Raw genomic sequence first — 230,686 nt, forward strand, 5'->3', positions numbered from 1 at the left:
CCCAATTTTGAATTTGAGAGCGAACAGATATTTTTTTTAGATTAACATATTATTAAATGGTCAAAAAAACAATTTTCTGATAAACTTAACTTGATGGCTTCTTTGAAAGGATGAACTATATGACCCCGAATCGTGAAGACTACCTAAAGCTAATTTTTGAATTAGGTGGCGATGAAAATAAAATCAACAACAAACAAATCGTTTCTGGCTTAGATGTTTCAGCTGCATCTGTCAGTGAGATGATTTCAAAGTTGGTAAAAGAAAAACTGGTTGAACATTCACCTTATCAAGGTGTTCAGCTAACAGAATTAGGGCTAAAAAAAGCAAGTACGCTCATTCGCAAACATCGATTATGGGAAGTATTTTTAGTTGAACATTTAAACTACTCGTGGAATGAAGTTCATGATGAAGCTGAAGTCTTAGAACATGTCACCTCTCAAACATTAGCAAATCGATTGTCTGACTACTTAAATCAACCTAATTTTTGTCCTCATGGTGGGGTTATTCCAGGAGATGATCAGCCTGTACACGAGAAAAAACGACAAACTTTAATAGACTATCCGATTGGGAGTAAGATTCGCATCGCTCGTGTATTAGACGAAAAAGAATTACTAGACTATCTCGTCTCGATCGATCTACAAATTCATGAAGAATATACGATTGATGAAATTGCAGCCTACGAAGGTCCGATTAGTATTAGCAATGGCAACAAAAAATTAGCAATCAGCTATAAGGCAGCAAGTACAATTTTTGTTGATAAATTATAAAAAGACATATCGACTAAGCGGCAGGCTCAGAGATACCATCTAGCCTAGCCTCCACCAAGAAAGCGGGGAAATGAAATGAACGAAAAGATCGCTCTATTTACTATATTTGGCGGCACTGGTGATTTAGCAAAAAGAAAACTTTATCCTTCTTTATTCCGTTTATATCGCAAAGGTAATTTAGCTGAGCACTTTGCGGTGATCGGCACTGCAAGAAGAGACTGGTCTGACGATCACTATCGTGAGATTGTTCGAGACACAATCAAGGACTTAAATCCAACAGCTGAAGAAGCTGAGGCATTTTCAAGTCACTTCTATTATCAGTCCCACAATGTCAATGATTCTGAGCACTACGATACCTTAAAAAAATTATCTGATACCTTAAACGATAAATACGAATTAGGTGGAAACCATATTTATTACTTAGCAATGGCTCCCCAATTTTTTGGCACGATCGTGCAACACTTAAAATCACAAGGAATTTTAACAGATAACGGTTTTGATCGTTTAGTCATCGAGAAACCATTTGGCTCAGATTATGACTCTGCATATCAATTAAATGAAGAAATTCGTGCTGTTTTCCCAGAAAAAGATATTTTTAGAATCGATCACTACTTAGGGAAAGAAATGATCCAAAATATATCAGCGATTCGTTTTGCTAATAACATTTTTGAATCACAATGGAATAATCGCTATATCGATAACGTACAGATCACCTTTGCTGAAAGTCTTGGTGTTGAAGACCGTGGTGGCTATTATGAACACAGTGGTGCTTTAAAGGACATGGTTCAAAATCATATCTTGCAAGTTGTCGCGTTGTTAGCAATGGAACCGCCTGTTGCTTTTTCAGAAGCTGAAATTCGTGCAGAAAAAGTCAAAGCTTTACAAGCGATTCGCCTTTATTCTGAGAAAGAAGCGTTGGAAAACTTTGTTCGTGGTCAATATGGTCAAGGCAAACTGGATGATCAAGAATTTATTCGTTATCGTGATGAACCAAATGTTGATGAACACTCTCAAACTGAAACATTTGTTGCCGGAAAATTCCTAATCGATAATTTCCGTTGGTCAGGCGTACCATTTTATATCCGCACAGGAAAACGTCTAACTGAAAAAGGCACTCGGATCAATATCGTTTTCAAGCAAGTACCCGTTAATGTCTTCAAAGATGATATCGATAAATGTGGTGAAAAAACAGATTTACCACCAAATGTCTTAACGATTTATATTCAACCGACAGAAGGTTTCTCCATGACACTAAATGGCAAAGAAATTGGTCAAGGGTTTACAACAACTCCTGTAAAATTAGATTATCGTCATAGTGCAGAGACAACTGGCAATAGTCCCGAAGCTTATGAAAAATTATTATTGGATAGTTTGAATGGTGATGGCACAAACTTCTCTCACTGGGATGAAGTGGCTCAATCTTGGCGTATTGTTGATATTATTCGTCATGCTTGGGATAAAACATCTGTCGACTTTCCTAATTATGCGGCAGGCTCAATGGGTCCTGATGCTGCATTTGATTTGTTAGAACAAGATGGTTTTTCATGGGATTGGCAACCTGATGTCTGGTATCGTGAACGTGGCAAATTAGAATAAAGAAAAAGGCTCTGGAAATTCTCCAGAGCCTGTTTTCTAATCTTCGAATCCTTCAGCAACAGCTTCAGGGTAATTTTCTTCAACGATTGTAGCACAACGTCCGCATAAGTGTGGTAATTTTTCATTTTCACCAACATCTGTGCGCACCGCACGACAACGTTCGCACGTTTCACCTGCTGCTATTTCTACAAGAATCGACATATCATCAAATTTTTCAACTTTTTCAGGCACTTCTGCAGCTAAAGTTGCTACCTCAAAACCAGAAACAATCAATATTTGAGCGATATCTGCGTCCACAGCTGTTAATAACTCGTGGATTTGTTCATTAGGATAAACGGTTACTTTCGCTTCTAATGATTTACCGATCAATTTAGAATTACGTGCTTCTTCCAATGCTTTTAAGACATTATCTCTAAAGTCCATGAAAGCAGCCCAAGTATCTAATAACTCTTGTTGATTAGCAAATTCTTCATAGCCTGGGAATTCAGCTAACTGAACATACTCTTCATCTTCTTTTAAGTAGCTCCAAATTTCCTCAGAAGTATGCGGAATGATTGGTGTTAATAGTTTTGTTAATGCAACAGCTATTTGATAAAATACTGTTTGCATACAACGACGTTGGTAATTATCTTCCGCTTCAATATAGACGACATCTTTAGCAAAATCTAAGTAAAATGATGATAGATCAACCGTTAAGAAATTCATCACTGAACGATAGATTTGCATGAAATTGTATTTTTCATAGCCTTTTTCACGAATTTCTTGAATCACTTGATTTAATCGGATAATCATATATTTATCCACAGAACGTAACTCTTCATAAGCAATTGTGTGATCTTTTGGTTCAAAATCACTTGTATTCGCTAATAAGAAACGCATTGTGTTGCGGATTTTACGATAAACTTCAGAAACTTGATTCAAGATATCCATTGAAACGCGTACATCTGCTTCATAATCTACACTACTTACCCACAGGCGTAAAATATCCGCACCCATTTGCTTGATCACTTTATCAGGTAAAATAGTGTTACCCAATGATTTACTCATTTTACGGCCTTCGCCATCCAGTGTAAATCCTTGAGATAAAACAGCTTTATAAGGTGCCACACCATTGATGGCTACACTTGTCGTAATACTTGAATTAAACCAGCCACGGTACTGATCAGAGCCTTCTAGATACATATCAGCTGGGAAAGTCAGTTCTGGGCGCTCACGCAAGACCGCTTCATGAGATGAACCAGAATCAAACCAAACATCCATGATGTCATTTTCTTTCGTAAATTCACCATTTGGAGAACCAGGATGTGTGAAGCCTTCTGGTAATAATTCTTTTGCCTCACGTTTGAACCAGATATTTGATCCATGCTCAGCAAATAAATTTGCTACATGATCGATTGTTTCAGGAGTAATGATTGCTTCACCGTTTTCAGCATAGAAGATCGGTAATGGTACACCCCATGCACGTTGACGAGAGATTACCCAATCACCACGATCACGAATCATATTGTACAGACGAGTTTTGCCCCAAGGAAGAATCCAATCAACTTTTTCAACTTCATCTAAGATATTTTGGCGGAATTTATCGATTGATGCAAACCATTGCGGTGTTGCACGATAAATAACAGGTTTCTTTGTGCGCCAGTCATGTGGATAACTATGTGTAAAGAAGTCCAATTTTAATAATGCATCTTTTTCATCAAGTAAGGCTGTGATCATTGGATTCGCTTTATCATAGAAGACACCTTCAAATCCAGGCGCTTCATCCGTAAATACACCACGATTATCCACAGGTGAAAGAACATCTAAATTATATTTCTTCCCTACGATATAGTCATCTTCACCATGTCCAGGAGCTGTGTGAACTAAACCAGTACCAGCATCTAATGTTACATGATCCCCTAGCATAACTAATGATGTACGATCATAAAATGGATGTTGTGCTGTCATATATTCCATATCTTTACCAGAAATCGTTTCAAGAACTTCAACATCATCCCAGCCAATTGCTTCTTTAACTGTGTCTAAAAGATCTTTAGCAACAACGTACTTTTTACCATATGCTTTAACAACAACATATTGGTAAGTAGGATTCACAGAAATTCCTAAATTTGCAGGCAGTGTCCAAGGTGTCGTTGTCCAGATTACAAAAGATGTATCTGTATCTAAGATTCCTTTGCCGTCAACTACTTTAAACGCCACATAAATAGATGCTGATTTAACATCTTTATATTCGATTTCAGCTTCTGCTAATGAAGACTCGCTAGATGGAGACCAATAAATTGGTTTTAGCCCTTTATAAATATAGCCTTTTTCAGCCATTTTTCCAAACACACGAATTTCAGCGGCTTCATAAGTCGGATCTAATGTGACATAAGGATGTTCCCAATCTCCTGCAACACCTAAACGTTTGAAGTCAGCGCGTTGAGTATCTACTTGTGAACGTGCATATTCTTCACATTTTTCACGGTATTCAGCTAAAGTCATCTCTTTTCTTTTGATGCCTTTATTTGTCAGTACTTGTTCGATCGGCAAGCCATGTGTATCCCAGCCAGGAACGTAAGGTGAACGGAATCCAGACATAGATTTTGAACGGATAATAATATCTTTACTGATTTTATTTAACGAATGACCTAAATGGATATTTCCATTAGCATACGGCGGTCCATCATGAAGAACAAATGTTGGTTTGCCTTCGTTTAATTCTTGACGTTTTTCATAGATTTTTTTCTCTTCCCAATCTTTTTGCCATTCTACCTCACGGTTTGGCAAATTTCCACGCATTGGAAAAGCAGTTTTTCCCAACTGTAATGTTTCTTTCATTTTCATTTTTATTTCCTCGCTTTCGTTTATGAATATTGATTAAAATAGGGTTACTGTATTTACTAGTGTGAAATCATCAATATTAAATTTTTCTTCAGGCATTTTGAGGATTCACTAGTAAGAAGGAAACTTCTCTCACTTCACACGCCTTGTACTGTTCATCATCCACTCTAGTAGAGCCAGTCGTAGGCCTTCAATTCTTTGTGCTTTAGTTCTTAAAAATTGAAGGGATCGAAACGGAGTTTAGTGATTCACTAGTAAGGAAACTTCTCTCACTTACGTTCGCCAAGTACTGTTCATCATCCACTCTGGCAGAGCCAATCGTAGGCCCTCAATTCTTTGTGCTTTAGTTCTTAAAAATTGAAGGGATCGAAACGGAGTTTAGTGATTCACTAGTAAGGAAACTTCTCTCACTTACGTTCGCCAAGTACTGTTCATCATCCACTCTGGCAGAGCCAATCGTGGTGATTCACAGCAAAAAAGTACCTTCATCCCAAGGGACGAAAGTACTCGCGTTACCACCCAAATTTAAAATAATCGATTAACTCAATTATTTCCTCTGTTAATTGTTAACGAAATCACTCGTCAAGTCTTACTACATTCAAACTTGAGTAAAATAGAGGATCTTTTCAATACCAGGATCTGTCAAACTTTCACTATCATTGACTCGCTAAAAGAATGGTTATTGACTTTTCTGTTCTATTTATATACACAATTATTTAGGATCTTGATTTAATAAATCAAGCATTGCTTTTGGATCCATTGCAGCTTTTTCAAGGGTTGGTGTTGATTGTTCTGTTGTTGCAACTGGTTCTGCAACAACATCATCACTTTTATCAAGTTCTTGAGCTAATACTTCTTTAATAACAGTATGTGAGTCACTTACGTAACTTGAGAATGGTTTTAGTAGTTCATTCCAGTCTTCACTCTTCACTTGTTCTAATTGTGCTTCTAACATCAAGCTTAGACGTTGATGGAAGACACGTGTTTTCTTCTTCAAGTCATCTGTCTCAGCTGCTAATTGACGTGCACGATCAGTTGCGTCTGTTAGAATTTCTCTTGCTTTTTCTTCTGCAGACGTAATAAGATTGCTTGAACGTTTTTCAGCTGAAGAAATCATTTCGTTCGCTGTATTTTCAGCAGAAGTTACGATTACTTCTGATTCTTTATTTGCACTTGTTTTTACTTTATCTGCAGTGTCTTGAGCTACAATGATTGACTGATTCAATGCATCTTTTAATTCATTGAAATATTGTAATTTTTCTTCTGCATGTTTTAATGATTTTTCAAGCTCACGTGTTTTTTGAAGAGAATCTTCATAATCTTTCGTTACTTGATCTAAAAAATCATCGACATCGTCTTGGTTGTACCCTCTCATTTTTGTAGAGAAGTTCTTATTTTGAATATCTAATGGAGTTAATGCCATATTCCTTCACCTCTTTGGATTATTTTCGTAGTACTCCCAGTAACAAACGAAACTTGTCCTTTTTCGTCTTCCCCTCTAACTCTTGAATTTGGATTCGGCCAAACCCTCTAATAGACACAATATCTAAAAGGTCTACTAGGAAATCAGGTCTTGTATTCTCCGTCCAATTCACTTTGACTTTTCCAGATTCGATCAATTGTTTTGATCTCTGTCTAGATATATTATATACGCTAGAGATCAAATTATCCAGACGTAACGAACTTATTGTTATCCGTTCATGCATCCAATCATCTTTTGGAAGAATCATCTCTGTATATTTTCTTTTTTCTAATCTTACAGATACTTTCCCAATTTTTTCTACCTGATTCTCAACAAAACTCGAGATCTCTTTAGCAACAAACACTTGCCATCGATCATTGTCAGAAATAATATCGCCAAAATATTCTCGTTTGATCCCAGTGTTGACTAAGGTACCCAATACCTTACCATGAGATAACGTAGAAAATTTTACAGGATAAACGATTTCTAGTAATTCCACTTCAAAATCTTCTTCTTTTGCTTCGTAGTAATCAGGAAAAATCAAACAACGTCTTCGTTCAGCTTGTTCATACCCACCATAAAACTGAAACTCAAGCTCACTATTTTGACGAATCAACGTTTCTAAAATATATGCCTGCCTCGGATCTAAAAAATCCGATAAGTAAGGAGCGTATTGACTTTCAACTTGCTCTAACCAATCACCAACAGAATCAATAAAAGGATGCTCATCTTTTCGAAAATGTTGATACACATTTGCGTTCATAGATAAATCATCCTTTCTTTTATTAATACAAGATTGATTGTAAAATTCGTCCCAGTCCACTCGCAGCTAAATTCAACACAATGATTGCAATCATTACATTAAAACCAACCATACCTATTCTCAAATTTAATCGATCAAATAAGCTTAAGTAAGGTTCTGAAATTCTTGAAATCAAACGGCCAAACGTAGAATCATATGCTCCTGGAAACCAAGATAATAATGCATAAATGATTAAAATGCCCGAATAGATTTGAACACCTTTATATAATATAAATATAAATAGAGCGATACTCATTACCTCCTAACTAAAAATCAAACATTTGTTTCTTAGCTAACGATTGTGCAGTAGCACTATCGATTTCAATGTTTGATGGTGTGCAAAGAAAAATTTCATCGCCTACACGTTGAATGTCTCCATCTAATGCATAAACTGTTCCTGTAAGAAAGTCCACAATTCTTCTTGCTTGATTTTCTTCCACTAAATGAAAATTAATCAGCACAGCATCACTTGCAATAATATGTTTAGCAATATTCATTGCTTCAGAATAAACGCGTGGTTCAATAATAGTTATTTTCCCTGGTTTACCTGAACTATGTGTGTCTTGCGAACGTTTTGAATTTGAGTTATTAGAACTACGCATGGAGACAACCTTTTGCTCATTAAATGCTGTTTCCTGACGGCTTTCTTTCTTATCTTGATGCGTTTCTGTTGAACGATAACGAGCAGATGGCTTTTCGGTTAAAGGCTCCGTTGCAGTCGGTCTTTGTACCTGTGCTTGTGTTTGTCGAACCGTCTGTCTTGGTTGCTCATTCACAACCTTTTGCTCTTCGTATTCATCATAATTATCATATTCATCTTCACCAGATAATCCAAAAAAGCTCGATAACGCATTTTTACTAAAAATTGACATAGATTCCCCTCCTTTACGCACCTCTGAAAATTGCTGTTCCGATTCGTACAAAAGTTGCACCTTCTTCAATAGCGATTGGGAAATCATTACTCATTCCCATGCTAAGCTCTGTACATGGCGCATATGACAGATGCTGATTATTTATAGCTAATTGCAGTTTTTTCAATTTAGAAAATACTTCGCGAAGAACTTGCTCAGAAGCATCCAACGGCGCCATAGTCATTAATCCTACGACTTTTATTCTATCAAATGTTTCTAATTGATGAATAAAATCAATAACATCATCTGATTTGAATCCGTGTTTACTCTCTTCGCCAGTAATATTTACCTCAACGAAACAGGAAATTTGCTTCTCTGCCCGCTTTTGGATTTCTTCTGCTAATTTAAAACTGTCCAAAGCGTGAAAATAATCTATCTCATTTATTACTGATTTTACCTTCCTACGCTGTAAATTACCAATCAAATGCCATTTGATAAATGAAAAATGTTTCAGTGCCATTTTTTTCTCCAGTAATTTATCGACTCGGTTCTCAGCCATATTCTCAATACCAAGTTCAGCAAGCTCCTTGGCAATGTCTTTTTCCACTGATTTAGTCACGGCAATCATCGTTACATCATTGTCTGACCGCGCTGCTTTTTGGCATGCTAGCTGAATTTCTTGATTTATTTTTTCTAAGTTATCAACTAGCATGTTTAAAAGTCGCTCCTATCTTTTTCTGCGGAAAAATGGTGGTGTGTTTAATTCATCGTCATTATTTTGTGATGGTTCTTCACGATGAAATGTTTCAAAATCCTTTTTCTCAACATTCTCAAATGTTGTATCTTCGACTTTTGGTCGTACGTTTTGCTCACGACGGATGTCCCAATCACCAAAAGCACTTGTCTCTTCTTGAGGTTGAGGTTGTGATGGTTTTGATTGCTCCATATCCAAGACTGGTGCTTGTTGCACTGTTTGGATTTGAGTAGGTCTATTTTGACGTTGAGATTTACGATCTTTTTTAGAAGGATCGATTCCTGTCGCAATAACTGTGACACGGATTTCATCGCCCAAGTCTTCATTGATAGAAGTTCCTAGAATGATATTCACATCACCTGTTGCAGCACTTGTTACGATATCAGAAGCATCTTGTGCTTCAAATAATGTCATATCTAAACCGCCAGTGATATTTAACAATACTTGTTCAGCGCCATCAATAGATGTTTCTAATAATGGAGAAGAAATAGCTTTTTTAGTTGCTTCAATGACACGGTCTTCACCGCTCGCAACACCGATTCCCATTAAAGCAGTTCCTTGGTTTTCCATAACCGTCTTCACATCAGCGAAGTCTAAGTTGACATACCCTGGAGCTGTAATCAAATCTGAAATACCTTGTACTCCTTGACGTAATACATTGTCTGCTTCACGGAATGCTTCGAGCATTGGTGTCTTTTTATCTACAACTTCTAGTAGTCTGTTGTTTGAAATAATTAGTAATGTATCTACATTTTCTTTTAAAAGAGCAATTCCTTCTGCTGCGTAGCGTCCGCGTTTTGGTCCTTCAAAGCTGAATGGTCTTGTGACAACTCCAACTGTTAAAGCACCTAATTCTTTTGCGATTTTAGCTACTACAGGAGCAGCTCCTGTTCCTGTTCCACCACCCATACCAGCAGTGATGAAGATCATATCAGCTCCTTGTAAGGCATCTGATATTACTTGTTCACTTTCTTCTGCTGATTTTTGGCCAACTTCTGGTTGAGATCCAGCACCTAAACCACGTGTATACTTAGGTCCAAGTTGAATCACTGTTTCTGCTTTTGAGTTTTTAAGGGCTTGTACGTCTGTATTTGCAGCGATGAACTCAACGCCTTTGACGTTTTCGTCGATCATGCGGTTAACAGCATTACCACCGCCGCCGCCTACACCGATAACTTTGATGACAGCGCCATTGTTAATGTTATTATCTAAAGAAAATTCCATAGTATCGTTTCCTCCTGTTTTAATTGTTAGTCAAAAATGTTTGAGAAGAAGTCTTTGATCTTGCCTGTAACTTTTTCACCAGATTCATGAATTTCAGAATCGTCGTAATCATCTTGAGATGTATCTGTATAAGTATCATATTGCACTTCTTGTTGAACTGCGATTGGCTGTGATGATTTGATCTTTTCGCCTGGAATCGCACCTTTAGCAATATGATAAATGTCATTCAGTTGAGCAGAATATTCTACGATACTGATCACATTTGTAAAGACTGGGTTACGTAATCCCATGTGGTTAGGTACGTACAATTTCACACTTGCATCAAAAATTTCCTGTGCTAAATCAACAACACCCGGAAGACTTGCGCCGCCGCCTGTTAAGATTACTCCACCCGGAAGTTCTAAAGCATCGATTTCGTCCAATACTTCTTTAGATTTTTTAAAGATTTGTTCTACTCTGGCTTCAATCACTTCTGAAAGGTAACGTTCATCAACTTTTACAGGTTCAGACTTACCAATCACATCAACTGGAAATTCTTCACTTACTGATGTTCTTTCAGGATAAGCATCGCCGTAATTGATTTTCAATGCTTCAGCGTTATTGAATGATGTATTCAATACGATAGAAACATCTTTCGTAACAAACTCTCCGCCTTCTTGGTTTACATGAGTAAATTTTAATTGTTTATCATGCATTACAGAAGTCGTTGTTTGTCCACCACCCATATCGATCACGATGGTTCCAAAATCTTTCTCACCATCTGAAAGAACTGTTTCTGTTAAGGCTAACGGCATAATCACTAATTCATTTACTGTTAAGCCAGCTTTTTCAACACATTTTCTAGTATTGTGAATAATTGTTTTCGGACCTGTGAAAACTACGCCGAACATTTCTAAACGAACGCCAATCATTCCTCTAGGATCTTTGATCCCTTCGAATCCATCTACTGTAAATTCTTGAGGCAAGATTGCTACGATTTGACGTTCAGGAGGAGTTGAACGAACCAGGGCTGCAGATGCTACGTTTCTAACATCTTCATCAGTGATTTCTTTTGACTCACTACTTACAGCGATCATTCCTTGGCAATTTTCCACTTCAAGTAAGTTTGCTGGTAACCCCACATTCACACTTTTAATTTGAATTCCCGCTTTTTCTTCTGCTTGTCTTACTGCTCTTTGAATCGCATTAACTGTTTTATCTATATCGACAATAATCCCTCGATTTAATCCATCAGATTTTGCGTTTCCTACGCCAATGATATTCATTTGACCTTCGATAAACTCAGCAACTACAACTTTTACTGATGTTGTACCAATATCAAGGCCTACATACATTCCTGTCTTTGCCATGAATGGGGTTCCTCCTCCTATTAATTCCAATATGTAAGCGGGCATTAAATACCCGTTTAAATATATATTTTATTATGAATACTCACTTCTTTCAATTTTACCATAAACATAGGCTTTTTAGAAAGTAGATTCTACTATTTTATTCTTTTATTTTTCTTAACTTTATTCTAGGGCCTGTGAAGATTCTTCTACACTTTCTTCAGTCTCCTCATTATTAAAAGGATATGAGAAAATCCCGACTTCCATATCGATGATTCCTGGTTTCTCCATTTGGCTCGCTACCTTGCTATAATACGCCATTTTCTCCTCTAATTGAGAGATATTTACGATTACTTCATTCGCATCTTTCATATGAAGATTGATCAATTCTTTGTTTGCATTTGATGGCGCATAACGAATTTCTGAGATATTTTGTTTTATATCCTCAGGAAGTTTGTTATAAGAATTCATTAAATTTTTAATGATCGACTGATCTTTAAAGTTTCGAAAAACTGGCATGCCGCTCACAGGTGCGCTCATTTCCTCTGGTAATATCTTCCCGTTTTCTAAAATGGGGTGAAAAATACTATCAGCAGCTTCTAAAGCAACGACCTTATATTCCTCAATTTTTATATTGAATGAATTGATCCCACTTAGTGAAATCGTCGCTTTTTTTACTCGCGGTATTTGACGCTTTATTTTCTCTTCATAAATTTTTCTGTCGCCAAACTGCTCCCATAAACTCTTGCCTTTCTCTAATTTAGATTGGGCAATGATTTTCTGACTATCAACAGCTTCACTTCCAGTCACACCAATGCGGCCTAACTTACTAAGTGGAGAAACAAAATAAAGTACAATCAATATTGCAATCAAAAAGACTGAAACGATCAACGTCAATCTGCGAAACAATCGTTTGTTTCGTACTTTTTTTATTTTTGGTAAGCGGTCTGCAAAAGATTCGTAAGTTTTCTTTTGTTTTTCTTCTGTTTCCGACTCATCTGAAGGAGTTTCCTCCGTTTCAGTTTCTTCCTCTTCCACAGACGCCTCTTCTTGCTCTTCCTTTTCATTAGAAACGACAGAAGGGTTCCATACAGGCTTGTCGCCTTGCGTTTTCAAATATTCTAGATTTTCTTTTTGCCACGGGGTCAGATTTTGCTCATCTATTTGTTCAGAAGTATCCAATTGTTGGTCTTCTTGACCCCCTGAGTCATCTTTTTTCTTACTAATCTTCTACACCTCCTATCAAGATATCTCTTTTACCACTTTGTAAAGTCGTTCACCAGCATCTGGAATACCTTCTTTTTTAGATGCCTCAGCCATCGATTGATGACGGGATTCATTTAGCAAAATTCCATCGATTTCAGTTACTAGATTCAGTCCTGTAAGTTCTTTATCAGTGATCATTTCAACTGCTCCAGATTTGACTAAACTTTGAGCATTTTTCGTTTGATGATCGTTTGTGACATATGGACTTGGTATTAAAATTGCAGGCAATCCTAACGCCGTAAACTCTGCGATAGAGGTTGCTCCAGCTCGACCAACCATTAGGTCTGCCGCAGCTAAAACTTCTGCCATTTTATCAATATAAGGCTGAATACTTATGTTTGTCAATTTCTTTTCGGAAAGATTTAATGTTTCTTGTAATTCTTTATAATATCGCTCACCTGAGGCATAAAGAACTTGATAATCTCGCTGCTCAAATAGAGGAAATGCCTCAATGAATGCTTGATTGATTTTCAGTGCTCCGCGGCTTCCACCGAAAATCACTACTGTTTTCTTATCAGGATCTAATCCATATTCTTTTAAAACGTCTGTTTTTTCGATCATCACGACTTCTTGAGCTCTTGGATTACCTGTTAAAACTACCTTATCTTTAGGAAAATACTCCGCAACATCTGGAAAACAAATAGCTACTTTTGTCGCATATTTGCTCAAAAACTTGTTCGTCATTCCAGGTATGCTATTTTGCTCATGTATGATTGTTGGAATCTTCAACTGCTTTGCAGCATAGACGACCGAACCTGATACATAACCGCCTGTTCCGATAACGACGTCAGGCTGAAAATCTTTAATAATTTTTTTAGCTTTTCCAATACTATTTAGGAAAAGATAAACTGTTTTAATATTTTGAGGACTAAGCGAACGACGAAATCCTTGGATTTTGATCGTCTTAAACGGAATATTGTATTTTGGGACTATTTTACTTTCTAGACCTATTTGTGTGCCCACATACATGAACTCGGTATTGGGATCTACTTGTTTTGCATAGTTAACAAAGGCCAAAGCTGGATAAATGTGTCCACCTGTTCCGCCGCCGGTTATTAGTATTTTCATAATTATCTCACTTTTCTATGTCTTTTAGCTGGTGCATCGCTTGGATAAACGCCTCTCCGCGTAATTCAAAATTAGGATATTGGTCCCAACTTGCACACGCAGGCGATAATAGAATAGTATCATTTTTTTCAGAAAAATCATAGGCTTCATGTACAGCCGTTTGGACGTTTTCTGTCAAATGTATTGTTTTGATTCCGGCTTCGACTGCTGCTTTGTGCAGTTTATCTTTTGTTTCACCGAAAAGAATGATTGCTTTAACTCCTTTTAGTGAGGGGATCAGCTCATCAAAACTATTTCCTCGATCTAAACCGCCCGCTAATAAAATAAGTGAAGAATGATCAAAACCACTCAAAGCCATCTCAGTAGCTAATATATTAGTCGCTTTTGAATCATTATAAAATTTCCGACCTGCTATTTCGCCCACATATTGCGTGCGATGAGGTACTCCTGTAAAAACCGTCAATGTTTTTCTGATCACATCTGTTGGCGTCTCTTTTAATTTAGCAACAGAAATTGCAGCTAAGGCATTCTCAATATTATGACTGCCAGGTACACCTAATTCCGCCGCCAACATGATGTATTCTTCTTTATAGTAGATTTTTCCATCTACAAGATAAGCTCCAGCAACTTTTTCTTTCGTTGAAAATGGAATAATTGCAGCTTTTGTTGTTTTGCTTAATTCTTGCAGCTCTTGCTGATTCCAATTTAAAACCAGAAAATCATTTTCCTGCATATTTTCTTGTATTGCCCACTTAGCTTTTACATACTCTGCTCTTGATCCATGATAGTCTAAATGTGCTTCGTAAATATTTGTAATTACAGCGATTTTCGGACGGAATGTCTGGATTCCCATTAATTGGAAACTTGATAGTTCCATGACGATATCATCTGAGCTATTAGCCCCTTCAGCAACTTCACTTGCTGGATACCCAATATTCCCTGCTAAACGTGCAGTCCCACTTTTACGATCAGCATTCAAAAGCAAGCCAATCATTGTGGTCGTGGTTGTTTTGCCGTTTGTTCCAGTGATTCCGATAATCGGACATTCCGCGATTTGATAAGCCAGCTCAACTTCTGTAAGAACAGGCAAATTCATGCTTATTGCCTTCTCAACTAAAGGATTCGTATAAGGAATACCTGGGTTTTTTACAATCAAAGAAAAATCTTCGTCTAATAGTTCGATTGGATGTCCACCCGTAACAACACGAATACCCAAGGTTAATAAATCTTGGGCTTCCGGATTTTGATCAAATTGTTTAAAATCATTGACTGTCACTAATGCACCTAGCTCATGTAGCAACTTAGCAGCACTAACACCACTCTTAGCAAGTCCAAGAACAAGGACTTTTTTGTTTTCATAATCTGTTATCTTTTTCATTATAATTTCCCCTTATCTTAGAAAAGCTGAAAGAAGCGATTAACTCTGTAGTAAGTTAGGAATTTTGATATGGAACGTTTCTTGTCCCGTTTCAAAATTATCTACTTTCCTAAGAGTTGCTTCTTGATGCTAGACACATTAGAAAAGCTGAAAGAAGCGATTAGTTCAGTGGTAAATTAGGAATCTGAGACTAGAACGTTTTTGGTTCCAGTCTCAGATTATCTATTTTCCTTAAGACTGCTTCTTGATGCTAGCCATATTCATGCCTCTGACTCTCTCTAAAAAATAATCCACAATGTGATTGCTGAACAGACCGCACCTGTCAACCAAAAAACAATATCGATCTTCCATTCAGACCAACCGCACATTTCGAAATGATGATGAATTGGTGACATTTTAAAAATTCGTTTGCCGAACAATTTAAATGAAGTAACTTGCAAAATAACACTAGCCGTTTCACATACATAAACGAGTCCAATCAACAATAATGTCCACTCTTGACGCAATATAATAGAAATGGCTGCCAATAATCCTCCTAAGGCTAGTGAACCAACATCTCCCATAAAGATTTTAGCTGGTTTTCTATTATAAGGAAAGAAACCTAACAGACCACCAATCACACTTAAGCATATGATAACGACGTCAAATTGCTGTTGTTTCCAAGCAATGATCGCATAGGTACCGAATGAAATCGTACCTAATCCTGCAACCAACCCATCGATACCATCAGTCAAGTTTACCGCATTTGAAAATCCGACCAACCAGAAAATGACAAATACACCATAAAAAATACCTAACGGTAATGTAACAACACCAAATAAATCTAGTGTATCAGGTAGCCCTTCTGAACGGTAAACAAAATAAAATACTAATCCGCCAATGATTTGACCAATCAATTTTTGACGAGAATTTAAACCCATATTTCTTTTTTTAAACACTTTGATAAAATCATCTAAAAATCCTAATAGTCCATAAAGAACCAAGATGAATAAAATAATCAGTAAAGAAGGAGTGAGTTCTTGTTTCCATAATCCCACTAATAATGAGGTGATAAAACTTGCAACTAGAAAAACTAAACCACCCATTGTTGGCGTTCCTGTTTTCACATTGTGCCAAGTTGGACCATCTTCACGCGTTGTTTGTCCTTGTTTTTTCATTTGGAAGTAACCGATAAACATCGGCATCACCGCCACTGTTATAGCAAAACTACATACTATGGGAATAAAAATTTGTGTCCACTCCATGATATCTCTCCTAATTATTCAACTCGTATTGATTTACTTTTTCATTTATTTCCAATCATTATTTAGCAGGTTCTACTACTGCATTTGACTCACTATCCATTGAATCCATAACTACTTTCATCAAAGGATTAGCAATTTTAGCGAGTGCCTCTCTTGTATAGCTTTGAGGTTTTTTCATTGTAAGATACAAAATATATTCTGGATTATCTGCTGGTACCATTTCTACAACAGAATAGGTGTAATCCGTTAAACCAGCCATATAACCATTTTCTCCAGTAATTTGCGCGGTTCCTGTTTTAGCCGCTACATGATAGCCTGGTACCGTGTATACATCATAAGCAATACCATAATTAGGATCTTCTACTGTGTCAATCATGTATGTTCGAATATCGCTTGCTGCTTGTGGCGTTATCACTGGTTGACCAACTTTTTCAGGTTGGGTTACTTTTTCTTCACCAGTATTTTTATCAACGATTTTGCTGATATATTGTGGTTTCAGCATTGATCCGTCATTAGCAATCGCTGTATAAGCTTGCATCATTTGAAAGTTCGTTACAGAAACAGCTTGTCCAAATGATGACATTGCCAAATCGACCCAGTTATCTCCTGGAAGCTCACCAGCAGCTTCTCCTGCTAAACCTGAATTTGTCGATTTTCCAAAACCAAATTTTTCTAAATAACTTTTCCACACTTGACCAGTAGGATCCATAGCCTGCTCTAACGTAAGCATTCCGACATTACTGGACCAAGAAATTGCTTGTCGGAACGTCAACGGCCCAACTGCACCGTAATCATGGTCATTTACCGTACGGTCGTCAAGCTTATAGCCGCCTGCTGGGTAATTAAAGGTTGTGTTGGGGTTGAATTTGCCTTCTTGCATTGCGGCGGCAGCTGTAAAGAGTTTCATCGTAGAACCTGGCTCAAATTTATCTTCTACTAATATATTGCGCCAAACTGTATCTTTCCCTAAGCCTTCTTTGGTTTCAGGATTGAAGGATGGACGTTGAGACATAGCAAGTATTTCACCAGTCTTCGCTTTCATCAGCATCGCCGTCATGTCTTCCGGCTTATATTCTTCAACAACGGGATCTAACAATGATTCCAGCTGACTTTGTATACGACTATCTATTGTTGTATAGATATCTTTACCGTCAACAGCTTGCTTTTCATTCGCAACTGTCCCTGGTAATGGATTACCGTACACGTCTTTTTCATAATCAATCTTGCCGTCTTGACCCTTTAAAATGTCATTGTAAGATTTTTCTATACCCATTTTTCCTACTAAACCTTTTGAATCGTCCTCTGCATCAGCAGAGTCAGTATAGCCGATAAAATGAGAAGCAAAGACACCATTTGGATAGATTCTTGCTGGATGTCCTTCAAAATAAAGTCCTGCAACTTTATTTTTCTTTAAGTCATCTTCAATTTTTTGTCTTGTTTCTAAAGTAATATTTTTCCCTTTAGTCCCAAACTCGACTTGAAACTTAACTGTACCATCTTCATTTACGCCATCATTCAAATATTTTAGTACTTCATCTTTAGATAATTCTGTATTTCTATCTAAAATTTCAGCTAATGTTTGAAAATCTTTTTTCTGAGCATAAAGCTTTTTATTTTCTTCGCCTAGATACGTTTCTGATAAAATAGCATATACGGAATATGACGTAGCATCTTCTGCAATCACTTCACCATTGCGGTCTAATATCGCACCTCTTTTAGCTTTGACAACTCTACTGCCTTGATATAGGTTCGCTGTTTTTTCTGGCAAAGAAACCCCTGCGACTTTTCCCACTGCAACAATATACGTTAATCTAAAGGCAAATAAAAAGAACAATCCAATACTCGTAGCAAATAAAATAATGCCTACTTTTTTACGATTGTTCATTGGATTTAAGTTCTTCTTTTTGACAAAATTCTTTATTTTATTTGTTTTGCTCATCTATTTCACTTTCCTTATATTTCCTTGTATTTTCTTATTTCACTTTTTTTATGTTCTCAATGTTATCAGAAAGACCTTTGTTTTTCGCAACTTCCTTGATACGATCTGCTTTTGATAATTCATTTTTTTGTTGCTCTAATTTCAATGCAGATTCTTCTTTTTCTTGGATTGTTGCTTGTGTCTCAGTGATTTGGTTCGTCATTTGTGTAATAGATGTACGTACTTGAATGGTGAGAATTGCTATTCCAATAATCGCTACTAACAATAAAAAGCCGATTGCCTTTTCTAAAAGTGAGATATTTCTCAACTTCCTTTTCGGAGATTGGGGTAGGTCAACATTTCTTTGAACTTTAGGTTCATTATCTGGACCTATGACTGGTTCATCCATCACTGGAATATCATATTGAAAATCTTCCATTTTTTTTAACTCAGCCATGTCGGTACCCCTTTCTTTATAGGTTTAATTTAACTTTTTCGGCAATTCTTAATTTAGCACTTCGCGAGCGATTATTCTCAGCCAACTCAGTCTCACCTGGTAAAATTGGCTTTCTAGTAATTACTTTTAACTCTGGTTGAAATTCTTCTGGAACTACGGGTAGTCCAGGTGGTAAATCCTGCATCGTACTATATTCTTTAAACATGCTTTTCACAATTCGGTCTTCTAATGAATGAAAAGTAATCACACTGATTCGACCGTTTTTGTTTAATAAAGCAATGGCTTGTTCTAAAGATTCTTCTACAACGCCCAGTTCATCATTCACTGCAATTCGAATGGCTTGAAAAATTCGTTTTGCTGGATGTCCGCCTTTACGTCTAGCAGGCGCTGGAATTGCAGATTTTATAATTTCTACTAATTCACCAGTTGTTTCGATGGGCGCTTTTGCACGTACCCGTTCGATTTCTCTAGCAACTTGTTTAGAGAATTTTTCCTCCCCATAACGGAAGAAAATCTTCACTAATTCATGATAGCTGTAGTCGTTAACGACTTGGTAAGCAGATAACTCTGCGTCCTGATCCATCCGCATATCTAGCGGTGCATCTTGGTGATAACTGAATCCACGCTCAGCTTCATCCAACTGAGGTGAAGAAACACCTAAGTCGTATAAAATACCATCGACATGATAAATCTCCTGATTCGCTAATTCTTCTTTTAAATGTCGAAAATTCGACTTGATAAAGGTCACCATACCTCGATCAACGTATTCTTTTAATCGTTGTGCTGCAAAATCCAATGCTTTTTGGTCTTGATCGAACGCATATAAATGTCCTTGTTCGCCTAATTGTGAGAGCAAGTACTCACTATGACCTGCACCGCCCAATGTGCAATCGACATAAATGCCGTCTTCTTTCACATGTAAGCCGTCAACTGTTTCTTTTAGTAAAACAGTATAATGCTGAAAATCCTCTGTCATAATGCTCCTCTTTCTAAAAACCAAAATCAATCATTGTTTCTGCAATTTCATCAAAGTTCTCTTCAGCTTCTGTAGAAAATTCTTGCCAGCGGGCTTCATCCCAAATCTCGATTCGATTTGAAACACCGATAATCACGCAAGCTTTCTCCAAACTACCATGTGTTCTTAAAGCCGCTGGGATATTGATCCTACCTTGCTTATCGATATCACATTCTGTAGCAGCCGAATAAAAAAAGCGGACAAACGTACGGGCATCCTTCTTGGCTAGAGGCATTTCTTTTAACTTCTCCTCTAATTGTTCCCATTCAGACATTGGATAACCAAATAAACAGCCATCCATTCCTCTTGTTACCACAAACTTCTCACCTAACTGGTCGCGAAATTTAGCTGGTACGATGAGTCGGCCTTTGGCATCTATATTATGTTGAAATTCACCCATAAACATAGCCAATTTTCCCCACTTTTCCACTTGATAGAAACAGTCTACCACATCCCGCCACTTTCTACCACCAAAAACAGTGAATCTTCCACCATTTAATGGTTATTTAAAAAACTTGTAATATTTCAATGTACAGGACAATAATATAAAAAAGCGGTATCAATACCTATGTAATTGATTTTCAAAGGATTTTAGCTTTTTATTTTTATGTTAAATTTCTCATAAAAATATTACAAATAAAAATGGTGGGGAGAAGTGGGAGGTATCTGCTGCCACCATTTTTATTTTATGAAAAATAATGAAAGATATTCAATAAAACAAGTACTGCATATAAAACCAAACTCAAAAGAAAGACCAAGCGCCAAAACATTTTAAAGTATCTGCCATAAAGGATCTCACCATAATAGTAAGCTTGAAAGACTGCCACGCAAATACCTAATAGTAAAACTGAAATGACCATATAAGGGACAATTGATTGCCCATAACTATCTTTTGACAATTCATTTAATCCTATGAATAAAAATGGAATTGAGATATCTGGCGCTTTCACTTTAAAACGCTCTGTCAATGAGAACGTTGAAATAATAAAATTACACGCAAATAAGACAATTACTGGAAAAACATACCAAAAAAGCATAATGACTGAAAACGACACCATTTACTAACAATTCCTTTCGTAACACACTTTATTAACTATACTTTATTTTCTTTACACACATGTTTCATTTCGTTTAAAAGTTCGTGCCTAAATAATACTAAATTAAAAGAGCTTTATTTCCCAAAAACTCACCAACTCTATTATAATGGAGCTATAGTAGTTTTATAAAAAAAGAGGTGGCATTTTGATTAATTATTTAAAGATAGAAAACGGTCAGCTAATCCCTTCTCATTCAGATACAGACGAAACGGTATGGCTCGCTGTAGAAAAACCGACGGAAGAAGAAGTTGACCAATTAGTCACGACTTATAAACTTCCTAAAGATTATATCACAGGTGTGCTAGATGATAACGAAAATTCTCGTTTTGAAGGTCTGCATCAAAATACTTTAGAAAAACCCGCTTTGATGTTACTTCAATATCCCCATGCAACAATCAGTCCTAGCGGCTACACTCAGTTAGATACATTCCCTTTTGCCATTATTTTGACAACCGATGGAAAAGTCATCACTGTGATCAATAATTCGGCAGATTTTTTAAAACAAACATTTACTACACCTATCCCTAATAGTGAATTACCCATTCAAGAATCCTTGATTTTATACCTATCTTGGCAAATATCGACTTGCTACAACCGTTTTTTAAAAGAATTGATTGTGCAAACAAATAAGCTTGAAGGCGAATTGAAAGTTTCAACCGAAAACAGTCAACTTTATCAAATGATGGACATCCAAAAAAGTTTAGTTTATTTTGAATCTGCTATAAATTCCAATTTAGAGGTTTTAAATATGCTCTATAACGCGAGAATATTCACAGATCCTAGAGCACATTTGCCTAAGCTTCATGATATTCTGGTAGAAACAAAACAAGCCGCAACGACTACCAGCATTCAACTTAAACTTGTTGATAAAGTTAGCGATACATTTTCAGCGATCGTTTCAAATAATCTAAATAACGTCATGAAGATCTTGACTTCATTAACGATCGTCCTAACGATCCCCACGATCATCGGTGGAATATTCGGTATGAACGTAAAATTACCGTTCGCCAATCGAGAAGATGCCTTTTTTTGGATCTTTGTTGTCACAACAGGAACATGTATTTTCGTGATTCGACGGCTAAAAAAACGAAACCTTTTGTAAAATTTCTAGTTGCTGATTTTGGTAAAACGTTGTAAACTAGAGAAAGTAAAGAATAAGGATGTGTATAATCAATGAACGATAAAAAGACAAGTACGTTTTCTAAAGTCACTAAAGTCGTTGTTTGGTTGATGCTAATTGCCATTGCCGGCTCAACAATCTTGACTGCTATAATGAGTTTACGATAATCAACTAAATAAACATTAAGTGGGAAGAATGATCGATGTCTAACGTCGTTTTTCTTCCCACTTTTTTGACACATTAAAAACAGCAAAAAGCGCTTTACAACACTTGATTTTTAACAAGTTTTAGTAAAGAGCTTTTCAATTTATTTCGTTAACTTTTCCGTTCTTTTCCAGCCATATTCAACAATTCTTTTGCATGTTCAATTGTCAGTTTAGTGATCTCGCTTCCTGAAAGCATACGGGCAATTTCTGCTACTCGCTCATCTTGTTTCAGTCTTCTAACTTTTGTTTCTGTCCGCTCACCAATAATTTCTTTTTCGATAAAATATTGATAATCTGCAACGGCCGCCACTTGAGGAAGGTGAGTAATACATAGTACTTGTGAGTTTTCAGAAATCTGATAGATTTTATCTGCGATGGCTTGTGCCACGCGACCGCTAACACCTGTATCAACTTCATCAAAAACAATACTCGTAATTCCTTGAGATTTAGAAAATATTGTTTTTAATGCTAACATCACTCGAGACAGCTCGCCACCAGAAGCGACTCTTACTAAAGGTTTTAACGGCTCTCCCGGATTTGTGGTAATATAAAACTCGACTTGATCCAGTCCTTCTTCTGTGAACTGTTCTTCTGATAATTCTGTAAAACGGATATCAAAAACCGTTCGTTCCATGTACAATTCTTTTAATTCTCTTAAGATATTTTTTTCTAGTTTTTTTGCGATTTTTTTTCTACTATCCCTTAACTTTAAGCCATTTTCAATCACTTGATTTTTCTTTTCAACCAGTAGTGTTTCCAACTCGCCAGTCCGACCTTCCAGAAAATCAGCGTCTGCCAATTCTTGGGTGATTTCCTGATAATAAGCAAGGATTGATTCAATTGATTCGCCATACTTTCTTTTCATCTGACGGATAAGTTCAAGTCTCGTTTCTACTTCGTTTAAGCGGTTTTCATCTAACTCTAAGCTATCGATATGCCGAGACAAGTCGCCGCTAGCTTCTTGTAAAAGATAATAACTATTTTGAACAGCTTCAGATATCGCTTTATACTCTGGATCAAGCATCTCGATCGATAGTAATTCATTCATCGCATAACCAATCTTATCCAAACTACTATCGCCGTCTCCATTGACTGCTTCATAACTTGCCGCTAAAGCATCTGCGATTTTTTGAAAATTCCCTAGCTTATTTCGTTCTTCGATCAATTGTTCTTCTTCACCTAAAACGAATTCAGCCGCAGCTATTTCATCACTTTGAAACTGTAACATATCCATACGTTGAGCAAATTCTTTTTCATTTTTTTGTCTGTTTCTAACTTTTTTTTCGATCATCCGGTATTCTGAGTAAATTCTTTCATATTGCTCTTTTATCTTGAATAATTCTTTGCCGCCAAAGTCATCTAACATGCCTAAATGTTTTTCGCTTTGCATCAATTCTTGGTGTTCATTCTGACCATGGATATCAACTAAAAATTCACCGATTTTTCGTAAATTTGCGATATTGATGATTCGGCCGTTGACACGACAAACATTTTTACCAGAAGTTGAAATATCTCGCTGGATCACGATCGACTCTTCATCTGTTTCAATTCCCAATTCTTCTAAAAGGTTCACCAACTCTTGGTTTTTCGGCATTGTAAACAAGCCTTCCAGCGTGCATTTAGAAGCGCCTTGACGGATGTAATCACTAGATCCTCGACCACCTGTCAGCAAGCCCATTGCGTCAATAATAATTGATTTACCTGCGCCTGTTTCTCCTGTTAAAACCGTCATTCCCATCTGGAATTCTAATTGTAATGAAGATATGATCGCAAAATTCTTTACAGAAAGTTCTTGCAGCATTTTTATTCACCTCGATTTTATAAATATCGGAAAAATTCATTTTTTAAAAATTCAGCATCTTTTTCGGTCCGTGCAATAATCAGCACGCCGTCGTCATCATTGAGTGTTGCAAAGACAATTTCTTTGTAGTGTTTTTCGATTAAGTTAGATGCGGCTGCAGCGTTCCCTGGTATAGTACGCAAAATAACATGCTTTTCCATCTGATCCACTGAAACAAATGCATCTTTCATTAATTTTTCTAATTTTATAGAAGTATCTTCCTTTGTTTCTGCGGGAATACTGTAACGATAACCGCCATCTATGGATGGGACTTTGATCAATTTCATTTCTTTGATATCACGAGAAATCGTTGCTTGTGTCACTTCAATGCCTTTTTCTTCTAGATACGTAACAAAATCTTCTTGTTTTTGGATATTTTTATCAGCTAATAAGCGAGTAATCAAACGATGCCGATCTTTTTTTCTCATAATAACTTACTCCTTTTCCTAATGATCCGTCTTTCAAATTCTAGCCCTTCAGCACTTAGAATTAAAAGCGAGTGTCACCTTTTCTATATCGTTTTGCCTAATTAAACAGTAACACTTCTTTTTCGATTCATTTCCATTTTATCATAGCGTATTTTTATTCATTTTGAAAGCATAAAAAATAAGGCTGAAACAAAACGCTGAACGCTTTATCCCAGTCTTATCCATTAAATCTTGTAGTCAAAGAAAAAATTAAGTTTCCTCTATCTATTTTTGCAAACTAACCTTTCAACTTCTTGTGAGCCGCTTCAACAACAGCAGTAATCTCTGTCGAAAGATCTTTAGGCTCAGACGTTTTTTCAGAAGTCAGATAAGCTAAAAATTCAATGTTTCCTTCTCCACCAGTGATAGGTGAATAATCCAACCCGCTAACAGAATACCCATGCTCTTGGGCAAATGAAAGAATGTCATTTAAAACAAATTTATGTGTTTCTGGTTCACGAACAATTCCTTTTTTGCCTACAAGCTCTTTGCCAGCCTCAAATTGAGGTTTGATCAAAGCAACTACTTTGCCACCTGGTTTCAAAATTTTGTGCAATGGAGGTAAGATTAATTTAAGCGAAATAAATGATACGTCAATGGTCGCAATATCTGGTACACCTTCTTGAAAATCTTCTGGTGTGCTATAACGAAAATTCGTCCGTTCCATCACAACTACTCGGTCATCTTGGCGAATTTTCCATGCTAATTGATTGTAGCCAACGTCCAAAGCATAGCTCAATCGAGCGCCATTTTGCAAAGCTACATCAGTAAAGCCGCCAGTTGAAGCACCGATATCCAACATGGTTTTACCCGTCACATCTAATTCAAATACCTCCAACGCTTTTTCCAATTTCAAACCGCCGCGGGAAACATAAGGCAGCGTTTGACCTTTTACTTGCAATGGCGTTTCGATCAAAATCTTCTCACCTGGTTTATCCAATCGTTCGTTTTTATCGTTATAAACGAGGCCTGCCATCACAGCACGTTTGGCTTTTTCTCTTGTTTCAAATAACCCTTGAGTAAACGCTAAAATATCGACGCGCTCTTTTTTCATAAGTGCCTTCTTTCTATCATAACTGCAATTGTTCTAATAATTCTTGTAATAATTCTGACTGAAATGCCAAGCTTGTTTGTTTTATTTTTTCTAAAGTATCACTACCCATTGATAATTGTTCTTTCAGCGCTTCTTTGGCACCATCTAATCCAAGTAAGCTTGGGTAAGTACTCTTGTTTAAGGCTTCATCACGTCCAACTTGTTTGCCTAATTCTTCTTCTGAACTCGTTGCATCCAACAAATCATCTTTGATCTGAAACGCTAAACCTAAATGTTTGGCAAAAACACCTAATAAATCAACCACTTCTTCTGGTTGCTCGGCTAAAATCCCACCAGCTAATAGAGCGAACTCGATCAAAGCCCCCGTTTTCTTTTCATGAACATCTGCTAGTTCAGATAATGACAATGATCGTTCTTCTCCTTGTAAATCCCCAGCTTGCCCTGCAACCATGCCTTGTGTACCAGCCGCTTTGCTTAGCAGTTGAATCAACAATATTTTTTGATTTGCCTCGATTTGACTAATCGCGACTAATTGAAAAGCGGCAGTAAGCAAGCCATCGCCCGCTAAAATCGCATGTGCTTCACCAAATACTTTATGATTTGTCGGTTTTCCACGACGCAAATCATCATCATCCATCGCTGGCAAATCATCGTGGATCAACGAGTAGGTGTGGATCATTTCTAAAGCTGCGGCAACTTGATAATCATGTATCTGCACGTCTTTATTAAACGAACGAATCGTAGCTAACACTAAAAGTGGACGAAACCTTTTGCCTCCAGCATGAATCGAATACAACATTGCTTTTTTTAACTGGTCGTTTGCAGTATATTCATTGATAAAATTTTCCATTTCTTTTTCAATAAGCGGTAAACTTTGCTTACGAAAATCATTGAAAGCTTCCATCAATTGTCCTCACTCTCTTCAAACGAAACTTCTTCATTATTTTCCGTCATAACTTTTGTCAGTGTCTTTTCAGCTTTTTCCAATGTATCTTGGCACTGTTTGCTTAAAACCATCCCTTCTTGAAAAGCGGCTAGCGCTTCTTCTAAAGGAACATCTCCACGCTCTAAACGTTGGACGATTTCTTCTAATTCAATTAATGATTCTTCAAATGTTTTTTCGACTGCTTTTTCTTTAGCCATCTTTTTACTCCTCTTCAGTGGGTGTTATTTTTTCAATCACGGTATCTACTATGCCATCCACATAATGGATTTGAATTTTTTCTTTTGGTTGCAGTTCATTGACTGACTTGATCACTTGCTGCTCTTTGGTTGTATAACTATATCCTCTGCCCATGATTTTTAATGGACTTAACAAATCCAATTGTTGAACAGCAGAAGTAAATTGTTTTTCTTTATCCTTCATGTATTGTTCCATACGATCATGAAGCGATTGGCTCAAATACTTTAGTTGCTGCTGCCCTTCTCTGATTTGACCTTGAGGTGTTTGTTGTCTAAATTGGGCAATAATTTCTTGCGCTGTCCGTTGTTTTTGATGGTAAACAGTTTCCATGGATTGAATCAAGCGTTGTGTGATTCGATCTAATTTAATTGTTTGTCCTTCATATAAACGGTCTGGTTGCTTAAATACATATGAATTTTTCAACCGTTGATATCGTTCATTTTTTTGTTGCAATTGGTAGAGAAAACTTTGCTCTAAGCGCGTTTGCCGATCTTTGATTTTTAGTAGTTCTTCGTTCAGCACAGGAACAGCTAATTCTGCTGCTGCAGTCGGTGTCGCCGCTCTCACATCGGCTACCATATCGGCAATCGTAACATCTGTCTCATGCCCCACTGAAGAGATAACCGGTGTCTTTGCTAGGTAAATCGCTCTAGCCACTCGTTCTTCATTAAACGGCCACAAGTCCTCGATCGAACCGCCACCACGACCGATAATCATCGTGTCAAAGGTCCCTAATTCTTCAATGCGGTGAATATTGCGGACAATATCGTCAGCAGCTTGATCTCCTTGGACCAGCGTGGGGAATAAAACAAGTTGTGCGATCGGGTATCTTCTTTTGACTGTCGTAATAATATCTCGGATGACCGCACCACTTGGACTTGTAACAACCGCAATTCGTTTAGGATATCTAGGCAATATTTTTTTAGGACCTTCGAATAAACCTTCTTTGCCTAATTTCTCACGCAACTCTGCCAAAGCTTGATATAAAGCCCCAACGCCATCTGGTTCCATATGTTCTACATAGATTTGATAAGATCCGCCACTTTCATACAATGAAATACGACCAACTAAAAGAACTTTCATCCCTTCTTTTGGTTGAAATTTTAGCTTCTGAAATGCCGATTTAAACATAATTGCCGAAATCTTTGCTCCATCATCTTTTAAACTAAAATACTGATGAGCATTAGGGCGCAGACGAAAATTGGAAATTTCTCCAGTCAAATAAACCCGTTCCAAATATGGATCAGCATCAAATTTACGTTTCAAATATTTTGTTAAGGCTGTAACTGTTAAATATTGCTGCTCCATCTTCTCACCTTACTTTTGTTTTTTAGCGGCCTCTACCGTTTGATACATCAACATTGTGATCGTCATTGGTCCAACGCCTTTTGGTACTGGTGTGATAAAGCTTGCAATCGGTGACACTTCATCGAATTTTACATCGCCGATTAATTTCCCATTCTCGTCTCGATTCATGCCGACATCGATCACGACCGCACCAGGTTTTATAAATTCTTTTGTCACAAAATGCCCGCGACCAATTGCTACAACTAAAATATCTGCTTCTCTAGCCACTGCTGGTAAATCAACGGTTCTTGAGTGAGCAATCGTAACTGTAGCGTTTTTCATCATCATAAGTTGCGCCATTGGTTTGCCAACAATATTACTTCGACCGATCACGACTGCTCGTTTTCCCTCTAAATCAATATTATAAGCTTCAAACATTTTCATAATGCCATATGGTGTACAAGGAATCATCGTTGGTTCGCCAATAAATAGGCGCCCCATATTCATCGGATGAAAACCATCGACATCTTTTTTGGGATCAACAGTTAACAACACTTTTTCTTCATCGATGTGCTTAGGTAACGGCAACTGAACTAATATTCCATGGTATTCTGGATCTTGGTTATATTGTTCGATCACAGCAAGCAATTCAGTTTCAGAAATCGTTTCAGGCAAACGTTCGATTTTTGAACGGATACCGATTTTAGCAGCTGCTATGTCTTTATTTTTCACATACGTTTGACTGGCCTGATTTTCACCAACTAATAAAACAACTAAACCTGGACGAATGCCTTCTTTTTCAAGTTCTTGCACTTCTTCTTTGATCTGCGCCTGCATTTTATCTGCTAATTCACGACCGTTGATTAACTCTCCCATAAGCTCACTCCTCGTTTTTGTCTATATTCTTTTATTTTAGCATAATTCAGCTAGTCTTAACACTCTATAATCTCTATCTCCTTGAATTGTACGTCAATGAAACTTCTCTCCCTTTGGTCGCCAAGTATTGTTCATCATCTACTCTGGCAGAGCCAATCGTAGTCCTTCGATTTTTAGAGCTTTAGCTCTCGGAGATTGATGAGATAGATGTAGTCAAAACGTAGTGGAGTGATTCACTAGTAAAGTTACTTCTCTCCCTTCGGTCGCCAAGTATTGTTCATCATCTACTCTGGCAGAGCCAATCGTAGTGATTCACAACAAAAAAGATTCAAAGTATTTCTACTTTGAATCAATCTCTTTCATCACATTCGCTAAAACGCCGTTAACGAACTTTCTAGAACGGTCATCACTATATTTTTTGGCAAGCTCAATCGCTTCATCTAAAGCAACTGTGTTAGGAACATCCCCAACATAAAGCATTTCAAAAATAGCCATACGCAAAATAATCAAATCCATCTTCGCAATACGTGTGATCGACCAGTTATTACCTAAATGTCTTTTGATAATCTCGTCAAGTTCTGCTTTACGATCACAAACGCCGCCTACCAATAAGTCTAAGTAAGTTGGGATAAATTCTTCCCCATCTTCACTAATGATTTCTTGATTATCTAACTCCAATGCATAAGAAATCGCATCTTGTTTTGTTAAGTCAACATTAAAATCTAAAGGAAACAACGCTTGAAGCGCCTTTTCACGAATCTCATGACGAGTGAAACTTGGCTTACTCATTTTCTCCCTCATCTTCCGGGAATAATTCATCAAAATCTGGTTCAGGTAGCTTTTCAGGAACTACTGCTACTACGTGAATATTCACTTCCACTAAATCGATGTCTGTCATGAACAAGACTTGCTGTTTCACACGATCTTGCATTTCTAACGCCACTTTAGGTACCGAGATACCATAATTTAAGTAACAGTAAATATCGACTTTCAGACCTTCTTCTTCGGCTCTTAAATAAACGCCTTTACCGTGAGCAGCACGGCCAAGAAATTCTGTTACATTATTAGCAAATGTTCCACGCATACCATATACGCCATCTACTTTAGATGCTGCAATACCAATAATGACTTCAATTACTTCTGGTGCGATAACAATTTCACCTAAAGAGTCTTTTGTATTGATCACTAGATTTTTTTCTTCAGTCATTTTAATCCTCCTTATAATATAGGTAACAACGTTCCGCTTCACTACACCTTGTACTTTTCAACATCAGTTCATTTCATTCACTGTGTTTCAAAGCTAAAGCATAGCAGGCTCGTCCAGTCTCAACAGGAAAATCAGAGAATGACGTTTTTTTCGTCACAATTCAATTACCTATCTATGTTTCCATTCTTCCCTAGTTTATCATTAATCAGCTTGTTTCGCTACCAAAAAAACGATGAGAAAATGAGTCGAAAACATTTTATAAAATTATCAATTCCTTAGGCGAATGTGTCAAAACACGATTCCCTTCTTTCGTAATCAATAAATCATCTTCAATCCTAACACCGCCAAGACCAGGTAAATAGATACCAGGTTCGTCAGTAATCACATTTCCAGCAACAAATTGTTTATCTGCTCTAAAGGAAACATTTGGTCCTTCGTGAATTTCTAAGCCAATACCATGACCTGTGCTATGGCCAAACGCCTCACCATACCCATAAGAAGCAATATAATCACGTGCGATTGCGTCTAATTGAATCCCAGTTAAACCTGGTTTTGCTTCATCTAATACTTTTAATTGCGCTTCTAAAACGATTTGATAAATGTCTTTCAGTTTACTATCAGGCTCGCCAATTGCAAATGTCCGGGTCATATCTGAAACATATCCTTGATAATAACAACCAAAATCCAACGTAATCAAATCACCTTTTTCGATAATTTTTTCACTTGCAACACCGTGCGGCATAGCAGAACGGACACCACTTGCAACAATCGTTTCAAAAGAAACGCTCGTTGCACCTAAAGAACGCATATAAAAATCTAATTGGTTGGCGATTTCAATTTCTGTCATGCCGGGTTTGATTACTGTTAAAATATGTTTAAACCCTAGATCGGCAATACTGCAGGCTTTTTCAATGATCGCAATTTCTTCTTCATCTTTGACCTCACGAAGTTCTTCAATTAGACCTGCTACTGGAATTAGATCACAAGGCGTGATTTCTTCTAACAAACTATATTCCGCAAAACTAACAAATGTTTCTTCAAACGCTAAATTAGCCAACTGTTCTTTTTCTGCAATTGCTACAACTTCATCATAGATTGGACCGGTATTTTGAATGATCTCAAAGCCCTGTGCTTGCTCTGCTGCTTGCTCTGTATAACGAAAATCCGTTACAAAAAAGGCTTTATCTAACGTGATCACTGCGAGTCCTGTTGTTCCAGTAAAATTTGTTAGATAACGCAAATTATACGGACTTGTGATTAAAAAACCTGAAAGATCATTTTTTTTCATTAATGCTCTTAATTTATTTACTCTTACCATCATTTTTTCATCCTTCTTTCCTAATAAGTTCTTCTCTATTATAGCAAATAATGATTTTGAAAAACACCGAAGACCTACAACCTCTAAATTATTCTAAAGTTTCTACTCTACAAGCCGTATTTTACCATTTTTTAATTTCTTTTCGTTATAGTGTGCTTTGAAAGTGAGGTCACTAATGAAAAAACGATATTTTATCTATTTATTTATAGCAGCGATTATCGGCATGACTCTCTATGCCTTTTTTATAGAGCCGAAAAGAATTGTCACACACAACTACACAGTAGGAAATAACGAGGGTCAAAAACCAGTTAAAGTAGTACAGATTTCAGATATTCATATTCAAGAAAAATACCCCGTTGCACAACTAGAAAAAATCGTTACCAAAGTCAACAACGAGAAACCCGACATCATTTTATTTACTGGGGATTTATTTGATAATTATGCTTTATATGGCCCATCTGAAGAAGTGACTGCAGCCTTAAGCCGCTTAAATGCTCCTTTAGGAAAATATGCCGTTTGGGGTAATCATGATTATGGTGGTGGTGCTGCTCATGTTTATCCAGAAATCCTAGCCGCTGCTGATTTTCAACTACTGGAGAATTCCGGAACCAACCTTTCATTACCTAACGGAAAATCGCTTTACATAGCTGGCTTGGATGATTCATTACTAGGCAACTCTTCTGTTACCGATGCACTAGCAGATCGTCAAAGTGATTATACTATCTTACTAAGTCATGAACCGGACAAAGCGGATTCAGCGCTCGATCAAAACGTTCAGTTGATTTTATCTGGTCACAGCCATGGTGGACAAGTTAAACTTCCTTTTCTAACAATCAAAAACGTGATGGCCGAAAAATATTTTGATGGCTTTTATAATTTAGCTAATGATACAACGTTGTATGTCAATACAGGTTTAGGTACCACAAAAATTCCAGCACGATTTAGAGTCCCACCAGAAATTGCTGTTTTCGACCTGTATGTTTAATTTTTTTCCACAAACGAGTAGCCCAAAATAATTATATTTTGGGCTACTCGTTTCCTGTTAGTTTATAAATTTAGCCTAGTACTTTAACACGACCACCGATTTTGTCAGCGAATTTTTCTGCGTAATTTTTAGTTTGAAAGATTCGAACACGATTTTTATCTCTTGTACGTTGTCCGTCTTTACCAATATACCCATGTAATACTTTTACAGCGTACATCGTCATTCCCCCTTTCTTTTTCATGGATAATAGCTTTCAAAAAACTATCTCCAACTATTGCTGATAATTAACTATAACCAAAAGAACTTAATTCAAACATAAAAATCTTTGAATAAATGATGAACAGTTATTAAGAAAAAATGAAGGACAATTAAATTTGATTAAGAATATTTATTACACTAGAAAAAATAAAAAGAGCAGAGATCAATCATCATCCCAACTCCTTATATCTCTCTTTATCAAAAAAGTCTAAGCATTCTCTCTAGACTAAACAATAATATCTTTCGTTTTTTTATCCATGTGTATCCTAGCTGTCCATGTTTCAAATGTAACTAGTACAGGTTCTGAATGATTTAATTCTTTTTGATAGCTTGATAATTTAGGTTCAATCGCTTCTACTGACTCAATTTGTTCGATCGTAAACTTCCCTTTTAAAAGCAGACTTTCATGTTTAATTTCCTCATAACAACAAACAGATCCATTCTGATTACTTTGAATGTTTTTAGCTGTTTCCCCATTCCCATCCAAATAAAATTGTAGCTTTAATAAGCCTTCTCTCCATAGCGGTTCAGAAACAGCAATAACCGTTGGAAAATCACGTATATCAATTGTTGAAATCAAAAATATGGTGCTTGAATTTAATAACCTGACAATTCGCTCATGTATTTCCATTGTTGAAGGCCCCCCAATTAAGATTCTACTAATTATAACAATTTTATATCAATTTAGGAAAGCTGGCCCCTCTTTTAAATCAAATTTCGCTTAACTAAGCAAAAAATAGCTGGTTAAAACAAAAGCAATGACGACTTTCGTTTTAACCTTTTCTATTAATTCATTTAATCATTCGCTTCTTTTAACCAATTACTTTGTCGGCTTGCACTTAAAATCATTCTACAGATTGGCCCTACAAGTAATAACTGTAGCGGTAATGCCATAATAAGGTTTGTAGCAAATGCACCGACGTAATAACTTAGGAATTTTTCTGTGAAACCAAATTGCATAAAAACACCATACATCGACATAAAAAAAACCATTCCTAAAACCATGCAGCTGGAAACAGCAATGATCATCTGGATTTTTTTCTCTTTATTGATAGGTAAAGCAAAAGCAATTTTCTTAGCTGGTGACGAAACAATTAAGACATCAAATATAAACGCTACAATAAATCCTGGCACCAAGCCACCAAATAAATTGCTTAATGAAAATTGTCCGTGCAATAAAAGATTATAGGCGCTCATAGAAATCACCATGGAAAAACAGACAATCGTTGTGAAGAAGATTCCTTCTTTTTTGTTTTGCGGCATACATACACTCCTCTTTTTTTAATAACAGAGTTTATGCTATCATAAAAAAAAAATTCTCGTAAGTTAAATTTTTCTAATCATTTTATAATGTTATTAATTTAAGACTAGGTACTTTTCTAGATGTACAAAAAAAGTTCTATCCCTTACTGAATAAGGAATAGAACCGATCAGTTCAAAAATTATTGAGCTACTGCTGGGTAAACAGACACTTGTTTTTTGTCACGGCCTTTACGTTCGAAACGTACTACACCGTCTACTTTAGCAAATAAAGTGTCGTCGCCGCCAATACCTACGTTAGCACCTGGGTAAATTTTAGTTCCGCGTTGACGGTATAAAATTGATCCACCAGTTACAGTTTGTCCATCAGCACTTTTAGCGCCTAAGCGTTTAGATTCTGAATCACGTCCGTTGGAAGTAGAACCTCCACCTTTTTTGTGGGCGAATAATTGTAAATTCATGTTTAATAACATAGTCTGCACCTCCTATTTTTCGTTTATGGTTTTGACTTGAATAAATTCAAGATTTTCTTGCTCGACTGCTTGTAGACCTAATAAAAGGTTTTCCAAGAGAATTTGGGCAATGTTGGTTTGTTCCTGATTGGCATTTGAAATCACTTCAACATAAAGGTAACCACCTTCATCTTCATTGGTTTCGACAATCGGTTCAAAACCAGCTAGCGCATCGATACCATTGACCGTGCTGATTGTTAGGGCAGACACAGCTGCACAAACAATATCACTGCCATATGGACCTGATTCAGCATGCCCTGAGACTTCAAAAGAAACGATTTGGCCTGCGCCATTTCGTTTAAAAGAACTTTTAATCATTGATAGGCCTTCTTTCCTATGCAACTTAAAAGAATTATGCGTTGATTGCGTTGATTACAACTTTTGTATATGGTTGACGGTGACCTTGTTTGCGGTGAGTGTGTTTTTTAGGTTTGTATTTGAAAGTCACGACTTTCTTTTGTTTGCCGTGTTTTTCTACAGTTCCTTCGACAGTTGCACCTGCGACAGTTGGAGCTCCTACTTTCGTAGATTCGCCACCCACTAAGATAACTTCGTCAAAAACAACTTTTTCGCCAGCTTCTACGTCTAATTTTTCAACGTAAATTGCTTGACCTACCTCAACTTTTACTTGTTTACCACCAGTTTTGATAATTGCGTACATGCTATACAGCACCTCCTTCTTCTAGACTTAGACTCGCCATCCCAAGTGATAACGATATGTCATACTTAAAACTTGTTCTGTGCGGTTGTAGCTGTGGAGTCCACAATTACAACATTAGTATCATATCAAAATAAGGAACAAGAGTCAATAAAAACTTAGTTATTTAGCGTTATAAATCACTTTTCAAAAAAACTTTCTTGTTATTTCTAATTTATGATTGACTTTATTTTGGATGTTCATTATAATAAATTCTGTTGCGTTATTACTTTGCGCCAATAGCTCAGCTGGATAGAGCACTCGCCTTCTAAGCGAGCGGTCGGGAGTTCGAATCTCTCTTGGCGTATTATTTTAAACGTTTATATTAAAAAAACACCAATCATCAGATTTTTTCTAATGATTGGTGTTTTTTTATTTTTCTATTTTCTTACTAAGAAAGTTCGACCTTTCCTGTATACAATTGATGATAGATTCCCTTTTCCTCAAGTAAATCTTCGTGACTGCCTCGTTCAATGATTCTTCCATGATCCATTACCATGATTGCATCCGAATTTTGGATAGTTGATAAACGATGGGCAATGACAAAAACAGTTCTGCCTTTCATCAAACGATCCATCCCAGCTTGTACATGCTTTTCCGTTCTTGTATCAATACTGGATGTTGCTTCATCCAAGATCATTACAGGTGGATCTGCAATCGCAGCTCGTGCAATGGACAATAATTGGCGTTGCCCTTGAGATAGACCTTCGCCGTCCCCAGTAATCACTGTATCATATTTATCGGGTAGGTTATTGATAAAATCTTCTGCATTCGCTAACTGAGCCGCTTCAATCACAGCTTCATCAGATGCGTTTAACTTCCCATAACGAATATTCTCACGAATCGTGCCTGTAAATAAATGAGTATCCTGTAAAACAATCCCTAATGATTTTCTCAAAGAACTTTTTTTGATTTTCTTCACATTGATTCCATCATAACGGATTTTTCCTTCTTGAACATCGTAGAAACGATTGATCAAATTTGTGATCGTTGTTTTCCCTGCTCCTGTGGCCCCAACAAATGCGACTTTTTGACCTGGTTCAGCGTAGAGATTGATATCTTTTAATACTCGACTTTTATCTGTATAGCCAAAAGAGACATCCTCAAAACGTACGTCACCAGTTAATTCCGTATAGGTCACCGAGCCATCATTATGAGGGTGTTTCCATGCCCATAAGCCTGTCCTAGTGTCACTTTCAACAAGTTTATTTCCTTGTCGCTTCACATGAACTAACGTCACATAACCATCATCCACTTCTGGCTTTTCATCAATCAACGTAAAGATGCGATCTGCCCCAGCTAACGCCATAATCACAAAATTGATTTGTTGAGAAACTTGACTGATCGGCATATTCAATGAACGACTTAATTGAAGAAAAGAAGCGATCATCCCAATTGTCAGACCCGAAACACCATAAACTGAAAAAATACCACCAACTACTGCTAAGAGTACATATTGAATATTTAGCAAATTCATCATGATCGGCATTAAGCTATTCGCATATTTATTAGCTTGGGTAGCACTTTGTCGCAATTCTTCGTTGATTACTTTAAACTGTTTGATTGTTTGCGGCTCGTGATTAAAAATTTTCACCACTTTTTGTCCATGCATTATTTCTTCGATGAATCCATTTACACGCCCTAAATCCCGTTGTTGCTTCCCAAAATGACGACTGCTGCGCCCTGCAATTATCCTAATCGTCATGATCATTATGGAAACAGAAACCATTACAACTAAGGTCAGTGGAACACTGATCGTAAACATGGCAATAAACACACTGATAAAACTAACAACTGCTGCCACTAAATTAGGAATACTTTGTGAAATCATCTGACGCAACGTATCTGTATCATTCGTGAAATGGCTCATGATATTCCCGTCAGAATTTGAATCAAAATAGCGGATTGGCAATGTTTCAAGATGAGTAAACATTTCATCCCGAATTGTTTTTTGTGTTCCTTCACTGATACGCACCATGATCAGGTTAAAGCCTAAGTTTGCAATGATCCCAACACCATAAATCAGTGCCATCGTTGTAATTGCCTTTAATAATCCAGAAAAATTAGGATTACTTTGACCCAGTAACGGTGTGATATAATCATCGATCACCACTTGTAAAAATAGCGAACCTCGTACATTGGCAAAGGTACTTAGTAGGATGAGTACCAGTACTAATATCAGTTGGAACTTATAATTCTCAAACATATATGAAAATAGCCGTTTCAACGTTTTTAAAGGATCTTGACTTTTGGGAATCCCTTTTGTTTGTTCATCACGCATCTTCTTCACCAAATCCTTTCTGTTGAGACTCATAAACTTCTTGATAAATCTGATTATTAGCCAATAATTCATCATGTGTTCCGATAGCATTGATCAAGCCTTTATCCATCACAACAATACGATCTGAATCTTGAACAGAAGAAACGCGCTGTCCTATGATAAACGTCGTTGTTCCAGGGATTTCTTGTCTCATCCCTTCTCTGATCAGACGATCTGTTTTCGTATCTACAGCACTCGTTGAATCATCTAAAATCAAAATTTTCGGTTTTTTTAACAATGCGCGAGCAATACATAAACGTTGTTTTTGGCCACCCGAAACATTGTTTCCGCCTTGAGAAATCATCGTGTCATATTTATCTGGAAATTCTTCGATAAAACTATCTGCCTGAGCAATTTTACACACTCTGATCAAATCCTCATCTGTCGCCCCTTCATTACCCCAGCGTAGATTTTCTTTGATTGTTCCAGTAAACAATACATTATTTTGTAAAACCATACTGACTTGATCACGCAATGATTTCAGATCGTAATCCCGCACATCATGTCCACCAACTTCAACTGAGCCTTGTGTCACATCATATAATCTTGGAATCAACTGAACTAAAGTCGATTTAGAACTACCTGTTCCACCAACGATTCCGATCACTTCACCTGATTTTATTTCTAAATTTGCATGCATCAACGCCAATTTTTCAAGATCATTGGCATAACTGAAACAAACATCTTTAAAACGAACAGAGCCGTCTGGAATTTCATAAAGTGGATCTGCATTGTTTTTTAAATCACTTTCTTCTGATAAAACTTCCGTAATCCGCTCAGCAGAAGTCCTTGCAATAAGTACAATTACAAATACCATTGATAACATATTTAAACTCATTAAAATCTGCATTGTGTAAGTAAACATACTGACTAATTCACCAGTCGTCAACGTACCGCCTACCACGAATTTCGCCCCTAACCATGAAATCAGCAACATACACGTGTAGACTGCAAACTGTAAAATAGGATTATTAAAAGCAACGATACTTTGCGCTTTTGAAAATGTTTTGTAAATATCCTTAGAAACTGCTTTGAATTTTTCATCCTCATGTTTTTCTCTCACATAAGATTTAACAACACGAATCCCTTGTAAATTTTCTTGAACTACGTTATTTAATTTATCGTAGATCCGAAAAACCTTATTGAAATTCGGATGAGCAAAGTAAATAACTGCTGCTAAACCAATCATCAAAAATGGCACAACGCCTAAATAAATCAATGATAAATCCTTATTGATACTATACGCCATCGCTAATGAAAAAATCATAATCAACGGACTACGAACTAACAGTCGAATAATCATTTGATAGGCATTTTGAACATTCGTCACATCCGTTGTCATCCGTGTGATCAAACTTGAGGTGGAAAAACGATCAATGTTTGAAAAAGAAAACCCTTGGATACGATCAAATAATTGATCTCGTAAATTTTTGGCAAACCCGGCTGAAGCGATAGCCGCGTAACGACCGGACATCGCACCAAAAAACAACGCAATAATTGCACAAATAAATAAAATCGCCCCATACATTAAAATAGCTTTTGTATCACCTTTTTCGATTCCATTATCGATCATCATCGCCATGACTAAAGGAATGATGATATCTAAAATCACTTCCCCCGTTACATAAATTGGTGTAATAATACTTTCTTTTTTATAGACCCCTATATTGGCAATCATTTTTTTTATCATGTAATCCGTTCACCTTCCTTATTTATTTTCTTGCTATTTTCTGATAGTTTTTCCATTACATCAAAAAAAATTGTTACATGTTCTTCTGAAATCCCTTGAACAAGTAACTCATCGAATTTATGTAACTTCACGATGTTTTCTTTGACTCTTTGTTGTCCTAGTTCCGTTAAAATAATCGTTTTGTATCGGTTGTCTTCTTTGTAACTTCTTCGTTCGATAAATAAACGTTTTTCCATAGTTTGTAGTAGACCTGTTGCAGTGGAACGCCGAATATCGAATTCTTGTTCTATGTCTTTTTGGTAGACGGGTACTTGTTGACTATTGCGACGGTGGATGAAATTAAGAATGCGCATTTGGATACTTGATGAAGCTTCGCCATCTTCTTTTAAGATTTCTGCTGCTTTTCGGTTTAGTTCATTGGCTAGGATTCTGATTTTTAGACCGATTTTTCTGTCCATGATTTACCTCCTTGCAATATAGTTCGGTTCCTAACTATATTACGATAAGTGTAATCGAATGGTCAAGGTTTATTTAATCAACCTGTTACTAAACAAAATAAATCCAGATATCCGCGAAATTAATCACTATCTGGATTTATTGATAGTATATTAAAACTTATTAGTTAAGTTTTTTGATAATAACCGAACCTCTTAATACTGTCCCATTACTGCTGCTTCCATTTTTAGTTACACGCACAGTAGATCCAGCTTTCAACTCAAAAACACCTCTTAAGCTTGCTTCTCCATTAGGAGTATTTCTACCTTCAATAATCGGATTCACTATATTTCCATTGTTTTCAATAACTAGAGCAAATGATGTCCACATCCCACCCGTACAATCAATTACTGCTAATGCACCATTAATCTCATAAAGACCTGATTCTTTTATTTCTAAAGTATTCTCTCCGTTGAATTTGTAAAATCCAGTTACAATCTCTTTTGTCAATTCTAGCGGAATATTTACTACACCGTGTTTATTAGCTACATCTTCTCTCTGCGTAAAATAAGCCATAGCCATCATTCTGTTAGTATCTAAAATTTCAGATAAATCTTCAACTGCACTCACATGTGTCTTCGGATACAACAAATTTCCTTTTTCTTCTAATTGTACAATATCTGCCATTATACTGCTCCCACCTTACTAAAAGTTATTGTTGGTAATGTATCTAATTTTTTCTTATCCGCTGCACTCATCAGTCCGCTGACTGTTTGTGTTGCTGCAGCAGTCGTTGTTGCGTTTGTTCCCGCTGGTCCTTGGGGGCCTGTAGCTCCAGTTATACCTTGTGGCCCTGCTGGTCCTACATCCCCTTTTTCACCTTTGATCGTTGTAAATCCTTCCACAGCGTTTACATGTGTTTTAGGATAAACAACAACGCCATCACTTTTTAATTCAACGATATCTATCATACTGATCCCACCTTATCTATTGTAATTCCTGTTCCTTCAACGCCTAAATCTTTTGCGGTCAATGTAATATCTCCCGTTTTTCCGTTGATCGATGTCACACCTGTTCCTATTGTTTCGATCTTATCTAAACCAAGAATCGCACTAGCATGCGTTTCTGGGAAAACTTGACGCTGTACACTGGATTCATCGGTTTCCATTACTTTTTTGATCTCTACTTCATTTGCCATTAAACTGAACCTACCTTTCTTATGAAGAAAGTATTTTGTTTTTCACTGTCGATTTCAGCGACCACTAAAGCCGAAGCTTCTTTTTTATGAGTGACCGTTCCTAATTTAGTCACACTATGATTCAAGCTGAATTTATCATCTCGAATTGTTCTAAGAACACTTGTTTCTCCACTTTTTAACGTAAAATGCGCCTGCTTTAGTTCTTCAATTAGATTCAAAAGATTACCAGCAGTATTTTCATTTAAGATCTCTTTGATCGTAGCAAACCATTTATCGAATTCTGCTCTTTGAACCGTAGTCCATTGATCAAATCTTTCTTGATTTGTTGTGATCCAGCTTTGAAACTCTGCAATAATACGCTGTAATTCTTCTTGAGCCACTATATACCAGTCATCATAAATCTCCTGACACGTTTTCACCCATTCAGTGAAATAGCGTAAAATTTCTTCAAACGTCCAAATATAGTTACTGTCTTTGATTCCCTCGTCGTAAATGCTTTCTTTGACTTGATAAGCAAAATCTCTTGTTGAAAATTGTTGCCGCCAACTTAAATCTTTTTGAAGTTCTCTAAAACTAAAGTAAGCAGTATTTTCTCCTACATTTTGCATATCATAATTAGTTAATGTGTATTGCAGCTTCCCTTTTTTTGCGTCGATGATTTTAACGACTTTTTGCTCAGATAAACCTAGACCTGCATGATGTCCTTGTTTGACGCAGAAAAATGGGGTTAAATTTGAAATGTCTTTTGGTTTTCCATGTTCTGTTACTGTCACATCCAAAACTTGCGTTCCTTCATCGAATTGACGAATCATAATTAATGGAATATTGTCGTTTGGTTGTGTGATTGATAAAAAAATTGGATATACGATTGACATTTACTCACTCCTTTCTAAAAATTGATTATTTGGGTGGAATGACGATTGAACTGATTTCGTTTGACCCGACCCATGGACGTTCGTATCTTTCGATAATTTGACCTTTTCCGATATTTTGCTCATACGTTTGGAATCCACCAGCAGTTAATCCTCTGATGATGCCTGTATGTCCGTAAGTATAGTCAACATTGAAGCCACCAATATTTCCACCACGTTTCCAATTTATTATGGCTCCTGTCAACAAGTCTTTATACTCAGGTTGATAGATAACTTTCCAACCAACTGCTGACCAATCATACGAGCTGCCAATATCAGCCGCGGCTTCAGTATTTCCGATCACATGACTTAAGGGATAACTCGTTTGGGCACCCAAACCACAGCCGCCTAGAAAACCTGAATATTCTGCCGGCACAGCATAACATTGACCATTCCCCCAATAGCGACCAACTAATGATTCTAAATGATTCAATCCCGCTTCGCCTGCTCCAGTTGACGCTTTTAAATCTTTAAATTTGTTATACCATTCTTGTGCATAGCCTTGTCTTTCTGGGTGTGCATTTTTAGGGCGTTCAAAATTCATTTCAAACGCATAAGCAGCCGTGGCTGGATCTGTAATGGTCTTAAAAACACTAACACTAGTTGGATTAACTACACCGATCCACTGTCCATTGTACATACACCAATCAATTAGTTTTGCTTGCGCTAATGTTGATTTGTAATCATTTGTAATACCCGCTGTTCCAATTAAACGTTTAACATACTCACGACCATCCCAAGTTGGACTACCAATTAGCGGATAGCTTGAACCATCCCATTGTACTAAACCATATGCTGGTCCACCGATTTGGTCTGTATCAGGATTCATCGTACCGCCTGTTTCTTGTTGAACGTTCCCTAAAATACCCGCTGCTGCTGCTTGGCTATAACCATTGGAAGTTAGAAAACTCCACAAATCCCAAGCAAATTTATCTGTTTGAGTTGTTACCTCAGGCGGATATCCACCACCAGTACCTCCGTTACCACCACTGCCATTCCCATTACCTGTGATTTCTTTGCCATTTAGGAATAATTTCCCTTTAATGTTTAGATTACCAGTGATGTTTAAGTCGCCATTAATTTCTCCTTGTCCATGTAATCGCCATATTTTCTTATTGGCGTTTGATTCTTTAGGAATTTCAAACACTGCACTTGGTGCTCTTTCTTCTTTAGAAACCGCTGAACCAATTGAAAACTGATATCCCGGAATTTGACAAAAGGCAACGCCAACTGGTTCTTTGGTTTTCCCATCTATTACTGCACCAATCCAGCCTTCTTCTTCATTCTTTTTTTGATTTCTAAAAGCAATCGTTCCATTGGACTGTAACTTGATTTGGAAATTATTATCTTTCTTTGTTTGAACTGTAACGCCCTCTAAGGTACCAGCTTGAATGAAATCAGCATTAAATTTCCCATCAATCGTCCAAGCTGTTTTAGGTTGGTTTGTAAATTTGTCTTTAACAAAACCTATTCCGTCTGAGTTCATGATTAAAAAATGTTTACTATTATCCAACGAGTTTCCATCCATAAAAACTTGTTGATAGGGTTCGCGGCTGTTTGATTTCCCCGTTTCAATCCCATTCATTAATTTTATAGAACCGCCTTTGGCACCACGGATAATGTCATCTTGCCATTTAGAAATTTCTTCAGAATCGTAAAAAGTCATCTTTTTTTCGTCCAAAGAATCGACATTTCCTTTGAGATCCGATGTAGCTTTTGAAATGCTTTTCGTAATATTATCTCCTAAACCAGTTTCGACTTTTCCTGTAAGACGATCGATTTTAACTTTGAAAATTCGTGTTTTGTAATGATAGTTTCGATCATGGCGATGAATTGTGACTGTGTTTCCGATCGTATCTCCACCTAAAATCTCAGTCTTAAATTGAACCAGCGGTCGAGAATATTCGATAAGTGAGTCATATGTTTTTTGCAGTAATTTTTCTGCACTCTCTTCTTCATCAAACGTAATGACTTTTTCACGTCTTCTCATACCGCCATTTTTAAGCGGAATGCCGTATTGTTTGGTCATTTCGGGAAATTCCAACCAGTTTTGACCCTTTGGTTTATTCAAAGGTTTGCCCGTTGTTTCTTTCCATTCTATATTAGTGAATTCGATTCGTTTGCCTTTTCCATCCCCAACATCTTCCCCACGACCACGGCCGATTAAACTTGTATACACTTGGTTACGGTCTTGTTCTTTTACAATACTTAACGCTTTCTCACCATAAGTGAAACGCTGCTTGCTCTGTTCACCGATTTCATGATAAACTTCCAACCATTTTTCTGTAATACCAATACCATCGATTTTATATTTAAATAGAATTTCGCATCCCTGTGTTTGGATATTTTTTAATGCATCCCTTACAGAAAGAAAACTGAAATCCTCTGTGATTAAAGGTAAATTAGCATCGATTTTTCCTAAACGCCATTCTGTTTCTGCTAATAATTTTGGCAATGTATTTTTGATTGATTCATTCTTCACTTGTACATTTTTAACCACATAAGAATCTAGTTCGTCTGGTGCAAAACTAATGCCTGTAAAAGATAAGAGATTCTCTGACTCACTGTCTAAAATAATTCTATAAAGACTGTATGAAGATGACTCTTCTTTTACAGCCATGTATGCAGCGGTTTTCAATTCTTCGTCGTAAATTGTTGATACGTTTAAAGTATCGTTCATTAATTCAGCTTTATTCGAAGTGATTTCTTTTTCTTGAATCACTTCTATTAATTCATCTTCTTTAACGATTCGAATTAAGTGCTGACGTTCATCAAAGAAATATACACTTTTTCTCACAACTGCACCTCCCGATAAGAAATAATCATCTGTCCATTGGTACATTGGATTGTTTGTCCTTCACGAATAGAAAAATTCTCAAAATCACTTTCTAAATCAAGTAAGAAAGTCTGGTCAATATCATTCACATAGACCTTCCCTTTTAAAAAATCAAAAATAATTCGATCGCCAGCATTTAAATTGTAGCTAGTGATTTTAATCGTTTTTTCGCCATTTTCTATCGTCAAAGGACCGAATTTTTCAATAATTACTTCAATTTTTTCAGGTGTTGTCTGATAAGGTAGATACGTTGTGATCTCTCTATCTGTTTTTAATAAAACCGAGTACTTTTTCGGATCAGTACAAAGAATTTCAAAACTAGAAATAATACTATTCGTATCACCTCTAACCTCTTCCGTTGTCATATACTGTCCATGATAGTGATAATCCAGTTCATCTTTAAAACGAATCTCAACATCTGATTCTTTATAAAGTAAACGCATCAACTGACGGTATTTTTTCTGTACATCTTTTGCGTCTTTTCCAATCAATTGATAGGTTACTTTGATTGTTCGAGATGGTAATTTTTGATTTAATTTGATACTTCCCACTTGAGTTTCTTGCGTTTCAATATCAAGAGATAGCATTTCTCTGCCTGTTATCGCTAATGTACGATAGTCGTCGATCATTTTTTCTAGATAAACACCATCATACATCATGGCTGAGGAAGGAAGGATCAAATCATCTTTGTGGACTTTTTTTGTTGTGTCTTCAAAATAATACATTTTTTCCCTCCTTCTAAAATGCTAGGTTAATAGCAGAATCTTGTCCCATTGCTTCAGAGATATCTGAGACAAAGGCTTTGAATTGTTGGTTGCCGAGTTTGATGTTGAATGTTGCGGGTTGTTTTGTTTGGATCATCATTTGTTTGCTGCTAGATTGAACGGATACATCTTGTATCGTTTCTACTTGTTGATCTAGACTATCTAAACTTGGTAGCATTATTTGAGATGCTAGTTTATCCATAGGTTGGTCGACTACATGAGCATTTCTTTCGATCCCTATTGCTAAACCTGCGGGTAGCATTGCACCGATTTCATCTCGCATCCAGCGAGAAGGTGAATGAATTTTAAAATTTCCTGTAAAAAAGTCTTTAATCCCATTCCCGATATTTTCAAGAACTTTCCCTATTTTTTGAGCCTTTTCTGTAATACCATCAATAAATCCTTGGATGATATTACCTCCAACTTCAAATAAGTCAATATCAAATAGAGCCTTAGAAAGTTCATTAATAATCTGATAGCCAACTGTCGCGATTGACGGTAATGCACCTAGAATTCCTTTTGTTAGTTCCCATATCAACTTTCCTGCTGCTACTAAAATACTTGGAAGCTCCTTAAGTAAACCTGCAACAAGAGTAGAGATAATTTTTACTGCAGCAGAGATGATTGTTGGCAACTGCTCAGACAAAGTTCTTACTAGAGTAGCGATTGCTTCAATTGCCACTGGAATTAAAACAGGCAATATAGAAGCAATTCCTTCTGCTAGTTTTGTTAATATTTCAACACCTTTTTTAATAATTTCAGGTAATTGTCCTGTAATATTAGTAGTAAATGATTCAATGATTCTTTTGACCGTTGCAATGATTTGATCTTTGTTATCTACAATTCCGCTAACCAAAGCCATTAATAAATCTAATCCTGTCATTAACAACTGAGGTGCTGCAGATAATAAGCTTGTGGCTAAGGATTCAATCAACATCAAAGCAGCTGGGATCAACGTTGGTAAACTTTCAATTACCCCACTAACTAAAGCATTAATTAGGTCAACCGCACTTTGCATAATCACAGGTAGATTTACTGAGATTGCTTGTGCCAAGCCTGCTATTAATTGCGTTCCTGTTTCCATCAATGCTGGAAGTTTATCTATGATTCCTTGAACAAACCCCGCAATAATAGCTGGTCCTTTTGTAGTTGCTGTTTCTATCATCTTGCCGATTTGTCCATCAAACTGACTATCTAATAAACCAAAACCAGCTAGTGCAACACCCAGAATAGCTGCTGGTCCTAGAGCTTTTAGTGCAAAACCAAAAACAGAAGATAAGCCTTGAACCATGGAAGTCATAGCTGTCGTTCCAACATTAGCAGAACCTTGCAACGTCGTCCCTATACCGCTAAATGCTCCTTTCAATAGGCTTGAATTTGAAATTGTATCAGTGAATTTACTTCCTAAAGTTCCAAATTTTGAAGTAACATTAGAAATAGTCCCGCCTACTTGAGAAGACATATCTGAGAACTTCGTTCCTAATTCGGCCAAAGCTGGATGTTCACTTCTTATGTGCATTCCTAAAAGTTTCATTTGATCTCTTGCACTTTCAGGCAAACCTGTCATATAGGTCTTTACGCCATTAACACCTTCACCAATTTGGCGAAATGCTGATCCCATCATTCCTGAACTTTGATACATTTTTGAAAAGCTCGATGTTACCTTTGTCGAAACAGTCTCAAAAGCCGTTCCCAATTTATCAACTGGAGATCCTTCAGTTCTCATTGCCATAGTAAAAAGCTTCATTTGATATTTTGTGTTTTCTGTAAATCCGGCAAGATTTTGTTTCCAGTTTGACATACCTGAAATCATTTGCTTTTGTTTATCACCAAAGCCTTGTGCCATTCCACCAAAAGATTGTGTTACTTTGTCTATATTGGAATTAATGCTTCCAAAGACCGAATCGTCTCCCATCAGCATTTTCCCCATATTTGGAATGTGAAATTGCTTTAATTTTCCATTAATATCTTTGATTGTCGTATCTACGGCATCTATCATTCCAGTAAAACTTGGATTTTCAACTACAGGAGTAAAATTTTGCTTTAACTTTGCCCCAATTTTATCAATCAGTGTCGAAGCCTCTTGCGCACTTTGCTTAAATACCTCAAAGCTTTGTGGCGCAACAGTATAAGATGATAGTCTATTAAACGATTCAGATAAACGATCTGACATTGCTTTAGTATCACTTAAGACATTTTCAGCATTCGCTAATGTTTTAAAAAAATTATTTTCAATAACTGAAAAAACAGTTGTCACATTCTGTTTATTTTCCATTTTCCCCCTCCTTTCCTATGAATTAAAATTTGCAATCCAATTTTGAAGTTTCTCTTTATCAGGAGAAGTACTTTTTTGTCTGCCAAGTATTTTCTCTTCTGCTTTTCGATAATCGAAGAACTTATCGAAGGTTCTAAAAACTGGTTTGCCTTTTCGAGTTTGACCTGCCATAACTGTAGCCCATGCTTGCATATGGATTTCATACTGTCGATCCAATTGTTTTAATTGATAGGCTTTCATACGTAGTTCATAATCAGGAATGGTTAATCGGTCAATTTCATTAAGATTTTCGAATTTTAAGAAACGTAAACAGTTTAAACGAACCTGCTCATATACTTCGGCAAAATCTATGTTATTTACGCTTGTACTTCTTCCAACATCTTGCTGGTCATCATCCCGGTATATTCCGACTTTTTTAGTTCATCAATCACATCTTCAAACAGATTTTTTGTACCATTTTGTTCAACGTAATCTTCTAAAAACTTAACCGTCATTCGAGGTTTTTCTGTCATATTTGCAATCAACAAGACTTCAAATAAGGTATCTACATCAGATAAAAGTAGATTTGAAACAATTGCCCCAACTCCTAATTTTAACTGCATCCCACCACGTTCTACTGAATAACGTTTGTTGATTTCTTTTAAAAAACCATAACCAAATTTAAAGCTATATGTTTTTTCATTCATTGATAATTCCATGTCTTTTCCTCCTAATTTAAAAACTACAATAATCGTCTTGCTATAATAAACCATGTGAAAGAGGCTAGAATCTAACCTCTTTCGGTTACTTTATAAAATTAATTGATTATGCTTTAGTTTCTACTTTCACAGTATCCTTAAATTCATAATCGCCGCCTTCTGAAGTATCAAGCTCTAATGCCGCAAAGCCATTTTTACCTGCGCCTTCGATAGCCCACTCCAAAGAGTATTCAACTTTATTTTCAGCTGAATCAGTTTCTTCAAACGAAGTAAAAAAGCCTTCAAAATATTTTGCTTTGAATTTTCCTTCATCATTACCAGTACCAATTTCTTTGGTATTGATACGCCAAATTTGAACACGCTTATTCTCATCCATCGCTGTCTCTAATTTATCGATTTGAGTCGAACCAATCTTATATAATGTTGTTGCAGTAACAGTTGTTTCAGTCGCTCCTGGTGTTACCACACTACCATCTTTGGTCACAGTTGATTCACTTTCTTTCGATTTTGAATAACCATTTTCTGTACTGTAGGCTAAGCCCCAAGCACTTTCATTTCCTTCGTCTTCGGCTAAACGAAAACGCCAAACTACATCTACTCCACTTAATGCTGTCATATGTTCATTTCCTCCTTAGTGTTTTGTTGCTGCTTTAATTCTTCTACTTGTTTAAGCGATCGCTTTAATTGAGATGCAAGCTGATTTTTTCGTTTTTGTTCTGCTTTAACTCTTTTTTGCAGCTTTTTGATAACTTTCAATTGATTTTTATTTGCCTTATCATACTGCTCAAAGCTCACAGGTTTATTATCATTCAAAAAAATATTGTTCAATTTCGCTTTACATCTCCTCTCATTTAAAGTCACGGGCGACTATGATCATCGAAATTTTGTAGCAGTTATTACTTGATGAACCTAGTATACAAAGAAATATGACTCACAAACTCCCAGATTCCTGTTATTATTATCCCAACTTTCTGTTACTTTCCTCTCACCATTTTGGTTTTTGAAACTTAATTTTTGCGGCCTTAGCTAATTACTGTGTTAAAATAATAGAAGTTCTTCCTATTTTAGCTTGAGCTATTATGTGTAAAGGATGTGCTAATCATGTTCTTAAAAAGATATACCAACGATTTTTCATCTATGATCCAGCAATATCAACTAAATGACGAACAATTACTTTTTACAGGAACACCAGAAATGCCAATAAAAATTTCTTTAGAAAATTCTTTCATCCATCCAATAGTAGGAATCGAGGATGGACGATTAACGAACTTTTTTGTTTTAGACGAAAAAAAAGATGTTCATTTATATACAACAAATGAGCAAGCAATTTTATTAAGATCATTTTCTACTGATGAGAGATATCAGGGTAAAGGTCACGCAAAAGAAGTATTACGAGCATTACCTGAATTTGTTCGACTACATTTTCCAGATGTGACGGAGATTATTCTCGCCGTAAACAAAAAGAACCTTGCTGCTCAAACACTCTATAAAAGCGCAGGTTTTGAGCACTTAGAAAAAATTGTCCAAGGTGAATTTGGTCCATTGTATGTCATGAATATGAAGTTAAATTCTGATAAAAAGGAAGCGACAAGCAATGACTAAAAAAATAATCGAAAATGAACAACTCTATTTAAGAGAATTCACACCCGATGATTTTAGTGATTTATGTTTGATTTTACAAGATGAGGAAACGATGTATGCCTATGAATCAACATTTTCACAAGAAAAGATCGCTGATTGGTTGAACTGGAACTTAAAAAGTTACGAGGAAAATGGGTTTGGTTTATGGGCAATTATTGATCAAAAAAGTGATACTTTTGTTGGGCAATGTGGAATCGTTTATTCAAATGTAGAAGAAGAATTCTTGTTAGAAATCGGCTACTTAGTCAATAAACGTTACTGGAATCAAGGCTATGCAACTTCTGCAAGCAAATTATGTCTCACCTATGCTAAAACTGAATTAAATGCAAAGAAAATTTGTTCGATCATTCGAGATACAAATCTATCCTCTCAAAAAGTTGCTGAAAAAAATGGAATGACGATTGTAAAGCAATTTGATAAAGATTATTCTGGTCTGCCCGTTCGTCATTTTGTTTATAGCATTGATTTAAATAAATAATATTAACAAAGAAAGTAGTGGATATCTTGTTATTTTTAGATCATAGTCCCGATTTAAGCCCTATTGACTTAGAAATTTATAAATATATTGCATCTCACATTGATGAAGTGGTTTATATGCGAATTCGTGAGCTAGCAAAAGAAACCCATAGCAGTACCGCCAGTATTCTGCGTTTTTGCCGAAAATTTGAGTGTGAAGGGTTTTCTGAATTTAAAATCAAATTGAATTTGTATCGAAAATCTTTAGCGGAACCTGTTACAACGCATGCCGTTGATGAAACATCGTTCACTAATTTTATCCAGCGTTCTACAGAAGCTTTTTATCAAGAACGAATTCAAGCAGCTGCGAAGTTATTGTCTGAAAAAGATCTTGTTTTATTTATTGGAACAGGTTCGTCAAATATTATTGCCGAATATGGTGCATTGTATTTCTCTTCTATTTTTAGTATGGCCTTTCACATTGAAGATCCAATCAATCACCCCGTGAACTTTTTTAATAAAAGTATGGCGAAAAATGTTTGTGTGATTGCCCTTTCTGTTAGTGGCGAGAATGAAGCGATCATCAATTATCTGAATCATTTTATTACGAATGATAGTTCGATCATTTCGATCACGAATAGTGAAAAATCTCCGATTGCGGCTCTATCAGATGTGAATATTCCTTATTATATTTCAACGGAAAGAATTGGAGATAGTGATATTACATCCCAAGTACCAGCGCTATATACAGTAGAGTATTTGGCAAAAGAAGTGCAAAAACAAAAGAAAGGCTGAGATATAACTCTACGAGTCACATCTCAGCCTCAAGGAATCCAAATAAATGGTGGGAGCAGAAACAACTCCTTCGGAAATAAACACTTCTGTCCCAACTTCGCTTTTTCAGATTATTTTCCTTCTTTAAAGAAAGCCGGTAAATATTGTTTATGTGCTTCCAACAATTCATCCATCACTTCTTTAGCAACATCGCCACTCGTAATCAGTGGATTCATCGTAAAGGCTTGTAATAATGTACCATAATCACCTGTAACAGCCGCTTCGATCGTTAATTCTTCCATTGACTTCATCACTTGTAATAAACCACGTTCTTGTGGTTTAAAGCTACCAAAGTTATACGGAACTGGGCCTTTGCCAGTGATCGTACATGTAACTTCTACTGCACTCTCAGCAGGTAAATCTGTGATTGTTCCGTTATTTCTAGTGCTGACCGTCATTGTTGTGCGTTTATCATTATGAATAGAGTTGATGATTTCACAGGCTGCATCGCTGTAACGAGCGCCGCCACGTTCTGCTAATTGTTTTGGTTTGTAGTCTAAATTAGGATCTTTGTATAGTTCAAACAATTCATGTTCGATCTCTTTTACCTTTTCAGCACGTGTGCCGTTGTTTTTGAAATCTTCTAATTCTTCGGCTAGCATTTTATCTGTATAATAGTAGTAATTATGGTATGGACAAGGAACCATGTGTAGATTTTCGACTTGTTCCCAGATCAAGTTGTTGTCTTTAATATTGGCTACAATTGATTTAGCATCATCTTGACCATACATTACTTTGATCAATTCATCCGTACGATCTTTTCCGTTTTTGTCTGTAATAGTATGCCAGTGTAAATGATTGATTCCTGCAAACTGGAAGAATAGATCACGATTATTTTCACCTAATAATGCTGCTTCTTCAAACACAGCATTAACTGGAATGTTACATAAACCGACAACTTTGTCCCAGTTACCATAACGTAAAACAGCTTCTGTTACCATACCAGCTGGGTTCGTAAAGTTGATCAACCAAGCATTTGGACAAAGTTCTTTCATATCTTCTACAATATCTAAAATCACTGGAACAGTTCTCAACGCTTTAAAAATACCGCCGGCGCCATTCGTTTCTTGTCCGATCAAGCCATGACTTAACGGAATGCGTTCATCTAAAATACGTGCATCTAAAAGTCCCACACGTAATTGTGTTGTAACAAAATCTGCATCTTTCAATGCTTCACGACGATCTAAAGTTAAATGTACTTCACAGTCAACACCTGCGGCTTTGACCATACGTTTCGCCATTGCTCCTACGATTTCTAGTTTTTCTTTTCCTGCTTCAATATCAACTAACCATAATTCACGTACTGGCAATTCATCGTAACGTTTAATAAATCCTTCAACTAATTCTGGTGTGTAACTTGAACCTCCACCGATTGTAACTATTTTAATTCCTTTTGACATCTCGTTCAGCTCCTTAAGCGTTTTATCTGATATCAGTATATCCTTTTGCTGAGAGAGAATATATAGAAACGAAGAAAGTGGTTACATAGGAAAGAAGATGTAACCTGTGACATCTAAGTAACGACACGTTACAAAAAAAGAGAATAAACAAGTATGATCCCAGTTTACTCTCTTTTGATTTTAATCAATCATCATACTCATCAAATGTACATCTAAGAATTCGCCATCATCCGTTTTTGCACCACGAGCCATGATTGCTTCTGTTTTAAAGCCTATTTTTTCATAAACATGAACAGCTCGCTGATTTCGATGCTGTACAGTTAACTCTAAACGGCGGATTACATCACTTTCTTTCGCCCAATAGATCAACTCTTCCATCATCAAGCTACCTAACCCAAAGCCCCAATATTCTTTTAAAATACTGATTCCGATTTCTCCGATATGTTCCATACGCTTTTTGGATGAGGCTTTGACAGAAGCTGTACCAATGACTTTTCCATCTGCTAAAGCGACCATCAGTATGTTATTTGGCGATTCATAAAGATTCGCTAAGTTCTCACTCATCTCAACTGGAGTCATTTCCATCCCTTTTTCATCCATTACCAAATAAGGTGTTTCACTGCCAATCGTTTTTAATGCATGTAAAATCTCTGCTGCATCATCTGGAATTGCTTCTCGAATCGTAAATTCAACCTCTGTCATAGACTTTCCTCCATTTTTTGCTGAATGCGTCCCAAATATTTTTCTGCCTGCGTTCCAAATGCTTGAATTGACAGGACTCTTTTTTCCATATCTTCTGAATCTTTTGTTAGGGTAATATCTAAATAATCTGTCGGTAAAAAATCGCCCAATAATTTTCCCCACTCAACAACAGATAATCCATCGCCTTCAAAATATTCATCCAACCCAAGATCATCAGCGCCATTTTCAATACGGTACACATCCATATGATACAACGGCAGACGTCCTTGCTGATATTCACGAATGATCGTATAGGTAGGACTTTTGATCATTTGATCGATACCTAATCCTAAAGCGATTCCTTTTGTCATAGTGGTTTTTCCTGCTCCTAAATCTCCTGAAAGAATGATGTTGTCACCTGGCTCTGCAACTAATCCAATGATTTTTGCTAGAGATTCTGTTTCTTTAGGATTGTTGATTACGATATCCATTTTATCACCTACTTTAGCTTTCCTTATTTCTATGTAGTGTAGTATACCGAATTATTGAAAAAAAAACTAGGGAGTCAAAGCAAAACGCTAAACGTCTTGTTCTGAATCCCTAGTCTTTTAGATTAGTTCATTAATGTTTGAGCTGCTGTGATGATAGATAATTTGTAAATATCTTCTTCATTTGCTCCACGAGATAAATCAGATACTGGTTTGTTCAATCCTTGTAAGATTGGACCGATTGCTTCAAAGTTACCTAAACGTTGTGCGATCTTGTAGCCAATATTTCCTGATTGTAATTCTGGGAAAACAAATACTGTAGCTTGTCCTGCAACAGATGAATTCGGTGCTTTTAATTGAGCAACAGATGCTACGTATGAAGCATCAAATTGTAATTCACCATCGATTTCAAGTTCAGGTGCTAAGCTTTTAGCGATTTTTGTTGCTTCAACGACTTTGTCCACTTCAGGTGCTTTTGCAGAACCTTTTGTTGAGAAACTCATCATTGCTACTTTTGGCTCAATATCGAATAATTCAGCAGTTTTTGCACTATCGACTGCAATCTCAGCTAATTCTTGAGCTGTTGGATTTACGTTGATTGCGCAATCTGCAAAGATGTATTTTTCTTGGTCGCGACCGCGAACCATGATCATTGCACCACTTGTACGGCTAACACCTGGTTTTGTTTTGATGATTTGTAAAGCTGGACGAACAGTATCTCCAGTCGAGTGAATCGCACCACTGACCATACCATCAGCAAGACCCATATACGTAAGCATCGTACCAAAGTAGTTTACATCTTTTAAAATCTTACGAGCATCTTCATCTGTAACTTTTCCATTACGACGTTCTACAAACGCTGCAACCATATCTTCCCATCCATCGTAATTATCAGGATCTATGATTGTAAAGCCAGAAGCTTTGATTCCGCGAGCGTGAGCTGCTTCCACAATCGCTTCTTGTTTACCGATCAAGATCGGTTCCATTAATTCTTCTGCTTTCAAGCGAGCTGCAGCTCCTAAGATACGAGGATCTGTTGCTTCCGGGAAAACAATTTTGATGTTGCGGCGAATGACTTTAAATTTTAAGCTATCGAATAATTCCACGATATACCCTCCAACTGATTATTTATACAAACTTATCATACACCATTCTTCAAGAAAATAACAGTTATTTCTAGCTGTATTAGTGTAAAAAATGCTGATTCTGATATTAATTTCACAAACTAGCCCTTCTGCACTATAACAGAATGTTCTGTTTTAAGACACTGTATCAGGCAATTGCCAGTCGATTGGCGTCTCTCCTAATTGCTCTAATGCTTGATTCGTTTTTGAGAAAGGTTTGGAGCCAAAGAAGCCGCGATGCGCTGCCAATGGACTCGGATGTGGTGATTTGATAATAATATGTTTGTTGGTATCGATCATTTTAATTTTTTCTTGCGCTGGTTTCCCCCATAAAATAAAGACAATTGGCTTATCACGTTCATTCAATTTTTTAATAATTGCATCCGTCAAATTTTCCCAGCCTTGTCCTCGATGAGAATAAGCTTGACCATTTCTGACCGTTAAAACTGTGTTTAATAAGAGAACACCTTGTTTCGCCCAACTTTCTAAAAAGCCATGAGAGACAGGAGGATAGCCTAAATCATCTCTCAATTCTTTATATATGTTCATCAAAGAAGGCGGCGTTTTAACCCCAGGCTGCACAGAAAAACTTAACCCATGTGCCTGATTAGGACCATGATAAGGATCTTGTCCTAATATCACGACCTTAACCTCTTCATATGGTGTCAATTCTAGCGCAGAATAAATGTGATACATATCCGGATAAATGGTTTGCTCGCTATACTCCTGCTTTAAAAAATCTCGTAAATTCAAATAATATTCCTTTGTAAATTCTTCTTCTAAAACATCTTGCCAACTATTATGAATAATTGCTTTCATTCGTTGTCCTCCTTCAATTTATTCGGTACGGTATTTGTCTATTCTTATTAATTAAAACTTCTATTCTGAAAGCTTTCTTTTACACATTAAGCATATCTGATTTTTTATGAGGTGACAAGGAAATTTTTTCTGCACTGAAATGGAAAAAACATGTTAAACTATAGATAAGTTAAATAAACGAGGTGTAGAAAATTTTATGATTAAATTGATTGCTTCAGACATGGACGGCACACTACTAGATTCAAAAATGGGGATTTCAAAAGACAATGCTTCTGCTATTAGAGAGGCTGAGCGCCTGGGTATCGAGTTTATGGTTGCTACAGGACGGGCATATACAGAAGCAAAACCCGCTCTAGACGAAGCTGGGATCGAATGTGCGATGATTACTTTGAATGGCGCTAAAGTCTTTGATAAGGCGGGTAATTCGCTTTTCACCGCTGGGATCGACAAGAAAACGACAGCTGAGATCCTAGATATTTTAGATGCTCACAATGTATATTTTGAAGTCTCTACGAACAAGGGAATTTATTCTGAACAACAGGAAAAAAGAATTGAGAACTTTGCGTCTCATATCGCAACAACGATGCCGCACTTAACCTACAAAGTTGCGATTGCGATGGCTGCCGCTCACTTATCTTTACTTGATATCACTTATATAAATGATATGCGTGCTTTGATTGCACAAAACGACATTGAAGTGTTAAAAATTATTGGTTTCAGTATGGATGGTCCAAAAGTATTGGGTCCTGCAAGTACTCAAATTAGACAATTGAACGATTTAGCAGTCACTTCATCGGCTCAAAATAATATTGAAGTCAATCATAAAAATGCACAAAAAGGAATCGCAGTTGCCCATGTAGCCAAAGAACGTGGAATTTCTGAAAAGGAAGTTATGACAATCGGTGATAATTTCAATGATGTTAGCATGCTACAATGGGCTGGTGTTAGCTTTGCTATGGGAAATGCTGAATTAGAGGTCAAAGACCATGCAAAATATATCACCTCTACCAACTTAGAAAACGGTGTAGGCGAAGCAATCTTGCGGGCAATCCGAGAAGATTTATAATGTAAACAACTAACCAATTAAGAAAAGAGGTGAGATACGGTGTCTGAGTTTTTTATTCAAGAACAACAATTAAGCAATGTTACAAGAACCATTGTTAAAGATGAGGATGGCAAATCTCTTTTCTTACTTGTTGGACGTTGGGGCACACGTGGTGACGCGCTTTCTCTATATAAGATGAACGGTGAATTAGTCGCTAGCATCAGACAGACATCCTTTGCCTTTGGTTCACGGTTCGAACTATACAAAGGATTTGAAAAGGTCGGAGTGTTACGAAAAATTTTAAATTTGAATGCAGATTTTTATTATATCCAACATTTGCATTGGACTGTTTTAGGAGACATTAAAAATCATCGTTATTCCATTTATCAAGTCAACCATAAAATCATGGAGATGAATAAAGCCACTCTTTTTTCAGGTGATTATTTCAGTTTAGATGTCACAAATGACGATGATGCGCCATTATGTATATGTGTTGCAGCTGTTTTGGATTATTGGTTGTATAATAAAAAAAAGAATTCAAACCATAAACCAATCATTGGTTGGGGAACTTGCTAAAATAACTAAAAAAAATCAGCGTATATCATTCGCTGATTTTTTTCTGCATATGATCGTATAAATGTCCACTGATCATCATCTCAGCTACATCTTTAAAACCTTTTCGGCTATACAATTTTTTAGCATTAGGATTTCCTTTATCCACACTTAATCCAATGATGTCTTTGCCATCTCTTTTGGCCATTTGTGGCAAAGCATCTAATAGTTTGGAACCAATTCCCAATCCACGATATTTTTCATCAACAGAAATCGAATCCAAATACCATTCACCTGGTAATGTTTCTGGATCAATAAATATTCTTATTTCTTCATCCAAATTGTATTTACTCAAGACTTTTTTTAGGGGCTCATCAATAATCGGCTCATCTTCATTTGGATAGCCAAACGCAATTCCTGCTACATGCCCATTTTCTTCATAAACCAATCCTCGCTGATAGCCATAACGATAAGTTGGATCTGCTACTGCTTCGGCCAGAACTGCTAAAAGTGTTTCCTCTGGGATAATTTCTAATAAAGGTAATTCCATATCTTTTAAAATAACTAATATCAACGGAGCAATAGCCTCTCCGTCTTCTTTTGTTGCAAAACGAATCATTGTTATTCCTCACTTTCTTTACTGAGTGTACCATTTATTTTTTGTTAATGCATTACATTCACTTGTTTTTTAATTTGTTTTAATAATTGGTCAAAAAAAAAGGCTGAGACAAAAGCGTTTAGCTCCGAGAAATAAAAGGGGATTCACGAAAATTGCTCTTCAATTTTTTATGAATTCCAGCTTATTTTCGAAGGAGCTGCTTTTTCTTGCCGTTTATTCGGATTAAGAGCGTGGTACAAAACTAATCTTTAGTTTTGTACCACGCTCTTAATTTTTTATTGAATTGTGACTTTAACATTGTTTCTGCGACCCCATGTTAAACATTGGTCAACAGATGGGAAATGTACGTCAATAATATTACCTTTGATTGCGCCACCAGTATCTCCAGCGACGGCAAATCCATAGCCCTCTACTTCAACAAATGATCCTAACGGAATCACACTTGGGTCAACTGCGATCACATTACTTTGTGAACGAAGATCGATCCCAGTTGCAGTGATAAACCCTGAACCCGCTTCTCTCCATGAGTAAGCAGTTGATTGCATATAAAGTACTCGACCATTTGCTCCACTGTTACCAGTTTCACCGCCAGTGTTTGGCGTTTCTTCTGGTTGTGATGGTGGTGTAACAACAGGTTGTTCTTCACTGCTTGAGCTGCTGCTACTTGAATCACTGATTGATGATGAACTGTTACTTGAGCTTGTTTGAGAGCTAACTTTAGCTTTTCTTTGAGCTTCTTCCAATGCTGCTTGCTTTTGGCGAGCTTCAGTTGCTTTCTTTTCATCTGTGATACGTTTTTCTTCTGTCTGTTTTTCGCTGGCGATTTGTTGTAACGCCGCTTGATTATCAGATAATTGCTGTTTTAAAGTTACAACTTGTTCATCCATTGCTGATGCTTCGTCCTGTAATTTTGTTTCGTTGGTTTGTAATTCATCTTGTTTACTTTTTACAGTTTCTTGAAGTTCAGACAATTTTTCTTTATCTTTAGATAGACTATCGATCTTTTCTTTTTCTGCGTTTTGTAAGATAGTCATCGCATACGCTTTATTAAAGAAATCTGATACACTTTCAGCATCTAATAATACTTGCCATGTACGCTGTTCCCCACTTAGCTGGATATCTTTCATACGATTTCCAACGACTTCTTTACGGCGTGCAATGCTTTGCTCTGTTACTGTGATTTCAGCTTCAGAGTTTTTGATTGTTTCTTCAGCTTTTGAAATGTCTGCTTTAAGTTTTTCAATTTCAGCGTATTTTTCATTAACATCATTCAAAGCTGTATTGATATCTTTGCTAAGTGATTCTCCCGTTTGTGCGGCTTGTGCTTCTTTATCCTTCAGCTCATCTAATGACTCTGCTGCGGCACCGATTGGAAGAGCAACATTTACTAGCATGATAGCAGCTAAAAATGGTATCAATTTTTTTACTTTCACTGAATCCAACACCTTTCCTAACTAAATCCAACTCCACCTATTATACTAATCTATAGAGCTTATTTTATTTCAATAGCGTTACAATTTGTTACATTTCAGCGAAAATCCCCTTTTTTCTGTAACATTCCTCAATTCTATCCGTCTTATTTAAGCCCTAAAATATCTCTTAAAACCTTTATCCATCAGTATTTATCATTATTATGAAACACAAAAATATACTGTTATACTAAATAAAAATTAATCATCCTTTTTTTTGCTTTTATTAATGATTTGTTGGACTTCGGAAGGATTTTTCACATTTTTGAGCTTCAAATTAGGATAATTTCTCACCCAACGCTTTTGATTGTAGTTCATATGCGTTAATAGTTTCTTAATTGCTGGTGTTTCTTTAAGCTCTTCCATCCAAGAATTTCGTTCTATTGTTTTTGCTTGTTTTCGTTCCGTGATTTCTTCTGAAACAGATTCTTTTAGTTCAGAGAGATTTGCAGATAGTTCTTCACGTTTTTCAGTCAATGCAGTAGCCAGTTCTTGTTTGCGCTCTTCCACAGCTGTACTGATTTGCGCTGTAACTTTTTTGAATGACTGCATGTTAACTAAGGTATAAATCAAATCGGTAATAATTAAAAATAATAAAATAATCGGTAGAATCATACCGAATTTTTCAGATAAAAATTCCTCAAGTAACATTACTTTGGGATGAATAACGCGTACGATCAGCACACAGCCAATCCCCCAAAAGAGTGATACAGGCAATGCGACACGACCATTGATATTCAGCGGAACATCTTTATAATCCCACCAAGAAGCATGGAATAACTTTTCTAAGCCGTAACTTGTGATATATTCCAAAATAGTGACTAGAATCGTCGATAACAAATACAAAACAACGATATTTTGTTTAAGCGGTTCTAAAAAATAAAGAACACTCAAAATACCAAACCCGTAGATTGGACAATAGGGGCCCACTAAAAAACCTCGATACACAAATTTCTTGGCCTTTAATGAACAATAAACTGTCTCCCACAGCCAACCGATAAACGAGTAGATGAAAAATAATAAAACGATTTTAATAAATTCATTCATGTGTTTTCTCCTTAAAATAGCATTTACTAGTTATTGTAACAAATAATCATGGTTTAATGCGAGCAACTTTATTCTCATTGAAAATTGATATACAATTGATATAGAATAGAAGAACAAACTTATTTGTAAAAAACGTTATCTGTTAGTGTTTTTATTTGACTACGAAGCTGTTACGTTTTTGCTTTGAAACATGCTAAGAAATACAACGAATTTATAAGTTGATATTGATTGGTACAAGGTGATGCAAAGCGGAACGGTGTTACTATATATCATATCTAGCTTCAAGAGCTAGCCTCTTGGGGAAAAGATAAAAATTGAATGAAGCAAAAAACGCCTCAGTCAATTTTTTCTATTTTCCTGTCAAGGCTGAACGAGCTCTTTTAGCTTTTAAATTTAGGAGGAACCTCATGTTCAGTTTACTCACATATGCAAAGAAATACCTTAAACAAATTATTCTTGGTCCTTTTTTTAAGTTTTTAGAAGCTTGTTTTGAGTTAGTTTTACCCTTATTTATGGCCCGTTTAGTTGATCAGGGAATTAAAAATAATGACCGGTCTTATGTAATCCAAATGGCTGGCTGGATGCTTTTGATGTCAATCATTGGGCTAGTCTGTGTGATGATCTGTCAGTATTATTCTTCAATCGCTTCTCAAGGATTTGGGACAGAATTGAGAAATCAATTGATGAAAAAAATCAATCAACTTTCTCATGCTGAATTAAATAGTTTTGGAACGGATACGTTGATCACGCGTATGACGAATGATATCAATCAGTTACAGTTAGCTTTGGCAATGTTGATTCGGCTTGTGATTCGGGCACCTTTTTTAAGTATTGGTTCTGTTATTATGGCTTTTTATATTAATGTGCAGATGGGATTGATTTTTCTGCTGATGTTGCCAATTTTTTGTCTTATTCTTTATTTCATTATAAAAACGACAGTGCCATTATATAAAAAAGTTCAAGAAAAGCTAGATATGTTAAATCGACAAATCAGTCAAAATTTAAGTGGTGTCCGAGTTATTCGGGCCTTCGCTAGAAAACAAACAGAAGAAAAACATGTCAATGAAGTAACAGATGATCTTTCTTCTATCTATATCCGTGTTTCGAATATTTCAGCTTTATTGACTCCTGCTACCACCTTAGTAATGAACCTTGGTATTTTGGCTTTACTTTATCTTGGTGGGATCAAAGTCGAGATTGGCGGATTACAACAAGGAGAAGTGTTGGCTTTGATCAATTATATGAATCAGATGCTGCTTGCGTTGATCGTTGTTTCAAATTTAGTAATCATTTTTACACGCGCTTCAGCCTCTGCATCAAGAGTTCAAGAAGTTTTGTCGGTTGATCCTAGCATTCAATCCACAAACAACGAAACGACTTCTGACGGCCAAACAAAAGAAATCGTCTTCGATCGTGTCTCCTTCCGTTACCAACCAAGTGCTGGATTAGCGTTGAAAGATATTTCACTGAAAATTCCTAAAAACTCAATTCTGGGTATTACGGGACCGACGGGCGGCGGAAAAAGTACATTAACACAATTGATTCCTCGTTTTTATGATATCAGTGAAGGCAATATCTTCGTTGATGGAATCAATGTTCGTGACTGGTCTATAGAAAGACTACGCAAAAAAATTGCAATTACACCTCAGACAGCTGTTTTATTTACAGGCACAATTCGAGAAAATCTTCAATGGGGAAAAGAAAATGCCGACGACGAAGAATGTTGGCAAGCATTAGAAACCGCTCAATGCAAAGATTTCGTTAAAAACCTAAGTGACGGCCTAGATACAAAAGTATACGAAGGTGGAAAAAACTTTTCTGGTGGTCAAAAACAGCGCTTGACGATTGCCCGTGCTTTGATCCATAAACCGGACGTTTTGATTTTAGATGACTCTTTAAGTGCCTTAGACTATCAAACTGATTTAAATTTACGCACCGCATTACGCCGAGATTTAAAGGAAACGACGCTTATCATCATTTCTCAGCGAATCAGTTCGATTCAACAAGCAGATCAAATTTTAGTTTTAGCTAGCGGCAAACAAGTTGGACTAGGAACTCACGAGGAATTATTACACCATTCTAAAGCTTACCAAGAAATCGTCGCTTCACAAGAGGAGGAAACTAAATCATGACAACGAAAAAAACAGCTACAAATTCATTTAATCGTTTCATGCCTTATTTGCTTCGATATCCTAAGGAGATGACTGCGGCGGTTATTCTCGGTATTCTCAGTGGATTAACCACCGTTTTGATGACCTACTACATGGGGAAATCTGTGGATACGATGATTGCCAAAGGCAATGTTGATTTTACGATTCTCTTGCGATTTCTTAGCACTTTAGCTAGTATTTTGGTTATTACAGTGATTAGTCAATGGTTGATTCAACGTCTAGGGAATCGTGTTTCCTATCTTTCTGTAGCAGAACTTAGAAAAGATGCCTTCGCCCATTTGAATCGGTTACCGTTAAATTATTATGATCAGACGTCTCATGGAAATATTGTTAGTCGTTTTACAAATGATATGGATAACATTTCTGTAGCTTGCTCTGCTGTTTTTAACCAGTTGTTTTCAGGACTATCTGTGGTGATCATTGCGTTTTTCTTTATGTTTAAACTAAGTCCACTGCTTACAGCAGTTGTTCTAGTTGCTACACCAATTATTTTTCTAGTTAATTGGGTCGTTGCAAAATCGTCTCAGAAAAATTTTTCTGCTCAGCAAAAAATCGTAGGCGAAATTTCTGGTTATGTTTCTGAAATGGTTGGAAACCAAAAAATCGTCAAAGCATTTCAACAAGAAAATGTTTCTCAGCAACGTTTTGAATCATTGAATCAAGACTTATACGTTCGCGGGCAAAAAGCGCAGTTCTCTTCTTCACTCACAAACCCGCTCTCTCGTTTTATTGATCATTTAGCCTATCTATCAATTGGTCTTGTCGGAGGACTTTTACTATTAAGTGGAAATCAAGCAATTACGATTGGTGTCATCTCTAGTTTTACTATTTATTCCAGTCAGTTTTCTAAACCCTTTATTGAGTTGTCAGGAATCACTACGCAAATCCAAACAGCTCTAGCCGGATTAGATCGTACATTTGAAATCATCAGTCAACCTGAAGAAAAACCAGATCGTGAACATGCTTTTGTTTTAAATGAGGTTACAGGAAAAGTCATATTTGAGCATGTAGATTTTGCTTATACACCCTCAAAACCATTGATCCAAGACTTTAATTTGACTGCCTTCCCTGGTGAAACGATTGCGATTGTCGGAAAAACGGGTGCCGGTAAATCAACCCTGGTCAATTTACTGATGCGTTTTTATGAGGTGGATAGTGGACGAATTTCGATCGACGGGCATAACATCACGCAAGTCACAAGAGATAGTTTACGTAAAAGTTTTGGGATGGTTTTACAAGATACTTGGTTATTTGACAGCACTATCCGTGCTAATCTGACTTATGGAAACGCTGAAGCCACCGATGACCAAATCGAAGCAGCTATGAAAAAAGCCTATATTTTTGATTTTGTTACCCGTTTGCCTGAAGGGTTAGATACTTTGATTGGCGCCAGTGGAATCAAAATCTCCGAAGGTCAAAGACAATTGATGACGATTGCTAGAACCATGATCAGTGATCCGCCTATGTTGATTTTAGATGAAGCGACTAGTTCTGTTGATACGTTGACCGAAAAAAACATTCAAGATGCCTTCTTAAAAATGATGGATGGCCGTACAAGTTTCGTGATTGCTCATCGACTTTCCACAATCAAAAATGCAGATAAAATTCTAGTGATGGAACAAGGTTCTGTTGTTGAAATCGGCAGTCATGATGAGTTGATCAATAAAAAAGATGGTTTTTACCACGCTTTGTATGAAGCGCAATTTAAAAATCAATTGTGATAAATTAAATCAAAGAATAAAAAAGCCCTCAAACTTCCTTGGGATGTTGGAAAGTTGAGGGCTCTTTTTTATTTTAAATTACTCAATGATTTATTCAAAAACTGTTTATAAGGAACTTTATTTCCTAAATAGTAAGTAGCAACTACTTGTATTGGGAAAAAGATGATATTCTTCACGATTCTAGGTGCCCACCAAGCGAGATTGGAAATATTCACACCATACATCAATCCCAACCACAACGGTGTCAGGAACATATGAATAATCAAAGTAACGGATAATGTTGCCATGATTACTCGTTTCCACGTTAACTCCTTTTTGTAATAAAAGAATCCATAAATGGCACCAGAAATAAATGCATTCAATGTAAAACCAGGAAAATAAGGTCCTTTAGGAAATAACAGCATGCCGACTGTATCTGCTACGGCACTACCGATTCCTGTCCAAAATGGACCAAAAAGAATGGCCATCAATGACTCTGGAATAAAGGTCAAACTAACTCGTAAAAACTGGGTCTCAAACGAAATAAACCGCGTGAAAACCACCATTAACGCAATCAATAAACTCATCAGCGTAATGGTTCGTGTATCAATTTTTCTTTTCTTCATTTCTAGCATCTCCTCTAAGAGCTGCTACACAAAATATGCAGCGAATGCGAAAACAAAACCGCGAATATAGAAAAGCGAAATGAAGCGTTTAGCCTTTTAGAAAGTTAGGAATCTGAACGTGGAACGTCTTTTGTTCCATGTGAAGATTGTCTACTTTCCTCAAAGGCTGCTTCATGCAGCTAGATCACAGAAAAGCGAAATGAACTAGTTCAGCTTCGACCGAAAAATAGGTAATTATGTTTGTGATGCTTTTTATCACAAGAATGATTCTTTTTTTTCCGAGAAGCTAGTTAGTTTAGCTAGATCACTTTTCTTATATATTCTTCGTCCGAAAGGCAACATCCCATCCTTTCAGCACTTAACGCTTTATTTCCTACTCTGTTTTATTTAGGCCTAAGCCTAAATGAAATATAGCATATTCCCTACATTGCTGCAACAAACTATAACTAAAATAATTAAAACGACAATGGCTTATTATCTGTTTCATGAACCACATTTCTAAAATCCGCAAACCCCGCTTGTAATCCTCTTAATAAAATTTCAGCCGTCCCGATATTAGTTGCCAAAGGAATCTCGTAAACATCACTCAAACGAATCAGCGCTGTAACGTCTGGCTCATGAGGTTGTGCAGCTAATGGATCCCGTAAAAAAATCACCATATCTAATTTATCCTCTGAAATCATTGCCCCGATTTGCTGATCTCCGCCTAATGGCCCAGACTTAAAACGATGAACAGGTAGTCCAGTTGCTTCTGAGATTCTCAAGCCAGTCGTTCCTGTAGCAAATAATTCGTGTTCTTTCAATATTGGTTGATACGCCAATGTCAGTTTGACCATTAAATCTTTTTTTCGATCATGTGCTATCAATGCAATTTTCATCCGTGATCCCTCAATTCCGTTCTTTTTCTCATTATAACAAAGTCTTTCATGATAGAGTTAAAGGAATGATTGCTTCTTTGTCACTTTGACGAAAAAAGGGATTCTTTCTTGTGCAACCTTCCGTTGAAGATGTATAGCGCTTTCATTTATACTAAGGATACAATAAAAAAAGAAAAGAGTGACGACAATGGTAGAAATGGCGTTAAAACATGTCTATAAAAAATATGATAATGCAGAAAATTATTCTGTAACAGATTTTAACTTAGAAATTGCAGACCGTGAATTTATCGTTTTTGTAGGCCCTTCTGGATGTGGTAAATCAACTACGTTAAGAATGATCGCAGGACTTGAAGATATAACAGAAGGTGAACTTTCTATTGGTGACAAAGTAATGAACGATGTTGCACCAAAAGACCGCGATATCGCAATGGTTTTCCAAAACTATGCGTTATATCCTCATATGACTGTTTTTGACAATATGGCCTTTGGTTTGAAACTTCGTAAATATGACAAAGCTGAAATCAAAAAACGCGTGGAAAATGCCGGAGAAATTTTAGGTTTGACTGAATATTTGCACCGTAAACCGGCTGCCTTATCTGGTGGACAACGTCAACGTGTCGCTCTAGGTCGAGCAATCGTACGTGATGCCAAAGTGTTCTTGATGGATGAGCCTTTGTCCAACTTAGATGCAAAATTACGTGTCGCAATGCGTGCCGAAATCGCTAAATTGCATCGTCGTCTAGAAACAACAACTGTTTACGTTACCCATGACCAAACAGAAGCCATGACCATGGCCGATCGGATCGTCATTATGAAAGACGGCTTTATTCAACAAATCGGATCACCAAAGGAAGTCTACAATACACCAAATAATATCTTTGTCGCAGGCTTTATCGGATCCCCTGCAATGAACTTCTTTAATGTTACATTAAACAACGGCATTATTCGTGATGGACATGGATTAGAACTAATAATTCCAGAAGGAAAAAATAAGTTATTGGTTGAAAAAGGCTATGAAGGTAAATCAGTTATTTTTGGCATTAGACCAGAAGATATCCACAGCGAGCAAGTCGCCTTAGATACAATGAATGACGCTGTTGTCCGTTCTGAGGTTGTAGTATCTGAACTATTAGGTGCTGAAACAATGCTTTATACAAAATTAGGTGACACAGAATTCATCTCAAAAGTAGATGCTCGTGATTTCCATAAACCTGAAGAGATGGTCGATTTAGCGTTCAATATCAATAAAGCCCACTTCTTCGATCCAGAAACTGAACAAGTCATTAAGTTACCATAATTCCTATATCTAAAAAAAGAGGAGTAGCTAATTTGTACGCTACTCCTCTTTTTTATGCCACTGTTTCTGTCTCTTGGGGAAGAATAGTTACTTTTGCTTTCTCAATTTTTTTAGCCTGACTAAATACTGGGATATCAAATTGTTTACTTAATGCATTTGCCACAAAATAAGCAATGTTGTAATCAATCAAACTATGGATCAGGCCGCCAATCCCCATCAACAAAAAGATCGAGTACATATATCCTTGTGAATAATAAGTTTCTGGCATATTCCCCATTGTATAAAAAACACTTACTACAGCTAATTCAGCAGCAGAATGTATTAAGCCAATCACAAAATTAAATAATTGAAAACGACCATTAAATAAGACAAATTTACTTTTAGTTAAAACGATCGTTGGATGTTTCTGTAAGTAAAATGCCCCTATTACTGCAAAAAATAAATGAGAAAGTGCTCTTAATGCTATGATCGGTGTTGCTGATAAAAAGAAACCAAAACCGGTACCTAAGCTAACGGCAATCGCCACTCCTGGTGAAAAAAACATCGCTAAAAATACGGGCACATGACTCGCTAAGGTAAATGAAGCTGGTCCAATTGTAATCCTTGGCATAACCATGGGAATAATGATGCCCATTGCGACAAGTAAAGCTGAAATCGTTAAATGTCTGACTGAATTCTTTTTCATGCTCTCCTCCGATGTGTCTTGACATATATGACGCTTTTTATTTTAAAGGAGAAATACATATGTGTCAAGACACATATTGCTTTATTTTTTAAGAGCATATAGTCAATCTTCTTACTCGATTTTAGTTCATTAAAAAAAACTCAATAATTCGATCAACGTGTGATCAAACTATTGAGTTTATTTTATAGCCTAATAATTGACTTCACTCTAAAATAGGCCAACAATTTTCCCATTAGAGTCAACATCGATTTTTTCATAGGCTGCTTTTTTAGGTAAACCTGGCATGGTCATCACCGTTCCTGTATAGGCAACGATAAATCCTGCACCAGCTGATATCTTGATATTACTGATCGTTATCGCAAAATCAGTTGGTCTTCCCAGTTTGGTTTGATCATCTGAAAGTGAATACTGTGTCTTCGCCATACAAATCGGTAAATGTCCGAAGCCTAATTCTTCTAGTTTCGCAATTTCTCTTTCAGCAATTGGTTCATAGCGAACCGCATTTCCACCATAAACTTTTTCTACGATCGCACTGATTTTTTCTTTGATCGAAAGCTCATCTGGATAAGCAAAAGAGAAATGATTTTCCTGCTCGGATAGGCGAACAACTTCTTTAGCTAACGCCTCACCACCAGCTCCACCATGTTCCCAGACATCTGAAAGAACGACATTTACATTGCGTTTTTGACATTCTTCTTTGACAAGATTCAATTCAGCATCTGTATCGGTTGGGAATTTATTGATGGCTACAACAGTCGGCAAACCAAAAACAGTCGTTGTATTTTCAATATGTTTTAAAAGATTTGGTAAGCCTTCTGTTAATGCTGCCACATTTTCAACTCCAAGCTGATCTTTGGACACACCGCCATGCATCTTCAGTGCACGAACCGTTGCGACTACAACGACAGCGGAAGGACGAATACCAGATTTTCGACATTTGATATCGATAAATTTTTCTGCACCTAAATCGGCGCCAAATCCGCCTTCTGTCACGACATAATCTGCTAACTTTCTAGCAGTATTGGTTGCGATCACGCTATTACACCCATGAGCGATATTGGCAAACGGTCCCCCATGAATCAAAGCAGGATTATTTTCCAACGTTTGAACTAAATTAGGTTTGATGGCATCTTTCAGTAAAGCAGTCATTGCGCCTTGGGCATTCAGTTCTCTGGCTGTAACGGGCTGGTTGTCGTATGTGTAGCCAATAATGATATTTGCTAGGTTTTCTTTTAAGTCATCGATATCATTGGATAAACATAAAATAGCCATGATTTCTGATGCCACTGTGATTTCAAATCCATCTTCTCTAGGAACCCCGTTGACCCGAGCACCTAGACCATCAACAATATGTCTCAACTGTCGATCGTTCATATCTACAGCTCTCTTCCAAGTGATTCGGCGATTATCAATCCCTAGCTCATTGCCTTGAAAAATATGATTGTCAATAATTGCCGCTAACAGATTATTCGCCGCTCCAATTGCATGAAAATCACCTGTAAAGTGCAAATTGATATCTTCCATAGGTACAACTTGTGCGTACCCACCACCCGCGGCACCTCCTTTTATCCCAAAAACTGGACCTAAAGAAGGTTCTCTTAAAGCAATAATTGCTTCTTTTCCAATTCGGTTTAAGGCATCGCCTAACCCAACAACTGTTGTTGTTTTTCCTTCGCCAGCAGGTGTTGGTGTAATGGCAGTCACTAGGATGACTTTCCCATTTTTATTTGCCTTGATTTTTTCAACATCGATCTTTGCTTTATATTTTCCATATAATTCAAATTGTTCTTCATTTAAACCAATTTTTCCTGCTACCTTGTTGATTGGCAGCATCGTTGCTTCTTGAGCGATTTCAATATCTGATTTGACCACTTTATCCCCTCCAGTTCATTAAACATTTATTATTAAACAATATAACAGATTTAACCTTTTTTCAACCAAGATATTGCTGTATCGGTGTAGACTTTCACTCCTTCGACTAAGACTGATTCATCAAAAACAATCGCTGGATTGTGGAGGTTGATGTGTTCTTCTGATGCTACCAGAAGAACAGTTGTTGTCGGAATCAGCTGACTGATTTCGCCAAAATCTTCACTTCCCATAAGCGGTGTTGAAGTAGGAATAGCCACGATTCGATCAGCTCCAAAAGTTTCTGTTAAAGATTCTTTGGTAAATGTCGTTAAATCTGGATCATTCACATTTGTTGTACAGCCATTGGTGAAAATTACTTCTGCTTCGGCACGAAAAGCCTTGGCAATATTTTCGGCCATTACTGTCATGCGTTCTTTGATCTGTGTACGGACATCTTCCTTCAAGGTTCTGAGCGTTCCTTTCATCACGGTTGTTTCCGGAATAATATTTGAAGCACCCGGCGTACCTCCAGTAAATTCCCCAATTGTGAGAACAAAGCGTTCTTCTGAACCAATTTCTCTTGCTGAAAGCTCTTGTAACGCTGTGTAAATATGAACTGCTACGTTGATTGGATCGATGGCAGTCTCTGGCTGAGACCCATGGCCACCTCGACCTTTGATATTGATTTCAAACCAATCTGCACTCGCCATCAAAGTCCCAACTGGTGTCGGCATGATTTGTCCTGCCTTATATCCTTTAAAAGGAAAAACATGGATCATCATTCCTGCATCTACTGTTGGATTTTCTAATACATGGTTGTTGATGCAGTCTTTTGAACCCGAAAGAATTTCTTCACCTGGTTGAAATAGTAATTTTACTTGACCCTCTAACTCATCTTCAAATTCTTTTAACAGTTTAGCGGCTCCAAGCAACATCGTTGTATGCATATCATGACCACAAGCATGCATGTAGCCATTTTCAGATTTAAACGGCAGATCGGTCAATTCTCGGATCGGCAGTGCATCCATATCGCCACGTAATAAAAATGTTTTTCCACTCTTTTTACCAGCTACTACTGTGACACCAGACTTCCCACAAGATTTTGGATCATAGCCGTATTCTGTAAGTTTCTCTTTTACAAAAGCTACAGTATTCGGCAAATCCATTCCAATTTCTGGGTTCTGATGAAGATGTCGTCTAATTTGAATCAGCTCTTCTTCTAAACGATCGGCAAAACTTTTTTGTTTTTCTGTCAGCATTATTTTTTCTCCTTTTCTTTTAAAGCTATACGGCTCTTGATGCTTTTTTAACCAAACACACAACCAGAGCTAACGGATAAGAAGCTTCTCTTATTATAGTACCAAACTTTTCAGAATATTTGCCGTGTTTCTGTTATTTTTTTGGGGATTGAGATACTTTTTGTCTTTTCCCGAAAAAATAGGTCATTTGCTACTATCAAAATCGTAACGAACAATCGGATGTCTGGCTGCTCTTACTTCGTCTACGCGGTGAATTTGAGCATGTAGTGGATATTCATGAAAAACATCTGGATCTTTATGGGCATCTTCATAAAGTTTCCGATAAACTGCGATTGCATCATCCATTCGATCTTTCGACTCTGTTTCAGGCGGTTCTACCATCAGCGCTTCTGGCACAGTTAGCGGGAAGTACATTGTCGGTGGATACATATTGTGATCTAAAATCCCCTTCGCTATATCTAAGGCAGTGACACCTGTTTCTTTTTTTAACGTCTCTAAACTTATAACAAACTCATGCATGCAAGTCTCACCATATGGTACGTCAAAAATATCTTTTAATTCATAGAGCATATAATTGGCATTTAACACAGCGCCTTTGGAAGCTGATGAAATTCCTTCTGATCCTAAAAATAAAATATACGTCAACGCTCGCAAGAATACTGAAAATTGCCCATAAAATCCTTTGACCATCCCAATTGAATATTCAGGCGTAGTAAAAGTAATTTCTGTTCCTTCTTTAACTGGATAGTAATTAGGTAAAAATGGTTTTAATACTGTTTTACACCCAACAGCACCAGATCCTGGACCACCGCCGCCGTGTGGGGTTGAGAAGGTTTTGTGTAAATTTAAATGAATAATATCAAAGCCCATATCTCCAGGACGAGCAACACCCATAATGGCATTCAAATTCGCTCCATCATAATAATTCAGTCCGCCGGCATCATGAACGATTTTCGTGATTTCTAAAATATTTTTATCAAAAATGCCTGCTGTATTTGGATTTGTCAGCATCAAGCCGGCCGTATCTTCGCCAACTGCCGCTTTTAAAGCTTCGATATCGACACAGCCATATTCATCAGACGGAATATTGACGGTCACCATTCCAGTCATCGCTACACTTGCAGGATTTGTCCCATGAGCAGAGTCAGGCACAATGATTTTATTTCTTTGTCCCTGACCGTTTTGTTCGTGATAGGCTTTGATCATCAATAAGCTGGTAAACTCACCATGTGCTCCAGCTGCAGGTTGAAAGGTAATCGCATTCATTCCTGTAATTTCTTTCAGCAACATTTCAGTCATGGTAAAGACTTCTAATGATCCTTGAACTGTATGCTCCGGTTGCAGTGGATGAATATTCGCAAAAGCAGGATAAACGGCCATCTCATCATTGATTTTAGGATTGTATTTCATCGTACATGAACCTAATGGGTAAAAACCGTTGTTGATGCCAAACGTTGCATTAGCTAATTCTGTATAATGGCGGCTGATTTCTGGTTGAGGTAGTGATGGTAGATGCAATTTTTTTTGCCGTTTCATTTCTTCTGGGAGTTCCGTCGTCGGTACATCACAAGGTGAAATCATTTCATTATAATATCCTTCTACGCTACGTTCAAAAATCAATTTCATTACGCACATACCTCCTTCACCAATTCAACGACTTGGTCTATTTGTTCTTTGGTGTTCATTTCTGTGACACACCATAATAACCCTTGCTCTGTCGGATAACCACCTAAGATATCATGTTCTTCTAATTTTGCTAACACAACGTCATTTGCTACGGGAAAACTTGTGACAAACTCATGGAAAAACGGGCTGTCATTTTTTCGTTTTACACCTTTGATTTTGCCTAGCTGGTCAGCTAAATAATGCGCTTTACTGTAGCATTGTTCTGCTACTTCTTGAATACCACGGGCACCCATCGTACTCATATAAACCGCATTCGTTAAAGCGCAAAGTGCTTGATTCGAACATATATTAGAAGCTGCTTTCTCTCTACGAATGTGCTGTTCACGTGCTTGTAACGTTAAAACAAATGCTCGGTCGCCTGCTTCATCAACTGTTTCTCCTGCGATACGTCCCGGCAATTTACGCATCAGTTTTTCCTTTGTCGCAATAAACCCAATATACGGTCCACCAAAAGCTAACGGTAATCCAAAGGGTTGTGAGTCTCCGACTGCAATATCCGCATTCACTTCGCCGGCAGTTTTTAGGATCGTACTGGCTACAGGATTCACACTCATAATAAATTTAGCTTTTGCTTCATGAACCATTTCAGCTATTGCTTCGACAGGTTCAATCCCGCCATAATAATTTGGTTGCTGAACAATGAAACAAGCACTTGCGTCATCCAGTTTTTCTTGTAAAATAGCTAAATCAGTCAATCCGTCTTTTTCTGGAATCATAACAAATTCGATTTCTCTGGAACTAAAATAGGTCAAAGCAGTCTGGATCGTCATGGGATTTGTCGTTTCTGAAATCAATACTTTCAAACGTTTTTTCTCTAAACACATATTGATTGCTTCGGCCGCGGCCGTTGCCCCATCGTAAACAGAAGCGTTAGTAGCATCCATTCCAGTGATTTCGCAAATCATGGTTTGGTATTCAAATATCGACTGTAGCAACCCTTGGCTGATTTCAGGTTGATACGGTGTGTAAGAGGTCATAAATTCTTCTTTCGCTGAAATCTGTTTGACAATCGCCGGAATGTAATGATTATACGCACCCGCACCACGAAAAATACTTGAGAAGACTTTGTTTTTCTTGCCCATATTTTCCAAAATACGTCGTACTTCAAATTCTGACTTTCCTGCTGGGATATCAAGTTTTTCTATGATCATTTCTTTGGGAAGAACCTCATAAAGCTCATTCATATTTTTTAAGCCGATCGTTTTTAACATTTCTTGTTGTTGTTGCTCTGTTGACCCAAGATAGTTACCCATTTATTACGCCTCCTCAGATTCCTCACAGAATTTCTTATATTCTTCAGCGCTTAATAAGTCCTCGATTCCCTCTGCTCCTTCTACCTCGATCAACCATGACTCTAATGGTGCTGAATTGATCAATTCTGGACTGTCTATCAGCTCTTCATTGATCGCAGTAACGGTAGCTGTGATTGGAGAGTAAGCTTCTGAAACAGCTTTAACAGACTCAATATCCGCGAATGATTCCCCTTTTGTTACTACATCACCTTTATCTGGCAAATCAATAAAAACAATGTCCCCCAACTGATCCTGTGCAAAATCAGAAAGACCGATTCTTACTTTATCTCCATCAAAAAGTACCCACTCATGTGATTTTGAAAACTTCATTTCTGTATTTTTTGCCATAATAAACGACTCCTTCTTTTCCAATTATTTTTTTATAAAAGGTATTGCGACAACCTCTGCTGTGATTTTCTTTCCTCTAACTTCAACTTCAATAGGAGAACCAATTTCTACAGCATCTCTTTCAACTAAAGCCATTGCACAAGCTTTATTGATAAACGGACACATTGTACCTGAGGTTGTTTGCCCAATTTTCTTTTCATTGAAGTAAACATCCGCCCCTTCACGAACGATTCCTCGATCTGTCAACTGTAGACCGATTCTCGTGATTTTTGGTTCGCCTTTGTCAACTAATGCTTGTTTACCGATGAAATTTTCTTTTTTCATCTTAACGACAAAGCTTAGATCTGTTTCAAATGGCGTTATTTCTTCATTCATCTCATGTCCATAAAGCGGCATGCCTGCCTCTAACCGTAATGTATCACGCGCACCTAAACCACAAGTCATGATACCGTACTCTTTACCTGTTTCCAGTAATAGCTTCCATAATTTGATACCATCTTCTGGACGACAGTATAACTCATAGCCAAATTCCCCTGTATAACCTGTTCGCGATAATATACAGGTCACACCGCCTACATTAGCATTTTCGGTAAAACTATAATATTTTTTAGGAATTTCTTCCTCTGTTGTTAATTTTCCAATAATTTCTTTTGCATTAGGACCTTGTAAAGCAATCTGAACAAACTCGTCTGATTGATCAGAAAAGGCCACTTCACCAAATAAGTGCTGTTTCATCCATGCTACATCTTTGGCTCTATTTGCAGCATTGACCACCAATAAATATTTATCGTCACTACATTTATATACGAGTAAATCATCAATTACACCGCCATTTTCATTACACATCAACGTGTATCTAACACGGCCTACTTCTAAATTACTAAAATCGTTTGTTAATACATACTGCAAATTCGCTAAAGCATCTTTTCCTTCATAAACAACTTCCCCCATATGGGAAACATCAAATAATCCTACTTGATTTCGAACAGCTAAATGTTCTTTGATCACACCGCCATCTTTGTATTGAACAGGCAACATATAGCCAGCAAATGAAACCATTTTCCCACCGGCTTCAAGATGTGCATCGTATAAAGGTGTTTTTAAATCCATCTTTTCTACTCCTTTGCTTCTTTGTATTTTTAGTACTTAACAACGACACCTCCAAGCTAAAATAACAATATAAAAGCAGAAAAGCAGGCATCTTAAAAAAATGCCTGCTCCTCTGTACAAAACCTGAGAGATTCGTCTTCATCTTGAAGAGTTGCTCCTTCGGTGCTTCCGCTTTCCAGAGTGATGTCCAATTACGGTCCTTTTACCTGAGATCTTCATAAAACAATGGTTTGCCCCACTGATTATTTATTCCTTCGGTGCTATGATTAGTCTCTCCCGTAATTCTCTGCCATCCAATTTAGATTATGCCTAAATTTAGTCATTTTTAGGCATTGAATAAGGTTGGTATTTATTTTTTTATTTAAACTATTGAAATGTAAAAAACGAATAAGACAATCCGTTTTTACTGTGCTTCCTTTACACATTTTCTCATATCCTTTTGTTTTTTTCAAAACTCTGAACCACGATTTTTTACCTTTTTGAACTAGTTTGGTAATTCCTCCAGAGACTCTGAAATACTCTGCTTATCGTTTTATCTACATAAATAACTGTACAAATCCGAATTACAGTATCACAAAAAAAGAAAACGCTTTCTATTTTAATTATCCTTGATATTTGTAAAAAGTCAATAACTCAATTCAATCATTTTACATCAAATCAAAATAAATTGCTTTTCATCTTATTTTGAGAACTTTCAGTATAAAATTTTGCTAAGTTACGTAGTATACTAAAAAAAATAGGTTGAGAAAATTTAGTATATTTTCTCAACTCACTTTTTACATTATTAGATTAACGATTTTTTTCCAATACATTACTTAAACGGCCAAACTCTACTAATGATAAAGTTTCACCACGACGTGATGGATCAATTTCAGCTTCTGCTAAGCTTTCTGTCAACCAAGCTTTCGTTTGATCATCTTTTCCGTAAAAATGAATCAAATTGTTCCACAAGGTTTTTCGACGTAATTGAAATGATGCTTTTGTCAATTTGAAAAATTCTTTTTCGTTTGTTACTTCAACTGCTGGTTTATCTCGTTTGATCAGTTTAATGATCGCAGAATCAACGTTTGGTTGCGGAATAAAAACTGTTTTCGGTACAATAAACGCAATACTTGCTTCCATAAAGTATTGAACAGCGATCGATAATGAGCCATATGCTTTCGTTCCAGGTTTGGCTGAGATTCGGTCGGCAACTTCTTTTTGCATCATGACGATCATTTCTTGTACAGCTAAATCAGATTCTAAAAAGTGCATCATGATCGGTGTTGTGATGTAGTACGGTAGATTGGCCACCACTTTGATCGGTAGCTCTTGTTTGAAAACCTCATTCGTTGTCCCAACTAAATCTGCTTTTAACACATCATTATGAACAACTGTGACATTTTGGTAGGGACTCATTGTATCTTCCAAAACTGGAATCAAACGATCATCGATTTCAAATGCTAAAACTTGTGCAGCATTTTTAGCCAGTTGTTCCGTTAAAGCACCAATACCAGGACCTACTTCTACTACATTAGTTTGGGTGTCTATTCCTGCAGTTTCTACAATTTTCCGTAAGATATTCGGTTCTGTTAAGAAATTTTGGCCTAAACTCTTTTTAAATGAAAAGCCGTGTTTCTTCAAAATTTCTTTGGTTCTTGAAGGGGTGGCTATTTCTTTATATTCTGTCAAATTGATTCCTCCGATTTTTCACTAGGTAGTGCGTTTAAATCGTTCATAGCTTTTATAAGTTCTTTTTCTGTAATGCGGAACATTTTTAAACGTTTGGTTAATTGTTTGCTATTTGTATAGCCAATACGCAATTCATCGCCTAATTTTTCGCGGCGTTCTTTTGCATGAGCTCCCGCTATTAAACCATATTCGATCAGCGTTTGTCTAGGGATTTCTTGATAATCATCTGTTTCATTGACGGGTGTCACAATTTTTTCTAACGCTTCTAAAATGGCTTCGTCACTGGCATGTTCCACACCTAAGCTACTCCCTCTTTTTTTGGGTGTCGCAAGCTGACGTGAGAGAAATGCATGCTTGGCATCTGGAACCACTTCCATGATCGTTTTACGTATTTTTTCACCTGAAAAATCTGGATCGGTAAAAATAATGACACCGCGCGTTTCTTGGGCATGTTCGATTTGTTCCAAAATATCATCATTAATCGCTGAACCAATTGTCTCGATCGTATCTGCATCTACAACTTCTTGGATTCTTCTTGTATCGTCTTTTCCTTCAACGACAATGATTTCCTCAATTCTCAACTTGTCTGTCATTTGGCTAACCTGAATAAGCGATGGGCGTTATTTGTTGTATGCTCTGCTATTTCTTCAAACGGTACTTCTCGTAGCTCCGCGATTTTTTCTACTACATAACGAGTATAGCCTGGTTCATTGCGTTTACCACGATAGGGTACTGGTGCTAAATACGGTGCATCCGTCTCGACTAATAAACGATCTAATGGAACGGCTTTCGCTACTTCTTGTACTTCTAACGCTTTTTTAAATGTCACAACACCGCTTAAAGAAATGTGCATGCCCATATCCAAAAATTTTTCCATCCACTCAGGATCCCCACTAAAGCTATGCATGATTCCGCCAATATCACGAATATCCTCTTCTTTTAAAATCTTATACGTATCTTCCATCGCATCTCGAGTATGAATACTGATGGGTAGATTCATTTCTTTAGCAATCGCGATTTGACGACGAAACACACGATCTTGCACTTCTTTTGGATCTTCCATCCAGTAATAATCTAAACCGATTTCGCCTAGAGCAACTACTTTTGGTGTCGTTAATAATTGCTGCAGATTTTTCTCGATTTCAGGTGTGTAGCTGCCCGCTTCGGTTGGATGCCACCCGATAATACTTTGGATTTCTTTATATTGTTGGCTGAGTTTCAAAGATTTTTCAATCGTCGGCGTATCAAAACCAACCACTGCCATCTCCGTTACACCTAATTCTTTAGCGTGTTCAATTGTTTCTGGAATATCTTCGTTAAATTGTTCTGCGTTTAAATGGGTATGAGAATCAAAAATCATGTTCATTCACTCCTTTGTCTTCTATACTTTATCACATTTTACCCAAAATCTGAATGGACAGCACCGATAAATTATCAGCTTCTTATAATTGCTTTATCTTCAAAAATAGCTTATACTGATCGGTCACGGCAATTTATGTCAGGAGGAACCCATATGTCAAATGATCGCACACAAGAAACCCAACATCTGCAAGAGGTTTATGAGGAATTAAGCCAAGCAAAAGATACTTATCAAACCGCTATCAATGAAGTCAATACCACGGGAAAATCGGTGCTGGAGCAATTTAGTGGCGACACGAAACTAAATTTTGATAGTTACTCAGATAACTTAGAAACATTTGCCATGATGGAAATGAAAAATCGAGAAATCGATCAGTTAAATATCCAAAATGAAACAGCTGCTAAGCAACTAGAGAAAGTCGAACGACTACTGAAAGTTCCTTATTTTGGAAAAATCGATGTGACATTTTTAGATGATGATTCCGATCGTGATGTTTTTTATATCGGCATGAATGATTTTACCAATCTAAATGGTGAATCTAGGATCTATGACTGGCGTTCACCAATTGCTTCACTTTTTTACAATAATGTTTTAGGCGACAGCAGTTATCATGTCAATAACAATGAAATTCCTGTTACATTAAATCTAAAAAGACAATTGATCATTGAGGAAGATCGCTTGATCAACTTTTTTGATACTAGTCTTGCGATTCAAGATGATATTTTACTTCATTCACTTGAAGCTGATTCTTCTCAATATATGAAAGATATCACGACCACGATCCAACAAGAACAAAATGAGATCATTCGTGATGAAAGTCATCCCTTGCTTTTAGTCAACGGAATTGCGGGTAGTGGAAAAACGTCTGCGATCATGCAGCGAATTGCTTATTTACTGTATAATCACCGGAAACAAATTACTGCCGATGATATTTTACTGCTCTCTCCTAATTCGACTTTCATCGATTATATTTCTCAAGTATTACCAAATTTAGGTGAGCGCAATCCATTGAATTTAACGTTGTTACAATTTCTTAAATTTACCTTTCGTGAAAAAGCGCCAATCGAAAGTGAGTCAGCCTATTTCCAACGAATCACTGCGGAACAAGTAAATGCACAACAAAAAGTAATTCAATCACAAGAATTTGTTCATTTTATTCAAGCTTTCCAAGACCCATCTTTGATTCAACAAACGCTGTTTCAACCCATTTTGTTCAAACGAAAACCGATTTTTTCTGCTGAATTGATTTTTAGTTTGTATCAAGAAACACCAACGACTTTATCAATCAGAGATAGACTTTCAGCAACAAAAGAAAAGCTCTCTAGTTTATGGAGTCGTTACTTGCTCAAACAGTCAAAATCTAAACAAATGATCGATCAAATGCAAGACTTGACTGAAGCCGAGCAATTACGTTATTTTGACACGACATTTGCTGAGGAAGATGAGGAACAATTAGCAGAGTTCGCGCTTCAACGATTACAACAAAAATACCGTAAAGTAGTGGATGCGATTGCTGATTTTGCTTGGTTTGATCAATGGTTGCTTTTTGAAGCATTGTATCAACTTTACCAAGAAGATTCATATGAACGAGCAACGACTGCCTATACTGCAGATGAAGTGGTCATTTTGTTACTGCTTAAAGATAAATTTATTGAAGATTTATCGAATCGGCAAATGGCGTTTATTTTGGTGGATGAAGTACAAGATTACACGGAAGCTCAAATTCTTTTGTTGCTTAACTTATTCCCACAAGCAAACTTTACCTTAGCTGGAGATGAAAATCAGGCTATTTTCAATACCTCGATCAGTTTTATGGATCTCAAAGAGTTATTATCTGCTTCCAGCCGTTCAGTTACTTCTTATCAATTATTGAATAGTTACCGTTCAAGTAAAGAAATCACTCAGCTATTTCAAACTTTAGTGACCAATCATGAGAAACTCAAGATTGTTTCTATTCGAAAAGATGGCGAGAAACCGGCGTTTATTTCTTGTGAAGATGAAACGGCATATTTAGAGACACTTACGTCACTTTTGGATTCACTAGCGCCTGAGGAAGATACTGTCGTGATTACAAAAACAGCATCAGAAGCAGACTTATTGAAACAGCAGCTTCTACAAAAAAATAGCACTATGGATGCTCAAATTCTTTCGATCGATATGGCTAAAGGGCTTGAGTTTGATAATGTGATCATTCACGATCCTTCTAACGTGCGTTATGGGACAACAGAAAGAGAGAAGAAGATTCTTTATACAGCGATTTCTCGTGGGATGAAACAGGTGTTTCTGCCTTATGTTGGAGAGCTTTCTAAGTTGTTGAAGACTACGTAATCTCTCTCTTTAATCATCACGTACAAAGAAATTAACGTAACAAAATTAATTCACTTTATTTAACAAATTCTTAAAAACATCAGGCTAAAAAACCGACTTTAGCCTGATGTTTTTTTCCCTATTCAGCAGTAAACTTAACTCCAGTCCGATTTTCAATTTGATAGGAGTGAGTGCTTTTTGAAAAATTTCTTCGAAGAATCCGACTTTCTAAAATCAACGATCCAAAAGAACGTAACGATTCAAAGAAAACCGCAGGTCAATACGATTTGGCATTGGGTACTGTTGATTCTCTTTGGTCTGTTGGCTTACGGTTCTATGACACAGCAGTTTCTTTTGATAGCGATTTTTATAGCTATCGCAGCTATTGTTAGAGGCCCTTTAATGCTCTTATGGGGAGCTATTTACTCGTTTCTGATCGCTTTTTTCCCTCCACTTGGGATTGTTTTGTCGATTCTATTTTTCTTGATAAACCTTGGAACCATAGCAAAAAGTTGGCGAATCTCATTAACAAGTGCCTATTTTTATCTAGTGCCTCTACTTGGTGGAATCCTTCGAGCTGTTATTAAAGATGAGCCTAATTATATCGTTTTGATTTTTGTTGCGTGTAGTTTATTAGGTTTACATTTTTTACTTAATTGGTTGTATAAAAACAACAGTTTGAGCCGAACCTTGACTTGGTCGATCATTAGCGTACCTTATGCGATATTGATCATGTTGTTGCCCACTCGTTTCCGTAGAGTTAAATCAAATAAAAAATTAAAATTTTAGTAGTCGATAATCAGAAAAAAACAGCCTCTCATTTATCATGGGAGTGCTGTTTTTTCTGATTAGCAATGATGCATCAAAACTATTAACTCTGGACACATTGCTGTGCTACTTCACTTACTGTATGTTTAGACTGTTCCAGCATTCAAGGCTTTGTCTAAAGCATCATTTAATTTTTTCATTTGCTCTTCATTGAAAATTTCTTTTGCGCCTTCACGAACTTCTTTTGCATTTTCTTCTGTTATAAGACTAGGATTTGCTTCGATTTGTTTGATCATTTCATTTAATTGCTCGTCTATCGCTTTTTGAATCTCTGGATCATCTTTTAAATCATTATAATTGATTGAATCATCATCTAAATCTGAATCATCTGAACCCGCTCCAGTGATAGTAGATAAAATATCCTTCAATTCATCTTGACTGATGATTTCTTTTTTACTTGGCATCTTGATTTTTTGATCATTTTTTTGCGGCGTAACGGCAATTGTCATCACGATGCTCATTTTAGCGTCTTTATCATCGGTAGCAGCCATAGACATTTCCATATCAAGCGCTTTTGTTTTTTGATTGATGCTGATTTTAACATCCATTTTATCTAGATCATTTTTTAGTGACTTGATCGCATCTTTCATTTCTTTTGCATCATCTGATTTTTTGTAGTCTTTATCTTCTTTCGCAACTTCATCGATTTTTTCCATCATTTGAATGATTTCTTTTTTAGTAAACGTGTGCGTCACGACATCTTTGTCTTTTTTAAATGATTTTTTATCAAAGCTTTCGATAAGTTTTTTCATTTCTATAGTCATTTTAGAGTTTTCCGCATTTGTAAACATCTTATTCTTAAGTGTATCTGTTTGCTTATCTAGTTTTCCTGACGTCAATGTATCGCCTGCTTCAGCAATATCGATATATTTTCCTTTTAGTTTGTTTAAATCGCTTTTGCTAAGTTCAACTGGATAGCTAAATGATTTCGCTATATCCAACATACCTGAAATAAAACCAGTCGACATATAATATTTATCTTTATTCCCAACGAATTGGAAAGGTAATTTTTCACCGAATAAATTCGCCGTGATTTCCATTTCCATTGCATCGGTCTTGTCATCGATCGCATATTTCCCATCAATACTCATATCTTTTAATTGGCTAGCAAACATTTTCACGTATGCTCCGCCTTCATCACCATCATACGCCAAATCCTTGATTTTCATCTTAAAGCTTGCGGCGTTGTATTCATCACCTTTTGAACTAAACAACTCTTTTGTAAAATCTTTTCTTGGATCTGATCCACAAGCTGCTAATAAAAAGATTACGACTCCTGTAATGATCCCCAACATGTACTTCTTAATTTTCATCCAACATTCTCCTTGTTTATTACTTAATTTTTTGATACTAAAATAATGATACAATAAAATATATCATTTTGATATAAATTTTAATAATATTCTTCATTTTATTATATTTATGTCAAAAGAGCCAATGTGTCTGTCTAATCTAAACATAGACAAACACTTTGGCTCTTTTTATTTAGAAACTCATTTTCTTAAACTACGCAATAACTGCGCCATTCGGCATTTCTTTTGGCGCATCGACGATTTGTAATTTGCCTTCTGGTGATTCAGCAGAAAGAATCATTCCTTGGCTGATCTGTCCACGCATTTTTCTTGGTTTCAAGTTCGCTACGATCACGACTTTTTTCCCGATCAAAGCGCTTGGATCTGGATAAAATTCGGCAACCCCTGAAAGAATTTGACGATCTTGTTCGTCACCTGCATCTAAGCGGAATTGTAATAATTTATCTGCACCTTTGACTTTTTTACAATCAATGACTTCGGCTACTTTTAGTTCTACTTTATCAAAATCTTCATACTTAATTTCTTTTTCTTTTGTCGAAACAAGTTCTGTTTCTTCTGGGTCCCATTTGATTTCTTCTGTTGTTGTTTGCGTATTTTGAGACATTTTCTTTTGAATATAAATCACTTCTGCTTCGATCTCTAAACGAGGGAAAATCGGTGTTCCCTTCGCAACAACTTTGATTTCTGTCGGAAACTCACCGAAATGAATCTCTTCCATATTCATCGTATCAGGATCTAAACCTAATTGTTCAAAGATTTTTGTTGGTGTTTCTGTCATCACTGGTTGTAAAAGAATTGCTACGATCCGCAAACTCTCAGCTAAATGAACCATGACACTATCCAACTCATTTTTCTTCTCTTCATCTTTTGCTAAAACCCAAGGTTGTGTTTCATCAATATATTTATTCGCACGTGAAATCAAGGTCCAAACTTCGGCGATTGCCGTGTTGAATTCCATTTTTTCCATTGATTCATGATATTTACCGATCACATTAGCAGCTGTTGTTGACAACTCACTGTCAAAAGGGGTAACTTTTGAAGCATACGCTGGGACATGTCCATCACAGTATTTATTGATCATCGCAATCGTACGATTCAATAAATTCCCTAAATCATTCGCTAAATCATAATTTAAACGTGAAACAAAATCTTCTGGTGTAAAGACACCGTCACTACCAAATGGAATTGCACGCAATAAATAATAACGCAGGGCATCTAATCCATAGCGATCGACCAAAATTTCTGGATAAACGACGTTGCCTTTAGATTTAGACATTTTTCCATCTTTCATTAATAACCAACCATGACCGAAAATTTTCTTTGGTAATGGTAAATCTAAAGCCATCAACATAATTGGCCAATAAATCGTGTGGAAACGGACGATCTCTTTTCCAACCATATGAACATCTGCTGGCCAATATTTTTGGAATAAGCTGTCATCTTCTGATCCATAACCTAATGCTGTGATATAGTTCGACAACGCATCGATCCAGACATAAACAACATGTTTTGGATCATTAGACAAAGGAATGCCCCATGAGAAGGTCGTACGTGACACAGCTAAGTCTTCTAAACCTGGTTTGATGAAGTTATTGATCATTTCATTTTTACGTGATTCAGGTTGAATGAATTCTGGATGTTCATTGTAATAAGCCAATAAACGATCCGCGTATTTACTCATACGGAAGAAATAAGATTCTTCTTTGACTAACTCAACTTCATGACCACTTGGTGCTTTCCCACCAATTACTTTGCCTTCGTCATCACGGTAGACTTCTGCTAATTGCGTTTCAGTAAAGTATTCTTCATCTGAAACAGAATACCAGCCTTCATACTCACCTAGGTAGATATCACCTTGTTCTAATAAACGATCAAAGATTTGCTGAACTGCTTTTTTATGGTAATCATCTGTTGTACGGATGAATTTATCATAGCTGATATCAAGTGTTTTCCATAGTTTTTGAACATCGGCCGCCATTTTATCGACATATTCTTTTGGTGTAACACCTAATTCTGAAGCTTTATTTTCAATTTTTTGTCCATGTTCATCCACACCCGTTAAGTAAAATACGTCAAAGCCCATCAAGCGTTTGTAACGGGCCATCGCATCGCAGGCAATCGTAGTGTATGAATTGCCGATATGTAGTTGTCCGCTTGGATAATAAATCGGGGTGGTGATATAAAATGTTTCTTTTTCTGACATGTAGAAACATCCTCCTTCTAGCATTCTCTTGAATTTACTCCTAAATAGTATACCATACTTGGCTTTATTGAACTAGAAATCCTTGTATTTTCTCCATATAAAAAAAGTTCCACCAGCTCCATCTTTGAAAAACTGGCAGAAACTTCGAATTGATACTGTATTTAAGCTCTGATCACACCATCTTGAACAGCTGCTTCAGCGACTTCTCGAATGATAACATCCACTAACGCTTGATTGAAAGGAGAGGGAATAATGTACTCACTCGTCAGTTCTGATTCTGGAATGATTTCCGCAATTGCTTTTGCTGCAGCTAATTTCATATTTTCAGTAATTTTCGTTGCACCAGCAACAAAAGCGCCTTTAAACAAACCAGGAAAAGCCAAAACATTATTGATTTGATTTGGATGATCTGAACGTCCCGTTCCAACGACTGCTGCACCTGCACCGATTGCATCTTGATAATCGATTTCTGATTCAGGATTAGCCATTGGAAATACGATAGCACCTTTGTTCATCGAGGCTACCATTTCTTTCGAAACCAATTTAGGTGCAGAAACACCGATAAAAACATCTGCTCCCACCATCGCTTCCTCTAAAGAACCAGTAAAGTTTTCAGGATTCGTGATTGCGACAATTTCTTTTTCTAAAAAGTTCATTGGTCTTCCCATGCTTTTAGATAATGCGCCATCGATATTAAATGCGACGATGTTCTTCACGCCAAAATGGTGCAGCATTTTTATGATTGCACTACCAGCCGCTCCTGTTCCTGATACAACAACTTTGATCTCATCGACTTTTTTATGAACGATTTTCAATGCATTGATCAACGCTGCAATCGTGACGATTGCTGTTCCGTGTTGGTCGTCATGAAACACAGGAATATCCAATTCTTCGATCAAGGTACGTTCGATCTCTACACAGCGAGGAGCAGAGATATCTTCTAAATTGATCCCACCAAAAGTTGGTGCCATGGCTTTGATAATGTTGATGATTTCTTTTGGGTCTTTCGTATCTAAACAAATTGGAATTGCATCGATTCCAGCAAATTCTTTAAATAATAATGCCTTCCCTTCCATGACTGGTAACGCTGCTTTGGGGCCAATATCACCTAAACCAAGAACTGCTGTTCCATCTGTCACCACAGCGACAGTATTTCCCTTCCAAGTATAGTCGTAGACAGCATTCGGATTTTCATGAATTTTTCTACAAGGTTCTGCCACTCCTGGTGTATACGCTAAAGATAAATCCTCTTTTGTTTTTACCTCAACTTTTGAATGAATATCGATTTTCCCACGCCATTGTTCGTGTGCGTTTAACGCTTCTTCGTAAATATCTGCCATATTTCCCCATTCCTTTCCAAATTACCCCTGTTTATTGACCTAGCATTTGCTCTGGTTTGACCCAACTGTCGTACTCTTTTTCAGTAACAAATCCTAAAGTCAATGCGGCTTGTTTTAATGTTGTATTTTCTATAAAAGCTTTTTTAGCAATTTTTGCCCCTTTATCGTAACCGATATGAGGATTTAATGCTGTCACAAGCATCAAAGACTGTTCCACATATTGAGTCATTCTTTCCTGATCCGCTTTGATTCCAATCAAACAGTTTTGATCAAAAGAACGCAATCCATCGGTCAATAATTCAATACTTTGAATTAGATTATACGCCATTACTGGCATATAAACATTAAGTTCAAAGTTTCCCTGTGAAGCGCCGATTCCGATTGTTGTGTCATTGCCCATGACTTGAATCGCAATCATCGTCAATGCTTCACATTGCGTTGGATTGATTTTTCCAGGCATGATCGAACTGCCAGGTTCATTCGCTGGAATTGTGATTTCACCTAATCCACTGCGAGGACCACTCGCCATCCAGCGAATATCATTGGCCATTTTCATGACATTGGCCGCCAACGCCTTTAATGCACCTGATGTAAACACAATTCCATCTTTACTAGCTAATCCATGGAATTTATTTGGATCTTCTGAAAATTGATTCTTTGTCTCTTCATTTAACGAGCTAAAAAATAAGTCAATATATTCTTTTGAAGCGTTCAAGCCAGTTCCTACCGCTGTACCTCCGAACGCCAATTGTCTAAGCTCACTCAACGTCAACTCTATCATCTGATAACTATGTTCCAGACCAGAACGCCAGCCACTGATTTCTTGCGCAAAGGTTACCGGTGTTGCATCTTGCAAATGCGTTCGGCCGATTTTTATGATTGTCTTATTCTCCGTTTCAAGTTTTTTCAGCGTTTGAATCATTTGCTTCAGCACAGGGAATAAATGCTGTTCAATCAGCTGAACAGCGGCTACATGAATCGCTGTTGGAAAAACATCGTTTGAACTTTGAGACATATTGACATGATCATTAGGATGAACTGTCACACCACTATCAGCTGCTAAATGCGCAATGACCTCATTAACGTTCATATTTGTTTGTGTGCCGCTACCTGTTTGCCACAAAGATAATGGAAAATGATCATTTACCGTGCCATTAATAATCTTGTCTGCTGCGTTTTGAATCGCTTTACTGATCGTTGAGTCTAATTTGCCTGTTGCTTCATTCGCTTTTGCCGCATTCTTTTTTACTAACGCTAAAGCTTGAATAAGTGCTGCAGGCATTTTTTCGATACCGATATTGAAGTTCTGTCGGCTACGCTCGGTTTGCGCTCCCCAAAGTGCCGCCATAGGCACTTGAATTTCTCCCATAGAATCTTGCTCGATACGATATGACATTCTTTCACTTCTCCTCTTTTCTTCTCTATTTACTATCACTATACTGTAAACGAATCACGATTTACAGTGAAACTCTTCTTTTCGTGAAAAAGAAACATAAAAAAATCAGTAACCATTATGATCACTGATTTCTTCCTTTAATTTTTAATTTTGCCTTCATTACTATGTTTATATCCATAAGCAAAATAAATAACAAACCCTAAAACCAATGCTATCGCGAAAGCTTTCCAAGTTGCCGCTTGTAATTGCACCATCAAACCAATACTTACGATGACAAGCAAAATTGGGACAAACGGGACAAAAGGAATTTTAAATTCCCCTGGCTTAGGATCGCCTGCTACTTTTCTCAGACGAATAATGCCAATCGCCATCACGATCAAATACATCAAGGTCACAATATTCGTCAACTCAGCCAAAAGCTCCATTGGAACGAGACCTGCAAAAATCATTGTACAAGCACCTGCGACATACGTTGCATTTTTCGGTGTGCGATTTTTTTCATCGATCTTACTCATAAATTTCGGCAGTAAACCATCTTTACTGATGGCATAAATAATTCTAGCTAAACTATACATCATCGAAATCGTCACAGTTAAAAGCGTTAAAATTGCCCCAACCGAAATCACTCCAGCCACACCATCACGCTGTACAAAACGCATCGCAAATGCCACTGGATCTTTCACGCCAAGCGCATCAAACGGTACGATTCCTGTTAAAATCAATGTTACGATCACGTATAAAATAGTGGCTATGATGATCGAACCTATAATTCCTTTTGGGATATCTTTTTGCGGATTTTTCACTTCTTCCGCTGTCATACTGACTGCATCAAACCCTAAAAAGGCAAAGAAAACGACAGCAGCACCACTGAAAACGCCTGAAAAGCCAAACGGCATAAATGGCTGCCAATTACTTGGTTTTACATAAAAAATACCGACAACTAAGAAGAGTGCAATGATCCCAAACTTCACAAAAACCATCACATTATTCAAACGTAAGGCGGTTTTAGCTTCTAACGATACCCAAAAAGTAACCGCTAAAAGAACCAGCATTGCAATCAAATCAACATATGTCCCATTCGCTGGATTATAGGCACCACTCAATGCTTTAGGTAAATCCACACCAAGACTAGTTAAAAATCCATGCACATAACCGGACCATCCTGAAGCGACAGACGAAACAGCTAGAAAGAACTCACAAATCACCAGCCAGCCTGTCATCCAAGCAACCAATTCTCCAAACACCACATACATATATGCATAAGGCCCACCAATTGCTGGAATTCTTGATGCAAACTCTGCATAGCATAAGCCTGCTAAAACAATGGCTCCTGCCGCAACTAAAAACGAAAGAGATAACGCAGGTCCAGCGTATTGTTCAGCCGCAACACCTGTTACGACAAAAATTCCTGTTCCAACAATTGCACCGATCCCGAGCATGATCAGGTCCATTGTTTTTAAATCTTTTTTCATTGAACTTGGCTCACTTGAGACCGCCGTAAGTTCTTTTTTACGAAACATTGACATTTCTTTTCCTCCAATAAAACAATCCGTTTTCTAGTCTTAATAATTATAAAATTTCCTCATGAAAATAAGCGTAAATATGACATTTACGCTTTCATATACCCTAAAAGAATACCACCTAAAATAACGAATAAGCAACCAATTATGACATATCTCATTTCTTTTTTAGACTTGCGCTCACCAAGTAAGTAAATTCCACCTAAAGTTGAAATGATGATTCCCATTTGAGACAAAGAGAAGCTGATTGCCAAACCAATTTGACGCATCGTCAGCAACATGCAAATATTCCCTAGTCCCCATAGAAGTCCGCAGCTCATATTTCGCCAAACATAACGATCCAGTTTAACCTTTTTAAAAGCAAAGAGACTCGCACCAACCAACATTCCGATACTTTGAGGTAAAATAATCCCCGTCGGATCAAGTCCAGCCACATTGATTATGATCGTATAGCCCCCGTAACCGACCGTTGAAACGACTAATGCACGTAACCCTTTGTTAAAATCAAACATCTTATTGGTTGTTTTCACACCACTGTTATCATCTTGCCGAGCCGTCAAATAAGCACCCAACACCAATAAACCAAGGGCAATAAACCCTAAAATAAAATCTCTACTGCCTTTCCATTCATGGAAAAATACAGCGCCAGCAATCGTATTGACGATCAACTGCATTCCAGTTGAGACAGGTAATCCTACAGATACACCTAAATATTTCATGCCGTGAAATTGTTGATTTTGCCCAACACTCCAGAATAGCCCTGACAAAATACCAATTACGATCATATGGACACTGATTGTCGGCTGGACAATTAAAAAGACAATTACCGAAAAGAACAAGGCACCAATAGTCATGCCAAGTGTCTGTTGATTCGCACTACCGCCCATTTTACCGCTGACAAGACCAATACTGCCCCAAGCAAACATCGGTATCAACGCTACTAATATCTCCATAATATGCTCCTATCAAAAGTATGATAAGTTAAGTCTAACAATAAAAGTGTTTGCTATACAACTATAAGATAGGGAAAAATTTGATAGAATTTTTCTCATTTTTTGAAGATACAAAACTTTTATTTTATTGACATTTAGCTTTACTCTTCTTTTAGGAATTACTTTTTCTATTTAACATTAACATTGTCTTAGCTACAACTATCGCAATCAGCCCAAAAACGTATATCAAAGTGGATCACAATGAAAACACATTACATGTATTCTTCATATAATTTATCTGTCTTTTACTCCTGTTAAACACTTTATTATAAAGTGGATTTATCAGAATAGTATCTTATCGTTTTATTGTTTAGTTTTGCATACTCAATTTCTTTTTTTGTACTTTCTCCAATATATCCGTCAACATCAATTACAAAAATCCCATCAGATATAGCTATTTTTTTATAATGTATCCTCCCTAATAACCAAGCTTCTTCTTTTGTAATTCCAACTCCTTCACCTTGTTCAAAAAAGAATGGACTAATCACTGCAAAACCCATTCGTGTTAGCATTTCCTCTGTTTGTCTAAATTCCTTCATAAACTTTATCGGACCACATAACGTTATTACTTTTATATTATTCATTCTTATAGATTCTCTTTCTAATCGATTTTAGTAAACTTTTCAGCTAATATATTAGCTTGCAAAGCACACTAGATAAATTTAATTGTATTGCTAAAAGTACAATAATTTCAAGAATTTTTCTTCAAAAGCCTATTTCATAGAAAAATGGTATGATTAAATTGAACAGAGAGATACGCACTAACATAATTTTCTTACATAAAACCGTTATCTGGACAAAGATATCAACAGTTCCCTTTTTTGTTGTTTTAAACATATCAACAATCAACTGAATTAAAACAACGGTAAACAGATCCAAGCTTAAAATCAACTTTAGTGTTTTTAGTGTTTGTATAATTAAATTAAGCAAAGACCATTAACTCAATAAACTAAATAAAATTTTCTAGCATTCTTTTTTTAAATTTATCTCTAGACATTTTAGCTATCCTTACCACGTTTCTTCCATCCTACCTTTGATTCATTTACTAATTCACTTATAAAAAGCTTATTTTATTAAGAAAGATGGTTTAATAAAATAGGCTGCTTTAAATTCTGTTCTAGAAGATTTCACAATTAGCAGGCAACTAGCAATTACTAGATTCACTAACATGTATAAAATAAGCAAATAAAATTTGACTTGAATCTGTAAAATAGGTTCATCATTAAATTGAAATAGTGCATTCATTGTTTTTAGTGTGTATAAAGAAGGGATTGTTATTGCTGAAATCATCACGAGATAAAGGTATGTTAGGATAAAACCTATTTTAGTTTTAAATAGTAGCAAAACCAATATTACCAAGTCGATAAATACTAATACAGAAAATAGTGGCTGAATTAAAAAGCCGTCAGTGAAGGGATTATACTCCAACCTGAAATAATTTACTAGAGTGATTCCTATAAGGTATATACCTGCTATTCTCCATATTTTATTTGTTGTAAAAAGATTTTTCATGATTTCTCCTTTTTTGTTTATCAAATTTAGATTTTGAAAATATGATTTTCTTTTTTTATTGATGAAAATCATAACGTTTTATCACTGGAATAGATTATTCTCCGTGAACATTTTTAGATTGGATATTGGCAGTATCAAGGTTTAACAGTTGTTGAATGGTTGAGGAAGAGCTTTTTAGTTTTTCAAAAGTACTGTTTGCTAAACTATTTCCCAGCACCGTTGTCCCAGAAGAAAACGTCACAGTTTTGGAGAGTGTTGATTTATCGTTGGCTTGACCAATCTTGGTGGCCTGATTTTGAATTTCCCCAGCATTGATATCAATCATTTTTTTCAACCCTAAATCCAATTATATATTATTAAAAGAAAACAAGTAAATAACATTTTTTAAATACTTAGTACATATTTTAAAGATTCTCATTCCCATAGTTTTTTCAAAAAAAAAAACGGCTAAGACTGCTGTTACGCTTATCTTGCCGTTGATTTTCATATTAAATAAAAGTAAGTTTTTTGTATATTTAATGTTGAGTCTATCGATTACCTAACATTTTCCAAATTAAATCAGAAAGAAAGCTACTTGCAAAATTACTAAACACATCCGAGGTAAATTCTGGTAAATATTTTTTCAACAGATCTGTTACTCTGCCTCGATTTTTTGAAGATGTCTCCACTAATAATTCTGTGCAGGCTAGAAATTCTTGACTATCTTGAGGTAACTTAGTCAGCGTTTCTTTTATTTCGGTATAAAACTTCTCCCAGTCTATTTGGGCATCGTCTGATGAATAGTCAACTTTGTTATTGCTCCCAAATATAAAGGGGGAGTTATTAAAATGATTATTTTTAATTTCCATAATCTACTCCATTATTATTGCCAAACATAATTGGACTATTTGAGATATCACACTGATCCATATTAATGACTATCCGTTCGCTATTAGTATTGTTGATGCAATACTCAATAACTTCTCTTATGTAGTTGGCAAATTGTGGATCTGCACAAGCAATGATATATCTGTTCCCAGAATTCAAATGAATGTACATGTCTTCCCCTCTACTATCATTCGCTTTCTTTATTTGGTAGATAATTGCACCTGAAACTACTAGTCCTAAAATACTAACTACCGTGAGACTTTTTAAAAGAAATAGGAATATGATAAAAGCAACAACTGGTTTAGTCATACTTTTACTTGGTGGCGTATGAAGAGATATTTGTGCAATACTACTGATTTGCAATGTCGTTCGATTAAATTGAATTGAGTTCTTTTCAATTAAGATCTCGCTTGTTTCAATTCTTTGATTATTTAAATCATTATTTTCTGTATTCATTTAACTTCTCCTTTTGTATATTAATCACAACTTATTGATTATAACTTATTTCTTTCTCTATGTAAATAAATTTCAAACTATGTACATGATAATAAGTATAAAAAATTTTTTTTATTTTTCCTTATATATAAGGGGCAGATTTTTCGTGTTATTTAATACGGTTTACGAAGAAAATTATGTTGCATAAGTCGATGCGTACATTCAAAAGCGCTGAAGCACGAAATTCAGCGCTTCAAAAAAAGGAGAGAACTATTATGAAAAAAGAGCTACATAATCTAAAAGCAATCCCCTATCAAGATATTACTGATTTACAAGATTTACTAGACCATTTATACTCTTGGCAAGAACCACTTGCCGTATTAGATCATTTCTTCCAATTCCGAACAGGTCCAATCAACAAGAAAAAAGTCATCAAAGAATACTACGCAAGCGGTCATTTATTCCACGCTTTTTTCACAGAATTTATCCGTTTGATGGAAGCTGAACAAACCAAAGTCGAAAAGCTAAATCGTGAAAGAAAAGTACTTACTCACCTTACTGACAAGTAAAAAAAGAGTGTTGGGAAATAAATCAATTATTTCTCAACACGCCTATTATCTTCGTTCATTAAAATAACTCAAAAAGGGAAACAACAGCTTCATCGTTGTGCCTTCGCCTTCAACGGATTCCATCGTCAATTGATGGCCTAATTTATCCGCAAGACTTTTTGCCAAATATAACCCTAACCCTGTTGAATGCTGTTCACTGGTCCGACCGTTTTCTCCTGTAAATCCTTTGTCAAAAATACGGCGCTGATCTTCTTTAGGAATACCGATTCCAGTATCTTTTAAAGATAACCAAGCCCCTTCTTTTGTACGTGAAAGGATAACCGTGATTTCACCGCCAGCAGGAGTATACTTGATTGCATTACTGACCAGTTGTTTAAATATAAACGCAACCCACTTCGCATCAGTTAAGATCATTTGATCGTTTCCTTCAATAGAAAAGCGCAGATTCTTTTGAATAAAGTAATTTCCCTGTGTCCGAATCACAGATTGAACAATTTCTTTTAGTGAATATTCCTGAATCAAATAATCTCTAGAAAAACTATCCAATCGAGCATAATAAAGCACTTGTTCTACATATTCATCGATTTTTCCTAGCTCATTTTCGACTAAATAATATTTCTTTTCAGGAATATCATCTTCGATCGATTGTAAAATCAAATTGACAGCGGCTAAAGGAACTTTGATTTCATGGACCCATGAATCGATGTAATCTTTTTGATCCTGTTGATTATTGATTGCTTGCTGCATGATTTGCTGATGCTCAACCAACAAGCCATTGATATAGTTTTGAACTAATGTTTCTTCTGCCTTTGAAGCCTCACTTAGATAATGTTCCAAAGAAGGCGGGTGTTCTGAAATATCCAAAGAACGCCACCAGCGTTTTTTTAATGAATAATCGATTGCCATAAAAAGTAGTAAAAATAATCCTTGTAATAATACCAAATAACCAATCACCGATAGATTCACGACCATGTCTGGAGATAGCCATAAAATAAAGCACGTTACACCGATAAAAAATAGCCAGCCAATCAACAGAAGCCAATGATCTTTTAAATACTTACCAATTGTCATTTTCTTCTCCTATTCTATGGTACGATGTAGCCTTGTCCCACTTTTGTTTCGATATACCCTTCAAGACCTGCTTGCTCGATTTTTTTTCTCAAACGATTGATATTGACGGTCAAGGTATTATCATCTACAAAACGCTCATCTTCCCACAACGCGCGTAACAATTTCTCTCTTGTTAAAATTTTCCCGTGTTTCTTGATCAAAATATACAGCAGGCGATATTCATTTTTGCTTAAATCGATCACTTCGCCATTGATTTCCATACTGCCATTATCAACATTTAACGTGATTCCGTTATGTGACATGACCTCACTGCCGACCTCAGAATAATTATATGAACGACGCAGCAATGCATTGATTTTTGCGATCAATACGTCGATTTGAAATGGTTTTGTGACAAAATCATCCGCACCCATATTCATCGCCATAATCATATCCATATTCGTATTTCGACTAGAAATGAAAATAATCGGAATTTTAGAAATTTCACGGATTTTCTGACACCAATAATAGCCGTCAAAAACGGGAAGATTGATATCCAACAACACCAATTGAGGATCCTCTCGTTGAAAATCTTCTAAAACATTATTAAAGTCTGTCGTTCCAAATGTATCAAACTGCCATTTCTGCAATTCCTCGCTGATTAGCTCACGAATTGTTGTCTCATCTTCTATGATCATGATTTTTGCCATTATTTACCTCCAGCTGTTTCTTTCTATTGTACCTTATCAGAAAAACTTCGTCATTCATATAGGACTTTTAGCCGAGATTTTAAAAGAAAAAAAAGAATACAGTTACGCTAAAAACCCTTTTCTTCATTCTTTCAAACTTTACTCCAAACCAGCAACTCCGCTATCAGATATCGCTTTTCCAATAAACAAAAAGACTCCATCTAAAAGTAAAATAGTCATATTCACACCAAAAAAGATCGATAGTTTTTCAATTCCTTGGATCTTTTCTTTTGTTCTAAGAATTAGATATAAAATAAAATTACTACCATATGTAAAAATCGTCAATACCACAACTAGTTCTATCAACATTTTTTTATCCTCGCCACAATTTCCATTTTTTTGTATACTCTTTCATTTTACGCTAATCAAGGTTTTTTTAAAAGGAAGAATTGGTTCTTTACTTATTTAAAAAATAAAAATAGCTTCTATGCTAAAATAGACAATAAATAAAGAGGCTAGGAGAATAAACTATGAACGAATTGATCCAAGAAATTAATGATTTTCGAGATGAACGAAATTGGCGTCCCTATAATACACCAAAAAGTTTAGCTATTTCCATTACTTTAGAAGCTTCTGAGTTGTTAGAGAACTTTCAATGGTGCTCTAGTGAAGAAGCTGTTGCAGCAACTTTTGAAAATATCCAAGAAGAATTAGCTGATGTCCTTATCTATTCACTTATGCTAGCTTCTGATTTGGAATTAGATGTTTCACAAATCATCCAGGAAAAATTGAAGAAAAATGCTTTGAAGTATCCTGTTGTTCAAGAAGAAGCAACAAACGATTCCTCAATATCGAAATAAAAATAGATATCCGCAATCAACATAATTTAATTCGTTAGCGTTGAGCCAATTTTTTATAAAATATCTTCAGGTTGTTAGGATCCACTTAGTGAAAGAGATACTTTACACACAAAAAATGCAATTATCTTGTTATTCATGTAATTTTTTTCCAACCCTTTATTGACCCTAAAAGGGTTTTCCTATAAAATGGAACTTAGATAGAAGCGAATAGGATAAAAAAAAGCACTTCACAATTTAGCTACCAACTAAATCATGAAGCCCTGAACAGTCAGTGAACACCTGACCAATCAAGTTGCTTAAGCCAATAGTTATACATTGACATCTTCCATTTTACTCAATTTTGACAGAAATTTCTAGAGGTTTATACTAGTTTTTTCTGACTTGGATATGTTTATGCTTATTTATTGAGCTTACAATGGCGTTGGATGTGTATCCAACGCCATTTTTTGTGTATTCGTTTCTATCTAAGAGAACCGTTTGTTTACTTTTTAAATCATAATTTATAACAGTCAACCAACCATTGACTAATACTAAACGCTGATCCCAACCAGCCTTTACCCATTCTCCTGGATGATTTAAAGAGTAAACAGCGATTCTTAAAATAATAGTCAATTACTACTCCCAAGTATTCTTTAAGAAAACACAATGATTAAAAATTAACACAACCTTTTTCAGTACTTCCTTTTATATGAATATCATTGTCTGTATTTTCTTTATTGATGACTATTAGGGCTGGAGATAAGCATTGTTGCTTATTTCCAGTTTTTTCTTTTAACTATTCTGAATGACTAACTTTTATTACAGCTTCTTTTTCAAGATAAAGTGACGCTTCATTCACGAAGTTTTTCAAATGCGGAGTTTCATTATGTTTTTCTACTACAGAAGAATTTTGCCAGTTTTCTACAATAATAAATTGATTTGGCTGATCAACTTTTTCAAAATGAGCGTAAAATAAACACCCTTCATCTTGTTGAGATGCATTTACGAGTTCAACTATAAAAGCTAAATAATCCGTTCTTTTCTCTGGTTTGACTTGTAAAAATACATTGATTGTAATCAATAGCCTGCTCCTTTTTTCTTATTTTTTAGGTACTCAGTCAAAATATAGCTTTTTCAGCCGATTCAAATCAGGATTTTTCGTTAAATCAATAAAGAACGAGCTTTGCCATTTTTGTGTAACCATGGCCGTTTTGTTCAATCCTGTTACCCAACTAGGATATACACGCAACGCCATTTTACCTTGATTCTTTCCATTATTTAAAATCTTTTTCTCTGCTAAAATCTCTTTTGGAAGTATGAATTGACCAAGCTTCTCTTGATCAATTATAGTGATTATCAATTTGTCTGGTGCTGAATCAAAGTCATAGGGCTTATTTTTATTTTCCTCATCCTTTTCCCAAAATACGACAAAGTATCCGAGCTTTTTTGGTGTTACTTTTGCTTTTCTACTTCTAAATGATTGCTTACCTAGTATGAATGTTGCTCCTTCATACTCTTTATTTTGTTCTTCCACTTTGAAATCTTCTAAAGGATGATCAATGATTTCTTGAAAAATTCTTGATAGATAATCCATCGATTCCATAACACTACTTCCTCCACATTTTTAAAGATACCTTGATGAATACTACTAAAATGACTACTTTATTGTATCATGCTGTGCAACTGGAAAGAAAGGCTTACAGAAAAGGACAAAAAAAACACAACTAAAAATACTAACTAGTCGTGTTACTTTATAAAAAGACCTCAATAATTCTTTTATTTTTCTTCATCGAGATCCTATGTAAGAATAAACCTGTCTATTAGATAATTCTTTGAGAAATAGACCAAGTTTCGTATTCAGGCATATCAAAAATGTATTTTTCTCTATGTGTTTTCTTGTATTCTTTCTCAATTAAGCGAATCGTATCAATCGCTGTATCGTTTTCCAATGCGTATCCATTAAAAATATAAAAAATGACCAACGTACATTTCTCATCTATAGCCATCAACTTTGGTAACACCGAAGCTAATGATGTACCATTAATTTTTTCAACTAGTTGATTTGCTTCTTTTGATAAAGCATCATAATAATCGATAAATTCCTGATCGATATCGATTGTTTGATCTACTTTTTCAATATATTCTTTTAACTGAATATTCCATAAAAATGCATCCAAATTATCTCCTCCTATCTTACAACCACTCCAAAAAGCTCGCCTTTAGAATGTACTTAGTTTATTCATTTCATATTCCTTATTAAATATCTCTTATTTAAGATAGCACAAGCGACCTGCTTTTTTCCATTAAAACGTTCATTTTATTTGTATAAATGAAGCATATTATTATTTTGTTCTATTTTTTTGATAATATTGATTGATATACAGATCGATTTCACGTAATTGAATAGATTCAATATGTTGGTTTTTTATAAAATAAAAACTTCTCTGATACTCTTGACCTAAAGAATGCCATTTTATTTTTTCTGTCAATGCACGTTTAGATAGGATCGATTGACCGATTCCTTGCTCCAAAAACCTGACGATCATCTCATTATTTTTAATAATCATTTTATTTGGGGTTAAATTATGTTCTAAAAAATAGCGTTCTGTATAATGGAAAACGCCGGAATTTTCTTCTCGAACTAACCATAGATCCTCTGAAGAATCACCAGCATGAACTAATTCTTCAGATAAAATCTCTTGACGGATAATCGTATCTGTAATTAAAGGCTTCTCAATGAATCCGAAATGGGCTTGATGTTTCTCGATTTTATCTAATACTTGTTCCGAATTATCCATCGCTAAAACAAAGGACACTTCGGGAAATTGCTGACTCAACTGCGCCATCAATTCTGGCAAATAATACACTGCAAATGTATTCGAAGAAACAATTTGACATGTTTCTCTAGGTGTTGTCTGTATTCGTAACGCTTTTAAGGTATCCTCCCAGTCATCTGATAAATTAAGCAAATGACGGTATAAAATATCGGCTTGTTTAGTCGTAAGAATTTCTTGTCGTCCATTGCGAACAAATAACTGAATATCCAGATCTTCTTCTAACTGCTTGATCTGGTTAGAAACAGCTGGTTGGGAAATAAATAAGTAATCTGCCGCTTTGGAAAAATTTTTTGTTTCATAAACAATGCGAAATGTTTTCAGTAATTTAAACATAGAGACCCTTTCCATTCGTTTTTGTTATAGATATCATTTTAACTATTTATTTCTCAAATGCAAGTTATTTCGTTATACTAGATTTATAGATAAACAAAGAAAGAAGATGAATGATTTAGTGGAAAACAATAATTCAAAACACTCTTATTTAACCAAGACCATGGTCATTTTACCTGGATTGATTACGGCTTTTATCGTAGCAGTTATTAGTAAAATCGCAGCTATTTGGCTACCGACTTTAGGCGCTGCAACGATTGCTATTTTATTAGGGATTTTGCTGGGCAACACTTTTTTGAAAAACCCAGTTTTAGAAAAAGGAACGAAAGTTGCAGAAGGCAAACTCTTAGAATTTTCGGTCGTGTTATTAGGTGCGACTGTTACCTTTCAAACAATCGCCCAAATTGGTATTCCTGGCGGTATCTTTATTCTTTTACAGATGAGTTTGACGATCGTTGCCTCTTATATACTTGGTAAAAAGATGCAGTTTTCAGATAATATGTCTTTGCTGATGGCTGGTGGAAATGCGGTCTGCGGTTCATCTGCGGTTGCATCGATTGCCCCTACTATCAATGCAAAAGAAGAAGAAAAAGGTCAGATCATCACATTGGTCAATTTACTAGGAACGATTCTAATGTTGTTGTTACCTATCATCGGCTCTCTTCTTTACGGCAGTAACATTCTAACCAAAAGTGCCTTGATTGGTGGAATTTTGCAGTCTGTGGGACAAGTCGTAGCAAGTGCCAGTATGGTCAACGGAGACGTTGTAGAGCTTGCTATGCTATTTAAAATCATGCGTATCATGTTGCTTGTGGTCGTTGTTTACTTTTTTGGTAGATTTAAACACCAAAGATCTGCGGTCACTTCTGATGTAGAAGTAACACCTAAGAAAAAGAACTCTGCTTTACCCTGGTATGTGGTGGGATTTGTTTTATTTTGTGTGATCAATAGTCTAGTTCATTTACCAGCACAACTAAGTGAAACGGCTCATTTCTTTAGTGGGTGGTTTGAAATTACCGCATTGGCTGCGATTGGCTTACGCTTAGATTTCCAAAAATTCTTCAAAGAAGGAAAACGTTTCTTGATTTATGGATTATCTGTTGGCGTTATTCAAGTTATTTTGGCTATCACGCTGATTTCTTTATTGGGAATTTAATTAAACATAAGCAAAAAAAGGGCACTCGAATTTTCGCTGAGTGCCCTTTTTTTCTAATTTTATTTATCTGTTTTTTGCCCATCATCTGCATGAGATTTAAACCCGACATAGGATTTATTTCCACTTAAATTAAGTACAAACAATACAATAACGAGTGATAAAATCGATACGGATAATAATAATGTTTGGACTGCATCACCATGCAACACCATTAACTGTCTTAAAATGGCCGTAATACAAATCAGAATCAAATATCTGATTGGAATATGATGACCTTCTTGAATATAGCGGATGACCATCATAATAAACTCAAATAACATGAAAAATGCCACAACTTCCTGCATCACAATCGATAAATTTTTAGGTGTCATTGGTTTGTTGATAAAGGTACCAATATCAATCAATTGACGGATCATAAAAATCAAAATAAGTACGGCAAGTATTCCTAAAACAATATCTAACGCCCAATTAACGTATTTTTTCATTATGCCAAATCTCTGTTCCTCTTTCATTTTTTTCTCCCTTCGTTTCAATGCAGTTGCATCAGTCTATCCAAAGACGTTTGCTACTATTCATTATAAGAATAATATAACATTTTTTTTAGATGATGTAAAAATCTAAACCTGGAAGAAAACCACATATGTCAATCACTTGGGCTCCTTTTTCACAAAATAACTGTAAAAAGACTGAGTGAAAAATGCAACTAAAGTCTCAATCTTTCATAAATTACTTATGTTATTTTTAAATCAGAAAGTTTGGGGGAATTCATTTATGAACAAAAAATTAGATGCATTTCATTTGAAAGTTATTGCAATTGTTGCTATGTTACTCAACCATATAGGCAGCGGATTTAGGTTATTCGAGTATTCAGACCAGTTATTTTTCTTTACTGAATTTATTGGTAAATTAACTTTTCCTATAATGGCCTATTTATTAGTTGAAGGGTTTCATTATACGCGAAATATAAAAAAATATGCTGCTCGACTGGCGTTTTTCTGGATCATTTCGATTTATCCTTTTCATCTCTTGCATAGTTCCAATACGCCTTTTAGCCCGACAGAACTAGTAAATAATATTTTCTTTACGTTATTGATGGGACTTATTTTGATTACTTTATATGGAAAAACTAAAAATATTATTCTTCATATACTGTTAGTAATTGCCTTTTCTTTTGCCACTATTCTATCCGATTGGAATTTATTGGGCGTCTTGATGATTTTTGGGTTCTATCGTATTCAAAATGCAGACTTAAAGAAAATTGTTCCGCCAGTTTATACCGTGCTAATCTTTTTGTCATTGATGGTGATTGTTTACTTAGTTGCTCCTGGTAGCGTACCATGGTATGAACTGATTGCTCCTTTAGGAATTCTCGGCACTATTCCATTACTCTTAAATTACAATGGTCAACGCGGCTATTCTCCAAATTGGGTCAAATGGGGCTTCTATTTATTCTATCCACTGCACATGATCGTGCTGATCTTAATACGTGGAATGATGTAAACTTTTATCTGTGTTAGAATCATCATAGTGTTCAAATCATTGTGGCTCCAATGATCTGAACACTATGATATTTTTTTATTAGTAATTAACACCTTAAATTAAATTAGTCTTTTTATCCGAAAAAAACACCTAAATGTGTTGATTTTAGTAAAATCATACTATAGAATAAATTTATAGATTTTTTTCTCACTCAATTTGTAAGGGGTTTCAAAAAAACAAAGGAGGAACAACATGAACACTTTTTTAGATAAGCTACAAGCAAAGCTAGGTCCCATCGCTTATAAACTTGATTCCAATCGTTATCTTTCAGCAATCAAAAATGGGTTCTTTATCGCGATGCCCTTATTGATCATTGGTTCCATGTTTTTATTAGTCACACAACTGCCAATAGAACCTTATACTAATTTTATGGCGTCCATTTTAGGTGAAAACTGGATGTCATTATTTTTACAAGTCAATGATATGACCATGAATGCAATGACTTTATTTGTAATTTTAGGAATCGCCAGTGAGATGGCTAAGTATTATTCTGTTGATCGTGGATCAACGCAGGCAATTGCCCTTGTTGCGTTTCTAGTACTAACGCCGATAACTTCATCCGATAACGGTTCATTTCTACCTCTAGGAAACTTTGGGGCATCAGGTCTATTTGTCGGTATGATCACGGCTATTCTAGCGACTGAAATTTTCCGTTGGGTCGTGCAAAAAGGCTGGACAATTACAATGCCTGACTCTGTTCCTTCCAACGTCGCCAAATCTTTTTCAGCATTGATTCCCGGATTCTTCGTGGTAATCGCATTTAACCTGATTCGGATCGGTTTTACCTTCACCTCTTATGAAACGGCTCAAAATTTTATTTTTGAGGTACTACAAACACCCCTCTTAGCTTTAGGTAGTTCACTTCCAGCAACACTTATTATTTTACTATTTGAAGCATTGTTGTGGTCATTTGGGATTCATGGTTCAAATATCGTCGGTGCTGTAATGCAGCCAATTTGGATTGCACTCACTGTAGAAAATGCCCAAGCTTTTGCTACGGGTGAAAAACTCCCCAATATCGTGAATTATCAATTTTATAGTAACTTTGTCAAACTAGGTGGATCAAGCGCAACCATTGGTCTAGCTATCGCTTGTTTATTTTTCGCAAAATCTTCTCAGTTTAAAACTTTAGGCAAACTATCTTTTGCGCCAACAATTTTCAATATCAATGAGCCTTTAGTGTTTGGTATTCCGATCGTGTTAAATCCAATGATGCTTATTCCCTTTATTATTGCACCACTTATAATGTGTCTTTTGGCCTATACAGCGATGGCAACTGGTATCGTTCCCTTAGCAAACGGGGTGAATTTACCTTGGACTATGCCGCCAGTTATTGCAGGCTTGATGGTCAGTGGCTGGCGAGGTGCTCTTTTGCAAATTGTGCAAATTTTACTGAGCTTTGGGTTGTATTATCCCTTCTTCAAGATGGAAGATTTAAAAGCATATCGGATTGAAATAGAAGGTGAAACAGCGTATGATGAGGAGGTAGAAACAGAAATTATGGAGAATGCTTAATCAAATATATGTATAAAAAAACGAAAAATCAACTATGGATTTCTCGTTTTTTTCTTTATTCTCATCTCACTACATCATCCCAAAAGCGAGCACGATCGCTGCTAAAATATTATTTAAAAAGTGAATTGACATACTAACTTCTAAACGTTTCGTTTTATAATAAGCCATTGAAAGAATCAAGCCCATCAAACCATAAATCAAAAAACTAATTAAATTGGTAGGACCATGAATCAATCCAAATGAAATCGAGCTAAGTGCAATGGCAACCATTGGAAATTTTTCTAACCAATAGCCGATAATACCACCTCTAAACACAATTTCTTCCATAATGGGTGCCGAAATTCCAATCAACAAAATAATCAATAGAGGATTTTCTCCTGTAAATATCGTTTGAATCACAGCATCATTTGCTGTACTTTCCGATCCTTGAGTATTTAACAAAAGTGTTCCTCCAATCGCAATCACCCTTGCTAAAATATAACCGCCTAGAATAATCCCCACATTTCGTTTAGTGAAAAAATCCCATTTTAAGTTTAAGAATTCTAGTTTTTTTCCTAGAAATATCAGCAACCAGATGTTCCCGATAACCAACAGGATCAATAAAATCGATACAAACAACGATAAATTTGTTTCTCCCATACTTTGAGAAATAATTTTTACAACCGAAAATGCAGTCATACCAACCTGACTTACTAAAAATAAACCAACTAAAACAAAAAACTTTTTAACATACTCCATCCCATTACTCTCCTTTTTATAAAATAAAAAATATATATCACTTTTATCTTATCAGACTAAAGCTATATAGTAAAATAGTCTTAAAAGTAAATGTTGAGGCAAAGATTTTTTAGCTAGCTGTTTGCCTCTATTATAAGGGTATCCTTTGATATCGGAAACAAGCTTTAAGGTATTAGTTATTTTCACTTCAAATGATAACGAAATAGTAAAAATAAGAACCATTACTATAAGCCTCTTCATAATTTTTTTAAAACAAAAAAAATGTCCCTTTCATACGAAAAGGACATTTCTATTCAGTCATTATTTAGCTAAAGCACCTTTAGCTTGGTCAGCTAATGCAGTAAATGCTGCTGCATCGTTAACAGCTAATTCAGCTAACATTTTGCGGTTGATATCAATCTCTGCCAATTTTAAACCGTGCATTAATTTAGAATAGCTCAAGCCATTCATACGAGCCGCTGCATTGATACGAGCGATCCATAATTTACGGAAATCACGTTTCTTTTGACGACGATCTCTGTATGCATAACTATAAGATTTCATTACTTGTTCTTTTGCTGTTTTAAATAAAGTATGTTTTGATCCGTAATAGCCTTTCGCTAATTTAAGGATCTTTTTACGACGTTTACGGCTTACTACGCCACCTTTAACACGTGCCATGGTTAATTCCTCCTAAATATCTGTTATCTCTATGAGTTATTTTAATTGCTAAGTTGTTGCATGAATTATTTCATTCTCAAATTCAGCAAGCTTTGTTACTAAATGCTTCAGGAAATCATCCTAAAAGCTTTTTTACTTCATTCTTGCTAATTGTTGACGAATACGTTTGAAATCGCCTGATGAAACCATTCCTGCTTTACGCAATTGACGACGTTGTTTTTTTGTTTTACCGTGGAAACGGTGACTTGTAAACGCACGGAATCTTTTTAACCCGCCGTTACCAGTACGTTTGAAACGTTTTGCTGATCCGCGGTGTGTTTTTTGTTTTGGCATGACTAATTTTCCTCCTACATTTTCATTTCGCATACAGTTCAACTAAATTAGTTGAAAAAGTTGAACTAGCATCCTCAAAAATTTTCATTAACTAGTTATCAGCTTATTAGCTTAATTTTCATTCTTCGGTGCCAGCGTTAGGAACATGCTGCGTCCGTCCATTTTCGCTTTTTGTTCCACTGTAGCAATATCTGCAGTTTCTTCCGCTAAGCGATCAAGAACTTTCTGACCAATTTCTTTGTGGGTAATGGCACGGCCTTTGAAACGGATCGAAGCTTTCACTTTATCGCCTTTTTCTAAGAATTTACGTGCATTACGAAGTTTTGTATTGAAGTCATTTAAATCAATTGTTGGACTTAAACGTACTTCTTTTACGTTGATCACTTTTTGTTTCTTACGAGCTTCACGCTCTTTCTTTTGCGTTTCGAAACGGAATTTCCCGTAATCCATAATTCGCGCAACAGGCGGTTTCGCAGTAGGTGCTACTAGAACTAAATCTAGGTTGGCTGTTTCAGCAATTTGTAATGCTTCCACTTTTGTTTTTACACCTAATTGTTCGCCATCTTGTCCGATCAAACGTAACTCGCGTGCACGAATGCCGTCGTTCACCATCATATCCTTTGCTATGGTCATTCACCTCCAAGTTTATTAAGAGAAAATCAATGCTGAAACTCTTTTTCCAAAAGTCTGCTATCGTAAAAAATACAATAAAAAACAGGCTCTGTATACAGATCCCGCGATGATTCGGACTCATATCAAATGATATAAAGAATCCTATATCCAGCCCAGTGACACTGTCAGCTAAGGCGAGAAGCGGGTGCTTCTGCTTTCATTTCTCAACTTTAACAGTATACGATATTTACAAAAGCTTGTCAATGTTTTTTTCTAATTGAGACAGAAACCCATGATTTTGAAAAAATGGATTTCTGTCTCAAACATTATTCTTTAATTTCCAAGTAGTTCTTCTATTTTAAGAAGTACACCATTTTCATCGTTGGATAAAATAATTTCTTTAGCCGCTACTTTTACCCTCGGTTGTCCATTACTCATAACGTAGCTATATCCCGCATGTTTCAACATCTCCAGATCATTACCGCTATCACCAAAAGCTGCCACTTCGTGATTTTTTATTCCCCACAACTCTTGTAGCTTCATCAAGCCATGAGCTTTATGGATTCCTGGAATGATCAAATCAATATCACCGTGCCCACTAGAAACTGGAATAACCTTATCTCCTAATGCTTCATGCAGCTGAACAAGTACTTCTGGCACTTGTTCAACAGGAAAACTCAAAGCAAACTTGAACAAAGTATCGTCTTTTACGTCAAACAAATTAGGAACTTTTTTTAATCGATGGTAATATTTCTGACCATGTTCAATAAAAGAGTCTGGCTCATCTTCATTAACATAAGCGCTGTTTTTCCCACACAGAATCGTATGTCCTTGTTTGAACTTGGCTAAAATAGTCAGAACCTCTTGAATGATTTCAGGATCTATTTCACCTGTGAATATTTCTTCACCTTCACTAACAACATACGCTCCGTTTTCTGCTACAAATGATAATTCTCCTTCAATTTCAGGAAAAAAAGATTTAAGTTGATAGTATTGGTTTCCGCTAGCTATAACAAAGCGAACCCCTTGTTGCTTCATTACCTGATACAACTGACTAAATTTTTCTCGGTCGTAATCTTGTTGACTGTTCAAAAACGTTCCATCCATGTCTACTGCAATCATTTTTACTGTCATTTTTCTACTTCCTTTCAGTCTAGTAACTCAAAATGTTTTAATCCAAAACGAATGCCATCTTCCAGATGAGACTTTGTAATATAATCAGCATGACTTTTTACATGCGCTGAAGCATTATCCATTGCAATTGCCGTATCCACTGCTTCAAACATTCCTAAATCATTGTTTCCATCACCAAATGCATAGGTTGGTAGATGGTCCAATTCTAATGTTTTAATTACTTCTTGGATTCCGGCTTTTTTTGACTGACCGTTCAGCACAACTGCCAGTGAATATGGACTGTCTCTAAAAAAGGTAAATGTCTCAGCAAATTTTTCTCGATATACTAAATCTTTTCCTTCATCCTCTGAAAAAAGATAAATCATGTAGATTTCATATTTCTTGTGGAAATCTGCTGAAATTTGCGGCAATGGTGCATGATCTAATTGATATAATTTTTCCATACTCTCAGTCGAATAACGAGCAGCATATTCAGTTTCAGTATAACATGCCAAGGAATGACCTAACGATTCAGAAAGCGCCATCAATTCTTGAATCTGTTTCAAGGGTATTGCATGTTTTGAGACAACTTCATTTTCAACGACATTAAACTGACCATTTAAACTTACATACGAATCAATGGATGCGCCTTTGGTGATTTGTTTGATTTCCTCTGGAGAACGGCCACTTGCGATCAGTGGTAAGATATTATTTTTCTTTAATTGTGCAATCGCTTGATGATTTTCTATAGGTATTTTAGAATCAGCATCTAATAATGTCCCATCCAAATCAAAGAAAACAAGTGCTTTGTAGTTGTTCATGACTTCCCTCTTTTTCCTATCTTCACTTACTATTATTGTACTATACTTTTTAGTCCATAGAACAAAAAACTTTATTCTAGTTTGTGTAAACAATTTCTTGTTTAAACGAGTAGAATAAAGTTCGACTTTTTATTTTTCATCAACTAATAATTAGTGAACTATTTCTATTTAACTAGAAATTTCCTAGAAAAAGATAAATGATCGACTAAACGCTATATCTATCTTATATACCCTAGGCTATCCCTGTAGTCCCTACAGTTCTTCATTTTTTAATTGGCTTTTGTATCTTTCAATCCTTGTATCAAGACTTGAATACTAGCAGCAGTCTCAGGATCATGCTGCCCTTTTTTCTCATTGATATCTTGAGTGAATATTTGGCTCACCAAACTATTATCTGAATGTTCCGAACATTTTCCGCATGCTGAAACTTTGATCAATCTTTTCTTATACCATGCTGCTTTATATTCAAGTTTTGATACAAATAGTGCCCAAGAAACATCTGAAACCCCTCGATGCAATTTTGAATTTCTGAAAAAGTCTGCTTGATGAATATCTTCTATACAAATCAAATCATATTGTCTAACAATTTCTGTCGTGATTTTATTCAGAAAATCGATTCGTTGATTCATTAACTTTTCCCGCATTTTTGCAACTTTCAGTTTTTGCTTCTGATAATTTTTTTGCTGTGACAATTCTGTGTTTTTTGATTTAGCAATTTCTTTTCGACGTGTTAATTTTCTTTCCTCTCTAGTGATTCGCTGTTCAAATTCTTTTGTAAATTTATCATTATCGATACGTTTACCATTTGATAATACAGCAAATTCCGAAGCTCCTAATGTTATCCCGATTGCTGAATATGTCTTTTCAACTTTAGGAATCTCCTCTTCACAAAGAATCGAAACAAAATACTTATTACTCGGGGTCAAAGAAATTGTTGCTGACTTTATTTTCCCTATTACCGGACGATGCAATTTCATTTTAATCAACGATTTCAGTTTAGGTACTTTTAAATATTTTTCGTCAATAATTTTAATTGTCCCATTTTGATTATTCGTTGTGTAAGATGTGACAGCGTTTTTCTTTTGTTTTAACCTAGGAAAACCCACCGTTTTTTCTCTATGAAATTTTTTGAAAGCACGGTCCAAGTAAACCTGCGCATTTGATAATGCCAAACTATCCACTTCCTTTAAACAAGGATGCTCTTTTTTATATTGAGCCGGTGTTGGCAACTTCACTTTTAAATCAGGATTATTTTTCAGTTCCTTATAAAGTTGAATTCTTTCCTGTAATAAAAGATTATGTACAAGTCGAACACAAGAGAACGTTTTTTTTATGAATTCTTCTTGCAGCAGAGTAGGGTAAAGTCTGTATTTATACGCCTTTAATACCTTCATTAGAATACCACCCTACCAATAAAAAGCTGAACGGGCTCATTTAGTCTCGACTGGAAAATAGGAAAATCTAACTGAGGTGCTTTTTGCCTCATTTAGATTTTATCTTTTTTCCGAGAGATTAGCCCGTGAAGCTAGATTAAGTAAAAAGCTGAACGGGCTCGTTCAGCTCCGACTGAAAAATAGGAAAATACGATTGAGACGTTTTTTGTCTCACTCTTATTTTATCTTTTTTCCGAGGAGCTAGCCCGTGAAGCTAGATTAAGCAAAAAGCTGAATGAGCTCGTTCAGCCTTGACAGAAAAATAGGAAAATATGAGGGTGGCGCTTTCTGCCACAATCAGATTTTATCTTTTTTCCGAAAGGCTAGCTCATGAAGCTAGATTAAGTAAAAAACTGAATGAGCTCGTTCAGCCTTGACAGAAAAATAGGAAAATATGAGGGTGGCGCTTTCTGCCACAATCAGATTTTATCTTTTTTCCGAAAGGCTAGCTCATGAAGCTAGATTAAGTAAAAAACTGAATGAGCTCGTTCAGCCTTGACAGAAAAATAGGAAAATATGAGGGTGGCGCTTTCTGCCACAATCAGATTTTATCTTTTTTCCGAAAGGCTAGCTCATGAAGCTAGATTAAGTAAAAAACTGAATGAGCTCGTTCAGCCTTGACAGAAAAATAGGAAAATATGAGGGTGGCGCTTTCTGCCACAATCAGATTTTATCTTTTTTCCGAAAGGCTAGCTCATGAAGCTAGATTAAGTAAAAAACTGAATGAACCGCTTAGCTCACGAAGCTTTTCTAAAATGATTATATCACGAAGAAAAAAGATTCATTCATCTTAGGTTTAAAAATTCTAGCTAAGAAAAATAGTTCTTTTCTTAGCTAGTCTTTCTTTTGCAAAACGACTATTCGTGATTCGCTCTGGCTTTTTTCTCTTCAATTTTTTTACGATAAACATCAACTTCATCTTCAGAACAATAAACATAATGTTCTGGCGTGATTTCTCTTAGTTTACGTTCTTTGTTATCTTCTGGTTGTGGTTTATAAACAATACGTTTACGTGTACGTTCATAATCTGGATCAGGTAACGGAATAGCTGATAACAAGCTTTCAGTATACGGATGCACACCAAAGTTATACACATCATCACTTGAACCCATTTCCAATAATCTACCACTATGCATAACACCGATACGGTCACTAATATGTTTTACCATTGATAAATCATGTGCAATAAACAAATAAGTCAAACCAGCATCTTTTTGTAAGTCCTGTAATAAATTGACAACTTGAGCTTGAATCGATACGTCCAAAGCTGAAATCGGCTCATCACAGATGATGAAGCGCGGATCAACAGCTAAGGCTCTCGCAATCCCGATACGTTGGCGTTGACCACCTGAAAATTCATGTGGATAACGTGTGCCGTGGCTCGGGTCAAGTCCAACGACTTTTAATAATTCGTTAACTTTAGCTTCACGTTCAGCAGCATCTTTTGCCAAGTGATTAATGTCGATTCCTTCAGCAATGATATCGTTGACTTTCATTCTTGGATTTAGTGAAGCATAAGGATCTTGGAAGATCATTTGAACTTCACGACGGAATGCCTGCATTCCTGATTTTGAACGAATTTTACTGATGTCATCACCGTTAAAAACGATTTCCCCAGCAGTCGGATCGTATAAACGAATCACACTACGTCCGGTTGTTGATTTACCACTACCAGATTCTCCAACCAATCCGAACGTTTCACCTTCGTAGATATGGAAACTGATATCGTCAACAGCTCTAACTTCGTCAGGACGTCCCACGTTAAAATATTGTTTTAGTCCTTTAACATCTAAAAGTACTTTTCTTTTTTCACTCATTATTTAACGCCTCCTGCAGTTGTATTATGGCGCTCAGCATAAATCGCCCAACGTCTTACAATTTCAGCTGGAGGGGTGATTTTTGGTGCTTGTGGTGCTAATAACCACGTTGCAGCTTTATGAGTTGGTGATACTTCAAAATAAGGTGGTGCTTCTTCTGCATCGATTTTCATCGCAAACTCATTACGCGGATAGAAAGCATCTCCTTTTGGCGGGTCTAACAAATCGGGAGGTGAACCAGGAATCGCATATAGCTTGTCTTCGGTTCCTTCCATAGTCGGCATTGAGCCTAGTAAGCCCCACGTATATGGATGTTGCGGATTGTAGAAAATCTCTTCTGATGTTCCCACTTCCACTAAACGTCCGCCATACATAACTGCTACACGATCAGCCACGTTTGCTACCACCCCTAAATCATGGGTGATAAAAATGATTGATGTGCTGATTTTTTGTTGTAAGTCTTTTAATAGTTCTAAGATTTGTGCTTGGATCGTTACATCTAAGGCAGTTGTCGGCTCATCTGCAATTAGAACTTCCGGATAACAAATCAAAGCGATCGCGATAACGATTCGTTGACGTTGTCCACCTGAAAATTGGTGAGGATAGTTTTTCAAACGTTTTTCAGCGTTTGGAATTCCTACTAATTTCAATAGTTCTAAAGCTTGATCCAAACCTTCTTTTTTTGATACTTTATTGTGTTTGATCAACGATTCAGCTACTTGTTTGCCAATCGGCATTGTTGGATCCAATGACGTCATTGGATCTTGGAAAATCATTGCAATTTCTTTCCCACGAATGGTTTGCATTTGTTTTTCCGTTTTGTGTACGATATCTTCACCTTTAAACAGAATTTCTCCATTATCGATGTTCGCATTGCTGCTCAATAATCGCATGATACTTCTAGTAGTTACTGATTTACCACTACCAGATTCTCCTACGATCGCAAGAGTTTCCCCTTTGAACAGCTCAAAGCTAACACCACGAATAGCATTTACTTTTCCAGCAAACGTATCAAAAGAAATCTGTAAGTCTTTTACTTCTAATACTTTTTCCATAGTCATTCACTCTACTCTTTCATCTTAGGATCGAAGGCATCACGTAGTCCGTCAGCTAACAAGTTGAAACAAATCATTACAACTGACAAAGTTACGGCAGGAATCCACATCAAATATGGAAGGAAACGGAACGTTTTATATCCTTCATTTAATAATGTTCCAAGTGAAGCGGTCGGCGGTCTTAATCCTAAACCGATGAAACTTAGAAACGCTTCGAAGAAAATTGCTGACGGGATACTGAACATCATTTGAACGATAATTACGCTGGAAATATTCGGTAAAATATGTTTAACAGCGATCTTCAAACGAGATTCACCTAATGTTTGGGCAGCTAAAACGAACTCTTGATCTTTTAGTTTCAAGGTCTGAGCTCGAACGATTCTGGCCATTGAAATCCAGTTGGTAATCACCATCGCTAAAACGATTGATAAAATACCTGGATCAAAAACAGTCAGCATCAAGATCATCACAACAAGGTTAGGAATTCCTGAAAGAACTTCTAAAACACGTTGCATCACTGTATCGACACGTCCGCCTAATAATCCTGAAATCAAACCGTACGTTACACCGATTGTAATATCAAGTAACGCTGCGATAAATGCGATCAATAATGAGATACGGGTTCCCATGAATAAACGGCTCAACACATCACGGCCTAACCCATCTGTTCCAAGGTAGAAATTCACATTATCAGGAACATTAGCTTGTGCGTATTTGTCTACCATTTTACCAGCAACATTAGCTGTACCGTTAAATCCATTGATACTATCTAAAAACGGAATACGCGGTGGTAAGTTGATATACGCAACATTTTGCTGGGTTGGATCATGTGGTGAAACCCAAATTGTTATAATTGAAATAAAGATGATGATTCCTAAAAGGATCAAGGAAATCACGGCAGCTTTATTCTTTTTCAAACGACGCCAAGAATCTTGTAAAAAGCTTAGTGACGGTGTTGCAATTCGTTCACGTTCCTTTGTTGTTGATGTATCCAAAGGCTGGAATTCATTTGCTGGTATTTCTTTGATTTTTTCTGGGACATTATTCAAGTCTACTATTTCCATTAACCTTTGGCACCTCCTGAAACACGAATTCTTGGATCAATCAATCCATAAAGTAAATCAACGATCAAGATTACGAATACTAGTAAAGCAGAATATAGAATAGTTACAGCCATAATTGTTGGATAGTCATTAGTCATGATTGATTTTACGAACTGCTCCCCAATACCTGGGATAGCAAAAATATTTTCAACAACTAAAGACCCTGTCATCAAACCAACAGCTAATGGACCGAGTAACGTGATCAAAGGAATCAAACTATTTCTAAGTCCATGTCTCACGGCAACTTGCCAGCGGCTCAAGCCTTTTGCACGAGCTAACTCTACATAATCACTATGTAAAACTTCGACCATCTCGGTTCGTATAAACCTGGCGGAATCGGCCATTGGACTCATTGCTAATGCAATCGTTGGTAAAATCGTATAAGCAAACCCATTCCACATCGCGATTGGCAACACTTTTAATTTCATGGCAAAGATATATTGCAGTAATACCGCAAAAACAAAGTTAGGAATCGAACGCCCTAAGATTGCCATTAAAGTTGCTAATGTATCTACCCATGTATTTTGGCGCATCGCTGCAATAATTCCTAGTAAAATCCCTACTAGCGTACCAAAGACGATTGCTTGCGCTCCTAATTGTACTGACGGTCCGATACGGCCTGCCAAAAGTTTTGCTACTGGTTGGTTTTTAAATTGGAATGAAATCCCAAAATCACCAACTAGAAGGTTTTTTAAGTAAATTCCATATTGAACGATTACTGGTTTGTCTAAACCTGATTGTTTGTTCAACATAGCAATTGTTTCTGGACTAAGTTTTTCTTGGTTGGTATAAGGAGTACCTGGTAATAATTGCATTAAGAAAAACGTAATCGTTGCGATCAGCCACAATGTGATGATCATAAAGAAGACCCGTTTAAGAAAATATTTTCCAAAACTGTTCAAGAATGACACCTCCGAGATTATTTTGACTTCATCAGTTTTTTTCGATAAAGTAAGGATAGAAAATTAAGTAAGGATGAGCACATGAAAAATTTAAAATGGCCCTTGATTACCTCAGCGGTCTCAAGCATCGGTATTTTTACTTACCTAGTGATAAAACAGGCACTGACTATCCGTTCTGTATCTGATACCTTCTTCATCGTTTCATTATTCTTTCTGATTATCGGCTTAGCCATGTGGATCATGTCCTCTGGATTTTTTGATAATTTCCAACGTTTTATGAAAATGCATTTTCGTTTTAGAAAGAAAAATGAACCAAAAGAATTTATCCCATTTTCAGAGATTGGCAAAGCACATCAGCTTTACTGGCTTGAAACTGGAGGTATTTTACTGATCGTCTCTATTGTTTCTTTATTATTTTACTTTTTATGAGCACAGATAGCAAGAGGACCGTTGCCTTTTTATTCAAAGAGGGCAAAGGTCCTTTTACTATTGAAAACTATTTCAGACTATTCTGAAATATAAGTCCATTTGTAATCGTATTGCGCACCTGCTGGATGGAAACCAACATCTTTAACTTTTTCGGCACGTAAGTGAGCTTCAGCTTTTTGATAAAGAGGAATCACACCCATGTCACCCATGATTGTTTTCTCTGCATTTACCATGTCAGCCCAACGTTTTTCAGGATCGTTCGCATTTTTAGTTGCAGCAGCTTTTACTAATTTATCATATTCAGGATTGCTGTAGTGTCCACGGTTATATGGAACGCCTGTTTGGAATAAATCTAAGAAACTACTTGGATCTGCATAGTCAGCTCCCCAACCACCAATAACTGCTTTAAAATCGCCTTTGTTAGAACGATCTAAACGAACAGCAAATGGTACTGGACTAACTGTTACTTTTGTTCCTGGTAAGTTTTCTTGAATTGCACCTTGGATATATTCAACTGTCTTCTTAGAAGAGTCAGCATCAGAAGATAAGATATCAATGTCTAGTGAATCGATATTCAATTCTTTCTTCGCTTTATCCCAATGCTCTTTGGCTTTTTCTTTATTAAATTCAATCTTGTCGCCAGCAGCTTCTGCAAAGTCTTCTTTTAAATCTGGAGACTTAGACATATTTGCTGGAACTAATCCTTTAGGTTCAACTGATCCATCACCTAAAATGTTTTCAACTAAAGATTTACGGTCGATTGAATAAGAAATAGCTTTTCTTAAATTTTCATTTCTATATGGTGAATTTTCATCAATTTGGTTCAATTCCATATATTGTGTAGAAGCTTCTTTTTGGATCACAAGTTGTGGATCGTTCGCTGCTTGTTGTGCTAGTTCACCAGTCAACTGAACATCGTCTGCTTGTCCGTCTTGGAATAGGTTGTAAGAAGTCGGTGCTTCTTTAACTACATTCACTTGTACTTCATCCAATTTTACAGTATCTGCATCCCAATAATCTTTGTTTTTCTTGTATGACCATTTTGTATCTGTTCCTGGTCCGTCGAAATCAGCTAAAACGAATGGTCCATTATAAACTGAATTTTCGCTAGTTGTAGCATATTCTTTGCCATATTTTTCCACAATATCTTTTCTTTGCGGGAAGAATGATGGGAAAGCTAATAGATAATCAAAGTAAGGTGTTGCTTTTTCTAATGTGATTTCTAATTCATAATCACCAGTCGCCTTGATTCCTAATTCTTCTTTGTCTTTCTTACCTGCTGCAACATCTGCACCATTTTTTACAGATTCATAAAGGTAGGCATATTCTGAAGCTGTCGCTGGATCAACTGTACGTTGCCATCCATAAACATAGTCTTCTGCTTTTACGGGTTTACCGTCTGACCATTGAGATTTTTCGTTTAATTTAATTTTGTAAGTAATTCCATCTTCACTGACCTCTGCCTTTTCACTAGCGCCAGCGGGTTCTGGATTATTATCCAAATTCAAACGATAGATTCCTTCATAAACATTGTTTAAAGCAGTAAAACTGATAACGTCTGTTGCTACTGATAAATCAGCACTCGGCATTTCTTGTAATTCATTAATACGGAAAATTTGCTCTCCGCTTGGCTTTCCATCAGCTGCTTTTGAGCTGCCTGAATCGTCTGTTTTTGTGCCACCATTACCGCATGCTGCTAATGTTAAACTAAATAAAGTGATGAATCCAAAAGCAAATGACTTCTTTAACTTCATTCTTTTTTCCTCCCTAAAATTACCCTAAGTATTTTCTGAAAAATCAGAATTTAATAATTATTTATTGTACTGAGGTATAGTTTACAATTTTTAAATTAAAAAATCAAGAATAATCTTATTTTTTTTTAATACTCACATCATTAAATTGTATCTTCATTAGAAGTGATTTCTTAGAAACAGTATTCAAAGGTTGAACAAGCTCGTTTAGCCATGATCAGTTTTTCTCTTTTTTCGAAAGGCTGGCCCGTGAAGCCAAATTAGTAAAAAAAGCGATTGTCTTCTTATAAAAAAGTATGTTAGATTAGTATTGGAAGAAACATACTATAGTAGGAGCAAGCTATTTTTGTTCAATAGTACTGTTCAGCACCAACAGTTTTAAAAAATATTTTTCATATTTCACAACATTAATAAGGAGTGATGAGATGCAACATTCATCTTTTTTCAAAGAACTAACTACGTTTCATAAACCTCAAAAAGCACCTTTTCGCTTGATTGGTGCAGGCATTTGTATGGCAGTGCCATTATTCATTGGTTACTTTTCAAATAATTTACTGATTGGCAGTTTTGGCTCACTCGGAATTTTTACTTTCCTTTATTATCAATCACTCCCTTTGAAAGAGTTATTGATCCGTTTAAGTGCTATTGGCGGATTTTTACTTTTTGGAAATCTGGTAGGGGTTCTTAGTACTCATATTCCTTGGGTTATCCCCATCGCAATTGCTTTGATTGCATTTTTTGCCAGAATTATTTTTAGGTTATACAGAATCGCTAAGCCAGGGGCTTTTTTTATTGTCATGGTAACCGCGATGGGCAGTGGAACTAAGATTCCTTTAGAGAAAGTCCCAATCATGATGAGTTATGTTTTATTAGGGGTTTTGACCTCTCTTGTTGTAGCTGTTATCTTGTATTTTGTTGAAGGAGAGTCTGTCGAGCCTGAAAAGAAAATTTCTTTACAAGAGCGGTTATACACGGATCCTGCCGCACTTCTTGATGCTCTGCATTATGCTGCTATTTTATTTTTAGCAACTTATATCAGTCAATCGTTGCATTTGACCAATGCTTATTGGATGATTGTTTCATGTGCCGCTGTGTTACAAGGTGATAATTTACGAGCAGTCATGCATCGCAATATTCAGAGGATTTTAGGTACGATGATCGGTTTGTTGATCGCAGCTCTTTTGTTGAGTATTTCATTTACTTCTTTAGAAACCATTCTTCTGATTTGCTTTTTCTTTTTAACTGTAGAATTTTTTATTAGACGAAATTATGCGATCGCAAATTTTTTTACAACGCCAATGTCTTTGTTACTAGCGAATCTAGCCCGCCATCAATATTTAGTGAGTTTGTTGAATTATCGTTTGATTGGAATCGTTTTGGGCAGTCTTTTAGGACTTTTAGGTGCATTTGTATTAACGACTTGTTTAAAGTTTTATAATCGTGCGTATCAATTAGATGAAAATTTAGATAAAGAAACAGAATAATACGATCTATTCTACTATAACAATTTGGAGGTTTTATTTATGAAAATCAAAAAGCCGGTCGCGCCTTTACTGCCTCAGCTAACTGAAACTGATTTTATTTCTTTAGATGATGAACTCATTATTGAAGGCTTAGCATTGAAAGATCAAGACCTTAGTTATCAAGATGTACGCAATTTAGTTTTTAGAGAATGCCGCTTTGAAAAAATAACGATGAATCGGAATCATCTTGAACGTTTTGAATGTAGTAATGTAATTTTTGATCATTGTGACCTTTCCAATACTGAATGGATCGGAGCTAGTTTTCACCAAGTTCATTTTCGTCAGTGTAAGTTAACAGGAACAAATTTTGCTGAGAGTTATTTGCGAGATTGTTTTTTTGAAGATTGTTTAGCTGATTATGTTTCTTTTAGTGCCACAAATCAAAAAGTCGTTCAATTTCAACAAACGAGCTTGAATGATACTGAATTCGTTGAGGTCACTTGGAATAATCTTTTGTTTGATAGCTGTTCATTGACTGGAAGTAATTGGTTTCATACGAAATTGGCTGGTCTTGATCTGACTAAGAGTACTTTTGAAAGAATTGCCTTTTCCCAAGAGTTACTTCGAGGATTGACAGTCACGCAAGAACAAGCAATCACGATTGCAGCAGGATTAGGCTTAGTTATTGAAGACTAAATAGGAAGAAAGTTTGGAGCCGAGCTTGATATTTTAGCTCTAAGCTTTCTTTTTTGCATACAAATATTAATTAGAAATTAATATTTTCTTTAATATAGAAACTAAAAATTTTATTTCATATGCTTTTTTGGTAAACTAGTATAGCTTGGGAACTGTATATTAACTTATATGGATGCTGTCTTGATCAATATTTTTGGTCTTTTGCTGGTAGAAACCGTTTATGATACTCTTAATCAAATGAGTGTCAATTATGGTGTCCAGTTTAAGATTCTTGTGGTTTTACCTTAGAGTACCACGCATTTGATATTTAAATAAAAGGACTGTTAATTAGAATGAATAAAGAAAAAACTGGTCATGGGCAAGCTTCTGGGAAAATTATATTGATGGGTGAACATTCAGTCGTTTATGGTGAACCTGCGATTGCTTTTCCTTTTCAAGAGACTTATATTTCAACAAAAGTTGAATCTGACACTACTATGATATTAGATTGTCATTATTTTTCCGGACAATTGTCAGAAGTGCCTCCTCAATTGAAAAGTGTCAAAGAAGTCATCAACCAAACATTGAGTGTACTTCATCAAGAAAATACGACTTTTAAAATCACTATTACCAGTACAATTCCAGCAGAACGCGGAATGGGTTCCAGTGCTGCTGCGGCCGTTTCTATCGTTCGGGCATTATTTGACTATTTCGATGTTCCTTGCACACAGGAAACCTTGCTTCCTTTAGTCAATCGCGCAGAAAAAATTGCCCATGGTAATCCTAGCGGCATTGATGCAGCCGCAACTAGTGGGAATGAATCGCTATTTTTCATAAAAGGTCAACCATTAGAAACGTTTCCAATGAACGTTTCCAATGCTTATTTGATCGTTGCAGACACTGGTATCAAAGGTCAAACAAGAGAGGCTGTTAGTGATGTAGCTCATCTTTTTGAGGAAAACAAACAAAGCGTTTCACAACATATTACTGAGTTAGGCCACTTGACTAAGCTTGCAAAACAAGCTATTTTAACAGATGATGCTTATTCATTGGGAAAAATCATGAATCAAGCACACGTTCAGCTTAAAGCATTGACCGTCAGTAATGATCAATTAGATCATTTAGTCATTACTGCTCAGGAAAATGGCGCGTTAGGGGCAAAATTAACAGGTGGTGGCCGTGGCGGTTGTATGATCGCCTTAGCTGATTCTAAGGAGCAAGCGGTAAAAATCGCTAAAGCGATAGAGTTAGCAGGTGCAAAAGCCACTTGGATTCAATCATTAGGAGTGAAAAATTAATGTACGCTGGAAAAGCACGAGCCTATACAAATATAGCGTTGATAAAATATTGGGGAAAAAAAGATGAACGCTTAATATTACCTATGAACAGCAGTCTTTCTTTAACATTAGATGCATTTTATACCGAAACAAGTGTCTATTTTGATGAAACCTTGACTGAGGACAGTTTCTTTTTAGATGGAAAAAAACAAGATCTTAAGCAGACTGCCAAAATTTCTAAATTCTTAAACCTTGTTCGACAACAACAAAATCTGTCTCTTTTTGCAAAAGTCGACAGTCAAAACTTTGTCCCAACAGCTGCCGGTTTAGCATCTTCTGCTAGTGGTTTGGCAGCTCTCGTTGGCGCATGTAGTGAAGCGCTGAATTTACAATTAACTGAAACAGAGTTGTCCCGATTGGCTAGACGCGGCTCGGGATCAGCTTGTCGTAGTATTTTCGGTGGATTTTCTGAATGGCAAAAAGGCGACTCAGATCAGACATCATTTGCCCAAATAATTCCTTCTAATCAATGGGAGGACGAATTAGCGATGCTTTTCGTTTTAGTTGATGATGGCGTAAAAGATATTTCCAGTCGTGATGGCATGAAACGAACAGTAGAAACATCAAGCTTTTATTCCGGTTGGCTAGAAAGTGTCGAAGCAGACTTAGCCACAGCCAAAGAAGCAATCACAGAAAAAGATTTTAATAAGCTAGGTCAAGTCACTGAAGCAAATGGTTTACGCATGCATGGAACGACGTTAGCCGCCGTACCACCTTTTACTTACTGGTCACCTGAAAGCTTAAAAGTTATGCAATTAGTGCGTTCAGCTAGACAAGTTGGTCTACCGTGTTACTTTACAATGGATGCTGGACCGAATGTTAAAATTTTAGTAGAGAAGAAAAATTTAGCTGCTTTAAAGAACTTTTTAGGAGAGCATTTTTCTCAGCAACAGCTGATTGCAGCATACGCAGGACCAGGAATAGAAGCTATTCCTGTAGAAAGGTCGGAAGAATTATGATAGAAGTTTCCACACCAGGCAAGCTGTTTATTGCTGGTGAATATGCCGTTGTTGAACCTGGACATCCGGCGATCATCGTTGCAGTAGATCAATTTGTAACGGTTACTCTTGAAAAAGCAGAAAACGTCGGCAGCATTCAGTCTGCTCAATTTAGTTCACTACCTGTACGTTGGACGAGAAGAAACAATGAACTGGTTCTAGATATTCGGGAAAATCCCTTTCATTACGTACTGGCAGCAATTCGTTTAACCGAGAAATATGCACAAGAACAATACAAAGAATTATCTTTTTACCACTTGAAAGTCACCAGTGAATTAGATAATTCAAATGGGCGAAAATATGGATTAGGCTCTAGCGGAGCTGTAACAGTGGCAACCGTAAAAGCATTGAGTCTTTTTTATGGTTTAGAGTTGTCTGAAGAAGAAATTTTCAAACTTTCTGCACTAGCTCATTTAGAGGTACAAGGAAATGGTTCCTGTGGAGATATCGCGGCAAGTTGCTATGGCGGTTGGATTGCTTTTTCTACTTTCGACCACCAATGGGTCAATGAACAAGTACAAAAACAAACTTTGACAACATTACTTCAAGCAACATGGCCAAAATTAATGATCCAACCTTTAACGGTTCCAAAAAAACTACGTCTGCTGATTGGTTGGACTGGAAGCCCTGCTTCTACTTCTGATTTAGTCGATCAAGTCAACCAATCAAAAGAAGTACAAGAAACAGCATACCAACAATTTTTGGATGACAGTAAAGCTTGTGTTGAAACAATGATTACAGGCTTCAATACCGAAAATATTTCATTGATTCAAGCACAGATACGAAAAAACCGTAAATTGCTCCAACAATTAACATCAATCACAGGTGTTACGATTGAAACACCTGCCCTTAAAAAATTATGTAATTTAGCTCAAACTTACGGCGGTGCAGCGAAATCATCTGGTGCAGGCGGGGGCGATTGCGGAATTGTCTTGTTTAAACAAAAATCGGGTATTTTACCATTAATGAGCTCTTGGGAAAAAGAAGGCATCACGCCTTTACCATTACATGTATATTTTTACGGAAAGCAGGAAAAAGATGAATCGAAAAGATGAACATATCTCTTTGGCTAAAGCCTTTCATAAAGACAAAACCAACGACTTCGACCAAATTCGTTTTGTTCATCATTCATTTTCAGAAATAGCAACGGATGACGTTGATATTTCAACTTCTTTTCTTGATTTTTCCTTTAAACAGCCATTTTATATCAATGCTATGACTGGTGGTAGCGATCGCGCGAAAGAAATCAATCAGCAATTGGGCATCATCGCTAGAGAAACGGGTGTGATGGTGGCGACAGGGTCAGTCAATGCCGCTTTGAAGGATCCTAATTTAGCAGATACTTATCAAATCATGCGTAAAGAAAATCCTGACGGTGTAATTTTAGCAAATATTGGCGCTGGACTTTCTTTAGAAGAAGCCAAAAAAGCGGTCGATCTTTTTCAAGCTGATGGACTGCAAATTCATGTGAATATTCCGCAAGAGTTAGTAATGCCAGAAGGTGATCGTAACTTTCATGGTTGGCTAGATAATATTGAAGATATTGTTTCTCATTTGTCTGTTCCAGTTATTGTGAAAGAAGTTGGTTTTGGTATGAGTAGTGAAACAATCGAGCAATTAGTCTGGCGTGGTGTCAAAGCGGTTGACGTTAGCGGACAAGGTGGAACAAGCTTTACCCAAATCGAAAATGCCCGTCGTAAAAAACGGGAGCTTGACTTTTTAACCGATTGGGGACAATCAACGGTCCTCTCTCTATTAGAATCCATGAATTGGCAACGCGACCTAACAGTTTTAGCTTCTGGTGGTGTTCGACAGTCACTAGATATCGTCAAAGCACTTAGCTTAGGTGCTAAAAGTGTTGGTGTGGCTGGAACTATTTTAAATCAGTTAATGACAAATAGTCTTGATGAAACGATTGACCTTGTTCAACAATGGGAAGATGAACTTAAACTTTTATATACCTTGCTTGGTAAAAAAACGACAGCTGAGCTGACAACGACAGATATTATTTTTTCTAGTGAGATCATTCATTGGTGTGAAAGCCGTGGTATTGCTTATCAACCGTTTGCTAAGAGAAGTAAATGACTGACTGTTCGTTCAATAAAAGTAAGACAGGGTAAATTAGAAATTAAGAAATTTATTCTAACCTACTTATTAACGCAACTCTTTAAACTATATATAAATAGTACTATTCTAATATAAAAAACCTTGTCATAAGTTGTTATCTAGTGACAAGGTTTTTTATTTTCTTCATCAATTAATGAACTCTATCTTAAACGATACTTCAATTTACCTTTCTCCTCACTTAAAAAAATTCATAACAATGATGACTAAAAAATTTTGTTATTACCAATTTTTGAATATAAAATAAAAATTGATCCTATCATAGTAATTATGCCTAAAATACTGAATATCTGAAAATGCTGATCCCAGTCAAAATTACTGATAAGTAAGCCTCCAACTATAGGTCCCGCAGTAGAACCAATTTTAGTTAGCTCAGACCAACTAAAATAGGCTCCTTTATTTTGTTCGTTTGCAATTTGATCAATAGCAAAATCAAATCGTGCACCTAAAAGTAGTTCACCAAAAGAATATAATATGGTAAACAATACCAAAGAAAAGTAATTTGGAAAAGAATTAACGATTAATAAACAACTAGCAAAAAGAACATTACTGACCGTTAAAACATAATTAGATTGAAACCTTTTGGTCAAATATATCATGGGAAACTGAAAAATAATAATGGCTAATGCACTGAATGATAATAATGAACTATATACTTCTATACCGCCCAGATCATCTTGGGATAAATATTGCGAAATCGTAGAATTAAATTGAGAATATCCAAAGTATGAAAACATGACTCCAAGAATTAATAAGATAAGTGGCTTAAAATTTTTATCAAAGATAATTGATTTTTTTACTGGAGTCTTTAAAGCCCTATGGTCAATTCCATTTTTATTCAGAACGTCTATTTCTCTTAAAAACAAATTAGTTAATCCAACAATAATATAAATAAATCCTAAAATTAGATAAGGTTTAATTGTGTTTTGAAATCCCAATGCTATACTCATTAACGGTCCTACTACTGCACCAATATTGATCGCTGCATAACGTAAATTAAATATGAGTAACTTTGACTCATTTTCAGTATACAAACTCAAAGATTTTTTACACGAAGGTTCATAAATTACATAACATAATCCATTTAATCCGTTAAGCACCATAAATCCAGTAAATTGCTCAGTAAAAGAAAACAATATGAAAACGATCCCCCAAATAATTGGTATTATGACTAATATTTTTTTCGCTTGAACTCGATCAATCACTTTACCTACAACCAATGAAAAAAGTACATTTACAAATGGATTAATACCTATGATATATCCCACCTGTGTCGGAGACAACATTGCAACATTACTTAAATAAATAGCCAAAAATGGTATGCTCATAAACATTGCTATTCGCGAAAATAGTGTTCCTACTAATAAAATAATAGCTGACTTTGAAATTTTTGACATAAGAACCTCCTTTTAATCACTCATTTTCAATTAACATAAACATCTTTTTTTAATATAAACTATATTTGTGCCTCTTAGATTTTTTTGTTAGAATACTGACAAAGGAGAAGATCAAATGTACGGAAAAACTATTAAATCCATTAGAAAGTCAAAAGGTATCTCACAGTTTGATCTTGCTCAAAACATCATGTCTCGATCAAACTTATCAAATTTTGAAAATGATCATTACATTCCTGCATTCGACAAAGTTATAGAATTGTTAAATCGTTTAAACGTCACTATCGATGAATTCTTAGCTTTGAGTGAACAAGCTGATACTTATTATCAAATACTATATGATGAACTGGTTGCATCAGAAAATTACGGTAGTTTAGATGATTTAAAAGCAGTCAACGAAAAAATATCAAGTGTGAGAAATCTGTCTAGTAAACACTATGAATTATATTTGTTATCACAGTATGTGCTAAATACTTCTGGATCAAAGACTGTCCTAACTATCAAAGAAATTAAAGCTTACATCAAGCCTCTTCTTTTCAAAAGTGAACAATGGTTTAAAAGAGAACTTCAGCTATACAATAACTTCTTAGCTCTATTTGATTATTCAGAAAATCAAATTCTCTACAAAAAGGTCATGAAAAAACTAGCGAAACAAGATGTTTCTACAATATCCAAAGAATATAGAGTTCATTTGGCTTTGAATTATGGAATTCAGCTAATTAACGAAAATCGCTGGGAATCCGCAAAAAAAGTTTTACTCGAAGGAAAAAGAGATGCCAAAAGAAAGAACCTTCTTTTTCAAGAACTACTTATTGATTGCCTCGTTTTAAATCAAACAGAACAAGTTGATTATTTATTTAATAAATTAATTGATTTGGGTTATCAAAATAAGTTAACTATTTTAAAAAGACATCTAAGACAATAATAAAATTCTTGTCAGTTTTATTTTTCTGTGCATAACCAATAGTAAATAAAATATTGCCAGTAATTACACATATCGTGTCTTCGGACATTCCTTAACTCATTTAGTCCAAGCTCTTTATACATTTTTTCACTATATTGAGTTGTGTGATTATTAGAAAAAAACGCTAATAGTATTATCTATCTTATAGAATTATCTTTTTCCATATTTTAAGAGTATGGAAAAAACACCTTATTTTTTCATATATTATAATCTAAAAAAAATGAAAATGACTGGGCCATAACTCTAAGAGTTATGGCCCAGTCACTTAGTATCCGAATAAACTGTGGAAACAGAAACAATCACTACGTTACGCTTCAATCACATCAATTTCTAAGTGCTAAAGCACTAAGAGTTGAAGGCTTCTTATTTCTCGGGGGAAAACAATTCTGTACCAACATCTTCCCTAATTGATATTAAATTTGTGCAATGAGTACTTTCATGTAACACTTAAAAAATTTATTTTTCTCCTTTATACGCTTGTCTCAATGCAGATATATCAATTCGTTTCATTTTATACAATTCCTGCATCACGCGATACGCCCTATCTGGATCAGAATTATCGAATAATTCATCCATATCCGTCGTAACAGTTTGCCAACACACCCCATACTTATCTTCCATCCAACCACATGGCCATTCTTTTCCTTTAGCCGTGACAGCCTCCCACAACCGATCGATTTCAGCTTGATCTTTACAATAGACATAAAATGAAGTTGCCATCGTAAACGTAAAATCATGATCCTCACCACTATCCATTACTCTAAACGGTTGTCCATGCATCGTAAATAAAGCTTGTGCGACAGTGCCATCCGGATTTTTTTGGACATATTCTACATTACCTTCACCAAAAATCTCAATCCATTGATTCATCGCCTCTTCTGCTTTTCCAAACTGTTCTCCAGTAAATAAAAAGCTTGGTGCAATAGATTGCGGCGTTTCTGATAAGACCAACTGCCATGAAACGCCGTACTGGTCTTTTAACCAACCGTATTTCTTGCTGAAAGGATAGGCCCCAAATTCCATCAGTACTTCCCCTTTATGGCTTAATGTTTCCCATAACTTGTTGATTTGCTCTTCTGTCTCACATTCTACAAAAAATGAAATTGCGGGTGTAAAATTAAATTCTGGCCCGCCATTCAACAAAATAACTTCTTGACCTGCAAGTGTCAACGCTATAGTCAATACTGATCCTTTAGGTTGATGTTCACTGTCTACATAGTAATCAACCTTATTGATTTTACTTTGTTCAAATGCGTTCACATAAAACTCCGCTGCTTCTTCTACTTTTCCATCAAACCATAAACATGGAGAAAATTTGGACATCTTTACTCATCCTTTCTTGAATAGAATAAATCTGATACTTTAACTCCATTATATACATCAAATGATTTATTTGAAAAAGCAATGCTCGTTATTATTTTTGAACGATATTTCACTCTAGTAGCTACCTTCTTCTCCTTGCGAGGTTAAAATCACTGGTCCTTCTTTTGTAATCGCTAAACTATGTTCATACTGGCAGCTTAAACTACCATCTCTTGTCTTGGCAGTCCAACCATTTGGCTCCATTTCCATTTGCCACAAACCAGCATTGACCATGGGTTCTATCGTTATTGTCATACCTTCTTTTAGTCGTAATCCCTTACCAGGTTCCCCGTAGTGGGCAAAAAATGGTTCTTCATGAATCGTTGTACCAATACCATGTGCTATAAAATCTCGAACAACACTGTAGCCTTCTGACTCCACATACGTTTGAATGGCATGACCGATATCACCAACGCGATTACCGACTTGCGCTTGCTCGATGCCTAAATATAAAGCTTTTTTAGTGACTTCCATTAAATGTTTCGTCTCATCTGTTGCTTTCCCTACTGAATAAGCCCAACAAGAATCTGAAATAGCACCATTTAAGTCAATACACATATCAACCTTGATTAGGTCTCCATCTTTTAATATCTTTTTCCTAGGAAAACCATGGCAGATTTCATCATTGATACTACAACATGTTGCGTATTCATAGTCTTCAAAACCGATTTGAGCAGGTATTCCACCATGACTCTCAATATAATGCCGAACAAATACTTCGATATCCCAGCTTGTAATTCCAGGCTTAATAAATGTTCGTAATTGTTTGTGTACATCTGCTAATAAGGCCCCTGATTCCTTCATCTTATCTATTTCTCTTTTTGATTTTAATGTAATCATTTGTATCCTCTTTTCATGATTTGATTTATTTTGATTGAAACAATTTTCTGAAATTCACTTGGTTCTTCACTCTCTCATATCCTTGATGTTCATAAAATTTGTGTGCTTCGGTTCTTTCAACTCCTGAGTTTAGGCGAATACCTTGTGCACCGTTTTCTTTTGCCCATTGTTCTGAGTAGTTCAATAGTGATTTCCCTACGCCCTTTCCATGCAGGTCTTCACCTACCACAAGTGCCATAACATTCATCAGATTTGGGCCATAGGTACAAACATATTCACTTAACTGGACGTAACCAACTACGGTTCCATCTATTTCTTTTACAAATAATTTATTGACAGGTGATGAAAGTAGATAACTCAACTGTTCTTTAGCATCTTCAAGTGGATATGCATGATTTAATGGGTAAGTATTTAGTTGATTGATTGCTTCGATATCTTCTAGTTTTGCTTCTCTGATCGTCATTATCTATCCCTCCGTCTTTGATTATCATCATTATACTCCTTTTCATAAAAAAAGAAGAGTAACTTTTCAGCTACTCTTCTCACTTTATTCAATTAACCATTGTAGGCATCAATGATGATTTGTTTCAATTCACTGATCAACGGTTCTTTTGGATTTGCTGTTGTACATTGATCTTCATAAGCTAGTTCAGCCATATGATCAACAGTAGAATCAAGAATTTCTTGTGTTACACCTTGTGCTTTCAAGTTCATATCGATTCCAACAGATACACCTAGATCGTAAACTGCTGTTGCTAATGCATCCACTAATTCTGCTGTATTTTTTCCTTTAAGACCTAAGAATTTCGCAATATCAGCGTAATCTGTGTCTGCACGGAAGTAGTCATATTTAGGGAACATTGCATGTTTTGAAGGATCTTTAGCATTGTAACGGATAATATGCGGTAATAAAATCGCATTTGTACGTCCGTGAGGAATCCCATATTCTCCACCAATTTTATGCGCTACTGAGTGACAAATTCCTAAGAATGCGTTGGCAAAAGCCATACCAGCCATTGTTGATGCATTATGCATTTTTTCACGACTTTCTGCATCTGGACGTTTCACTGAGTTTTCTAAGTGTTCAAAGACTAATTTAATTGCTTGTAAACTTAATCCACGCGTGTAATCAGAAGCCATTACTGAAACGTAAGACTCGATCGCATGTGTCAATACATCCATACCAGTATCAGCTGTGACAGAAGCTGGAACTGACATAACAAATTGTGGATCGATAATCGCAACATCTGGCGTCAATGCATAATCAGCTAATGGATATTTCACATGAGTTTCACTATCTGTAATAACCGCAAACGGTGTTACTTCTGAACCAGTACCAGATGTTGTTGGGATACATACAAATTGTGTTTTAACGGCTTTTTCAATTTTGTACGTACGTTTACGGATGTCTAAGAATTTTTGTTTTGCACCAAAGAATTCTGTATCTGGGTGCTCATAAAACATCCACATGCCTTTAGCGGCATCCATTGCAGATCCCCCACCTAAAGCGATGATTGTATCTGGTTCAAAATCAACCATGACTTTTGTTCCAGCATAAACTGTGTTTGTTGATGGATTTGGTTCTACAGCTGAGAATACTTCGATTTGAACGTCGTTTTTACGTTTTTGTAATTCTTTGCGAACCGTATCAGCATAACCAAATTGAACCATTCCTGGATCACAGACGATCATAACACGTTCAACATTTTCCATTTTTTGTAGATATTGTAATGAATTTTTTTCAAAGAAAATTTTTGGTGGTAATTTAAACCATTGCATATTATTTCTCCGTTTCGCTACAGTTTTGACATTGATCAAGTTTACAGCAGATACGTTTTTAGAAACTGAGTTTTTACCGTAAGATCCACAACCTAATGTTAATGACGGAATCATTTCGTTATAGATATTACCGATCCCACCTTCAGCAGATGGAGAGTTTACCAAGATACGGCAAGCTTTCATACGTAAACCAAATTTCACTTGTAGATCTTCATCTTCTGTATGGATCACAGCTGTATGTCCCAATCCACCTAATTCAAGCATTGCTTCACATAGGTCAAAAGCATGATCTGTATTTTTTGCTTTCATCATGGCTAAAACTGGAGATAATTTCTCACGAGAAAGTGGGTATTCAGCGCCTGCTCCTTCAAGTTCAGCAATTAAGATTTTCGTGCCTTTTGGTACTTTGATACCTGCAAGTTCTGCGATATGTTCAGCAGAATAACCAACGATTGCTGGATTAACGGCATATTTACCTTCGTTCATGACAGCATCTTCTAGTTTTTGTAATTCGTTTGGTTTAACAAAATATACTTGATGTGCTTCAAATTCAGCTTTTACAGCCGCATAAACTTCTTTGTCTACGATCACAGCTTGTTCAGAAGCACAGATCATACCATTATCAAATGATTTAGAAACGATCAAGTCATTGACTGCACGTTTGATTTTCGCTGTTTTTTCAATATAAGAAGGAACGTTACCTGGTCCAACACCTAAAGCTGGTTTTCCAGTAGAGTAAGCTGATTTCACCATAGCACTACCACCAGTGGCTAAAACGATTGCGATTCCAGGGTGATTCATCAAGCCTGAAGTAGCTTCTAATGAAGGTTGTTCGATCCATTGTACACAGTTTTCTGGAGCACCTGCTTTAATGGCTGCGTCACGAACGATACGAGCAGCTTCTGCAGAACATTTTTGTGCACTTGGATGGAAAGCAAAAACGATTGGGTTACGTGTTTTTATAGAAATCAATGCTTTAAAAATAGTTGTTGATGTTGGATTCGTTGTTGGTGTAACACCACAAACTACTCCGACTGGTTCAGCGATTTCAATCAAACCTGTTTGGTCGTCTTTATTAATAACACCTACAGTTTTGTCATGTTTGATGCTGTTCCAGATATATTCAGAAGCGTACATATTTTTGATTGCTTTATCTTCATAAATTCCACGGCCAGTTTCTTCAACTGCCATTTTTGCTAGAGGCATGTGTTGATCTAAAGCAGCCATTGCCATTTGGTGCACAATGTGGTCAACTTTTTCTTGATCGAAGTCTTCCATTTCTTTTAAAGCAACATTTGCTTTTTTTGCTAACTCGTCGATCATTGCTGATACATCAGTCGTTTTGGTATCTTCTTTCTTCATTGTTTTAGCCATTGTGATCCTCCTAGAAAAATAAATGTTTTATTTTTTGTTTGTTAACTATTTCACATACACATCATACAACATTATTTTTCACTTGTAAATAGTTTATTGTGATTTTTTTCACATTAAACCATATTTTTATCTCTAATATAAAAGTAAGCGCTTCTTATTATACAAAAAGAAAAAAGAACCTATCCGTATTAGAATAGATCCGTCAAGTCTCGCCAATCTTTAATTGTTAAACTACTTGTTTGTGCAATCAACTGCTGATAATCAAAAAATTCATTTGGCTCAATATGTAAAATGTCTTCCCGACACGCTTTGATCGATGATGGAGCTTTCTTTTTCCAACGATAAGAAACAAGATAGTTCATCAATTCTGTTTCATTAACTGATGAATAACCAAGTTGCTGAAAAGATCGGCATTTGATTTTTAATTCTTTTTTCAATAAGAACTTTTGATGCCACGATAGCTTTTCGATGGTTCTCCCCCTCTTTCTAAAGAATGACCTCTCTATTTTTTTTATGTGTTTTAGAAAGAAAAAATTCCAGCAAGCTGGAATTTATTCTTTCGTTTCGTTGTTTTCAGAAGTTTCTGTTATAGTTGGTTCTTCAACCACTGTTTCTTCCTTCGTTTCAACTACAGTTACATCGTTGTCATTTGCAACAACCGTACCTGGCTTAACTGTTTTGATTGCTGCACGATCAAATTCAAGGATAATTCCTTCACAATCGATCAGTACAGTCTTTTTGTCATTGTCGATTTCAGAGATTACACCATGTAATCCGCCAATCGTTACAACGTCATCGCCCACTTTCATTGCATCTAAAAGTGTTTGACGTTCATTTTGTTGTTTCTTTTGCGAACGAGTCATAAAAAACATCATTCCTGCTAAAAGAATTAATGGTAAAATAAACGAAAGTCCTCCGCCCATTATCTATTCACCTCTCTATCCTATAATCACTAGTTTACTGTACCAAAATTTCTTGTACAACACTAGTCTTTTGATTGATTTTTTAGAAACTTTTCGCATTCTCTTTATTGAAGCCATATTCTTCAAAAAAAGCTTGTCTAAATTCCAATAAATTATCATCCATAATTGCTTGACGAACTTGTTTCATCAAATTCAATAGGAAATATAAATTATGGTACGACGTTAAACGAATCCCAAATGTTTCATCCGCTTTAATCAAATGACGGATATAAGCACGAGTATAGTTTTTACAAGTATAACAATCACATTTCTCATCCAACGGACGAAAATCTCTTGCGTACTGCGCATTTTTAACAACTAGACGCCCCTTAGAAGTCATACACGTTCCATTTCTAGCAATTCGAGTCGGCAACACACAGTCAAACATATCGATACCACGAATCACGCCATCAATCAATGAATCAGCTGTTCCCACACCCATTAGATATCTTGGTTTATTATCAGGAATCAAAGGCGTTGTAAAATCTAGCACACGGTTCATTTCAGCTTTAGGTTCACCAACTGATAAGCCACCAATAGAATAGCCTGGAAAGTCCATACTGATCAAATCTTTGGCGCTTTGACGACGTAGATCTTCATACCCAGCACCCTGAATGATTCCAAATAAGCCTTGACGGTCTGGATTAGCATGTGCTTTCAATCCACGTTCTGCCCAGCGTGACGTACGCTCGATTGATTTCTTAACATAATCATAGCTTTCGTCAAACGGTGGACATTCATCAAAACTCATCATAATATCAGAACCTAGATTATTTTGGATATTGATTGCTTTTTCTGGAGAAAGGAATAATTTAGATCCATTTAAATGATGTCTAAAATGAACCCCTTCTTCTGTGATTTTTCGCATATCACTTAATGAGAAGACTTGAAAACCACCAGAATCAGTTAAAATCGGTTGATCCCAATTCATAAACTTATGTAAGCCGCCAGCTTCCGCAATCAAATCATCTCCGGGGCGAAGCCATAAATGATAGGTATTGCTTAGGATCACTCCGGCTCCCATCTCTTTCAAGTCTTCTGGTGACATGGTTTTTACTGTCGCTAACGTTCCTACAGGCATAAACATCGGTGTTGGAAAAGTACCGTGAGGCGTGATTATTTCTCCTAAACGGGCACCTGTATGTTTTTCTTTCTTTATTAAACGATAACGAATGGCTGGTTCTGTCATTCATTTTCCTACTTTCTTTTGTAAATTTACACTTTCCTCATCATACTTTTTTTTGTTCGTATTTGCAATGTTTTTGGCATAGGTGAATAAGAAATTATTAAAGAATAAAAATAAGATAGAGAAAGTTTGGCTCTATACTTTTTGATGTTGGTGAGAAATCATCGACATCTTTTTTAATGCAAAATAATAGAAAAGACACCTCGATATCCTTTAGAATTAAGTCGACGAAAACCATTCAAAAGGGGAAATCAAGATGTCCTATACAAATCTTATCAAAAATACATTAGATATTCTAGACTTAAACATTACTTTTAATAAAAACTCTTTAAAAAAAGAACGCATCAAAGGACGGATCTGCCAAGTATTTTCTGGTATATTGGATTATTTAGCCCACTCTTGTCCTCTTTGTGGTACTAAAGAAGAAGGATCGATTATTCGTTGGAGCTTTACAACCTGTCTGATTTTACTGAATGATGTCTCTGAGTAATCAAACGTATTTACGCTTGAAGAAACGCCGTTTCTTCTGCCATTCTTGTAATAAAACCTTTGTCGCTGAAACAAGTCTGGTCGAAAAGTGTTGTTCGATCTCAAAGAAAGTGAAGCTTTCTATTGCCGATCGTTTAAGAAAAACCACGTCTATGAGTGAAATTGCCCGTCAAAAGAAAGTCTCTGTTTCTTCTGTTTATCGCGTATTAAAACAGTTTTATGAACCAAAAAAAATCAATCGACTCACCTTGCCCGATGTTCTTTGTTTTGATGAATTCAAATCTGTGAAACATGTCGCAGCTTCTATGAGCTTTATCATGATGAACGGACAAACAAAACAGTTAATTGATGTCGTTGAAAATCGGCAACTCCCTTTTTTAGAACGCTATTTCTCACGATTTCCTTTAGCTGTTCGTAAAGGGGTAAAATACATTGTTTGCGATATGTATGCACCTTATTTTTCTTTAGTTAAGAAACTATTTCCCAAAGCTCAGATTATTCTTGACCGCTTCCATATTGTTCAACACATTGGACGGACATTCTTAAAACACCGCATTCAACGAATGAATACGTTTCTTCATATGGGAAATGAAGTGGCAAAAAAATACCGTCACTTGAAGAATTACTGGAAACTTCTCCAAAAGAATCAATCAATTCTCAATTTTGAAAAACGCCAATGGCGTCCTTCTTTCCGTGCCTATTTAACAGAAACAGAACTCGTAGATCGGTTACTTGCTTATGATAAGGAATTAAAAGCTGGCTATACCTGTTATCAGGATTTTCTCTACGCCATACAGACCAGAGACTACACAAGGTTTCACGTGCTATTAGACCAAGATTATTCTATGCTTCCAGCTTATTATCAAACGACAATTAGTACCTTTAATAAAGTTCAAACTGGCATTAAAAATGCGTTGGATTTACCTTATTCCAACGGACCGTTAGAGTGCTTGAATAATCATATAAAAGTATTAAAAAGAAATGCCTATGGCTTCCGTAACTTCTATAATTTTAAATTGAGAATTACTTTATGCTTTGGTACTGTTCTTTTTCAACCAAATAAAAAGTCCTAGAGGAAAAGACCTCTAAGACTCATAATAAATGATTTAATTCTTTGGATTTTCTTCACCAACATTAGTTGACAAAGAGCCGAAAGTCTCTATCCTAAATCTATACTAAATACCAAAATGAACTAAAATATAGTCTTTTTTTAGCGCGCTATCACACAGATCAAACAGATTTTGTAGTTGGGTTAGCAAATATTCCTTGTCAATAATGACACTATTAAATTTACCATTATCAATATCGTAATCACTAGTTAATTCAATTTGGACAGGAGCATATTTAAATATTTGCAACCACCCTCCAATGATCCCTTTTAAAACAGTTATTCCTTCAGAATCTAGATACGTTCTTCCGTAATAATCCAAACCGTTAGATCTTTGTTCAAAATTCTTTGAAAATGACGGAATCCATTTTAAAGTATCTATGCCATATAATATGAAAGTATCCTCTATATTAACCATGTTTTTTCTTGTTTCCTTGTTAAATACAACATCTTTACTACTCTTAAACATTTCAAATTCGTGAGTTAAAGCCATATCTATACTCCTTCCTTGAGTTAAGTTTTTCCAAAGGAAATAATTGATCCATTCGGTGCTAAATCAATATATTTCCCATTTTTTCTATATCTCAACACATCTTGTGTAGCTCCTGGTACTGGAGAAGGCTTCACACCTTTTTTCACTGTTCTTGCAAATTCTTGAGCTTTTCTCATGTATTGCTCTATACTACTTGCGCCAACTTCATCCCCATGTTTTTCAAAATGATCTTGTATATTATCGGCAGTATTATCAAACTTGCCATTTCCCCATTCTCCATTTTTGTTATTATACGATTTATCTTCAAAATGGTAACCATCACCTAAACTACCCCATGCGCTAGTAAATACACCAGATCCATGACCAGATACGGCTAAACCACTGGCATTAATTGCAGGAACAGCAATTGCTCCTGCCCCACCTGAAAAGACTGTGGACGCTGCTGAACCACCGAATGCCCATAATCCACCGCCGATAAACTCTGCTCCGCCTTGTACTAAAGAAGCTAAGTCTGCTACAAATTGCCCTACAGCATAATTTTTTGTTCCTGAAAATTCTGCACCAAATTTTCTTTCCCCAAACCATTCATTTAATAAAGATTTACCATTATTATTAGCTAACTGATCAATAAATCCAGACCCGAAGCCTTTAATCATATCAAAGTTTTGTGTCCTAATAGATTCTTGCAATGTACTCGTTAATTCTGCATCAAATTTGCCATCAACATACACACCCAAGACATTTCCATATTCATCAAATTTTGTTGTGATCTCTTGATTTGCAAGAGTATATGCTTTTACTTTAGCATCAATTTTTTTCTGGCGATCTCCCCAACGAGTCGCAATTGGTTTTGCCCAATTCATGTCTAATTTCTTGATATCAAACGTTCCTGAAGCAGCATTCCATGCTTTACAGTCCTTCACTTGGGCAAGACCTTTGTCTAATTCCTGTTGTGACGCGTTGTATTCCTCAAAGTAGCTTGCTGACTGCGCACTGTATGCACGAAACTTTTCTAGCTTCTCTTGTCTCTTTTGCATGGCTTCATACGCATTCATTGAACGCTTTTCTAAATCTGGTCTTGCTGTCTTTGCATCACGTATTAATTCGTCAATCGTATGCAATAACGCTCTATAGTCGTCAATTTCAGCTAAGATTTTATCTTCATCCATATCCATACCACTAACCGTAGATTGATACTCACTTAGAAATTTCTTGTGGCCATTAGCTAATGCTTCACCTGTCATAATAATGGACTGGCAAATTGGGGTATAGGCAACCATAAAATAATTCTTTGCTGAATCATAGGCTTTACTGGATAATGGAGCTGATAGAAATGAACTCACGCTTTGTTGTAATGAAGCAGCTGCTTGTTGAGCTTGTGTATTTACTTGTGCAGCCTGCGAGCTTCTCGTTTGTGCTTCTGATACACTGAATTTAAGTCCCATTAAGATTCTCCTTTCCTTCCGATTTTAAGAAAGCTCGTTGATCGGAACGGACAGAATCCTCTTGCTCGAACAAGTTCTTACGATATTGTGTCAGTTGCTCTTGTTCTTCTTCAAATTCCTGTAATGCTTTGCGTGACAAATGAAAACCCTCGTCTTGTCGCTCTTCAAAAAAAGGTCTTTCTTCTGGATCTACTTCATTCAACGAGCGTCCATAAAGGGTATGTTCTTGTTGTTGCACGCTATAAAAGCGTTCTTGTAATTGTTCAATAAATCCTTGCTCTTTTTTGTTCTCTCGTTGTGCTTCTTGAAGTTCCTCCAATTGATTATTGAAACGATAATTTTTGTCCTCAAAGAGTTGTTGTGCTGTTAATTCCATTATCTCACCCCTCCAAAAGAAAGAGTGGGTAACTGAGCAATCTTTTGATCAATCCGTTCAAATTCTTTGGCGACAGAATGAATGTTATCCCCTGCTTGTACAACACTGTTAGAGATCCCTTTTAGACTGGATTGAAAGGTTGAAAAACTCTGTATTGCTGCACTGTTTCCTGCAACATTGATTTGTCCTGAACTAACAGAGACAGAAATACTGTTTAAAGCACTTGCAGATTGGCTGAATGAAGCTGACACGCCACCTGCTACACTGGTTGTGCTATTAATAGACACCTATAGACCTCCTTTTAGAGAAAAACAGGAACCTTATTAGGGGTTCCTGTCTATTTATTGTTATAATCCTCTACCAATAGCTGAAGAAATATTTTGATCTGTTTCTTCCACTATAGTTGCGACTTCATTTAATTGCTTGTTGATTTGTTCTAATAACTCCGCAAACTCACTTACTTTTGGTTTTAAAGCAGTGAATTGATCATTAAAACTGTCAAAACCTGAACCTTCCCAGTTCCCTTGAATTGTATCTTGTTCAGATTGTAGTTTTTATAAAATGTCTTGAACCTGTTGTGATCCATCCGTATATTTTGTAGCAGACGTGCGTAGCTCCTGTGGTGATAATTTAATGCGATCTCCAGCCATATTTAATTTCTCCTTTTAGAGTGAATTTCATTCCAATATTAGTTTAACACATAAAGAGAAATATTTTTATCTAAATATTGGATAAATCAGTAATTTCCTGATAAAAATAAGTTTTACCTTTCTCATTATTAAAGGAACTTATTTACATATGTAAATTACATCAAAAAAGTGATCTCACCGCAACTGCATAAGATCACTTTTAGTTATATTCAAAATTTACACAATAAGGATAAAATAAAAGGATCAGTTTATCCTTCCTAAAGTTGCTACTATTTTTTATAACATTCTTCTAACTCTGGATTGTCTACAACGTTCCCAACAACAGCACTTGTTTCATTTTCCTCACGTATTTCAAAATAATTTTCTTTGGATACAGTAAAGAATCCCCCATCATTGAAAATTACTCTTGAATATATATTTTCTTCAGGAGTTGACAAAAATTCATCTAATAAGTAATCATCCTCATAAATTTCTACTTGATATTTATCATCGCATCCTACATACTCGTTAACAGTTTCAGGAATGACTTCCCAACTTAGTACTTTGTTTAAGTTCTTCATTGAAACTCACGATCAAATGATTTCCCATGCCCTCATACACATAATATCCATAAACCCATTCTTTCGTATCTCGACATTTTCCACGAAATTTTATAGTACGCACTTCTTTCTCCTTCCCAAAAACCGTCTAATCTAGAGATATTATCCACTGCTTACGTTCTTGATCAAACCCTAAATGATCTACTTGAACGTTTTGGAAAAAATTATAAACGAGATAAGCTATATCGAGATAACCTTCGCACTCCTTTTTACATACATCGATAAATTCATAAGTTGCAGGGGCATAGTGTTCAGGCACTATAGCCCAATTATTAACTAAACATAGCAACATATTTATTTTCTTTCTATTGTCTTCAGTATCTTTAATCAATACACATTCTAACTCTCCGCCACCTACAGAACTATCAAGAACTTCCATCTTATTTAATTCATTTTTCATTACTTCTAACATTTATTTTTCTCCTTCCCAAAAACCGTCATTTATCTTGTAAGTAATTTTTTATCGTATCTTCAACGACATTCTGCCCCAATTGTTCAACAAGGATCGAGTGTACGCTTATTATTGATTCCATTTCAGTTGCTTCACTAGCCAACTGATCAAAATATTCTACAGGATCATCAATCTCAGTGAAACTAACCTTCTTAAGTTTTTCAGATAATAACATGACTAATCATTTCCTTTCTTGTCCCAAAAACGGTCATTTTTTTGATAGATATTCCTTTGCCCTTTGACTCATCAATTTTCTTTCCAAAGGTGGTATTTTCTTTCTTGCCAATTCATGGAATGCTGCTGTAGTGTCAAAATAATTCTCAATGTATTCAGTTACTGTTTGTTTTTTTCTTTGTAGTGTTGTTCAGTAATCTCATGCAAAGATTCACCTTTCTACCTGCATACATATAATAAAATGAATATCCATACCTAAAACGCTCTATGTGGTGGCAAGTGCTTACTATTTCAATGGTTTGTTGTTTGGTTAGATTGATATATTCTTGAATCAATATGTCGTTTTTATCGGTTGAAAGGCTCCAATCATTATTACAGTTATACAGCGAGAACTCTATTGAATTAGGATCAACAACATAATCGAGAAAATAATCATACTTTGAATTTGATTTCAATATTTCTCTTGCTTTACTTGTGTTTCCAATGTTTTTGGTTGAGGTACTTAATTGAATAAAAAGGATAGCTGTCAATTTCCTTTTTAAATGGCGGGGTTTTTGCTTCGATAAATGGCGGTTTATAATTTAATTCCCTTTATTCAAATAGTTTAAAATGTAAAAAAGGAACTGGAATTTTAACTTTCCAGTTCCTTTTTTATTCGATAAATGGTCACACGGTTTGCTCCAGTCATATTTTTAATGGATGTGATTGGAACCCCCTTTAAAATTAAATCCTTGATCTGAAAATAAACCGTTCGATTTTCTGGATTTGTAGTCGTTTCGGAATACTTTATTTGTCTTCCTTTATAGACTTTCTTTTCTTTTGCTCGCTGAATCCCTTCTAGTTGCCGCTCTTTATTCCAAACTTTTTTTCTCTCGGAATTTCCTCTAAAAGATCCACGAATAACTGAAACCCTAGTTCATTCAACTGTTGATTTTCAGTCATTTTCTGTACACTTCTTTTAAACTAAATAATCAGTGATTTTAGTTACCGCCATTTAAAAAAGAAATTGCATCGCAACCCACAAAAAATAACTCAATTTGATTAGGTTGCGAATTAACAGTTTCGTAGCTGAACACTTTTATTTTCCCTTTATCTAAAGACTTTTATCTGTAAAAATCAATTGTCAAATCAGATTTATTTACGTTTTAAAACAATCCCAGCGCTCAATTCATCAGTTTCTGGTGAATAGGTATAAATAAATGGCTGTGGATTACCTGGGTTAGCAACACTATCAATATCCCAAACAATAGTATACGTATTTCCACTTTGCGTGAAACCAGTAACCGTATATGTCTGACCATTTGAAATAATAGTATTCTCTGTTATCGTGACTTCAATATCTACTTCACCATTGTTACCTACCCAAGCACCTCTTATTGGCACAGGTGTTGCCGCATTAGCATTGTCACCCACTTCGGAATTAGTATTTTCACTTACCTCAGAGTTGTTGATGGTCATACTTTGACTAGAATCATTAATCATACCTGAATTGGAATTCTGATCTAAATGAGGATTCTCATTTGATTGTGATGCTACACTCGATGATTTTTCGTATACCTTTTTTTTCTGTGTACTTTGTGAACTTTGTATGTTAGAACTATCTTTTGTTTCCTTTGGCTTTTCTTCAGAACATCCTACCAAAAATAAAAATAATAACCCAACAATCCATATGTTTTTCATATTAAACACTCCTTTTCTTTTGTAACACAATTGTAACACAAACGAAATGATTTGGAAATATTTATTTTCTTAATTTTCTTTTAAGATCTTAACTCTATATCTAAAACTTACTTGGTGTACCCGCTGTCATTTTCTTATTAAATAGCTATCCTTAAAGGATAGAAATTACAGATTTATTGGACTACTGACTATTCCATATCCTGAAGGATTTAATGATAAAACATCATCTATGAAAGTTACTAAAAATTAATAACACGTACAATTAGTAATTAAATAAACTTACTTTAAATCAATCTAAATTGAAACAAAATTGAGCAGACTCTTATGATTGTAAATTTTGATAGCCTATTGACGTGATTCTTGTAGGTATAATTTATCCGATCAATACTTTTAAGTTTTGATAGCTTCCATTTTAAAACTAAGAAAAAAATTTTATGAACGCTTCTTTTAACAATTGTAGGTTATTATGCGATATTTTTTTATATTTGAACTACAAAAAAAGTAGCTACATTAATTTGTAGCTACTTTAAAAGGTTAGATATTTTTATTTATGCTAATTAGCTATAAGATAATAAAACTTGTATACCATCCAGTCGCTTGGCTTGTCCAGTTGTTCCTGCAACATCTCCATTTCTAACCCAAGGTAACCCACCTTTCCCTTGTACATGAGCTCTGTAAATTACATAAAGTTTTTTAGTTGCTTTAATTTGTACGGCTTCGCTTCGTAAACCCGATCCTTGAGAGCCTGCTACACCACTTTCATGTCTCCAAGATTGCCATCCTTGACCTTGAACGTGCATCCGGTAAGTTACTGTTCCTTTCGGATGAGACACCAATAGTTGCATAGCTTCAAGACGCAAACCTAACCCAGTAGAACCTATAATGTAATCCTCAGTACTGTAATAGCCTTACCAACCGTATTTCTGGATATGATCTCGAGCAAGAAGTACTGGTCGAGAAGCTCTAATTGAGTAATCCGAACTATCACCAACAAAAGTATAACCTTCTGGTAGTAATTGTTTCGCTTGGTTGTATTCTTCTGTATACATTTTAATTCCTTGAAGTACCTTTTCTTCCTCAGCATGATACTGATCAGGGGATACAAGGAATGCGAAACTAACCAACAAAAGAAACACAACAACAAAAAAGTGATCTCGCTTCATCTAAGTAAAATCACTTTTAGCTACTTACTAACCTGATATAAAATGTATCGTTCATTCCTTAACTTAAAACTAAGGTTTTACAGGCTTTGTTTAGGATATCCTTAGAACAATAAAAACTGGAGATCAGCGTTCAAAAACTCCGTTCTCCAGTTTTTTTGATTTTTTCAACTTCACTTATCTACTGCTCATCGCTGTTTCAAGTTCGATCATTGCTGTTTTTACAATTTCTGGTGTGATCTTTTCTTTCATATAATGAATGGTTTCGTGCGGCTCAGCAGCACGTTCAGCAACACGCTGATAATCATCCTCTGATAAACACATCTTCATTTTCTTTAGTGAAATAGGTAAATCAAGACTGCGGTAAAACGGAATTAGCTGCTCGATTTCTGACCATTTATTTTCGATCACTAACTGAACCAAAACACCATACGCAACTTTATTGCCATGAAGTTGGTGGTGGCTCTCTGGTAAAATAGTCAATGCATCGTGAATTGAGTGAGCCCCTGAGGTTCGACCGTAATCATCACCGAAGCCACCAACCATCCCGCCAAGTAAAATATTCGTTTCTACAACATTTAAAAAGGCTTGATTGATTTCTTTTTCTTTCATAGCATTGAGTGCTTCTTGACTGTCCGCAAGTAAAACATCTCGGCATTTTTTAGCTGCGTATGCAGATACCTGGATCTCGATCGGCTGTACTGATAATTGTGAGATCATTGCATCTGCTTCATACCATTTAGCCACAGTATCGCCGATCCCTGCGATCATCAACTCGATTGGTGAATCCAAGATCACTTTAGGCTCAATCAACACTAATGCATTACTTTTAGCAAAGACATCATAGCGATCCATAGCACCATCATTTTTGTATATCACACTTAATGGTGTATACGCAGCACAGGTTGCAGCTAGTGTTGGTAAAATCAAGATAGGCGTATCACATTGATTCGCTACAGCTTTACCTAAATCTGCAATTTTCCCACCTCCAACAGCGATGATTGCTTCTAATTGCTCGTGTTCAAACATTTGCTTTAACGCTATCGTCTGCTCATCCGTACATTCTCCGCCATAATAGACAAAGTGTGCATCTATATTCATTAATGTAGGAAAATACGGTTTCGCCGCTTCCCATGAATCTTTCCCATGTAAAACCATTACTCGTTTGATCTTTCTTCTATTTAAATGTTCTTCTAAATCATCCCACGCACCAACCCGGCATTCATATTCTTGCGGCGCTCCTCTTACTATCAATGATTGATTCATTCTTCTCGACCTTTCATTTTTTACTAATTTTTATGCAAAAGTGAATTTTTGTAAATTCTTTGATAAAATTCACTTTTCCTTTCCCTTAATCTATGATATGATAAAACACATCCAAAAACAATAAATTTTTATACATTTATACACGTTTTTTAGAATATTTATTGAAAAACTAGGCAGTTGTACTTACTCAACTGTTATCACTCTATTATAAAGGAGAAGAACAAATGAAATTATGTAAAAAAACCTTAGCACTTATTATCCCTATATTGCTGATACTACTCACTTTTATCCCGGTAACTACAGCAATCGCCGAAGAACCAGATCCAGTCTACGACAGCATTATGAAACGTGGTGAACTAATCGTTGGGTTGTCTGCTGACTATGCACCGTATGAATTTCATGCAGATGTTGACGGTAAAGACCAGGTTGTTGGTTTTGACATCTCAATTGCACAAAAAATCGCAGATGATCTTGGCGTTAAATTAAAAATCGAAGAATTGGGTTTTGATGCATTATTAGGTGCATTGAAAACTGGCAAAATCGATTTGATTATTTCAGGTATGGCACCAACACCTGAACGACTGCAAGAAGTTAATTTTTCGACTCCTTACATGACTGTCCAACAAAAAGTTGTCGTTAGAAAAGCGGACAAAGATCAATTTCAATCAACAAAGGATTTTGATGGTGTAAAAGTTGGCGTTCAAAAACAAACTACACAAGAAGAATTGGCGAAAACAGAACTTGTTGGTTCGATTCCAACTTCTTTACAAAAAGTACCAGACATCATCATGAATTTAAAAAATAAAAAAGTTGATGCAGCTGTTCTGGAAGGCCCCGTTGCTGAAGCTTATGTTGATCGTGATCAAGAATTGACATTTGCAGACGTTTCATTTGAACAAGGTCAAAAAGATGCAGCTGTTGCGATTCCTAAAAATGCACCTATTTTACAACAAAAAGTCAACGCTTCAATCAAAACGATCAATGATAATAATTTATTAGATGGTTATAAAAAAGAAGCTGGTAAATTAATGTTTACAGACGATGAAAGCTTCCTTGGAAAATACGGAAAATTCTATATCAGTGGTGCTGGTTACACCATTTTCTTAGCCTTTATGGGCGTATTGTTTGGTGCTATTCTGGGTGGTTTACTAGCCTTAATGAAGTTATCAAAATCGAAAATTTTACGTGGTATCGCTATCTGTTATATTGAATATGTTCGTGGTACGCCTCTATTAGTACAAATTTTTATCGTTTATTTTGGTACAGGTGTTCTAGGTCTTGATTTATCGAAAATCGCTGCTGGTTGTATCGCTCTTGCATTAAACAGCGGTGCTTATGTTGCTGAAATCGTTCGTGCCGGAATCAATGCCGTTAACAAAGGACAATTAGAAGCTGCGCGTTCTCTTGGTATGAATCAACCGCAAGCGATGCGTTACATTATTTTACCCCAAGCAATCAAAAATATCTTACCTGCTTTAGGAAATGAATTTGTCACTGTAATCAAAGAATCTTCTGTCGTTTCGGTCATCGGAGTTTCGGAATTGATATTCCAAGCCGGCAATGTTCAAGGAGCTAGCTTTAAACCATTCTTACCATACCTTGTTGTATCATTGATTTACTTTGTTTTAACCTTTACTATTTCACGCCTGTTAGGTGTTGCTGAAAGGAGAATGAGCACTAGTGATTAATATAAAAAACTTACACAAAACCTTTGGGAAAAATGAAGTCTTAAAAGGCATCGATTTAGATGTAAAAGCTGGAGAAGTGGTCGTAATCATTGGCCCTTCTGGCAGCGGAAAAAGTACCTTCTTACGTTGCTTAAACTTATTAGAACAACCAACAGACGGAACGATCGAATTTGAAGGCAAAAATTTATTGGATAAGGATACAGATATCGATGCTCTTCGCCAAAAAATGGGTATGGTATTCCAAAATTTCAATCTATTTCCCCATAAAACAGTTTTAGACAATTTAACGATCAGTCCAATCAAAGTCAAAAAAGAAACACCAGAAAAAGCGAAAGAAAAAGCTCATGCTTTATTAGAACAAGTTGGTTTAAAAGATAAAGCTGCAAGCTACCCTTCAAGCTTATCTGGTGGGCAACAACAACGGGTAGCGATCGCTCGTGCCTTAGCAATGAATCCTGATGTGATGCTTTTTGATGAACCGACCTCTGCACTCGATCCCGAAATGGTTGGTGAAGTTTTAGCTGTTATGAAAGCTTTGGCCGTTGAAGGAATGACGATGGTCGTTGTAACACACGAAATGGGCTTCGCCCGTGAAGTAGCCGATCGTGTGATTTTCATGGATGCAGGAATTATTCAAGAAGAAGGCACCCCTGAAGAAATTTTTGGTCAACCGAAAAACCCAAGAACTCAAGATTTTTTAAGAAAAGTTTTATAAAAATCGAAAGAGGACCAAGCAAGTATCAATAAAACTTGCTTGGTCCTCTTAAAAAAATAGTATAGAATAATAAAGAGCAACAAGTTATTGGAGGTAAAAACATGAACCGTTCAAATATTGCAAAAAAACATCAGCAACCTGCTGAGAATATCTTGATGGACATCGCTACATTAGCGAAACAAGTACCTGATTTATTGGATTTATCGATTGGTGATCCAGATTTGATTACCGATGAACGAATCATTGAAGCGGCTTTTACAGACGTTAGAAATGGTCATACAAAATACACTGCATCTGGCGGTAGTCAAGAATTTATTGATACCGTAGTGAATTTTTATCAACAACAATATGACTTATCTTTTGAACCCGGCCAAGTACGTGCAACAGTTGGTGCATTACACGGTATGTATCTAACGTTACAGGTGTTGCTTGATCCTGAAGATGAAGTAATTATTCATGAGCCATATTTTTCCCCCTATAAAGATCAAGTACTATTTGCTGGCGGTCAACCAGTATTTATTCCAACTTATGAAGAAGATGGTTTTCAAATCAATATCGATGTATTAAAAGCTGCTATCACAGATAAAACAAAAGCGATTATTATCAATTCACCCAATAATCCAACAGGCGCTGTTTTTTCTCCTGAAACATTTAAAGCAATTGCTGATTTAGCCATTGAACATGATTTTTATATTCTCTCTGATGAAGTGTATGAGGCTTTTTGCTTCTATGATGATTTCGTCCCAATGGCGACTTTTGCTCCTGAAAATACGATTACGTTCAGTAGTTTCTCAAAAGCATTTGCGATGACCGGCTGGCGTATCGGCTATATGATTGCACCTGATTATATCAATGATGCTGCGAAATTGATCAATGAAAGTATTACGTACTCTGCGCCAAGCCCTTCTCAACAAGCAGGTATCTATGCTTTAAACCATTTTGAACTATTAGTACCGACAGTTGTTTCTGTTTTTAAAGAAAGACTGGAATATCTAGAACAACGAATTGCTAAGATTCCATTTCTCTCACTGCATCCAGTCAAAGGTAGTATGTATGCGTTCATTAATATTTCTAAAACAGGCCTAACTTCTGTCCCATTTGTTGAAAAAGTCTTAAAAGAAACCAATGTATTAATGATTCCTGGAAAAGCCTTTGGTGAAACAACTGGCGATAATTATGTACGTCTGGCAGCGACACAAGATATAGAGGTTTTAAAAGAAGCCTTTGATCGAATCGAAAAAATGACTTTTTAACCTAAAATAGTTTTGCTTTTTCCTATCATATCACTGAAAAAAGCAAAACTATTTTTATTCAATCATTCATTACTACTGTTCACTATCTGCTAAAGTATTATAGAGAATAACTAATGTTGAAACAACACAAACTACGATTTGAATCAGTATATTATCTGAAAAATTCTCAGTAATTTTGATTGTAGCAATTGCTAAAAAGAAACAGACTGCTAAGATCACTGCTAATTTAACTCGTTTAAATTCTTGCTGGATCCGATAAATCGTCTCAACGGGCACTCCTTTTTGTTTAGCAATGGTTCGTAGTTTACTCTTTCCAACCAATTGCCACATGACATCACGATATAATTTTTTAGCCTCTGAATCTCTACTAAATATAGAGTACGTTTCTTTATTTTGATTTTTTTCTTGCTTTAACTTTAGTTTGATTAAACGCGGATGTAGTAACTGGTCATTACGATTTACCCATGAAAGTACTTCTCGCCAATCATTCAACGTTAACTCTGGTGAGGTCAATACAACTAAATCTAGTTCTAAATCTTCCAGTTCATTCAAAAATTCAAGCAATTGCTGATAGTCTCTTGAGATGACTTCCAAAAAAGCAATTACTAAACAATCACCAGGTTCCGTATAATTCAACAACCTCTGATAGTCACTCTCAGGATCTTGAAGTATTTCATAGTTATGATCGACATCTGAAAAAATCTCTTCTAGTTCATAAGCTTCTAAAAAACCAAATTGCTGATTTAATTTATTTCCACGAGCATAGCCTAAATTCATTGTTATCTACTTCCTCGTTTCATTGTTTTTCATATATGGATTTTCATCCATATATCTACTTATTTTACTTTTGAATCCACTTGCTTCCCAGCTATTTTAGAGGAGTTCTTTCTTCTACTAAATTGCTCAATTTTATGCATTATTTCCTTGTTTTTTCGAATCACAAAAATAAGTAGTATGCTATGAATAAAAGTGATTATCCCCAAAACAACTAACAGCAAATACATTTTACACCCTCCCTATCTCCTATTTATTTTACGTTAATAGTGCCTAACTTGTTTTCCTTGTATTCCCAATGATACACTGAAGGATTCTGTGTAACCGGCTTTATATACGTTGTCAACCAAATTTCTGGATTAACAGATACATCTACTTGAATTGGTGTTTGTGTGCTAGCACTCATTTGATGCTGTCCATTGCTAGTTGTCAATACATATCCAACCAACTCATAATTCATCGGAACTTTTGAGATAAACGTATATAACGGTTCATTACTTTCAAAACGAATAATGGTAGTATCAAAATTTGACTCATTATTTCCAGTTGAGTTCATCGTTAATGAAAATTCTTTTTTCTTTCGTCCCTGTCTAGTCTCACTTTCAAATACTCCAAAACCATTTTTAGGTAAAACAACTTGATCATTTTGATTATGAATAACCTGTCTACTATGAACCGTCAATTTACGAGACCCATAAATCAGACGACCTTCTTGAAATTCATTAGTGATTGTCCATTCCAAGGGTAAAAAATGGTCTCCTTTACTACTCACTAACTTAATGAAATCATATAGATCAATATTTTTTTGTGTAATAATTTCCTTCTTGTTAATCGTTAACTTCTGATCTAATAATAAATCTCCAGAAGGTAATGGATTGTTATTTTCATCGTATGCTTTTAATGAAATTTTTTGAGGGATGTTCTCTACCCAACAGATTTTGGTCGCCTGATTTATCGCTGACACATCTTTGTCGTTCTCATAAAAATTAATTTTAATTTCACCTTTTTGATTACTTGGATCATTGATTGAAAAAGATAGCGTATTAATAAAGTCAGCAATTGTTTTCAAATCATTTTTATCTTTGATCATAAAAGTATATGAATTAGAACCGTTCGTTCCACTATTTTCATTTGCAGTCCATTTTTTCGGAAGTATCAAGGTGTTGAAATTTTTGATAACAGTATTTTTAGACGTAAGGATTTCTAATGAACCCATCCTATTATTTAAAGAACTATCCATATTTAGATTAATTAGTTTCGCTTCATCTCCAGTACGTTCAACTTTAAAATCAACATACTGAGGTAAACTTTTGACTTGTTTGCTATTCACTTGAGAAATATTGTTTGAACGATCCACTGCTAAGACATGAATATACTTGCTGGAATCCTTTCCTCCCAGGAATTTAAAATCGCTTCTTGTTTCATAACTTACAGAATCGTTCTGTGGGGCAACATATAAATCATATTTGATAGGATCTATCCTACCATACGAGTCTTTATACCCTTCTACTTTTTTTTCTAAATTAGATGTTGCTAAATCTGTCACTTCATAAAAATATCCGGCAATATTACTTACAATATTTTCTTTCACAGTATCTGATTTTTTAGTACCGTTTGATTTAGTATCTCCTTCTACATACCACTGATACTCTTTCCCATTGTCAAGTGCGTCTATTCCAATGCTAAACTCGTCATCCTTACCACAACGAATCCACAATTTGGGCAGTTCAGGTGCTACATCATCTTTAACGGTTTGGTCATTTGCAAAATTATCTAATGATACCTGAGCCAAGTTATAAAGTGTGTTTGCGATGATTTTTCTTTCATCAACAGTCGATGCTCCGTTACTATGTCCAGTTTGAATCATTCCTACGTTACCATTAGTTTTCAAATACCATCCCATAGTCCAAGTTTCATTTTCCCAAAAATTCTTATTGAACAATGTATAAGGTTCTTTAAACATAATCCAGGTTGTCCCTATTGCTTTGTTCGAAAGTAAATTATTATGTGCTGGTGGAATTATTAAAGTTTGTTCGTTAGCCATTTCAAATGGATACTTCATCAAAAATCCATCATTTTTAACTCGAATTTCAGGACCACCTAAACGGACATCAGATGGCGCATCGGGTGGGTTTACAGACGTGGTTCCTAACAATTTATTGAAAGTAGCAAACATTGGATGGTTAGTCACATCGTGCCCAAATAATACTCCTCTTCCACTATCAATATAAGCTTGGGTTTCATTTTTACCATTTTCACTCAAGTCTTTTCGATTATTATGATCCCAAGAACCAAACATCAAAACATCATACTGATACTCACCTTGACTATTTTTTAAATAGACATTGGGATTTGCGTTGTACTCACTTATCTTCACTGCTGTAACTTGAATCAAATTGCTCCCATCTTTAGCTTGTAAAGCTAAACCATCCATCCACTCTTTCAAAGTATTGGATTTAGGTTCTTCAGGATATATATTTAAAACTCGGATTGATTTGCCATACTTCATAGATCGATTATTCCAAGTTATACCATCCTCAGATTGATACAATTGATAACCTGATTGATTCAAACCGTTTACTTTATCCCATTCTAATGCCGCAAAATTTTTTCGATCCTCTTGATTCCATTTGTTTTCTGCAGTTAGCCTAAAATCGCCATTAGTCACTACGGTAGATGCTTTCAATTTGTCTTTACCTATAAAAAAATAGCCACCTATTAAGACAAGTAGTATTACTAATGAAAGTAGCCATTTTTTATTTTTTTTCAGCTTATTTTTCTGTCCTTTTTTTTTCATCCGATCTCCTTCTTTTCAATACTCATCAAATCAATGATTTTTAGTTAAAAACACTCATTTCATGAGTGTTGAATTGAAATAGGCAACCATGGAATATTTATTCCATGTGCCTATCCTTACTCTGCTTTTTCAGCTAATTGTTTGTCGATTGCTTGCAGCACTCCACTACTAGGCGTATCCCCTTGCCACCATGCATCACGATAAGCATATTGCGAGCAATTAATTGCTTCTACTTTTATCAATAAGCTGAAAGCTGCTTTGTGATACTCTAGTCCCAGATCATTTTTTAGTTTGATCTCTGTAAACAAATTTTCTGCCGCATTAGATTCTCCTGGCTTTAAAACGTTTAGATAATAATAATAGCCATCTTCACCGAACTTCCAATTCGTAAAATTCAAATCTAACAGAACCTCTTCACCGATCTTTGAAGGCAATAATCGCGTACTCTCGCCACTCTCTAAACGAATTTCAGGATGAAGCATAACCCGGACAAACTGATTAACAGTTCCAGTATTTTCTACCGTAACTTTCTTTATAACAGATTCATTTGGCTTGATCGTCGCAGGCTCAGTGAAAATTTCTTTAACTTTCGTCTGAAGATTGCCTATTTGAAAAAGATTGGCTTTCTCATCGCTCATCATCATTGCAGCGTATGCAGTTGCACTTCCAATAAGCAGCAGCACAAAAAATAAAGGCAGTAACCACAAAAGATAGACAGCTTTTTTCTTTGGTTTCATCATTAATTCCCTCCTAATGAACTTTTTCACGATACATCCCTTCCAGATATGAACCAGAAGGAATTTCCCAGTTCTCTAATAGAGATTTTGTAACATCATGAGCATCCATAACTGGAACTAATTGATATAAAGAACTCTTATACTTGTTTGGTAAACCTTTATCTAATGTAATACTTTGAACGAGCAGTTTTGTTTTTTCCTTCGGCTGTAACACTTCCGAATAATAAAAGTATCCTTCGAAATAATACCAATAATTCTGTATTGCCGACATTGGTTTATTATTTTCATCATAAATGTCATTATCATTAAATTGAATCGTTAAGTATTTAAGACCGTCGATCGATCGAGTTCCTTTATAGACATATGCTGTACTTGAATTTGTTTTATCGCTTTTATAAACCTCTGATGCTATATAGTACTTTTTAGAAGCAATCTTATATGTACTACCTTTTTTCCAAGTAGCGGTATCTTCCATCGTTAGGTCAGATCCACTTGAATTACTCACAATTTTTTGATTGCCATTACCAATACCATCCGTCATATCAAGCTCAAACTGAGTAAAAAATTCATATAAAGAAATCCGAACAATCGCTGGCATTTGTCCGTTGTTTTTCACGAGCAATTTTTTTTCAGTCATTTTTCCTTGTGCCCACTGCAGATTTGGGGTGAAGACTTCATCGATCACTGCGGAAAGCTTTTTAGTATTCGGTTCACTTTGATTGATCTTTTCATCACTATGGGTAATCCACGAGTAAGTACTTCCTACTACAAGTAATAGACTTAAAAATACAGAAAACACAGCCAAAAAAGGTTTATTTTGATTGAGTATTTTTAACATTTTTTTTCCTTTACTCATTTGTCTTCACCTTCCTCTACTCTACTTTTCCTTGCTCTTCTTTACGCTTTTTCCATAATAAAATTACAATTAGCACCAGTAAAAGTCCTGCTAATGTTTTATAAATCAGATTTTTGATCTCTTCACCGGTCATTGGAAGAATCCCTTTAGATTCTGATTTATCTGATGAAACTGTACTGCTGTCATTAGTATCTGACGTCTTTGGCTGATTTTTGGTTGCAACAAAAGTCCAGTGATACAACAACTGACTTTCTTCTTTATAATCGGCAAGGGTTAGGTCTTTGTCTACCTCAAATACCGCAGTTAAAATTTGGTCCTTACCGTACTCACAAGTTCCTATTATCAGCGGTTGAATCTTCCAATCAAATTCCCCATTTCCCAATAAAGGTCCCTGATACAATTTTTTCCCGTCAATAGACAAAGTCAATGTGATCAGTTTATCAAAATCGATGACTCCTTTTGTTGCATCTGGGGTTACTAAGATTCCTAATTCAAATGGTTCATTTACATCCATACCACGAATCGTAATCGTTTTTTCATAACTTTCTCCAGGTAAGACATTCGGCAAATCAACATAGTATTCTCCTTCTGATGAAGCAGATATTCCTGTCTCATCGCCAATGACCACCCCTGGAAGAAGGGTTTGACTGGCAATAGCTAGTAACGTTCCATTTGTAAAAGTGATATACAAACTTAATAAACTGTATAAAACTAGTAATAGTAGACGTTTTCGCGTTTGATATTGCTGCATCGTTTGCTCCCCTTCCTTTTACTCCTCCTTAACTAGAAATTAAACTTAGCTGGCAGCTTGTCCATCTAGATAAGTCGTAATTTTTTTAGTTTCTGAATCATCCACTCCATTTAAGTTCCAACCAGTACTATCAGTTAGCGCTTCTTTAGTCGCTTGAATAGCTTCCATTTTTACAATCAAATCATATGTTGCATTTGTATATTCTGTTCCTATATCATTTGTAAATATTAGTTTTTTCAATAACTGTGGTGTTGTAGCACCTGAAACAACTGGACTTGTGAAATAGAAATAGCCATCCTCTTTATTGTAAGCCCATTTATCTTTAGCTAGTGCGGCAGTTGTGATCATATCCGCGCCATATTCTACTTTGATTCCACTAACACCTAATGCTGCTTTATCTGCTTGAACACCTTTTTTCTCTGCATTTGCAACTGGAACTTGATCAGCTGCTGTTGCTGGAGTTGGTGCCGGAAGTGTACTTAAACCTAAACCTGCAAGCGTGTAGTTATAATCCACGTCATATTTTTTACCTGCGCTACCTAAAAGAGAAGCTTTGGCTGCAGTTGCTTCTGTTGAAGCTCCTTCTAAAGAAGATGCGGCCCAGTTAGTTGCCGTATTGCTATATCCACCTTTGTAAACTAAATATTCAGCTTTAGACATCACAAAGTTCCAATCTTCGATTTTTGCACCAACAGTGTTGCCATTCGCCACAGATACTTCTGATTCCATAGCCTGATATTTACCAGTTGCATATTCAAAGAATGCTGAATAACTGAATGTTGTATTTTCATCACCCGTCACTGGATCTTTCGTAACAGAACCTTTTGCATAAACTTTTACACCCGTTGGCAAAGCAGCTGCAGCGCTATCTTTTACTTTAGTCGTTACATCCACGTAGCCACTTCCGTTATCGGTATACTTTTCTCCATCGTATTCGACAGGGATATCATCGGATAAAGTTGGTTTTTCATTGACTTTCCAACTTGTAGATCGATTCGTCACAGCCCCTTTTTCTGTCAAATGTTTTAAAACTTCTTCATATGAAACACGAACAAAGACTGGGGTATTACCTGAATTTGTAACAGCTACTTCTTTAGTTGCATCTGTACCTGGAACGATTGGTTTTGGATTCCAATTTTCTTCTACACTGACACTACCATCTTTGATTGCGGCAGTTTTCACACGGTTAATTCGTTGATCTTGAGAATTGATCCATGCGAAAGTACCTGCAGCTGCGGCTAATAATGCTAAGCACGCTGCGGCTACCAACTTTTTCTTTTTGTTCTTCTTCATTTTCAATAATCCTCCTATAAAAATAATATATATATTCTCACTTTCCTTGTTAGATAAGGTAAAGTGGTAATATCACCGTTCATATGCTGGGCGTCTTCTACTTTTTCTCCCAACTGGTTCTTCTTTTGACGAAAATAGATAGGCTTTAAGCACTAAGAAAAAGCCATATAATGATAAAATACAAACTAGACAAGCCCAAAATTCTTCCCGAGCAAATTCTATAATGCTCCCTACTTTTGGAACTGCAAAAACTACTTTCCCCAGTACACGATCTGCTGTTATCGGCGGGTCATTACTTTTATTAGCATCACCTTTTGTAATAAGGTAATCTCCTTTTTCTCCATTTAACTCTTCTTTACGTTCTACCATTCTGTGAGTCAAATAGCGTGAGCCATCCCCAACAGCAAATGTGACGATATCATCTTTTTTGACCTTATTACCATCCGTCAGTTTGACGATAACAATATCCCCAGCATAAAAACCGCCTTTAGGTCCATTTTTTTGTGGCACCATGGAATTAGTTAGAACTGTATAAAATCGATAACCAAAAATTGATGCTGTCGACTTTGAACTAAATGAGAACATTACCGACATCAAAATGATTCCGATTATAACCCCATAAAATACCAAATTACCTAGGTAAGAAAATACCAAGAAGCCTGGACTTTTAGTAGCTTGCTTTTGATTTCTTCCTCTATAGTTCTCCCTCATTCTTCGTTCTTGAACTGTTCGATGAGGTCTTGGATGACGAGGAGTTTCCTTATATTCAGAAAATCTAGGATTTTCTATGAACTCACTTCGATCGCTTCGTGCTGTTGATCGAGGTCTTGGTCTTTTCCTCCGATGTTCCACTCTTTCCTTTTCTGAATGCAGTCTTTTAGATTCTGTATACGTACGTGACCGCTTTTTTGGAGTACTCTGCCTAGCCTTTTCGTCTTTAGTACGCGCATACTTTCGGACAGGCGTTTCTCTCGGCATACACAAGCTCCTTTCATTTCGTTAGCTATTCTTAATTACTTAAAATACGATACTTTCATAAATAAATAAAAAATATACTGAAATAATTTTTTTATCATCTACATAAACTATACCCATTGTTATTTTTTATGTCAATAAGATACGTAATATTCTTCGTAACATTTTTTACTAAATGAGTAAATAGAAAATCTAAAACACAAAAAAATCATTTTATAGGTGAAAATTATAATAAAAACCCTTATTTATAAGGGTTTTTATATATAGCGGATTCACATCATAAAAAAATAAAAAAACAGATTTTGCAAAATGCAAAAAAAAACAATAAACATATTTTCAAAAACAAAAACATTCTCTTGTTATTTTATAAATTCAAAAAAAAAAGAATTTCACACACGAAAATCTGAATATAAATAATAAAAAATAAAAATATCGACACAATAAAAAAAACTGTACAAATCAATCTATCCTAAGACAATTGAATCGTACAGTTTTTTCAATTTCATATTTCCAAGCTAAGCACTAAATAAGCTACGCGTTGCTTCTCTAATTTTTTGTGCTACATAAGGATTATTCATCGTATATAAATGGATTCCATCCGCCCCTTGGGCAACCAAATCAACAATTTGATTGATAGCATAAGCAATACCTGCATCCCGAATCGCTTCTGGATTATGCTCATAACGTTCCATCATTTTTAAAAATTTTGTCGGCAAGGTCACATTAGACATTTTTACCATGCGCTCGATTTGCTTTTTATTGACTACAGGCATAATACCGGCTTGAATCGGTACATTAATATCGGCAATAGCACACTTTTCTTTAAACGTATAAAAATAGTTATTATCAAAAAATAACTGAGTGATTAACTGATTCGTCCCCGAATCAACTTTGCGCTTCAAGTTTCGAATATCTTCAACGGAGCTTTCTGCATCTCCGTGAGTTTCCGGATAGCACGCACCGATAATGTTGAAATCTCCTTGTTCTTGGATAAATGCGACCAGATCATTTGCATAAACAAAATCTTTCTTCGGTTCTTTGTCAGGTAAAAGATCTCCTCTTAAAGCTAAAATATTTTCGACTTTTTTTTGTTTTAGTTCCTCCAAAATAACAAGAATCTCGTCTTTTGAAAAATTCACTGCTGGCAAATGCGCTACACTTGGCAAAAATTGTTCCTCTTGAATTTTCTGAGCAATATCTGCAGTACTAAAGTTCGCTCCTGTTCCGCCAGCACCCAACGTCACACTAATAAAATCAGGTTGTTGTCCTTTCAAACGATCCAGCGTATGATAGATCGTATCGATCGGCGCTGTTCGTCTTGGCGGAAAAATTTCATAGGAAAAGACGGTCTTTTCTTTGAACAAGGTATCCGTTCTCATTTAAATCCCTCCACGTACCTTTTTTGCTGCAAGTACTAAATTTTTCAAACTAGCTTCTGTTTCTGGTACTCCTCGTGTTTTCAGACCACAGTCAGGATTGACCCAAATTTTTTCGATCGGTAATTTGTTTAAAATATTGTGGATCGTTGCTTCGATTTCTTCTATTGACGGAACACGTGGCGAATGAATATCATATACACCTGGTCCAACTTGAGTTTGAAAGTCGATGGCTTTTAGTGCATCTAAAATATCTAAATTTGAGCGAGAAGCTTCAAATGAAATAACATCTGCATCCATATTATCGATATCTTGAATAATATCTGCAAATTCGCTATAACACATATGTGTATGAATTTGAGTCGTCGGTCGTACTTTGCTATGAACAAGACGGAAGGCGGGTATCGCCCAGTCTAGATATTCAGAATGCCAATCGGTTTGGCGTAATGGTAGCTTTTCCCGCAAAGCTGCTTCGTCGATTTGAATGATTTCAATTCCGTTGGCTTCTAAATCCAATACTTCTTCTTGAATCGCTAATGCCAATTGAAGTGTTGACTCTCTTAAACTGATATCTTCACGCGGGAACGACCAGTTCAAAATCGTGACAGGTCCCGTTAACATGCCTTTCATTGGTTTTTCCGTTAACGTTTGGGCATATTTAGAGTATGCTACTGTAATTGGATTTGAGCGTGAAACATCTCCCCAGATGATTGGCGGTTTCACACAGCGTGTTCCGTAAGATTGAACCCAGGCTTTTTCAGTAAACAAATAGCCAGCCAAACTTTCACCAAAATACTCCACCATGTCATTGCGTTCAAATTCACCGTGAACTAAAACATCTAAACCAATTTTTTCTTGAAATGTGATGCATTCTGCAATTTTTTCTTGGTTAAAAATAGTATATTCTGTTTCGCTGATTTCACCTTTTTTAAATTTAGCCCGATTTTGTTTGACTTCTTTGGTTTGCGGGAACGAACCAATCGTAGTCGTTGGTAGAATCGGTAGTTTTAATTTATCTTTTTGAACAATTGCACGTTCTGACAATGCTGGTTGACGGACAAAATCTTTCTCAGACAAAGCTTCTACTTGCTTTGCTACTTGTTCATTTCTTGAAAAGCGTTGTTGCCCGAATAATGCAATGTTAGTGTCCAACAAGCGTTGATTGCCTTCTTTATCCGTAACTATTTTCTTTAGATCATTTAATTCAGCTAATTTTTCTACAGCAAAAGCAAAATGGTCGGTTACTTCTTTTGCTAATACTGATTCATTGGCAAGTGTAAATGGTACATGAAGCAATGAACAAGATGTATTTAACACAATATCGCCAAATGATTGAATTTTTTCAAGTAGTGTTAAGGTTTCTTGATAGTTATTCTTCCAGATGTTTTTTCCGTTTACGACCCCTGCAAATAATAATTTATCATTTGGAAATCCGTATTCTTGAAGTAATTCTACTGTTTTTCTCCCTTCAACAAAATCTAACCCAATTCCATCAAAAGGTAATGCGATCAATTCCTGATAGGCATCTCGAACGTCTCCGAAATACGTTTGTACTAATATATTTAAGTTTCCTTTTTTAGCTAATAACGTTTGATACAAGCCTTTAAATTGTTGCACTTCAGCAGGTGACAAATCTAAAACTAAAGCTGGTTCATCGATTTGAAGCCATTCACAACCTAGTTCAGCTAACTGGTCAAAAATCTGTGCATAGGCCGCAATCGCAGCTTCATAAAAATCATCGGCTTGTTTTGACCCGTGGTAAGTAGCTAATTTCAATAAGGTAAATGGACCTATTATAGTTGGACGAGTAATGATGCCCGCTGCTTTAGCCTCATTAAAGTTGGTAAAAAGTTTATCTCCAACAAGCTTAAGCTCTGTCTCGTCATCGATTTCAGGAACCATATAATGATAATTGGTGTTAAACCATTTTTTCATTGCCAAAGCTGTAACATCGCCCGCTTCTCCTTGATATCCTCTAGCTAATGCAAAATAAGTTTCTAAAGGTGATAATTGTAACGCTTGATATTTTTCCGGCACAATATTCAATAAAACTGCGGTATCTAACGTTGCATCGAAAAATGAAAAATCACCGCTTGGAATAAAATCGATTCCCTGATCGACTAACAATTGCCAATGTTTAGTGCGCAATTCTTTTCCCTTTTTTTCTAATTCTTCTGCTGTTATTTCTTTTCTAAAATATTTTTCTGTTGCAAATTTTAATTCTCTTAACTCTCCCACCCTAGGGAACCCGACAATCGATGTTTTCATACTTTTCCTCCTTCAATAAGGTATTTCAACTACTTTACCACGAGAAAGAAATATAGAATAACACTTATTTTCTATCGTTTAATATAGTTTTAAGCTATATACTAAAATGAGTCTTTGCATCAAAAAATGTGAGTGGGATATAACTCTTTGAGTCATATCCCACTCACATGAAATCTAGATAAAGGATAGGGCCAGAAACAACTCACACTTCCACCCCAACATCGTCTTATTTAACTATTTTTCTTGTTCCGTTAAAAATTCTTTCGCTTCTTTATTCACCACTTTTAAATCAACACCTTGTTTCGTTGCCGCAAACATACAACCGCAATAGCATTGACGATAAACATCGTATTCTTTACACAGCTCGATTGAACGTTTATACCCATTATTTTTTTTAAAATCACTGGGTAAATAGTTAGTTGCGTAAAATTTTTGAATATCTATCCCGATTTCATTGATCAATTGACTATTTTTCTTCGGAGATAGCGTCAATGCACTCCCAAAGTAATCATAACCTAATTCTTGCGCTTTTTCCGCAACGATATCCAGGCGCATTTGAAAACAAGCTGAACAACGCTTGCCCCCCTCAGGCTCTTCTGTCAGCTCTTTTTCCCGCACCATTTGGATGAATTTATTTGGTTCATACGGAGCAGCTAAAAATTGAACCTGATTATTAGTTTGCTCATTAAAATCCTCTACAAATTTCTGTTGTACGATTTCACGGCGTTGGTATTCTGCTCTTGGATGAATATTTGAATTGGCAAAGAAAATCGTGACATCCGCATATTGTGTCAGGTATTCAAGTGAATAGGTACTACAAGGCGCACAACAACTGTGAAGCAAAATGGTTGGACGTATATCCGATTTTTCCCATTCTGTAATAACTTTTTGTAGGACACGATCATAATTTATTTTTTGATTTGGAGACATTTTCTCCGTTATTTCTGTTAAATTTATCACTAAATTGCCTCCGTTATTAATAGAAAGATATCGTTTATTTTACTGTTTATATGGCAAATATGTTAGCCCGTTTTTGATGATTTGAATAGAGCTTGTTAAAGAGTCTTTTTCTTTTTCAGTTAGCTGGCAATCAACAAATGATTCTATTCCGTTTTTCCCGATCACAACAGGTTGTCCATAATAGGCATCCGCTTGTTTGTTATATGCCGAAACAGATACGACTGATTTTGAGTCATTTAAAATCATTTGAATCAGTTGAGCCCCACAAGTTGCGATTCCATAACTTGTATACCCTTTACCAGCAAAGGCCTTCCAGCCACCAGCGCGAACATCCTCATCCAGCTCTGCTAAATCAAGTTCCTTGTTCCAAGTCAATAGCGGTCGATCTCCAGCGGTCACAGTCGACCAAGCAACAAACTGAGAATCCCCATGTTCGCCGTAAACATAGCCGCCAATATTACGGCTATCAATCGCTAACTTACGCCCTACAGCTTGTTTCATACGAGCAGTATCTAGCATCGTACCAGTTCCAAAGACTTTATTTGGTTCAAAACCTGTTAATTCTTGCATGTACGTTGCAATCACATCACATGGATTCGTGATTGTTAAGACAATGCCATCAAAGCCAGAATGTTTGATTTTAGGAGCGATTTCTTCTACGATTTTACTGGTGATATCAAGTTCCCTGAAGCGATCGCCATCGTCACCTAACGCACTGATTTGCCCTGCACAGAAAACGATGATAGATGCATCTTTTAATGCTTGATAATCCTGAATGATAATTTTACTTTTACCAGTCAAAAAGACTTGTGCATCTAGTAAATCATATTCTTCAGAAACTGCGAGCTTTTCATTTTTGTCGATCAAAACTAGCTCGTCAACTAAGTTTTCAGTGACTAATCTATACGCAAGCGTTGCACCAACATGCCCTAAACCTATGATCCCTACTTTACGCATTCAAACACTTCCTATTTCGCTTTTCTTTAATCCTAGCTGAATAAAGACTTTACGTCAATCATCTTTTTAGCTTTATTGTAGGGGCGTACGTAATAAAAAAGCACAAAGAAATGGTAATTTTCTTCGTGCTTTACTCTTTTTATTCAGCTGCTTTTGTTACCTTAAAATAATCGATATGGGCATGTTCATAATCCATCACTTCAAATGTAAAATGGTCGATTTTGATTTGATCGCCTACAGCGATTTGATTGTTTTTTTGTTCCACGATAAAACCTGCTAATGTAGACATTTCAGAATTTTCAAACGTTGGGATCTTAACTTTAAAGTAACGCTCAAAATCATCAAGTGTAATTTTTCCAGAAACGATATATGAATTATCTGATTCTTTTGCAATCATAGCATTTTCCAAATCTGTTTCGTCTCTGATATCCCCGACCAGTTCTTCTAAGATATCCTCGATTGTGACCATTCCTGTCGTTCCACCGTATTCGTCTTTTAAAATCGCAATGTGCTTTCCTTCTTTTCGCATCATTGTTAACAAACTTTTGATTGGAATAGTAGCTAACGTAATAATCGGTTCTTCAACCAATTCACTGACTTTTCTTTGATTGTTGATAAATGACTCCTTGATTAAAGCTGGCAATGTCACATACCCCAATACATTGTCTTTGGACTCTTCGATCACCGGATAGCGGGAATGTCCACGTCTTAAAGAATGTTGGATAGCTTGTTCCACCGTTTCATCTGCTTCAAAAACTTCCATTGTTGTTCGGTCGACCTGAATTTCTTTTGCAAGAGTATCATCAAATTCAAACACATTTTCCATATAATAATATTCTTCTTTGGTCAGTTCCCCTTTTTTATAGGAATCAACCGCTACATATAACAATTCTTCCTGTGTTAATGTTTCTTCGCCTTCTGAAACTAATTTTATCCCTAATAATTTTCCTAGTTTCGCTGCAGAATGGTTTAGTAACCAAATAAAAGGATACATCGCTTTGTAAAAATAATGCAAAGGTTTAACGATGGCTAAAACAACTTTTTCAGTTTGAGCAATACTATAACTTTTTGGTAGTAATTCACCAACAACAACATCTACATAAGTCACAATGGCAAACCCTAAAATTACTGAAATCGTCCGACTAAGCGCAGTGCTTATCGGGAGATTCCCTATCAACGGATGTAATAAAGTCGCTACTGAACCTTCACCGACCCACCCAATAATCAGTCCTGTTAACGTTATACCTAATTGACTGGCAGATAAATACGCATCCAAATGATGGGTCACATGGATCGCTAGCTCTGCGTTCTTAACATTATCTTTTTTTAATTGCTCTAATCTAGACATACGAATTTTTACTAAAGCAAACTCACTCGCTACAAAAAATGCCGTAATTGCAATCATTAAAAATAATATGAAAAAATTTATTGCAAGCATATTTTACACCTCATTTTTCTTCTATCTATTTATTATACTTGTCCTTTCAAAATAGCGCGAATAGGAGCTATCGAGTTAAAACAAAAATCTCTAAGACTTCCAAACCGTCTTAGAGATTTTGATCTTTATGATAAAACTTTTCGTTCTCTTAATCGCGTCTTACGCGTATCACCAATAATCAACGGAACAGATTCGTATTTCACTTCACTATACTCCAGACCAAACCAATTTTCTGGTGTGGTCGTTCTTTTTTTGATAGCCAATTTCAATTGCATGATTTGACGATCCCATTTCTTCAACTCTGTTACCTTGGATAGCTCTTCACGAATAATAATAAATTGGAAATCCCCGACTTCACGACCTGGTGTCAATGAATATTTCTGCGGCTGTTTCGGTAAACGACCTTCTTTCATTAAATCATAAACGATTTGACGAATATAAACATTGACCTCTTGCGCCACATGAAAACCAAGATAAAGTTGAACTTGTACGATAAAATCTGTACCCATCATATCTACAGTATATTCTTTCGTAAATGGTTCATCGGTTACTTCAACGTTTACAAACCAGTAAACATTGGCTCTTTTCGGTTGCTTATCTAAAATTGAATAAATAATTTGGCGGCCGATTTCATCCCCAATCGTATCTGGTGTCATGAAAACGACATTGGTTTGGGATTTTGGAACAGTTGTATCATCTTTCAACATCCGTAATTGTTCAACATATTGCTTAAGCGGAACGGTATCAGATGTTTTCTCTTTGATAATATTGCCCCATTCCCAAATTGTCATCACAGCTAGAATCAACAAAGCAATCCCAACGGCAACATAACCACCATGGAAGAATTTCGCAATACTTGACACAAAGAAAATCGATTCGATACTCCCAAAGAATAAGGTAACAAGATACGCAACCCATTTCGGTGCGCCTTTTTGCAATAGATAAAACATCAATAAAATAGTTGTCATCAGCATTGTCACAGTGATTGAAAGACCATATGCTGCTTCCATATGCGTAGATGTTCTAAAGGTGACCACAATCAATGAACACACAAGCCATAACATCATATTGACTGCTGGAATATACATTTGACCGATATTCGCACCTGGATAGATAATTTTCAGTCTTGGTAATAGTTTCAATTTAATTGCTTCTGAAACTAATGTAAATGAACCTGAAATCAATGCTTGAGATGCAATTACTGCCGCTACTGTTGCGAAAACAACCCCTATCAACATAATGCTATTTGGCATCATTTGGAAAAATGGGTTTAGGTTTTCAATTGCTAAAATAGATGGATCATTTTTGGCACTCAAAATCCACGCTGCTTGTCCTAAATAGTTGAGAATTAAACAAACTTTGATATACGGCCAGCTGGCACGAATATTGTGTTTACCAACGTGACCTAAGTCAGAATACAGCGCTTCTGCACCCGTTGTTGCTAGAAAGACATTTCCTAGAACAAAGATCCCTAGTTTATTTTCAGGACTAAGCAAAAGATGAATCGCATAATAAGGATTCAATGCACGAAGAACCGTCCAGTCTTGCCCAAAATTGATTAACCCCATCACACCTAAGAATGTAAACCAAGCAAACATGATAGGTCCAAATGCTTTTCCGACCGCATCTGTCCCAAATCGTTGAACAGAAAATAAAATAAGAATAATAACTAAGGTAATCATCACAATAATGTTTTGATCACTGCCAAATCGATCAAAGAAAACCGGAATTCCCCGTAACCCTTCAATTGCTGTCGTGACTGTTACAGCTGGTGTCAAAACACCATCTGCAAGTAAGGCTGCTCCTCCGATCATCGCCGGAATGATTAAGTACTTCCCTTTTTTACGAACAAGCGTGTATAAAGAAAAAATTCCACCTTCACCATGATTATCCGCATTCAAAGCAATCACAACATATTTGATTGTTGTTAAAATCGTTAATGTCCAAAAGATCAATGATACCGCACCAATAATGAAATTTTCTGAAACATTTTGAAGACCACCGTTATCTCCAACGATCGCTTTCATTACATAAAGCGGACTTGTTCCGATATCTCCATAAACGACCCCCATTGCTACTAAAAGACCAGCAGCGGTCAATTTCTGATGATGCGAAACTTTTGACTTCTCTATCACAAGATTCTCCTCCAATTTAAAAGCTGAACAGGCTCGGTCAAGCTCAACTCAACATTTCCCTAATTCACACTTTTTAAGTAAAACAAGAGACCTAAGTGAAACGACACTTGGCCCTTACACTTAGGTCTCGCAATTTCATTCTTAGACCAGTGTTCACACACTTGCTGTTGATCTAAAAACATAGATAAACTATGCTGCTACTCCCCTAAGATTCTTATTTGGAAGCCCAAATAAAAATATCGGTTACTATTTATAATTTAATTAAAAAATATCTGTTAAAAAATCAAAACAACTGATTTTGATAACAACTATAATACTCCTTTAACATTTTAGCAAGTCTTTTATGTAAATAATTTCAATAGTATTTTCAAAGTCCCCTTTCACCCAATTAAATTTTTATAAAAAGAACGCCTGAAGTGTTGATTTCTATTAAAAAATCAACACTTCAGGCATTGTATTTATTTTACTTTTATTCAGCATCTTCTTCTGGCGAATAATGGAATTTGATCATTTCATTTACAAAAATTGGAACGATCGATAAGCCCATTACAAGTAACCAGTGATTGATTCCGATTGGAACTAATCCGAATAGCTCTTGTGTGAATGGTAATAACGCAATGACTGTCGTAATAATAACAGCCAATACAGCCATTTCAAACAGTGATTTGTTCGTTGATAATTTCACTCTAAAAATCGATTCTGTACTTCTCACATTAAATACGTGCAATATCGATGAGTACGCTAAAATCAAGAACGCTACAGTTTGACCAATTTCATGACTTGCTTCGAAAAAGAAAGAAACAGAATCAACATTTGCGCCTAAATAAAAACCAAACAACGTAATTACCGTAAAGACAAACGCATTGATTCCAATTTTCTGCCACAAACCACGTGCAAAGATTCCTTCATCTCTTGGAATCGGTGCTTCATCCATGATCCCTTTTTCAGCAGGTTCTTTTCCTAAAGCAAACCCTGGTAGACCATCTGCCACAACGTTCACAAATAATAATTGAACAGCCGTAAATGGTGCTCCCCAGCCTAATAGCATGGCTATCAATACAATGAATATCTCTGAGATATTACAACTTAGTAAAAAGTTTACCGCTTTACGGATATTTCGATACACTGCCCGACCTTGGGCCACTGCATCAACGATCGTCGCAAAATTATCATCAGTCAAAATCATATCAGCCGCACCTTGGGCTACGTCGGTTCCTGTAATTCCCATGGCACACCCAACATCACTTGCTTTTAAGGCTGGTGCATCATTGACTCCGTCACCTGTCATAGCAACAACCGCTCCTGTCCGCTGCCAAGATTTAACGATACGGATCTTATCTTCTGGTGTTACCCGAGCATAAACCGAAAGTGACTTCACTCGTGAATCTAATTCTTCATCAGACATTTTTTGTAATTCTGATCCTGTCAAAGCCTCACTTTTATCGCTTAAAATACCTAATTCTTTCGCAATCGCTCCTGCCGTTACTACATGGTCACCTGTGATCATAACGGTTTTTATTCCAGCTTTTTTAGCTCTAGCGATAGCACCTTTACTTTCTGGTCTCGGCGGATCGATCATACCGATCAATCCTAACAGCCGTAGATTCTTTTCTAGAGCCTCTGAGGTAATCTCTGTAGGTTCTTCATCATAGATTGCATAACCAACTGCAATCACGCGTAAAGCGCGTTTACCAAATCGGTCGTTTACTACGGCTGCTTGATCTAAATCACCAAAACGGAAACGAGTCAACAAGACATCAAATGCACCTTTGGTTACAGAGATATATTTTTTCCCCATTTTATGAACCGTCGTCATCATTTTACGCTCTGAATCAAATGGAATTTCACCGATTCTTGGATATTTTTCTTCTAATTCAGCTTTTGTATGATAATTTTCTTCTACTGCACGTACAATTGCTGCTTCTGTTGGATTTCCTTGGATCACCAAGTCATCTCCATCTTTGTCTACAATAACATCTGTACATAACGAAGCCATTTTTAAAACTTCCATCGCTTCATCAGTCATTGCATCTTCTGTATCTGTTACTTCATCTCCACGAGACCAAACACGTCTGACGCGCATTTTATTTTGTGTTAAGGTTCCTGTTTTGTCAGAACAAATAACATTAGCCGTTCCGAGAGTTTCAACAGCTGGCAAACGACGAATGATCGCATGCTTTTTAGCCATTTTCTGTACACCATAAGCGAGTGTTAATGTTACGATTACCATCAATGTTTCTGGCACTGCCGCTACTGCTAGCGATACTGCGGTCATGAACATCTCCAACATTGGCTCACCTTGTAATTCACCAATGATAAACACTAATGCTGCCGCACCTAAAGCAATTAAACTAATGCGTTTACCTAACTGATTCAAACGTTTTTGCAACGGCGTTTGTTGCGTCACATCGTCATTCAATAAGCCAGCGATTTTACCCATTTCAGTCTGCATACCAGTTGCAGTAACAATTGCTCTACCACGACCATTTGAAACCGTACAGCCTTTAAAGACCATATTGATTTGATCGCCGATCGGTGCATCAGATTTTCCTATGTACTCCGAATCTTTTTCAATAGGCTCACTTTCCCCTGTAAGGGCAGATTCTTCCACTCTAAGTTGTGATGCTTGGATCAAACGAGCATCCGCTGTGATCATCGATCCTGATTCTAATACAAGTATATCTCCAACCACAACATCTTCTGCATCGATGGTCTCTACTTTGCCATCACGTAAAACAGAACTGCTTTGTTTATTCATATCCTGCAATGCTGCTAAAGATTTTTCAGCATTTCCTTCTTGGACAATCGCTAGTACCGCATTGATGATCACAATCGCGATAATCAAAATCCCTTCAAAATAATCTCCGTGATCTGTAGCAATTGCTGTGTAAAATGAAATAGCTGCTGCAACTAATAAAATAATTGTTGTGAAATCAGATAAACTGTGAAGAAACTTTTTTACTATGGAATCTTTTTTCGCTTCTTGGAACGCATTAGGTCCATGTTCGGCGAGTCGTTTTTTTACTTCTTGCCCTGTTAAACCTTGCTCTTTATTTGTATTCACTTCTTTGATAATTGTCTCGATAGGTTGTTTGTATGCTTCCATCCTATCCCCCCCATTCTTAATTTTTCCTTCTATTAATATAGTATCTATATTCACTATACCATGTTTTTTTTTCAAACTTCAATAAATATGGCTAATTTTTCATTTTTTTTCCCACTTTTAAAGTCTTTTAACTTGAAAACGCTTACCAAAGATGTTATTATGTTTATAGAAGGAAGGAGGACTAATCAGTTGTATTGAAGAATTTCTCGAAGCATGAAATAAGTAAACACAAAATTGTTAGCAGAACACGATTCACCTTTCAAAATGTATATGTGTAGAGTAAAAAATCATAAAAACATCTTTACAAATAGTGAATATGTGTGAAAAGTTGGACAATTGATCCAAATAAAACAAAAAAACACGTATAAAGATAGTTTGATTAAAAAAAATTTTAACAAAGAAATGTAGAAAATGTAATGAAGACAAGATTTGGTTTATGAACAAGAAATTCAACTAATTACTTTGCATGTATAACTAAAAGTAAAAAAAACATCATTCAATACGCTGATTCCTTCCAGAAATGAAAGCCAGGCTAATCGAGAAGCCTGGCTTTTTTCTTTATATTTTATCTGCATGATATTTGTAAGTGAAAGTAAGATATGGTATATTGACTATGCGCTTTTTATTTAATACATAAATTAGACTATTGGAGGGATTTGCATTGCCAAAAAAGAAGAACTCATCTTTTGAGAGTTCCATTCACGTCTACAGAGCCATGAAACGCATGACCCAACAGGAACTTGCTGACAAGGTGGGAGTATCTAGACAAACAATTATTCAGTTAGAAAGAAATAGATATAATCCTTCCCTTCTACTGGCTCACGACATAGCGGACGTTTTCGAAGTGCCGATTGAACAAATCTTCACTTTCAAAAAATTGACCGAAGACGAACAAACTAATGGAGAAACCGACTAACGGAAGGACAGGATAAATTATGACTGAATCACTTAAATCTTTTTTTGATAATTTGCCAACGAATCATTGGTCTACCTTAGTGATTGCTTTGCTATCAATTATCTTTATCGTTTATTCACTATACTTTTACTTTAGCAAAGAAGGAAAAGATGAACGAGGAAAGAAAATTATCTCAACAGCAAGCTTTATTGCTTTCATTGTTACAATGATTTTATTATTTGCCTTAAGTAATTTATTTTATGATATCGCTTCTTATAACCAAAGTTCATACTCTTGGATTTTGAATCTAGCAGTCTTGATTATTTCTGGAACAGAAGCAATTGGCATATTTATTTTGAAAAAATCAATTTAATAAAAAAACTAGAAATTAGGATTATATCCTTTTTCTAGTTTTTTTTTTACTTATTAAGGTAAACAGATAATACGAGACCATCCACCTATTGTATTCGCAACAATCGTTTCTGATCTATCCACAGTATCCTCAGAATTTTTACTTCTTTCGAACGAAGCTCCAACCACTGCATCTACTTTTTTCAAATCTTTTGCTGCTTCCATTTTTTCAATTGATAATTTTCTCATGATAATATTTCTCCCCCTTGCGTTAATACTTAGATTATAAATCGTTTTCTCCGATAAGTAAAGTTCTTTTTTCAGATTGTGTCACTTAATAAATAACAAGGATTGAACATTAAACGGATCATATGCTCTCAACAATTGATACCCTACTCCTGCCAAACCGCAAAACAGACCAACAGGAATACTTTCTGGATCAGACTTCATTTTAATAACAGCATTCATTAATAAATTTATATCATTTAAATAATTGTCCTTATTTCCATAATTTCCATGACATAAACAATCATCTTCTACATCTGCATCCTCTACTTTTTCAAGCATTTCATCATTAAGAGTGGAATTAAGCAGTTTACCTACTTCCCTAAGACCCAATGTCCCTCGACACCAAGATTCATTTAAAATTTCGTCTTTTTCAAGTCCTTTTTCAAATTGTACTCGATACCAGTCCAATTTTTCTTTGATCGATATTTCATTTAGAACTAGGTTTGCGCGGCTTAAACCATAGCATACTCCAGCATTACCATGAGCAAAACTATTATCAACCATCTCTTGACAGGTGACGGCCTGTGCATAATGTAAAAGTAGTGCATAAGCATCTTCGTTATCGACTGTTTGATAGATAGCTGCTAAAACCGTTAATAAACTCGCTTTGCCATAAAGCCATTCATTCAACTGATTTTCCTCTTCTATTTCAGTCATTTTTAAGGCTTCTATACTATTTTCCATATACAACCGATGCTTCTCATCATTGAGCAATCTTGTCGCGTAAAAAGCAACTGTTAGACGCATCCCTTCATCAAAAAAAGCACTCTGGTAGGTATTTTTTTCTTTGTCAGTCAGAAAAATTTCCTTTTCCAATAAATCAATCACTTCTTGATAGCTTTCTTTAGGAACAAAATGGTTTAAATAAACCAAAAATAAATAAACACCTGCACTGCCTTCATAAAGATCGGTACCTGGATAGGCAATTCCTATTTCATTATCTGATTCTGGAAGAACAGACATCCAATCAACTTCACCACAGTCTTCATTTACCACAATCTGATCAATGATTTTATCGCCAATATCTGCTGCTTTTTGTACTAATGGTGATTCGATTGAACTGTTTTTCGTAGGAATCGCTATTTCTTGCGTATTATATTCTAGAGTACCTAAACTTTCTTTTAATAAAAGATAAGAAAAATGACTGGTTTTCTCTGTTATCTGTTTCATATGTGCTACTGTCTCTTCTAGCGGAGTCTTAACTAACAACTGCTGTAGCTCATGACCATTCGTGTAAATCGTTGTCAGAGACGTGTTTGCTGTGACTAAAGGAACATCATGATCTAGCATAGATTGAACTTCAAAGGGAATCAACGCTTCTGGAATAATTTTACTGGCCCATAGATTTTCAATGATTTTTTCCCGTTCAATATAGTTAGACATGCAATCAGTATGCAAGGTAAAATTCAATAAATTTCCATAATCCTGCGTATCTCTGTATATCAGTCGAATCGTTGTATCTGCAAACAATGCTTTGACTTGCTCAATAAATTCAGATTTATTTTTTAGCAATAGTCGATTCATTTTTTTAAAAGCCGTCTGGATCACGTCGCGATAAACTAGATAATCAACTTCTTTTCCTGCTAAACGAGGAATATTTTGAGCACCATCCATATATGCTTCTTCTAACTGAAAAGCGATATCGCTAGAGCGGTCATTTCTCAATCTTCGAACCTTTGTAGGTAACTTTTGTTTGGTACCAGATAACGCGTCCATCTCCAGCTCACGTTTCCATTGTTTTTTTTGCGGCAACAAGCCTGCGACGATCACAGAATGCTTTTCTATTCGAGTTTGTCTAGATAATTTTTTGGTTTGTTTAAACATTTCAGGCCGAATCAAAGTTTCTACATCAATTAGCACAGGATAAGGGCCACTAGCAATCAAGTTTTCCATATGCAAATCCGTCGCCCCCAACCAATAGACGATTGCCAATAACTGACCATAATTTTGATAGAAATCCGTCACTTCACTTTCTTCTCGGCATTCCTGATAGGCGACTTTTTCCTCGATAGTAAACGTTGGTTGAACGATTCGCTTGATTTTATAGAAAGACAATACTGGATTTAGCCCTTCTAAATAAGTCAATAAATCATTAAAACGTTCCCCTATTTCTAGATTCTTAAATTTAAAAATCAATGGCTTTTCCTGCACTTGAAACTGAATCACTGTTTTCCCACGCTCATGACTGTCGCCTTGCCCAAGCTCTATTTTAGTAAGTTCCATCGGTGTTGTGATAGCGAAAGTTATTGCCAATTGCTCCCTAGAATCATTTAGTGAAGAGACAAACTCTTCGATCACTTCACAGGCAAAGGTCAATCTGACTGCAAGGATTCTAGCAAGCGTAGGATATTCTCCAAAGAAAAGATAGGTCCTTTGTTTATCGCCAAGAAATTCTGCTATATATTTCGTAAATTCTGCTTCTTTTGATTCAGCTTGTAGCTGATATTCTTCGATCATCTGATGAACATCCCAAACCAATGTCTTTTGAGCAATAAAAAAGAATTCGTTGGATAGCTGCTCGATTAGTTCTGTGATTACTTTTTCTGACATCTGAATCAATGGGAATTTTTGGAAAAGACTTCGGATATGTTGCTCATAATAATGTAAATGAAAACGCAAAGCTGCTTTTAAGTTCATTTCTTTTATCGGAATTTCAACTGAAAATAAATGTCTATGTAATTGAAACCATTTATTTTTTTCAACAGTCTGTAACAATAACTGTGCACGTTCTTCGGTAAAAGGTAACAATCCAATACTGAAAGTTTTTTCGTCCAGATGATAATTTTGAAACATTTTATCATAATCGGCTATTTTCAATAAACTTTTACGTGCTTGCCACTGTTTTAAGTAATCCTCAGTTTCTACATTTAGATCTTTCCAGCATTGGATTCTTTCTGATATTGTTGTAGCATAACTATACGTCAACTCTTCAATCATCGTTCCCTCTCCTTTGACATTGTCTGTCCTCTTTATAATAATAATAAAAAAGTAGGAAAAATACTATGGTAAGTTTAATTTAGTTGTATTCTTTTAAAATAAAAAGCGCCACAAGACTATACTAGTTTTGTAACACTTCGTTGTTCAATTGTATTTTGATCTTTTCATTACCCGCCGACAGATAGGTAGCACTGCTTTAAGAAATCTTTATTAACCAAAAAATCTTTAGGCGCCAACAAATAAGCCACAGCTGTTAGAAATTCAGACTGTGAAACATCTGAATACATCATGCTGTGTGCTGCATTTTGGATTGTAAAAACGGTCAATAATTCTTTCGATATTTCTTTTGAATACATTTTTTTGGTCTCACTAGTATCGACATTTTGATCTTGGTCAGCCAGAATCAAATCAATAGGAATATCAATGTTTTCCAAATCTGATTGAACATCTGAGTTTAAGTTTTTTTTCACGAAATTCCAGCGATCTTTTGACAGTGGCTTTTGCTCTGGCGTATTTGCTAGGTATTCCGGATAAGAATTATTCTCTTTCAATAAAGTGATAATTTGTTCTTCATTTTTTAGTGAATGTTTGATTTGCGCTTGTGTTTTGCCTTCTTGTTTTAATTTTTGTGTTGTATAATAATTATTTTGATTCGACCAATTAACTGCTGGGGAAACCAGAAGTAGTTTAGAAATCGGCACTTTTTTTTGTGCTGCGACTTTTGGCACGACCCACCCGCCTTGGCTTACTCCCCATAAAATAATTTTTTTCGTATTTAAGTTGGGTTGCTTCATTGCCCATTGAATCACCTCAGTTACTTCATTGGCTCGATCATCCATTGATTGGTCTAACCAGTTTCCACTAGAGCCGGAAACTCCTGGTTTTGCCCACGAAATTGTAGTAAATCCAGCTTTCGAAAATTGTTCCGTCATTGGTCTGTAGCCGCCTTCGTTAGTAGCATCTATGGGTCCATCTCCGTGAATAAGTACAATGATTCCTTCAGATTTAGTTCCTACTGGTCGTGTCAATACAGCAGAAAGTCTGCCTTTAGATGTTGGAATCCATTTGCTTGTTTCTTGCATTTCATAAACATGCTCATACCAAACGAACGCTCCTAAAAGAATGAACAAACCTAGTAAAAAAAGCGTACCCTTTCTAAGATATTTCATTTTATCTACTCCATTCCATAAAAATCCAATTTGGTTCATTTACTAAAAGGCCAAGGATAAAGTTTCTTTTCTTTTTGACAATTGAAAAACCACATTTTAAATACAATCGCAAGGCTTGTTGATTTTTAGCTGAAACGATCAATGAGAGCCTGTCTCCATTTTCTACTTCAGATTGGGCTGCTGTAATCAAGGCTTTCGCAATCCCTTGTTTTTGGTACTGTTCATGAACCGCAATGTTTTCAATATATCGTTCTTTCTCATGCGCTTGATATTCTAGGGAAGTCAGTAATATAACATATTTAAGAATGGTAAACAGTCCATATCTTTTGGATAGTTCAAAAGGGTAATTTAGATTTTTGAGCGCTACTATTTTATCAGAAACAGTTAAAATACCAATAACTTCCTCTCCATCTTTCACAAGATAGTCAACCAATGCCTTTCCCTGTGTAGAATATTTTTGTTCAAGATAAAGCAAAATATCAAGCTTCTCTTTAGAGGTCAATCGAAGACTTTCAAACTTCGCTGAAAAGGAAGTCAAAAGTAAGCGAAAGATGCTATTCTTCTCGTAGTCACTTAACTGAGTGCGATTCACTAAACTTATTTTTTTCTTCACTGCAACACTCACCCTTCTAATGAAATTAAATATTGTAATTCGTATAATATTTGATTGTTCATTAAGACCGAAGAATACGCCGCTTCTTTGACAATGATTTCCGATGCTTTCAAAAAAGGCTGCTCCATCTCTTTCCTAAATTTATCAATCGCTTCTATCAATTCATGCTCCTGTGTTACCCAAACTCTCTTCACTAAATAATCACCTGCTGGTAAGAGTTTCTCTGATGAATGAAGATCTTCTGCGTATACCTCGATTTGTTCATCATCAAAAAAATAATATAAGGATTCAGAAAATAATGAACAGCTTATCTGACTGTTTTTCATAGCTTTAAAAAAGGCTACCGTATCTAAAGTCTCCATTGGTGAATACGAATAAATTTTGCTCAGGCTTCTTTTAGGTAAACTGAAATAAGCTTCCTCTTTTTGTTCAATTTCTAGCAATAGCGTTTCGATTTTCCTTTTGGCAGAGATTAATTGCTGAATTTTTTCTTCTGTTGTTTTTAACGTTTCCTTCAAGGTTTTTTCAGCCCACACATCATCTTGATTTTGCATAAACTGGTCGATTTGAGCTGTCGACACACCTAAACTTCTCAACAAAAGTATATTCGCTAGCTGATACACTTGATCCGTTCCGTATTTGTGGTAGCCATTATTATCTATAAAAGCTGGTGACAGTACCCCTTTTTCTTCATTGTAGCGAATTTGATGCTTAGAAATAGCCATCAGTTCAGCTAATTGTCCCATAGTTAAATAAGATTCTATTTTGATCTCCTCCTAAATTTAAATGCATAGCAGACTTTGTTTATTTTTTAACTTTCTTTAGCATAAACCATGAGGTTACCCCACAGTCAAGTCTCTATTTTGGTAAATAAAAAAGACTTTTACTAACAAGCCTTTGTAAAAATAATCTATTAAAACACAAGAAATTTAGTCATTTTTTCGAAAGCGTTTCTAATTTTCCAAAAAAATCAGTCATTAGGTTAAAAAACTCACATAACAAGCTTGATTTCTCAATCTCACAGCTCGCAGAGTAATTTATCTAGAAAAATAACAAAAGTTTGTGAATTTTCAGTTATTTCTAGCTTTTGATAGAAATAAACAGCTATTTTGTAAGCATTTATTTTGTGAATCTTTCACTTTTAGTATATTATAGTTATTAAGAGGTATGTACCAATATTTTCGAAAGGATTTGAAAACTATGTTAAAATTATACACGACAAATAGCTGTACATCATGTAGAAAAGCCCGGAGATGGCTAATTGATCATGATATTCCATTTGAAGAAAAGAATTTTGGCACTACTCCTATTACATTAGATGAACTAAAAAATATATTAATCCTTACAGAAGAAGGCACAGAAGATATCATTTCGATTCGCTCTAAAGTCTTCCAAAAACTAGATATAGATATTAATGAGTTACCATTGCATGTATTATTGGAACTGGTTAAAGATAATCCAGGATTACTTCGCCGTCCAATTATGATTGATGAAAAAAGATTACAGATTGGTTTTAATGAAGATGAGATTCGTTGTTTCTTACCAAGATCAGTCCGTAAAAGAGAATTATCTCAAACATTGCTTTTAAGCGGTTTATAACGGCTACTACCTCGAATCCAAAAAACAAGAAAAAACTCATTCACTTCTAAACTTGAACGTGTAGGATAAATGCATTCTGTGAACCAGATAGCACTTACTTCCTGCTCAATTCAGTTAGGAGGAGAATGAGTTTTTTACTGTACTTTCGTTTTTGATCACTTCACAAACATTGCATCTCCAAAGCTAAAGAAACGATAGCGTTCATCGATTGCATGCTGATATGCTGCAAGCGTTAGATCTCTACCCGCAAACGCGCTGACTAACATGACTAATGTCGATTTAGGCAGATGGAAGTTGGTTGAAAAAGCTTGTACGACTTTGAACTTATAGCCGGGTGTAATAAAAATATCTGTCCAGCCGCTATCTGCTTTGATTTGTCCATCAAATTTGGTGCCTATCGTTTCTAATGTGCGAATCGATGTTGTTCCTACTGCAACGATTTTACCGCCATTTTCACGAACGTCATTTAGTTGAGCCGCGGCTTCTTCTGTCAGACGATAAAATTCACTATGCATTTCATGTTCTGAAATATTATCGACACTAACTGGCCGGAAAGTGCCTAATCCGACGTGTAAGGTCAAATAAACAAGCTTCACGCCTTTTGACTTGATTTTAGCAAGTAATTCCTGGGTAAAGTGTAAACCTGCTGTAGGTGCAGCTGCAGAACCATTTTCTTTGGCATAAACTGTTTGATACCGATCAGGATCTTCTAAACGTTCTTTGATATATGGCGGCAAAGGCATTTCTCCCAGTGATTCCAATATTTCTAAGAAGATTCCTTCATACTTGAACGTTACAATTCGACCGCCATGTTCTAATTCTTCAATGACAGTGGCAGTTAAACGACCATCACCAAAGCTGATTTTTGTGCCAACTTTCGCTCTTTTGGCAGGTTTGATCAAAGTTTCCCAAGTGTCTCCATCTGTATTCGTCAAAAGAAGCACTTCTAAATGTCCACCTGTCTCAGGTTTTTCACCATATAATCGAGCTGGCAGCACTCTTGTATCATTCATGACTAATGCATCTCCAGCATTTAATTCATCAATGATCTCATGAAAATGTTTATCTTCTATTTCTTTTGTTTCACGATTTAAAACTAAAAGCCGTGAACTCGTTCGGTCTTTTAAAGGTGTTTGAGCAATCAGTTCCTCTGGTAAATTAAAATCAAAATCTTCTGTACTAAGCATATTTGTCACTCTTTCTACTTGATTTGTCTTGGCTATTCTACCATTTTTTAGGTTATCTGGCTACGAAGTTAATTCCTTCTTAAGAGACAAAGTACTTGAAACTGCTATTTCAAAACAGTATACTTACTTTTAGTAAGCATACTGTTTTAAGGAGGTTTTATAATGTTTCCACCAATCCACCACGTTTCATTATTAACAAGATTTGCTGAGGAGAATCAGTTTTTTTATACAAATATCCTGGGACTACGCCTTGTAAAAAAAACAGTCAACCAAGATAATCATAAAATGCTGCACTATTATTATGGTGATTACGCTGGAACACCAGGGTCCGTTATTACTTTTTTCGTCGTTCCTGCCCTCGCCAAGCGTTATGATAATCGCCATTTTTTGAGTACGATTGGACTAAAAATTCCCAAAGGTAGCCTAATTTACTGGGAAAAGCGTTTAAAGGACCTGCACATTCCATTCATTAAAGAAAAAGATACACTTCATTTTAAGGATAACGATCAAGTTAATCTTTATTTAATTGAAGTAGAACAAGAACCTTTGAAAGACGAATTGCAAGTGAAAAGTTCTATACCTGGCAACAAGCAAATTCTGGGCCTTTTATCGACTGAATTTCATGTTGCTGAACCTGAAAAAACAGCTGATTTCTTTTTTCAATTATTAGGTTGGAAAAATACTGATGGCCATATTCGATTAAATAAAACTGATTTCATTCAACTCCTACCTACCTTAACAACAGAGAAAACACGAATGGGACGAGGAAGTATGGATCATGTTGCGTTTTCAGTTAAGGACGAAAACGCTCTGGATAGCCTATACAAAAAAGCGAAGGAACAAGAATGGAACATTGAAAAAATCGTTCATCGCGGGTATTTCAAAAGCTTGTATATTAGAGAACCTGGCGGTAATCGAGTTGAATTCGCTACCTTAACACCTGGGTTTACGATCGATGAACCATTAAACACTTTAGGCGAAACTCTTGCTCTACCACCTTTTTTAGAAAAAAATCGTGCTGAAATAGAAGCCACTATTTATAAAGAAAAATAGCTTGATTAACACATAAAAACTGAAACAAGTGGTCTAAATCAAACGACTGCTCTTATTTCAGTTAAGACTATTTAGATAGAGAATATAAAAACTATTTTGTCTTATTAAAAGACACAAACAGGTGCTTAAAATAAAAAGAAAGTGACTTATCTAGAATACATCACTATTACCTTTATTTCTTCACCCCTGTTTATATCCATCGAAACACCAAAGACCACTTTTGACTAAAAAGAACATTACCACCTTAACGATTCTACTAGTACTTGTTTGTCTTTGATACTTTCAAAAATGCAAAGATTGTATTTACTAAAAAACTTCAGACTGTCGGCTTCAATCATTGGCCATCCGCAATACAGCTCTTTACTTTATCTAGATAGAAACTAAATAAAAAATGGTGTTGGTAAACTCTACCAACACCATTGCATGTTCAACAAATAGGCATCGCAAACTCCATCTAAAATTCTGGAAAAGAAAGTTCTAGATATTTCTCCAAAAATTGAGTAAAATGGAATATGTTGATGTTACGCATTGACACGGGCAACTTGATTGGTCAGCTTTCTCTGACTTCTCAGGACTTCATAGATCAGCGCCAACTGGTCTGTGAAGTGCCTTTTTTTATTATATTCGTTTCTATCTATTATTCATTTTAAAGAAAAACAATTTCATAGTCAACAAAGTGTCAGAAAGTTTTTTTGTTTATCTTATTTTATTATGAATATAAATCTTTTTATCTCTAACTATTTACTAGTTGAGAGGAACAAATAAAAAGTCCAGCGCCAAAACTTAAAAATTGTTTTACTCTAGACTCTATATTTTAATAAATTATGCGTGTACAACTTATATATTAGAGGTATCCAAGCAACTTTCGTAAGACCAAAAAGAATCTCCAGTAATTTCTTCCAGCACTGGAATAGACCTTTTTTTAGAGGACAACATATTTTGATAACTGATTTTCCCTTCTTCAATTAGAAAAGTCCAGTTTTTACCATCTTTTGCTTGGATGATGTCTGTAAAATCGATCATGTTCTCTTTCAGCCATTTTTTTCTGTCTACTTCATAATGTGAGTCATCATGAAATAGCTCCTTTTTTAGTAAAACAAATTTTGCTGAAAAATCGATTCCAGCCGCCATATGATAAAGTAGATCAGCTTCTTCAAAACACTTTTCCCTGCTATAAATATCTCCAAGCAAAACAAATGAACTAAAACACTCATTCAATTTGATACCACCATTTTTGATACTTGTTTCAATAACTAATTTTAAAAAATATATCGCTTGCTGATCATCCTTCGCATCCAAGGCTTGCTGCCCTTGTTTAAACCATTTTTTTATTTTCTTTTTATTAAACATTTTCTTCTCCTTAATAACGTTCTTTCTAATAAAGCTGGAAACACATAGTATGCTTTTATTCTTTCCGTATCCATTATTAAGGAGAGCAAAGCAAAACTTGCACTGTTTTGCCTAGCTCTCCTTCTTTATCATATATCTTGCTGACTTTATTCAACTTTTTCTAAGATTTTGACATCTCCATTTTTAGATTTCACATCAATGGTATATTTTGCGTTATCTGGTACATCTACAAAGTCATTTCTTAATTCACCAGTTTCTGTCTTTGCTGTAATTTTAACGGATTGGCTTGGATCTTGCAGCCATTTGATAAACCCGGACTGACTAGAAACAGTTGCATTGACTTTGTTTTCTTGGATAGCAATCGTTGGTCCAGATCCGTTGTTCAACTCTAATGTTCCTTGGTTTTCTTCTGAAACAATTTTACCCGTTTCATTGGCCATCAAGAGATCACCTTTTGTTCGTTTGACGATTACTTGACCATTTGTTGCAGTCGCTGCAAGTTTTTTTGTTTCAGAATCTTCTAAAATCATACGGCCTGAATGATTGTTTAATACAATATTATCCGAACGTAAGAATTTTAATATAGAGAGTCCTTTATCCCCCTCAATACTTAAGTCGCCTAACATACCAGTGATAACAGTTTTCCCAGAGTCACTTTTGACCTTTAAATTCATTGCAGATTCTTCGATGATCACATCACCATAATCACTACTTATATTACCTTCATCAGCAATAATATTTTTGGCATAAACATCACCTGTAACTAAGTCTAAATCAAAGTTTTTTGTCTGAATATCCAATAAACGCAGATCTCCACGACTCAAGCCTAAATGAAAATCGTCGAGAATCGTTCCTTTCGGTATAAAGAAAATCACTTCTGAACGTCCAGTTCTAGTAAATGTATCAAAAATATTTTCTTCATCTAAAGTCAAATTGATTTTATTTTGATAGGAACTGTTTTCAATTTTTTGGATATCACTTTCTTTAAAACGCCCTTTGATCATCAAGCTTGGCTTATCCGTGCTAGATACTTCTACAGTCGTAATCTCGACATCAGCATCTGAATCAAAACTGAATGCCGCATGTTTATTTGAAGCTAAATTGACCTTTTTATAATATTGTCTGCCTGTATACATCAGTTGATTCGTTACAGAAAAAAACAAAAGCATGAATAAACTTAATGCTAGCAATCCCATCGATAAACCGTTGATCAATTTCTGTTTTTTTAAGATCCATGTTTTTACTAATTGTAAAATAATTGCCAACAATAATAAACTCAAAATTGTCGGAATTCCTGCTAAGTTTCGTTCCTCCTTTAGCTCTTTTATTATATACATCAAGAGAAAGGTCAGGAACACTACTAAAACAAAGAGTATTAACGGTTTTAAAACATTCAACGCTGTTTTTATAAACCTCTGCATTCTTTTTTTCTGTGTTTGAATGAACACATCTTGAATTTTTTCTCTGGGCACAACAGAAGTTTTAGCATTGATTGCAGCATCCAAACTGAGATCTGCATAATAATCTGCTGCAATCTCTTCTGGTGGAGCAAGCCTAGCAACTACCTCCGCTTCTGTCTGTCCTTCTTCTAGACAAATAGCTAACTGCTCCAATAAATCTTCCTTTAACTCATTAAAATCATCTATATCTTCTTCAGCAAAAGCAGCCTTTAGTTGGTTTAAATATTCTTCCATCGTTTGCACTAATCTGCCTCCCTCAGTTTACTTACTTGCTCAACGAATTCATCCCAATCACGCTCTAAAGTTTCTAGATATTCTATTCCTTTATCTGTCATTTTATAATACTTTCTGGAAGGACCATCTGGTGATTCTTTGGTATAAATATCGCAATAAGATTCCTTGACTAATCGACGCAAAACTGGGTAAAGCGCCCCTTCGGTAATTGGTATAAATTGATTCACTCGTTGTGTTAATTCATAACCATATCTATCTTCTTTTTGAATAAAATGAAGCACACACATTTCTAAAGCACCTTTTTTAAATTGGCTGGAAGCCCTCATCGCTCAATCCCCTTATCACAGTTTTGATTGACAAATTACCCGCTATTACTCTAAATGTCCACTGAAATAAACGGCTATGAAAAGAGCAGCATGACTACATCCATTTGCTATTCTTCTAGAAAAAAGAGTTTTACAATAAAAGTAAAACCTAACTTCTAAGAACAATCAAAATCAGCCATATTCCAAAGTACTTTGCGCTTTGGAATAAAATGTTTTTCAGCCTTCTATCCGTGGTTATTGCGGTTGTAATTCTTTTTCTCTTGAATGATACCTTGACGTTCTTCTGGTGTCAAATTAGGATCGCCCAACTGTTCGCCCCACTCTCTATTTTTTTGTCCTCTTTCTTGCCCATTAGCTGAGGCGCCAGAAACCGCATCGGCTTCATCTATATTTTCTGGTGTAATAGGGGTTTGTGTCTCTTCTATCCCCTCCTGAGTTGCAGATGGAGCTTTTTCTGCCTCTTGGGGTATAGTCTGATTGAAGGCTTCATCTTCTTCTACTTTTTTTGCTTCTGTTTTTTTTGCCGTCTCTTCTTTTTGTTTTTGGCCTCTTTTTGCTTCTTGTGCTTTTAGCTTTTTCTTGATTGAATTTTCAACATGTGCGATTTTTTTTGACACGACTTCGGCCAACCGTTCTCTTTTTAAAGCAAAACGTTCTTTAACAGCTTCGTCTTTGGAAAATGCAGCATCTGCGGTATTTATTGTCTGGGTCGTCCCGATACCGATCATCAAAAGAGCTATGCAAAATACTATAAATTTTTTCATTCTAACTTCTCCTTAATCAACATATTTCTTTACCGTGGTTATCCTTGGAAAGCATCCAGCAGCTCATTAAAACATTTCTCTTCATCTACAATGATCCAATATTTTTTTTCTTTCTTATCCGGTTCTAATTGTAAATGAATCGTCTTAGGTTTTTTCGCTGCTTTCAAGTCTTTAAACGCTTTTTTTAGTGCTTCAAATTGAAATTGATTAAGGTCTTTGTCGGTTATTGCGTTTAATTCTTTTAATATCCCATTTAATTGTTTTTCATCAGAAATTTTGTCGATGTCATCTAACTTTTCGATTGTATCATAGCCTTTATTTTTTAACCATCTGACTAATTCTTCATCTGTTTTTTGCTCAATCGTCTGATCAAATGTTGTCTGATCTAGACCCGTAATCGTCACTTGTGCTTCTTGCCTATTTGAGTTGCTGTCTTTCATTTTAATAGAAAAACTAGTTTCTTTATCTAATCGTTCCTGATAGATTGCCACCAATTCTTTTGCTTGTTCTTTTGAAATATCAAATAATTCGGAGAAATCTTGCACCAAATCAGCCTGACTCGGTGCACCTAATTGATAAAAATACTTTTCTGCCGCTTCCTTCTCTCTATCATAAATCACATTATTGATGAAAGCTGTAGCAACATCTTTAGGATCCGCATTCTTTGCGCATCCAGTCAAAACAACAACTATAAAAGCTAACATAATAACTATTCTCTTTATTTTCATACGTTTAATTGGCTCCTTTTATGACAATAACTGTTGATTTTTTTGTGCATCTTTTCTATTTTTGAATACATACTTAAAAATCGTGTAAAACTTAATTCTGATTGATTGAATATCACCGACTCCATATTTTGGATCAGAGTAAATCAATCCTAACCAACGATAGTGATTCTTGCGTGAAAATTTCTGTATCTTGAATGTGATCTCAACTTTTCCTGCTAAATTAATAATACGCGATCGAACCATTTTTACATTTTTTATATTGTGAAACGAAAGAATTCCTTCCTCTTGATTCAATAATGTACTTAGGAATGGATCTTGTTGAATAGCCGTGATCGTGACACTTTTTTCACCCAAACAATTGATTTGGACTGGAATCACTTGATCTTCTTTAACTAATTCCCCTTGATAATCAACAGGAAATATCATTGGCAAACGTGGACGCTCGTACGCTACACATACCGCAACAGTCAAACTGATAATGTTGTACAATAGCCAGTAAATATTAATAGAAAAAATATTCTGCCACTGTAGGTAACGCAGATCTAATTGTAAAATATAATAAATCAATGCGAAGCAATTTGCTCCTAATAATAAACTTTGCACTTTGCAGTTACGCCAATCAAAATACCCTTTTTCTCCTTGTATCCCTTTGATTGTTACATGGAATTTTTTATTCTTTTTAGGACTGAAAAGTGTTTCTTTCCAAACTGCCCAAGAAACTTGGGGTGCAGTAACTAACTCATAAATAGTACTGATAAAAGAATTGTATTTTTTCCTAGCAACCGATTTATACATCAAACTGCCTGATAGAAACGCAGGCACCCAGAATATCACCAATTGCGCTAAGCTTGTTTTTAAACTAGAAATATTGAAAACTAGATATAAAAACGGACAAAGTAAATAAATCAATTTATACATCCCAGAATACCAGTACAACACACCATCGATATAAAACCATTTTTGTATAAAGGTTAAATTTTTTAATTTCTTTAATGTATATTTTTTAGCTACTTGCACATTGCCTCGGCCCCAACGATCCCGTTGTTTTACATAATCAGCCAATGTTTCTGGTGACAGTCCTGACGCAAGTGCCTCATTGACAAACACACCTTGCCAGCCACTATTTTGCAGAAGTAAACCTGTAGCCATATCTTCTGTGATAACGCCCGTCGTAAATCCTCCAATAGAGTCCAGCGCGCTACGTTTGAATAAGGCATTGCTTCCTACATAAAGTACCGCATTAAATTGATCTTTGCCTTCTTCTAAACTACGCATAAAAAAATCTTGTTCATTATTGATTTCACTGTCTAAATATAAATTGTGTTGAAAAATATCAGAATTAAAAAATGTCTGAGGCGTTTGGATAAAACCAACCTTTTCCTGCGCAAAATAGCCCAATGTTCGTTTTAAAAACTCTTGTTTAGGTACCATATCAGCATCTTGCGTCACAACGATTTCTCCGTTGGTTTTTGTTAATGCATAATTCAAATTCCCCGCTTTAGCATGCTCATGTGTGGGACGCGCAATAACTTCTACTCGATGTTTTTCCGCTAACTTTTTCACCATTGAGCGGTTCCCATCATCACAAAGATAGATTTTTAATAGTTCTTTGGGATAATCGATCGATAAACAGCCAACAACTGTTCTTTCTAAAATTTCAATATTTTCATTATATGTAGCAATCAATATATCCACTGTAGGTAATTCTTCTAATTCATCCAATGATTTTTCAGCACGCTTATAAGGTTTCCAAAACAAGATAACCAACGTAAAAGCCTGAACAAACCCCATAAATTCTACTAAATACAATAAACTTCCCGCGATCATTTCAGCAATATTCCCACTAGGAATCGTATAAAGCAAACGCCAAACCAAGTAAATAAACTGAATAATAACAAACCCTGTTAAGACAAATTTCCGATAGCGTTCTTTTTTCTTTGAAACAAGATAAAACAAAAATAAATAAGTTAAACTACATACCAAATAACCTAAACCAATTTTTTCCATTTCGTTCTCCTTTTTACTCTCTATTATTCATAAAACAGTAGATGCTAGTCAACAATATACTAAGGTTTCTAACTATTGTCAATAGAATAATAGTTAATTCATAGAGCTTACACTATTTTCGCTTTTATTTGTTATTAAAATTAGCAAAGTTTTTCATTATTTTTGATTGAAAATGATAGAAATAAACATCTGATTTGTCCAAATCGTTGTTTTGTAGCATACTAGTAGTAGAAACGTTTGCTAGGAAACACTGCAATCATTTAAGAAAAGAGACACAGAAAAAAGAATTTGGGGTGAGAAAGTTGATCGAATTTCAACATGTTTCAAAAATTTACAAAGGCGGTAAAATCGCTGTAGATGATGTCAATCTGTCTTTTGATAAAGGTGAATTTATCTGCTTTATCGGAACCAGCGGTAGTGGTAAAACAACTTCTATGCGAATGATCAATCGAATGACTGATCCGTCAAAAGGAAAAATCTTAATTAATGGTGAAGATATTCAAACCATCAATCCAGTAGAATTACGCAGAAAAATCGGGTACGTTATTCAAAATATCGGCTTGATGCCACACATGACGATCAGAGAAAACATCGTCCTTGTACCGAAGTTATTAAAAGTCGACCTAGAAGAACGGAATAAAATTGCAGAAAAAATGATTGATTTAGTCGAACTACCTAGAGAAATGCTCGACCGTTATCCAAATGAGCTTTCCGGTGGTCAGCAACAACGAATTGGTGTTGTTCGAGCACTTGCAGCGAATCAAGATATTATCTTGATGGATGAACCCTTTGGCGCTTTAGATCCGATCACAAGGGATTCTTTGCAGGATTTAGTCAAAGATTTACAAGAACGTTTAGGAAAAACAATTGTGTTTGTTACCCATGATATGGATGAAGCGCTAAAATTAGCCAACCGAATCGCAATTATGAGTGAAGGAAAAGTCATTCAATTTGATACACCGGATAATATTTTGCGTCATCCAGTGAATGAATTCGTCGAAGAATTGATCGGTGAAGACCGCTTGATCCAAGCCAAACCAGATATCACAACAGTTGGTGAAGTGATGCTAAACAACGCCATCACGATCACACCAGAAAAATCATTATCTGAAGCAATCAAACTAATGAGAGAAAAACGTGTTGATACGCTCTTAGTAGTTGATGGTGCTGGTGTCTTAAAAGGTTTTATCGATGTTGAAACGCTTGACCGCCGTAGAAATACTGCCACAAGTGTCAGTGACATTATGAATCCAAAAGTCTTCTTTGTAAAAAAATCTTCTTTATTACGCGATACCTTGCAACGAATTTTAAAACGCGGACTGAAATACGTTCCAGTTGTTGATGATCAACAAAAAGTCGTTGGTATCTTAACTCGCGCTTCTTTAGTAGATATCGTTTACGATGTTATCTGGGGTGAAGAAGATTCAGAAGAATCAGCTCCAACTACAAGCGAAACAGAATCAACTGATGTCAAACAGCCTCAAGCGGAGGTGTAATAAAATGAATCAGTTTCTTTTAGAAAGAGGAAATGAACTTGTTACTAAAATTGGTGAGCATATCTTTATTTCTGGTGTTGCACTCATCTTAGGAATTTTATTTGCAGTGCCGATTGGAATCTTGTTGACGAGAACAAAAAGAACAGCCGCCATTGTCATTGGTTTAACAAGCGCCTTACAGACGGTTCCTTCATTGGCACTACTTGCGTTGATGATCCCGATCTTTGGTGTTGGTAAAATTCCAGCGATCATTGCTTTACTTATTTATTCCTTGTTGCCTATTTTACGAAATACGTATATTGGGATCAAAGAAGTAAGTTCTGATTATAAAGATGCCGCAAAAGGAATGGGCATGACGAATGTACAATCGATTTTCATGGTTGAATTACCTATCGCTATGCCGACGATCATGGCGGGGATTCGACTCGCTGCAGTATACGTGATCGCTTGGGCAACACTCGCTTCTTACATTGGTGCAGGTGGTCTTGGAGACTTTATTTTCAGCGGATTAAATAATTATCAACCTGACTTGATTTTTGCTGGAACCATTCCTGTTACTATTTTAGCTTTAGCTGCAGACTTATTATTAGGTCTGTTAGAGAAGAAATTAACTCCTAAAGCATTAAGGGAGGCAGAATGATGAAACGAAAATTTAAATTATTACTCATAACATTTTGTAGCGCACTGCTATTATCAGGTTGCTCTTTACCAGGATTGGCTTCTAACTCTGATGACTCTACAATTTCCATCACGGGTGGAATCACATCGGAAGCTCAAATATTAGCAAGTTTAGTTGCTGGCATGATCGAACATTATACAGATGAAAAAACAACGATCATCAACAATTTAGCTACTACTACGATCAACCATCAAGCAATGATAAACAGGGATGCGCAAATTTCAGCTGCCCGTTATACCGGAACGGATTTGACTACGACGTTAAATTTGGAACCAATCAAAGATCCTAAAAAAGCGTTCGACGTAGTAGAATCAGAATTTCAAAAAAGATTTCAGCAAAAATGGTTTAATTCTTATGGATTTGCCAATACCTACGCATTTATGGTCACACAAGAAACCGCTAAAAAATATAATTTAAAAACCATCAGCGACCTTAAAAAAGTTGGCGATCAATTGACCGCAGGTGTGGATACTTCTTGGATCGACCGTAAAGGTGACGGTTATAAAGGGTTTACTGAAACGTATGGTTTTGATTTCAAACGCGTTTTCCCGATGCAGATCGGTTTAGTTTATGATGCCGTTGCAGCTAATAAGATGGACGTGGTTTTAGGTTATTCAACTGATGGTCGAATTAGAAGTTATGATTTGGTTATTCTAGAAGATGACCTTCACTTCTTCCCACCTTATGATGCCTGTGCTGTTGCAACTGATGAAGTGCTTAAAGAACATCCTGAATTGAATGATGTACTTGCTAAACTATCAGGAAAAATTTCAACAGAAACCATGCAAAAACTAAATTATCAAGCAGATAACGATTTAATGGAACCTGAAACAGTTGCTGAAAATTTCTTAAAAGAACACCATTTCTTCGAATCTGACGGAGGTGGAAAATAATGCAGAATCTACAAGATATGAATTTACTGCAACAGTTTTTCTATTACTTTGAGCAAAATGGCAGTTATGTTTTGAGTCAATTTGTCCGACATTTTCTAATTTCTATCTACGGTGTCTTATTTGCCGCAATCGTTGGAATACCGATTGGCATTTTCATTGCTCGCAGAAGAAAAATGGCTGGCTGGGTCGTCAGTATCGCAAACTTGATCCAAACAGTTCCTTCCCTAGCTATGCTTTCGATTTTGATGCTAGGTCTTGGGCTTGGGGTAAATACTGTTATTGTCACCGTCTTTCTCTATTCTCTTTTACCGATCATCAAAAATACCTATACAGGCATGATCCAAGTCGATCGAAATATTTTAGATGTAGGTAAAGGAATGGGTATGACGAAATGGCAACGACTTTATATGGTAGAATTGCCACTTTCCGTTTCCGTAATCATGGCAGGGATTCGTAATGCTTTAGTTGTCGCAATCGGAATCACAGCAGTCGGTGCTTTTGTGGGTGCCGGTGGTCTTGGTGATATTATTATTCGTGGAACGAATGCAACAGATGGTACAGCCATCATCCTTGTAGGAGCATTGCCAACAGCTTTAATGGCAATCATTACAGACTGGGTATTGGGCATGATCGAACGCCGATTAGATCCAGCGAGTAACCATTCCTAGAAAAACTAAAAGAAAAAGCAGGTAAGAATTTAAAAAAATTCTTACCTGCTTTTGTTATTACTTCTTCAAATGATAACTATACGTGGCTACAACAATATTTTCCCGCCAAGATAATCGTAGACGTAAACGTAAACTCGTTTGATTATGCAGAATATTTTGCCAGCGCCTATTAGGGACAAACTGCGGAATCAAGACCGTCGTTGTATAATTTCGTTTCGCTGAATTTTTACTCACCAAATCTACATAACGGAGAATTGGATTCGTAATGGAACGATAAGAAGAATGAACGACTGAAAAACGAATATCAGGAAAATGTTGTTTAAATTCTGCTTCAATTTCCTTTTCTTTTTCGACATTCTCATCTAGTGATACATGCATCGCAACGACATAATCGCCAATCGAACGAGCATAATTCACTGCACCTACGTTTGCCTGCGTCGCATTTCCAACTAAAACAATGACCGTGTTACCATAAAATTCCTGTTGCTTAATCGTTTCCTCTAAGCGCAGTTGTTCGGCTACGTTTTGGTAATGAGCATGAATACTGTAAAAAACAAAAATCAAAACGGGCATAATAATAAAGAACGGCCAGATATCACCTAATCGATACATGAACAAAATAACGATAATACCATAAGAAATCAACGCTCCAACAATATTAGCAATCGATTTTGACAACCATTTTTTAGTTTCTTTCCGCCATTTAATAACCATCCCAGTCTGAGATAATGCAAATGGTATAAATACACCGATCGAATAAAGTGGAATCAATCGTTCCGTTGACCCTTGAAAGATCAATAACAACACAACGGAACCGGCAGCCAAAGTCAATATCCCGTTTGAATAGCCTAAGCGATCCCCACGATCCATATACATGTGCGGCATAAATTTGTCTTTCGCTAAATTATATGCGAGCACTGGAAAGGCTGAAAATCCCGTATTGGCAGCCACAGCTAAAATCAACGCCGTTGTAAACTGCAATACATAATAAAGAATATTTTGACCGAAGACCGCTTTTCCGATTTGAGCCAACACAGTCACTTCAGTTTGTGGAACAATCCCATACCAATAGTTGATAAATGTGATTCCGACAAAGAAAAAACCTAAAATTGCAGCCATCAATGTTAACGTACCTGCCGCGTTTTTTGCTCTAGGCTTTTTGAAAAATGGTACCGCATTACTAATTGCTTCAACTCCTGTCAATGAAGATGAGCCAGAAGAAAATGCCCGCAAAATCAAGGCGATCGTAATGCCTGGCACAACTGTTCCAGGTATTGCGGTTGCATGTAACGGTACAGCACCCGTAACGATTTTAAATAAGCCGGTTGCGATCAGCAATGTAATCACAGCAATAAAACTATATACAGGAAACATCAAAAAACCAGCTGATTCTCTTAACCCACGCAAATTCATCAACATGATCAGCAAAACAATAACGATCGAAATTGCTACTTGATGACCATAGAAAGCAGGTACCGCTGAAATGATCGCCTCAGCTCCTGCCGAGACGGAAACGGCAACTGTCAACATATAATCAACTAACAATGATCCGCCAGCCACTAGACCTGCATTCTTTCCCAAATTTTCACTACTGACAACATAGGCTCCGCCGCCATGAGGATACGCATGAATGATTTGCCGATAAGATAACGTTAATGAAATAAGTAAAATAATAACAAAAGCAGCAATCGGTAACGAATACCATATGGCAGCAGCAGATAACGTAACGAGTACAACAACGATTTGTTCTGTACCATAAGCAATCGAAGACAAGGCATCTGATGACAATAACGCAAGAGCCGCAAATCGACTTAATTTATGCTCATCGTTTTCAGTAGATTTTAAAGGTTTCCCGATAAACAATCGTTTCAAATAGTCCACTTTTTTCCTCTCTCCTTCTCTGATTTTTTCTATCCTATTTTCAGAAAAATATATGTTTTTTTCCACAAACAATGACATATGCTACGCTCATAAATTGTGATTGTCAATTATTTATATGCTAAACTATTAAAAAATTCATCTCTCCCTCCTTAACTATTAAAGAAACTCTTAGACCTTTGATTTTCTTCATTTTAACAAGTTTATTCTTTCATAAAAAATATTTCGCTTTTCTCCTCTTTTTTGGTTGTTCAAAAAAAGACACAAGCAACTTTAATAGTTGCCCATGCCTTGATAGTCATTATAACGTTTGCCAAGTCCGATGTTCGTCAAAATAATCAGCTTCTCTTTTCGCTTGTTCAACGACATCTTTTGGATAATTCAATACATGTAACAACTGAATTGCATTTCTTGTGGTTGCAGGCCCCTGTTTCAAACAGTAATCAAATGTCACTCCTTGCTCTTTGGTTACTTGCTCTTCAAAGTGAACATTGTCACACGATTCTTTTAATATTTCTGTCAGTTCGATATCATGCGTCGCGACAAAAGCGAGTGATGGGTAATTATTTAACCAATGGATCATACTAGATGAAGCGGCTATCCGTTCGATCGTATTCGTTCCTTTTAATATTTCATCAATGAAACACAAACAAGGGACGTTCGTTTCGGCAAAATCCAGCACTCGTTTAACTGATTTAGTTTCTGCCACAAAATAACTATCTCCTTCAAAAATATCATCTTCAACAGCCATTGAGGTCAAGATATGCCCAAATGGTAATTGGAACTTTGTAGCCAAAGCTGTGTGAATCGTTGTAGAGAGGATACAGCTGATTGCTACACTTTTGACATATGTAGACTTGCCCGAAGCATTAGAACCTGTTACAAGGGTGTTTTTTGTCCAGTGTACCTCATTTGGTACAGCTGTTGCTAATAAAGGATGGTAAACTTCTGTTCCAGTCACGACAATTTCATCTGAAAAGACTGGTTGACTGGTATCAGGCATGATCGTTCGAAAGTTTAGAACAGCTGCTGCAACTTCTAATTCTCCAAGTAAACGCCACATTTCTTTTGCCTGAATCTCATAATTTGTCAATTTTTCCAGAACAAAATTATATGAAATAAATGGCAACATGAAAATCATTGCTAAATAATCAAACATCATCTCAGCTTCACTATTGGACTTCATTCTGAAAGAAATACCAAATTTAGTCATTGAAGCGAGTGGTTGAAGATTTTTAGTTAATTCTTCTTGAAAAGGCGTTTTTATTTTCCCTAGTTTTTTTGCACAAACAACAGTTTGAACCAAGTATCCCATACAAGTCAATTCACGTTGTAGTTTTTCTTTTTTTATCTGATAGTAGATAACATTAAATAATACCGATCCTAAAAGTAATACAATTGATAGCGTCGTTGGCCAGACTAATAATAAAACTAACGCCACTATCGGCAATAATCCACAAAATAAATATAATTTGGTATTTGGTAATTCTTGACTTCTTGTTTCGCTTAAATAACTTTCTACATGGTTATTATCTTGTTTACCTAAACAGGCAAACTGAAATTGAATTTCTTCTCGAATAGCAGGATTTTGTTTATAATAATCGATCAATTGTTCTAAACGGTCATGACTTTGTTCAGTGAAGTTGAAATTCCGTAACCGTTGATACAGGGCTTGCGAACCAACACTTGAATACGTCCCATTGATTCGTTCAAATAAGGCAAACCCATCTAGATCATACCAAGTAATATCATCGATCTCACTGTCGTAATTTCTGTATTTTTTAGCCTTTTGCCATGCTACTTTTAAACTTTCTTCTTTATCAAAAAAACGTGCATTAGGAAATGTTCCCCATTTGCTTTTGACCATTTCCCTTAACTTTAAACGGTTATAAATTTCCATTACAATAATAATCAAAATAATCAGTATAACAAACCCCAATACGATCAACTGAGTCTCCATTCAACATCCCCCTTTTTTTATTTTAGTATAGGGTTTTATAGAGTTACATACAAGGAAAATCTTAAGTAACCCTTACATGTATTTTTGAAAATAAAAAAGCGATTAAGGGATAACTACTTGAGTCAGCCCTTCGCCGCTTTTTTACTGATAATAATCTCGATTCATAGTTTCAAACTCATCCAAGTGCCATTCTTGAATTCCATACTCTTCTAGATTATCTCTGTTTGAATAACCTATCTCTACTCTTTTAGAATACTGAGTATCTGTTGTCAAAATGTGAGAAATCGTTTCATCTTGCATCCTTATTATATGTTTTAAACGAACTTTTTCTAACTTCAAGTCCGTGATTTCTTCTTGTTGTATCTCTTTTTTTCCCAATAAATTCTGCAAAAATTGTTTATCCCTGACAATCACTAATGTTAAAACGACGATCACTACAACCAAAAAATATAGAACCATTACTAAATTTTTATCCATTTTTATAACTCCTCCTAACAAGCCATATCTATGTTAACACGTTAGAAGTCGATATTTTTTCATTTTTTTAGATAAAACATCATGTTTTATATATTTTTTTGAGAAAAAGGTTTTATTACATACTATTTTCATTTTTTTTAGAATATATTTACAATAGATAATTATGATCAAAGGTCACTTCTACGATATAATCGCCAATATTTCTATAGACTTGCTCTTGTAGACGAATCTTTAGTTCTTGGTCGGTTGCCTTAAAATGATTTGGGACAACTAAGTCAAATAAAATATGCGGTTTTCCACCGTGATCCACCAAACGAATATCATGCCCCTTTAGTTCACTATTGATTCCTTTAATAATCTTTTTCAGCTCTTGATGTATAAACTGTTGCCTTTGATCATGTAAGTTTACTGGGTCGATATGACAAACCAGATCCACACCTAACTGCTCTTTAAATTTCTTTTCGATCTCATCGATTGTTTCATGAGCCTTAGTTAAGTCCCAACGGTCATCAATTTCGATATGCACTGAAGCAAATGTTTTGCTTGGCCCATATTGATGAATCAGCAAATCATGATAACCCACGATTTCCGAAACAGACGATAAATACAGCTTCATTTCATCAATTGCTGCTTGATTAGGGCGTAATCCCATCAATTCGTTCACAAATTCCCGAATCAACTGAAGGCCGCTAAAAATAATATAACACGCAATCAACAAGCCGACGATTCCATCGATTTTTAATCCAGTAATTCCTTCGACTGTGGCTGAAACTAAAACAGCAATCGTTGTAAATACGTCATTTAAACTATCTTTAGCCGTTGCGACTAACGTATTTGAATCAATTTTTTTAGCGACTCGCTGATAAAAAACACTTTGCCAGACTTTGATCAAAATCGATAGGACTAAAATAATCAGGATAATAGGTGTTACTTTGATACTTTGGGGATCTTTGATTCGTTCGATCGAGGTCATAAAAAACTGAAATCCTACAAACGTGATCAACAAAGAAACCAGCATACCACTGATATATTCAAACCGTTCATGACCATATGGATGTTCTTCATCGGCCGGCTTCCCAGAAATATAAAAACCGACTAGGGTCAAAACAGATGATACTGTATCTGACAAGTTGTTCATCGCATCTGCCATGATCGATACACTGCCGGAAATCAACCCAATCAATAATTTACTTACAAAAAGCAGCAAGTTGGATAATAAACCAACGATTCCGGCAAAAATCCCAAACGCTGTTCGAATATCAGAATTTTTTTGTTGCCTCTTTTCAAAACGATCAATTAAAAAATTTATCATCATAATCCCTACCTCGTTTTTAGCATATCTTAAAACTATAAAATGATTTCAGAAATTTGTATAGTAAAAAGCGACTTTTATTAGCGACTTTTTATTGTTTAGAACGACCCAAGTTGATTGATTGACGTTCTTTGTTTTTTTGTTAGGGACACCTTGAAAATCCCTCAAACAGACCTGTAGTAAACACAAAAAATTGAGACGCCCCTTGATAAGGACATCTCAATCTTTTGGTATTGATCAATAGTTATTTTTAATGGAAGATATGGCTCTCATGAGAAATTTCCGCTAATTTCTTTGTTTTTTCCTCAATATAAGGATACAAAAGAACACCTAATACACAGAAAACGATCGAAATACAAACCAAAATAATGATTGCCTTCCACGCATTTGGCCAATAAATTCCTCCAGCTGATTCTCGTAATAAATTCACCGCATGTGTGAATGGTAAAAACGGATTGATAAATTGGAAGAATTTACCGGAGACTTGGATTGGGTAATTTCCCCCACCGCCCGAAATGGAGAGCACCAAGATAATGATCGCAGCACCCTTTCCGACATTGCCAAACAAAGCGACTAACACATACACCATCATCATAAAGGCAAAAGCGATCAATAATGCAAACAAGACACTATAAAATGGTTGTCTTACATCCACGCCTAATAAGAAATAGTTTCCTAAAGTAACAATCAAAGCTTGCGCTAATCCCATGACTAAGAAGGTTAACATTCTTGCAGAAAATTGTTCTCGTTTAGAATATTTTCCACGATCCTTTTCATCTAAATAAAAATCAGTGGTTGCAACACTTGAGAATAAAACAGCCCCTACCCATAAACATAATGCGGTATAAAATGGTGTACTTGCTGATCCGTTATTGGCAATTGGATAAATTTTATTTTCAGTGATTTCAACTGGTTTAGCGAAGAAGTCACTTTCAGCATTAGCATCTAGTTTAAGTAACTTTATTACTTGCCCAAGGTCAACATCCTTTTCACCTTTTCGGATCGCTTGTGCAGCTTTATGAAGCCCTATTTTGATATTTGGCCAATCGTTTTGAACTAAATCGTTTGCTTTGTTTAAAGCTGATTCTAAATCCGGCATTTTTTCGTTGACCATTTTCAAAGTACCTGTGATATTGTCTTTAAGTCCTGGATAATCATTTTGAATAAAATCAGCCGCTAATCCAAGTTTTTCTTCTATTACAGGTAATTCGTTGTTATAAAGTTCAGCACCTTTATTGATGCCATTTACGATCGTATCCATATGACCGTTCAGCAAAACATTTGCATCGTGGATTTCTTGTTTGATTGCAGGTAGCTCTGCTTGGTATTTTTCCAAGATACCTATTGCATTAGACACCGTACCTTCAGTTGAACTCAATAATGTAGCAAAATCGATTTGTTTCGCTTTATCAAGAAGACCTTGAGCCGTACTGATAGTCGCGATCAATTTAGTTAAAATATCATTGACCATGTTTGAAACTGCATCAACATCAATACTTGAAGCTGTCGCGGCGATTTCATTTGCGCCATTTTGAATAGCTTCCAGATCAGCATCGGTAATGGCATTCACATCTAAACTATCCACTTTTGCTTTTAAAGTTGAAATCAAGTTGCTAACCGTTGTTAACTTATCAATAGTTGGCTGTAAATCTTGATTTCCAGCAGATTCTTGAATTTGAGTCAAGGTTTGGATCAATTGTTGAATCACTACTTGTTGTTGCCCTAAACTACTGGATAACTGTTGTTTCAACATTTCACGTTCATCTGGTGTCAATCGGTTGTCGCGCAATTGCTCAACGACAGATCCAACACTAGAACTAATGGTTCCAATTGCTTGTAAGGTTACTTTCATACTACTAGTTATACCAGGCAATGCTTCTTGTAATTTCGCCGCGCCTTCGCTCGTTGCAGTCGCCAATTGATCTGCTTGATTTCCAAGCTTTTCAATATCTGGTAGAGCAGTTTGAACTTGCTGAATGATTGTTAATCCTTGTTTTGCTTCATTAATTCCTTCGTTCATCGTCTGTTCAACTGAAGCAAAATCTTCATCGATCATTGCCAATTGCTTACCAGCATTTTGAATTTCAGGAATTTTATTCTGTAAAGTTAAGATGACTTTCGCTTGTTCTTTGATTGCCGGCATCTTACCATTTAAATCGACCAGTTTTGCACCCAATGCATCGACCTCAGGTAAGTAATCCACAAATTCATTTGCTTTCTCTAACTTTGTTTTCAATTCTGGCATTTTACCATGCAAAGCGACAACTTCTTGTGTATATTTATCGATTTGATCAATATTCTCATCAGTTGAGAGAATCATGTTTTTTACTTTTGTAATGCTAACTAAATTGGAATCTAAATTATAACCAATATCGTTAAACACGCCTACCAAAGTACTACTAGCTGTTTTGGTAAATTGATCTGTGATTTGGGCTTGTAAAGAAGAAGCTCCTTTGTCTGCAATTTTTGGCGCAATTGCATTGATTTTCTCGTTGATCGAATAGTCAATTTTAGGTTTCGTGATTTCTCCTGTCGTAAAGCTTAATAAGTCTTTAGAGAAATCTTTTGGTAAATAGATACCAGCATAATATTTACCAGATTTTACCCCTTTGTCCAATTCTTTTTTTGAATCGACGAATTGCCAACCTAGTTGTTTATTCTCGTGAAGATTTTTCAGCACTTCATCACCGATATTCACTTTTTTCCCTTGGAATGTCGCTGCTTTGTCGTCGCTATATACCGCAATCGGCAACTCTCCTGTGTTTGCATAAGGATCCCACAAAGCTTTGATATTGAACCACGCATAAAGTGATGGAATAATCATCAGTGCAATAATCAAAAATGTAGCGATCGGGTTTTTAAATATGCGTTGCCAATCTAATTTAAATAACTTCAATGTATTTTTTATATGTTTCATCCTGCTCACCTACTCTTTTTAATGACTGATTTACTTTAGCATAATGTTTTTATCAATAACAAATGAAAAATCCAAATTTTGTCCATTTCTACGACAGGTTTCTTGAATTGTCGTAGAGATTTCTTCTATGTATTTATTTACACGATTCAAAGAACTAATTTTTCAAGTTTGTTTCTTCAACTGAAACTTTCAGACACCTAAAAAAAGACAAACTCATCCAAATGAATCAGCTTGCCTTTATTTTTATAGCTTATAGTTTTGCTGAAAACTCTGATACTACTTTTTTTACTTCATTTACTGAATCAGGATCTAAATAAGAAAGTGCTCTAGGAACCACGCTCATAAGATACATCTTATCGAGCTTATCCGTTGATCTTCTTTCCATCAATTCTGCTAGCAAATGTTTCATGTCTTCTTGATGATCTGCTTTTGTTCGATCCATTATGAAGTCATAAAATTTTTTCTCGTCTGCTTTCATCGGCTATGCCTCCTAGAATTTTATTCTATTATAAGCTTAAATAACAATAAGTAGAAGTAATTTGCTTTTCTACTGAAAAATACGAATTATAAAAACAGTAACAAACAAAAAACGTCTTTGTCTTGCTGTTTCGGCAATGTTCGGATTACAATCAATTGACCCCATTCATCATATAATGTTCCAATCTTCACGAAAATTATCCAATAATTTCAAAAATATAAGAATATATGTTACTAAATCCTTAAACTTTATACTTTTTGATCAAAAATTCATATGCCGTTCGACTAATGATCCCCATCGGTTGATTGATTCCAGGGTTAAAGTAAAAATCCATTGTAACTAACTCTTCAAGCGTTGTTTCCTTGTTGATTGCTAAAGATAAAGTATTAATTGATTGCGTAATATCCTTTTCAGACATCAATTGAGCACCAACTAATTTGTGCGATCCTTTTTCGAAAACCATCTTGATATGTACGTCTTCCTGTAATTCAAGATAAGGTAACTGACATGGCAATGTTAAAAAGATACTTTCAACATCGATCCCTTCAAATTTAGCTTCCACTTCTGTTAAACCAGTGCTTGCAACATAGCAGTTGAAAATTTTAGTAGCCGTCGTTTTTTGTGTTTTATTATATTTCAGCGAATGCCCTAATACATTCATAGCCGCAACCGTTGCACCACGAACAACATTATTTACTAAAGGAATAAATGACTTGCGGTAACTATTGTGAACGGGATAAGAAACAACATCTCCTAAGGCAAAAATATCTGGATCAGTTGTCTGCATATGTTCATTGACACGAATTGTCCCATTTGCGTTTAAATCTAGAAAATCCTTCACCAATGCGGTATCTGGACGGGCATTAACAGCCACGACCACGTAATCATTTTGGATTTCTTCGTTCGTTGTTTTGGTGATAAACATCTCTTCCTCTATGTTTGAAAATCCAATAACACTCTCATTTAAATGAAGTTTAACTCCCGAATCACGAATTTTTTGTTCAATTAGTGAAGATAGCTCTTTGTCTAAATAACGAAAAAGGACTGAATCGGCACTTTCAATCAAATGAATTTTTTTTCCTTGCCCTTTCAAGGCATCACACAACTCTACACCAATATACCCACCACCGACAATCGAAATAGATTTTGCTTTTTCTAATTTCCCTAACACTTCCTTAGAGCTTGGATAGTTTTTAAAAGCAGTTACTTTGTCTTTACTTGGTAATGTCATATTCGTTGAAAACTGATTTGAACCTGTCGCAAGAATTAGCTTTTCATAGCTGATTTCGTGTGATTTTTTATGAGTATCCTGATAAATAATTGTCTTTTCATCCGAATCGATCGTAGTAACTGTTGCATTAAGCAAAATATCTACACCTTTTTCATTCAATTCTTCTAATGTTAGGTATCTTACGTTGTCCAACTCGTCGACCAATTGATTCAATTTCAAAACAATTCCACTTGAAACAAAGCTGACTTCACTTCTTTTTTCAATTAGAATAACCTCAGTTTGAGGATTTAATTTCTTTAATGTTAATGCAGCCTGAAGCCCTCCATGTGAGGCTCCGATAATTACTACTTTCACTATGGTTCTTCTCCCTTCAATTGAATAAACCATCATTACCATTATATAAATGTAAAATAAAAACAACATTACACTCCATTATATCTATAATTTCATTTTTTTTAAATAATAATAGCTAGTTACTTTCTTTTTATACGTTGCGTATTGCCATTTTCTCATGAATCAAGTATGCTTAAAGTGAGGTGTCTATTATGCTAAAACGAGATTTTTTAGAAAAGCCCTTCGATTATATGAATGATATATTATTATTTTTATACAACAATCAAGGCAAAGCGACAAAAAACGAGCTAGTCAGTGAGTTTCAAATTAGCTTACCAACATTAAATGAATATCTGTCTTTCCTCCAAAGTTTTCTTGAAGAGAATCAAGTAAACGAGCAGGTAGAAATAACATTACACGGTGAAAATATCTCTTTGAAAAAACAACCAACGTTTCCATTAAAGAAAGTTGTTGTGCTTTTTCTGGAAAAATCCATTAAATTTCAAATGATCAATCAATTGTTCCATAAAGGTGAATTGACTTGTGATTATTTTCAGCTGAACTATGCCATCAGCTCCGCAACGTATTATCGGAAAATTACAGAATTGAATGATCTTTTGAAAGAATTTCGACTTCAAATTAAACGCGGAAAATTAATCGGTGAAGAAAAACAGATTCGTTATTTTTTCTTTAGTTTTTTTTGGTTTCTTTTTGAAGATAAGTCAAGTTTAGAAAAAGAAACTGCTAATCAATATCTTGGTTTTGTAGATATTTTAAAGGAGTCTCTTAATCTAGTATTTGATCCGACCGAAGTACTTCAGATCAAGTTATGGATGAAAATTTCTTTTAGACGACTGACGACTGAATATAATCCAGTCATTAGTCCAAACTACGATTATCCTGATCGACCTTTATTTGAAGAAATCAATTTATCTTTACATACATATATGAAAAAAATCGACCGTCCATATACTATTTACGAAGCATACATGTTTTATGACTTCTTTTGCTCTATGCATAATTTTTCGCCCAATTCTTCTTTTGCTTTTCGCTTGGCAGAAAAACAACGTAGGGAAAGTTCTTATTTAAACTATATGAACAAAGTGATCTTAAAATATTTAAAGCAACAAGGCTATCTATCGAGCTATGCTTCATCTGCTCGATTATTGTATATTGAAAATTTATTGTTCCAGCTTCATTCTCAGCTTTATTATTTTGATGGTTTTATTTTGCCTTTTGATAGTTGGACCATAAAGTCCATCGTTAATGCACACCGTCATCCATTTTCTGGTAACGAAGTTTTTGAATTGATGGATATAGCGACTAAAAGATTTGACCAAGATGGTGAAAAAGGGAGCTATAAAAATAAATTCACTGAAATTCACTACACAATCATATTGAATCACATTGCTGAATTAAATGAAGAAAAAATTGCGATTGGTGTTTATCATTCATTAAACCCTTTCATTGGTGAGCTAGTTATCCAGCATTTAACAAATATTTTAGGCCATAAATACCCCATCAAAGCGGAAGCCTTTAAAGAAGATAGTCATTATGACATCTTGCTTTCCAATATTTATAGTGACACGATTTCTGAAAAACAAGAACTTGTCTATATATTTTCTGATATTGGTAATAGCTATGATATGACTGAAATCGAAAAACTGATTATCCAGTTGATCGATACTAGGTAAAATAAAGTTTGTTTTTATCTATCACTAATTGAAATTATAACAGAGAACAGCCCCTTCGTGTTCTCTGTTTTCTTTGTTCCTATTAAATTTAATGAGAATAATCGTAAATTTAGGATAAATATAATTATATTTGCATACCTATTTATTTGTTTTAATAGTGATAAACATCGATAATAATAATGTTTTTATATAAATTAATAAAAATAAAAAAACGATAAAGATTTATCGTTTTTTATTTTATCCATCCAATATCTTTAAACGGTGCAAACCTAAAGGAAACAACCCCTTCAATAGCTAGACCATCAACTAATCCAAAAGTCCTACTATCACTTGAATTATTTCGATTATCCCCTAATACAAAATAATGTCCTTTAGGAATTTTTTTCAATTGTGACATTTGTTTCAAACTCTCTTCAGACAGATTGACTTTGATTGTTCCATCCGGCAATTCAGTTGCTGCAGATAGTTCTGAAGCATTTGGTAAAGATTCAGCTTGATGATTGATAAACAAGTCGTTACCTTCAGTCCAAACTAAATCTCCTGGCATACCTATGATTCGTTTCACATACTGAAACTCACTTTTTACAGGTGGTTTAAATGTAATGACTTCATATCTTTTAGGTTCTTTCGTACGGCGGACAATGACCCGGTCACCATTTAGCAATGTCGGCTTCATCGAATCTCCATCAACCATATGAGGAGAAGTATTCAAAATAAAGAAAAAAACAAAGACTGCAAATAGCACAACTGGTAGCATAAATTTGATGATTTCAATGATGTTTTCTTTTCTTTTTTTCTTTTTTCTTTTTTCAAATTCTTCTTTGGTTATTTTTTTCTTTTTTCTCTTTTTATTGATTGGTTCGGAGATTCTGTCTGATTCTTCTTTTGGTCTTGGTTTAATTCTTGGTTCTTCTCTTGTAGATTCAATTCTTTCTCTAGCTTGTGGGCGTTTCTTTTTAGGCCCGGGTTGGGGGCGTTTTCTATTCTTACTTTTATTTTTTGATTTTTTGTTCTTATTAAATTTCCGTTTTAATTGTCGTTTGAGTCGTTCAAAAAATTGTCTTATTTCATCCATGATGCACCTCAATCATACCGATTAATACTTTTAATTAAGAATAACAGACTGCTATGTATTTTTCCATATAAAAAACCAGCAAGTGGATTCTCATATATTTAAAAAAAGCGAGCGAGGCAAAACTCTAAAAGTTTTGCTCCCCCCCACCTAAATCTTATTATTGATCGAATACTAATTCCTGTCCCTCAACAATGACACTACTACTAAGCTGATTTTTGTTCATTAATGTTTGGATCGATAGGCCTGAATCTTGAGCAATTTCCCATAAAGTCTGGCCGTTTTTTACAACATAGACTTCTTTAGGCGCTTCTTTTTCCTTATTTTCAGCAACGGTATTTTCAGTTGTCGTTTCTTTTTTTGGTTCTGCTTGTGGCGCTGCAGGAGTTGGAGTTGGTGTAATCGCTACTCCACCGTCTGCTGTTACTGGTGCAGATTCCGTACCGCCGCCTACTGATGCTCCTAAAACCAATGAACTAGACATAAAGTAAATAGCAGTACTAAACAATATTGCGGAAAAAATCAACAGAATAGAATATTTTTTATTGATCCATTTTTTCATATTGTTCTTCCCTTCATTTTTTGTGATCGTCTAGTTTCCAGATTTATCCAAACGTGATAGTTTGTTTAAACGTTCTTCTAATTCACGATAAATTGTCATTACTTCGTTTTTAGATTCTTCTACTTCATTAGAAATATTTTTAGCACGGTTACCAATGTTTAACATTTCAAGTTCCGCTGAGTTGATCATATGTTTTGATTCAACTTGTGCTTCACTGATAATGCGATTAGCTTCTTTCTTAGCAGAAACCATTACTTCCCCAATCTCTTGTTGAGATTTCAAGGCTTCTTCTTGTAACGATTGGTTTTTTAACAATAAATCATTGATTTGTTGTTTTGCTTGCAATAGTTCAGCTAATTGATTCCCTGTAGCTTCACCTGTTGCAGACATGCTGCGCATTGTTTCAAGTTCAGCATTTAAGTTTTCTAATTCTTCTTCTTTTTCTTTATAGATACTTCTTAAGCCTGCTAATTCAGATTCAAACACATTTTTTTGAATAGAATATTTATCATTCAATCCTTGAATCCGGCCTAGATTTGCTTCCAACTCACTTTTTTCTGTTAGAACTGTTTCTAATTCTTTTTTCAATTCTTCAACGCGACTGTTATCAACTGAGATATCACTATTTGTCGATAATTTGATTTCTTTGTCTTTTAATTCTTGATTTTCTTGTTGTAAGCGATGCATTTGTTCTTGAAGATCAGCAAGTTTTTGTGTCAACTCTTGATTTTCTTTATCAGTAGTTTGAAGTTTTTCATTCAATGATTCTAATTCCATCTTCACCGTCTCCAATGCTTCTTGTTTTTCTCCGATTGTTCCTCGGGCAGCTAAATCAGCTTGTAATTGTTGTATTTCTTTTTCTTTTTCAAGAATTTGTGTTTCTAATACTTTGTCTTTTTCAACAAGTGCTGTTTCCAAGTATGCAATTTGTTCTTGGCCACTAACATTTTCTTTCTTTAATTCTTCGATTTGTGCTTTTAAGCGAGTGATTTCTTCTGTAGAATCAGCAGTTTCATTCGCATCTTCCAGTTCAAAAATCTCAGTTTCTTTTTGGTTGAGCTGCGTCGCTAACTCATCGTTTTTCTCTTTTAATGATTCAAGTTCATCTTGACTAGTTTCAACCTTGATTACTAATTGTTTATTTTGTTGAGATAAACGAAAATTCTCTTCTTTATTTTGTTCGAATTCAGATTCTTGCATTCTATATTCTTCGATCAATTCTCTTAAACGAGTAATCTCTTGTTCTTGTTCAGCCATTAAATTACGATTATTTGTTGTTACTGCCGTTGCTGGTTGTTCATTATCCGAATTGAACTCTACATCTTGTGATAATTCTTCTTCGGAAACCTCGTTAATTTTCTTAATTAACCGTCTCTTTGCCATGTGTTTACACCCCGTCTTTTATTTCTCTACTCTATTTGTCTAATGCTACCTTTTCTAAGTTACTGTCTTTTGATTCTCTTGTATAAACGATTGATTGTTTAGAAAGTTTGTTCGTTTTATCTCGATATGTAAAGTTAAAATCAATCATTGTGATTTCTTTTACTGGCTGTAACTCTTTGATAAACGTTTCAATATTTTTTTCAGCTGTTTGGAAATCACTAAATGTCAACGCTGTAGGAAAAACTGAGACTGTCAATGTTTCCGTTTTTTGACTGATCATGATTGCCACATTGGCTTCTCCAAAAAAGGGCTGCCAATCTCTTAGAAGTTGAAGTTCATAATTATCTAATGCTTGAGAATCTCTGCTTTCAACGACTTTTTTCCATGGGAATTCAGTTAATTTCAATGCATTTTCTTTATAGCTTTCAATTTCAGCACCAGAAGCTCCTCCTCTGGCGTCTTTAATCTCTTCTATCTTCAATTCTAAATCTTTATTATCTTTTCTTAAAGTATCTTGATTGTAAAGTACCCCCAATAGTATTAGGCAAAAAATAATTGCTGCAATCATTAAAAATAGTAATGATCGATTATTCTCTTGATACTTGTAAAAATTGATCTTGCGTTTCATTTTTGGACTATCAGAATCTAAGCTCTCCAGTTGGAATCGAACATACAACTGATAACTGAAAAAAAGAAACAGTGCTACTACTAATACAAACATGAAAATCGTCATCAAATATAAACTCCTTTATCCCTTAATAAAAAAACACTTAATATATCTATTTTTTTGAAAGTTATCCACTTTCTACCCAATTATACATAGTTTATTGTAACATTCCGTATCGTTATTGCCAACTTTTTTTTATAAACACTTATAAAAGTCAATAAAAACAGGAGGTATAATTACAAAATTTAGTATTTTTTTATTATTCAAGAGAAAAGAAACCGTTTAAATCCGATTAATTTTTTGTTTGCTGTTGCCACTATCAGTATTATTATTGCTAATTATTAAATAATAATAAATAACAATTTATAAGTAAAAAACAAAGTGATCCTTTATAGAATTACGTTGTCTCAAACGACTATCCTGGTACTAATGAAAAAAGGATATGTCTTATGTTCTCCATTAAAATACCCGATACTTTTAACGATATGTACCAAGATTTTCTTCTTCTAGTTCTGCTTCCAAAATCCCTACACTAACTCCCAATGCACGATCCACAGAATCCATAATTTCTATGCCTAAATGGCAAACTTTTTCTTTTAAACGTATTTTATCGATCGTACGAATCTGTTCCAGCAAAATGACCGAATCTCGTTCGATCCCAGTTTCTTCGGAATTAATTCCTATGTGTGTTGGTAATTTTGGCTTAGCCATCTTCGCTGTGATTGCTGCGACAATAATCGTTGGACTAAAATGATTACCTAAATTATTTTGTATGACTAGTACTGGACGTACTCCCCCTTGTTCTGATCCTACAACAGGGGATAAGTCTGCAAAATATATGTCACCCCTTTTGACCATTTGAAACCTCCTATTCTATTTATATTCCCTTGGCATACGTTCTGAAAACGTGCATGCTACTTCATAATGGATCGTTTCTAGTTTATCTGCGACCATTTGCATTGTGATCTCTTCTCCATGATCCTGTCCGATCAATGTAACTTGTGTTCCTACTGCTGTTTGTTTGGGTAAACGAATCATGCATTGATCCATACAGATCCTACCGACAATTTCACATCGCTCACCATTAACTAAGACTGAAAAACCTTGTAAATGGCGTAGCCATCCATCTGCATAGCCGATCGGTACTGTGCCAATCCATTCATTTTCAGTTGTTGTATAGGTATTTCCATAACCAATTCCTTCTGCAGCTGAAAGTTCTTTCACATGAATCAATTTTGAGACTAAGCTCAGTGCTGGCTTCAATGGATAAGTTTCCGGCAACGCACGTCCAGATGGATTCAATCCGTACATAGCTATACCAAAACGAATCATATTCCCCACATTATCAGGATGCCAAAGCGCTGTCGCACTATTACTTACATGGACATATCTTGGCAATTCAACAAGTACGGACAATACTGCTTGAAAACGATGTGTTTGTTTTTCAAAGTAGCTTATGTCTTTTTCATCTGCTGTAGAAAAATGTGTAAATACTCCTTCCCAATCAAGCGTCTGTGTTGATTGTACTAATTCAACTGTTTGTTTTACGGCTTCTGGCGTAGTAAATCCAATTCGCCCCATGCCTGTATCGACTTTTATATGTATTTTCAGTGGTGTTTGTGTTTCTATATGGTTCAATTGTTCAATCGCTTGTTCCAGCCATTCTTGAGTTGCTACCGTGACAGATAAATTGTATTTCAACAACAAGTCTATGTAAGAAACATCTACGACACTTAAAATCAGTATTGGCTCTGTAAAGCCTGCTTCTCGAAGTTCTATGGCTTCATCCAAGATTGCCACGCAAAATCCTGTAGCGCCTCCCTCAATGGCCGCCTTGGCCGTTTGAACAGCTCCATGACCATAACCATTTGCTTTGACTACCGCAAATAATTCAGTTCCTTGTGGCATTCGTTTTACTTCATTGCCAACATTTTCTTTAATTGCTTGTGTATCGATCACTAACTTTGTGGGACGATGCCATCCTACAGCCATATATGTCCTTCTTTCTTTTAAGGTCAAAACAATACCTGATCAAAAGCCTTGTCACAACCTTTATTCAAATTTAATAGATAAATTAATCTCTTATTTCTACACCCTCCAAAATGATTTGAGCGACTGCAAAAGTATCCGTGTGCGAAATTGAAACAAATACATTGCCTTCATGAGGAGATTTAGTAACTTTTGGAGCACCATTCTCTTCTTTTAAGATTTCAACATCTTGTAACCCAATACTCCCGATTCCAGTTCCCCATGCTTTGGAAAAAGCTTCCTTACAAGCAAATCTGCCTGCTAAAAACTCTACTTGACGTTTATGAGGTAATTTTTGAAAAAGAGCATGCTCATCATCGGTAAGAACTCGTTTTACAAAAGAGGATTTGTTTCCGATAATCTTTTCGATTCTTGAGAGTTCTACCATATCTATACCAATTCCTTTTATCATTCTTCCGAACCCTCTTTTTTTTATTTTATAAATTACTCTTATTCTATCAAATTTTAGCAATTTTTCCACATAATAATGTAAAAATTAAGAAAAAGCTGAAAGAGTCCATTCAATCTCTACTAAAAAATAGAAAAACATGACTGAGAAGATACTTCACCCTTTTAGGTTTTATCTTTTTTATTTAGTCATAGCTCTTGAAGCTAGATTAAATAAAAAGCTGAATGAGCTCGTCCAGCACTGACAGGAAAATAGGAAAAATTGCCTGGGACATTTTTTGCCTCATTCAATTTTTATCTTTTTCCCGAAGTGCTAGCTCTTGAAGCTATATTAAATAAAAGAGGGCAGAACAAAGCATAAAAGCTTTGTTCTACCCTCTTAAAATCCAATAATTAGTTAAACTGAAACAAGTTTATTCTTATTTCTACTTTTCCTGAATTTATTAATTTGAGTTATCTCTAATAACAAAGCTACGTTTTTTATCGTTGTGACGTTTTGCTGAACGATTGTCTTTGCTCTTATTGTAGCCGCCGCCGTTTCCACTGCCGCCAGCTCCAGTACCTTTGTTATTTTTGTTACCACGGTAACCGCCACCGCCATTTTTATTACGGTTACGGCTATTACCACCGCCACCGCTGCGATTATTTTTATTGAAGCCTTTTTTATTTGATGGTAATGGACGTTCTGGTGTAATTTTTACTGGTACAGCATCTGATGGGTCTTTAGAAATAGTTTTTAGTAATAATGCTGCTAAATCTTCAGCAGAATATTTTTCTATAAGATCTTTAGCAGCAGGCAAGTAGTTATCTAGACCATTTTCTGCCATTTTTTCTTCAACTGTTTCGATTGCTGCGCCTAATTGTCCTTTAAATGCTTCTTGTTCATTTGGTGGACGTAATGGTGTCATACGTTTTTTCGTTAATTCTTCAATGACATGTAAATAGCCCATCTCATTTGGTGTAACAAAAGTAACAGACATTCCGCCTTTACCAGCACGACCAGTACGGCCGATACGGTGAACATAGCTTTCAGGATCTTGAGGGATATCATAGTTGTAAACATGTGTTACTCCTGAGATGTCTAATCCACGAGCTGCAACGTCTGTTGCTACTAAGATATCTAAGTTCCCACTCTTGAATGAACGTAAAACGCTCATACGTTTTTGTTGAGACAAGTCTCCGTGAATTCCTTCAGCTTTGTATCCACGAGCTTCCAGACCACGAGCTAACTCATCTACGCGACGTTTTGTACGACCAAAAACAATTGTTAATTCTGGTGTTTGAACGTCTAATAAACGTGTCATCACATCAAATTTTTCAAAGTCTTTAGAACGAACATAATATTGATCAATCAAATCAGCTGTCATTTCTTTTGCTTTGATTTTCACGTGTTCTGGTTCTTTCATGAATTTCACGCCAATGTTTTTGATTGCTGGCGGCATTGTTGCTGAGAATAATAATGTTTGACGAGCTGATGGAATTTTAGAAATGATTTTTTCAATATCTTCTAGGAATCCCATGTTCAACATTTCATCAGCTTCATCTAAAACTAACGTTTCGATTGTATCTAGTTTTAGTGTGCGACGATTGATGTGATCCAATAAACGTCCTGGTGTTCCGACAACAACATGTGGGTTTTCTTTTAGTCCACGAATTTGACGGCCAATATCTGCTCCACCGTAAACTGCTTGCACACGGATTTTTTTATCGCGGCCTAAACGGTATAATTCTTCTTGTGTTTGGATTGCTAACTCACGTGTCGGTGCAATAACGATTCCTTGCAATACGCGTTTTGATGTATCGATTTTTTGTAACATTGGAAGACCAAAAGCAGCTGTTTTACCAGTTCCTGTTTGTGCTTGTCCAATTACGTCTTTTCCTTGTAATGCTAGAGGGATTGTTTCCTCTTGGATGGGTGTTGCTTCTTCAAATCCTGAACGCTCGATTGCTGCCAATAAGTCTGGTTCTAAGCCTAGTTCTTTAAATTTCAAATGATATCCTCCTAATAATGTTTGTTGCAGAAGAAATAGATTCTTCTAAAAATGGTGTTGCAGGTGATTTGACTTTCACTAATTTTGAAAATGTTCATGGAGTCATTAAACCTTCTACTTAGGTTTAGTTTATTTTCTCATTAGCGTTACCGAAAAATCCACCTTATGAAGCTACAGGCACTAGAAAAGCCAAACGAGTTCGTTCAGCTTTTTTAATCTTTATATGATAGAAAAGTATCTTCAATAGGTACTTTCGATTTATCTACTTCGATCTTCCGGCAATAGGTTATTTTAGCATAGTTTTACATTTTCAGCAAGTTTTATGAAAGCTTGCTACATTTCAAGTAAATTAGTGACTACTTCATTTAATCCCATACCATTACTTGCTTTTAATACGACCATATCTTTTGGTTCAAGAATTGATTTTAAGGTACTTGTTAATGCTTGTTTTTCTTCTTTTTTGAAGTAATGGAGTTGTCTTTCCTGATATTTTGTCTTAAGTGTATCATATAATGCATGCATTTCAGCTCCATAAAGAACAACCTCTGCGATCTCTGCTGGATCTAGATGCTCGTTCACTGATGCATGCATAGAAGCAGAATCTGGCCCTAATTCAAGCATATCGCCTAAAACTGCCACTCGTTTTCCTTGTGTGGGCATTTGGCTAAAACTATCCAGCACTAAATTCATAGCCGTTGGATTCGCATTATAAACATCGCTTAAAATTTCAATCCCGGTACTACTTTTCAACCATTCAGTGCGATTTTTAGTTAATTGAAAATCAGCTAAACCGGCTTGAATTTTTTCTTCCGAAACGTCAAACCATTGGCCAATAATGATTGCAATCAATGCATTACCAACATTGTACTTCCCTGGAACTGGAATAGTAAATAATGTGTCTGATCCGTTGATTTTAAAAGATGTGTATTCTTTTTGTGCTTCAATAATCGTGGCTTTACAATCAGCCTGTTCTAACCCAAATGTTTGGATTGTTTGCGTTAATTCTTTCGTTAGTGGTACTAGTAATGGTTCATCTGCTGGAACGATCAACAAGCCTTCAGCAACCAATCCTGCAGTGATTTCCATTTTTGCTTTTGCTATCCCTGCTCTTGAACCAAGATTTTCAATATGCGCCTCGCCGATCATTGTAATTGCAGCAATATCTGGCTTTGCTAGTCTTGATAGAAAATCGATTTCATCGGCATGATCCATACCCATTTCTAAAATCAGTTTTTCTGTTTCATCTGGCATATGTAAAATAGTATAGGGTAAACCGATATCGTTATTGTAATTCCCTTGTGTTTTATACGTTTTGAACTGCTGAGCTAAAACTGCTTCTGTCATATCTTTTGTCGTTGTTTTACCATTGCTTCCTGTAACTGCAATCACAGTGGGTGTCATTTTCTTTAGATAGTAAACAGCTAAATCTTGCATTGCTTTTAAGGTATCCGCAACTTGTAAAATCGGTAATTCGTCTGGAGCAGTTTCTGTCGAACTCCAAAAAGCAGTTTTTGCCCCTTTATCCATCGCACTTTTAATAAAAGAATGTCCGTCATTTTCACCTTTTAGTGGGACAAAAAGATTGCCTTGCGTTATTAATCTGCTATCAAATTCAATACCAGTTAATTCGAAATCTGACCATCGTTTCCAATCATTAGTAGCATTTGTCGCTTCAGCGGCTTCCCAGAAAGTTAATTTCATTAGTTTCTCTCCTTTTTAAACGTAAAATAAGTTCGCTTTGACAGCTGATTTTTTTCCAGTGGCTAATCATACATAAAAGGGCTGAAACAAAACTTCTAGCGTTTTGCCTCCTCCCTTTTTTGACGTCTTATCTTTCGTAAAAACTTTGTCTTTGTTTGAAACGATTTAAGGCTAATTGAATCAATTCTTCGATCAAATCGCTGTATTTCAACCCCATATTTTCCCATAATAGTGGGTACATGCTAAATTCGGTAAAACCAGGCATCGTATTTAGCTCATTTAAGAATAACTCATTTTTACTAGTCAGGAAGAAATCGCATCGACTTAACCCACTACCATCTAAAATAGTATAAGCTTTTTTAGCAAATTCCTGTGCTTTTTGATGCACTTCATCTGGCACTTCAGCTGGAATTTGCATCGTGATTTGATTGTCGATATATTTAGAATTGTAATCATAAAAATCAACATCCTTGACGATCTCACCTGGCAAGGTTGTTCGAACATCTTCATTACCTAAAATTGCGACCTCAATCTCACGAGCCTCGATTCCTTGCTCAACGATCGCTCTAGAATCATAACGGTACGCTTCTTCCAAAGCATTTTGTAATTCTTCACGATTTTCAGCTTTGCTGATCCCTACACTTGAGCCCATATTAGCTGGTTTGACAAATACTGGATAAATCAATGAACCTTCACATTGCTCAAAGACTTTTTTAGGATTTTCTTTCCAATCACTTCTTAGAACAGGAACAAATGGTACTTGTGGAATCCCAGCTGTTTGCAGTAGATATTTTGTCATGATTTTATCCATTGCATTTGCACTTGCTAGCACACCAGCACCAACATAAGGCATACCGATTGTTTCTAAAAAACCTTGGATCGTGCCATCTTCACCGTTTGGTCCATGTAATACTGGGAAAACGATCGTATCTTCTTCTTGGATTTCACAAGGTAAAATCACACGGCCTGTGAATTCTCCCCATTTATCCTTGTCTCCATCTTCAGACCAAGTTAGTTTCAGAACATCTTGACTCTCTGGCTTTTCTGATAAAAGAGGTCCTTTTACCCATTCACCATTTTTGCTGATAAAAACCAATTGAACTTGGTAATAGTTATAGTAGATCGCATTTAAAACGGAATAGGCAGACAATATAGAAACATCATGTTCCTCACTTCTCCCACCATATAGCAATGTAATCTTCAAATGCTTTTCCTCCTAATTTTTAAAGCTGAAAGAGCTCATTTAGCCTTGAAAGGAAAATATGAAAAAATGACTGAGCTGTTTTTTGTCTCATTCATTTTTTATCTTTTTCCCCAAGAGGCTAGCTCTTAAAGCTAGATAATTTTTAAAGCTGAACAGGCTCGCCAAGCTCTGACTGAAAAATAGGAAAATTTGAAGGTGGTGCTTTTCGCCACTATCAGATTTTATCTTTTTTCCGAAGAGCTAGCCTGTGAAGCTAGATAACTTTTAAAGCTGAACAGGCTCGCCAAGCTCTGACTGAAAAATAGGAAAATTTGAAGGTGGCGCTTTTCGCCACTATCAGATTTTATCTTTTTTTCCGAAGAGCTAGCCTGTGAAGCTAGATAACTTTTAACGTTTAATCGACTTATTTAGATTCAAATATCATTATTGTTGAGTCCAATAAATAAATTCAAAATAGCTCCTTCATATTTTAGCATAAAAGCGCTAGTCCGAATAGAAACAAATCACGAAATCAGGGAAAAAAATTTTATTACCGTTCTTTCAAATGAGAGGAGTATATTTATTTACTTGGCTGGATAAGAAAATAAGACATTCATTTGAGGATGCCTTATTTTCTACTATCGTATATTATCATCGATCAACGTAACGAGATTTTCTTTAAATTTTTCACGATCCGCTTGTGTAAAAGCCTTTGGACCTTTCGTACGGCCACCGCTTTTTCGAACCTTCGCACTAAAATAACGTTGTTCCAGCAACCCGTCCATATTTTCTCCAGTATATTCATAACCTAATTGATGCAAAACTCGAACGCCTTTAGGCAGAACCAATGAAGCTAACCCGTAATCTTGTGTCACTAGAACATCATCTGTTTTAATCAACTGAACAATCTTATAATCTGCTGCATCAGCCCCTTTATCTACGTAGACAAAAGAAACATTTTTAGGATATTCTTTCAATGAATAATGATCGATGCTCGTCACAATCACAACTTCGATCGAATAAGCTAGTGCAACCTCAATTGCCGTATCTTTTACTGGTGAACCATCACCGTCAATAAAAATTCTCATAAGTGCACCTTTCAATAATGATCAATCTTTTAATTTAAGTACCAAGCCGGATGCCGTTTTAAAAAGGTAGAAACTTCAGTAAAAACGGCTTCCTTCACAATTTTATATAGCTCAGGATTTCTAATTTTCTTTTTGATTGCCCCAGTATATCTAGGACGTTTGACTCTGATGGAAAGCACAACATCAAAGCGTTCTGGAAAATTATCGATCGTTAAATACTTCAAACGGTTCGTTTCTTCAAGAAACTGATTAATTGCATCCACCGTTCCTTGAATAAATCCATCAAGATGTGTCCCGCCATCAGAAGGTAGGTGTCCGTTGACAAAACTATCTTTGATACTGGTGGAGCCGTTTTTTGAGATAACTGCTTGAATCGAGACACCTTCACTTATAGTATTGATGATCAAAGGCTGGCCACTCCTCGTGATACTGTCGTCTTTTTGAAAAATATATTCGACAAGTCCTTGTTCATAATGAAAATAATTTTTCTGTTTTTTTCCGTCGGTCAATGAAATGGTCAATCCGCTATTCAACATTGCCAACGCTTGACAACGGTTGAATAAAATAAAATAAGATAAAGGCTTATCGCCAAATAATAGCGCATCAGGTGTAAAAGCAAGTTCGATCCTTTGTCCTTCATCTTCTGACGGAATCAACGCTTTTTTGTTTAACTGTCCATTTTGATAAATTTGAATCGTCCGCTTGCCTAATTTTTCTATCCCAAAACCTAATTGCTCCGACAATGCGTTGACTACAGATAGAAAAAGATACGGCGGTGTATACTGTTCTTCTGGAATTTTATCTAAAAATAATCCTTTTTTACTGAAAAAAGAAAAAATAAATTGATTATCTGAAAGTTCGATCGAAAGCTCTGCCTGTTTTAAATCAACCGCTAATTGCAATAACTGATCAAGCACTTGCAAGACCATACTTTCCAAGCCAGTCGGACCAATCCCGCCAATGTACATACTTGGTCGTTTTCGAATACTATCTTTCAAAACATCATCATCTAGTGCTTTCCAAATATTTTCATTGGTCATGTCGATCTCCTCCTGTAAACAGACTTTTCTATATAAAAATAACGTATAAAATAATAGCTCCGCTTCCTTAGCATACCAATTTATCTTCGCCACGTAAATGGTTTCGCTAAATTCCTTGCCTCTCTCCATTATAATGAAAAAAAGACTAGAACGAAAGTAGTATAAACACATTTACACTATTTCATTCTAATCTTCCCTTTAACGAATCAGATCAACTGTTGGTTGTTCCATGATATGTCGAACTTGTTTTCTTGTTGTTAGCGGCACATCACCTTGAATCGTATGAGCTAGAACACCATTGGCAGTAGCAAACTCGACTGTTTCCGATAATGACCATGCTTCACTTACGCCAAGTAAAACACCTGCAGCATAACCATCTCCAGCACCAATCCGATCTAAGTTAATGATCTCTTTTGGTACTGCTTGTACATAGTTTTCTGAATCAAATAGAAAACCCGTCAAATAATGTTTGCTTCCTTCACCTTGACGAATCGTTCCAGCAAAATGTTCAATCTGGTATTTCGTCATAAATCGTTGAACTAATGCTTCAAATTGTTTCGAAGCATTCAACGTTTTATCAAGTTGCATTCCTAACAAATCAGTCAAATCCCGTTGACTGCCAAAAACCAAGTCACAATACGGTAACATTTTTTCGTATTGTTCCTTCATAAATGAAACTCCATGCTCTTCATTTAAACTTGGGCGAAAATTAAAGTCAAAACAAACTTTTTTTCCTAAAGAATGTGCCTTTTCTGCTAACATAAATGCAGACTCGCGCGTTTCTTCAGTCAAACTTAATGATATTCCGCAAATATGAACTAAATCAACTTCAGCTAAAAATGCATCAAAATCATAACTAGAAGCCCCACTCACACCAAATGAACTATTTCGGCGATTTTGATAGGTTACCTGAGTCGGTCTTGGCCCAAATCCCATTTCTGCAAAATAAGAACCAATATGATCTCCAGATACGCCGATCCAGCGATCTTGAATACCTAATTGGCGAACACTTGCTTTAGCGGCTTCACCTAAACGATTATCAGGAAGATTCGTCAGTAAGCTTGTTTGACAACCAAAATGAGCGAGATTACTTAAAATATTGACACCTGTTCCTGTAAAATCTAAACGTAATTCTTTGGTTTGTTCTAGCATTAGATATTCTGGTGGGGTCAAACGCATCATTATTTCACCAAAAGCTGCAATTTTCATTCTGATCCCTGCCTATTTCTAGCTTCACGAGCTAACTCTTCGGAAAAAAGATAAAATCTGATAGTGGCGAAAAGCACCACCTTCATATTTTCCTGTTTTTCTGTCAGAGTTGGACGAGCTCGCTCAGCTTTTATTATTTCAAGCTGTTTTTCATCATACCTAGTAATGTTTTCACATCTTCTGATCGTGTATCGCCTGTTGCTGAATCGATGATGGAGCTGTACACGTGAGGAATAATCTTCTTCACTCCTGCATCCACTGCGATCTGTACGATTTCTTCAAAGTTTTCTAAATCGATTCCGCCTGTTGGTTCTAAATAGAAATCGTATTTGGCACAAGCTTCTGCGACTGCTTTGTATTCTTCGATGTGTGCTAAGCCTTTCATTGGGAAGAACTTGATCGAGCTGCCGCCCATATCTTGTAATAAACGGATGGCTGTTTCGATCGTTACTTCTCCTAATGGAGCTTGTGAGCTTAATGGACCTGTTGCGATATTCACGATACCGACTTTGCCTGTTGGTGAGACTAAACCGTTCACGATCGTTTCGTTTTGCCCTAGTAACGCGCGTGATGTACCCACACCTGTGAAAACTTGGTTGACATGTTGAGGTTGTAAGTCTTTTGAAATTCTTGAAACCATTTGGCTTTGGTTAGGATCACCTGCGCCTAAACCTACTGATAAAGCGTTGTTGGTAGCTGCTGAATATTTTTTCATATCTTCGACTGCCGCTTCGTCTGTTGGGTAGTTTTTAGATAATACACCTAAAACAATATGGCCTTCAGCGGCTTCATAACAGTCTTTCGCATTTTCTACTGAGTTAGCTAAGACGTTTAGGCAAATACGGTTTTCTAGATAGTTTGGTGTTAAAGTCATGATTTTTCTCTCCCTTAGTTCATAATTTCTTGTAATCTTTTAGTAATCTTGTTCATTTCATCTTCATTGACTGAACGAATATCGAATTCGATGATCCCGTTATTGGCTTGGTATTCTCGAGTGTAGATTGCTGGACTTTCAGCCCTTAGTTCTTTGATGACTTCTTTGGCAGATTTTGTGCCGTTTACTTTGATACTGGCACGATAAATATCTCTACCTGCGCCATCTTGAACAATTTTGGCTTCGATGTTTTCAATTTGGTTCAATCCTTCAATAAATGGTGTTAAGCGAGCTTGCATTGACGTGCCGGATTCACTGCCGTTTTTTACATAATCTTCAACTGCTTGGGTGAATCCTAGAATGTTGTCTTTACCGATTTTCATTGCACGTCCGATCCCTTTACCTTGGAGGCGAATCCATTCGATGTATTCTTTTTTACCAATTACAAGTCCTGCGCTTGGCCCTTCTATAGCTTTTGCTCCGCTATAAATTACTAGATCTGCGCCCGCTTCGATGTACTTGAATAAATCTTCTTCCGCTGCCGCATCCACGATCAATGGTAGATTGTGTTTTTGTGCGATCATTGCGGCTTCTTCCACACTTAACATACTTTTCTGAACGGTGTGATGACTTTTAATATAAAGAATAGCAGCTGTTTGATCCGTAATCATCATTTCAATGTGTTCTGGTGTACACATATTAGCATAACCAGCTTCAACAACTTGTCCTCCGCCTTGCTCCACCATCACTTCAACAGGTGTGCCATAATCTACATTATGCCCTTTTGGCAGGACGATTTCACGTTTCGTGATTTTATCTGTATATGGATGATAGGCATGATAAACTGAGCCTTCACCGATTAGAGCTGCGACACTTTGCGCGATCCCAGCTGATGCAGAAGACACAACTTGAGCATCTTCGACCTTCAATAATTTACCTAAATAAGCACCAGTTTGAATACTTAGTTCGCTCATTTCAAAGAAATGTTCCCCACCAAATTTTTGAGCGGCTAAGACATTTTCTGAGACTTTTGATACGCCTAAAATCGTCATTCTACCTGAGGCATTGATGACTTCTTTTAGATTGAATTTTTGGTAACTAATTGTCATAAACTGTTCCTCCAATAATGGTTTTTACAGGTTTGATCAATTCTTTTGCTTCTCTAGTGAACCCATTTGAATCAGTCAATGTTTTCTGAACTGCTTCAATCGTAAAGATCGTGATATCACCATCATATCCTTCTTTTAGATGTCCTTTTGTGTCAAAATTGAAATTTTCAGCTGGAGTAGCTGTAACTTTCTCAATAATCTCAGGCCATTCATAGCCTACGACGCGAAGTTTCTCCATAGTAGTCGCTAAATCATGGACCGGCCCATTTTCACGGTTACGGATATAAATATCTGTACTGATCGAAGTTGCTTTCATCCCTTCATTTAAGGCAGTTTCTGCAACATGAAAATTAAAACTATCTGTCCCATGACCGATATCAAACACAATTCCTTTATCATAGGCTGTCCAGACAAAGTCTTTGATTTGATCTGTTTCTTTATTTAAGATTCCGTTAGGTTTGCCATTGAAACAATGAGTTAAGACATCCCCTTTTGACATATGTGCTAAAATTTCATCTAGTTCAGGCGGTGCAGAACCAATATGCACCATCAACGGTAAATTGTTGTTTTCTTTTTGAATCTTCTTAGCCATTTCTAAAGGTGTGATACCATTGTCTCCGATCACTGTTTTGCTCATACGAGCTTTGATTCCGACAACAAAATCAGGTAATTCAGCCAAGGCCTTATGAACTAGTTCTTCTTTGACTTTACTTAAATCAGCCAACTCATCTTGTTCAACAATACCCCATTTTGAAATATTCACTAAAGCATAGACATTGGTTTTCGCTTGTTTGGCTAAATCATAAAATTCATGGATATTTTCTGCACCCGTAGTGCCAGCATCGATTACTGTTGTTACGCCTTTTTTGACACCAATTTCGTCTGGAAAATCGTAGTATAAAGTCATCTTTTCAAAACAGTGAACATGATCGTCGATCCATCCAGCTGATACATAAGTGCCTATCTCTAACTCGATCAGCTCTTTGCTGTCTGCTTCGATTTTATCTGCAACTTTGGCAATTTTCCCAGCGTCGATCGCTATTTCTATTGGTTTTCCTTCAATGGTTTGCCCATTTTTTATGATCAAGTCGTAACTCATTTTATCCCTACTTTTCTTTAAATCTAAATTTTGTCCAGGGTTTTACAAAATCCAACAACAACAATTCTTTCTCTGTTATTTGCCCCACTTTATTTTTACGGTCATCTGAATGTGGCTGTAAAACAATTTGCAGCTCATTTTTGTATTTCCCAAATGCATCATTACCAATCACAACATCACCAATTTCAAACGTTTGTGTATTGTCATGTGCCGGATTGGCATCGTTTTTGTATTTTTTACGAACTTCGGTTGAACGAACCACCTGGTCAGTGATATCGCCACGGCGGAAGTGCTGTTCGGTCAAAGTAATTTCTTTTTCAACCTTAGTTACATCCTTTGTAAATTCTACTACTAATTCTAATTGATAACGATTTAAGCTGCCAAGTAGCTCTAATTCCTCATCTGATGCATACGCATTTCCAATGATTACATCATCAATCAATCCTGTTGCAAATAAATGTTTTGTTTGAATATCCACTGGCAAATGTCTATGCATTTCCAGTGTAGGTAAGCCATCGTTCACATCCCAAGGACCGATCGTTCCCGCTTGAGAATTGATAAATGCCGCTGTACGAATTCCATGTCTTTTGAAACGAACACTACAACGCTCAAAGAAATCATAAGGCAGTGCTGTGCCTTCTTGCGGATAAAAGTTATGACACCCATAAAGAAACGGAACATTCGCTTCATAGGTCAAAATATTATCAAGATAGGCCACATCATTACTCATATTCAACTCAATTGCTAAATCAAATGGATTAAACGTCAGCTTTGCCTCTTTATTTCCATCAAATCCAGCATCTAAACGAATCCCATCAGCACCAGTCTCATAAAAGAAGGTCAGGTCATCATACGAAATTTGCAACTCATCAAAAATATTCGGTGCAACATCTAAAATCGTTTCATAACCTAAATTTTTTGCGAACGCAATCAACGATTTGAATTTTTCTTTTACAACTTCTTTGCCTTCCGTTACTTCCAACATACTCATAAAGATTCGTGAAAATCCACATTCACTGGCTTTTTTTAGATAAGCTTTATCTTTTTCTATATCACTATGATCTGGATAAACAGATACACCTAATGCTCTTTTCATTCCTTTTACCCTCGCTTTATATGGTCGAATTTATTTCTATATTTCCAAGAGATAACTGAGCTACAGAAAATAGTGACGGTTCCTACTATAAATATAGGTTGTTTAACTAAAATTCCAATGACAATCGAAATAAAAATCAACCCAATTGAAGCAATACATAAATGTAACAACCGTAAATCAGTATATTTTTCTGGCAACCAGTTTCTTTCAATCACTACTTGACTAAGAATAAAAAATACGATGAACCAAATTAACATGACCTTAATCACCAAAGAGGGCAGTAACGTTACTACCCTCCCTCTCTTTTTTCTTACTTATGCTGCTGCTTTCGCTTTCTTTTCAGCCGCTAATTCTTCTGCTTCTTTGTCTAACTGTTGTTTTTCGTATACTTTGAAGAACGGGTAGTAGATCGCCAAAGTAATCGCGAAATTGACACAGACAAGAAGTGCCGCTGGAACACTCCAGTTTGTACTCATCCAAGCAGCGACCGGTGCAGGTATGGCAAACGGTAGACGTGCCGCCATCATCGGAATCACATTTGTAACAGTTAAGAAGTAAGAAAATGTTGTTGTGATCAATGGCGCCACGATAAACGGAATCCCCAAAATCGGATTCATTACGATCGGTGTACCAAAAATCACAGGTTCATTAATATTGAATAATCCTGGCAAGAAGGACAAACGTCCTAAACTTTTCAAGTATGTTGATTTAGAAAACATCATTAAAACGACTAAAGCTAAGGTAGTACCCGCACCGCCGATCCAGATAAACCACTGTAAAAATTGTTCAGTGAAGATATTTGGCAAGTTATGAACAGATGCGCCTTCTTGAAAAGCAAGCGTATTTTCAGCAATTGACATATCCCAGAAAGGTCTGATAACAGGTCCCATAATTGCTGGCCCGTGAATCCCTAATACCCAGAAGAAACAAATCAAGAAGACGGTAAGGAGCCCGCCAAACAAGCTGTTTCCTGCTAATGTATCTTTTAGTGGCATCAATAATGTACTCAAGAAACCATTTAAATCAAAACCAATAACATGACGAATCACCCAAAATAGTAATAAAATCACAGCGCCTGGAATCAACGCGATAAAGGAATTAGATACTTCTGGTGGAACACCGTCTGGCATTTTAATTGTAATATTCTTTTGGATAAAGAAACGATAAATTTCAACAGAAACAAGCGCTGTAACGATTGCACCAAACAACGAAGCAGAACCGATATTAGCCAAATTGATATAACGTCCAGCTCCAATAACATCTTTGACATCTTCAAAAACCCGTGTTGGAGGCGCCGCTGTTACCAAAAAGGCCATAACAGCTAAGATCCCGCATGTTAAAGAGTCCAACTTATAACTCGTCGCCAAAGAAGAAGCAATCCCAAAGGTTGCATACAAAGCTAAAATCCCCATCGTATATCGTGATGGAATATCCAAAACTGCCTGATAAGGCTCAATAAACTTCATATAAGCATCGATCGGGATATTCTGAAATACTGTAAAAAAAGCACCCACGATCGTCAAGGGCATCGTTGCAATAAGTCCCTTTCTAATCGCCGTCATATGTCTTTGAGAGCCAAATTTATTGGCGATCGGCATCAATTTTACTTCCATCCACTGCACAAAACCATTCATTTCTTTTGTCCTCCGTTCAAAAAATTAGTATGAATAAAAAATCAAATTATTTCCCATTCATAATAACATGGTAACATTATAATGTAAACGGTTTTTAAAAGAAAAGTGCAACTTCAATCGACTTTAACTAGGTAAATCAACCGGGAATATTGCACCAAAGATCATCGCTCCTAAAATCGCGCCACCTGCAATTGGTTTTTTCCATACATAGAAAATCACAGCACCAATAATTGAACCAATACCGATCGGAGCTGAAGCACCGCAAGCACTGATAATAATCAATGGTCCTAAGAAACGACCGGAAGCATTCCCAGCCCCCATCATCACATCTGCACCAAATGTAGAATTTGATTGATTAATTGTAAACTTACGAATCATCACAATAATCCCACCGATAACTACTCCAAGAAGCATACCTGTTAATAATGAAATACTAAAGTTTGTAAGCGGTGCTTCAATTCCCATACTCAAAAGAATTGCAGGAACGCCAATACCGACCCCCGTTAAGATTGCTCCACCAATATCTAATATTCCAACCAGTGAACCTTCCAAAATTCGAGCAAATAAGAAACTAGCCCCAAAGGCTGCAGCAGCACCATAAGAACCGCCATCCATTCCAGCTTTCAACATTGCAACGATTGCCACTTCATTAAACGCCCCAACGCCATAAACAAAATACATATGCGTTCCAGCAAAAACACCTGCTGACAACAATCCAACTAAAATCGGGAATGACCAATCAGCAAACCAAAAATTCTTTTTTCCTTCTAATTCCAATGTTTCTTCCATTATAGTTCCCTCTCTTTCTCTTTAATTATTTACCAATGCTGAAGACATCGTGCATGTTTTCCAGCCAACCAGGAATTTGTAAACGGAAGCTTTCGATCATTTGCAAATCGAATCCGCGGAAAAAGGCACTTAATACAAATAATAGAATAACTGCTGCCATCATACTTTTCGTTACTTTATTCCAGCCGTTTTCATCGACTCCTTTACCGATTAAAATACCTAAAACAACACCAGGAACAGCATTGCCCATGATCATTGTTGCCAGACCACCAAAAATCGTTGCCCAAAGACCAGATCGTTTTCCAGCATCAATTGCTGCTAACCAGAATAAAACAGGCATTACTGTGTTGATTAAAAGATTCGCCGCTGGTACTAAAACTGCAACTGCTGTTACTTGCAACGATTCTGGAATTGCAGATGCTGTTGTATTTAAGAAAGCGACGACCAACATCCCGATAATTGTACCTGAAATACCCATTTTCTTAGGATTATGCATCGTTTCTGCAATATTTTTATTTTTTACTAACAAAGCCGCGGCTGCCCAGTTGGGAATAACACGATGATCCACATCTTGTGTAAATGCTCCAGCTCCAACTGTTGATGCCCAAGCATTAAAGAAGAAACCTAATCCAAATGAAAAATGACTAGCCGCATCTCCTTCACATGCATTCATCTCACCTAATGTTCTAAAAGCACCCAAACCTTGCGTACTTGGTGCATGAAACATTCTTGCAGCACCTGCTCCTGCTGCAAATCCAACTAATCCCCCAATCAATAACGACTTGAGTAAAACAACTAAAACATCCATCTAATTTGCCTCCTTATGCATTCTTTTTTTCTTTCCAAAAGGGATAGGAAGACCATTAGGATCAGCAACTCTTTTTTCTACAAACGGGATCGTTTCCATCTCGATCAGTGTAATCTCAACTTCAACATCCAGCAGTACGCGATAATCCGCACGTGTACGAGGTAAAAAGAAAAATAAAAAGCGTTCCGTGAATGTTTCTTGTTCTGCTCTTACAATTTTAATATCCAATGGTTCAATTCGGACGATCACATCATCTTTTTCCTTTAATACACGATTATGGATTTGATTCAGCGCATTGGCGAAAGCCAGATTTTTTTCTTTCCCTGTTCCTTCGACCTGAATGACCTGACGCTTTTTAATTGTTACTTTTTCCATTTGGTTTTCCCCCTCCAGTTTTATTGCTTAGGCGTTCTTTTTCAAATACGCTTCCACTATACGTTTCCCTAATTCTTCTTGATCCATAAACCCAAAACCTAAAACTGTTTTCCCATCATTGATTGCCGTTACACCTTCGTCGATTGAGCGCATACCATGACGTTCTGGATAACCGTATTTTGTGGCAGCGGTTAAGGCTCCTGCACCGCCGCTTCCGCAAAATGAAATGCCTAAATCTGCATTTTCTTGTTGCATTACGTCTCCTAAACGCATATCTGCACCCATACCTGGAACAACAACGGCTTTGCCACCTGCTGCCTCTACCCCTTTTGCAACATTTTGACCTTTACCTAAGCGATCTGCGATTACTACTGTTATCATAATTTATTCCTCCATTTTTTTATTTATGTACTGATGGTCCATACATCAATTTTTCTTACTAGACTTCATTTTGTCTTGCTGCTTCAAAGTGAATTGATAATACATACATTTCATCTTGCGGTAGATTTCCAATATGCTGAACAACTTTATCAGCAATCGTTAATGCTTCTTTTGATACTTCTTCAAACATTACTGGATCAACACCGGACATTTTTTCTCCAGCGATCGAGCGTTTAATCATTTCATTGACGTGATTGATCAAGATTGTCAATTGTAATTCAGTTGGTTGAATCCCTTGTTCCTCCAACAACCCACTGGTTTGCTCGAGTGCCGCTTCCAACGCGACTTTATTCGGACTTTCGTCAATGATTTTTTGAGCATCTTTATTTAACTTCACGCTTATTACTCCTCTCTTATATAATTCAATAAAGCAGTAATTTCTGCTTGATTAACCATTAGATCATTTTTAGCAAAAATCCGTTCAATTTGTTCCACTAATTCTTGCTGAGCCAACAATGTTTCTTTCACGATATTGCCTTCATTCTCATATTGACTGTTAAATGTGATTCGATGAACCATCAGCATCACATGAAGCAAAAATGCTTCTTTATATTCTTGCGTCAATTTTTCAGCGAATGCTTTCAGTAATTCTTCATAGATCACATAAGTACGTACAAGAATATCTCGACTTTCCGCTTCGATCCCTTGTTTTTCCTTAACTTGTTGACGTGGGATCAAACGTGGAACTTTACCTGTTTTAGTGTGCGTCAAAATTTTATTGACTTCTTCTTGGATACTGTGAATATCTGCTTCTGTAGGTAGCGGATTCACTTTAACAAAAGGACGATTAACGATTTCGATCGGAAAAATACTCAAAACCAAATCTGGATTTTTTTCTTCTATTACATCCACAGCATTTAAAACGGAAGCAAATCCAGCAATTTCAACATTTGAAACCTCTTCTAGAATTTTTTGTTCAATCAAACTTGTCACACCTAGACCTGTTGAACACACATATACGATCCTCACGACATTGACTTCATGGAGATTTTTTTCATAAGCCACCAAAAAGTGCAAGGCGATATAGGCGATAAACGAATCATTGATCAATAATGCCGATCCTACGATATCACTTTGACTGGCGAGTTGAATTGCTGAAAATAATTGCGGATATTTCGCCTTGATATCATCAACAAAAGGATTATATTCATTTATAAAAAGGTGCTTCTTTGTTAAACGTAAGGATAAATGAGCAAAAAGATTCGTAAATAGCTGACGATCTCTATAAAAAGGAAAATTGATTTCTTCTGATACATCTTTGATCAGCTCTTCTGTCAATCCGACGATATCTTGTTGATTATTGGCAACAAACACGTCACTGTAAATATAGAAATATTCATCTGCTAAAAGTGGTAACTCATAATGATCAAAGACTTTTTTCATCAATAAAAACGGTAATTCTTGCTTTTGCTGTAGTACTTTTTGATTCGTCAGCATTTTATAACCGCCAACTGTATGATGGAGTTGCATTCTTGAAGCTGCAATTGCCACTCTTAACGTGATCGAAAGAATTTCAGCATAATTAAATTGATCGAACAAAGACGGATCTAAAAGACCTGTCATTTCCTTTAAGGCAACTTGATAAATTTTTTGAAAAATCGTATTGACGCCAACATGAACTTCCTGCATTTTTTTCTGCTGGCCTGATTGGACAAAATAACTCATGATCTGGTAAATATCATATTCAGTTATTTCTTTTTGTGTGATGTATTCCATCAACAATCGGATTTTACTTTCTTCACCAATGATCGAAAATCCCTGACGACTTTGGCGATTAAGTATCAAACCATACGTTTGGATCAATTCCTCTACACGATCTAAATCGCTGATGATCGTATTTCTACTGACTTGTAAATTCTCTGCTAATTCCTGGGAAGTTAAACATTTAGAGGCTAATAATAAGCGGAAAATCAATTGATTTACTCGCAGCTCCTGATCCGGATAGGTTTCGAATCGTTCCACTTCAATAATTTCATTTTTCAAGGTCAATCGTTCTGAATCGGGTATCTCTAGCCAAATTCCTTTATTGCGTCGCGTCTGAAGCAAAACGTTTTGCTCTTTGAACCAATCACGTACATTTTCTAAATCATATTTGATTGTCCGCACGCTAACATGGAAGGTTTCTGCTAATTCTTTTGTTGTAACGCTGTCTTCTAAATCTAAAAGCAATAACAAGATTTTTATTTCCCGTTTTGATAAGTGCAATGACATATACTCACCAACTTTCTTTCCTTACACTTGAACTATAGCGTGATTTTTATTGCATAACAACACAAAAAAGTTGCACTTACACAAGTGCAACTTTCTTAGTATACTATTTTATTTAGAAATTTTGTATTCTAAAAATCGTTATTTTATAAAACACTCTGTAAGAATTCCAAGCATACATACAAGGTTTATCACTATTTTTTCTTAGTGCAATAAAAATTATCCATTATTGAATTCTTATTGCACCAACTAGTGAAACAAACTAATAAACAGTTTAATATAACAGTACGACGGATTTAATGTTACGCTTCAATTCAAAACAAAAAAGAAGACCGAAGTCTTCTTTTTTGCCACAGTATTTATAAAAATAAATAGATAACATCTTCTCCACAAAAATATTTATCCGACACGCCTACATCCGGTAGGTATGATTTAACATATGTGCCTCTGTTGTTTTGTCAATCACTAGCCGTCAAAACGGAACAGCCGAAGCTATCTGATTGAGTCAACTCGTCGCATGAGGATAACTTTAACATAGATGCGCTCTGATTGCAATATCTTTATGAGTTAGCATCCTCTTCCAGCCACTCAGTATAGAAGTGATCCACCAAGCTTACAGTATCCACTGTCATTTTTTTGGTCATAATAGGACTTTCTAACAAATGGTTTTGCAGACATTCATTGACATGCTCCACTTCAAAAATAAATTCACTGTCAAACTCACCTGATAGTATCTCTTGCCTGCCATCTTCATAATAAATCGTTGCTTGCCTAGTTTTCCAGAAATACGGAATTTCTATTCGCCCCAGTTCACCATAAATTGTCATCTTACTTGGAATATCTACTTTCACAGAGGTAAAAATAGTGCCTAGTGCTTGATTTTGAAACTTCAAAGAAAGATTTACCTGATCATCTGTTTCACCTTTTCGCCTTGTAGAGTTGCCATGATATTCGACAATTGGTTGATCCAGAATAAATTGCATGTATTGTAACGGATAGCTACCTGAACCATGCAGTGTTCCACCTCCTGCATCTAATGAATGAAACCAACTAATATGATCGACATTAGGATACGAAGTCACTGATTGCAACCAGTGTACTTCGCCAATTTTATTTTGTTGAATCGCCTTTTTCACTTGTAAACTGATTGGTAAAAAAACAGATTTTTGTGCTTCCATCAAGAAACAGCCATTTTTTTCTGCCATGTCAAATAATTCTTCTGCTTGAGCTAATTTCAGAGTAAATGGCTTTTCAACCAAAACATGTTTCTTATATGTCAACGCCATTTTAGCTGCTTCATAATGGCCTTTATTATAGGTAGCCACATAGACAATATCGATTTCCTCGTCCTTACATAATTCTTCATAACTACCATAAGCTTTGGGAATATTCAATTCTTCTGCCATCTTCGCAGCTTTTTCAAAAGTACGTGATGCGATTGCTACCGCCTCCCCTACAGTACTTTTTCTGATTCCTTCTACAAACCGAGGAACAATTTGAGCTGTACTTAAAATGCCATAACGAACTTTCTTCATCCCTTATCAACTCCTTTGACTCTACTATAGCGATTAATTCTAAAAACTTCAAAAGAATTCTTTTCGAGTACAGCCATACTACCTGAATAAGGAGACTAAAATTAGAGCCTAAAACAAAAACCATTTTCAGTTTTATTTTAGGCTCTAGTTAATCTTCAATTTTCAAAAAGCATATTCGCGAATCGTTTAGTCTGATTGTTCCCCAATCTTTTTCAATCCGTTGTTTGCGAATATTTATGTATATCTTTACCTATGTACTACTCCCACTTAACGAATGCCAATACTTACTTTCAGTGCTTGATTGACCTTCAGCATATCGTCTTCTTCTAACTGACAAATTTTGTGAAGGATTCGTTCTTTATCCAACGTTCGGATTTGTTCTAGTAATACCAATGACGGTGTCATACGATCGTCATGAGGTATATCTACCTTAACCTGTGTCGGCTGCATTTTCTTATTCACATTCCTAGTAATGGGTGCAACAATCAACGTCGGACTAAATAAGTTTCCCTTATTATTTTGAATAATCAATACCGGTCTAATTCCTCCTTGCTCCGAACCAACAACAGGTGAGAGATTTGCATAAAAGATTTCTCCCCTTCGCATCATAATACTTTATCACCCCTAATCTAACAAAAACTCTTTCGTGTAAATTATATCATGCTTTTTTAGTAAAATTTTTCAAAATTTTATACCAACCACTGAAAACTTTGATAATCTCTGTAAAAAAAGGATTTCATGAGAAAAAATCGTATAATATATTTTATTTTATAATTGTAAAATCCAACTAAACATTTCTTCATTATTTATCACATTTAATAAAAAAAAATTCTGAATTTAAATCTTATTTTATAATCAGCTCTCTATAAATTCACATAAATGTTGATTAAGACACTTATAAATTTACAGAAGCAATAAATACTAATCACTAAAATCAACCATCTATTTTCCAATTTTTATAATAATTATATCCTTTTATAAATCTTGTAATTGATTAATTAAAGGAATTTTGGTTATCCACAATCTAAACCAAAAAACAATTCTCATCAAATTCTTATTTTGTTATTTCGAAAAAAAAGAAATCAGGATAAAATACTTTCCTAATTTCTCTCTTTACCATTATTTTCTAGATTATTAAGGCATTTCTTTTGAGTCTTTTTCATTCCCAGAATCTTTTTTCGGCGTTTGATTAGATGCACCTTCTAAATTACCTAAGCTGATATCTAAAGCCACCGTGTACTCCAATGGTACATATAAATTATAAGCACTCATCCCCACAACTGTACCTTTAGGTTCTGCAGAGTTAACATACCTGATCGTGTATTGAATATTGGCTCCTTTAGATTGAAATTCGTCATAAAATTGCTTTTGTAAGTCTCCTTCTACAGTACTCCCTCTCAAGTCTTTAAGATAAGGCTGTCCAGCAGAATAGTAGACTTTTACTTTCAAATCATCTTTACTCGTTAACTGGGTTCCCGCTTCGACACTTTGAGAAATCAATTGACCATATGGAACATTACTCGTAAAGACACTTTTAGCTTGGATTGTTAATCCATCGACAGCAGTCCCTGCTTCTTCTTGTGAATAGTCAGCAAAATTAGGGACATTATAGCCTTTGCCTAACGATACCGTCACAGTTAAACTATCTTTTTTAGCAACTTTTTGATCTTTAGCAATGCTTTGAGAAATAACACTTTCTGCTGGAATATCTGCTGAACTAGCTTCTTCATAGGTCACTTTTATATCATTTGTTTTAGCCCAACTTTCAACTTCCGTCTTCATTTTTTTCGTAAAATCAGGGACAGAAATGTTTTTCTCAAAGGTTTCTTTGCCTTTAGAATAATACATATTGGCCTTATCTTTGCGTTTGTAATTTTCTTTTGTTACTTCTTTATTAACGATTTCAAAGCGGTTAGCTTTGCCTTTTTCCAAGGTATCACTGTATTCGTCGATCAAAGAAATATTTTCTGCTTTATTCTCCTTGATCCAACTTTCTACTTCTGCTTTTTTCATCGTCATAAAATCTGGCAAGGTCAATTTTTCTTCTGGATCGGCGCCTAAACTTGCTTCAACCTTTAGTTCAGCACCTTTTTTTATTTTACTACCTTTTTTTGCTTTTTGCGAAATCACTTTGTTCGCTTCTATATTTTTACTGTAGCTTTGATCTACTTTTAACTTGACTTTATTTTCAGTTGCCCAAGTCCGTGCTTCAGCTAAATCTTTTCCTGCAAAATCAGGGAGTGCGACATGTGTCATTTGGTAATAACCAAAATATAGGATACAAAGTGCTACGAAGGTCCCTACTCCGATCAGTAAAAATTTTTGCTTCCTTTTTTTATGATAGGTCGGATCTATTTCTGTTCCATCATCTGTCTGACTTCTTCGAGTTGAAGGGATTGTTTCTTGTTCTGGTTTAGTTTCCTTTGGTTCAGACACATTAGTTGGCCCAATCTTTGGTTGTGTTTCGTTTGTCTTTTTGTCAATCGGTTCAGCTGACGACAAATTTTCCGATTCCTGTTTTATCGGTTCAGTTTTATCAGAGTCGTCCCGCGTCTTTTTTTCTTTTGTATTATCATAATTTGATTTATTGAAATTAGATAAAAAATCACTCATTCAGCATCAACTCACCTTGCTTAAGAAAATAGGTTTTATCAGATTGTTTCGCTATTTCATTTGAATGGGTAACAACAATCACACATTTATTATGTGTTTCAGCCAAATCTTTAAAGATATCGACAATTTCCTGTTCCATTCCTTCATCTAGGTTTCCTGTCGGTTCATCAGCAAGAATAATGTCAACATTCGTTGCTAACGCTCTAGCAATTGCCACACGCTGCTGTTCCCCACCGGATAATTGACCAACCAGACGATCTGCTTTAGCCTTATTTATGCCAATATAATCCAATAAATTATAGGCTACTTCACGATTATCATCAGGCATATCATTGTCTGTAATCGACATCGCCACTAAAACATTTTCCAATGCAGTTAAATAAGGAACTAAATTGTAACTTTGAAAAATAATGCTTATATCATCTCTACGATACTTTTCTAGCCCAATTTCCTTGATGTTCTGACCCTTGTATAATACTTCACCTGATTTAGGCTCATCCAATGCACTGATTAAAGAAAGAAATGTTGTTTTACCTGAACCGGATTGACCTAAAATCGTATAAAATTGCCCTTGTTCAAAATTAATCGATGTATCGTGTAGAATCATTCGCCGTTTGTCTCCATCTTGGTAAAAATAGCTCACGTTTTTTGCTTGTAAAATTGTCATATTGGTTTCCTCCTACATCATGATTTTCTTTGGATTCAACCGTAAGACATAAGTCAAAGGTAAAACCGCAGATAAAAGTACTGTGCTTAATCCTGCAATCAAGAAAGTCACGATATAACTAATTGAAAATTTCACTTCATAAGCATTTGAAACATCTTCCGTTGTTAATGTTGGTGTATTCATTCCGCCACTAACCATCATCGCGCCACCTTGGCTTGCTGCATCACTCGTTTGCGAGAATGCATCACTGGCAATCAAAGATTCCGAGACCATTTTCCCAAGAATATTCCCCGTAACTAAAGATAAACACATAGCAACTAAACTGATAAGCAACAATTCAATCAGAATCTGTTGCATTACTTTCGCTCTTGTTTCTCCCAATGATAGATAAATTCCTAGTTCATGCTTACGATCCCGCAAGAACAGGATAACCACTAATGAAATGATCAATAATGTTGCTCCAATAGCTAGAAGTACTACATAACCAGAAATTTGAGACATTTTTTTGAAGGTTCCGCCCACTTGATCATACTGATCACTTGAAGCAGTTAATTTATATCCATCCGGAACTACTGATTTCGATTCTTCTTTGAAAGCTTCAATGTCTTCTGGAGATTTTAGTACATATACAGGAGTGATCTGATTCATATCTTCAACTGACATAGCTGTACCGTCAGCTTTTTTATAGCGATCAGGGATTAATTCTTTTCCTTTTTCAAATTCTACTTTGTTAATATTCATAACAGCATCATTTGGCATGTATATCGTATTAAATTGCTCTGTTTCCATGAATTGCTCTTGTATACCGCCTTTTTGATCTTTTCCATCCGATTTTTTCTTTTCAACACTTGTAGGTTCAAATATACCAATAATCTCGACTGGATGATCTTGAGACGCTAACTCTTCTGTCGATCCATCTTGTTTATAATCCATAACTGAGCTATCTAAAACTACCTTGTCTCCAACATTAAACCCATTTGCTTCTGCAAATTTCTTTGAGATGATCGCAACATCTTTTCCATTGTTGATTTCCTCTTGTTTAAACGTTCGGCCTTCAACTAAGTTCACTTTTTTATCTTTAAAATCCAATGGTTCTAGCAAATTATTGCCTTTAAGAGTCACGCTTTTTGGCATACCGCCA

At 36.0% G+C, this 230,686-nt stretch carries 220 protein-coding genes, 1 tRNA gene, 2 pseudogenes, 1 riboswitch and 1 other annotated feature (1 of these 225 running past the window's edge); of the genes and pseudogenes, 42 read left to right on the forward strand and 181 right to left on the reverse strand.

The window, feature by feature from the left end; all coding sequences use genetic code 11:
• Nucleotides 1-119 precede the first annotated feature (119 nt).
• Both efaR and zwf read left to right on the forward strand, forming a co-directional pair.
• Nucleotides 120-767, forward strand: coding sequence for a transcriptional regulator EfaR (gene efaR, locus BCR21_RS09495; RefSeq protein ID WP_069646226.1), 648 nt, complete (start codon nt 120-122; stop codon nt 765-767).
• Nucleotides 768-842: 75 nt separating this feature from the next.
• Nucleotides 843-2,363 carry a glucose-6-phosphate dehydrogenase gene (gene zwf, locus BCR21_RS09500; protein ID WP_069646227.1) on the forward strand — a complete coding sequence of 507 codons (1,521 nt, stop codon included), beginning with the start codon at nt 843-845 and terminating at the stop codon, nt 2,361-2,363.
• 36 nt (nt 2,364-2,399) lie between these two features.
• On the opposite strand, the gene ileS is transcribed toward zwf, so the two are convergent.
• The 17 genes from ileS to BCR21_RS09585 all read right to left on the reverse strand — a co-directional run bounded on the left by ileS (nt 2,400) and on the right by BCR21_RS09585 (nt 21,011).
• Nucleotides 2,400-5,189, reverse strand: coding sequence for an isoleucine--tRNA ligase (gene ileS, locus BCR21_RS09505; protein WP_069646228.1), 2,790 nt, complete (start codon nt 5,187-5,189; stop codon nt 2,400-2,402).
• Nucleotides 5,190-5,898: 709 nt separating this feature from the next.
• On the reverse strand, nt 5,899-6,609 hold the full coding sequence (locus BCR21_RS09510) for a DivIVA domain-containing protein (RefSeq protein ID WP_069646229.1): 711 nt from the start codon (nt 6,607-6,609) through the stop codon (nt 5,899-5,901).
• A 19-nt stretch (nt 6,610-6,628) separates the two neighbouring features.
• Nucleotides 6,629-7,411, reverse strand: coding sequence for a YlmH family RNA-binding protein (locus BCR21_RS09515; protein WP_069646230.1), 783 nt, complete (start codon nt 7,409-7,411; stop codon nt 6,629-6,631).
• Nucleotides 7,412-7,433: 22 nt separating this feature from the next.
• Nucleotides 7,434-7,706, reverse strand: a complete 273-nt coding sequence (locus tag BCR21_RS09520; protein WP_069646231.1) for a YggT family protein — start codon at nt 7,704-7,706, stop codon at nt 7,434-7,436.
• 10 nt (nt 7,707-7,716) lie between these two features.
• A complete protein-coding gene (locus BCR21_RS09525) occupies nt 7,717-8,322 on the reverse strand; it encodes a cell division protein SepF (protein ID WP_069646232.1) in 606 nt (201 codons plus the stop codon).
• A 13-nt stretch (nt 8,323-8,335) separates the two neighbouring features.
• On the reverse strand, nt 8,336-9,013 hold the full coding sequence (locus BCR21_RS09530) for a YggS family pyridoxal phosphate-dependent enzyme (RefSeq protein WP_069646233.1): 678 nt from the start codon (nt 9,011-9,013) through the stop codon (nt 8,336-8,338).
• Nucleotides 9,014-9,028: 15 nt separating this feature from the next.
• Nucleotides 9,029-10,279, reverse strand: coding sequence for a cell division protein FtsZ (gene ftsZ, locus BCR21_RS09535; protein WP_069646234.1), 1,251 nt, complete (start codon nt 10,277-10,279; stop codon nt 9,029-9,031).
• 26 nt (nt 10,280-10,305) lie between these two features.
• On the reverse strand, nt 10,306-11,628 hold the full coding sequence (gene ftsA, locus BCR21_RS09540) for a cell division protein FtsA (protein WP_069646235.1): 1,323 nt from the start codon (nt 11,626-11,628) through the stop codon (nt 10,306-10,308).
• Between the two features lie 162 nt (nt 11,629-11,790).
• The gene (locus tag BCR21_RS09545) at nt 11,791-12,789 is read right to left on the reverse strand and encodes a cell division protein FtsQ/DivIB (protein WP_084013284.1); all 999 of its coding nucleotides are present in this window, start codon (nt 12,787-12,789) and stop codon (nt 11,791-11,793) included.
• 60 nt (nt 12,790-12,849) lie between these two features.
• Nucleotides 12,850-13,941: an undecaprenyldiphospho-muramoylpentapeptide beta-N-acetylglucosaminyltransferase gene (murG, locus tag BCR21_RS09550; protein ID WP_069646236.1), complete on the reverse strand. Its 1,092-nt coding sequence runs from the start codon at nt 13,939-13,941 to the stop codon at nt 12,850-12,852.
• Nucleotides 13,942-13,948: 7 nt separating this feature from the next.
• Nucleotides 13,949-15,319 (reverse strand): UDP-N-acetylmuramoyl-L-alanine--D-glutamate ligase, encoded by a 1,371-nt coding sequence (murD, locus tag BCR21_RS09555; RefSeq protein ID WP_069646237.1) that lies wholly within the window; start codon nt 15,317-15,319, stop codon nt 13,949-13,951.
• A gap of 278 nt (nt 15,320-15,597) precedes the next feature.
• Complete coding sequence (gene mraY, locus BCR21_RS09560) at nt 15,598-16,563, reverse strand: phospho-N-acetylmuramoyl-pentapeptide-transferase (protein ID WP_069646238.1); 966 nt, start codon at nt 16,561-16,563, stop codon at nt 15,598-15,600.
• A 58-nt stretch (nt 16,564-16,621) separates the two neighbouring features.
• Nucleotides 16,622-18,502 (reverse strand): peptidoglycan D,D-transpeptidase FtsI family protein, encoded by a 1,881-nt coding sequence (locus BCR21_RS09565; protein WP_069646239.1) that lies wholly within the window; start codon nt 18,500-18,502, stop codon nt 16,622-16,624.
• A 34-nt stretch (nt 18,503-18,536) separates the two neighbouring features.
• The gene (ftsL, locus tag BCR21_RS09570; RefSeq protein WP_069646240.1) at nt 18,537-18,938 is read right to left on the reverse strand and encodes a cell division protein FtsL; all 402 of its coding nucleotides are present in this window, start codon (nt 18,936-18,938) and stop codon (nt 18,537-18,539) included.
• Nucleotides 18,939-18,954: 16 nt separating this feature from the next.
• Nucleotides 18,955-19,914, reverse strand: coding sequence for a 16S rRNA (cytosine(1402)-N(4))-methyltransferase RsmH (gene rsmH / locus BCR21_RS09575; protein WP_069646241.1), 960 nt, complete (start codon nt 19,912-19,914; stop codon nt 18,955-18,957).
• 13 nt (nt 19,915-19,927) lie between these two features.
• A complete protein-coding gene (mraZ, locus tag BCR21_RS09580; protein WP_069646474.1) occupies nt 19,928-20,359 on the reverse strand; it encodes a division/cell wall cluster transcriptional repressor MraZ in 432 nt (143 codons plus the stop codon).
• Between the two features lie 280 nt (nt 20,360-20,639).
• On the reverse strand, nt 20,640-21,011 hold the full coding sequence (locus tag BCR21_RS09585) for a DUF3397 domain-containing protein (RefSeq protein WP_069646242.1): 372 nt from the start codon (nt 21,009-21,011) through the stop codon (nt 20,640-20,642).
• 184 nt (nt 21,012-21,195) lie between these two features.
• Between BCR21_RS09585 and BCR21_RS09590 the strand changes: the two genes are divergently transcribed.
• Both BCR21_RS09590 and BCR21_RS16670 read left to right on the forward strand, forming a co-directional pair.
• Nucleotides 21,196-22,152 (forward strand): magnesium transporter CorA family protein, encoded by a 957-nt coding sequence (locus BCR21_RS09590; protein ID WP_069646243.1) that lies wholly within the window; start codon nt 21,196-21,198, stop codon nt 22,150-22,152.
• Between the two features lie 71 nt (nt 22,153-22,223).
• On the forward strand, nt 22,224-22,337 hold the full coding sequence (locus tag BCR21_RS16670; protein WP_071868151.1) for a DUF4044 domain-containing protein: 114 nt from the start codon (nt 22,224-22,226) through the stop codon (nt 22,335-22,337).
• A 148-nt stretch (nt 22,338-22,485) separates the two neighbouring features.
• On the opposite strand, the gene recN is transcribed toward BCR21_RS16670, so the two are convergent.
• From recN to BCR21_RS09640, 10 genes are all read right to left on the reverse strand, one after another.
• Nucleotides 22,486-24,177, reverse strand: coding sequence for a DNA repair protein RecN (gene recN, locus BCR21_RS09595; RefSeq protein WP_069646244.1), 1,692 nt, complete (start codon nt 24,175-24,177; stop codon nt 22,486-22,488).
• A 17-nt stretch (nt 24,178-24,194) separates the two neighbouring features.
• Nucleotides 24,195-24,644 carry an arginine repressor gene (locus BCR21_RS09600; RefSeq protein ID WP_069646245.1) on the reverse strand — a complete coding sequence of 150 codons (450 nt, stop codon included), beginning with the start codon at nt 24,642-24,644 and terminating at the stop codon, nt 24,195-24,197.
• A gap of 277 nt (nt 24,645-24,921) precedes the next feature.
• Nucleotides 24,922-25,737 carry a TlyA family RNA methyltransferase gene (locus BCR21_RS09605; protein ID WP_069646246.1) on the reverse strand — a complete coding sequence of 272 codons (816 nt, stop codon included), beginning with the start codon at nt 25,735-25,737 and terminating at the stop codon, nt 24,922-24,924.
• A gap of 16 nt (nt 25,738-25,753) precedes the next feature.
• Entirely contained in the window at nt 25,754-26,641 is an 888-nt protein-coding gene (locus BCR21_RS09610; protein ID WP_069646247.1) for a polyprenyl synthetase family protein, read from the reverse strand.
• Nucleotides 26,641-26,880, reverse strand: a complete 240-nt coding sequence (locus BCR21_RS09615) for an exodeoxyribonuclease VII small subunit (RefSeq protein ID WP_069646248.1) — start codon at nt 26,878-26,880, stop codon at nt 26,641-26,643. Before BCR21_RS09615 ends, BCR21_RS09610 begins: the two co-directional genes overlap by 1 nt.
• Before the next feature lie 4 nt (nt 26,881-26,884).
• On the reverse strand, nt 26,885-28,228 hold the full coding sequence (gene xseA / locus BCR21_RS09620) for an exodeoxyribonuclease VII large subunit (protein WP_069646249.1): 1,344 nt from the start codon (nt 28,226-28,228) through the stop codon (nt 26,885-26,887).
• Nucleotides 28,229-28,237: 9 nt separating this feature from the next.
• Nucleotides 28,238-29,083: a bifunctional methylenetetrahydrofolate dehydrogenase/methenyltetrahydrofolate cyclohydrolase gene (locus tag BCR21_RS09625; RefSeq protein WP_069646250.1), complete on the reverse strand. Its 846-nt coding sequence runs from the start codon at nt 29,081-29,083 to the stop codon at nt 28,238-28,240.
• A 339-nt stretch (nt 29,084-29,422) separates the two neighbouring features.
• The gene (gene nusB, locus BCR21_RS09630) at nt 29,423-29,872 is read right to left on the reverse strand and encodes a transcription antitermination factor NusB (RefSeq protein ID WP_069646251.1); all 450 of its coding nucleotides are present in this window, start codon (nt 29,870-29,872) and stop codon (nt 29,423-29,425) included.
• A complete protein-coding gene (locus BCR21_RS09635) occupies nt 29,865-30,290 on the reverse strand; it encodes an Asp23/Gls24 family envelope stress response protein (protein WP_010771224.1) in 426 nt (141 codons plus the stop codon). Before BCR21_RS09635 ends, nusB begins: the two co-directional genes overlap by 8 nt.
• Before the next feature lie 256 nt (nt 30,291-30,546).
• Nucleotides 30,547-31,611, reverse strand: a complete 1,065-nt coding sequence (locus BCR21_RS09640; protein ID WP_069646252.1) for a M24 family metallopeptidase — start codon at nt 31,609-31,611, stop codon at nt 30,547-30,549.
• Between the two features lie 172 nt (nt 31,612-31,783).
• Here BCR21_RS09640 and BCR21_RS09645 point away from each other — a divergent pair, with 172 nt between their 5' ends.
• Nucleotides 31,784-32,593, forward strand: a complete 810-nt coding sequence (locus BCR21_RS09645; RefSeq protein ID WP_069646253.1) for a metallophosphoesterase — start codon at nt 31,784-31,786, stop codon at nt 32,591-32,593.
• Between the two features lie 70 nt (nt 32,594-32,663).
• Here the strand turns inward: BCR21_RS09645 and BCR21_RS17005 are convergent, their stop codons facing one another.
• The 6 genes from BCR21_RS17005 to rplU form a co-directional block, all read right to left on the reverse strand.
• Nucleotides 32,664-32,810 carry a hypothetical protein gene (locus BCR21_RS17005; RefSeq protein ID WP_167351776.1) on the reverse strand — a complete coding sequence of 49 codons (147 nt, stop codon included), beginning with the start codon at nt 32,808-32,810 and terminating at the stop codon, nt 32,664-32,666.
• A gap of 267 nt (nt 32,811-33,077) precedes the next feature.
• Nucleotides 33,078-33,482: a hypothetical protein gene (locus BCR21_RS09650; RefSeq protein WP_069646254.1), complete on the reverse strand. Its 405-nt coding sequence runs from the start codon at nt 33,480-33,482 to the stop codon at nt 33,078-33,080.
• 164 nt (nt 33,483-33,646) lie between these two features.
• A complete protein-coding gene (locus tag BCR21_RS09655; protein ID WP_069646255.1) occupies nt 33,647-34,114 on the reverse strand; it encodes a DUF2798 domain-containing protein in 468 nt (155 codons plus the stop codon).
• A 179-nt stretch (nt 34,115-34,293) separates the two neighbouring features.
• Nucleotides 34,294-34,584 carry a 50S ribosomal protein L27 gene (gene rpmA, locus BCR21_RS09660; protein ID WP_069634418.1) on the reverse strand — a complete coding sequence of 97 codons (291 nt, stop codon included), beginning with the start codon at nt 34,582-34,584 and terminating at the stop codon, nt 34,294-34,296.
• Between the two features lie 12 nt (nt 34,585-34,596).
• Nucleotides 34,597-34,941, reverse strand: a complete 345-nt coding sequence (locus BCR21_RS09665) for a ribosomal-processing cysteine protease Prp (RefSeq protein WP_069646256.1) — start codon at nt 34,939-34,941, stop codon at nt 34,597-34,599.
• A gap of 34 nt (nt 34,942-34,975) precedes the next feature.
• A complete protein-coding gene (gene rplU, locus BCR21_RS09670) occupies nt 34,976-35,284 on the reverse strand; it encodes a 50S ribosomal protein L21 (RefSeq protein WP_010762829.1) in 309 nt (102 codons plus the stop codon).
• Nucleotides 35,285-35,303: 19 nt separating this feature from the next.
• Nucleotides 35,304-35,381: a sequence feature (ribosomal protein L21 leader region), on the reverse strand.
• A gap of 172 nt (nt 35,382-35,553) precedes the next feature.
• Between rplU and BCR21_RS09675 the strand changes: the two genes are divergently transcribed.
• Nucleotides 35,554-35,627 (forward strand) — tRNA-Arg (locus BCR21_RS09675).
• An 84-nt stretch (nt 35,628-35,711) separates the two neighbouring features.
• On the opposite strand, the gene BCR21_RS09680 is transcribed toward BCR21_RS09675, so the two are convergent.
• The 14 genes from BCR21_RS09680 to BCR21_RS09745 all read right to left on the reverse strand — a co-directional run bounded on the left by BCR21_RS09680 (nt 35,712) and on the right by BCR21_RS09745 (nt 49,275).
• Entirely contained in the window at nt 35,712-37,601 is a 1,890-nt protein-coding gene (locus BCR21_RS09680) for an ABC transporter ATP-binding protein (RefSeq protein WP_069646257.1), read from the reverse strand.
• Entirely contained in the window at nt 37,594-39,330 is a 1,737-nt protein-coding gene (locus BCR21_RS09685; protein WP_069646258.1) for an ABC transporter ATP-binding protein, read from the reverse strand. Before BCR21_RS09685 ends, BCR21_RS09680 begins: the two co-directional genes overlap by 8 nt.
• Nucleotides 39,327-39,788 (reverse strand): MarR family winged helix-turn-helix transcriptional regulator, encoded by a 462-nt coding sequence (locus BCR21_RS09690; protein ID WP_069646259.1) that lies wholly within the window; start codon nt 39,786-39,788, stop codon nt 39,327-39,329. Before BCR21_RS09690 ends, BCR21_RS09685 begins: the two co-directional genes overlap by 4 nt.
• 160 nt (nt 39,789-39,948) lie before the next feature.
• Entirely contained in the window at nt 39,949-40,452 is a 504-nt protein-coding gene (locus BCR21_RS09695) for a hypothetical protein (RefSeq protein WP_069646260.1), read from the reverse strand.
• The gene (locus tag BCR21_RS09700; protein WP_069646261.1) at nt 40,452-40,736 is read right to left on the reverse strand and encodes a hypothetical protein; all 285 of its coding nucleotides are present in this window, start codon (nt 40,734-40,736) and stop codon (nt 40,452-40,454) included. Before BCR21_RS09700 ends, BCR21_RS09695 begins: the two co-directional genes overlap by 1 nt.
• Complete coding sequence (locus BCR21_RS09705; protein ID WP_069646262.1) at nt 40,733-40,963, reverse strand: hypothetical protein; 231 nt, start codon at nt 40,961-40,963, stop codon at nt 40,733-40,735. Before BCR21_RS09705 ends, BCR21_RS09700 begins: the two co-directional genes overlap by 4 nt.
• Entirely contained in the window at nt 40,963-41,838 is an 876-nt protein-coding gene (locus BCR21_RS09710; RefSeq protein WP_069646263.1) for a phage baseplate upper protein, read from the reverse strand. The genes BCR21_RS09705 and BCR21_RS09710 overlap by 1 nt, the downstream gene beginning before the upstream one ends.
• Before the next feature lie 25 nt (nt 41,839-41,863).
• Entirely contained in the window at nt 41,864-44,671 is a 2,808-nt protein-coding gene (locus tag BCR21_RS09715) for a phage tail spike protein (protein WP_069646264.1), read from the reverse strand.
• Nucleotides 44,668-45,435, reverse strand: a complete 768-nt coding sequence (locus tag BCR21_RS09720) for a distal tail protein Dit (RefSeq protein ID WP_069646265.1) — start codon at nt 45,433-45,435, stop codon at nt 44,668-44,670. The genes BCR21_RS09715 and BCR21_RS09720 overlap by 4 nt, the downstream gene beginning before the upstream one ends.
• Nucleotides 45,436-45,448: 13 nt before the next feature.
• The gene (locus BCR21_RS09725) at nt 45,449-47,749 is read right to left on the reverse strand and encodes a phage tail protein (protein ID WP_069646266.1); all 2,301 of its coding nucleotides are present in this window, start codon (nt 47,747-47,749) and stop codon (nt 45,449-45,451) included.
• A 15-nt stretch (nt 47,750-47,764) separates the two neighbouring features.
• Nucleotides 47,765-47,989, reverse strand: coding sequence for a hypothetical protein (locus BCR21_RS09730; protein WP_069646267.1), 225 nt, complete (start codon nt 47,987-47,989; stop codon nt 47,765-47,767).
• Nucleotides 47,990-48,105: 116 nt separating this feature from the next.
• The gene (locus tag BCR21_RS09735) at nt 48,106-48,447 is read right to left on the reverse strand and encodes a tail assembly chaperone (RefSeq protein WP_069646268.1); all 342 of its coding nucleotides are present in this window, start codon (nt 48,445-48,447) and stop codon (nt 48,106-48,108) included.
• A gap of 106 nt (nt 48,448-48,553) precedes the next feature.
• The gene (locus tag BCR21_RS09740; RefSeq protein WP_069646269.1) at nt 48,554-49,063 is read right to left on the reverse strand and encodes a phage major tail protein, TP901-1 family; all 510 of its coding nucleotides are present in this window, start codon (nt 49,061-49,063) and stop codon (nt 48,554-48,556) included.
• Nucleotides 49,060-49,275, reverse strand: a complete 216-nt coding sequence (locus BCR21_RS09745; RefSeq protein WP_240488085.1) for a hypothetical protein — start codon at nt 49,273-49,275, stop codon at nt 49,060-49,062. The genes BCR21_RS09740 and BCR21_RS09745 overlap by 4 nt, the downstream gene beginning before the upstream one ends.
• A 273-nt stretch (nt 49,276-49,548) precedes the next feature.
• On the opposite strand from BCR21_RS09745, the gene BCR21_RS09750 reads away from it, so the two are divergent.
• From BCR21_RS09750 to BCR21_RS09760, 3 genes are read left to right on the forward strand one after another with little or no spacing between them, the layout of a single operon-like run.
• Nucleotides 49,549-50,049: a GNAT family N-acetyltransferase gene (locus BCR21_RS09750; RefSeq protein ID WP_069646271.1), complete on the forward strand. Its 501-nt coding sequence runs from the start codon at nt 49,549-49,551 to the stop codon at nt 50,047-50,049.
• Nucleotides 50,042-50,566 (forward strand): GNAT family N-acetyltransferase, encoded by a 525-nt coding sequence (locus tag BCR21_RS09755; RefSeq protein ID WP_069646272.1) that lies wholly within the window; start codon nt 50,042-50,044, stop codon nt 50,564-50,566. The genes BCR21_RS09750 and BCR21_RS09755 overlap by 8 nt, the downstream gene beginning before the upstream one ends.
• Nucleotides 50,567-50,592: 26 nt before the next feature.
• Nucleotides 50,593-51,339, forward strand: a complete 747-nt coding sequence (locus tag BCR21_RS09760; protein ID WP_069646273.1) for a MurR/RpiR family transcriptional regulator — start codon at nt 50,593-50,595, stop codon at nt 51,337-51,339.
• Nucleotides 51,340-51,449: 110 nt separating this feature from the next.
• Here BCR21_RS09760 and BCR21_RS09765 read toward each other — a convergent pair whose 3' ends face one another.
• From BCR21_RS09765 to BCR21_RS09785, 5 genes are all read right to left on the reverse strand, one after another.
• Nucleotides 51,450-52,778, reverse strand: a complete 1,329-nt coding sequence (locus BCR21_RS09765; RefSeq protein WP_069646274.1) for a 6-phospho-beta-glucosidase — start codon at nt 52,776-52,778, stop codon at nt 51,450-51,452.
• A gap of 180 nt (nt 52,779-52,958) precedes the next feature.
• Nucleotides 52,959-53,480 carry a GNAT family N-acetyltransferase gene (locus tag BCR21_RS09770; protein WP_069646275.1) on the reverse strand — a complete coding sequence of 174 codons (522 nt, stop codon included), beginning with the start codon at nt 53,478-53,480 and terminating at the stop codon, nt 52,959-52,961.
• The gene (gene tsaE / locus BCR21_RS09775; RefSeq protein ID WP_069646276.1) at nt 53,477-53,950 is read right to left on the reverse strand and encodes a tRNA (adenosine(37)-N6)-threonylcarbamoyltransferase complex ATPase subunit type 1 TsaE; all 474 of its coding nucleotides are present in this window, start codon (nt 53,948-53,950) and stop codon (nt 53,477-53,479) included. Before tsaE ends, BCR21_RS09770 begins: the two co-directional genes overlap by 4 nt.
• 122 nt (nt 53,951-54,072) lie before the next feature.
• Complete coding sequence (gene pta, locus BCR21_RS09780) at nt 54,073-55,053, reverse strand: phosphate acetyltransferase (RefSeq protein WP_069646277.1); 981 nt, start codon at nt 55,051-55,053, stop codon at nt 54,073-54,075.
• A gap of 153 nt (nt 55,054-55,206) precedes the next feature.
• Nucleotides 55,207-55,890, reverse strand: a complete 684-nt coding sequence (locus BCR21_RS09785; RefSeq protein ID WP_069646278.1) for a uracil-DNA glycosylase — start codon at nt 55,888-55,890, stop codon at nt 55,207-55,209.
• A 196-nt stretch (nt 55,891-56,086) separates the two neighbouring features.
• Between BCR21_RS09785 and BCR21_RS09790 the strand changes: the two genes are divergently transcribed.
• Nucleotides 56,087-56,956, forward strand: coding sequence for a Cof-type HAD-IIB family hydrolase (locus BCR21_RS09790; protein ID WP_069646279.1), 870 nt, complete (start codon nt 56,087-56,089; stop codon nt 56,954-56,956).
• Nucleotides 56,957-56,995: 39 nt separating this feature from the next.
• Nucleotides 56,996-57,511, forward strand: coding sequence for an LURP-one-related/scramblase family protein (locus tag BCR21_RS09795; RefSeq protein ID WP_069646280.1), 516 nt, complete (start codon nt 56,996-56,998; stop codon nt 57,509-57,511).
• A gap of 25 nt (nt 57,512-57,536) precedes the next feature.
• Here BCR21_RS09795 and BCR21_RS09800 read toward each other — a convergent pair whose 3' ends face one another.
• From BCR21_RS09800 to BCR21_RS09810, 3 genes are all read right to left on the reverse strand, one after another.
• Nucleotides 57,537-58,106 (reverse strand): GNAT family N-acetyltransferase, encoded by a 570-nt coding sequence (locus tag BCR21_RS09800; RefSeq protein ID WP_069646281.1) that lies wholly within the window; start codon nt 58,104-58,106, stop codon nt 57,537-57,539.
• Between the two features lie 275 nt (nt 58,107-58,381).
• Complete coding sequence (locus BCR21_RS09805; protein ID WP_084013293.1) at nt 58,382-59,548, reverse strand: 3D domain-containing protein; 1,167 nt, start codon at nt 59,546-59,548, stop codon at nt 58,382-58,384.
• A gap of 228 nt (nt 59,549-59,776) precedes the next feature.
• The gene (locus BCR21_RS09810; RefSeq protein ID WP_069646283.1) at nt 59,777-60,622 is read right to left on the reverse strand and encodes a putative ABC transporter permease; all 846 of its coding nucleotides are present in this window, start codon (nt 60,620-60,622) and stop codon (nt 59,777-59,779) included.
• Between the two features lie 407 nt (nt 60,623-61,029).
• Here BCR21_RS09810 and BCR21_RS09815 point away from each other — a divergent pair, with 407 nt between their 5' ends.
• Together BCR21_RS09815 and BCR21_RS09820 are read left to right on the forward strand one after the other, a co-directional pair.
• Nucleotides 61,030-62,754: an ABC transporter ATP-binding protein gene (locus tag BCR21_RS09815; RefSeq protein WP_069646284.1), complete on the forward strand. Its 1,725-nt coding sequence runs from the start codon at nt 61,030-61,032 to the stop codon at nt 62,752-62,754.
• A complete protein-coding gene (locus tag BCR21_RS09820; protein ID WP_069646285.1) occupies nt 62,751-64,514 on the forward strand; it encodes an ABC transporter ATP-binding protein in 1,764 nt (587 codons plus the stop codon). The genes BCR21_RS09815 and BCR21_RS09820 overlap by 4 nt, the downstream gene beginning before the upstream one ends.
• 68 nt (nt 64,515-64,582) lie before the next feature.
• On the opposite strand, the gene BCR21_RS09825 is transcribed toward BCR21_RS09820, so the two are convergent.
• Both BCR21_RS09825 and mgsA read right to left on the reverse strand, forming a co-directional pair.
• On the reverse strand, nt 64,583-65,119 hold the full coding sequence (locus tag BCR21_RS09825) for a folate family ECF transporter S component (RefSeq protein WP_084013285.1): 537 nt from the start codon (nt 65,117-65,119) through the stop codon (nt 64,583-64,585).
• Between the two features lie 455 nt (nt 65,120-65,574).
• The gene (mgsA, locus tag BCR21_RS09830) at nt 65,575-65,997 is read right to left on the reverse strand and encodes a methylglyoxal synthase (RefSeq protein WP_069646287.1); all 423 of its coding nucleotides are present in this window, start codon (nt 65,995-65,997) and stop codon (nt 65,575-65,577) included.
• Nucleotides 65,998-66,184: 187 nt separating this feature from the next.
• Here mgsA and BCR21_RS09835 point away from each other — a divergent pair, with 187 nt between their 5' ends.
• On the forward strand, nt 66,185-67,294 hold the full coding sequence (locus BCR21_RS09835) for an ABC transporter ATP-binding protein (RefSeq protein WP_069646288.1): 1,110 nt from the start codon (nt 66,185-66,187) through the stop codon (nt 67,292-67,294).
• Between the two features lie 52 nt (nt 67,295-67,346).
• Here the strand turns inward: BCR21_RS09835 and BCR21_RS09840 are convergent, their stop codons facing one another.
• The 10 genes from BCR21_RS09840 to BCR21_RS09885 form a co-directional block, all read right to left on the reverse strand.
• Complete coding sequence (locus BCR21_RS09840; protein ID WP_069646289.1) at nt 67,347-67,979, reverse strand: hypothetical protein; 633 nt, start codon at nt 67,977-67,979, stop codon at nt 67,347-67,349.
• A gap of 207 nt (nt 67,980-68,186) precedes the next feature.
• Nucleotides 68,187-69,851, reverse strand: coding sequence for a formate--tetrahydrofolate ligase (locus BCR21_RS09845; protein WP_069646290.1), 1,665 nt, complete (start codon nt 69,849-69,851; stop codon nt 68,187-68,189).
• A 50-nt stretch (nt 69,852-69,901) separates the two neighbouring features.
• Entirely contained in the window at nt 69,902-71,089 is a 1,188-nt protein-coding gene (locus BCR21_RS09850; RefSeq protein ID WP_069646291.1) for a M20 metallopeptidase family protein, read from the reverse strand.
• 183 nt (nt 71,090-71,272) lie between these two features.
• Nucleotides 71,273-72,715, reverse strand: coding sequence for an aminomethyl-transferring glycine dehydrogenase subunit GcvPB (gcvPB, locus tag BCR21_RS09855; protein ID WP_069646292.1), 1,443 nt, complete (start codon nt 72,713-72,715; stop codon nt 71,273-71,275).
• A complete protein-coding gene (gene gcvPA / locus BCR21_RS09860; RefSeq protein ID WP_069646293.1) occupies nt 72,715-74,028 on the reverse strand; it encodes an aminomethyl-transferring glycine dehydrogenase subunit GcvPA in 1,314 nt (437 codons plus the stop codon). The genes gcvPB and gcvPA overlap by 1 nt, the downstream gene beginning before the upstream one ends.
• Before the next feature lie 3 nt (nt 74,029-74,031).
• The gene (gene gcvH, locus BCR21_RS09865; protein WP_069646294.1) at nt 74,032-74,415 is read right to left on the reverse strand and encodes a glycine cleavage system protein GcvH; all 384 of its coding nucleotides are present in this window, start codon (nt 74,413-74,415) and stop codon (nt 74,032-74,034) included.
• Nucleotides 74,416-74,439: 24 nt separating this feature from the next.
• Nucleotides 74,440-75,525: a glycine cleavage system aminomethyltransferase GcvT gene (gcvT, locus tag BCR21_RS09870; protein ID WP_069646295.1), complete on the reverse strand. Its 1,086-nt coding sequence runs from the start codon at nt 75,523-75,525 to the stop codon at nt 74,440-74,442.
• Nucleotides 75,526-75,709: 184 nt separating this feature from the next.
• A riboswitch (glycine riboswitch) is annotated at nt 75,710-75,814 on the reverse strand.
• Between the two features lie 500 nt (nt 75,815-76,314).
• Complete coding sequence (rsmA, locus tag BCR21_RS09875) at nt 76,315-77,196, reverse strand: 16S rRNA (adenine(1518)-N(6)/adenine(1519)-N(6))-dimethyltransferase RsmA (RefSeq protein WP_069646296.1); 882 nt, start codon at nt 77,194-77,196, stop codon at nt 76,315-76,317.
• Nucleotides 77,193-77,789 carry a ribonuclease M5 gene (rnmV, locus tag BCR21_RS09880; protein ID WP_069646297.1) on the reverse strand — a complete coding sequence of 199 codons (597 nt, stop codon included), beginning with the start codon at nt 77,787-77,789 and terminating at the stop codon, nt 77,193-77,195. Before rnmV ends, rsmA begins: the two co-directional genes overlap by 4 nt.
• On the reverse strand, nt 77,786-78,556 hold the full coding sequence (locus tag BCR21_RS09885; RefSeq protein WP_069646298.1) for a TatD family hydrolase: 771 nt from the start codon (nt 78,554-78,556) through the stop codon (nt 77,786-77,788). The genes rnmV and BCR21_RS09885 overlap by 4 nt, the downstream gene beginning before the upstream one ends.
• A gap of 153 nt (nt 78,557-78,709) precedes the next feature.
• Between BCR21_RS09885 and BCR21_RS09890 the strand changes: the two genes are divergently transcribed.
• On the forward strand, nt 78,710-80,884 hold the full coding sequence (locus tag BCR21_RS09890) for a HelD family protein (protein WP_069646299.1): 2,175 nt from the start codon (nt 78,710-78,712) through the stop codon (nt 80,882-80,884).
• 177 nt (nt 80,885-81,061) lie between these two features.
• Nucleotides 81,062-81,652, forward strand: coding sequence for a hypothetical protein (locus tag BCR21_RS09895; protein WP_069646300.1), 591 nt, complete (start codon nt 81,062-81,064; stop codon nt 81,650-81,652).
• Between the two features lie 125 nt (nt 81,653-81,777).
• On the opposite strand, the gene BCR21_RS09900 is transcribed toward BCR21_RS09895, so the two are convergent.
• The 10 genes from BCR21_RS09900 to BCR21_RS09950 all read right to left on the reverse strand — a co-directional run bounded on the left by BCR21_RS09900 (nt 81,778) and on the right by BCR21_RS09950 (nt 93,290).
• Nucleotides 81,778-83,004, reverse strand: a complete 1,227-nt coding sequence (locus tag BCR21_RS09900) for a hypothetical protein (protein ID WP_069646301.1) — start codon at nt 83,002-83,004, stop codon at nt 81,778-81,780.
• A 193-nt stretch (nt 83,005-83,197) separates the two neighbouring features.
• Nucleotides 83,198-85,207 carry a methionine--tRNA ligase gene (gene metG / locus BCR21_RS09905; protein ID WP_069646302.1) on the reverse strand — a complete coding sequence of 670 codons (2,010 nt, stop codon included), beginning with the start codon at nt 85,205-85,207 and terminating at the stop codon, nt 83,198-83,200.
• Between the two features lie 161 nt (nt 85,208-85,368).
• On the reverse strand, nt 85,369-86,547 hold the full coding sequence (locus BCR21_RS09910) for an NAD(P)-dependent malic enzyme (RefSeq protein ID WP_069646303.1): 1,179 nt from the start codon (nt 86,545-86,547) through the stop codon (nt 85,369-85,371).
• A gap of 31 nt (nt 86,548-86,578) precedes the next feature.
• Nucleotides 86,579-87,943, reverse strand: a complete 1,365-nt coding sequence (gene fumC, locus BCR21_RS09915; RefSeq protein WP_069646304.1) for a class II fumarate hydratase — start codon at nt 87,941-87,943, stop codon at nt 86,579-86,581.
• A gap of 137 nt (nt 87,944-88,080) precedes the next feature.
• Entirely contained in the window at nt 88,081-89,469 is a 1,389-nt protein-coding gene (locus BCR21_RS09920) for an amino acid permease (protein ID WP_069646305.1), read from the reverse strand.
• An 83-nt stretch (nt 89,470-89,552) separates the two neighbouring features.
• Nucleotides 89,553-90,416, reverse strand: coding sequence for a GRP family sugar transporter (locus tag BCR21_RS09925; RefSeq protein WP_069646306.1), 864 nt, complete (start codon nt 90,414-90,416; stop codon nt 89,553-89,555).
• A 305-nt stretch (nt 90,417-90,721) separates the two neighbouring features.
• A complete protein-coding gene (locus BCR21_RS09930; protein ID WP_205684841.1) occupies nt 90,722-91,039 on the reverse strand; it encodes a hypothetical protein in 318 nt (105 codons plus the stop codon).
• A 1,022-nt stretch (nt 91,040-92,061) separates the two neighbouring features.
• Nucleotides 92,062-92,292: a TIGR04197 family type VII secretion effector gene (locus BCR21_RS09940; RefSeq protein WP_069646308.1), complete on the reverse strand. Its 231-nt coding sequence runs from the start codon at nt 92,290-92,292 to the stop codon at nt 92,062-92,064.
• Between the two features lie 202 nt (nt 92,293-92,494).
• On the reverse strand, nt 92,495-92,815 hold the full coding sequence (locus tag BCR21_RS09945) for a hypothetical protein (protein WP_069646309.1): 321 nt from the start codon (nt 92,813-92,815) through the stop codon (nt 92,495-92,497).
• Nucleotides 92,805-93,290 carry a hypothetical protein gene (locus tag BCR21_RS09950; RefSeq protein ID WP_069646310.1) on the reverse strand — a complete coding sequence of 162 codons (486 nt, stop codon included), beginning with the start codon at nt 93,288-93,290 and terminating at the stop codon, nt 92,805-92,807. The genes BCR21_RS09945 and BCR21_RS09950 overlap by 11 nt, the downstream gene beginning before the upstream one ends.
• Nucleotides 93,291-93,544: 254 nt before the next feature.
• On the opposite strand from BCR21_RS09950, the gene BCR21_RS09955 reads away from it, so the two are divergent.
• Nucleotides 93,545-93,838 (forward strand): hypothetical protein, encoded by a 294-nt coding sequence (locus BCR21_RS09955; protein WP_069646311.1) that lies wholly within the window; start codon nt 93,545-93,547, stop codon nt 93,836-93,838.
• A gap of 45 nt (nt 93,839-93,883) precedes the next feature.
• Here the strand turns inward: BCR21_RS09955 and sapS are convergent, their stop codons facing one another.
• The 3 genes from sapS to BCR21_RS09970 form a co-directional block, all read right to left on the reverse strand.
• Nucleotides 93,884-94,909, reverse strand: coding sequence for a two-component system sensor histidine kinase SapS (gene sapS / locus BCR21_RS09960; protein ID WP_069646312.1), 1,026 nt, complete (start codon nt 94,907-94,909; stop codon nt 93,884-93,886).
• A 14-nt stretch (nt 94,910-94,923) separates the two neighbouring features.
• Nucleotides 94,924-95,598 (reverse strand): two-component system response regulator SapR, encoded by a 675-nt coding sequence (sapR, locus tag BCR21_RS09965; RefSeq protein WP_069646313.1) that lies wholly within the window; start codon nt 95,596-95,598, stop codon nt 94,924-94,926.
• Nucleotides 95,599-95,736: 138 nt separating this feature from the next.
• Nucleotides 95,737-95,946 carry a hypothetical protein gene (locus tag BCR21_RS09970; protein ID WP_069646314.1) on the reverse strand — a complete coding sequence of 70 codons (210 nt, stop codon included), beginning with the start codon at nt 95,944-95,946 and terminating at the stop codon, nt 95,737-95,739.
• A 161-nt stretch (nt 95,947-96,107) separates the two neighbouring features.
• Between BCR21_RS09970 and BCR21_RS09975 the strand changes: the two genes are divergently transcribed.
• The gene (locus tag BCR21_RS09975; protein WP_069646315.1) at nt 96,108-96,437 is read left to right on the forward strand and encodes a nucleotide pyrophosphohydrolase; all 330 of its coding nucleotides are present in this window, start codon (nt 96,108-96,110) and stop codon (nt 96,435-96,437) included.
• 366 nt (nt 96,438-96,803) lie between these two features.
• Here the strand turns inward: BCR21_RS09975 and BCR21_RS09980 are convergent, their stop codons facing one another.
• The 5 genes from BCR21_RS09980 to BCR21_RS10000 form a co-directional block, all read right to left on the reverse strand.
• Nucleotides 96,804-97,049 carry a hypothetical protein gene (locus BCR21_RS09980; RefSeq protein ID WP_069646316.1) on the reverse strand — a complete coding sequence of 82 codons (246 nt, stop codon included), beginning with the start codon at nt 97,047-97,049 and terminating at the stop codon, nt 96,804-96,806.
• Nucleotides 97,050-97,212: 163 nt separating this feature from the next.
• Complete coding sequence (locus BCR21_RS09985; protein ID WP_069646317.1) at nt 97,213-97,497, reverse strand: putative quinol monooxygenase; 285 nt, start codon at nt 97,495-97,497, stop codon at nt 97,213-97,215.
• A 33-nt stretch (nt 97,498-97,530) separates the two neighbouring features.
• The gene (locus BCR21_RS09990; protein WP_069646318.1) at nt 97,531-98,019 is read right to left on the reverse strand and encodes a MepB family protein; all 489 of its coding nucleotides are present in this window, start codon (nt 98,017-98,019) and stop codon (nt 97,531-97,533) included.
• A gap of 217 nt (nt 98,020-98,236) precedes the next feature.
• Nucleotides 98,237-98,593, reverse strand: a complete 357-nt coding sequence (locus tag BCR21_RS09995; protein WP_069646319.1) for a DUF7006 family protein — start codon at nt 98,591-98,593, stop codon at nt 98,237-98,239.
• 165 nt (nt 98,594-98,758) lie between these two features.
• Nucleotides 98,759-99,586, reverse strand: a complete 828-nt coding sequence (locus BCR21_RS10000; protein WP_069646320.1) for a LysR family transcriptional regulator — start codon at nt 99,584-99,586, stop codon at nt 98,759-98,761.
• Nucleotides 99,587-99,746: 160 nt separating this feature from the next.
• On the opposite strand from BCR21_RS10000, the gene BCR21_RS10005 reads away from it, so the two are divergent.
• Entirely contained in the window at nt 99,747-100,739 is a 993-nt protein-coding gene (locus tag BCR21_RS10005) for a YeiH family protein (RefSeq protein WP_167351780.1), read from the forward strand.
• A gap of 59 nt (nt 100,740-100,798) precedes the next feature.
• Here BCR21_RS10005 and psiE read toward each other — a convergent pair whose 3' ends face one another.
• Nucleotides 100,799-101,251 (reverse strand): phosphate-starvation-inducible protein PsiE, encoded by a 453-nt coding sequence (gene psiE, locus BCR21_RS10010; protein WP_069646322.1) that lies wholly within the window; start codon nt 101,249-101,251, stop codon nt 100,799-100,801.
• Nucleotides 101,252-101,510: 259 nt separating this feature from the next.
• Here psiE and BCR21_RS10015 point away from each other — a divergent pair, with 259 nt between their 5' ends.
• On the forward strand, nt 101,511-102,239 hold the full coding sequence (locus BCR21_RS10015; protein WP_069646323.1) for a TraX family protein: 729 nt from the start codon (nt 101,511-101,513) through the stop codon (nt 102,237-102,239).
• A 231-nt stretch (nt 102,240-102,470) separates the two neighbouring features.
• Entirely contained in the window at nt 102,471-103,793 is a 1,323-nt protein-coding gene (locus BCR21_RS10020; RefSeq protein ID WP_069646324.1) for a PTS sugar transporter subunit IIC, read from the forward strand.
• Between the two features lie 69 nt (nt 103,794-103,862).
• Here the strand turns inward: BCR21_RS10020 and BCR21_RS10025 are convergent, their stop codons facing one another.
• The 11 genes from BCR21_RS10025 to opp1B form a co-directional block, all read right to left on the reverse strand.
• Nucleotides 103,863-104,531, reverse strand: coding sequence for a CPBP family intramembrane glutamic endopeptidase (locus tag BCR21_RS10025; RefSeq protein WP_069646325.1), 669 nt, complete (start codon nt 104,529-104,531; stop codon nt 103,863-103,865).
• A 300-nt stretch (nt 104,532-104,831) separates the two neighbouring features.
• Complete coding sequence (rplT, locus tag BCR21_RS10030; RefSeq protein ID WP_069639337.1) at nt 104,832-105,191, reverse strand: 50S ribosomal protein L20; 360 nt, start codon at nt 105,189-105,191, stop codon at nt 104,832-104,834.
• A gap of 132 nt (nt 105,192-105,323) precedes the next feature.
• The gene (gene rpmI / locus BCR21_RS10035) at nt 105,324-105,524 is read right to left on the reverse strand and encodes a 50S ribosomal protein L35 (protein WP_010762697.1); all 201 of its coding nucleotides are present in this window, start codon (nt 105,522-105,524) and stop codon (nt 105,324-105,326) included.
• 111 nt (nt 105,525-105,635) lie between these two features.
• A complete protein-coding gene (gene infC / locus BCR21_RS10040; protein ID WP_010762696.1) occupies nt 105,636-106,157 on the reverse strand; it encodes a translation initiation factor IF-3 in 522 nt (173 codons plus the stop codon).
• Nucleotides 106,158-106,469: 312 nt separating this feature from the next.
• Nucleotides 106,470-107,270, reverse strand: a complete 801-nt coding sequence (locus tag BCR21_RS10045; protein ID WP_069646326.1) for a Cof-type HAD-IIB family hydrolase — start codon at nt 107,268-107,270, stop codon at nt 106,470-106,472.
• Between the two features lie 14 nt (nt 107,271-107,284).
• A complete protein-coding gene (locus BCR21_RS10050) occupies nt 107,285-108,070 on the reverse strand; it encodes a Cof-type HAD-IIB family hydrolase (RefSeq protein ID WP_069646327.1) in 786 nt (261 codons plus the stop codon).
• A gap of 269 nt (nt 108,071-108,339) precedes the next feature.
• A complete protein-coding gene (locus BCR21_RS10055) occupies nt 108,340-109,464 on the reverse strand; it encodes an RNA-guided endonuclease TnpB family protein (RefSeq protein WP_069646328.1) in 1,125 nt (374 codons plus the stop codon).
• Between the two features lie 896 nt (nt 109,465-110,360).
• Entirely contained in the window at nt 110,361-111,320 is a 960-nt protein-coding gene (locus BCR21_RS10060) for an ABC transporter ATP-binding protein (protein WP_069646329.1), read from the reverse strand.
• Nucleotides 111,320-112,381, reverse strand: a complete 1,062-nt coding sequence (opp1D, locus tag BCR21_RS10065) for an oligopeptide ABC transporter ATP-binding protein Opp1D (RefSeq protein WP_010771135.1) — start codon at nt 112,379-112,381, stop codon at nt 111,320-111,322. The genes BCR21_RS10060 and opp1D overlap by 1 nt, the downstream gene beginning before the upstream one ends.
• Nucleotides 112,382-112,386: 5 nt before the next feature.
• A complete protein-coding gene (gene opp3C, locus BCR21_RS10070; RefSeq protein WP_069646330.1) occupies nt 112,387-113,439 on the reverse strand; it encodes an oligopeptide ABC transporter permease in 1,053 nt (350 codons plus the stop codon).
• Entirely contained in the window at nt 113,439-114,380 is a 942-nt protein-coding gene (gene opp1B / locus BCR21_RS10075; RefSeq protein WP_069646331.1) for an oligopeptide ABC transporter permease Opp1B, read from the reverse strand. The genes opp3C and opp1B overlap by 1 nt, the downstream gene beginning before the upstream one ends.
• A gap of 81 nt (nt 114,381-114,461) precedes the next feature.
• Here opp1B and BCR21_RS10080 point away from each other — a divergent pair, with 81 nt between their 5' ends.
• A complete protein-coding gene (locus tag BCR21_RS10080) occupies nt 114,462-114,809 on the forward strand; it encodes a DUF3899 domain-containing protein (protein WP_069646332.1) in 348 nt (115 codons plus the stop codon).
• Nucleotides 114,810-114,886: 77 nt separating this feature from the next.
• Here the strand turns inward: BCR21_RS10080 and BCR21_RS10085 are convergent, their stop codons facing one another.
• The gene (locus BCR21_RS10085; RefSeq protein WP_069646333.1) at nt 114,887-116,563 is read right to left on the reverse strand and encodes a peptide ABC transporter substrate-binding protein; all 1,677 of its coding nucleotides are present in this window, start codon (nt 116,561-116,563) and stop codon (nt 114,887-114,889) included.
• Between the two features lie 422 nt (nt 116,564-116,985).
• Between BCR21_RS10085 and BCR21_RS10090 the strand changes: the two genes are divergently transcribed.
• From BCR21_RS10090 to fni, 6 genes are all read left to right on the forward strand, one after another.
• Nucleotides 116,986-118,044, forward strand: coding sequence for an FUSC family protein (locus BCR21_RS10090; RefSeq protein ID WP_069646334.1), 1,059 nt, complete (start codon nt 116,986-116,988; stop codon nt 118,042-118,044).
• A gap of 39 nt (nt 118,045-118,083) precedes the next feature.
• Nucleotides 118,084-118,719 (forward strand): pentapeptide repeat-containing protein, encoded by a 636-nt coding sequence (locus BCR21_RS10095; RefSeq protein WP_069646335.1) that lies wholly within the window; start codon nt 118,084-118,086, stop codon nt 118,717-118,719.
• Nucleotides 118,720-119,051: 332 nt separating this feature from the next.
• Nucleotides 119,052-119,996: a mevalonate kinase gene (gene mvk, locus BCR21_RS10100; RefSeq protein WP_069646336.1), complete on the forward strand. Its 945-nt coding sequence runs from the start codon at nt 119,052-119,054 to the stop codon at nt 119,994-119,996.
• Complete coding sequence (gene mvaD, locus BCR21_RS10105; protein WP_069646337.1) at nt 119,996-120,994, forward strand: diphosphomevalonate decarboxylase; 999 nt, start codon at nt 119,996-119,998, stop codon at nt 120,992-120,994. Before mvk ends, mvaD begins: the two co-directional genes overlap by 1 nt.
• Complete coding sequence (locus tag BCR21_RS10110) at nt 120,991-122,088, forward strand: phosphomevalonate kinase (RefSeq protein ID WP_069646338.1); 1,098 nt, start codon at nt 120,991-120,993, stop codon at nt 122,086-122,088. Before mvaD ends, BCR21_RS10110 begins: the two co-directional genes overlap by 4 nt.
• Nucleotides 122,072-123,118: a type 2 isopentenyl-diphosphate Delta-isomerase gene (fni, locus tag BCR21_RS10115; protein WP_069646339.1), complete on the forward strand. Its 1,047-nt coding sequence runs from the start codon at nt 122,072-122,074 to the stop codon at nt 123,116-123,118. Before BCR21_RS10110 ends, fni begins: the two co-directional genes overlap by 17 nt.
• Nucleotides 123,119-123,363: 245 nt before the next feature.
• On the opposite strand, the gene BCR21_RS10120 is transcribed toward fni, so the two are convergent.
• The gene (locus BCR21_RS10120) at nt 123,364-124,554 is read right to left on the reverse strand and encodes an MFS transporter (protein ID WP_069646340.1); all 1,191 of its coding nucleotides are present in this window, start codon (nt 124,552-124,554) and stop codon (nt 123,364-123,366) included.
• A 115-nt stretch (nt 124,555-124,669) separates the two neighbouring features.
• Between BCR21_RS10120 and BCR21_RS10125 the strand changes: the two genes are divergently transcribed.
• Nucleotides 124,670-125,476 (forward strand): helix-turn-helix domain-containing protein, encoded by an 807-nt coding sequence (locus BCR21_RS10125; protein ID WP_069646341.1) that lies wholly within the window; start codon nt 124,670-124,672, stop codon nt 125,474-125,476.
• Nucleotides 125,477-125,971: 495 nt separating this feature from the next.
• Here BCR21_RS10125 and BCR21_RS10130 read toward each other — a convergent pair whose 3' ends face one another.
• The 7 genes from BCR21_RS10130 to tgt form a co-directional block, all read right to left on the reverse strand.
• Complete coding sequence (locus BCR21_RS10130) at nt 125,972-126,838, reverse strand: VOC family protein (RefSeq protein ID WP_069646342.1); 867 nt, start codon at nt 126,836-126,838, stop codon at nt 125,972-125,974.
• 114 nt (nt 126,839-126,952) lie between these two features.
• Nucleotides 126,953-127,717 carry a type I methionyl aminopeptidase gene (map, locus tag BCR21_RS10135; protein ID WP_069646343.1) on the reverse strand — a complete coding sequence of 255 codons (765 nt, stop codon included), beginning with the start codon at nt 127,715-127,717 and terminating at the stop codon, nt 126,953-126,955.
• Between the two features lie 25 nt (nt 127,718-127,742).
• On the reverse strand, nt 127,743-128,180 hold the full coding sequence (locus tag BCR21_RS10140; protein ID WP_069646344.1) for a GNAT family N-acetyltransferase: 438 nt from the start codon (nt 128,178-128,180) through the stop codon (nt 127,743-127,745).
• Between the two features lie 92 nt (nt 128,181-128,272).
• Nucleotides 128,273-130,870 (reverse strand): bifunctional acetaldehyde-CoA/alcohol dehydrogenase, encoded by a 2,598-nt coding sequence (gene adhE / locus BCR21_RS10145; RefSeq protein ID WP_069646345.1) that lies wholly within the window; start codon nt 130,868-130,870, stop codon nt 128,273-128,275.
• Nucleotides 130,871-131,058: 188 nt separating this feature from the next.
• Nucleotides 131,059-131,376, reverse strand: a complete 318-nt coding sequence (locus BCR21_RS10150; RefSeq protein ID WP_069646346.1) for a post-transcriptional regulator — start codon at nt 131,374-131,376, stop codon at nt 131,059-131,061.
• 45 nt (nt 131,377-131,421) lie between these two features.
• Nucleotides 131,422-131,793, reverse strand: coding sequence for a preprotein translocase subunit YajC (gene yajC, locus BCR21_RS10155; protein WP_069646347.1), 372 nt, complete (start codon nt 131,791-131,793; stop codon nt 131,422-131,424).
• 82 nt (nt 131,794-131,875) lie between these two features.
• Nucleotides 131,876-133,021: a tRNA guanosine(34) transglycosylase Tgt gene (tgt, locus tag BCR21_RS10160; RefSeq protein ID WP_025873223.1), complete on the reverse strand. Its 1,146-nt coding sequence runs from the start codon at nt 133,019-133,021 to the stop codon at nt 131,876-131,878.
• 253 nt (nt 133,022-133,274) lie between these two features.
• On the opposite strand from tgt, the pseudogene BCR21_RS10165 reads away from it, so the two are divergent.
• Nucleotides 133,275-134,580, forward strand: a pseudogene (locus tag BCR21_RS10165) (ISL3 family transposase).
• Between the two features lie 102 nt (nt 134,581-134,682).
• Here BCR21_RS10165 and BCR21_RS10170 read toward each other — a convergent pair.
• From BCR21_RS10170 to BCR21_RS10225, 12 genes and pseudogenes are all read right to left on the reverse strand, one after another.
• Nucleotides 134,683-135,108: a hypothetical protein gene (locus BCR21_RS10170; protein WP_084013286.1), complete on the reverse strand. Its 426-nt coding sequence runs from the start codon at nt 135,106-135,108 to the stop codon at nt 134,683-134,685.
• A gap of 20 nt (nt 135,109-135,128) precedes the next feature.
• Nucleotides 135,129-136,553: an LXG domain-containing protein gene (locus tag BCR21_RS10175; protein ID WP_069646348.1), complete on the reverse strand. Its 1,425-nt coding sequence runs from the start codon at nt 136,551-136,553 to the stop codon at nt 135,129-135,131.
• The gene (locus tag BCR21_RS10180) at nt 136,543-136,929 is read right to left on the reverse strand and encodes a DUF3958 family protein (protein ID WP_069646349.1); all 387 of its coding nucleotides are present in this window, start codon (nt 136,927-136,929) and stop codon (nt 136,543-136,545) included. Before BCR21_RS10180 ends, BCR21_RS10175 begins: the two co-directional genes overlap by 11 nt.
• Nucleotides 136,929-137,216: a TIGR04197 family type VII secretion effector gene (locus BCR21_RS10185; protein WP_069646350.1), complete on the reverse strand. Its 288-nt coding sequence runs from the start codon at nt 137,214-137,216 to the stop codon at nt 136,929-136,931. Before BCR21_RS10185 ends, BCR21_RS10180 begins: the two co-directional genes overlap by 1 nt.
• A gap of 60 nt (nt 137,217-137,276) precedes the next feature.
• Nucleotides 137,277-137,579: pseudogene (locus BCR21_RS10190) on the reverse strand (WXG100 family type VII secretion target).
• Between the two features lie 269 nt (nt 137,580-137,848).
• The gene (locus BCR21_RS10195) at nt 137,849-138,139 is read right to left on the reverse strand and encodes a YopX family protein (protein WP_069646351.1); all 291 of its coding nucleotides are present in this window, start codon (nt 138,137-138,139) and stop codon (nt 137,849-137,851) included.
• Between the two features lie 127 nt (nt 138,140-138,266).
• Nucleotides 138,267-138,590: a hypothetical protein gene (locus BCR21_RS10200; RefSeq protein ID WP_069646352.1), complete on the reverse strand. Its 324-nt coding sequence runs from the start codon at nt 138,588-138,590 to the stop codon at nt 138,267-138,269.
• 25 nt (nt 138,591-138,615) lie between these two features.
• Nucleotides 138,616-138,804, reverse strand: a complete 189-nt coding sequence (locus tag BCR21_RS10205) for a hypothetical protein (protein ID WP_069646353.1) — start codon at nt 138,802-138,804, stop codon at nt 138,616-138,618.
• 1,133 nt (nt 138,805-139,937) lie between these two features.
• Nucleotides 139,938-140,483 carry a hypothetical protein gene (locus tag BCR21_RS10210; RefSeq protein WP_069646354.1) on the reverse strand — a complete coding sequence of 182 codons (546 nt, stop codon included), beginning with the start codon at nt 140,481-140,483 and terminating at the stop codon, nt 139,938-139,940.
• A gap of 557 nt (nt 140,484-141,040) precedes the next feature.
• Entirely contained in the window at nt 141,041-141,343 is a 303-nt protein-coding gene (locus BCR21_RS10215) for a hypothetical protein (protein ID WP_084013287.1), read from the reverse strand.
• A 48-nt stretch (nt 141,344-141,391) separates the two neighbouring features.
• Entirely contained in the window at nt 141,392-141,646 is a 255-nt protein-coding gene (locus BCR21_RS10220) for a hypothetical protein (RefSeq protein WP_069646356.1), read from the reverse strand.
• A 174-nt stretch (nt 141,647-141,820) separates the two neighbouring features.
• The gene (locus BCR21_RS10225; RefSeq protein ID WP_069646357.1) at nt 141,821-142,909 is read right to left on the reverse strand and encodes an iron-containing alcohol dehydrogenase family protein; all 1,089 of its coding nucleotides are present in this window, start codon (nt 142,907-142,909) and stop codon (nt 141,821-141,823) included.
• Between the two features lie 224 nt (nt 142,910-143,133).
• Here BCR21_RS10225 and BCR21_RS10230 point away from each other — a divergent pair, with 224 nt between their 5' ends.
• From BCR21_RS10230 to BCR21_RS10240, 3 genes are all read left to right on the forward strand, one after another.
• On the forward strand, nt 143,134-144,597 hold the full coding sequence (locus tag BCR21_RS10230; protein ID WP_069646358.1) for an ABC transporter substrate-binding protein/permease: 1,464 nt from the start codon (nt 143,134-143,136) through the stop codon (nt 144,595-144,597).
• Nucleotides 144,590-145,312 carry an amino acid ABC transporter ATP-binding protein gene (locus tag BCR21_RS10235; protein ID WP_069646359.1) on the forward strand — a complete coding sequence of 241 codons (723 nt, stop codon included), beginning with the start codon at nt 144,590-144,592 and terminating at the stop codon, nt 145,310-145,312. The genes BCR21_RS10230 and BCR21_RS10235 overlap by 8 nt, the downstream gene beginning before the upstream one ends.
• A gap of 101 nt (nt 145,313-145,413) precedes the next feature.
• Nucleotides 145,414-146,565 carry a pyridoxal phosphate-dependent aminotransferase gene (locus BCR21_RS10240; RefSeq protein ID WP_069646360.1) on the forward strand — a complete coding sequence of 384 codons (1,152 nt, stop codon included), beginning with the start codon at nt 145,414-145,416 and terminating at the stop codon, nt 146,563-146,565.
• Nucleotides 146,566-146,637: 72 nt separating this feature from the next.
• On the opposite strand, the gene BCR21_RS10245 is transcribed toward BCR21_RS10240, so the two are convergent.
• The 14 genes from BCR21_RS10245 to BCR21_RS10310 form a co-directional block, all read right to left on the reverse strand.
• On the reverse strand, nt 146,638-147,342 hold the full coding sequence (locus BCR21_RS10245; protein ID WP_069646361.1) for a recombinase family protein: 705 nt from the start codon (nt 147,340-147,342) through the stop codon (nt 146,638-146,640).
• A gap of 250 nt (nt 147,343-147,592) precedes the next feature.
• Nucleotides 147,593-150,136 (reverse strand): hypothetical protein, encoded by a 2,544-nt coding sequence (locus BCR21_RS10250; RefSeq protein ID WP_069646362.1) that lies wholly within the window; start codon nt 150,134-150,136, stop codon nt 147,593-147,595.
• Between the two features lie 116 nt (nt 150,137-150,252).
• On the reverse strand, nt 150,253-150,876 hold the full coding sequence (locus tag BCR21_RS10255; RefSeq protein WP_240488087.1) for a hypothetical protein: 624 nt from the start codon (nt 150,874-150,876) through the stop codon (nt 150,253-150,255).
• A gap of 10 nt (nt 150,877-150,886) precedes the next feature.
• Nucleotides 150,887-151,729 carry a BsaA family SipW-dependent biofilm matrix protein gene (locus tag BCR21_RS10260; protein ID WP_069646363.1) on the reverse strand — a complete coding sequence of 281 codons (843 nt, stop codon included), beginning with the start codon at nt 151,727-151,729 and terminating at the stop codon, nt 150,887-150,889.
• A 16-nt stretch (nt 151,730-151,745) separates the two neighbouring features.
• Nucleotides 151,746-152,480 (reverse strand): LPXTG cell wall anchor domain-containing protein, encoded by a 735-nt coding sequence (locus BCR21_RS10265; RefSeq protein WP_069646364.1) that lies wholly within the window; start codon nt 152,478-152,480, stop codon nt 151,746-151,748.
• A gap of 45 nt (nt 152,481-152,525) precedes the next feature.
• Nucleotides 152,526-153,773, reverse strand: a complete 1,248-nt coding sequence (locus BCR21_RS10270; protein WP_069646365.1) for a hypothetical protein — start codon at nt 153,771-153,773, stop codon at nt 152,526-152,528.
• A gap of 72 nt (nt 153,774-153,845) precedes the next feature.
• The gene (locus tag BCR21_RS10275) at nt 153,846-154,751 is read right to left on the reverse strand and encodes a signal peptidase I (RefSeq protein WP_069646366.1); all 906 of its coding nucleotides are present in this window, start codon (nt 154,749-154,751) and stop codon (nt 153,846-153,848) included.
• A 512-nt stretch (nt 154,752-155,263) separates the two neighbouring features.
• Nucleotides 155,264-156,127: a methylenetetrahydrofolate reductase [NAD(P)H] gene (gene metF, locus BCR21_RS10280; RefSeq protein WP_069646367.1), complete on the reverse strand. Its 864-nt coding sequence runs from the start codon at nt 156,125-156,127 to the stop codon at nt 155,264-155,266.
• Nucleotides 156,128-158,392, reverse strand: coding sequence for a 5-methyltetrahydropteroyltriglutamate--homocysteine S-methyltransferase (gene metE / locus BCR21_RS10285; protein WP_069646368.1), 2,265 nt, complete (start codon nt 158,390-158,392; stop codon nt 156,128-156,130).
• 234 nt (nt 158,393-158,626) lie between these two features.
• A complete protein-coding gene (locus tag BCR21_RS10290; RefSeq protein WP_069646369.1) occupies nt 158,627-159,352 on the reverse strand; it encodes an epoxyqueuosine reductase QueH in 726 nt (241 codons plus the stop codon).
• A 39-nt stretch (nt 159,353-159,391) separates the two neighbouring features.
• Entirely contained in the window at nt 159,392-160,309 is a 918-nt protein-coding gene (locus BCR21_RS10295) for an L-lactate dehydrogenase (protein ID WP_069646370.1), read from the reverse strand.
• A 139-nt stretch (nt 160,310-160,448) separates the two neighbouring features.
• Entirely contained in the window at nt 160,449-161,747 is a 1,299-nt protein-coding gene (locus BCR21_RS10300) for a hemolysin family protein (RefSeq protein ID WP_069646371.1), read from the reverse strand.
• A 125-nt stretch (nt 161,748-161,872) separates the two neighbouring features.
• Nucleotides 161,873-163,819 carry a KUP/HAK/KT family potassium transporter gene (locus BCR21_RS10305; RefSeq protein WP_167351781.1) on the reverse strand — a complete coding sequence of 649 codons (1,947 nt, stop codon included), beginning with the start codon at nt 163,817-163,819 and terminating at the stop codon, nt 161,873-161,875.
• A gap of 532 nt (nt 163,820-164,351) precedes the next feature.
• Nucleotides 164,352-166,988: a calcium-translocating P-type ATPase, PMCA-type gene (locus BCR21_RS10310; protein WP_069646373.1), complete on the reverse strand. Its 2,637-nt coding sequence runs from the start codon at nt 166,986-166,988 to the stop codon at nt 164,352-164,354.
• Between the two features lie 661 nt (nt 166,989-167,649).
• On the opposite strand from BCR21_RS10310, the gene BCR21_RS10315 reads away from it, so the two are divergent.
• Together BCR21_RS10315 and BCR21_RS10320 are read left to right on the forward strand one after the other, a co-directional pair.
• Nucleotides 167,650-167,904 carry a helix-turn-helix transcriptional regulator gene (locus BCR21_RS10315; RefSeq protein WP_069646374.1) on the forward strand — a complete coding sequence of 85 codons (255 nt, stop codon included), beginning with the start codon at nt 167,650-167,652 and terminating at the stop codon, nt 167,902-167,904.
• 19 nt (nt 167,905-167,923) lie between these two features.
• Nucleotides 167,924-168,256 carry a hypothetical protein gene (locus BCR21_RS10320; RefSeq protein WP_069646375.1) on the forward strand — a complete coding sequence of 111 codons (333 nt, stop codon included), beginning with the start codon at nt 167,924-167,926 and terminating at the stop codon, nt 168,254-168,256.
• Nucleotides 168,257-168,309: 53 nt separating this feature from the next.
• Here BCR21_RS10320 and BCR21_RS17010 read toward each other — a convergent pair whose 3' ends face one another.
• The 5 genes from BCR21_RS17010 to BCR21_RS10340 form a co-directional block, all read right to left on the reverse strand.
• On the reverse strand, nt 168,310-168,483 hold the full coding sequence (locus tag BCR21_RS17010) for a hypothetical protein (RefSeq protein WP_167351777.1): 174 nt from the start codon (nt 168,481-168,483) through the stop codon (nt 168,310-168,312).
• An 81-nt stretch (nt 168,484-168,564) separates the two neighbouring features.
• On the reverse strand, nt 168,565-171,459 hold the full coding sequence (gene lanM / locus BCR21_RS10325; RefSeq protein WP_069646376.1) for a type 2 lanthipeptide synthetase LanM: 2,895 nt from the start codon (nt 171,457-171,459) through the stop codon (nt 168,565-168,567).
• A 167-nt stretch (nt 171,460-171,626) separates the two neighbouring features.
• Nucleotides 171,627-172,628, reverse strand: coding sequence for an alpha/beta hydrolase family protein (locus BCR21_RS10330; protein WP_069646377.1), 1,002 nt, complete (start codon nt 172,626-172,628; stop codon nt 171,627-171,629).
• 1 nt (nt 172,629) lies between these two features.
• Entirely contained in the window at nt 172,630-173,241 is a 612-nt protein-coding gene (locus BCR21_RS10335) for a GNAT family N-acetyltransferase (protein WP_069646478.1), read from the reverse strand.
• An 8-nt stretch (nt 173,242-173,249) separates the two neighbouring features.
• Nucleotides 173,250-173,987: a MerR family transcriptional regulator gene (locus tag BCR21_RS10340; RefSeq protein ID WP_069646378.1), complete on the reverse strand. Its 738-nt coding sequence runs from the start codon at nt 173,985-173,987 to the stop codon at nt 173,250-173,252.
• A gap of 454 nt (nt 173,988-174,441) precedes the next feature.
• Between BCR21_RS10340 and spxA the strand changes: the two genes are divergently transcribed.
• Nucleotides 174,442-174,840, forward strand: coding sequence for a transcriptional regulator SpxA (gene spxA / locus BCR21_RS10345; protein ID WP_069646379.1), 399 nt, complete (start codon nt 174,442-174,444; stop codon nt 174,838-174,840).
• 155 nt (nt 174,841-174,995) lie between these two features.
• Here spxA and queA read toward each other — a convergent pair whose 3' ends face one another.
• Entirely contained in the window at nt 174,996-176,027 is a 1,032-nt protein-coding gene (queA, locus tag BCR21_RS10350; RefSeq protein ID WP_069646380.1) for a tRNA preQ1(34) S-adenosylmethionine ribosyltransferase-isomerase QueA, read from the reverse strand.
• A 162-nt stretch (nt 176,028-176,189) separates the two neighbouring features.
• On the opposite strand from queA, the gene BCR21_RS10355 reads away from it, so the two are divergent.
• Complete coding sequence (locus BCR21_RS10355) at nt 176,190-177,080, forward strand: VOC family protein (protein ID WP_069646381.1); 891 nt, start codon at nt 176,190-176,192, stop codon at nt 177,078-177,080.
• An 837-nt stretch (nt 177,081-177,917) separates the two neighbouring features.
• Here the strand turns inward: BCR21_RS10355 and BCR21_RS10360 are convergent.
• From BCR21_RS10360 to BCR21_RS10385, 6 genes are all read right to left on the reverse strand, one after another.
• Entirely contained in the window at nt 177,918-178,430 is a 513-nt protein-coding gene (locus BCR21_RS10360; protein ID WP_069646382.1) for a hypothetical protein, read from the reverse strand.
• Between the two features lie 146 nt (nt 178,431-178,576).
• The gene (locus BCR21_RS10365; protein WP_240488092.1) at nt 178,577-180,124 is read right to left on the reverse strand and encodes a DUF4097 family beta strand repeat-containing protein; all 1,548 of its coding nucleotides are present in this window, start codon (nt 180,122-180,124) and stop codon (nt 178,577-178,579) included.
• An 8-nt stretch (nt 180,125-180,132) separates the two neighbouring features.
• The gene (locus BCR21_RS10370; RefSeq protein WP_069646384.1) at nt 180,133-180,450 is read right to left on the reverse strand and encodes a PadR family transcriptional regulator; all 318 of its coding nucleotides are present in this window, start codon (nt 180,448-180,450) and stop codon (nt 180,133-180,135) included.
• 224 nt (nt 180,451-180,674) lie between these two features.
• The gene (locus BCR21_RS10375) at nt 180,675-181,214 is read right to left on the reverse strand and encodes a hypothetical protein (RefSeq protein WP_069646385.1); all 540 of its coding nucleotides are present in this window, start codon (nt 181,212-181,214) and stop codon (nt 180,675-180,677) included.
• 38 nt (nt 181,215-181,252) lie between these two features.
• Nucleotides 181,253-181,918, reverse strand: a complete 666-nt coding sequence (locus tag BCR21_RS10380) for a hypothetical protein (protein ID WP_240488088.1) — start codon at nt 181,916-181,918, stop codon at nt 181,253-181,255.
• Between the two features lie 42 nt (nt 181,919-181,960).
• Nucleotides 181,961-183,949 (reverse strand): glycosyltransferase family 2 protein, encoded by a 1,989-nt coding sequence (locus tag BCR21_RS10385; RefSeq protein ID WP_069646387.1) that lies wholly within the window; start codon nt 183,947-183,949, stop codon nt 181,961-181,963.
• Between the two features lie 302 nt (nt 183,950-184,251).
• On the opposite strand from BCR21_RS10385, the gene BCR21_RS10390 reads away from it, so the two are divergent.
• The 4 genes from BCR21_RS10390 to BCR21_RS10405 are packed head-to-tail and all read left to right on the forward strand — an operon-like array spanning nt 184,252 to nt 187,685.
• Nucleotides 184,252-185,445, forward strand: a complete 1,194-nt coding sequence (locus BCR21_RS10390; protein ID WP_205684842.1) for a betaine/proline/choline family ABC transporter ATP-binding protein — start codon at nt 184,252-184,254, stop codon at nt 185,443-185,445.
• A gap of 4 nt (nt 185,446-185,449) precedes the next feature.
• Nucleotides 185,450-186,085, forward strand: coding sequence for an ABC transporter permease (locus tag BCR21_RS10395; protein ID WP_069646389.1), 636 nt, complete (start codon nt 185,450-185,452; stop codon nt 186,083-186,085).
• The gene (locus BCR21_RS10400) at nt 186,082-187,017 is read left to right on the forward strand and encodes an osmoprotectant ABC transporter substrate-binding protein (RefSeq protein WP_276204493.1); all 936 of its coding nucleotides are present in this window, start codon (nt 186,082-186,084) and stop codon (nt 187,015-187,017) included. Before BCR21_RS10395 ends, BCR21_RS10400 begins: the two co-directional genes overlap by 4 nt.
• Complete coding sequence (locus BCR21_RS10405; RefSeq protein WP_069646391.1) at nt 187,017-187,685, forward strand: ABC transporter permease; 669 nt, start codon at nt 187,017-187,019, stop codon at nt 187,683-187,685. The genes BCR21_RS10400 and BCR21_RS10405 overlap by 1 nt, the downstream gene beginning before the upstream one ends.
• Nucleotides 187,686-187,742: 57 nt before the next feature.
• Here the strand turns inward: BCR21_RS10405 and BCR21_RS10410 are convergent, their stop codons facing one another.
• The 7 genes from BCR21_RS10410 to BCR21_RS10440 all read right to left on the reverse strand — a co-directional run bounded on the left by BCR21_RS10410 (nt 187,743) and on the right by BCR21_RS10440 (nt 198,292).
• On the reverse strand, nt 187,743-189,566 hold the full coding sequence (locus BCR21_RS10410) for an APC family permease (protein ID WP_069646479.1): 1,824 nt from the start codon (nt 189,564-189,566) through the stop codon (nt 187,743-187,745).
• Between the two features lie 298 nt (nt 189,567-189,864).
• The gene (locus BCR21_RS10415) at nt 189,865-191,523 is read right to left on the reverse strand and encodes a MutS-related protein (RefSeq protein WP_069646392.1); all 1,659 of its coding nucleotides are present in this window, start codon (nt 191,521-191,523) and stop codon (nt 189,865-189,867) included.
• Nucleotides 191,524-191,664: 141 nt separating this feature from the next.
• Nucleotides 191,665-192,000 (reverse strand): hypothetical protein, encoded by a 336-nt coding sequence (locus BCR21_RS10420; protein ID WP_069646393.1) that lies wholly within the window; start codon nt 191,998-192,000, stop codon nt 191,665-191,667.
• Between the two features lie 148 nt (nt 192,001-192,148).
• Nucleotides 192,149-193,312, reverse strand: a complete 1,164-nt coding sequence (locus BCR21_RS10425) for a cation diffusion facilitator family transporter (protein WP_069646480.1) — start codon at nt 193,310-193,312, stop codon at nt 192,149-192,151.
• 250 nt (nt 193,313-193,562) lie between these two features.
• Entirely contained in the window at nt 193,563-196,229 is a 2,667-nt protein-coding gene (locus BCR21_RS10430; RefSeq protein WP_069646394.1) for a YhgE/Pip domain-containing protein, read from the reverse strand.
• 250 nt (nt 196,230-196,479) lie between these two features.
• Nucleotides 196,480-196,707 (reverse strand): hypothetical protein, encoded by a 228-nt coding sequence (locus BCR21_RS10435; RefSeq protein ID WP_069646395.1) that lies wholly within the window; start codon nt 196,705-196,707, stop codon nt 196,480-196,482.
• Between the two features lie 241 nt (nt 196,708-196,948).
• A complete protein-coding gene (locus BCR21_RS10440; protein ID WP_069646396.1) occupies nt 196,949-198,292 on the reverse strand; it encodes an FAD-dependent oxidoreductase in 1,344 nt (447 codons plus the stop codon).
• 191 nt (nt 198,293-198,483) lie between these two features.
• Between BCR21_RS10440 and BCR21_RS10445 the strand changes: the two genes are divergently transcribed.
• Nucleotides 198,484-199,965, forward strand: coding sequence for an AcpB/EbpR/MafR family transcriptional regulator (locus tag BCR21_RS10445; RefSeq protein ID WP_069646397.1), 1,482 nt, complete (start codon nt 198,484-198,486; stop codon nt 199,963-199,965).
• 232 nt (nt 199,966-200,197) lie between these two features.
• Here BCR21_RS10445 and lepB read toward each other — a convergent pair whose 3' ends face one another.
• The 30 genes from lepB to BCR21_RS10590 form a co-directional block, all read right to left on the reverse strand.
• On the reverse strand, nt 200,198-201,040 hold the full coding sequence (lepB, locus tag BCR21_RS10450) for a signal peptidase I (protein WP_084013289.1): 843 nt from the start codon (nt 201,038-201,040) through the stop codon (nt 200,198-200,200).
• 157 nt (nt 201,041-201,197) lie between these two features.
• The gene (locus BCR21_RS10455) at nt 201,198-201,599 is read right to left on the reverse strand and encodes a LysM peptidoglycan-binding domain-containing protein (protein ID WP_069646398.1); all 402 of its coding nucleotides are present in this window, start codon (nt 201,597-201,599) and stop codon (nt 201,198-201,200) included.
• A 30-nt stretch (nt 201,600-201,629) separates the two neighbouring features.
• Nucleotides 201,630-202,982, reverse strand: a complete 1,353-nt coding sequence (locus tag BCR21_RS10460; RefSeq protein ID WP_069646399.1) for a coiled-coil domain-containing protein — start codon at nt 202,980-202,982, stop codon at nt 201,630-201,632.
• Nucleotides 202,983-203,013: 31 nt separating this feature from the next.
• On the reverse strand, nt 203,014-203,715 hold the full coding sequence (locus BCR21_RS10465) for a hypothetical protein (RefSeq protein WP_069646400.1): 702 nt from the start codon (nt 203,713-203,715) through the stop codon (nt 203,014-203,016).
• 411 nt (nt 203,716-204,126) lie between these two features.
• On the reverse strand, nt 204,127-204,507 hold the full coding sequence (locus BCR21_RS10470) for a type II toxin-antitoxin system PemK/MazF family toxin (protein WP_010763889.1): 381 nt from the start codon (nt 204,505-204,507) through the stop codon (nt 204,127-204,129).
• Between the two features lie 15 nt (nt 204,508-204,522).
• Nucleotides 204,523-205,641 carry an alanine racemase gene (alr, locus tag BCR21_RS10475; protein ID WP_069646401.1) on the reverse strand — a complete coding sequence of 373 codons (1,119 nt, stop codon included), beginning with the start codon at nt 205,639-205,641 and terminating at the stop codon, nt 204,523-204,525.
• A gap of 82 nt (nt 205,642-205,723) precedes the next feature.
• Entirely contained in the window at nt 205,724-206,089 is a 366-nt protein-coding gene (gene acpS, locus BCR21_RS10480) for a holo-ACP synthase (RefSeq protein ID WP_069646402.1), read from the reverse strand.
• Between the two features lie 439 nt (nt 206,090-206,528).
• A complete protein-coding gene (gene cshA, locus BCR21_RS10485) occupies nt 206,529-208,076 on the reverse strand; it encodes a degradosome RNA helicase CshA (protein ID WP_069646403.1) in 1,548 nt (515 codons plus the stop codon).
• Nucleotides 208,077-208,409: 333 nt separating this feature from the next.
• The gene (locus BCR21_RS10490) at nt 208,410-209,777 is read right to left on the reverse strand and encodes a UDP-N-acetylmuramoyl-tripeptide--D-alanyl-D-alanine ligase (RefSeq protein WP_069646404.1); all 1,368 of its coding nucleotides are present in this window, start codon (nt 209,775-209,777) and stop codon (nt 208,410-208,412) included.
• 127 nt (nt 209,778-209,904) lie between these two features.
• Nucleotides 209,905-210,981, reverse strand: coding sequence for a D-alanine--D-alanine ligase (locus tag BCR21_RS10495; protein WP_069646405.1), 1,077 nt, complete (start codon nt 210,979-210,981; stop codon nt 209,905-209,907).
• A 617-nt stretch (nt 210,982-211,598) separates the two neighbouring features.
• Entirely contained in the window at nt 211,599-212,048 is a 450-nt protein-coding gene (locus tag BCR21_RS10500) for a YaiI/YqxD family protein (protein ID WP_069646406.1), read from the reverse strand.
• A 29-nt stretch (nt 212,049-212,077) separates the two neighbouring features.
• A complete protein-coding gene (locus tag BCR21_RS10505; RefSeq protein ID WP_069646407.1) occupies nt 212,078-213,088 on the reverse strand; it encodes a DNA topoisomerase IV subunit B family protein in 1,011 nt (336 codons plus the stop codon).
• A 198-nt stretch (nt 213,089-213,286) separates the two neighbouring features.
• Nucleotides 213,287-214,297 (reverse strand): sugar kinase, encoded by a 1,011-nt coding sequence (locus BCR21_RS10510; protein ID WP_069646408.1) that lies wholly within the window; start codon nt 214,295-214,297, stop codon nt 213,287-213,289.
• Between the two features lie 133 nt (nt 214,298-214,430).
• Complete coding sequence (gene dagF / locus BCR21_RS10515; protein ID WP_069646409.1) at nt 214,431-215,171, reverse strand: 2-dehydro-3-deoxy-phosphogluconate aldolase; 741 nt, start codon at nt 215,169-215,171, stop codon at nt 214,431-214,433.
• A gap of 14 nt (nt 215,172-215,185) precedes the next feature.
• On the reverse strand, nt 215,186-216,280 hold the full coding sequence (locus BCR21_RS10520) for a DgaE family pyridoxal phosphate-dependent ammonia lyase (RefSeq protein ID WP_069646410.1): 1,095 nt from the start codon (nt 216,278-216,280) through the stop codon (nt 215,186-215,188).
• A complete protein-coding gene (locus tag BCR21_RS10525) occupies nt 216,270-217,379 on the reverse strand; it encodes an amidohydrolase/deacetylase family metallohydrolase (RefSeq protein WP_069646411.1) in 1,110 nt (369 codons plus the stop codon). Before BCR21_RS10525 ends, BCR21_RS10520 begins: the two co-directional genes overlap by 11 nt.
• 7 nt (nt 217,380-217,386) lie before the next feature.
• Nucleotides 217,387-218,475, reverse strand: coding sequence for a DUF871 domain-containing protein (locus tag BCR21_RS10530; RefSeq protein ID WP_069646412.1), 1,089 nt, complete (start codon nt 218,473-218,475; stop codon nt 217,387-217,389).
• Nucleotides 218,476-218,480: 5 nt separating this feature from the next.
• Complete coding sequence (locus BCR21_RS16675) at nt 218,481-218,732, reverse strand: hypothetical protein (RefSeq protein WP_084013294.1); 252 nt, start codon at nt 218,730-218,732, stop codon at nt 218,481-218,483.
• Between the two features lie 57 nt (nt 218,733-218,789).
• Nucleotides 218,790-220,109 carry a PTS sugar transporter subunit IIC gene (locus BCR21_RS10535; protein WP_069646413.1) on the reverse strand — a complete coding sequence of 440 codons (1,320 nt, stop codon included), beginning with the start codon at nt 220,107-220,109 and terminating at the stop codon, nt 218,790-218,792.
• A 123-nt stretch (nt 220,110-220,232) separates the two neighbouring features.
• Nucleotides 220,233-220,898 (reverse strand): DUF4310 family protein, encoded by a 666-nt coding sequence (locus BCR21_RS10540; RefSeq protein ID WP_069646414.1) that lies wholly within the window; start codon nt 220,896-220,898, stop codon nt 220,233-220,235.
• A 25-nt stretch (nt 220,899-220,923) separates the two neighbouring features.
• On the reverse strand, nt 220,924-221,706 hold the full coding sequence (locus BCR21_RS10545) for a DUF4311 domain-containing protein (protein ID WP_069646415.1): 783 nt from the start codon (nt 221,704-221,706) through the stop codon (nt 220,924-220,926).
• Nucleotides 221,707-222,081, reverse strand: a complete 375-nt coding sequence (locus BCR21_RS10550) for a DUF4312 family protein (protein ID WP_069646416.1) — start codon at nt 222,079-222,081, stop codon at nt 221,707-221,709.
• A gap of 27 nt (nt 222,082-222,108) precedes the next feature.
• Complete coding sequence (locus BCR21_RS10555) at nt 222,109-222,462, reverse strand: glycine-rich SFCGS family protein (RefSeq protein WP_010762575.1); 354 nt, start codon at nt 222,460-222,462, stop codon at nt 222,109-222,111.
• 58 nt (nt 222,463-222,520) lie between these two features.
• On the reverse strand, nt 222,521-222,859 hold the full coding sequence (locus tag BCR21_RS10560) for a PRD domain-containing protein (protein ID WP_069646417.1): 339 nt from the start codon (nt 222,857-222,859) through the stop codon (nt 222,521-222,523).
• 5 nt (nt 222,860-222,864) lie between these two features.
• Nucleotides 222,865-224,733 carry a BglG family transcription antiterminator gene (locus BCR21_RS10565; RefSeq protein WP_069646418.1) on the reverse strand — a complete coding sequence of 623 codons (1,869 nt, stop codon included), beginning with the start codon at nt 224,731-224,733 and terminating at the stop codon, nt 222,865-222,867.
• A 557-nt stretch (nt 224,734-225,290) separates the two neighbouring features.
• Entirely contained in the window at nt 225,291-226,265 is a 975-nt protein-coding gene (locus BCR21_RS10570; RefSeq protein WP_069646419.1) for a Gfo/Idh/MocA family protein, read from the reverse strand.
• 267 nt (nt 226,266-226,532) lie between these two features.
• Nucleotides 226,533-226,874, reverse strand: coding sequence for a type II toxin-antitoxin system PemK/MazF family toxin (locus BCR21_RS10575; RefSeq protein ID WP_069646420.1), 342 nt, complete (start codon nt 226,872-226,874; stop codon nt 226,533-226,535).
• A gap of 525 nt (nt 226,875-227,399) precedes the next feature.
• A complete protein-coding gene (locus BCR21_RS10580; RefSeq protein WP_069646421.1) occupies nt 227,400-228,878 on the reverse strand; it encodes a PASTA domain-containing protein in 1,479 nt (492 codons plus the stop codon).
• Nucleotides 228,871-229,545, reverse strand: coding sequence for an ABC transporter ATP-binding protein (locus BCR21_RS10585; protein ID WP_069646422.1), 675 nt, complete (start codon nt 229,543-229,545; stop codon nt 228,871-228,873). Before BCR21_RS10585 ends, BCR21_RS10580 begins: the two co-directional genes overlap by 8 nt.
• A gap of 12 nt (nt 229,546-229,557) precedes the next feature.
• Nucleotides 229,558-230,686, reverse strand: the 3' portion of a protein-coding gene (locus tag BCR21_RS10590; protein WP_069646423.1) for an ABC transporter permease. Its footprint extends 356 nt past the window's final position; only the last 1,129 of its 1,485 coding nucleotides appear in the window; the start codon falls outside the window, past its right edge; it ends in the stop codon at nt 229,558-229,560.

The sequence above is a fragment of the Enterococcus ureasiticus genome (assembly GCF_001730285.1).
GTDB classification, from domain to species: domain Bacteria; phylum Bacillota; class Bacilli; order Lactobacillales; family Enterococcaceae; genus Enterococcus_L; species Enterococcus_L ureasiticus.

Excerpts from the sequence above, each read along its gene's own strand:
- BCR21_RS09970 (WP_069646314.1), bottom strand. The coding sequence starts at position 95,946 with ATGTTGATAGAACTAGTTGTGGTATTGACGATTTTTACATATGGTAGT.
- BCR21_RS10130 (WP_069646342.1), bottom strand. The coding sequence starts at position 126,838 with ATGTCCAAATTTTCTCCATGTTTATGGTTTGATGGAAAAGTAGAAGAA.
- BCR21_RS09730 (WP_069646267.1), bottom strand. The coding sequence starts at position 47,989 with ATGAAAGCCTATCAATTAAAACAATTGGATCGACAGTATGAAATCCAT.
- BCR21_RS10230 (WP_069646358.1), top strand. The coding sequence starts at position 143,134 with ATGAAATTATGTAAAAAAACCTTAGCACTTATTATCCCTATATTGCTG.
- BCR21_RS09720 (WP_069646265.1), bottom strand. The coding sequence starts at position 45,435 with ATGTATTATTTTGAAGACACAACAAAAAAAGTCCACAAAGATGATTTG.
- BCR21_RS09840 (WP_069646289.1), bottom strand. The coding sequence starts at position 67,979 with ATGAAAAAGAATTCAGTCAGACATTTAACGATTTCAGCTTTACTTGTC.
- BCR21_RS09525 (WP_069646232.1), bottom strand. The coding sequence starts at position 8,322 with ATGTCAATTTTTAGTAAAAATGCGTTATCGAGCTTTTTTGGATTATCT.
- BCR21_RS10445 (WP_069646397.1), top strand. The coding sequence starts at position 198,484 with ATGCTAAAACGAGATTTTTTAGAAAAGCCCTTCGATTATATGAATGAT.
- BCR21_RS10085 (WP_069646333.1), bottom strand. The coding sequence starts at position 116,563 with ATGAAGTTAAAGAAGTCATTTGCTTTTGGATTCATCACTTTATTTAGT.
- BCR21_RS10250 (WP_069646362.1), bottom strand. The coding sequence starts at position 150,136 with ATGAAAAAAAAAGGACAGAAAAATAAGCTGAAAAAAAATAAAAAATGG.
- BCR21_RS10050 (WP_069646327.1), bottom strand. The coding sequence starts at position 108,070 with ATGAACAACTACAAAGCACTTGTTTTCTTTGATTTGGATGGGACATTA.
- fni (WP_069646339.1), top strand. The coding sequence starts at position 122,072 with ATGAATCGAAAAGATGAACATATCTCTTTGGCTAAAGCCTTTCATAAA.
- recN (WP_069646244.1), bottom strand. The coding sequence starts at position 24,177 with ATGCTGCAAGAACTTTCTGTAAAGAATTTTGCGATCATATCTTCATTA.
- BCR21_RS09910 (WP_069646303.1), bottom strand. The coding sequence starts at position 86,547 with ATGGCAGATATTTACGAAGAAGCGTTAAACGCACACGAACAATGGCGT.
- BCR21_RS10195 (WP_069646351.1), bottom strand. The coding sequence starts at position 138,139 with ATGAAGAACTTAAACAAAGTACTAAGTTGGGAAGTCATTCCTGAAACT.
- BCR21_RS09705 (WP_069646262.1), bottom strand. The coding sequence starts at position 40,963 with ATGGCAAATGAAGTAGAGATCAAAAAAGTAATGGAAACCGATGAATCC.
- BCR21_RS10300 (WP_069646371.1), bottom strand. The coding sequence starts at position 161,747 with ATGCTTGCAATAAATTTTTTCATATTATTTTTAATGATTGCAATTACG.
- BCR21_RS10505 (WP_069646407.1), bottom strand. The coding sequence starts at position 213,088 with ATGACCAATGAAAATATTTGGAAAGCACTAGATGATGATGTTTTGAAA.
- rnmV (WP_069646297.1), bottom strand. The coding sequence starts at position 77,789 with ATGACAGACAAGTTGAGAATTGAGGAAATCATTGTCGTTGAAGGAAAA.
- gcvPA (WP_069646293.1), bottom strand. The coding sequence starts at position 74,028 with ATGGGTAACTATCTTGGGTCAACAGAGCAACAACAACAAGAAATGTTA.
- opp1D (WP_010771135.1), bottom strand. The coding sequence starts at position 112,381 with ATGACTATGGAAAAAGTATTAGAAGTAAAAGACTTACAGATTTCTTTT.
- BCR21_RS10540 (WP_069646414.1), bottom strand. The coding sequence starts at position 220,898 with ATGGAAGAAACATTGGAATTAGAAGGAAAAAAGAATTTTTGGTTTGCT.
- BCR21_RS09925 (WP_069646306.1), bottom strand. The coding sequence starts at position 90,416 with ATGGAGATATTAGTAGCGTTGATACCGATGTTTGCTTGGGGCAGTATT.
- BCR21_RS17010 (WP_167351777.1), bottom strand. The coding sequence starts at position 168,483 with ATGAGAAAATTATCAATTGAAAAAATGGAAGCAGCAAAAGATTTGAAA.
- BCR21_RS10015 (WP_069646323.1), top strand. The coding sequence starts at position 101,511 with ATGAACAAAAAATTAGATGCATTTCATTTGAAAGTTATTGCAATTGTT.
- BCR21_RS10585 (WP_069646422.1), bottom strand. The coding sequence starts at position 229,545 with ATGACAATTTTACAAGCAAAAAACGTGAGCTATTTTTACCAAGATGGA.
- BCR21_RS10490 (WP_069646404.1), bottom strand. The coding sequence starts at position 209,777 with ATGAAATTAACTTTCTGGGAAGCCGCTGAAGCGACAAATGCTACTAAT.
- BCR21_RS09640 (WP_069646252.1), bottom strand. The coding sequence starts at position 31,611 with ATGATGGTAAGAGTAAATAAATTAAGAGCATTAATGAAAAAAAATGAT.
- yajC (WP_069646347.1), bottom strand. The coding sequence starts at position 131,793 with ATGGGCGGAGGACTTTCGTTTATTTTACCATTAATTCTTTTAGCAGGA.
- BCR21_RS09815 (WP_069646284.1), top strand. The coding sequence starts at position 61,030 with ATGTTCAGTTTACTCACATATGCAAAGAAATACCTTAAACAAATTATT.
- BCR21_RS09645 (WP_069646253.1), top strand. The coding sequence starts at position 31,784 with ATGAAAAAACGATATTTTATCTATTTATTTATAGCAGCGATTATCGGC.
- BCR21_RS10430 (WP_069646394.1), bottom strand. The coding sequence starts at position 196,229 with ATGAAACATATAAAAAATACATTGAAGTTATTTAAATTAGATTGGCAA.
- map (WP_069646343.1), bottom strand. The coding sequence starts at position 127,717 with ATGATTACATTAAAATCAAAAAGAGAAATAGATAAGATGAAGGAATCA.
- BCR21_RS10210 (WP_069646354.1), bottom strand. The coding sequence starts at position 140,483 with ATGAAAAACATATGGATTGTTGGGTTATTATTTTTATTTTTGGTAGGA.
- BCR21_RS09650 (WP_069646254.1), bottom strand. The coding sequence starts at position 33,482 with ATGGAAATACATGAGCGAATTGTCAGGTTATTAAATTCAAGCACCATA.
- BCR21_RS09615 (WP_069646248.1), bottom strand. The coding sequence starts at position 26,880 with ATGGCTAAAGAAAAAGCAGTCGAAAAAACATTTGAAGAATCATTAATT.
- mraY (WP_069646238.1), bottom strand. The coding sequence starts at position 16,563 with ATGGAGTGGACACAAATTTTTATTCCCATAGTATGTAGTTTTGCTATA.
- BCR21_RS10295 (WP_069646370.1), bottom strand. The coding sequence starts at position 160,309 with ATGCGTAAAGTAGGGATCATAGGTTTAGGGCATGTTGGTGCAACGCTT.
- BCR21_RS10455 (WP_069646398.1), bottom strand. The coding sequence starts at position 201,599 with ATGAAAAAATGGATCAATAAAAAATATTCTATTCTGTTGATTTTTTCC.
- BCR21_RS10395 (WP_069646389.1), top strand. The coding sequence starts at position 185,450 with ATGAATCAGTTTCTTTTAGAAAGAGGAAATGAACTTGTTACTAAAATT.
- BCR21_RS16670 (WP_071868151.1), top strand. The coding sequence starts at position 22,224 with ATGAACGATAAAAAGACAAGTACGTTTTCTAAAGTCACTAAAGTCGTT.
- BCR21_RS09665 (WP_069646256.1), bottom strand. The coding sequence starts at position 34,941 with ATGATTAAAAGTTCTTTTAAACGAAATGGCGCAGGCCAAATCGTTTCT.
- BCR21_RS09585 (WP_069646242.1), bottom strand. The coding sequence starts at position 21,011 with ATGGTGTCGTTTTCAGTCATTATGCTTTTTTGGTATGTTTTTCCAGTA.
- BCR21_RS10360 (WP_069646382.1), bottom strand. The coding sequence starts at position 178,430 with ATGTTTAATAAAAAGAAAATAAAAAAATGGTTTAAACAAGGGCAGCAA.
- BCR21_RS10305 (WP_167351781.1), bottom strand. The coding sequence starts at position 163,819 with ATGGGGGTCGTTTATGGAGATATCGGAACAAGTCCGCTTTATGTAATG.
- murD (WP_069646237.1), bottom strand. The coding sequence starts at position 15,319 with ATGAAAAAGATAACAGATTATGAAAACAAAAAAGTCCTTGTTCTTGGA.
- tsaE (WP_069646276.1), bottom strand. The coding sequence starts at position 53,950 with ATGGATATCGTAATCAACAATCCTAAAGAAACAGAATCTCTAGCAAAA.
- BCR21_RS10170 (WP_084013286.1), bottom strand. The coding sequence starts at position 135,108 with ATGGCTTTAACTCACGAATTTGAAATGTTTAAGAGTAGTAAAGATGTT.
- BCR21_RS10575 (WP_069646420.1), bottom strand. The coding sequence starts at position 226,874 with ATGATGCGAAGGGGAGAAATCTTTTATGCAAATCTCTCACCTGTTGTT.
- BCR21_RS09940 (WP_069646308.1), bottom strand. The coding sequence starts at position 92,292 with ATGATTGATATCAATGCTGGGGAAATTCAAAATCAGGCCACCAAGATT.
- gcvT (WP_069646295.1), bottom strand. The coding sequence starts at position 75,525 with ATGGATTTAAAAACACCTTTATACGATGCACATCTTGAAGCCGGTGGG.
- BCR21_RS10220 (WP_069646356.1), bottom strand. The coding sequence starts at position 141,646 with ATGAAGCGAGATCACTTTTTTGTTGTTGTGTTTCTTTTGTTGGTTAGT.
- BCR21_RS10435 (WP_069646395.1), bottom strand. The coding sequence starts at position 196,707 with ATGAAAGCAGACGAGAAAAAATTTTATGACTTCATAATGGATCGAACA.
- tgt (WP_025873223.1), bottom strand. The coding sequence starts at position 133,021 with ATGACAGAACCAGCCATTCGTTATCGTTTAATAAAGAAAGAAAAACAT.
- BCR21_RS09825 (WP_084013285.1), bottom strand. The coding sequence starts at position 65,119 with ATGAAGAAAAGAAAAATTGATACACGAACCATTACGCTGATGAGTTTA.
- lanM (WP_069646376.1), bottom strand. The coding sequence starts at position 171,459 with ATGATTGAAGAGTTGACGTATAGTTATGCTACAACAATATCAGAAAGA.
- BCR21_RS10255 (WP_240488087.1), bottom strand. The coding sequence starts at position 150,876 with ATGATGAAACCAAAGAAAAAAGCTGTCTATCTTTTGTGGTTACTGCCT.
- BCR21_RS10545 (WP_069646415.1), bottom strand. The coding sequence starts at position 221,706 with ATGGATGTTTTAGTTGTTTTACTCAAGTCGTTATTGATTGGGGGATTA.
- BCR21_RS09530 (WP_069646233.1), bottom strand. The coding sequence starts at position 9,013 with ATGCTAGTTGATAACTTAGAAAAAATAAATCAAGAAATTCAGCTAGCA.
- BCR21_RS10080 (WP_069646332.1), top strand. The coding sequence starts at position 114,462 with ATGAAAAATTTAAAATGGCCCTTGATTACCTCAGCGGTCTCAAGCATC.
- metG (WP_069646302.1), bottom strand. The coding sequence starts at position 85,207 with ATGTCAGAAAAAGAAACATTTTATATCACCACCCCGATTTATTATCCA.
- mgsA (WP_069646287.1), bottom strand. The coding sequence starts at position 65,997 with ATGAAAATTGCATTGATAGCACATGATCGAAAAAAAGATTTAATGGTC.
- adhE (WP_069646345.1), bottom strand. The coding sequence starts at position 130,870 with ATGGCTAAAACAATGAAGAAAGAAGATACCAAAACGACTGATGTATCA.
- BCR21_RS10175 (WP_069646348.1), bottom strand. The coding sequence starts at position 136,553 with ATGGGACTTAAATTCAGTGTATCAGAAGCACAAACGAGAAGCTCGCAG.
- BCR21_RS09835 (WP_069646288.1), top strand. The coding sequence starts at position 66,185 with ATGGTAGAAATGGCGTTAAAACATGTCTATAAAAAATATGATAATGCA.
- queA (WP_069646380.1), bottom strand. The coding sequence starts at position 176,027 with ATGCTTAGTACAGAAGATTTTGATTTTAATTTACCAGAGGAACTGATT.
- BCR21_RS10370 (WP_069646384.1), bottom strand. The coding sequence starts at position 180,450 with ATGAGGGCTTCCAGCCAATTTAAAAAAGGTGCTTTAGAAATGTGTGTG.
- BCR21_RS09900 (WP_069646301.1), bottom strand. The coding sequence starts at position 83,004 with ATGAAAATTAAGAAGTACATGTTGGGGATCATTACAGGAGTCGTAATC.
- opp3C (WP_069646330.1), bottom strand. The coding sequence starts at position 113,439 with ATGGAAATAGTAGACTTGAATAATGTCCCAGAAAAAATCAAAGAAATA.
- BCR21_RS10470 (WP_010763889.1), bottom strand. The coding sequence starts at position 204,507 with ATGGTCAAAAGGGGTGACATATATTTTGCAGACTTATCCCCTGTTGTA.
- rplT (WP_069639337.1), bottom strand. The coding sequence starts at position 105,191 with ATGGCACGTGTTAAAGGTGGCGTAGTAAGCCGTAAACGTCGTAAAAAG.
- BCR21_RS10330 (WP_069646377.1), bottom strand. The coding sequence starts at position 172,628 with ATGAAATATCTTAGAAAGGGTACGCTTTTTTTACTAGGTTTGTTCATT.
- ftsZ (WP_069646234.1), bottom strand. The coding sequence starts at position 10,279 with ATGGAATTTTCTTTAGATAATAACATTAACAATGGCGCTGTCATCAAA.
- BCR21_RS10025 (WP_069646325.1), bottom strand. The coding sequence starts at position 104,531 with ATGGAGTATGTTAAAAAGTTTTTTGTTTTAGTTGGTTTATTTTTAGTA.
- BCR21_RS10310 (WP_069646373.1), bottom strand. The coding sequence starts at position 166,988 with ATGGAAGCATACAAACAACCTATCGAGACAATTATCAAAGAAGTGAAT.
- BCR21_RS09605 (WP_069646246.1), bottom strand. The coding sequence starts at position 25,737 with ATGAAAAAAGAGCGCGTCGATATTTTAGCGTTTACTCAAGGGTTATTT.
- BCR21_RS10060 (WP_069646329.1), bottom strand. The coding sequence starts at position 111,320 with ATGAGTGAAAAAAGAAAAGTACTTTTAGATGTTAAAGGACTAAAACAA.
- BCR21_RS10520 (WP_069646410.1), bottom strand. The coding sequence starts at position 216,280 with ATGACAATTAGTTACCAAAAATTCAATCTAAAAGAAGTCATCAATGCC.
- xseA (WP_069646249.1), bottom strand. The coding sequence starts at position 28,228 with ATGGAGCAGCAATATTTAACAGTTACAGCCTTAACAAAATATTTGAAA.
- BCR21_RS10400 (WP_276204493.1), top strand. The coding sequence starts at position 186,082 with ATGATGAAACGAAAATTTAAATTATTACTCATAACATTTTGTAGCGCA.
- BCR21_RS09785 (WP_069646278.1), bottom strand. The coding sequence starts at position 55,890 with ATGAAAGCAATTATTCATAATAGTTGGCAAGATGTTTTAGAAGAAGAA.
- rpmA (WP_069634418.1), bottom strand. The coding sequence starts at position 34,584 with ATGTTATTAAACATGAATTTACAATTATTCGCCCACAAAAAAGGTGGA.
- rsmH (WP_069646241.1), bottom strand. The coding sequence starts at position 19,914 with ATGACAGAGGATTTTCAGCATTATACTGTTTTACTAAAAGAAACAGTT.
- BCR21_RS10260 (WP_069646363.1), bottom strand. The coding sequence starts at position 151,729 with ATGAGTAAAGGAAAAAAAATGTTAAAAATACTCAATCAAAATAAACCT.
- acpS (WP_069646402.1), bottom strand. The coding sequence starts at position 206,089 with ATGATAAAAGGAATTGGTATAGATATGGTAGAACTCTCAAGAATCGAA.
- BCR21_RS09520 (WP_069646231.1), bottom strand. The coding sequence starts at position 7,706 with ATGAGTATCGCTCTATTTATATTTATATTATATAAAGGTGTTCAAATC.
- BCR21_RS10265 (WP_069646364.1), bottom strand. The coding sequence starts at position 152,480 with ATGCAGCAATATCAAACGCGAAAACGTCTACTATTACTAGTTTTATAC.
- BCR21_RS10365 (WP_240488092.1), bottom strand. The coding sequence starts at position 180,124 with ATGGAAGAATATTTAAACCAACTAAAGGCTGCTTTTGCTGAAGAAGAT.
- BCR21_RS10425 (WP_069646480.1), bottom strand. The coding sequence starts at position 193,312 with ATGATAAATTTTTTAATTGATCGTTTTGAAAAGAGGCAACAAAAAAAT.
- BCR21_RS09820 (WP_069646285.1), top strand. The coding sequence starts at position 62,751 with ATGACAACGAAAAAAACAGCTACAAATTCATTTAATCGTTTCATGCCT.
- BCR21_RS10565 (WP_069646418.1), bottom strand. The coding sequence starts at position 224,733 with ATGTCATTGCACTTATCAAAACGGGAAATAAAAATCTTGTTATTGCTT.
- BCR21_RS10405 (WP_069646391.1), top strand. The coding sequence starts at position 187,017 with ATGCAGAATCTACAAGATATGAATTTACTGCAACAGTTTTTCTATTAC.
- BCR21_RS09625 (WP_069646250.1), bottom strand. The coding sequence starts at position 29,083 with ATGGGAGAGTTAATCAACGGTCGTGAATTAGCAGATAAAATGCAGGCG.
- rplU (WP_010762829.1), bottom strand. The coding sequence starts at position 35,284 with ATGTACGCAATTATCAAAACTGGTGGTAAACAAGTAAAAGTTGAGGTA.
- BCR21_RS09990 (WP_069646318.1), bottom strand. The coding sequence starts at position 98,019 with ATGGAATCGATGGATTATCTATCAAGAATTTTTCAAGAAATCATTGAT.
- BCR21_RS09690 (WP_069646259.1), bottom strand. The coding sequence starts at position 39,788 with ATGGACAGAAAAATCGGTCTAAAAATCAGAATCCTAGCCAATGAACTA.
- nusB (WP_069646251.1), bottom strand. The coding sequence starts at position 29,872 with ATGAGTAAGCCAAGTTTCACTCGTCATGAGATTCGTGAAAAGGCGCTT.
- BCR21_RS09945 (WP_069646309.1), bottom strand. The coding sequence starts at position 92,815 with ATGGAAATTAAAAATAATCATTTTAATAACTCCCCCTTTATATTTGGG.
- spxA (WP_069646379.1), top strand. The coding sequence starts at position 174,442 with ATGTTAAAATTATACACGACAAATAGCTGTACATCATGTAGAAAAGCC.
- psiE (WP_069646322.1), bottom strand. The coding sequence starts at position 101,251 with ATGAAAGAGGAACAGAGATTTGGCATAATGAAAAAATACGTTAATTGG.
- rpmI (WP_010762697.1), bottom strand. The coding sequence starts at position 105,524 with ATGCCAAAACAAAAAACACACCGCGGATCAGCAAAACGTTTCAAACGT.
- mvaD (WP_069646337.1), top strand. The coding sequence starts at position 119,996 with ATGTACGCTGGAAAAGCACGAGCCTATACAAATATAGCGTTGATAAAA.
- BCR21_RS10275 (WP_069646366.1), bottom strand. The coding sequence starts at position 154,751 with ATGCCGAGAGAAACGCCTGTCCGAAAGTATGCGCGTACTAAAGACGAA.
- BCR21_RS09750 (WP_069646271.1), top strand. The coding sequence starts at position 49,549 with ATGTTCTTAAAAAGATATACCAACGATTTTTCATCTATGATCCAGCAA.
- BCR21_RS09610 (WP_069646247.1), bottom strand. The coding sequence starts at position 26,641 with ATGGAAGCTTTCAATGATTTTCGTAAGCAAAGTTTACCGCTTATTGAA.
- BCR21_RS09950 (WP_069646310.1), bottom strand. The coding sequence starts at position 93,290 with ATGAATACAGAAAATAATGATTTAAATAATCAAAGAATTGAAACAAGC.
- lepB (WP_084013289.1), bottom strand. The coding sequence starts at position 201,040 with ATGGATGAAATAAGACAATTTTTTGAACGACTCAAACGACAATTAAAA.
- BCR21_RS09710 (WP_069646263.1), bottom strand. The coding sequence starts at position 41,838 with ATGTCAATCGTATATCCAATTTTTTTATCAATCACACAACCAAACGAC.
- metF (WP_069646367.1), bottom strand. The coding sequence starts at position 156,127 with ATGAGAACGGATACCTTGTTCAAAGAAAAGACCGTCTTTTCCTATGAA.
- BCR21_RS09565 (WP_069646239.1), bottom strand. The coding sequence starts at position 18,502 with ATGAGCAAAACAAATAAAATAAAGAATTTTGTCAAAAAGAAGAACTTA.
- BCR21_RS10570 (WP_069646419.1), bottom strand. The coding sequence starts at position 226,265 with ATGAAGAAAGTTCGTTATGGCATTTTAAGTACAGCTCAAATTGTTCCT.
- zwf (WP_069646227.1), top strand. The coding sequence starts at position 843 with ATGAACGAAAAGATCGCTCTATTTACTATATTTGGCGGCACTGGTGAT.
- BCR21_RS10375 (WP_069646385.1), bottom strand. The coding sequence starts at position 181,214 with ATGAAAAAATTTATAGTATTTTGCATAGCTCTTTTGATGATCGGTATC.
- BCR21_RS10320 (WP_069646375.1), top strand. The coding sequence starts at position 167,924 with ATGACTGAATCACTTAAATCTTTTTTTGATAATTTGCCAACGAATCAT.
- BCR21_RS10415 (WP_069646392.1), bottom strand. The coding sequence starts at position 191,523 with ATGGAGACTCAGTTGATCGTATTGGGGTTTGTTATACTGATTATTTTG.
- BCR21_RS10530 (WP_069646412.1), bottom strand. The coding sequence starts at position 218,475 with ATGAAAAGAGCATTAGGTGTATCTGTTTATCCAGATCATAGTGATATA.
- sapR (WP_069646313.1), bottom strand. The coding sequence starts at position 95,598 with ATGGCAAAAATCATGATCATAGAAGATGAGACAACAATTCGTGAGCTA.
- mraZ (WP_069646474.1), bottom strand. The coding sequence starts at position 20,359 with ATGTTTATGGGTGAATTTCAACATAATATAGATGCCAAAGGCCGACTC.
- BCR21_RS10125 (WP_069646341.1), top strand. The coding sequence starts at position 124,670 with ATGTACGGAAAAACTATTAAATCCATTAGAAAGTCAAAAGGTATCTCA.
- BCR21_RS09735 (WP_069646268.1), bottom strand. The coding sequence starts at position 48,447 with ATGGAATTATCAATGAATGAAAAAACATATAGCTTTAAATTTGGTTAT.
- sapS (WP_069646312.1), bottom strand. The coding sequence starts at position 94,909 with ATGACAATTGGTAAGTATTTAAAAGATCATTGGCTTCTGTTGATTGGC.
- BCR21_RS09635 (WP_010771224.1), bottom strand. The coding sequence starts at position 30,290 with ATGACTGAAGAAAAAAATCTAGTGATCAATACAAAAGACTCTTTAGGT.
- BCR21_RS10055 (WP_069646328.1), bottom strand. The coding sequence starts at position 109,464 with ATGAAGGTATTAAAGGCGTATAAATACAGACTTTACCCTACTCTGCTG.
- BCR21_RS10225 (WP_069646357.1), bottom strand. The coding sequence starts at position 142,909 with ATGAATCAATCATTGATAGTAAGAGGAGCGCCGCAAGAATATGAATGC.
- BCR21_RS09770 (WP_069646275.1), bottom strand. The coding sequence starts at position 53,480 with ATGACAGAGGTTGAATTTACGATTCGAGAAGCAATTCCAGATGATGCA.
- BCR21_RS10095 (WP_069646335.1), top strand. The coding sequence starts at position 118,084 with ATGAAAATCAAAAAGCCGGTCGCGCCTTTACTGCCTCAGCTAACTGAA.
- BCR21_RS09655 (WP_069646255.1), bottom strand. The coding sequence starts at position 34,114 with ATGCCGCAAAACAAAAAAGAAGGAATCTTCTTCACAACGATTGTCTGT.
- BCR21_RS09920 (WP_069646305.1), bottom strand. The coding sequence starts at position 89,469 with ATGTCAATGTTTCGTAAAAAAGAACTTACGGCGGTCTCAAGTGAGCCA.
- BCR21_RS09510 (WP_069646229.1), bottom strand. The coding sequence starts at position 6,609 with ATGGCATTAACTCCATTAGATATTCAAAATAAGAACTTCTCTACAAAA.
- BCR21_RS10555 (WP_010762575.1), bottom strand. The coding sequence starts at position 222,462 with ATGATAACAGTAGTAATCGCAGATCGCTTAGGTAAAGGTCAAAATGTT.
- BCR21_RS10460 (WP_069646399.1), bottom strand. The coding sequence starts at position 202,982 with ATGGCAAAGAGACGGTTAATTAAGAAAATTAACGAGGTTTCCGAAGAA.
- BCR21_RS09955 (WP_069646311.1), top strand. The coding sequence starts at position 93,545 with ATGAAAAAAGAGCTACATAATCTAAAAGCAATCCCCTATCAAGATATT.
- fumC (WP_069646304.1), bottom strand. The coding sequence starts at position 87,943 with ATGTCATATCGTATCGAGCAAGATTCTATGGGAGAAATTCAAGTGCCT.
- BCR21_RS10180 (WP_069646349.1), bottom strand. The coding sequence starts at position 136,929 with ATGGAATTAACAGCACAACAACTCTTTGAGGACAAAAATTATCGTTTC.
- efaR (WP_069646226.1), top strand. The coding sequence starts at position 120 with ATGACCCCGAATCGTGAAGACTACCTAAAGCTAATTTTTGAATTAGGT.
- BCR21_RS10205 (WP_069646353.1), bottom strand. The coding sequence starts at position 138,804 with ATGTTATTATCTGAAAAACTTAAGAAGGTTAGTTTCACTGAGATTGAT.
- BCR21_RS10535 (WP_069646413.1), bottom strand. The coding sequence starts at position 220,109 with ATGAATGGTTTTGTGCAGTGGATGGAAGTAAAATTGATGCCGATCGCC.
- BCR21_RS09850 (WP_069646291.1), bottom strand. The coding sequence starts at position 71,089 with ATGCTGACAGAAAAACAAAAAAGTTTTGCCGATCGTTTAGAAGAAGAG.
- BCR21_RS10465 (WP_069646400.1), bottom strand. The coding sequence starts at position 203,715 with ATGACGATTTTCATGTTTGTATTAGTAGTAGCACTGTTTCTTTTTTTC.
- BCR21_RS10510 (WP_069646408.1), bottom strand. The coding sequence starts at position 214,297 with ATGAAAATTGCAGCTTTTGGTGAAATAATGATGCGTTTGACCCCACCA.
- BCR21_RS09695 (WP_069646260.1), bottom strand. The coding sequence starts at position 40,452 with ATGGCAGATATTGTACAATTAGAAGAAAAAGGAAATTTGTTGTATCCG.
- mvk (WP_069646336.1), top strand. The coding sequence starts at position 119,052 with ATGAATAAAGAAAAAACTGGTCATGGGCAAGCTTCTGGGAAAATTATA.
- BCR21_RS17005 (WP_167351776.1), bottom strand. The coding sequence starts at position 32,810 with ATGTACGCTGTAAAAGTATTACATGGGTATATTGGTAAAGACGGACAA.
- BCR21_RS10245 (WP_069646361.1), bottom strand. The coding sequence starts at position 147,342 with ATGAATTTAGGCTATGCTCGTGGAAATAAATTAAATCAGCAATTTGGT.
- BCR21_RS09975 (WP_069646315.1), top strand. The coding sequence starts at position 96,108 with ATGAACGAATTGATCCAAGAAATTAATGATTTTCGAGATGAACGAAAT.
- metE (WP_069646368.1), bottom strand. The coding sequence starts at position 158,392 with ATGAAAACATCGATTGTCGGGTTCCCTAGGGTGGGAGAGTTAAGAGAA.
- BCR21_RS09680 (WP_069646257.1), bottom strand. The coding sequence starts at position 37,601 with ATGCGTGATGAACAAACAAAAGGGATTCCCAAAAGTCAAGATCCTTTA.
- BCR21_RS09765 (WP_069646274.1), bottom strand. The coding sequence starts at position 52,778 with ATGTCAAAAGGAATTAAAATAGTTACAATCGGTGGAGGTTCAAGTTAC.
- infC (WP_010762696.1), bottom strand. The coding sequence starts at position 106,157 with ATGACCATAGCAAAGGATATGATGGTGAACGACGGCATTCGTGCACGC.
- BCR21_RS10525 (WP_069646411.1), bottom strand. The coding sequence starts at position 217,379 with ATGAGTTACGACTTGATCATAAAAAATGGGCAAACCATTGAAGGAAAA.
- BCR21_RS10385 (WP_069646387.1), bottom strand. The coding sequence starts at position 183,949 with ATGGAAAAAATTGGTTTAGGTTATTTGGTATGTAGTTTAACTTATTTA.
- BCR21_RS09700 (WP_069646261.1), bottom strand. The coding sequence starts at position 40,736 with ATGATAGATATCGTTGAATTAAAAAGTGATGGCGTTGTTGTTTATCCT.
- BCR21_RS09740 (WP_069646269.1), bottom strand. The coding sequence starts at position 49,063 with ATGACAGCATTAAGTGGAGTAGATGTAGTTTGGCGTTTTCGTTTAGCC.
- BCR21_RS09930 (WP_205684841.1), bottom strand. The coding sequence starts at position 91,039 with ATGAATAATATAAAAGTAATAACGTTATGTGGTCCGATAAAGTTTATG.
- BCR21_RS09515 (WP_069646230.1), bottom strand. The coding sequence starts at position 7,411 with ATGAACGCAAATGTGTATCAACATTTTCGAAAAGATGAGCATCCTTTT.
- BCR21_RS09725 (WP_069646266.1), bottom strand. The coding sequence starts at position 47,749 with ATGGAAAATAAACAGAATGTGACAACTGTTTTTTCAGTTATTGAAAAT.
- BCR21_RS10355 (WP_069646381.1), top strand. The coding sequence starts at position 176,190 with ATGTTTCCACCAATCCACCACGTTTCATTATTAACAAGATTTGCTGAG.
- BCR21_RS10580 (WP_069646421.1), bottom strand. The coding sequence starts at position 228,878 with ATGAGTGATTTTTTATCTAATTTCAATAAATCAAATTATGATAATACA.
- BCR21_RS09885 (WP_069646298.1), bottom strand. The coding sequence starts at position 78,556 with ATGATTTTTGATTCTCATACCCATTTAAACGCAGAACAATTTAACGAA.
- BCR21_RS10270 (WP_069646365.1), bottom strand. The coding sequence starts at position 153,773 with ATGAAGAAGAACAAAAAGAAAAAGTTGGTAGCCGCAGCGTGCTTAGCA.
- alr (WP_069646401.1), bottom strand. The coding sequence starts at position 205,641 with ATGGCTGTAGGATGGCATCGTCCCACAAAGTTAGTGATCGATACACAA.
- BCR21_RS10090 (WP_069646334.1), top strand. The coding sequence starts at position 116,986 with ATGCAACATTCATCTTTTTTCAAAGAACTAACTACGTTTCATAAACCT.
- BCR21_RS09800 (WP_069646281.1), bottom strand. The coding sequence starts at position 58,106 with ATGATTCGTTTTGCAACAAAAGAAGACGGAGAGGCTATTGCTCCGTTG.
- BCR21_RS10120 (WP_069646340.1), bottom strand. The coding sequence starts at position 124,554 with ATGTCAAAAATTTCAAAGTCAGCTATTATTTTATTAGTAGGAACACTA.
- BCR21_RS09755 (WP_069646272.1), top strand. The coding sequence starts at position 50,042 with ATGACTAAAAAAATAATCGAAAATGAACAACTCTATTTAAGAGAATTC.
- BCR21_RS10200 (WP_069646352.1), bottom strand. The coding sequence starts at position 138,590 with ATGTTAGAAGTAATGAAAAATGAATTAAATAAGATGGAAGTTCTTGAT.
- ftsL (WP_069646240.1), bottom strand. The coding sequence starts at position 18,938 with ATGGCTGAGTTAAAAAAAATGGAAGATTTTCAATATGATATTCCAGTG.
- ileS (WP_069646228.1), bottom strand. The coding sequence starts at position 5,189 with ATGAAAATGAAAGAAACATTACAGTTGGGAAAAACTGCTTTTCCAATG.
- gcvPB (WP_069646292.1), bottom strand. The coding sequence starts at position 72,715 with ATGAAATTGATTTTTGAACGTAGCGTAGAAGGATATTATAATGAAATG.
- BCR21_RS10500 (WP_069646406.1), bottom strand. The coding sequence starts at position 212,048 with ATGAGAATTTTTATTGACGGTGATGGTTCACCAGTAAAAGATACGGCA.
- BCR21_RS10005 (WP_167351780.1), top strand. The coding sequence starts at position 99,747 with ATGGTCATTTTACCTGGATTGATTACGGCTTTTATCGTAGCAGTTATT.
- BCR21_RS10240 (WP_069646360.1), top strand. The coding sequence starts at position 145,414 with ATGAACCGTTCAAATATTGCAAAAAAACATCAGCAACCTGCTGAGAAT.
- BCR21_RS10340 (WP_069646378.1), bottom strand. The coding sequence starts at position 173,987 with ATGGGACAATTAGCTGAACTGATGGCTATTTCTAAGCATCAAATTCGC.
- BCR21_RS10020 (WP_069646324.1), top strand. The coding sequence starts at position 102,471 with ATGAACACTTTTTTAGATAAGCTACAAGCAAAGCTAGGTCCCATCGCT.
- BCR21_RS10550 (WP_069646416.1), bottom strand. The coding sequence starts at position 222,081 with ATGGAAAAAGTAACAATTAAAAAGCGTCAGGTCATTCAGGTCGAAGGA.
- murG (WP_069646236.1), bottom strand. The coding sequence starts at position 13,941 with ATGAAAATACTAATAACCGGCGGCGGAACAGGTGGACACATTTATCCA.
- BCR21_RS09790 (WP_069646279.1), top strand. The coding sequence starts at position 56,087 with ATGATTAAATTGATTGCTTCAGACATGGACGGCACACTACTAGATTCA.
- gcvH (WP_069646294.1), bottom strand. The coding sequence starts at position 74,415 with ATGGCAAAAAATACAGAAATGAAGTTTTCAAAATCACATGAGTGGGTA.
- BCR21_RS09810 (WP_069646283.1), bottom strand. The coding sequence starts at position 60,622 with ATGAATGAATTTATTAAAATCGTTTTATTATTTTTCATCTACTCGTTT.
- ftsA (WP_069646235.1), bottom strand. The coding sequence starts at position 11,628 with ATGGCAAAGACAGGAATGTATGTAGGCCTTGATATTGGTACAACATCA.
- BCR21_RS10110 (WP_069646338.1), top strand. The coding sequence starts at position 120,991 with ATGATAGAAGTTTCCACACCAGGCAAGCTGTTTATTGCTGGTGAATAT.
- BCR21_RS09890 (WP_069646299.1), top strand. The coding sequence starts at position 78,710 with ATGTCAAATGATCGCACACAAGAAACCCAACATCTGCAAGAGGTTTAT.
- BCR21_RS10380 (WP_240488088.1), bottom strand. The coding sequence starts at position 181,918 with ATGTTAGCTTTTATAGTTGTTGTTTTGACTGGATGCGCAAAGAATGCG.
- BCR21_RS10140 (WP_069646344.1), bottom strand. The coding sequence starts at position 128,180 with ATGACGATCAGAGAAGCAAAACTAGAAGATATCGAAGCAATCAATCAA.
- BCR21_RS09600 (WP_069646245.1), bottom strand. The coding sequence starts at position 24,644 with ATGAGAAAAAAAGATCGGCATCGTTTGATTACTCGCTTATTAGCTGAT.
- BCR21_RS16675 (WP_084013294.1), bottom strand. The coding sequence starts at position 218,732 with ATGTTAATTTGGTTCATCGTATTTTTTATTCTTAGTCAAGTAGTGATT.
- BCR21_RS09685 (WP_069646258.1), bottom strand. The coding sequence starts at position 39,330 with ATGATAAAAAAAATGATTGCCAATATAGGGGTCTATAAAAAAGAAAGT.
- BCR21_RS10420 (WP_069646393.1), bottom strand. The coding sequence starts at position 192,000 with ATGGATAAAAATTTAGTAATGGTTCTATATTTTTTGGTTGTAGTGATC.
- BCR21_RS10000 (WP_069646320.1), bottom strand. The coding sequence starts at position 99,586 with ATGTTTAAATTACTGAAAACATTTCGCATTGTTTATGAAACAAAAAAT.
- BCR21_RS10045 (WP_069646326.1), bottom strand. The coding sequence starts at position 107,270 with ATGACAGTAAAAATGATTGCAGTAGACATGGATGGAACGTTTTTGAAC.
- dagF (WP_069646409.1), bottom strand. The coding sequence starts at position 215,171 with ATGACTTTAACACCAAACTATCTAGAAAACCGTATTTGCCTAAACGTC.